217 protein-coding genes, 2 pseudogenes, 1 riboswitch and 1 other annotated feature (2 of these 221 running past the window's edge) are annotated in these 230,686 nt (G+C 54.3%); of the genes and pseudogenes, 152 read left to right on the top strand and 67 right to left on the bottom strand.

The window, feature by feature from the left end:
- The 3 genes from MYS68_RS22430 to MYS68_RS22420 form a co-directional block, all read left to right on the top strand.
- Window positions 1-948, top strand: the 3' portion of a protein-coding gene (locus tag MYS68_RS22430) for an MFS transporter (RefSeq protein WP_275983507.1). The gene continues 360 nt to the left of window position 1, outside the view; 948 of the gene's 1,308 nt are visible here — the last part of the coding sequence; the start codon falls outside the window, past its left edge; its stop codon occupies window positions 946-948.
- Between the two features lie 378 nt (window positions 949-1,326).
- Complete coding sequence (locus MYS68_RS22425) at window positions 1,327-1,875, top strand: RNA polymerase sigma factor (RefSeq protein ID WP_248927990.1); 549 nt, start codon at window positions 1,327-1,329, stop codon at window positions 1,873-1,875.
- Window positions 1,832-3,478: a DUF4179 domain-containing protein gene (locus tag MYS68_RS22420; RefSeq protein ID WP_248927989.1), complete on the top strand. Its 1,647-nt coding sequence runs from the start codon at window positions 1,832-1,834 to the stop codon at window positions 3,476-3,478. The genes MYS68_RS22425 and MYS68_RS22420 overlap by 44 nt, the downstream gene beginning before the upstream one ends.
- Window positions 3,479-3,601: 123 nt before the next feature.
- On the opposite strand, the gene MYS68_RS22415 is transcribed toward MYS68_RS22420, so the two are convergent.
- Entirely contained in the window at window positions 3,602-4,039 is a 438-nt protein-coding gene (locus MYS68_RS22415) for a hypothetical protein (RefSeq protein ID WP_248927988.1), read from the bottom strand.
- A gap of 319 nt (window positions 4,040-4,358) precedes the next feature.
- Here MYS68_RS22415 and MYS68_RS22410 point away from each other — a divergent pair, with 319 nt between their 5' ends.
- The 6 genes from MYS68_RS22410 (at window position 4,359) to MYS68_RS22385 (ending at window position 8,689) form a co-directional block, all read left to right on the top strand.
- Window positions 4,359-4,943, top strand: a complete 585-nt coding sequence (locus MYS68_RS22410) for a sigma-70 family RNA polymerase sigma factor (protein ID WP_248927987.1) — start codon at window positions 4,359-4,361, stop codon at window positions 4,941-4,943.
- Window positions 4,918-5,631, top strand: a complete 714-nt coding sequence (locus MYS68_RS22405; protein WP_248927986.1) for a DUF3600 domain-containing protein — start codon at window positions 4,918-4,920, stop codon at window positions 5,629-5,631. The genes MYS68_RS22410 and MYS68_RS22405 overlap by 26 nt, the downstream gene beginning before the upstream one ends.
- A 162-nt stretch (window positions 5,632-5,793) precedes the next feature.
- The gene (locus tag MYS68_RS22400; protein WP_248927985.1) at window positions 5,794-6,669 is read left to right on the top strand and encodes an NADH dehydrogenase FAD-containing subunit; all 876 of its coding nucleotides are present in this window, start codon (window positions 5,794-5,796) and stop codon (window positions 6,667-6,669) included.
- Window positions 6,653-7,330, top strand: a complete 678-nt coding sequence (locus tag MYS68_RS22395; RefSeq protein WP_248927984.1) for a hypothetical protein — start codon at window positions 6,653-6,655, stop codon at window positions 7,328-7,330. The genes MYS68_RS22400 and MYS68_RS22395 overlap by 17 nt, the downstream gene beginning before the upstream one ends.
- Window positions 7,327-8,031, top strand: coding sequence for a hypothetical protein (locus tag MYS68_RS22390; RefSeq protein WP_248927983.1), 705 nt, complete (start codon window positions 7,327-7,329; stop codon window positions 8,029-8,031). The genes MYS68_RS22395 and MYS68_RS22390 overlap by 4 nt, the downstream gene beginning before the upstream one ends.
- 13 nt (window positions 8,032-8,044) lie before the next feature.
- A complete protein-coding gene (locus MYS68_RS22385) occupies window positions 8,045-8,689 on the top strand; it encodes an ABC transporter ATP-binding protein (RefSeq protein ID WP_248927982.1) in 645 nt (214 codons plus the stop codon).
- 84 nt (window positions 8,690-8,773) lie between these two features.
- Here MYS68_RS22385 and MYS68_RS22380 read toward each other — a convergent pair whose 3' ends face one another.
- Both MYS68_RS22380 and MYS68_RS22375 read right to left on the bottom strand, forming a co-directional pair.
- Window positions 8,774-9,139 carry a hypothetical protein gene (locus tag MYS68_RS22380; RefSeq protein WP_248927981.1) on the bottom strand — a complete coding sequence of 122 codons (366 nt, stop codon included), beginning with the start codon at window positions 9,137-9,139 and terminating at the stop codon, window positions 8,774-8,776.
- A 20-nt stretch (window positions 9,140-9,159) separates the two neighbouring features.
- On the bottom strand, window positions 9,160-10,038 hold the full coding sequence (locus MYS68_RS22375; RefSeq protein ID WP_248927980.1) for a pyridoxamine 5'-phosphate oxidase family protein: 879 nt from the start codon (window positions 10,036-10,038) through the stop codon (window positions 9,160-9,162).
- A 196-nt stretch (window positions 10,039-10,234) separates the two neighbouring features.
- Between MYS68_RS22375 and MYS68_RS22370 the strand changes: the two genes are divergently transcribed.
- Window positions 10,235-11,173, top strand: a complete 939-nt coding sequence (locus MYS68_RS22370) for a LysR family transcriptional regulator (protein ID WP_248927979.1) — start codon at window positions 10,235-10,237, stop codon at window positions 11,171-11,173.
- Here the strand turns inward: MYS68_RS22370 and MYS68_RS22365 are convergent.
- The 4 genes from MYS68_RS22365 to MYS68_RS22350 all read right to left on the bottom strand — a co-directional run bounded on the left by MYS68_RS22365 (window position 11,149) and on the right by MYS68_RS22350 (window position 14,306).
- Complete coding sequence (locus MYS68_RS22365; RefSeq protein WP_420852150.1) at window positions 11,149-11,445, bottom strand: helix-turn-helix transcriptional regulator; 297 nt, start codon at window positions 11,443-11,445, stop codon at window positions 11,149-11,151. The genes MYS68_RS22370 and MYS68_RS22365 overlap by 25 nt on opposite strands.
- A complete protein-coding gene (locus tag MYS68_RS22360) occupies window positions 11,370-12,722 on the bottom strand; it encodes a hypothetical protein (protein ID WP_248927977.1) in 1,353 nt (450 codons plus the stop codon). The genes MYS68_RS22365 and MYS68_RS22360 overlap by 76 nt, the downstream gene beginning before the upstream one ends.
- A 32-nt stretch (window positions 12,723-12,754) precedes the next feature.
- Window positions 12,755-13,504 carry a cache domain-containing protein gene (locus MYS68_RS22355; protein ID WP_248927976.1) on the bottom strand — a complete coding sequence of 250 codons (750 nt, stop codon included), beginning with the start codon at window positions 13,502-13,504 and terminating at the stop codon, window positions 12,755-12,757.
- Window positions 13,505-13,724: 220 nt separating this feature from the next.
- The gene (locus tag MYS68_RS22350; protein WP_248927975.1) at window positions 13,725-14,306 is read right to left on the bottom strand and encodes a TetR/AcrR family transcriptional regulator; all 582 of its coding nucleotides are present in this window, start codon (window positions 14,304-14,306) and stop codon (window positions 13,725-13,727) included.
- A gap of 102 nt (window positions 14,307-14,408) precedes the next feature.
- On the opposite strand from MYS68_RS22350, the gene MYS68_RS22345 reads away from it, so the two are divergent.
- The gene (locus tag MYS68_RS22345) at window positions 14,409-15,134 is read left to right on the top strand and encodes an SDR family oxidoreductase (RefSeq protein WP_248927974.1); all 726 of its coding nucleotides are present in this window, start codon (window positions 14,409-14,411) and stop codon (window positions 15,132-15,134) included.
- A 1,115-nt stretch (window positions 15,135-16,249) separates the two neighbouring features.
- Here MYS68_RS22345 and MYS68_RS22340 read toward each other — a convergent pair.
- The 4 genes from MYS68_RS22340 to MYS68_RS22325 all read right to left on the bottom strand — a co-directional run bounded on the left by MYS68_RS22340 (window position 16,250) and on the right by MYS68_RS22325 (window position 18,678).
- The gene (locus MYS68_RS22340; RefSeq protein WP_248927973.1) at window positions 16,250-16,819 is read right to left on the bottom strand and encodes a peroxiredoxin family protein; all 570 of its coding nucleotides are present in this window, start codon (window positions 16,817-16,819) and stop codon (window positions 16,250-16,252) included.
- Window positions 16,820-16,893: 74 nt separating this feature from the next.
- Window positions 16,894-17,592 carry a Crp/Fnr family transcriptional regulator gene (locus MYS68_RS22335; protein ID WP_248927972.1) on the bottom strand — a complete coding sequence of 233 codons (699 nt, stop codon included), beginning with the start codon at window positions 17,590-17,592 and terminating at the stop codon, window positions 16,894-16,896.
- 133 nt (window positions 17,593-17,725) lie between these two features.
- The gene (locus MYS68_RS22330) at window positions 17,726-18,229 is read right to left on the bottom strand and encodes an SRPBCC family protein (protein WP_248927971.1); all 504 of its coding nucleotides are present in this window, start codon (window positions 18,227-18,229) and stop codon (window positions 17,726-17,728) included.
- 29 nt (window positions 18,230-18,258) lie between these two features.
- The gene (locus MYS68_RS22325; protein WP_248927970.1) at window positions 18,259-18,678 is read right to left on the bottom strand and encodes a DoxX family protein; all 420 of its coding nucleotides are present in this window, start codon (window positions 18,676-18,678) and stop codon (window positions 18,259-18,261) included.
- Window positions 18,679-18,993: 315 nt separating this feature from the next.
- Here MYS68_RS22325 and MYS68_RS22320 point away from each other — a divergent pair, with 315 nt between their 5' ends.
- The 6 genes and pseudogenes from MYS68_RS22320 (at window position 18,994) to MYS68_RS22295 (ending at window position 29,080) form a co-directional block, all read left to right on the top strand.
- Entirely contained in the window at window positions 18,994-19,833 is an 840-nt protein-coding gene (locus MYS68_RS22320) for an AraC family transcriptional regulator (RefSeq protein WP_248930984.1), read from the top strand.
- Window positions 19,834-19,947: 114 nt separating this feature from the next.
- Window positions 19,948-23,556: an OmpL47-type beta-barrel domain-containing protein gene (locus MYS68_RS38895; protein WP_248927969.1), complete on the top strand. Its 3,609-nt coding sequence runs from the start codon at window positions 19,948-19,950 to the stop codon at window positions 23,554-23,556.
- 232 nt (window positions 23,557-23,788) lie between these two features.
- Window positions 23,789-24,892, top strand: a complete 1,104-nt coding sequence (locus tag MYS68_RS22310; protein ID WP_248927968.1) for a GGDEF domain-containing protein — start codon at window positions 23,789-23,791, stop codon at window positions 24,890-24,892.
- 275 nt (window positions 24,893-25,167) lie between these two features.
- On the top strand, window positions 25,168-26,196 hold the full coding sequence (locus MYS68_RS22305; protein WP_248927967.1) for a LacI family DNA-binding transcriptional regulator: 1,029 nt from the start codon (window positions 25,168-25,170) through the stop codon (window positions 26,194-26,196).
- Window positions 26,197-26,434: 238 nt separating this feature from the next.
- Window positions 26,435-26,848 (top strand): annotated as a pseudogene (locus tag MYS68_RS22300) (carbohydrate ABC transporter permease); the annotation flags it as partial.
- A gap of 39 nt (window positions 26,849-26,887) precedes the next feature.
- Window positions 26,888-29,080: an alpha-galactosidase gene (locus MYS68_RS22295; RefSeq protein ID WP_248927966.1), complete on the top strand. Its 2,193-nt coding sequence runs from the start codon at window positions 26,888-26,890 to the stop codon at window positions 29,078-29,080.
- A gap of 194 nt (window positions 29,081-29,274) precedes the next feature.
- Here MYS68_RS22295 and MYS68_RS22290 read toward each other — a convergent pair whose 3' ends face one another.
- Entirely contained in the window at window positions 29,275-29,778 is a 504-nt protein-coding gene (locus MYS68_RS22290; protein ID WP_248927965.1) for a DinB family protein, read from the bottom strand.
- 86 nt (window positions 29,779-29,864) lie between these two features.
- On the bottom strand, window positions 29,865-31,268 hold the full coding sequence (locus tag MYS68_RS22285) for a sialidase family protein (protein WP_248927964.1): 1,404 nt from the start codon (window positions 31,266-31,268) through the stop codon (window positions 29,865-29,867).
- Window positions 31,269-31,409: 141 nt separating this feature from the next.
- Between MYS68_RS22285 and MYS68_RS39125 the strand changes: the two genes are divergently transcribed.
- Window positions 31,410-31,538, top strand: a complete 129-nt coding sequence (locus tag MYS68_RS39125; RefSeq protein WP_420852149.1) for a TfoX/Sxy family DNA transformation protein — start codon at window positions 31,410-31,412, stop codon at window positions 31,536-31,538.
- Here MYS68_RS39125 and MYS68_RS22280 read toward each other — a convergent pair.
- Complete coding sequence (locus MYS68_RS22280; RefSeq protein ID WP_248927963.1) at window positions 31,498-31,923, bottom strand: GNAT family N-acetyltransferase; 426 nt, start codon at window positions 31,921-31,923, stop codon at window positions 31,498-31,500. The two genes, MYS68_RS39125 and MYS68_RS22280, sit on opposite strands and share 41 nt — an antisense overlap.
- Window positions 31,924-32,128: 205 nt before the next feature.
- Here MYS68_RS22280 and MYS68_RS22275 point away from each other — a divergent pair, with 205 nt between their 5' ends.
- From MYS68_RS22275 to MYS68_RS22190, 18 genes are all read left to right on the top strand, one after another.
- Window positions 32,129-33,379 (top strand): MFS transporter, encoded by a 1,251-nt coding sequence (locus MYS68_RS22275; protein ID WP_248927962.1) that lies wholly within the window; start codon window positions 32,129-32,131, stop codon window positions 33,377-33,379.
- 156 nt (window positions 33,380-33,535) lie between these two features.
- On the top strand, window positions 33,536-34,147 hold the full coding sequence (locus tag MYS68_RS22270) for a hypothetical protein (RefSeq protein ID WP_248927961.1): 612 nt from the start codon (window positions 33,536-33,538) through the stop codon (window positions 34,145-34,147).
- Window positions 34,148-34,321: 174 nt separating this feature from the next.
- Entirely contained in the window at window positions 34,322-34,585 is a 264-nt protein-coding gene (locus MYS68_RS22265) for a helix-turn-helix domain-containing protein (protein ID WP_248927960.1), read from the top strand.
- The gene (locus MYS68_RS22260) at window positions 34,512-37,031 is read left to right on the top strand and encodes a sigma 54-interacting transcriptional regulator (RefSeq protein ID WP_275983967.1); all 2,520 of its coding nucleotides are present in this window, start codon (window positions 34,512-34,514) and stop codon (window positions 37,029-37,031) included. The genes MYS68_RS22265 and MYS68_RS22260 overlap by 74 nt, the downstream gene beginning before the upstream one ends.
- 173 nt (window positions 37,032-37,204) lie before the next feature.
- Window positions 37,205-37,690 (top strand): PTS sugar transporter subunit IIB, encoded by a 486-nt coding sequence (locus tag MYS68_RS22255; protein WP_248927958.1) that lies wholly within the window; start codon window positions 37,205-37,207, stop codon window positions 37,688-37,690.
- A 13-nt stretch (window positions 37,691-37,703) separates the two neighbouring features.
- Window positions 37,704-38,120 (top strand): PTS sugar transporter subunit IIA, encoded by a 417-nt coding sequence (locus tag MYS68_RS22250; RefSeq protein ID WP_248927957.1) that lies wholly within the window; start codon window positions 37,704-37,706, stop codon window positions 38,118-38,120.
- Window positions 38,121-38,193: 73 nt separating this feature from the next.
- Window positions 38,194-39,777, top strand: a complete 1,584-nt coding sequence (locus MYS68_RS22245) for a PTS system mannose/fructose/sorbose family transporter subunit IID (protein WP_248927956.1) — start codon at window positions 38,194-38,196, stop codon at window positions 39,775-39,777.
- 19 nt (window positions 39,778-39,796) lie between these two features.
- Window positions 39,797-40,876 (top strand): SIS domain-containing protein, encoded by a 1,080-nt coding sequence (locus tag MYS68_RS22240; RefSeq protein WP_248927955.1) that lies wholly within the window; start codon window positions 39,797-39,799, stop codon window positions 40,874-40,876.
- A gap of 19 nt (window positions 40,877-40,895) precedes the next feature.
- Window positions 40,896-42,572, top strand: coding sequence for a phosphoenolpyruvate--protein phosphotransferase (ptsP, locus tag MYS68_RS22235; RefSeq protein WP_420852148.1), 1,677 nt, complete (start codon window positions 40,896-40,898; stop codon window positions 42,570-42,572).
- Between the two features lie 36 nt (window positions 42,573-42,608).
- A complete protein-coding gene (rpoN, locus tag MYS68_RS22230) occupies window positions 42,609-43,934 on the top strand; it encodes an RNA polymerase factor sigma-54 (protein WP_248927953.1) in 1,326 nt (441 codons plus the stop codon).
- A gap of 55 nt (window positions 43,935-43,989) precedes the next feature.
- Window positions 43,990-44,892 (top strand): ABC transporter permease, encoded by a 903-nt coding sequence (locus tag MYS68_RS22225; RefSeq protein ID WP_248930983.1) that lies wholly within the window; start codon window positions 43,990-43,992, stop codon window positions 44,890-44,892.
- Window positions 44,893-44,905: 13 nt separating this feature from the next.
- Complete coding sequence (locus MYS68_RS22220) at window positions 44,906-45,775, top strand: carbohydrate ABC transporter permease (protein ID WP_248927952.1); 870 nt, start codon at window positions 44,906-44,908, stop codon at window positions 45,773-45,775.
- Window positions 45,776-45,822: 47 nt separating this feature from the next.
- The gene (locus tag MYS68_RS22215) at window positions 45,823-47,379 is read left to right on the top strand and encodes a DUF3502 domain-containing protein (protein WP_248927951.1); all 1,557 of its coding nucleotides are present in this window, start codon (window positions 45,823-45,825) and stop codon (window positions 47,377-47,379) included.
- A 12-nt stretch (window positions 47,380-47,391) separates the two neighbouring features.
- A complete protein-coding gene (locus MYS68_RS22210) occupies window positions 47,392-48,156 on the top strand; it encodes a PTS mannose/fructose/sorbose/N-acetylgalactosamine transporter subunit IIC (RefSeq protein WP_248927950.1) in 765 nt (254 codons plus the stop codon).
- On the top strand, window positions 48,149-48,973 hold the full coding sequence (locus tag MYS68_RS22205; RefSeq protein WP_248927949.1) for a PTS system mannose/fructose/sorbose family transporter subunit IID: 825 nt from the start codon (window positions 48,149-48,151) through the stop codon (window positions 48,971-48,973). The genes MYS68_RS22210 and MYS68_RS22205 overlap by 8 nt, the downstream gene beginning before the upstream one ends.
- 39 nt (window positions 48,974-49,012) lie before the next feature.
- On the top strand, window positions 49,013-49,729 hold the full coding sequence (locus MYS68_RS22200; protein WP_248927948.1) for an N-acetylmannosamine-6-phosphate 2-epimerase: 717 nt from the start codon (window positions 49,013-49,015) through the stop codon (window positions 49,727-49,729).
- 76 nt (window positions 49,730-49,805) lie between these two features.
- Entirely contained in the window at window positions 49,806-50,063 is a 258-nt protein-coding gene (locus MYS68_RS22195; protein ID WP_248927947.1) for an HPr family phosphocarrier protein, read from the top strand.
- Window position 50,064: 1 nt separating this feature from the next.
- Window positions 50,065-50,724, top strand: a complete 660-nt coding sequence (locus MYS68_RS22190) for an HAD family hydrolase (protein ID WP_248927946.1) — start codon at window positions 50,065-50,067, stop codon at window positions 50,722-50,724.
- A 124-nt stretch (window positions 50,725-50,848) separates the two neighbouring features.
- Here the strand turns inward: MYS68_RS22190 and MYS68_RS22185 are convergent, their stop codons facing one another.
- Genes MYS68_RS22185 through MYS68_RS22165 form a run of 5 tightly spaced genes read right to left on the bottom strand, consistent with a single transcriptional unit; the run spans window position 50,849 to window position 55,690 of the window.
- Window positions 50,849-51,655, bottom strand: coding sequence for an ABC transporter permease (locus MYS68_RS22185; protein ID WP_248927945.1), 807 nt, complete (start codon window positions 51,653-51,655; stop codon window positions 50,849-50,851).
- The gene (locus tag MYS68_RS22180) at window positions 51,656-52,507 is read right to left on the bottom strand and encodes an ABC transporter permease (protein ID WP_248927944.1); all 852 of its coding nucleotides are present in this window, start codon (window positions 52,505-52,507) and stop codon (window positions 51,656-51,658) included.
- Window positions 52,504-53,646: an ABC transporter ATP-binding protein gene (locus MYS68_RS22175; protein WP_275983506.1), complete on the bottom strand. Its 1,143-nt coding sequence runs from the start codon at window positions 53,644-53,646 to the stop codon at window positions 52,504-52,506. Before MYS68_RS22175 ends, MYS68_RS22180 begins: the two co-directional genes overlap by 4 nt.
- On the bottom strand, window positions 53,646-54,740 hold the full coding sequence (locus MYS68_RS22170; RefSeq protein ID WP_248927943.1) for an ABC transporter substrate-binding protein: 1,095 nt from the start codon (window positions 54,738-54,740) through the stop codon (window positions 53,646-53,648). Before MYS68_RS22170 ends, MYS68_RS22175 begins: the two co-directional genes overlap by 1 nt.
- Before the next feature lie 44 nt (window positions 54,741-54,784).
- A complete protein-coding gene (locus MYS68_RS22165; protein WP_248927942.1) occupies window positions 54,785-55,690 on the bottom strand; it encodes a MurR/RpiR family transcriptional regulator in 906 nt (301 codons plus the stop codon).
- Between the two features lie 133 nt (window positions 55,691-55,823).
- On the opposite strand from MYS68_RS22165, the gene argH reads away from it, so the two are divergent.
- Complete coding sequence (gene argH, locus MYS68_RS22160) at window positions 55,824-57,314, top strand: argininosuccinate lyase (RefSeq protein WP_248927941.1); 1,491 nt, start codon at window positions 55,824-55,826, stop codon at window positions 57,312-57,314.
- Between the two features lie 21 nt (window positions 57,315-57,335).
- Here the strand turns inward: argH and alr are convergent, their stop codons facing one another.
- Window positions 57,336-58,490, bottom strand: a complete 1,155-nt coding sequence (alr, locus tag MYS68_RS22155) for an alanine racemase (protein WP_248927940.1) — start codon at window positions 58,488-58,490, stop codon at window positions 57,336-57,338.
- A 210-nt stretch (window positions 58,491-58,700) separates the two neighbouring features.
- Between alr and MYS68_RS22150 the strand changes: the two genes are divergently transcribed.
- Both MYS68_RS22150 and ald read left to right on the top strand, forming a co-directional pair.
- Window positions 58,701-59,936: a PucR family transcriptional regulator gene (locus tag MYS68_RS22150; RefSeq protein WP_248927939.1), complete on the top strand. Its 1,236-nt coding sequence runs from the start codon at window positions 58,701-58,703 to the stop codon at window positions 59,934-59,936.
- A 111-nt stretch (window positions 59,937-60,047) separates the two neighbouring features.
- Window positions 60,048-61,178, top strand: a complete 1,131-nt coding sequence (gene ald / locus MYS68_RS22145) for an alanine dehydrogenase (RefSeq protein ID WP_248927938.1) — start codon at window positions 60,048-60,050, stop codon at window positions 61,176-61,178.
- A gap of 87 nt (window positions 61,179-61,265) precedes the next feature.
- Here the strand turns inward: ald and MYS68_RS22140 are convergent, their stop codons facing one another.
- On the bottom strand, window positions 61,266-62,477 hold the full coding sequence (locus MYS68_RS22140) for an extracellular solute-binding protein (RefSeq protein WP_248927937.1): 1,212 nt from the start codon (window positions 62,475-62,477) through the stop codon (window positions 61,266-61,268).
- Window positions 62,478-62,993: 516 nt separating this feature from the next.
- Entirely contained in the window at window positions 62,994-63,782 is a 789-nt protein-coding gene (locus MYS68_RS22135) for an exodeoxyribonuclease III (protein ID WP_248927936.1), read from the bottom strand.
- 143 nt (window positions 63,783-63,925) lie between these two features.
- Between MYS68_RS22135 and MYS68_RS22130 the strand changes: the two genes are divergently transcribed.
- From MYS68_RS22130 to MYS68_RS22080, 11 genes are all read left to right on the top strand, one after another.
- Window positions 63,926-64,891 carry an acetylxylan esterase gene (locus MYS68_RS22130; RefSeq protein ID WP_248927935.1) on the top strand — a complete coding sequence of 322 codons (966 nt, stop codon included), beginning with the start codon at window positions 63,926-63,928 and terminating at the stop codon, window positions 64,889-64,891.
- 199 nt (window positions 64,892-65,090) lie between these two features.
- Complete coding sequence (locus MYS68_RS22125) at window positions 65,091-65,630, top strand: metal-dependent hydrolase (RefSeq protein ID WP_248927934.1); 540 nt, start codon at window positions 65,091-65,093, stop codon at window positions 65,628-65,630.
- Between the two features lie 24 nt (window positions 65,631-65,654).
- Entirely contained in the window at window positions 65,655-66,536 is an 882-nt protein-coding gene (locus MYS68_RS38890; protein ID WP_338043599.1) for a DMT family transporter, read from the top strand.
- Between the two features lie 227 nt (window positions 66,537-66,763).
- Window positions 66,764-68,068: an ABC transporter substrate-binding protein gene (locus MYS68_RS22115; RefSeq protein WP_248927932.1), complete on the top strand. Its 1,305-nt coding sequence runs from the start codon at window positions 66,764-66,766 to the stop codon at window positions 68,066-68,068.
- 14 nt (window positions 68,069-68,082) lie between these two features.
- Window positions 68,083-68,973, top strand: coding sequence for a carbohydrate ABC transporter permease (locus MYS68_RS22110; protein ID WP_248927931.1), 891 nt, complete (start codon window positions 68,083-68,085; stop codon window positions 68,971-68,973).
- Between the two features lie 14 nt (window positions 68,974-68,987).
- Entirely contained in the window at window positions 68,988-69,833 is an 846-nt protein-coding gene (locus MYS68_RS22105; RefSeq protein WP_248927930.1) for a carbohydrate ABC transporter permease, read from the top strand.
- Between the two features lie 27 nt (window positions 69,834-69,860).
- Entirely contained in the window at window positions 69,861-71,687 is a 1,827-nt protein-coding gene (locus tag MYS68_RS22100) for a cache domain-containing sensor histidine kinase (RefSeq protein WP_248927929.1), read from the top strand.
- Window positions 71,684-73,294: a response regulator gene (locus MYS68_RS22095; RefSeq protein WP_248927928.1), complete on the top strand. Its 1,611-nt coding sequence runs from the start codon at window positions 71,684-71,686 to the stop codon at window positions 73,292-73,294. The genes MYS68_RS22100 and MYS68_RS22095 overlap by 4 nt, the downstream gene beginning before the upstream one ends.
- A 3-nt stretch (window positions 73,295-73,297) precedes the next feature.
- Window positions 73,298-74,116 (top strand): alpha/beta hydrolase, encoded by an 819-nt coding sequence (locus MYS68_RS22090; RefSeq protein ID WP_248927927.1) that lies wholly within the window; start codon window positions 73,298-73,300, stop codon window positions 74,114-74,116.
- Window positions 74,107-75,420, top strand: coding sequence for an ABC transporter substrate-binding protein (locus MYS68_RS22085; protein WP_248927926.1), 1,314 nt, complete (start codon window positions 74,107-74,109; stop codon window positions 75,418-75,420). The genes MYS68_RS22090 and MYS68_RS22085 overlap by 10 nt, the downstream gene beginning before the upstream one ends.
- 68 nt (window positions 75,421-75,488) lie before the next feature.
- On the top strand, window positions 75,489-76,970 hold the full coding sequence (locus MYS68_RS22080) for a serine hydrolase domain-containing protein (RefSeq protein WP_248927925.1): 1,482 nt from the start codon (window positions 75,489-75,491) through the stop codon (window positions 76,968-76,970).
- A 62-nt stretch (window positions 76,971-77,032) separates the two neighbouring features.
- Here the strand turns inward: MYS68_RS22080 and MYS68_RS22075 are convergent, their stop codons facing one another.
- Entirely contained in the window at window positions 77,033-77,359 is a 327-nt protein-coding gene (locus MYS68_RS22075; RefSeq protein ID WP_248927924.1) for a luciferase domain-containing protein, read from the bottom strand.
- Window positions 77,356-77,826 (bottom strand): MarR family winged helix-turn-helix transcriptional regulator, encoded by a 471-nt coding sequence (locus MYS68_RS22070; protein WP_248927923.1) that lies wholly within the window; start codon window positions 77,824-77,826, stop codon window positions 77,356-77,358. Before MYS68_RS22070 ends, MYS68_RS22075 begins: the two co-directional genes overlap by 4 nt.
- 207 nt (window positions 77,827-78,033) lie before the next feature.
- Between MYS68_RS22070 and MYS68_RS22065 the strand changes: the two genes are divergently transcribed.
- Entirely contained in the window at window positions 78,034-79,047 is a 1,014-nt protein-coding gene (locus MYS68_RS22065) for a zinc-dependent alcohol dehydrogenase family protein (protein WP_248927922.1), read from the top strand.
- 400 nt (window positions 79,048-79,447) lie between these two features.
- Here MYS68_RS22065 and MYS68_RS22060 read toward each other — a convergent pair whose 3' ends face one another.
- On the bottom strand, window positions 79,448-80,092 hold the full coding sequence (locus tag MYS68_RS22060; protein ID WP_248927921.1) for a peroxiredoxin-like family protein: 645 nt from the start codon (window positions 80,090-80,092) through the stop codon (window positions 79,448-79,450).
- Between the two features lie 104 nt (window positions 80,093-80,196).
- Here MYS68_RS22060 and MYS68_RS22055 point away from each other — a divergent pair, with 104 nt between their 5' ends.
- A complete protein-coding gene (locus MYS68_RS22055) occupies window positions 80,197-81,171 on the top strand; it encodes a helix-turn-helix transcriptional regulator (protein ID WP_248927920.1) in 975 nt (324 codons plus the stop codon).
- 100 nt (window positions 81,172-81,271) lie between these two features.
- Here the strand turns inward: MYS68_RS22055 and MYS68_RS22050 are convergent, their stop codons facing one another.
- On the bottom strand, window positions 81,272-81,778 hold the full coding sequence (locus tag MYS68_RS22050) for a DUF3189 family protein (protein WP_248927919.1): 507 nt from the start codon (window positions 81,776-81,778) through the stop codon (window positions 81,272-81,274).
- A 239-nt stretch (window positions 81,779-82,017) separates the two neighbouring features.
- A complete protein-coding gene (locus tag MYS68_RS22045; protein WP_248927918.1) occupies window positions 82,018-83,517 on the bottom strand; it encodes a DUF5050 domain-containing protein in 1,500 nt (499 codons plus the stop codon).
- Window positions 83,518-83,698: 181 nt separating this feature from the next.
- On the opposite strand from MYS68_RS22045, the gene MYS68_RS22040 reads away from it, so the two are divergent.
- The 13 genes from MYS68_RS22040 to MYS68_RS21980 all read left to right on the top strand — a co-directional run bounded on the left by MYS68_RS22040 (window position 83,699) and on the right by MYS68_RS21980 (window position 96,315).
- A complete protein-coding gene (locus MYS68_RS22040) occupies window positions 83,699-84,439 on the top strand; it encodes a GntR family transcriptional regulator (protein ID WP_248927917.1) in 741 nt (246 codons plus the stop codon).
- 236 nt (window positions 84,440-84,675) lie between these two features.
- A complete protein-coding gene (locus MYS68_RS22035; RefSeq protein WP_248927916.1) occupies window positions 84,676-85,497 on the top strand; it encodes a PfkB family carbohydrate kinase in 822 nt (273 codons plus the stop codon).
- Window positions 85,498-85,970: 473 nt separating this feature from the next.
- Window positions 85,971-86,750, top strand: a complete 780-nt coding sequence (frlD, locus tag MYS68_RS22030; RefSeq protein ID WP_248927915.1) for a fructoselysine 6-kinase — start codon at window positions 85,971-85,973, stop codon at window positions 86,748-86,750.
- 45 nt (window positions 86,751-86,795) lie between these two features.
- Window positions 86,796-87,650 (top strand): amidohydrolase family protein, encoded by an 855-nt coding sequence (locus MYS68_RS22025; RefSeq protein ID WP_248927914.1) that lies wholly within the window; start codon window positions 86,796-86,798, stop codon window positions 87,648-87,650.
- A gap of 4 nt (window positions 87,651-87,654) precedes the next feature.
- Complete coding sequence (locus MYS68_RS22020; RefSeq protein ID WP_248927913.1) at window positions 87,655-88,083, top strand: secondary thiamine-phosphate synthase enzyme YjbQ; 429 nt, start codon at window positions 87,655-87,657, stop codon at window positions 88,081-88,083.
- A gap of 73 nt (window positions 88,084-88,156) precedes the next feature.
- The gene (locus tag MYS68_RS22015) at window positions 88,157-89,263 is read left to right on the top strand and encodes a type II asparaginase (protein WP_248927912.1); all 1,107 of its coding nucleotides are present in this window, start codon (window positions 88,157-88,159) and stop codon (window positions 89,261-89,263) included.
- A 119-nt stretch (window positions 89,264-89,382) separates the two neighbouring features.
- Entirely contained in the window at window positions 89,383-90,291 is a 909-nt protein-coding gene (locus MYS68_RS22010; protein ID WP_248927911.1) for a transporter substrate-binding domain-containing protein, read from the top strand.
- 28 nt (window positions 90,292-90,319) lie between these two features.
- Window positions 90,320-91,060: an amino acid ABC transporter ATP-binding protein gene (locus MYS68_RS22005; RefSeq protein WP_248927910.1), complete on the top strand. Its 741-nt coding sequence runs from the start codon at window positions 90,320-90,322 to the stop codon at window positions 91,058-91,060.
- Between the two features lie 28 nt (window positions 91,061-91,088).
- Window positions 91,089-91,838, top strand: coding sequence for an amino acid ABC transporter permease (locus MYS68_RS22000; protein WP_248927909.1), 750 nt, complete (start codon window positions 91,089-91,091; stop codon window positions 91,836-91,838).
- Window positions 91,777-92,421, top strand: a complete 645-nt coding sequence (locus tag MYS68_RS21995; RefSeq protein ID WP_338043598.1) for an amino acid ABC transporter permease — start codon at window positions 91,777-91,779, stop codon at window positions 92,419-92,421. Before MYS68_RS22000 ends, MYS68_RS21995 begins: the two co-directional genes overlap by 62 nt.
- Window positions 92,422-92,459: 38 nt before the next feature.
- The gene (locus MYS68_RS21990) at window positions 92,460-93,677 is read left to right on the top strand and encodes an MFS transporter (protein WP_248927907.1); all 1,218 of its coding nucleotides are present in this window, start codon (window positions 92,460-92,462) and stop codon (window positions 93,675-93,677) included.
- Between the two features lie 121 nt (window positions 93,678-93,798).
- Window positions 93,799-95,211, top strand: coding sequence for an aspartate ammonia-lyase (gene aspA / locus MYS68_RS21985; protein WP_248927906.1), 1,413 nt, complete (start codon window positions 93,799-93,801; stop codon window positions 95,209-95,211).
- A gap of 99 nt (window positions 95,212-95,310) precedes the next feature.
- The gene (locus MYS68_RS21980) at window positions 95,311-96,315 is read left to right on the top strand and encodes an SIS domain-containing protein (RefSeq protein WP_248927905.1); all 1,005 of its coding nucleotides are present in this window, start codon (window positions 95,311-95,313) and stop codon (window positions 96,313-96,315) included.
- 67 nt (window positions 96,316-96,382) lie between these two features.
- On the opposite strand, the gene MYS68_RS21975 is transcribed toward MYS68_RS21980, so the two are convergent.
- The gene (locus MYS68_RS21975; protein WP_248927904.1) at window positions 96,383-97,492 is read right to left on the bottom strand and encodes a hypothetical protein; all 1,110 of its coding nucleotides are present in this window, start codon (window positions 97,490-97,492) and stop codon (window positions 96,383-96,385) included.
- A 186-nt stretch (window positions 97,493-97,678) separates the two neighbouring features.
- Here MYS68_RS21975 and MYS68_RS21970 point away from each other — a divergent pair, with 186 nt between their 5' ends.
- A complete protein-coding gene (locus tag MYS68_RS21970; protein ID WP_248927903.1) occupies window positions 97,679-97,981 on the top strand; it encodes an AbrB/MazE/SpoVT family DNA-binding domain-containing protein in 303 nt (100 codons plus the stop codon).
- Complete coding sequence (locus MYS68_RS21965; protein ID WP_248927902.1) at window positions 97,978-98,313, top strand: type II toxin-antitoxin system PemK/MazF family toxin; 336 nt, start codon at window positions 97,978-97,980, stop codon at window positions 98,311-98,313. Before MYS68_RS21970 ends, MYS68_RS21965 begins: the two co-directional genes overlap by 4 nt.
- A gap of 96 nt (window positions 98,314-98,409) precedes the next feature.
- Here MYS68_RS21965 and MYS68_RS21960 read toward each other — a convergent pair whose 3' ends face one another.
- Entirely contained in the window at window positions 98,410-100,839 is a 2,430-nt protein-coding gene (locus tag MYS68_RS21960; RefSeq protein ID WP_248927901.1) for a YcdB/YcdC domain-containing protein, read from the bottom strand.
- A 153-nt stretch (window positions 100,840-100,992) separates the two neighbouring features.
- Window positions 100,993-101,256, top strand: a binding site (T-box leader).
- A gap of 134 nt (window positions 101,257-101,390) precedes the next feature.
- Between MYS68_RS21960 and metG the strand changes: the two genes are divergently transcribed.
- Window positions 101,391-103,046 carry a methionine--tRNA ligase gene (gene metG / locus MYS68_RS21955; RefSeq protein WP_248927900.1) on the top strand — a complete coding sequence of 552 codons (1,656 nt, stop codon included), beginning with the start codon at window positions 101,391-101,393 and terminating at the stop codon, window positions 103,044-103,046.
- A gap of 588 nt (window positions 103,047-103,634) precedes the next feature.
- Here metG and MYS68_RS21950 read toward each other — a convergent pair.
- From MYS68_RS21950 to MYS68_RS21935, 4 genes are read right to left on the bottom strand one after another with little or no spacing between them, the layout of a single operon-like run.
- Window positions 103,635-104,498 carry an AraC family transcriptional regulator gene (locus tag MYS68_RS21950; protein ID WP_248927899.1) on the bottom strand — a complete coding sequence of 288 codons (864 nt, stop codon included), beginning with the start codon at window positions 104,496-104,498 and terminating at the stop codon, window positions 103,635-103,637.
- Window positions 104,499-104,531: 33 nt separating this feature from the next.
- Window positions 104,532-105,134, bottom strand: coding sequence for a P-loop nucleotide/nucleoside kinase family protein (locus tag MYS68_RS21945; protein ID WP_248927898.1), 603 nt, complete (start codon window positions 105,132-105,134; stop codon window positions 104,532-104,534).
- Between the two features lie 6 nt (window positions 105,135-105,140).
- A complete protein-coding gene (locus MYS68_RS21940; protein WP_248927897.1) occupies window positions 105,141-106,379 on the bottom strand; it encodes a multidrug effflux MFS transporter in 1,239 nt (412 codons plus the stop codon).
- 59 nt (window positions 106,380-106,438) lie between these two features.
- Window positions 106,439-107,389: a helix-turn-helix transcriptional regulator gene (locus MYS68_RS21935; protein ID WP_248927896.1), complete on the bottom strand. Its 951-nt coding sequence runs from the start codon at window positions 107,387-107,389 to the stop codon at window positions 106,439-106,441.
- 143 nt (window positions 107,390-107,532) lie between these two features.
- Here MYS68_RS21935 and MYS68_RS21930 point away from each other — a divergent pair, with 143 nt between their 5' ends.
- The 4 genes from MYS68_RS21930 to MYS68_RS21915 all read left to right on the top strand — a co-directional run bounded on the left by MYS68_RS21930 (window position 107,533) and on the right by MYS68_RS21915 (window position 111,953).
- Entirely contained in the window at window positions 107,533-108,717 is a 1,185-nt protein-coding gene (locus tag MYS68_RS21930; RefSeq protein WP_248927895.1) for an MFS transporter, read from the top strand.
- Window positions 108,718-108,806: 89 nt separating this feature from the next.
- Window positions 108,807-109,235, top strand: a complete 429-nt coding sequence (locus MYS68_RS21925; protein ID WP_248927894.1) for a cell wall hydrolase — start codon at window positions 108,807-108,809, stop codon at window positions 109,233-109,235.
- Between the two features lie 237 nt (window positions 109,236-109,472).
- Window positions 109,473-110,408 (top strand): methylenetetrahydrofolate reductase, encoded by a 936-nt coding sequence (locus MYS68_RS21920; RefSeq protein ID WP_248927893.1) that lies wholly within the window; start codon window positions 109,473-109,475, stop codon window positions 110,406-110,408.
- A gap of 186 nt (window positions 110,409-110,594) precedes the next feature.
- A complete protein-coding gene (locus tag MYS68_RS21915) occupies window positions 110,595-111,953 on the top strand; it encodes a sodium-dependent transporter (protein ID WP_248927892.1) in 1,359 nt (452 codons plus the stop codon).
- Window positions 111,954-112,000: 47 nt separating this feature from the next.
- Here MYS68_RS21915 and MYS68_RS21910 read toward each other — a convergent pair whose 3' ends face one another.
- A complete protein-coding gene (locus MYS68_RS21910; protein WP_248927891.1) occupies window positions 112,001-112,918 on the bottom strand; it encodes a spermine/spermidine synthase domain-containing protein in 918 nt (305 codons plus the stop codon).
- 231 nt (window positions 112,919-113,149) lie between these two features.
- Here MYS68_RS21910 and mraY point away from each other — a divergent pair, with 231 nt between their 5' ends.
- The 7 genes from mraY to MYS68_RS21875 all read left to right on the top strand — a co-directional run bounded on the left by mraY (window position 113,150) and on the right by MYS68_RS21875 (window position 119,626).
- The gene (gene mraY / locus MYS68_RS21905) at window positions 113,150-114,100 is read left to right on the top strand and encodes a phospho-N-acetylmuramoyl-pentapeptide-transferase (protein WP_248927890.1); all 951 of its coding nucleotides are present in this window, start codon (window positions 113,150-113,152) and stop codon (window positions 114,098-114,100) included.
- A gap of 506 nt (window positions 114,101-114,606) precedes the next feature.
- Window positions 114,607-114,780 carry an EVE domain-containing protein gene (locus MYS68_RS21900; protein WP_338043597.1) on the top strand — a complete coding sequence of 58 codons (174 nt, stop codon included), beginning with the start codon at window positions 114,607-114,609 and terminating at the stop codon, window positions 114,778-114,780.
- Between the two features lie 168 nt (window positions 114,781-114,948).
- A complete protein-coding gene (locus tag MYS68_RS21895; protein ID WP_248927889.1) occupies window positions 114,949-116,523 on the top strand; it encodes a spore germination protein in 1,575 nt (524 codons plus the stop codon).
- Between the two features lie 2 nt (window positions 116,524-116,525).
- A complete protein-coding gene (locus tag MYS68_RS21890; RefSeq protein WP_338043596.1) occupies window positions 116,526-117,713 on the top strand; it encodes a Ger(x)C family spore germination protein in 1,188 nt (395 codons plus the stop codon).
- Window positions 117,714-117,732: 19 nt separating this feature from the next.
- Window positions 117,733-117,930, top strand: coding sequence for a hypothetical protein (locus MYS68_RS21885; protein WP_248927887.1), 198 nt, complete (start codon window positions 117,733-117,735; stop codon window positions 117,928-117,930).
- A 60-nt stretch (window positions 117,931-117,990) separates the two neighbouring features.
- Complete coding sequence (locus MYS68_RS21880; RefSeq protein WP_248927886.1) at window positions 117,991-119,097, top strand: GerAB/ArcD/ProY family transporter; 1,107 nt, start codon at window positions 117,991-117,993, stop codon at window positions 119,095-119,097.
- Between the two features lie 103 nt (window positions 119,098-119,200).
- Window positions 119,201-119,626: a VOC family protein gene (locus tag MYS68_RS21875; protein WP_248927885.1), complete on the top strand. Its 426-nt coding sequence runs from the start codon at window positions 119,201-119,203 to the stop codon at window positions 119,624-119,626.
- Between the two features lie 83 nt (window positions 119,627-119,709).
- Here the strand turns inward: MYS68_RS21875 and gerQ are convergent, their stop codons facing one another.
- Entirely contained in the window at window positions 119,710-120,183 is a 474-nt protein-coding gene (gerQ, locus tag MYS68_RS21870) for a spore coat protein GerQ (RefSeq protein ID WP_248927884.1), read from the bottom strand.
- Window positions 120,184-120,362: 179 nt separating this feature from the next.
- Here gerQ and MYS68_RS21865 point away from each other — a divergent pair, with 179 nt between their 5' ends.
- Both MYS68_RS21865 and MYS68_RS21860 read left to right on the top strand, forming a co-directional pair.
- Window positions 120,363-121,346 (top strand): aldo/keto reductase, encoded by a 984-nt coding sequence (locus MYS68_RS21865; RefSeq protein WP_248927883.1) that lies wholly within the window; start codon window positions 120,363-120,365, stop codon window positions 121,344-121,346.
- A 256-nt stretch (window positions 121,347-121,602) separates the two neighbouring features.
- Window positions 121,603-121,863, top strand: a pseudogene (locus tag MYS68_RS21860) (Uma2 family endonuclease); the annotation flags it as partial.
- 69 nt (window positions 121,864-121,932) lie between these two features.
- On the opposite strand, the gene urtE reads toward MYS68_RS21860, so the two are convergent.
- The 5 genes from urtE to urtA all read right to left on the bottom strand — a co-directional run bounded on the left by urtE (window position 121,933) and on the right by urtA (window position 126,835).
- Window positions 121,933-122,628 carry an urea ABC transporter ATP-binding subunit UrtE gene (gene urtE / locus MYS68_RS21855; RefSeq protein WP_248927881.1) on the bottom strand — a complete coding sequence of 232 codons (696 nt, stop codon included), beginning with the start codon at window positions 122,626-122,628 and terminating at the stop codon, window positions 121,933-121,935.
- Window positions 122,621-123,406: an urea ABC transporter ATP-binding protein UrtD gene (gene urtD / locus MYS68_RS21850; protein WP_248927880.1), complete on the bottom strand. Its 786-nt coding sequence runs from the start codon at window positions 123,404-123,406 to the stop codon at window positions 122,621-122,623. The genes urtE and urtD overlap by 8 nt, the downstream gene beginning before the upstream one ends.
- Before the next feature lie 47 nt (window positions 123,407-123,453).
- Window positions 123,454-124,542 (bottom strand): urea ABC transporter permease subunit UrtC, encoded by a 1,089-nt coding sequence (gene urtC, locus MYS68_RS21845; RefSeq protein WP_248927879.1) that lies wholly within the window; start codon window positions 124,540-124,542, stop codon window positions 123,454-123,456.
- Between the two features lie 21 nt (window positions 124,543-124,563).
- Window positions 124,564-125,469 carry an urea ABC transporter permease subunit UrtB gene (urtB, locus tag MYS68_RS21840; RefSeq protein ID WP_248927878.1) on the bottom strand — a complete coding sequence of 302 codons (906 nt, stop codon included), beginning with the start codon at window positions 125,467-125,469 and terminating at the stop codon, window positions 124,564-124,566.
- A gap of 88 nt (window positions 125,470-125,557) precedes the next feature.
- A complete protein-coding gene (urtA, locus tag MYS68_RS21835) occupies window positions 125,558-126,835 on the bottom strand; it encodes an urea ABC transporter substrate-binding protein (RefSeq protein WP_248927877.1) in 1,278 nt (425 codons plus the stop codon).
- A 275-nt stretch (window positions 126,836-127,110) separates the two neighbouring features.
- Here urtA and MYS68_RS21830 point away from each other — a divergent pair, with 275 nt between their 5' ends.
- The 9 genes from MYS68_RS21830 to MYS68_RS21790 all read left to right on the top strand — a co-directional run bounded on the left by MYS68_RS21830 (window position 127,111) and on the right by MYS68_RS21790 (window position 135,264).
- On the top strand, window positions 127,111-127,416 hold the full coding sequence (locus MYS68_RS21830) for an urease subunit gamma (protein WP_248927876.1): 306 nt from the start codon (window positions 127,111-127,113) through the stop codon (window positions 127,414-127,416).
- A 14-nt stretch (window positions 127,417-127,430) separates the two neighbouring features.
- On the top strand, window positions 127,431-127,799 hold the full coding sequence (locus MYS68_RS21825; protein WP_248927875.1) for an urease subunit beta: 369 nt from the start codon (window positions 127,431-127,433) through the stop codon (window positions 127,797-127,799).
- Window positions 127,796-129,607, top strand: coding sequence for an urease subunit alpha (gene ureC, locus MYS68_RS21820; protein WP_248927874.1), 1,812 nt, complete (start codon window positions 127,796-127,798; stop codon window positions 129,605-129,607). Before MYS68_RS21825 ends, ureC begins: the two co-directional genes overlap by 4 nt.
- 29 nt (window positions 129,608-129,636) lie before the next feature.
- On the top strand, window positions 129,637-130,335 hold the full coding sequence (locus tag MYS68_RS21815) for an urease accessory protein UreF (RefSeq protein WP_248927873.1): 699 nt from the start codon (window positions 129,637-129,639) through the stop codon (window positions 130,333-130,335).
- Between the two features lie 34 nt (window positions 130,336-130,369).
- Window positions 130,370-131,029, top strand: coding sequence for an urease accessory protein UreG (ureG, locus tag MYS68_RS21810; RefSeq protein WP_248927872.1), 660 nt, complete (start codon window positions 130,370-130,372; stop codon window positions 131,027-131,029).
- A complete protein-coding gene (locus tag MYS68_RS21805) occupies window positions 131,022-131,879 on the top strand; it encodes an urease accessory protein UreD (RefSeq protein WP_248927871.1) in 858 nt (285 codons plus the stop codon). The genes ureG and MYS68_RS21805 overlap by 8 nt, the downstream gene beginning before the upstream one ends.
- 818 nt (window positions 131,880-132,697) lie before the next feature.
- Window positions 132,698-133,633, top strand: a complete 936-nt coding sequence (gene cyoE, locus MYS68_RS21800; protein ID WP_248927870.1) for a heme o synthase — start codon at window positions 132,698-132,700, stop codon at window positions 133,631-133,633.
- Window positions 133,634-133,690: 57 nt separating this feature from the next.
- Complete coding sequence (locus tag MYS68_RS21795) at window positions 133,691-134,308, top strand: SCO family protein (protein WP_248927869.1); 618 nt, start codon at window positions 133,691-133,693, stop codon at window positions 134,306-134,308.
- Window positions 134,309-134,340: 32 nt separating this feature from the next.
- The gene (locus MYS68_RS21790) at window positions 134,341-135,264 is read left to right on the top strand and encodes an AEC family transporter (protein WP_248927868.1); all 924 of its coding nucleotides are present in this window, start codon (window positions 134,341-134,343) and stop codon (window positions 135,262-135,264) included.
- On the opposite strand, the gene MYS68_RS21785 is transcribed toward MYS68_RS21790, so the two are convergent.
- The 4 genes from MYS68_RS21785 to MYS68_RS21770 form a co-directional block, all read right to left on the bottom strand.
- Window positions 135,254-135,637 carry a ribonuclease M5 gene (locus MYS68_RS21785; RefSeq protein ID WP_248927867.1) on the bottom strand — a complete coding sequence of 128 codons (384 nt, stop codon included), beginning with the start codon at window positions 135,635-135,637 and terminating at the stop codon, window positions 135,254-135,256. The genes MYS68_RS21790 and MYS68_RS21785 overlap by 11 nt on opposite strands.
- A 654-nt stretch (window positions 135,638-136,291) precedes the next feature.
- Entirely contained in the window at window positions 136,292-137,878 is a 1,587-nt protein-coding gene (locus MYS68_RS21780; RefSeq protein ID WP_248927866.1) for an S-layer homology domain-containing protein, read from the bottom strand.
- Between the two features lie 165 nt (window positions 137,879-138,043).
- Window positions 138,044-138,154 carry a YjcZ family sporulation protein gene (locus MYS68_RS21775; protein WP_248927865.1) on the bottom strand — a complete coding sequence of 37 codons (111 nt, stop codon included), beginning with the start codon at window positions 138,152-138,154 and terminating at the stop codon, window positions 138,044-138,046.
- A gap of 131 nt (window positions 138,155-138,285) precedes the next feature.
- Complete coding sequence (locus MYS68_RS21770) at window positions 138,286-139,440, bottom strand: MFS transporter (protein ID WP_248927864.1); 1,155 nt, start codon at window positions 139,438-139,440, stop codon at window positions 138,286-138,288.
- Window positions 139,441-139,560: 120 nt separating this feature from the next.
- On the opposite strand from MYS68_RS21770, the gene MYS68_RS21765 reads away from it, so the two are divergent.
- From MYS68_RS21765 to MYS68_RS21685, 17 genes are all read left to right on the top strand, one after another.
- A complete protein-coding gene (locus tag MYS68_RS21765) occupies window positions 139,561-139,713 on the top strand; it encodes a hypothetical protein (protein WP_248927863.1) in 153 nt (50 codons plus the stop codon).
- A 57-nt stretch (window positions 139,714-139,770) separates the two neighbouring features.
- On the top strand, window positions 139,771-140,208 hold the full coding sequence (locus tag MYS68_RS21760; protein WP_248927862.1) for a hypothetical protein: 438 nt from the start codon (window positions 139,771-139,773) through the stop codon (window positions 140,206-140,208).
- 66 nt (window positions 140,209-140,274) lie between these two features.
- A complete protein-coding gene (locus tag MYS68_RS21755) occupies window positions 140,275-141,399 on the top strand; it encodes a transglutaminase domain-containing protein (RefSeq protein WP_248930981.1) in 1,125 nt (374 codons plus the stop codon).
- Between the two features lie 137 nt (window positions 141,400-141,536).
- A complete protein-coding gene (locus MYS68_RS21750; protein ID WP_248927861.1) occupies window positions 141,537-142,235 on the top strand; it encodes an HAD-IA family hydrolase in 699 nt (232 codons plus the stop codon).
- Window positions 142,236-142,295: 60 nt separating this feature from the next.
- Window positions 142,296-144,335: a peptidoglycan D,D-transpeptidase FtsI family protein gene (locus MYS68_RS21745; protein WP_248927860.1), complete on the top strand. Its 2,040-nt coding sequence runs from the start codon at window positions 142,296-142,298 to the stop codon at window positions 144,333-144,335.
- Between the two features lie 191 nt (window positions 144,336-144,526).
- Window positions 144,527-145,054: a DinB family protein gene (locus tag MYS68_RS21740; RefSeq protein WP_248927859.1), complete on the top strand. Its 528-nt coding sequence runs from the start codon at window positions 144,527-144,529 to the stop codon at window positions 145,052-145,054.
- Between the two features lie 256 nt (window positions 145,055-145,310).
- On the top strand, window positions 145,311-146,894 hold the full coding sequence (locus MYS68_RS21735; protein ID WP_248927858.1) for a polysaccharide lyase family 7 protein: 1,584 nt from the start codon (window positions 145,311-145,313) through the stop codon (window positions 146,892-146,894).
- 151 nt (window positions 146,895-147,045) lie between these two features.
- The gene (locus MYS68_RS21730) at window positions 147,046-147,474 is read left to right on the top strand and encodes a hypothetical protein (RefSeq protein ID WP_248927857.1); all 429 of its coding nucleotides are present in this window, start codon (window positions 147,046-147,048) and stop codon (window positions 147,472-147,474) included.
- Window positions 147,475-147,991: 517 nt separating this feature from the next.
- Window positions 147,992-148,717, top strand: coding sequence for a class I SAM-dependent methyltransferase (locus tag MYS68_RS21725; RefSeq protein WP_248927856.1), 726 nt, complete (start codon window positions 147,992-147,994; stop codon window positions 148,715-148,717).
- A 95-nt stretch (window positions 148,718-148,812) separates the two neighbouring features.
- Complete coding sequence (asnB, locus tag MYS68_RS21720; protein ID WP_248927855.1) at window positions 148,813-150,690, top strand: asparagine synthase (glutamine-hydrolyzing); 1,878 nt, start codon at window positions 148,813-148,815, stop codon at window positions 150,688-150,690.
- A gap of 80 nt (window positions 150,691-150,770) precedes the next feature.
- A complete protein-coding gene (locus MYS68_RS21715; protein ID WP_248927854.1) occupies window positions 150,771-151,514 on the top strand; it encodes a Cof-type HAD-IIB family hydrolase in 744 nt (247 codons plus the stop codon).
- A 76-nt stretch (window positions 151,515-151,590) separates the two neighbouring features.
- Entirely contained in the window at window positions 151,591-152,073 is a 483-nt protein-coding gene (locus tag MYS68_RS21710; RefSeq protein WP_248930980.1) for a DUF456 domain-containing protein, read from the top strand.
- Between the two features lie 18 nt (window positions 152,074-152,091).
- Entirely contained in the window at window positions 152,092-152,649 is a 558-nt protein-coding gene (locus tag MYS68_RS21705; protein ID WP_248927853.1) for a glycerol-3-phosphate responsive antiterminator, read from the top strand.
- 271 nt (window positions 152,650-152,920) lie between these two features.
- Window positions 152,921-154,717, top strand: coding sequence for an ABC transporter ATP-binding protein (locus MYS68_RS21700; RefSeq protein WP_248927852.1), 1,797 nt, complete (start codon window positions 152,921-152,923; stop codon window positions 154,715-154,717).
- Entirely contained in the window at window positions 154,702-155,376 is a 675-nt protein-coding gene (locus tag MYS68_RS21695) for a response regulator transcription factor (RefSeq protein ID WP_248927851.1), read from the top strand. Before MYS68_RS21700 ends, MYS68_RS21695 begins: the two co-directional genes overlap by 16 nt.
- The gene (locus MYS68_RS21690; RefSeq protein WP_248927850.1) at window positions 155,373-156,440 is read left to right on the top strand and encodes a sensor histidine kinase; all 1,068 of its coding nucleotides are present in this window, start codon (window positions 155,373-155,375) and stop codon (window positions 156,438-156,440) included. Before MYS68_RS21695 ends, MYS68_RS21690 begins: the two co-directional genes overlap by 4 nt.
- Before the next feature lie 235 nt (window positions 156,441-156,675).
- On the top strand, window positions 156,676-157,941 hold the full coding sequence (locus MYS68_RS21685; RefSeq protein ID WP_248927849.1) for a hypothetical protein: 1,266 nt from the start codon (window positions 156,676-156,678) through the stop codon (window positions 157,939-157,941).
- 47 nt (window positions 157,942-157,988) lie between these two features.
- Here MYS68_RS21685 and MYS68_RS21680 read toward each other — a convergent pair whose 3' ends face one another.
- From MYS68_RS21680 to MYS68_RS21670, 3 genes are all read right to left on the bottom strand, one after another.
- The gene (locus MYS68_RS21680; protein WP_248927848.1) at window positions 157,989-158,315 is read right to left on the bottom strand and encodes a YnfA family protein; all 327 of its coding nucleotides are present in this window, start codon (window positions 158,313-158,315) and stop codon (window positions 157,989-157,991) included.
- Between the two features lie 231 nt (window positions 158,316-158,546).
- Complete coding sequence (locus tag MYS68_RS21675; protein WP_248927847.1) at window positions 158,547-159,752, bottom strand: DUF4179 domain-containing protein; 1,206 nt, start codon at window positions 159,750-159,752, stop codon at window positions 158,547-158,549.
- Complete coding sequence (locus MYS68_RS21670) at window positions 159,739-160,296, bottom strand: sigma-70 family RNA polymerase sigma factor (RefSeq protein WP_248927846.1); 558 nt, start codon at window positions 160,294-160,296, stop codon at window positions 159,739-159,741. Before MYS68_RS21670 ends, MYS68_RS21675 begins: the two co-directional genes overlap by 14 nt.
- A gap of 203 nt (window positions 160,297-160,499) precedes the next feature.
- Between MYS68_RS21670 and MYS68_RS21665 the strand changes: the two genes are divergently transcribed.
- Window positions 160,500-160,916, top strand: a complete 417-nt coding sequence (locus MYS68_RS21665; protein ID WP_248927845.1) for a VOC family protein — start codon at window positions 160,500-160,502, stop codon at window positions 160,914-160,916.
- Window positions 160,917-161,142: 226 nt separating this feature from the next.
- Window positions 161,143-162,573 carry a DHA2 family efflux MFS transporter permease subunit gene (locus MYS68_RS21660; protein ID WP_248927844.1) on the top strand — a complete coding sequence of 477 codons (1,431 nt, stop codon included), beginning with the start codon at window positions 161,143-161,145 and terminating at the stop codon, window positions 162,571-162,573.
- Between the two features lie 136 nt (window positions 162,574-162,709).
- On the opposite strand, the gene MYS68_RS21655 is transcribed toward MYS68_RS21660, so the two are convergent.
- Together MYS68_RS21655 and MYS68_RS21650 are read right to left on the bottom strand one after the other, a co-directional pair.
- Entirely contained in the window at window positions 162,710-164,110 is a 1,401-nt protein-coding gene (locus MYS68_RS21655) for a DUF4832 domain-containing protein (protein ID WP_248927843.1), read from the bottom strand.
- Between the two features lie 94 nt (window positions 164,111-164,204).
- Window positions 164,205-164,579, bottom strand: a complete 375-nt coding sequence (locus tag MYS68_RS21650) for a winged helix-turn-helix transcriptional regulator (protein ID WP_248927842.1) — start codon at window positions 164,577-164,579, stop codon at window positions 164,205-164,207.
- A gap of 208 nt (window positions 164,580-164,787) precedes the next feature.
- On the opposite strand from MYS68_RS21650, the gene ahlS reads away from it, so the two are divergent.
- A complete protein-coding gene (gene ahlS, locus MYS68_RS21645) occupies window positions 164,788-165,636 on the top strand; it encodes an AhlS family quorum-quenching N-acyl homoserine lactonase (RefSeq protein ID WP_248927841.1) in 849 nt (282 codons plus the stop codon).
- 129 nt (window positions 165,637-165,765) lie between these two features.
- Here the strand turns inward: ahlS and MYS68_RS21640 are convergent, their stop codons facing one another.
- Window positions 165,766-167,433, bottom strand: coding sequence for a glycerol-3-phosphate dehydrogenase/oxidase (locus MYS68_RS21640; RefSeq protein WP_248927840.1), 1,668 nt, complete (start codon window positions 167,431-167,433; stop codon window positions 165,766-165,768).
- 232 nt (window positions 167,434-167,665) lie between these two features.
- Between MYS68_RS21640 and MYS68_RS21635 the strand changes: the two genes are divergently transcribed.
- The 3 genes from MYS68_RS21635 to MYS68_RS21625 all read left to right on the top strand — a co-directional run bounded on the left by MYS68_RS21635 (window position 167,666) and on the right by MYS68_RS21625 (window position 171,045).
- Window positions 167,666-169,294 (top strand): putative polysaccharide biosynthesis protein, encoded by a 1,629-nt coding sequence (locus MYS68_RS21635; protein ID WP_248927839.1) that lies wholly within the window; start codon window positions 167,666-167,668, stop codon window positions 169,292-169,294.
- 181 nt (window positions 169,295-169,475) lie between these two features.
- Entirely contained in the window at window positions 169,476-170,417 is a 942-nt protein-coding gene (locus MYS68_RS21630; RefSeq protein WP_248927838.1) for a helix-turn-helix transcriptional regulator, read from the top strand.
- A 130-nt stretch (window positions 170,418-170,547) separates the two neighbouring features.
- Window positions 170,548-171,045, top strand: a complete 498-nt coding sequence (locus MYS68_RS21625; protein ID WP_248930979.1) for a DinB family protein — start codon at window positions 170,548-170,550, stop codon at window positions 171,043-171,045.
- A 738-nt stretch (window positions 171,046-171,783) separates the two neighbouring features.
- Here the strand turns inward: MYS68_RS21625 and MYS68_RS21620 are convergent.
- Window positions 171,784-173,442, bottom strand: coding sequence for a DHA2 family efflux MFS transporter permease subunit (locus MYS68_RS21620; protein ID WP_248927837.1), 1,659 nt, complete (start codon window positions 173,440-173,442; stop codon window positions 171,784-171,786).
- A 169-nt stretch (window positions 173,443-173,611) separates the two neighbouring features.
- On the opposite strand from MYS68_RS21620, the gene MYS68_RS21615 reads away from it, so the two are divergent.
- The 6 genes from MYS68_RS21615 to MYS68_RS21590 all read left to right on the top strand — a co-directional run bounded on the left by MYS68_RS21615 (window position 173,612) and on the right by MYS68_RS21590 (window position 180,922).
- Window positions 173,612-174,187: a TetR/AcrR family transcriptional regulator gene (locus tag MYS68_RS21615; protein ID WP_248927836.1), complete on the top strand. Its 576-nt coding sequence runs from the start codon at window positions 173,612-173,614 to the stop codon at window positions 174,185-174,187.
- Between the two features lie 92 nt (window positions 174,188-174,279).
- A complete protein-coding gene (locus tag MYS68_RS21610) occupies window positions 174,280-175,182 on the top strand; it encodes a carbohydrate ABC transporter permease (RefSeq protein ID WP_248927835.1) in 903 nt (300 codons plus the stop codon).
- Between the two features lie 5 nt (window positions 175,183-175,187).
- Entirely contained in the window at window positions 175,188-176,018 is an 831-nt protein-coding gene (locus tag MYS68_RS21605; protein ID WP_248930978.1) for a carbohydrate ABC transporter permease, read from the top strand.
- 67 nt (window positions 176,019-176,085) lie between these two features.
- A complete protein-coding gene (locus MYS68_RS21600) occupies window positions 176,086-177,861 on the top strand; it encodes a cache domain-containing sensor histidine kinase (protein ID WP_248927834.1) in 1,776 nt (591 codons plus the stop codon).
- Entirely contained in the window at window positions 177,836-179,479 is a 1,644-nt protein-coding gene (locus tag MYS68_RS21595) for a response regulator transcription factor (protein WP_248927833.1), read from the top strand. The genes MYS68_RS21600 and MYS68_RS21595 overlap by 26 nt, the downstream gene beginning before the upstream one ends.
- 123 nt (window positions 179,480-179,602) lie before the next feature.
- A complete protein-coding gene (locus MYS68_RS21590; protein WP_248927832.1) occupies window positions 179,603-180,922 on the top strand; it encodes an ABC transporter substrate-binding protein in 1,320 nt (439 codons plus the stop codon).
- Between the two features lie 114 nt (window positions 180,923-181,036).
- Here MYS68_RS21590 and MYS68_RS21585 read toward each other — a convergent pair whose 3' ends face one another.
- Window positions 181,037-182,329: a DUF2515 domain-containing protein gene (locus MYS68_RS21585; protein WP_248927831.1), complete on the bottom strand. Its 1,293-nt coding sequence runs from the start codon at window positions 182,327-182,329 to the stop codon at window positions 181,037-181,039.
- A 205-nt stretch (window positions 182,330-182,534) separates the two neighbouring features.
- Between MYS68_RS21585 and MYS68_RS21580 the strand changes: the two genes are divergently transcribed.
- A complete protein-coding gene (locus MYS68_RS21580) occupies window positions 182,535-184,106 on the top strand; it encodes a copper amine oxidase N-terminal domain-containing protein (RefSeq protein ID WP_248927830.1) in 1,572 nt (523 codons plus the stop codon).
- A gap of 520 nt (window positions 184,107-184,626) precedes the next feature.
- Here MYS68_RS21580 and MYS68_RS21575 read toward each other — a convergent pair.
- A complete protein-coding gene (locus tag MYS68_RS21575) occupies window positions 184,627-184,830 on the bottom strand; it encodes a type II toxin-antitoxin system antitoxin (protein ID WP_248927829.1) in 204 nt (67 codons plus the stop codon).
- A gap of 24 nt (window positions 184,831-184,854) precedes the next feature.
- Window positions 184,855-185,697 carry an SPFH domain-containing protein gene (locus MYS68_RS21570; protein ID WP_248927828.1) on the bottom strand — a complete coding sequence of 281 codons (843 nt, stop codon included), beginning with the start codon at window positions 185,695-185,697 and terminating at the stop codon, window positions 184,855-184,857.
- Between the two features lie 257 nt (window positions 185,698-185,954).
- Between MYS68_RS21570 and MYS68_RS21565 the strand changes: the two genes are divergently transcribed.
- Window positions 185,955-186,299 (top strand): thioredoxin family protein, encoded by a 345-nt coding sequence (locus MYS68_RS21565; protein ID WP_248927827.1) that lies wholly within the window; start codon window positions 185,955-185,957, stop codon window positions 186,297-186,299.
- A 445-nt stretch (window positions 186,300-186,744) separates the two neighbouring features.
- On the opposite strand, the gene MYS68_RS21560 is transcribed toward MYS68_RS21565, so the two are convergent.
- The 4 genes from MYS68_RS21560 to MYS68_RS21545 form a co-directional block, all read right to left on the bottom strand.
- Entirely contained in the window at window positions 186,745-186,951 is a 207-nt protein-coding gene (locus MYS68_RS21560; protein WP_248927826.1) for a hypothetical protein, read from the bottom strand.
- Window positions 186,929-187,315, bottom strand: coding sequence for an S-layer homology domain-containing protein (locus MYS68_RS21555; protein WP_248927825.1), 387 nt, complete (start codon window positions 187,313-187,315; stop codon window positions 186,929-186,931). Before MYS68_RS21555 ends, MYS68_RS21560 begins: the two co-directional genes overlap by 23 nt.
- A gap of 134 nt (window positions 187,316-187,449) precedes the next feature.
- Window positions 187,450-187,632, bottom strand: coding sequence for a hypothetical protein (locus MYS68_RS21550; RefSeq protein WP_248927824.1), 183 nt, complete (start codon window positions 187,630-187,632; stop codon window positions 187,450-187,452).
- A 42-nt stretch (window positions 187,633-187,674) separates the two neighbouring features.
- Window positions 187,675-188,478, bottom strand: coding sequence for an AraC family transcriptional regulator (locus MYS68_RS21545; RefSeq protein WP_248927823.1), 804 nt, complete (start codon window positions 188,476-188,478; stop codon window positions 187,675-187,677).
- Window positions 188,479-188,731: 253 nt separating this feature from the next.
- On the opposite strand from MYS68_RS21545, the gene MYS68_RS21540 reads away from it, so the two are divergent.
- The 6 genes from MYS68_RS21540 (at window position 188,732) to MYS68_RS21515 (ending at window position 197,205) form a co-directional block, all read left to right on the top strand.
- On the top strand, window positions 188,732-189,679 hold the full coding sequence (locus MYS68_RS21540) for an N-acetylneuraminate lyase (RefSeq protein WP_248927822.1): 948 nt from the start codon (window positions 188,732-188,734) through the stop codon (window positions 189,677-189,679).
- A gap of 938 nt (window positions 189,680-190,617) precedes the next feature.
- Window positions 190,618-191,970 (top strand): ABC transporter substrate-binding protein, encoded by a 1,353-nt coding sequence (locus MYS68_RS21535; RefSeq protein WP_248927821.1) that lies wholly within the window; start codon window positions 190,618-190,620, stop codon window positions 191,968-191,970.
- 145 nt (window positions 191,971-192,115) lie between these two features.
- Window positions 192,116-192,979: a carbohydrate ABC transporter permease gene (locus tag MYS68_RS21530; protein ID WP_248927820.1), complete on the top strand. Its 864-nt coding sequence runs from the start codon at window positions 192,116-192,118 to the stop codon at window positions 192,977-192,979.
- Window positions 192,980-192,995: 16 nt separating this feature from the next.
- Window positions 192,996-193,814 carry a carbohydrate ABC transporter permease gene (locus MYS68_RS21525; protein ID WP_248927819.1) on the top strand — a complete coding sequence of 273 codons (819 nt, stop codon included), beginning with the start codon at window positions 192,996-192,998 and terminating at the stop codon, window positions 193,812-193,814.
- A 182-nt stretch (window positions 193,815-193,996) separates the two neighbouring features.
- Window positions 193,997-195,571, top strand: coding sequence for a response regulator (locus tag MYS68_RS21520; protein ID WP_248927818.1), 1,575 nt, complete (start codon window positions 193,997-193,999; stop codon window positions 195,569-195,571).
- The gene (locus MYS68_RS21515) at window positions 195,568-197,205 is read left to right on the top strand and encodes a sensor histidine kinase (protein ID WP_248927817.1); all 1,638 of its coding nucleotides are present in this window, start codon (window positions 195,568-195,570) and stop codon (window positions 197,203-197,205) included. Before MYS68_RS21520 ends, MYS68_RS21515 begins: the two co-directional genes overlap by 4 nt.
- A 404-nt stretch (window positions 197,206-197,609) precedes the next feature.
- Here MYS68_RS21515 and MYS68_RS21510 read toward each other — a convergent pair whose 3' ends face one another.
- Entirely contained in the window at window positions 197,610-198,443 is an 834-nt protein-coding gene (locus tag MYS68_RS21510; RefSeq protein ID WP_248927816.1) for a helix-turn-helix domain-containing protein, read from the bottom strand.
- Window positions 198,444-198,637: 194 nt separating this feature from the next.
- Here MYS68_RS21510 and MYS68_RS21505 point away from each other — a divergent pair, with 194 nt between their 5' ends.
- The 6 genes from MYS68_RS21505 to MYS68_RS21480 all read left to right on the top strand — a co-directional run bounded on the left by MYS68_RS21505 (window position 198,638) and on the right by MYS68_RS21480 (window position 205,029).
- Window positions 198,638-199,447 carry a phytanoyl-CoA dioxygenase family protein gene (locus MYS68_RS21505; protein WP_248927815.1) on the top strand — a complete coding sequence of 270 codons (810 nt, stop codon included), beginning with the start codon at window positions 198,638-198,640 and terminating at the stop codon, window positions 199,445-199,447.
- A gap of 91 nt (window positions 199,448-199,538) precedes the next feature.
- Window positions 199,539-200,408 (top strand): sugar phosphate isomerase/epimerase family protein, encoded by an 870-nt coding sequence (locus tag MYS68_RS21500; protein ID WP_248927814.1) that lies wholly within the window; start codon window positions 199,539-199,541, stop codon window positions 200,406-200,408.
- Between the two features lie 306 nt (window positions 200,409-200,714).
- Window positions 200,715-201,683 carry a COX15/CtaA family protein gene (locus MYS68_RS21495; protein ID WP_420852147.1) on the top strand — a complete coding sequence of 323 codons (969 nt, stop codon included), beginning with the start codon at window positions 200,715-200,717 and terminating at the stop codon, window positions 201,681-201,683.
- Window positions 201,680-203,443, top strand: a complete 1,764-nt coding sequence (locus tag MYS68_RS21490) for a menaquinone biosynthesis decarboxylase (RefSeq protein ID WP_248927813.1) — start codon at window positions 201,680-201,682, stop codon at window positions 203,441-203,443. Before MYS68_RS21495 ends, MYS68_RS21490 begins: the two co-directional genes overlap by 4 nt.
- A gap of 81 nt (window positions 203,444-203,524) precedes the next feature.
- Entirely contained in the window at window positions 203,525-204,250 is a 726-nt protein-coding gene (locus MYS68_RS21485; RefSeq protein WP_248927812.1) for a Cthe_2314 family HEPN domain-containing protein, read from the top strand.
- On the top strand, window positions 204,247-205,029 hold the full coding sequence (locus tag MYS68_RS21480) for an SDR family oxidoreductase (RefSeq protein WP_248927811.1): 783 nt from the start codon (window positions 204,247-204,249) through the stop codon (window positions 205,027-205,029). Before MYS68_RS21485 ends, MYS68_RS21480 begins: the two co-directional genes overlap by 4 nt.
- Window positions 205,030-205,132: 103 nt before the next feature.
- Here MYS68_RS21480 and MYS68_RS21475 read toward each other — a convergent pair whose 3' ends face one another.
- Window positions 205,133-205,378: a NifU family protein gene (locus MYS68_RS21475; protein ID WP_248927810.1), complete on the bottom strand. Its 246-nt coding sequence runs from the start codon at window positions 205,376-205,378 to the stop codon at window positions 205,133-205,135.
- 79 nt (window positions 205,379-205,457) lie between these two features.
- On the opposite strand from MYS68_RS21475, the gene MYS68_RS21470 reads away from it, so the two are divergent.
- A complete protein-coding gene (locus MYS68_RS21470; protein WP_248927809.1) occupies window positions 205,458-205,712 on the top strand; it encodes a YuzB family protein in 255 nt (84 codons plus the stop codon).
- 9 nt (window positions 205,713-205,721) lie between these two features.
- Here MYS68_RS21470 and MYS68_RS21465 read toward each other — a convergent pair whose 3' ends face one another.
- Together MYS68_RS21465 and mqnE are read right to left on the bottom strand one after the other, a co-directional pair.
- The gene (locus tag MYS68_RS21465; protein WP_248927808.1) at window positions 205,722-206,786 is read right to left on the bottom strand and encodes an NAD(P)/FAD-dependent oxidoreductase; all 1,065 of its coding nucleotides are present in this window, start codon (window positions 206,784-206,786) and stop codon (window positions 205,722-205,724) included.
- A 29-nt stretch (window positions 206,787-206,815) separates the two neighbouring features.
- Complete coding sequence (gene mqnE, locus MYS68_RS21460; protein ID WP_275983956.1) at window positions 206,816-207,883, bottom strand: aminofutalosine synthase MqnE; 1,068 nt, start codon at window positions 207,881-207,883, stop codon at window positions 206,816-206,818.
- A 452-nt stretch (window positions 207,884-208,335) separates the two neighbouring features.
- Between mqnE and MYS68_RS21455 the strand changes: the two genes are divergently transcribed.
- The gene (locus tag MYS68_RS21455) at window positions 208,336-208,722 is read left to right on the top strand and encodes a HesB/IscA family protein (protein ID WP_248927806.1); all 387 of its coding nucleotides are present in this window, start codon (window positions 208,336-208,338) and stop codon (window positions 208,720-208,722) included.
- Window positions 208,723-209,001: 279 nt separating this feature from the next.
- Here MYS68_RS21455 and MYS68_RS21450 read toward each other — a convergent pair whose 3' ends face one another.
- Window positions 209,002-209,151, bottom strand: coding sequence for a type II toxin-antitoxin system HicA family toxin (locus MYS68_RS21450; RefSeq protein WP_338043594.1), 150 nt, complete (start codon window positions 209,149-209,151; stop codon window positions 209,002-209,004).
- 62 nt (window positions 209,152-209,213) lie between these two features.
- Between MYS68_RS21450 and MYS68_RS21445 the strand changes: the two genes are divergently transcribed.
- From MYS68_RS21445 to MYS68_RS21430, 4 genes are all read left to right on the top strand, one after another.
- Window positions 209,214-209,717: a TlpA family protein disulfide reductase gene (locus MYS68_RS21445; RefSeq protein WP_248927805.1), complete on the top strand. Its 504-nt coding sequence runs from the start codon at window positions 209,214-209,216 to the stop codon at window positions 209,715-209,717.
- 46 nt (window positions 209,718-209,763) lie between these two features.
- Entirely contained in the window at window positions 209,764-210,177 is a 414-nt protein-coding gene (locus tag MYS68_RS21440) for a hypothetical protein (protein ID WP_248927804.1), read from the top strand.
- A gap of 275 nt (window positions 210,178-210,452) precedes the next feature.
- Window positions 210,453-211,064 carry a TetR/AcrR family transcriptional regulator gene (locus MYS68_RS21435; RefSeq protein WP_420852146.1) on the top strand — a complete coding sequence of 204 codons (612 nt, stop codon included), beginning with the start codon at window positions 210,453-210,455 and terminating at the stop codon, window positions 211,062-211,064.
- Window positions 211,065-211,110: 46 nt separating this feature from the next.
- Complete coding sequence (locus tag MYS68_RS21430; protein ID WP_248927802.1) at window positions 211,111-212,343, top strand: cytochrome P450 family protein; 1,233 nt, start codon at window positions 211,111-211,113, stop codon at window positions 212,341-212,343.
- Between the two features lie 125 nt (window positions 212,344-212,468).
- Here the strand turns inward: MYS68_RS21430 and MYS68_RS21425 are convergent, their stop codons facing one another.
- Window positions 212,469-213,056 carry an eCIS core domain-containing protein gene (locus tag MYS68_RS21425; RefSeq protein WP_248927801.1) on the bottom strand — a complete coding sequence of 196 codons (588 nt, stop codon included), beginning with the start codon at window positions 213,054-213,056 and terminating at the stop codon, window positions 212,469-212,471.
- 366 nt (window positions 213,057-213,422) lie between these two features.
- Here MYS68_RS21425 and MYS68_RS21420 point away from each other — a divergent pair, with 366 nt between their 5' ends.
- The 5 genes from MYS68_RS21420 (at window position 213,423) to MYS68_RS21400 (ending at window position 217,241) form a co-directional block, all read left to right on the top strand.
- On the top strand, window positions 213,423-213,785 hold the full coding sequence (locus MYS68_RS21420) for a DUF2500 domain-containing protein (protein ID WP_248927800.1): 363 nt from the start codon (window positions 213,423-213,425) through the stop codon (window positions 213,783-213,785).
- A 538-nt stretch (window positions 213,786-214,323) separates the two neighbouring features.
- Window positions 214,324-214,476, top strand: coding sequence for a sporulation histidine kinase inhibitor Sda (locus tag MYS68_RS21415; RefSeq protein WP_248927799.1), 153 nt, complete (start codon window positions 214,324-214,326; stop codon window positions 214,474-214,476).
- A 373-nt stretch (window positions 214,477-214,849) separates the two neighbouring features.
- Window positions 214,850-216,040: an NAD(P)/FAD-dependent oxidoreductase gene (locus tag MYS68_RS21410; protein ID WP_248927798.1), complete on the top strand. Its 1,191-nt coding sequence runs from the start codon at window positions 214,850-214,852 to the stop codon at window positions 216,038-216,040.
- Window positions 216,041-216,316, top strand: a complete 276-nt coding sequence (locus tag MYS68_RS21405) for a hypothetical protein (RefSeq protein WP_248927797.1) — start codon at window positions 216,041-216,043, stop codon at window positions 216,314-216,316. It begins immediately after the preceding gene.
- Window positions 216,317-216,428: 112 nt separating this feature from the next.
- Window positions 216,429-217,241, top strand: a complete 813-nt coding sequence (locus tag MYS68_RS21400; protein WP_248927796.1) for a putative protein N(5)-glutamine methyltransferase — start codon at window positions 216,429-216,431, stop codon at window positions 217,239-217,241.
- Between the two features lie 93 nt (window positions 217,242-217,334).
- On the opposite strand, the gene hemQ is transcribed toward MYS68_RS21400, so the two are convergent.
- A complete protein-coding gene (hemQ, locus tag MYS68_RS21395) occupies window positions 217,335-218,081 on the bottom strand; it encodes a hydrogen peroxide-dependent heme synthase (protein ID WP_248927795.1) in 747 nt (248 codons plus the stop codon).
- Window positions 218,082-218,311: 230 nt separating this feature from the next.
- On the opposite strand from hemQ, the gene MYS68_RS21390 reads away from it, so the two are divergent.
- From MYS68_RS21390 to dnaI, 3 genes are all read left to right on the top strand, one after another.
- Entirely contained in the window at window positions 218,312-218,608 is a 297-nt protein-coding gene (locus tag MYS68_RS21390) for a YuiB family protein (RefSeq protein ID WP_248927794.1), read from the top strand.
- Window positions 218,609-219,123: 515 nt separating this feature from the next.
- Window positions 219,124-220,608, top strand: a complete 1,485-nt coding sequence (locus MYS68_RS21385; RefSeq protein ID WP_248927793.1) for a replication initiation and membrane attachment family protein — start codon at window positions 219,124-219,126, stop codon at window positions 220,606-220,608.
- A gap of 62 nt (window positions 220,609-220,670) precedes the next feature.
- Entirely contained in the window at window positions 220,671-221,621 is a 951-nt protein-coding gene (gene dnaI, locus MYS68_RS21380) for a primosomal protein DnaI (protein ID WP_248927792.1), read from the top strand.
- Window positions 221,622-222,394: 773 nt separating this feature from the next.
- Here dnaI and MYS68_RS21375 read toward each other — a convergent pair.
- Window positions 222,395-222,538, bottom strand: coding sequence for a YqzM family protein (locus MYS68_RS21375; protein WP_248927791.1), 144 nt, complete (start codon window positions 222,536-222,538; stop codon window positions 222,395-222,397).
- Window positions 222,539-222,726: 188 nt separating this feature from the next.
- On the opposite strand from MYS68_RS21375, the gene trxA reads away from it, so the two are divergent.
- Both trxA and uvrC read left to right on the top strand, forming a co-directional pair.
- Window positions 222,727-223,044, top strand: a complete 318-nt coding sequence (gene trxA / locus MYS68_RS21370) for a thioredoxin (RefSeq protein WP_248927790.1) — start codon at window positions 222,727-222,729, stop codon at window positions 223,042-223,044.
- Window positions 223,045-223,245: 201 nt separating this feature from the next.
- Entirely contained in the window at window positions 223,246-225,126 is a 1,881-nt protein-coding gene (gene uvrC, locus MYS68_RS21365; protein WP_275983501.1) for an excinuclease ABC subunit UvrC, read from the top strand.
- Between the two features lie 233 nt (window positions 225,127-225,359).
- Here the strand turns inward: uvrC and MYS68_RS21360 are convergent, their stop codons facing one another.
- Window positions 225,360-226,964 (bottom strand): CPBP family intramembrane glutamic endopeptidase, encoded by a 1,605-nt coding sequence (locus tag MYS68_RS21360; protein WP_248927789.1) that lies wholly within the window; start codon window positions 226,962-226,964, stop codon window positions 225,360-225,362.
- Window positions 226,965-227,185: 221 nt separating this feature from the next.
- Window positions 227,186-227,332, top strand: a riboswitch (cyclic di-AMP (ydaO/yuaA leader).
- 71 nt (window positions 227,333-227,403) lie between these two features.
- Here MYS68_RS21360 and MYS68_RS21355 point away from each other — a divergent pair.
- The 3 genes in view from MYS68_RS21355 to MYS68_RS21345 are tightly spaced (at most 42 nt apart) and all read left to right on the top strand, a layout consistent with a single transcriptional unit that may run on beyond the window.
- Complete coding sequence (locus MYS68_RS21355) at window positions 227,404-228,771, top strand: TrkH family potassium uptake protein (protein WP_420852145.1); 1,368 nt, start codon at window positions 227,404-227,406, stop codon at window positions 228,769-228,771.
- Window positions 228,772-228,813: 42 nt separating this feature from the next.
- Complete coding sequence (locus MYS68_RS21350) at window positions 228,814-229,479, top strand: potassium channel family protein (RefSeq protein WP_248927787.1); 666 nt, start codon at window positions 228,814-228,816, stop codon at window positions 229,477-229,479.
- 12 nt (window positions 229,480-229,491) lie between these two features.
- Window positions 229,492-230,686, top strand: partial view of a cation:proton antiporter gene (locus MYS68_RS21345; protein WP_248927786.1) — the 5' portion only. 38 nt of this gene lie beyond the right edge of the window; 1,195 of the gene's 1,233 nt are visible here — the first part of the coding sequence; the start codon lies at window positions 229,492-229,494; the stop codon falls past the right edge of the window.

Raw genomic sequence — 230,686 nt, 5'->3', positions numbered from 1 at the left:
GCTGTTTTCAATAGTATAGTGCTGCTCTTCGTTTCGCTGCTGGTCTATGGAGCAGGGACGGCTACCAACCTGCAGGCCAGATATGCCGGTACGGATCTGGCACTCCCGACACAGCGGGCCAAAGCGATTAGTACGGCCATGGTCTTCACGACATTTGGTGCGGTTGCAGGACCGAATCTCGTAAATATTACAGGTCGAATTGCGACTTTGTTAGGCGCTCCTACGTTATCCGGTCCATTCATGCTGGCAGCTGTTGCTTATATATTGGCAGGTTTCGTATTGCTCATATTCTTGCGGCCAGATCCTTTAATCGTGGCCAAAGCTATTGCAGAAACACAACGTGCACAAGATAGCCGGAACCACGCACAGCAATCCCATACTCTTATAACGGGTGTGAATAAACGGGGGATAATTGTTGGTGCGTCGGTGATGGTGTTAACCCAGATTGTGATGGTTGGTATTATGACCATGACACCGGTTCACATGAAGCATCACGGACATGGACTTGGCGAGGTTGGTGTCGTGATCGGAATTCATGTTGCCGCAATGTATCTGCCCTCACTGCTCACCGGCATTCTCGTCGATAAGTACGGACGGATGCCGATGTCCTATGCCTCTGGAGTGACTTTGCTCTTGGCCGGCTTACTCGCTGCATTTGCATCCGGTGACTCCATGGTACTGCTTGTTCTTGCGCTTGCGCTACTTGGATTGGGGTGGAATTTTGGTCTGATCAGCGGAACAGCAGCGATTGTCGATGCCACACCTCCACATATACGTGCCAAGACACAAGGAACGGTGGACGTTTTGGTTGCTCTTGCCGGGGCATCCGGAGGTGCATTGTCCGGCATGGTGGTGGCTCAGTCCAGCTATTCGACACTCTCCCTGGCCGGAGGATTCCTGTCTTTGCTTCTTATACCGGTTGTCCTGTGGTCCAGGAAGAAGGTATAATGCACGTTTTATTTTAAACCGTTTGCTGAAGAGGCAATGTTTGATGAGGAATGTACGCCTGATCTGTGCGTGGAATAACTGAAATAGATGGCCCCTGAATCTCTGCCATTAGTCGGGGGAGTGCTCCAACGGCAGCGAAATCCGTCTTCCCGAAGGGATCCCCCTCACCGTATAAAGAATTGTTCGACGCAATGCGGGATTTCATAATCCGCACGAACGCGGGGAAGCATTGGACGATGGTCTATTGAGAGGAAGCATATCGGGATCAGGCCCAAAGGCGCCGGGCGGAATTCGGCACTTTGGGTTTTTTTGCGAAAAAAATGAACCTTTCGGCCGGTGAGGTTGTTTATAAGGTAAAAGCGGAAAGGGGGAGAAGGTTTGACCGAGAAAGAGCTGTTTGAAACGTATAACAAAGACGTTTACAAAACGTGTTATTTCATGCTGCATCACGCCGCGGATGCGGAGGACGTATGCCAGGAGGTGTTTTTGACCGTGTTCCGGCACGACTGGAGGCGGGTCGAGCATTTGAAGACTTGGCTGATGCGCGTGACGGTGAACCATTGCCTGAACCATTTGAAAAAAAACAGCCGCGCGCAGGCTAACGAAAAGCGGCTTCAGCAGCTTGCGCCGCCTGCGGAAAAAGCGGCGGAAACGGTTGCCGAGGAACGGGAGGCGGCCAAGGAATGCGTGCAATTGTTAAGCCGCCTGCCCGGGAAAATAAGAGCCGCCGTTTCGCTGCGCTTTATAAGCGAGTGCAGTCTGAACGAGGTGGCGGATATTTTGAGCATCCCGGTCGGAACGGTGAAGTCCCGGCTGAACAAGGGACTCAAGCTGATGAAGCGGATGGCGGAGCCGGCAAATGACGGAAAGGATGGTGGCGCTTATGGAAAAGGCCGAACAAACGTTTACTCGGTTTTTAGAAGATGACAAGCAGCTGGATTATCCGGATTTCGACGCGATGTGGAGCCGGATCGAGAAGAACATCCCCGCGGCGGGCACCAAGCTGGCGCCGGTCGACATGTCCGCGCCGCGGCGAAAGCGGCTGCGCAAATTGACGCTGATCGCTTCGTTGACCGCGGTGCTTGCAGCCAGTCCGGTGATCGCGGCCATTTCATATAACTGGGAGCACATTTTATCGTTCCGAAGCGGCGTTCAATCGGCGCTGGAGCAGGGGCTCGGGCAGAACATCGGAAAATCGGTGACGATCGACGGCGTGACGATGACCATACATACCGCCATCGTTGACGATAACCGTACGGTGCTGCTTTACAGCCTGAGCGCAGAAGGCGGGACGCCGGAAAGCCTGTATTTTTCCGCCATGGAGCTGAAGGATGCGGATGGCCGGACCATCGAAGGGCGGCACAGCCAGTTTTGGGATAAAGACAGCAAGACGTTCAGCGGTTACTTTGAAACGGAGTGGACGCCGGACGGGCTGGAGGCGGACGTGCAGCTGACGGCGAGCACGCTGCAATCGTTCTCTTCGGCAGAACGCGACATTGCGCTCGATCCGTCCCAGGATAAGCTGCAAACTTTCGATATCCGGCAGGACGGTATCGGGCGGTTGACGGTGCGGCCTTTTGTGCAGGGAGAGAAGATGCTGCTGGATACCGCCGTCGAATTTGAGCGGCAGGATGCCATGAAGTGGACGTTCCCGCGCATCGGCGTTTATAAGGACGGCGCTCTGGTCAAGGAAGCAGGACCCGGCGCATTCGGCAAGCCCGGCGAGCATGGGGAATACACCGGCAAGCAGTATTATCAGCTCGGCGATTTGCAGGGATCCTCCGCAACCTTCAAACTGCTCTACACGCGCGAGGAGCGGAGGATCGACAAGGACTGGGCATTTGCCCTTCATTTGGACAAAAAGCAGATGCTCAGCGGCACCGTCAAACACGGCATGAACGTTCCGGTCGAATTTCCCGCAGGCCGGATGACGCTGGAGGAAATGATCGTCACGCCGACGCAAATCCGTATCATAGCAAGCCACGAAAAGTATATGCGCATACCGTATCTCCGGTTTGCGCTCGATGTGAACGGCACGCTCCTGGACGGGGGAACATGGCCGAACGAGGATCCGGAAAAGACGACGTTCCGGTTCGAGCTGCCGCCCGGAGTGAAAGTAACGGAGCAAACGCCGGTATCTTTTGCAGCGAAATACGAGGTGCTGGAGCATAAGGACGCCACCGAACCGATCAAGCTGACCGATATCGGCGAGCGGAAGATGACGCTCACAACGAAGGTCGGAGGTTATTCCGTCCTGTGGACTTACTACAAACAGGACGGCAAGCTTTATGTGCAGAGCGAATGTGCCGATCCCAGCTTTGGCGGCATTAACCAAACGTATATCATGAAGGACGGAAACCGGCTCATCGGCAAGCCGGTGACGACGAACTTTATGGGAGACGGCAACAACCGCGCGATCGACGAGTATCCGGATTTTACCGGAACCGAAGCGGAGCTTCATATTTTCTGGTACTACACGGAAACACCGGACAAGGAGCTGCGCGTTCCGCTGTACGGGCAGGATAAGTAAACAAACAAATCGGTATCATAGGCTTGCCCCAAGTTGGGCGAGCTTTTTCTTTTCCGCACCGATTGTCAGGAAAAGGAATTCGGAAGCAAGTCGAGAAAAAGATAAGGATTTATTTCGCACTTGTCAGCTGACGGACAAAATGGGTCCCTCTGCGGAGCGGCTCAAATGTTCGCGGAATTTGCCAAGCAAATTCGCCCTCCTGCCGTCCGCGGTGAGCGGCGAGACGACGACGGTTTCCGGCCCGGTCATTCGCGCCGAAAACCCTTGGATTAACGCGGTCGCCACCCCGATATTGTGCCATCGCCGGTCAACGTCCACGTACCGGACCTCCAAATAATTGGGGACCGCAGCTTTGTCCTGCTCGCCGATCAGCTCGTGCGTATCCGCTTTGCAGCGATGAAACTTCAAAACGCCGACGATCCGATCGTCCATGTATCCGCAAATAAATTGCGTATGCCTCTCCAGGCTCGCGATATCGATCGGCGAAAAATACCGGAATCCTTCGAACATGGGCAGATTCGCCGTCGAATCGACCGGAAGATGATAAGTATCTTTCGCCAAAGCCGCCTTATCGCAATAACAAACTTTCAAGATCCGGGAATTTTTTAGAGGAGTTAAGAATAGTTCCACATGAACCTGCCCCTTTGGACTCCTTTAAACGTTTCTCGATTTAAGGTATGTATGCGAAAGCCGTCGGTGCTTTTTACCAAAAATATTTTACTGCGTGGACCGGGAAACTTGAAGCCTCATGGTTGGCGCTCTTGCGCTGTCAGGCTGCGGGAGAAGCGGCAGGAGAAAGTTTTTTTCAAAAAAACCGAACTTTTTGGCCGAATTCAGCCAATATGGGATGTCAGAAATTTTCCTAGGGAGGGCCCCCTTGATGGAGGAAGTCAATGTTCATGAGCTGCTCAGGCGGGTGGCGGAAGGGGATGAGACGGCGTTCGGCCAGCTCTATAACGAGACGTGCCAGGATGTTTACCGGATGGTGGCGTTTCTGATCCCTGATGCGCACGATGCCATGGAAGTGGCGAACGAAGTATATGTGCAGCTTTGGAAGTCGCTTGGTTCCTACGACGGAAGCCGGCCTTTCCGGTTTTGGCTGCACGGCATCGTGGCGAAACTGGCGAGCAATCACCGGAGAAGCTTATGGCGCAAATTCCGTCTGTTTGAAAAGAAAAAGTTATCGCTTGCCGCTGCGGCGGGCCATTCTTCGCTCAAGGACGTGGAGTCTGAGGACGAGCTGCTTCAATTGATGATGAAGTTATCCCGAAAGCTGCGGACCGTACTCGTCCTGCGTTACTACCAGGATTACAGCTTTGAGGAGATTGCAGCGCTGCTGGGAGTACCTGTAGGCACCGTCAAATCCCGGCACCACGCGGCAGTGGAGAAATTGCGCAAGACCTGGAAGAATAATCAAGAGGATAAGGCAGGGGATATTCATGGCGTTCGAACAACAAATCCGTAAGTCTTTTCAGCATGCTTCCCGCAGAATGACGGTTCCGCCGGAGCTCGGCGACAGGGTGGCGAAGCAAATCTTCAACACGTCGAAGAGTACCGGCCGAAAACGAATGCGAACCGTGCAGCGCATCGCGGTCTGCATGGCGATCGGCGGCGTGATCCTTACGGGCACGGCGTTTGCCGCTCCTAATTTCGCTGACCGCATTTACGGCTCGTATGAGGAGCTGAAAAAGAAAGTGGTTACCGTATCGATGCAGCAGTATCAAAAAATCGGCATGAAATTCGCCGGCGCTGCCAAAGAGCTGGGCAGCGATTATCCGGCTTTCGAACAGCTGTCGAAGCAAATGGTAGCCGCCAAAGTGGACTATGGCGATAAAAACTGGCAAATCGATTTCTCGGCGCTCAGCCCGGAAACCTATGCGGAATTAAACCGGCTGTACGCCGACATTCAGCCTTACTTTGACCGCTTGAACCACGAGCCGGTCGCGCGTGATGCGCTGTCTCCCGAAGAATACGACAAGTATATCGCCCTGCAAATGCAGCGGGAATCCATTCTAGCGCAGGCCGGAGTCGATCCGAGCGTCGGCCGCATTGAGCAGAATTTGCCGGAGAAGTACTACACCGCCTACGAGGAGACGAAGCGAAGCCTGAAAGAGCTGGAGAGCAAAATACGGCAATCGCGGCAAAGCAGATAGAAAATCGGGAAACGGCATCCGGATCTTTTCCGGGATGCCGTTTTTTTTGCCGAGTTTATTGTTGGAAAAAAATTATGGGGAAATGTTACATTCGGCCTGCAAGTGACGTCTTTATTGGTGTAGGGGCTTGAACACCCCGATCATTCTGTTTGAGGTGCAACCATGCTGATCGAATGGCAAAAGCTGCTAAAAAATAAAGCCACTTATATTAGCCTTAGCGCACTAATCCTTGTGGTTGGGCTGGCTGCCTGGTCGGGGGCCGGCATGTTTCGAAGCGAATACGATGTCATCAAGAGAGTGAATGGACATTTTCCCGACGCTGTAGCTCTCATTTCGCCGCACCAATATTGGATCGGACTTTCCAATGCATTCTTTTCGTCATTTTATTATTTTATTTTCCCGCTTCTTGTCGCCTTGCCGATAGTGGATACCATTTACAACGAACAAGTTAGCGGAAACCTCCATTACCAAATGATTCGCACGAATCGAAGAGCTTATTTTTGGAACAAGTTTATTTTTACTTTTGTTATCTCGTTTGTATTTTTCGTGATTCCTCTGCTGATAGGGGTTGGCTTGGTGAACTTGCTGACGGGAACTTGGGATTACACCGGCTTCTCGGCAGCTTACGATAAACTGATTCGCGGAACTGCGGTTCTTGGGGATTCAACGTCTCTTTCCCTTAAGAAAGAGCTATTTTCAGATTTACTGAGCGTTTCGCCATACGCATATATCATGGTCTACTACATCATCGGAGGTCTATATGCCGGCGCTTATTCGTGCTTCGGGCTGGCGCTTTCTTTCTTTGTTCAAAACCGGTACCTGATTTTGATCATGCCGCTATGTCTCTACTTGGGAGGTTGGATGATATTTACCCTTCTTCGTTTGCTGCCGTGGGATCCTTTTAATTTTTTGGACCCGCGTCAGCCTGTGAACGGACTGCATGTTCTTCCCGTCGTTATTGACTTCGGTATGCTGATGCTGGCAGTCGCTTTTTTATATATGCTGGGGGTGAGAAAAACTCGTGACATCCTGGCGTAAAATCCCCCCATTTGTCGTTCAGGACCTAAAGCTAAGAAGAAAAGGAATTGCCGTCGTCCTTGGCGTCATTCCGGCACTTTATATATTAGGCGTATGGCTGAACCCTTATGTCCAAAATGCTTCGGATGCAGGGCGGTTTATTTTGTCGCTTCGATTTGAATTTTTTCACAATCCGTTGTTCATTCTGATGATCGGAATGAGCAGCCAGCCGGGCGAATGGGTAATGATCAGAAGATATACCCGGAGAGGCGAGATGGCGGGTTATGAAATTTGTTTCATTCTATTCTATGCTTTCTGCTTCATGCTGGTCGTTTTCATGTCGGGAACCTTGATTTACAACATGGTTTTGCATCAACCTTTTACTGAAATTCCCTCCCTGCTCGTGTTCGCGGGGCTGTTCTATCTGGTCACCGTATCGATCGGCTTATTATTTCTATCGGTTGGAGCGGCGAGTAGCAAGGTTATATCGTCTATCATCCTGATTGCTTTGGTCGTTCTTGATCGATTTACTGCCGCCATCATCCCGTCTATATTTTATGGGCAAAATGTCAATCCTTCAACAGCGGCATGCGTCTTGCTTCTTGTTATTGGTTTGATATCGTTCATCATTGTGTTCCAGATGAAAGGCAAGGATTATTACGGCAAGGATGAGAGCCATTGAAATTACTTCTGTTGGAAAGCCGATTGTTGCGGGAAGACTTACTCAAATTCGTTTCGTTGTCCTTCGGCATCCCCGTTCTGAATTTTTTGCTTTTTGCGGGAAACGGGGTTATTTCCTCCGGATCGACGACAAGCCAGGTTTTGGGACTGATGTTCGGCTCAGTTCGGAATTTTCCGATGAGCTGGATTTATTGGATATTTCTATGCTTCGGTTACTTGCTGCTGCTGCAAATCGTTTGGAAGCCGAACGTTCGTATGTTTGAGATCTATCAGGTGCTTCGTTATCAAAATATGCGCCTGTATTGGCGGATCAAATTTATGGCGGGGTTCCTGCTGACCGTCTTTTATGTGTTTTGCAGTCTCGCCGTAACATTCGCGGCTTCTTTAATAATGAAAGCTCAACCGATTTGGGACGCCGGGTGGCTAACCGTCTTTATATGCCTGACCTTGAACTTGTATATCCATGCGTTAATTTGGCTTGCGCTCAAGGTTTATGCGTTAGTGGAAGCGGCCGTTATTGTCGTGGGTCTTCTGTTTTATGCCGGCGTGCGGGTCGTGGCACCGTATATTCCGCTTTACTACGCCATGAAAGACCATTTGCAGCCGTACTTGTTGATGACGACGTTTGCCATCGAATGTTTGATCATAATTATGTTGACAGCTTTAATTGAACGAAGGGTTAAAAAGCAAGATTTGTTTTAGGGGGCCGAGTGTCATGGCGATCGCCATTCAAATGAATAACGTAAGCAAATCGATAAAAGGCCGAGAGGTATTAAGCGAAGTGACGCTAACCATTGAAAAAGGTAAAATCGTCGGGTTTGTCGGGCACAACGGTTCGGGGAAATCGATGTTATTCCGAATCATAACAGGACTTGTAATACCGACTTCCGGCGAGGTATCGCTTTTCGGGGAAACGCTGCATCGCACGATCTCTTTTCCGAGAAGCGCCAGCGTGATTTTGGAAAAACCCGGATTTTTGGAGCAATACTCCGGTTACGATAATTTGAAGTTTCTCGCCGACATTCGAGGGAAGATCGGCCCCGAGCGCATCAAGACGGCCATTCGCCAAGTGGGTCTGGACCCGGAAGATAAGCGGAAAGTGAAGGCGTATTCGCTCGGGATGAAACAGAAATTGGCGATCGCCCAAGCTATCATGGAGGAGCCGGAGCTCATTTTACTCGACGAACCGATGAATGGATTGGACGAGGATTCCGTGAGCAACGTCTACGAGCTTATAAAAAAAGAAAACGCCCGCGGCGCCACCGTATTATTAACTTCGCACCATAAAGCGGATATCGAAACGTTATGTCATGAAGTTTATAAATTAAATGCGGGGAAGGTTTCGGAAGTTGGAGGTTAAAGTCGGTTATCCGGGTAGATCGGCAAAAAAAGGACAAAAACGGCATTCCGGATCTTTTCCGGGATGCCGTTTGTCCTTGGTCTGTTAAAGAATAATCGGAGTGAAGCCATCCTTCATATATTGAGCAAACGGGATATGCCCGCCGGTCGTTTCATATCCCAGCAGCGGGACGCCGGCTTTCTCTACCTTTTCGCTCACCTCGAAAAATGCCGAGCAAGCTTGGCAGCCGCCTTTAACGATTCCCGCCTTCAAGACTTCCCTGTATAATGAATTGAACGGATGCTCCGGTTTGCTGAATTCGTCGGGCCACTGCGTGCCCAGTCCGTCAAAAACAATCTCCACCTCAAAGCCGGCTTCGTGCAGCTCTTGCCCATACAACAAGCCGTGCACCGCTTTGCCTACATCGCTTTGATTCGCTTGAATCACGATTAAATATTTGGTTGCCGCCATATTTGTGCCTCCTTGGTTTTTCAATCTTCAATGAGCCTCCAGCCGAACGGAGTATCGTTTTGCGTAAAAAGCGCCTCATCCATCTCGAACCGAACGAGCCGTTCCGCACCGGGAAAAAGAGAAATCATCTCCTCGTCCCAGACGATAACGGCACGACCGGTTAGCTGCAGCGTATGTCCGTGATCGAAATCGATAAATAACAAGCCGCAGTGCGGGTCACTGTATATATTTCCGAGCGTGTTGAACATCGAATTGCCGTAGTAATCGGGAAAAATAAGGATGCGGTCACCTTCCGCACGGATGAACCCGGGCGGCCCTCCGCGATGGGAGGCGTCCGCTTTTCCTTCGGAACTGACGCTTCCGATGAAGAAGGTGTCGGCATTTCGAATGCAGGCCAGCTGTTCGGAATCAAGCCGGGAGCTGCGGTGCGCCGAATGCTCTTCCCTACGGAGAACACCGTGCGGGTGCAAGGCCCTTCTCCGAATGTACTTGGGACAGTTGCCGTATATTTGCTCGATCGTAACGACAAGCCGGCGTTCTTCATCGAAGCGGCCATTGCCGTTTATTCTCAGCCTGTTCCTCCTGCCGAGGTCAATCACCAGCAGGCCGAGCTCATGATTCGACAGCAGATTTTGCAGCAGCGGATCGCTTTTCGCCGGTTGGGAACGAATCGTTACTGTACGCTCGTCAGCTGCTTTGATAAAACCCGGTTCGCCGGTCAGCAGCGAACACCATACGTTCCCGCGAGCGTCGACGGAAGCGGCGATAACCAGAGTTTGCGCCGCCAAAAAGGCAGCGGCCCCTTGGGGAATGCTGCTTCGGACGGTCTTTCCGTTTTGCTGCGCGGCGCCTTCGGCTCCTGCCAGCTTCTGCATCATAAGCTCACCGGCGTGGTACATGGTCCATCTTCCTCTTTTCCGCTTCTCCCGGCGATTGCCGGACTCTGAATTTCTCCATCCTATCTCTCCATTCTTCATAAAATCGTGTATCCGGCTTGAGTGTTATGCTATCATGGAATTACCGATTCGAAAAACGAAAATATACGATGTGATATATCGAAATTACCGATACCTATTATGAGGAGGAGCAAGTCATATGTTAGAGATGCTGGAAGGGCGGTTTCTGATCACTTTTTTGACCGTGATGGAGGAGGGGAGCTTCAGCCGCGCCGCGGAAAAGCTCGGATACGTGCAGTCGACCGTCACCTCGCAAATTCAGCTGCTTGAGCAAAGCTGCAAACAGAAGCTGTTTCATCGTCTGCCCCGGGGCGTGCAGCTGACGGATGCCGGCCAGAAACTGGCGGTATTCGCCCGCCAATTTGTCCGGCTCGGGCAATCGCTGGAGGAGGCGATGGGCAGCCTGGATCAGCCGCGTGGCACCGTGCGGGTGCGTGCGCTGGAATCGTTTTGCGTCACGCGGCTGTCCGGGTTTTTGCGGCCTTTTTTTGCGGAATATCCCGAGGTGAGGCTGCTGCTGGAAACCGGCTTTCAGGGGGATACCGTCGAGCAGGTGCTGTCTCATGCGGTCGATTTCGGCATCGTGCCGAAGGATCCGGGCCGGGACGATCTGGTCTTCGAGCCGCTCATCGAGGAGGATATGGCGATGGTCGCTTCCAAACAGCTGGCTGAGCTGATCCTCACTAAAGGGTGGGAGATGCTGGACGGGGTGCAGGTGATCGGCTTCGGCCAGCGCTGCGTATACCAAACCGACGGGAACAAGCTGCTGGCCGAGATGGGGATGCGTGCGGATGCCCGGCTGGCGGAGTTCCCCAGCATGGAGCTGATTCGCCAAATGGTTTCGTGCGGGCTTGGCGTCGCCTTCGTTCCCGAGATCGCCGTGGAGCGGGAGCTGGCCGAAGGCACGGTGGTCCGTCTGCCGCTTCCGCTGTCGCAGCAGCAGCGGGTCCGGCTGACACACGGACTGATCCGCCATAGAGACCGGGTGCTGAATACCCCGTCCCAAGTGCTGCGCAGCAAGCTGCTGGAGCATTTCGGACGACCCGCCCGGCCTTACGAGCCGGTCTCGCTCCATTGACGAAATTGTCCCGGCGTGATGCCTTCGTGGCGTTTGAACACGCGAATAAAAGTGTTGGAGCTCGCAAATCCGACCCGATCGGATATGTCGGCCACGGAAAGGCTCGTGCTCCCGAGCAGCAGTTTGGCCTGTTCGATCCGCTTCGAATTGATGTAATCGACGAAGCTCATGCCGGTAATATCTTTGAAGATGCTGCTTAAATAAGAGGAGGAAAGCCCAATTGCATCTCCGAGAACCGTGAGGGAAATATCTTGATGGTAATGGCTCCCCACATAAACTTCGATCTTGGCAAGCAATTGACTGTACTGTCCGTGTTTCTTGCTCTGGATCCATTCGCAGATCGTGAGGAACGCATTCCCGATGCAGTCTTTTTTCTCCGCATGCCGGGCAGCCGATCAAGCTCCCGGTACAGGCTGAACGATCGGCCGAATATTTCCTCCGAAGTGGAACCGATTTCATAAATGGTGCGAATGGCCGTCCCCGCCAGCGCGTGGAACAGATGGTGAACGATTTCCGGAGTCGGCTCGCCGGCCTCCAGATTATCTCCCCACAGCGTGCGAAGCAGTTCGGTTAGAGCGTCCGTATTGCCGGTTTTTACCGCACCCATGATCCGCTTCTCCAGGTCGAGCGAGTAGACAAACGAACGCTCGGGAAGATTGCGCACTTCGTCTACGTAAATGACGGACCCTTGCCCCTTGACCATTTTATATTGCAGCGCGGAAAGCGCGTCCACGTAGGAGAAAGGAACGTCCTCAGCCCTACCGTACACTTTGCCGACGCCGACCGTAAACGTGCGGCCGTACTCCCGCTCGAAGCAGGACGTCACTTTGCGGATAAAATCGCCGACCAGCTCCGGTTTCGGATTCTGCGAATCGAGACCAACGACCGAGACGATTTTGTTGCTTCTCTTCTTGAGCGATTTGACGGAAAAATGAGCTGCATCGAACTCGTTGGCCATATCATCGATCATGCCCAAAATGTCATGGTCAAACGGACTGATTTTTTCATCGACGGAAAAATCGACGGTTTCGAACACGATGATCTGAAACGCGCGGGAGGCGAAAGGCAGATGAAGCTTCTCCGCAGCCTCGTCCATTTTATCGTCCGTTACCCGGCCTTCCAGCAAATCGTACAGAAACTTCGTCTGCAGTGCGGGCAGGTTTTTCTCAAATTCGTCCTTCAAGTGATGATTTTCGTAGTAAACGTAGTTGATGATCCGGTCGATGAAGCCGAGCTCATCCTCTTTCCGTCCGCTTGCGCCTTCTTCTTTCCTCCGTTCGAACAGGTTCAAATAGGCGACGATGTTGTTGATCGGTCTGTAAATGCGGTCGGTCAAAAAATAAGAGATGACCACGCCGACGGCCAGGCAGACGGCTGCGGCGATCAGCGTGAACTGGCGGAATTTGTTCGCTTTTTCCGTGATAAAGGCGGTCGGCACCGCGCTGATGTACGTCCAATCGTTCACCCGGGACGATGTGTAGACGATTTGGTAGCTTTTGCCGGAAATCGTCTCCTGCAAATATCCTTCCGTCGCTCCGCTGGCCTTCACTTTGTCTGCGATGATTCCTTTGACGGAGTATATCAGCTCATCAGATCGGAACGGACCGCGCTGTGAATGACGAGCCGGCCGGATGCGTCGACGGCGTAAATGAATGCGGGGTATGGGTCGCTGATGCTTTGCAGCATGCGGGACAAATCGTCGGTTTTGACGTTCATGTAGAGGATGCCGGTCGGAGTCAGCTCGTTCAGCGGGACCGTGCGGGCAAAGGTGATGACGGACGAAGGGACCCCGTCCGTGACGGCGTCGAACCGGCCGATGTAAGAGATGCCGAAATGGCTCGTCGGCGTCTTTTGCCAGTCGAGCTGCGGAGTTGTGGTGTACAGCCGGCTGTAGAAGTAGTCCGCGTTGTATTTCGATTCGTGGTTCAGGACGACCGGATAGCGGTAAGGCTGCAGCCAAATGTCCGAGATCAGCGGATTCGACAGCTTGACGCTTTTCAGATACTGGATAATATCCAGAAACAGCATCTGGTCGAGATCCCACGTTTGGTCCGATAAATACAGCGCGCGGCGGATTTGATTTTGCAGCGAGATCTGGAAAGACAGCACATCCCACGAATGAAGCGCCTGGTCGATGTTGTTTCGCGCCTGCTCGATATATTTGTTGTTGGAGCTGACGACTTCCTCGATCAGCAGCGAGGACGACTTGGAATACGATACGTACCCGAACACAAGGATCGCCGCGAGAATGAACGCATTGAAGAAAAACAGCATTTTGACAAAAATGCTCTTATGCTTGAAGGTTTTCAAGCTTTGCGGGAAAATTCTCACGTCCGTGTCCCCCTGCAAACCGATTGTGCGCGCCTTGTGCAGCCGGATTCCTCTAGTCTATTCCAAATTGTATGGCACCGGACCGCAGTTGTAAAGCGCTTTCGTGACATTCAGACAAAGCCTGACGCCGCCGTTTCGTATCGTGGAGGGCGGCGCTTCGGCTTTTCGTCGGGACGATGCCGGGTAATAATGCAAGCTGAGCGGAAGCCCGGACGCCGGGCTAATCGAACAAATACGATACGAGGGAGTCGGCAAAAGGCTCCTCTAACGCAGCATGCCGATTCAGCAGGCGATACCACATCGGCCCGTAACATAAGTCGGCGACAAGCTCCAAATCGGCATTTTCCGGCAGTTCCCCGCGCTCTGCGCCGCGCTGCAGTAGGCGGATGAGCGCCGCTCGCCTCGACGAAATGAACGTTTCGCGAAATGCGGCGGCGAATTCGGGATTAAACTGCGCCTCCGCCATGAGGCTGCACACGATTTCGTCCGAACCGTCCGCAAGAGTACGGAACGTTTGCCTCATATATTGAAGCACGTCGCTTTTGAGCCGGCCCGTATCCGGAAGAGCGATTTCGGTTTCCGCCTGAAGTTTGAGCGCCTCCATGACGATAAAAGGGACGCCGGGCCACCACCGGTATAAAGTCGGTTTTCCGACGCCGGCTTCTTTGGCGATTCGTTCCATCGTCAAATTTTTATATCCGGTTGTTTTCAGCAGGTTCAGCGTCGCCGTCATAACGGCTTCCCATGCTTTCCGGCTCCTCGGTCTTCCAGCCGGCGCCGATTTTTTTTGTTTTTCGTCCATTGGCGAGAACCCCCTCGTTAAAAAATGCGTTTGACAATACGTTACGTAACGTATTATAATTCATTCAAGCAATTATATCAAGAGAAGCGAGGCGGATAACTTATGGCAAATGGTATGGTGGGACAACGCGCGATCGTTATGGGAGGAACGTCGGGAATCGGGCTTGCAGCGGCCCGTTTGCTGGTCGAAGAGGGAGCGGAGGTCGTTGTAGCCGGCCGCGACGGAGCCAAGATCGATGCCGCACTTCAGCTGCTCGGCCCCAAGGCGCGCGGGGAGCAGGTCGATGCTTCCTCCGCCGACGATCTGAAAGCTTTTTATTCCCGTCAAAGCGGCTTCGACCATCTCGTGATCACCGTCTCCGGAGCCAAAGGAGCGGGGAACTTCCGCGAGCTTCCGCTGAATGAATTGCGCGGAGGTTTCGAAGCGAAATTTTGGCCGCAGATCATGTCCGCGCAGCTCAGCCTGGATACGATCAACAGCAACGGCTCCATCACGTTTCTTACCGCGATTTCGGCCCGCAACGTTTCTCCGGGTATTTCCGGACTCGCCGCCATCAATGCCGCGATAGAAGCTATGGTGCCCATTTTGGCGGTTGAGCTGGCGCCTCTGCGGGTAAACGCGGTGTCCCCGGGAGTTGTGGACACGCCGTGGTGGAACTGGCTGCCGGAAGAACAGCGGGCCGCCGCGCTGAAGTTTTACGAAGACCAGGCGCCCGTCGGAAGAGTCGGACAGCCGGAGGATATCGCCAAAGCGATATGTTATTTGATCGACAACACGTTTGTGACCGGTACGGTGCTTGAGGTTGACGGCGGTTTACGGCTTAAGTAGGGAAGGAAGGCCGAGAGGCGGAAAAAGCGTCTCTCGGGCAGGTTTGGGCGAAGCGAAGAGCGTGAAGGAAGGCCGAGAGGCGGAAAAAGCGTCTCTCCGCCGCGAAGAGTCGCTCGGCCGTGGTCCGAGAGCGGGAAAAAGCGCTCTCGGGCGGGTTCGGGCTGAGCGAAGAGCGTGAAGGAAGGCCGAGAGCCGGAAAAAGCGTCTCTCCGCCGCGAAGAGTCGCTCGGCCGTGGTCCGAGAGCGGGAAAAAGCGTTCTCGGGCGGACTTGGGCTGAGCGAAGAGCGTGAAGGAAGGCCGAGAGGCGGAAAAAGCGTCTCTCGGCCGCGAAGAGTCGCTCGGCCATCGCCCGAGAGCGTAAAAAAGCGCTCTCGGGCGAGTTTTGGCGAAGCGAGGAGCGTGAAGGAAGGCCGAGAGGCGGAAAAAGCGTCTCTCGGCCGCGAAAACTCGCTCGGCCATCGCCCGAGAGCGGGAAAAAGCGCTCTCGGGCGGACTTGGGCTGAGCGAAGAGCGTGAAGGAAGGCCGAGAGGCGGAAAAAGCGTCTCTCGGCCGCGAAAACTCGCTCGGCCATCGCCCGAGAGCGAGAAAAAGCGCTCTCGGGCGGGCTTAGGCTGAGCGAGGAGCGTGAAGGAATGCCGAGAGGCGGAAAAAGCGTCTCTCGGCCGCGAAAACTCGCTCGGCCATCGCCCGAGAGCGTAAAAAAGCGCTCTCGGGCGGGTTCGGGCTGAGCGAGGAGCGTGAAGGAATGCCGAGAGGCGGAAAAAGCGTCTCTCGGCCGCGAAGAGTCGCTCGGCCGTGGTCCGAGAGCGGGAAAAAGCGCTCTCGGACGGACTTGGGCTGAGCGAAGAGCGGGAAGGAATGCCGAGAGCGGGAAAAAGCGTCGCTCGGCCGCGAAGACTCGCTCGGCCATCGCCCGAGAGCGTGAAAAAGCGCTCTCGGGCGGGCTTGGGCTGAGCGAAGAGCGTGAAGGAAGGCCGAGAGCGTGAAAAAGCGTCTCTCGGCCGCGAAGACTCGCTCGGCCGCGAAGAGTCGCTCGGCCGTGGTCCGAGAGCGCGATAAAGCGCTCTCGGGTTGAGAGAATGCTGCGCGCCCGCGGAAAATGGCCAAACAGACCTAGTGCGCTTCGCCGCTGCTCCCGGCGGCGAACCGATCGATCTCCTCCAGCGGCAAATGATCCGTCACGAGCCGGCCGTAATGCGCAACCTGGATGATGCCGCGCTCGTCGATCAGAAATTCGGCCGGGATCCGGTAGAAGTTCGAGCCTTCCTCATGAGTCAAAGCGAAACCTTCGGCCGCCGCCTCCTTAACGAACGACTGTGTGGCCGCATCGGCCATCGTCGCCTGCACCTTCTCTTCGGACACCTCGACGCCGTACCGGCCGTACAGCTTGCCTTCCGGATCGGCGATCAAAGGGAACGGCGCTTCCTGCGTGCCGACATGCCGGGACATGCTCGCATCAGGCGATTCGAACACGGCGATGACCTCCAGCCCATCCCTTTGCCACAAGTCATAACGGCGGATAAAATGCCGCACCCGCAAATTGCAGAGCGCGCAGGCGGCATTGCGGAAAAAAGCAAGCAGCACCTTGCGGCCCCGCAAGTCGCTTAAGCGGACGGATTTGCCGCCGGCATCCACGAATGTGAAATCGGGGGCGGCTTCCCCGGTGGTTAACGAGATTCTCATTGCGATAAGCCTCCTGAACATGGTATGAGATCAGCCGATGAAACCCGGCTGATCTCATTTTATCAAGGGCTGATTTATGTATCTGTGACCCGGTCACCAACATCATCGGCGAGCGCCTCGAGCGCCTTTCGCTGACGGATGATGACCGAACCTCTCCCGGTCTCGATCCATCCGGCCTTTTGCATTTTCCCCAGCGCGCGGCTGACGACTTCGCGGGCCGATCCCAGCTCGGCCGCCAGCTGCCTGTGCGTAATCCGGGCCGCCGGCTCGCGCTCCGTCGTCAGCCGGAGCAGAACTCCGGCAAGCCGCGAGTCGAGCGGCAGCGACATCTTGCCGGCAAGCAGCCTGCCTATGTCAATAAATCCGTCCAAAATATTGCCGAATACCGCATTTCGGATCGGCGCATACGTCTGAATCCAGCGCAGGAACGCCCCTTTGGCGACAAATAGCGCCGTGACCTCGGTCTCCGCGGTCATCGTTCCGGGATATTCGCGCTCGCTGAGGCCGCTGAGCACCATCAAGGCACAGATGTCGCCGGCGGACAGCCGGCCGGATACCGCTTCGGAGCCATCCTCCGTCACGTAGGAAATCCGCACCGTTCCCGAAATTAGAAACAAGGCGTACTCTACGGCATCTTCGCCGCGGAACAACGCCGATTTCGCCGGAAACGTCCGCAGCCTGGGCTGGGCGGCGGACCATTCGTCGGGAGAAAGCGACCGGAAGCAGGGGAACGTTTCGCACAAAATATGTTGTTCGAGGTTGTAACGTGCCATGAGAATTCTCCATTCGGACAGGTTGATAGCAACATTATACTTGCTCGGCGCGCCGGTTGAACAGGAGGGGGCAAGGGCGCCCGTATCCCCAAAAAAACATCCCCCTCCGTTAACCGGATGGGGGATGTAAAGCTTATAGTGAAGCCAAGTATTCGTCGAGTTGGCTGAACGTTCCGGCGAAACCTTGCTGCATGGAGCCGTGCATCGATTCGTAGAACTTGAGCTCTTCCTCCGTTGCGTTGATAGGTCCTCCGCGCAGCGTCAGGATCGTTTTGCCATCGTGTTCGTCGAAGGTAACTACATTTCTAACCTCCAAAGGGAAGCCTGGCGCAATCAGGGAGCTAACCGTATTGCCTTCCGGATCGGAGAAGGAACTGACGTACTCAAGCTTCTCCGGCGCATCAACCTCCCGGTATACAAACTTGCCCCACATTTCGAGGCCTTCGGCGTTGCTCATCTTGTAGTGGAAAATGCCGTCCGGTCGGACATCCAGCTTGACGACAGTCAGTTTGAGACCCTTCGGGCCCCACCAGTGCTCCAGGTGCTCCGCTTCGGTCCACATCTTGAACACAAGATCGCGCGGCGCATTGAAGGTACGGGTAATGACAAGCTCATGGATTGCTTGATTTTCGGACATCGTTAATTTCCTCCTGAATGATAGATTATTTATTGTTGGAACTGCAAGTTAGCCGAAGTTGCTTCGCCGGTGCGACGGCCGGCTGCTGCCGCTCTTAGCCGCTTGTGGTGGAAAATATAGGAGCCGGCGATCAAAGCGAAACCGATAATGAAAAACGCGGAGCTGGCAATATCGCCTGTCGCTATGACCGAATACATAGCGCCGAGCAGATCGAAAGTGAAGCCGGCATAAACCCATTCCTTGATCCGCGGAAAACCCGGGATCAGGATCGCGATGATTCCCAGCAGTTTGGCGTAGCCGAGAAACGGAAGCAGGTAATCGGGGTAACCGAGTTTCTTGAATAATTCAACCGCGCTGGGATCGTACATAATGTCGGGAATCGTACCCATGCCCATAAGCACAATCAACAAACCTGTAAACACCCAATAACCTACTAGTATCTTCTTCATAATATAAAATTCTCCTCCTTGAAATGGTAGATTTTTTACATAAATTTTTTCATTTATGCCACAGGTAAATCATCTTTCGAAAAGAAAACAATTTCCGCTGACACTCACTTCCCTTCTTTTAAAGTTCCTGGAGTTGCCGTTCAACCGTTCGATTGTTTCGTCTTGGAAGCGGTTTGTTCTTCATGTCTATAATATACCTGATAAGGAATATTCCTGTCAAGGAATATTTTAAAGTTTTTTCGGCTTTGACAAACCGTGATTAAGGCAGGTAAATTTATACATGACAACGTTTGCAAAGGAGGATGCGGAGTGGAGATGAGCAAGAAGCAGCTGCTGAATCACCACCTGTCCAGTTTGCGGGTGACCTTGGTCGCCTCCAAGCTTTCGGTTTGCAACTCCAATTGGAAAAGATTTAACTTTTCCCCTACTTACAATAAGTTTTATTACATATGTGACGGAGAGGGCTGGATCAAAATCGGGAATGATCATTTTAGGCCGAAGCCGGGCGAGCTGATGTTTATTCCGGCCGGAACGATGCAGTCCTTTTCCGCGACGGAAGGCACGCCTTACACGATGTATTGGTGCCATTTCAATTCCAACATCGCGTTTATGCAGCTGCTTCGGTGGTTCGGCATTTCGCATATCGTTGCGGTCGAAGATGCGGCGGAGCTGCTGCATTGTTTTCGCCAGTTAATCGAACATCGCGGCAACGACGGGCCTGCTTCTTCGCTCAAAATCCAATCCGCGCTGCTGGCCATCGTCGCTTTTTTCATCGAACGGGCGATTATGGAAAAACGGAGCGACCTGCCGTCCGTCTCCATCCGCAAGCTGCTCGATACGGTCAATTTCATCGACGCCAATCTGTATAAAGAGATTTCGGTCGAGGAGCTGGCGCGGATCGCCCATTTCCATCCGAACTACCTGATCCGCGTTTTCAAAAGACACCTCGGCATGCCGCCCAAGCGGTACATCCACGAACGCCGGTTGGAGAAAGCGGAGCATCTGCTGGCCTCCACCGACATGACCGTCAACGAAGTCGCCCACAGGACCGGGTTCAACGATGTGTCTTACTTTTCGGCTTCGTTCAAAAGGAAAAGCGGTGTTTCTCCTTCGGAATTCCGGAACGTCTATGCCCAAAATAATGCGGGGCCATGACAGCCGGCGGCAGGAAGGTTAATTTTCTCATACATTAAGGATATTCCGTCCGTATTCATCCTCCGCGCCTGAAAGGTAATATAGGTTCAAACAAGGCGAAAGGAGTGACGATTAGTGAAAAAGCATCGCAAGTTGTGGTCCAGGGCGGCGGCAGCCGCACTGTCGGTTCAATTATTGTTGGCAGGGGGAGGCGGAGAGCTGATTGACAGGACGCAAGCCGCTGCGGCGGTGGGGGAAACGGCCGTTCAGCGTCCGTACTTCCCTCCGGACGAATCCGAAATGCAAACGGCCGTCGCCAAGGCGGACCAACTGCTGGCCGCCTATACGGAGGAGCAGTGGATCAATCTCGCGCCGAAGCAGTCGCCGAGGTCCGACGGCAACGATCCGCCGGACGGTAGCGAAGGCTGGGTGTGGAATCCGGCGGACCCGGACCGGATCGCTACGGACAAAGGGCTTGTGCTGCCGAGCGCGCAGTATCCGTACCGCTACAAGCCGATCAAGGTTATGAGCGGAAAGACGGTAAATGCGGCCTACGTCGAGTATGCCGGGAAGCAGGTGCTGGTGCAGTCGAGAATCGATTATGAGAAGGCGAATTTCATGACCCGCAACCTTCCCGTCATTGCAACCGCTTACCTCAAAACCGGCGACGAAAAATACGCCCGGAGAGTGGCGCTGGCGCTCGATGCGTGGGCGAATGCGGCACCCGATTTTTACATGACCGGCAAAAACAGCGGCACGCTGATCAGCGCCGACGATATCGCTCAATATTACGACACCGACATCCAGCGGGCGAGCGACCATAACGGCATCGCCCACGAAATGCACTCGGGCGAAATCTATGCATTCGACCGGATCTATAACAGCGCGGCTTTAAACGTGCTATCGCAGGAGAAAGGGTATGACGTCAAGGACCATATTGCAAACGATTTGTTCCTGAATGTGACGGGGTGGCTGATCAACTACCAATCGATGAAGGTGCACACGTCGACGAATTTATCCGGCGGCGTGGATGCGATCGCGAAGGTGGCCGTCGTTTTGAAAAAGCCGGAGTATATGGAATGGCTGGACCGGTACCTGGACATTACGGTAGGCGACAACTTCAAACGGGACGGCATGTTCCCCGAGGCGTTTTCCTACCACGCGGGTTACGCGTCTACGAACTACACGATCGCGCAGGAGGTCGACTATTATTTTCAGGTGTATCAGGCGGATACCGACAAGCTGAGGGAGCTGGAGAAAAAAGTAAAAACCCACCTGGCGTTTCTCGCCAAAGCGAAGGAGGTGCAGAAAACGGTCGCCTTCCCGGACGGCGATTTGCCTCCGTTCGACGATACGACCAAGGGCGGAGCGTCCCGGCGGGATGCGACGGTGTCCCGGCTGCTTCCGGCATATGGGCATTTGATGCTGGGCGACGGCACCGGCGATCGGCAGACGCAGTTCAACATTCATTTTAACGATTACGCAAACCACGTTCATCCGAACGTGCTGGCGGCGACGCTGTACGGATTCGGCAAAGAGCTTATCGGAGGCATCCGGTATTCGCGGATTCCGACCCGCAATTTTTCGCGGAGTACGCTTGCGGACAATACCGTGGTGGTGAACGGGACAAGCCAGTACCGCAGCACCAAGCAGGAAGGCTCCAGCAACGCCGGTCATCTGTTCAATCAAGGCATATTGTCATTGTACGAGCCCGGACTGAAAGGAATTGAGGCTTCCGAGGTGTACAGCAAATGGGCTTATCCGGGCACGGTAGACAGATACCAGCGGCTGAACATTTTGAACACGATCGATCCCGACCATCCGTATTTGATCGATTTGTTTAAAGTGACGGGGGGCAAGACGCATGAATATGTTCTTCATGGATCCACCCAATTTGACGAAACGGCCGAAGCGAGTTTTCCGCTGCAAAAGATCGACAAGCCGTACCCGCTGCTCCCGGACAACGTCACGTGGACCGATCCGGTCAGCGAAAACGATAACCGCAACTGGTATGGGTTGTTTAGAGACGTGAGCACCGGAAAGTCTCCCGGCAAATGGGACGTCACCTACAAGGACGCCGGCGGCAGCGGGGTCGGGACGCGCATTTGGATGGCGGATGACGGCAAAAGCCAGGTCTATCTCGGGAAAAGCCCGCATTCTTACCGCGACAAGCTGTACGACGATATTTATCAATTTTGGCGTCCTTCGTTGATAGTCAAGCGCGAAGATCCGAATCAGACGAAGCTGGACAGCCTGTTCGTCGGCGTCGTTGAGCCGCTGCACGGCGAGTCGGCGATATCCGGCATCGAGAGGCTGCCGCTGAAAGAAGCGAATCCGGAGCATGTAGCGCTCTCCGTCAAGTTTAAGGACGGGCGTGAAGACGTCATACTGGTTAATATGAATCAGCCGGGCGCTGCAGGAAGCGCGTCGGTGGACAAACCGGTCGCAACCGCTGACGGAAACTACGAGCTGGAAGGGCGAATCGGCATCGCCGTAGGACGGAGCGGCGTGCAAACGCCGTATCTCATCGCGGGCGGCAGCCTCCGCTATGGCGGCGATAAACTGACGCTGGAGACCCCTTCCGTCGCCGGCACGATTACCGGTGCGGTGCGCAAGGCGGAGGGAGCGGATGTCGATGCGCTGATTACGCCGGAGCTTTTGCCGGAAGGGGATGCGCTCAAAGGAAAGTGGCTTTCCCTGAACTTCGGCACGTATAAGGTCGTGCCGGACGGCAGCGGCAAATACCCTTCGAATATCAAGGAACAGACGGGGATGAGCGAAATGTTCCGGATCGATCGCGTCGAACGGCGCGGCGGGCTGACCTACATCGTCACGGCGGAGGATCATGCGCTGTCGATCCAAAACGGCAAAACGTCCGAGCTGCTGCGGCCGAAGCGCACGTTCGAGAATGTGCCGGCCTTCCGGATCGATTTCAGCCGAACGAAGGATGTGACGCCGCCGGTCACTGCAGCCTCCGCGGAAGGCTCGGTGAACAACGGCTGGTATACGGATGCGGTCGCCGTGAAGCTCCAAGCGGCCGATGACGAATCCGGCGTCGCTTCGACCTTCTACAAGCTGACGGTCACCGGTTCCACCTATTCGCCCACCGTAACGCAGTCGGCATACGGGCCGGGCGACGGCTGGCTGCAGTATGACGGGCCTATCGCGATCACGCGGGACGGCAAATACGAGCTGCGGTATTATTCGACGGACAAGGAGGGCAATGCGGAGGAGGAGAAATCGCTTGCTATCGCCCGGGACACGGCGCCTCCCGGAGTGAAGGCGATCTCCCCGGAACAGGGCGGCCGGTATCCCGATTCCCAGGATTTGACGGTGCAGCTTGAGCTGAACGACCCCTGGTCGGGACCGGACGATGGCAAAACAGCTCTGCAGCTGGACGGCAAACCGGTGCAGCGCGGAGCGGTCATCCCGCTGTATACGCTGCCGCTTGGTCCGCATTCGCTGACCGTAAAGACAGCCGACATGGCCGGGAATACCGGCAGCGCGACGATTTCGTTCACAACGGAAACGAGCGTCTCTTCGCTGGCGGAGCTGGTCGCGCGTTTTGCGGGGAGCGGCTCAATTGACAACAAGGGCATCGCAAACAGCTTGCTGAAAAAGCTGGAGCATGGCGATATCGGCAGCTTCGTAAACGAAGTCCGGGCGCAGAGCGGCAAACATATTGCCGCCGAAGCGGCAGGATTCCTGCTTCGGGACGCAGATCTGCTTCTTGCGCGAAAGTAGCGGAACGGAGCCGATCTTCAGTGACGGAACTGCAGGCGTCCGCCATGGCGGCGGTCGACGCGCCGTTCGACCATTCCGGCAAGCAAGCGCAGCCATAACGGTGCCGCCCGGCGAAACCATGCAAAAGCTCAAGAGCGACGCTCTTGGGCTTTTTTCGCAATAAAGGAATTTTGTTGAACGGTGTCGAATAAATGATCGTTGCGATCTTGTTCCTTGCCGGAGGAGAATATAGTTGGAAAAGCTTGTTAATATGCGAATGAATGTGGACAGATGGAACCGCAAAATTATGAATATATGCTGGATGACTGCGGCGCTCTCTTTTGTCGTCGAGCTTATGCTGATATTTGTCACCCGCGCAGCGCCGGCCCAATACCTGATCGACAGCGTAGCCGTTCCGACATCGCTGATGCTTGCCGTGCTGATATTGGCCGAAACGGCAACAAGGCTGTTTAAGCGGGCGGCCGATTATATCATTATCACAACGTCTTTATTTCTCGCATCGATTCTGGTCTGGGCGCACGTCTCTTTGCCTCCGATCCACGGAATGCTGTTTTTGCCTTTTATCATCTGCATGTTTTATTTCTCCAGGAGCCGGATGCTGTTTACTTTCGCCATTTCCATTGCCGCCGTGTTTGTCATCTACGCGGTTCACCCCCATTTCTCCAATAGAAACCATCTGTTAATTATAACGGCAGCGGAGAGTATGGTTATTTCCGCATATTTCGTTTCCATCCACATTGTGAACCGCGGGGTCGAGCTCGTGAAAGATCTTCGCAGCACCGTATTCGCCCAGCAGGAACTGATGGTGAAAAATGTGATGATGGATAAATTGGCGAAAACCGATGCGCTCACCGAATGCTTCAATCATAAAGCGTTTCATGAATATTTGGATAAGCTGATGGAGGGCTGGAGCGGCGATCGCTGCGTGCATTTGGCCATTCTGGACATCGATAATTTTAAAAAAATAAACGACACGTACGGGCACTGGGCAGGCGATGTGGTGCTTAAAAATGTCGCGAGGGCGATTCGGGAGGAAGCCGGCCCGAACGATATCGTGGCCCGCTACGGCGGTGAAGAATTTGCCGTTATTTTCGAAAACAGGAAGGCGGAGGACTGTTACGAGCTGATGGAGGCCGTCCGCCAAAGGGTTGAAAGAGACACTTATCCGGAGCTTGGCGGGGGCGGGGTTACCGTGAGCTGCGGACTAAACGCCTTTATGCCCGGCAAAGGGAAAGAAGAGCTGTTCAAAGGCGCCGATGAGGCGCTGTACGTCTCGAAACGGACGGGGAAAAATAAGGTGACGGTTTATGGTGGAGAAAATATGACAAAGTTATAGATGTTTTCCGACGTTAGTTCAATCGAACCGTAACAGTCTGGGACTTTATTTTCCAGTCCTATGCTGCCGCGGTTTTTTTTATTGGATTATTCATATCTATGATCCGGATTGAATTTACTAAATAAATTAACTAATAATTTTCCGGTTTGTTCGCAAATGAACAGTTTTAGTAGGTTGAATGCGGGGATCATTAATATGAAAAGGCTTGCATTTCCTTGTTTGTGTTGATATAATTCGATTATATAGTTAATAAATTTACTAAAGGTGGACCGTTGATGGCTACTATCAAGGATATAGCAACCCAAGCCAACGTATCGCCGGCGACCGTCTCCCGCGTGTTGAATAATGACGCAACCCTGTCTGTGAGCGAAGAGACGAGAGACCGCATCTTCGATATCGCGGAATCGATCGGATATAAGCCGAGCCGCATCAAAAGGATGAAGAAGGAGAGCGAGATCGCGAGCAAACAGATCGGGCTCTTGCTTTGGATCTCGTCGGAGGAAGAGAAGGAGGATCCTTACTTCTCGGCGCTGCGTCTGAGCATCGAAAGGGCTTGCATCGAGGAAGGGACACCCGTCGCCAGAGTGATCCGCGGCAGCCAAGTCGATTCGCTCACTTTTCAAGGCATGGACGGTCTTATCGTCGTAGGCTCGGTCGATATTGACGATATCGAAACGATTTTCCCGAACCGCGGAGCGGTCGTGTTGGTGAACCATTTGCTGGACATTCCCGGCTACGATTCGGTGAAACTGAACTTCCGGCAGGCCATGGAGGATGTGGTCAGCCATCTGTGCGAAATGGGGCATCAGAGGATCGGTATGATCGGCGGGTGCGAATACCTCTATAAGCTGGGACCGGTCAAGAAGGGGCGGCCCAGTCACGATATACGCCAGGTTCATTTTGAGCGGCTGCTGAAGGAAAGAGGTTTGTACCGTCCCGAGCTCTTCGTTACCGGAGATTGGTCGACGGCAAGCGGCTACGAGCAGATGAAGCGGCTGCTTGCCGCGTCGGAGCGGCCCACGGCTTGCTTTGTCAGCAACGATCCGATGGCGATCGGCGCCCTCCGCGCGCTTCACGAGCAGGGGGTGAGCGTGCCGGATGAGATGGCGATCGTCGGCTTTGACGACATTGAAGTATCCGCATTTGTGAATCCGCCGCTGACCAGTGTGAAAGTATATCCCGAGCAGATCGGCAAGACGGCGGTTCATCTGCTGATGGAGCGCTTTGCCGGCAGGGAGCCGGTTATGCAGGTGACCATCGGAACGGAGCTTGTCGTGAGGGAGAGCTGCGGAGGTAAGAAGTAGATCAAGAAAAGAAGCAAGAAGTTGCAGCAGTTAGTAGGGTCTGCAAGTAAGATTCCGATAAGGCGGTGAGACATGGACGGTAACTTGCAGTGAATTGTATGAACGTAACGGCTCAGAGTCAACAGAAATGTACAGAAAAAAAAGACCCCAGCCGGAAGCTGGGGGACAAAGAAAAAAACATGCAGCTTTATTGTATCGAAATGTAAGTGGAGTTTCAAACAAATCTTGACGATTAGGGGGCCTCATCATTCTTTACGTCGTTTATGGCATTGCTTTTAATATGTTCCTGTACGTCGGTTATTTGAAGAGCATCCCGGCAGAGCTCGAAGAGGCGGCGGTGATGGACGGCGCTTCGATTTTGGGAACGTTCTGGAGAGTCATTTTCCCGCTGCTCGGGCCGATCAACGCCATCGTCGACATCCTCACGTGCATTTGGGCGTGGAACGATTTCCTGCTGCCGCTCATCATTTTGAGCAAGCCGGCGATGGCCACGCTGCCGCTCGCACAGTACATTTTTCAGTCGAAATTCGGCGTCCATTACAATTATGCGTTTGCATCCTACTTGATGGCACTGCTGCCGATGGTGGCCGTTTATCTTGTCGCCCAACGCTGGATCATCAGCGGTGTCATTCGCGGTGCGGTGAAATCGTAAAAAACATATTTATCATGATCAGAGTGAGGGAGAAGCACCATGAATATTTATTACAACGAAAATAAGCGGCAGTTTCATTTGCAGTCCAAGGATATGAGCTATATCATCCAGTTGGTGCGTGGATACCCGGCTCATGTGTATTGGGGGAAACGCCTTGAGCAGGGCGGGAACCTGGACGATATTTTGATGTTTCAGGAGCGCAGCTCGTTCAGCCCCAACCCGGTGCCGGACGACAGAAGCATCTCGCTTGACACCCTGCCGCAGGAATATCCGCAGTATGGAACAAGCGATTTCCGTTATCCGGCTTATCAAGTGAAGCTGCAGGACGGAAGCCGGATCACGGAGCTGTTATACAGATCGCATCGGATCGTGAGGGGCAAGCCCGCGCTGGAAGGCCTGCCGGCCGTCTATGCGGAATCGGAGCAGGAAGCGATGACGCTGGAGCTGGAGCTTGCCGACGCGTATTCCGGGCTGGCGGCAGTTATCCGCTACACGGTATTTGACGCATTCAATGCGATTACGCGTTCCGTGCGTTTTATCAACCAAGGGCAGCAAGCGCTAAGCTTGAATAGCGCCATGAGCGCAAGCGTCGATTTTGCCGATGCCGAGTACGACTATCTGGTTTTGACGGGCGCCTGGGTAAGAGAGAGGCATATGCAAAGAAGGCCGCTCACTCCGGGCGTTGCGGCAAGAATCGAGAGCCGCCGCGGCTCCAGCAGCCACCAGGCCAATCCGTTCATTGCCTTGCTTCGGCCGGATGCCGGCGAGGAGCAGGGGGATGTGTACGGCTTCAGTCTCGTGTACAGCGGAAGTTTTGCCGCGCAAGCCGAAGTCGATCAGTTTGCAACGACGCGGGTGTCGATCGGCATCAATCCGTTTGACTTTGCCTGGCTGCTTCAGCCGGGAGAGTCGTTCCAAACGCCGGAAGCGGTGCTCGTCTATTCGTCCGAAGGCTTGGGAGGCATGTCGAGAACGTACCATAAGCTGTACCGGACAAGGCTGTGCCGCGGGGTTCATCGCGATCAAGAACGTCCGATTCTGGTGAATAACTGGGAGGCGACCTACTTCGATTTCAACGCCGATAAGATTGAAGCGATCGCCGCCGAGGCCGCCGAGTTGGGGATCGAGCTTTTCGTTTTGGACGACGGCTGGTTCGGCAAACGTGACAACGATACCACTTCCCTTGGAGATTGGACGGTCGACCGCAAGAAGCTGCCTGGCGGCCTGGACGATTTGGCGGCCCGAGTAAATCAGCTTGGTCTGCAGTTCGGACTTTGGGTCGAGCCGGAGATGGTATCGCCCGAAAGCGAGCTGTACCGCCGCCATCCGGATTGGTGCCTGCACGTGCCGGAACGGCGCCGAACGGAAGCGCGCTGCCAGCTCATTCTCGACTATACCCGGCAGGACGTAAGAGACTATATTTTTGAGGCGCTCAGCGGCATTTTCCTAACCGTACCGGTTTCTTATGTCAAATGGGATATGAACCGCAATATGACGGAGATCGGATCCGCCGCACTGCCGGCCGAACGTCAATCCGAAGTGGCGCACCGGTACATTTTGGGACTGTACGAACTTCTGGAGAAGCTGACGAAGGCGTTTCCGCACATTCTGTTCGAGAGCTGCTCGGGCGGCGGCGGAAGGTTTGATCCGGGAATGCTCTACTATATGCCGCAGACGTGGACAAGCGACGATACGGACGCAGTCGAACGGCTCAAAATCCAGTATGGTACCAGCATCGTCTACCCGGTTAGCACCATGGGCTCGCATGTATCGGCCGTACCGAACCATCAGGTGGGCCGCGTGACGTCGCTGACGACCAGGGCGGATGTTGCGATGTCGGGTAACTTCGGTTACGAGCTGGATCTGACGAAGTTGACCGCTGAAGAAAAGGCGATCATGAAGCGGCAGGTGAGCGATTACAAGGAGATTCGCGGGCTTGTGCAGAGCGGCGATTTGTATCGGCTGAAAAGCCCTTTCTCCGGGAACGAAACGGCGTGGATGTTCGTTTCGGGGGACAAGAAGCAAGCGGTCGTATTCTATTTCCGCGTGATGGCGCATCCTAACGCACCTCTGCGAAGGCTGCAGCTTCGCGGACTGGATACGAGCCTTGATTATCACATCAGCTGTCTGGGTACGAGCTACCGCGGCGACCGGCTTATGCAGCTCGGTCTGAATTTGCCTCATCTGGATGGAGATTATGCCAGCGTTTGGTTTAAGCTGGATGCCAAGTAGCGGGTATACAAAAGGAATAGCTCATAAGGCAGGTATAACGGGTATACGGCAGCACCTTGACGAACGAGTCGGCAATCCTAACTATCGGAAATACGCGGTGCCTTATATGGACAATATTATTTTATCGGAGATACCGATTCTCGGGTATTTTGGGGCCAAGGCTCAAGGAAGAAACCAACGTCCCGTTGATCGCGTTATGAGGCATACCAGAAGAGCGCATACTCCGTCATGACGGAGGCGTGGCCCATTTGGCGCAACATGGCTGTAATATTGCCGCGGTGGTACGTGCCGTGATTGACCGTTTGCAGAACGATTTCGGCAAAACTCGTTTCCCGTACCCCGGCGTAAGGATTGTCGAGTACGATCTTTTGCTCCAAATTGTCCTGCGTGCTCAAAAACGCCTTGAATTTGCCGGACAGCTCGGCAAACGCCGGCTCCACATCTTCGAGGCTTTGCTTTTCGAGCTGAGCCTGCAACCCGAACGCCAGCGACAATGCTTCGTTCATGCTCGTGCCCGTCAAGACGAGGTACCAGGTGTAATCGACCGAGTAAATGTGAGGCAGCACCTTGGATACGGAGGGAAACACGCTTTGGATTTCTTGGGTGTAGACGTCCTGAGGCAGCTGTTTGAGCCGGTCCATCATCGTTTTATTCGCCCATACATGGTAGTTGTACATATGAATGGCTGTATGTGTCATCGGAAATAACCTCCCCGGATTGGATGCTTTCATCATAAAACAACTACCCTGACAACAGTCTGTCAGGGTAGTTTGGCGATTGCCCATTATTTCGAGATAGCTGAAAAAATTTGCTGGCGCCCGGTACGGGTGTCCGTCCATACGGAGACGCTGCCCTTTCCTTTGGCCGCCGTGCCGATGTAGTCGCCGATAAACGTGCTGGGTGTGCCGAGGGAAGAATCCGCGTTCGGATTGAACGATCGGCTTGTGATCCGGACGTTTCGTTCGAACGTTTGCCCTCCGTCCGTGGACTTGGCGAGAAATACGTCCAAGAGCCGTTCCGATACTCTGTTTGTGTAGTAGACCACGCTAACGGCACCGGTATCCGGGGAGACGGCCACCGCGGGGAAAAAGTTTTGACTGTCTTCGGGGCTGTCGTCAACGCGAATAGGGACGGACCATGTGGCTCCATTATCGGTGGAACGCGACAGCAAGATGTGCGCGGAGCCGGATCGCCGATCTTCCCATACCGCATATACCGTCATCGGGAAATGACCCGATACATCGGCCCTGATATTGGCGAAGGTCAGCACGCGGAACCGCCATCCCGGTACGGGCAAGGGGTCCAGGATCGGATCGATCTGCGCCACGGTGACGATCGGGCCGAAAGTCGCTCCCCCGTCATCGGAACGGCTCATCCTGAAGAACGAGGCTTTTTCTTCGAAGTCGATCCAGGCTGTAAAGATTTCCCCCGTGAGACCTACGTCGATACTTGAGCCCTGAACGAAAGGAAAGCCGATTTTTACGTCCGAAATGCGGACGGGCACCGACCACGTTTTTCCTTCATCCAGCGATCTTTGAAAAAAGATGACGGTCCCTTCGGAATCGTTGAAAAACCGGGTAAAGCTGATATACGCATTGCCAAGGTAAGGGCTGGCCGGCGATTTGTCGATTGCCAACGCAGGTTTGTCGTTGAAAATTTTATTGCCGAAACCCCGGTTTACGATGATGGGGGCGGAGAAGGTTTTGCCGTTGTTCGCCGAGCGGTAGACGATGACGGTTCCGTCTTTGCCGCGGTTGGAGGCAAGCCCGCCGATCAAAAACAGGCCTTTGCCGGACTTGCGGGAAGGGAAACCCGAGCCTGCGACGGCATCGGAGGCAATGCGAAATCCTTTCGGGAGAGGCAGCAAACGATTGGTATAGGAGCGCCCGCCGTCCTTGGAGCGGGAGAAGCCGAGAGGGAATATATCCGCATTATACCCGGTTATGATGACTTTCTCGTTAAGCGGGTTGACCGCCACGCTCGGTTCATTATTCGGCGGCTTGATCCGGGTTACTTGAACATTTTTCCGCTTGATCGGAGGCCGATGTTTTTTGGCATAAGTCCTTGCTGCACTTTTGTGAAAAGCTCTCTTTGGCCGAAGCCGAACCTTTCGGCGGGCCGTTTTCTTCCTTCTCCGTACGATTTCAATTTCCGGTCGATGACGAAGCTTATATGAATAATCCGGCATGCTGATCACCACTTTTTTCGTATTGGGCCATATCCTCAAGTTTATATATGATGAATGACGCGATACGGTATGGGTGAATACACATCGAGTTTTCGATTAAAAAACTAAACTGTGAATTGTCACTACAGACGGCTTAAGGCCATGTATCCGGATAAAATCAACCTGCTGGCTCTTTACGCGCTTGAAGCCGCGCTGTGGAATATTCACTGGCTGGAGCTTGCGCCTGAAATTAAGGACGAATTGAAACGCGAGGCGGAAACATTTCCATGATCACGTATTCGACTCCATCTTTGTTGAAAACGTCCGCGGTCTCCCGCAATCCGAACCTTGCGTAGTAGCCGGCTTTGCTCCGTCTGGCGTTGCACCAAATTCTGCGGACGCCGCTCGCCTGCATCTCATCCAGCACATGCTGCAGAAGCTTGCTGCCGTAGCCTTTGCCCTGCTCTTCCGGCAGCGTGGCGAATTTGCGAAATTGCGCCTCGTCCCGGCCGATAAACAGGGAGACTACGGAAACGAGCTTATTTTCGGCAAACAAGCCGTAATGCAGGCCGCTCTCGTCGTCCTTCAATTTGACATATTCGATATCTTTGTCCGGCCACATGACCATGTGCCGGATCGGCCATGTCAGCTCTTTGCCGATGCGTTTAATTTCCATGATGTCGGCTCCTTTCCTATAGGGCTGGTTCAGGGAATATCGATTCCCATTATAGCACAACATGCCGTGGCATCGGGCGGGACGGCTCATGGTATATGACCCGAGAGAAGCGAAATAAAAATAGATGGTTACGGGACTGCCTCTCATCCGCTATAATGACCTGTAAGAGGATAGTTCGGACACACACCCGGGGGGACAAAATCGGATGAGGCTGGCATGGGAACGATGGGTTCAAGGATTCAGATCCGCTGTGCCCGCGGAAAAAAGGTTGTCTAAAGATGCTGTGATGTCGATCGTGCTTCACGGCTTGTTTCAATTCGGCGCATCGATGTCCGGCGTTTTCCTGACCTTGTATTTATGGCGGCTTACGCACAGTCTGTATGTAAGCGGGATGTTTAACACGATCGTCTTTTTGGTGACTCCGGTCGGGTTTGCGCTTGCGGGCTGGTTCGCGAAGCGGAAGGACCGGATGGTCTCGTACCGGATCGGGATCATCGGTTTGGTGTTTTTCTACCTTCTGGTCATTTTGTCGGGAGAAGGAGTAGCAAAATATTACGTCCTGTTCGCCGTGCTCAACGCGATTGCCGCTTCCTTTTATTGGACGGCTTATCTCACGCTTATGTACGAGGTGTCGACCGAGCATAACCGGATGCGTTATTTGTCCTTCAACATGATCGCCTTTACATTGGCAGGTCTTGCAGGACCCGCCCTGGCCGGGTTTATCATCAGCCGGATGGAAGGGCTGAAGGGCTACATGGCCGTATTTGCGGTCGCCTTCGTTATGTTCCTGCTCACGACGATCGGAAGCTTGCGCATCCGCTCGAATCATTCGCATCACCGAACCTATTATTTGCATATGATGCTGCTGCCGTTTCGGAAAAACCGGAACTGGCGCCGCTCACTATTCGCCTACTACGTTTTTGCCACGCTGCAGGGGCTGATGATCTTTTTGCCGAACTTAATGCTGTATCAGGCGGTTCCCCGCGAAGACCTGGTCGGTTATTTGGGGGTTCTGTTTTCCGGGCTGGCGATTTTGACCGGCTACGGATTCGGTAAATGGGGAAACGTAAGCCGCTCCAAGCTGTATCTGGCTGTGGCCGCAGCAGGTTACACGGCCGGCTCGCTTTTGCTTTTGTGGAAGCAGGATATCGTGACGATCGTTATCTTTATGGTGCTGTATTCCAGCTTTAATGTGGTTCAGGGGAATTCGCTGACGAACTATTATTACCGGCTGATGGGCGAGCTGCCGCTAAAGGGCGCCCTGCGCATCGAATCGATCGTTATGCGCGAGGCATTCGTCAATGCCGGAAGAATTACCGCGATTTTGCTTCTGCTGGCAGTCGCCGACAATTTGACCGGGCGCGTGCTGCCGATGGTGCTGCTTGCGGCATCCCTGCTCCAGTTTGTCGTCATCGCACTGGCCGGAGGGATCGGCCAGCCGAAAAGAGCTGAATAAAAAAGAGGCGCCCGGATATGGTTCGGGGCGCCTTTTTTTTAGAACCCTTTGCTTAGACAATGCTTTTGGATCTAATGCCATTGTTTACCAAAGCCGATAATATATCAGACACATGGATGAGCCAGGTCGAACAATAAACCGGAAAAGGTGGTCTACTTGACAAAGAATGAAACGGTTCAAAGCAATCCAACCCGGCGATCTCTTTGTAATTCAATAAACTCTCTATTCAATTATTTTTTCCCGCCTTGGTCTAGATTTCTGCTGTTTATTCTTCTATGCGTTACGGGAGGCGGCCAATATCTTATTGATCATTGGAGTACGTTGAACCCATATGATATTTTTGGCGTGTTCTATGTGACGGTATTTTCGACGCTGCTTTTGATGGACAGAAAAAAGACAAGACAGAATTTATTTTTGATCAGCTATTACATTAATTTTGCGATCCCTTTCATTTTGGCCGGTATCGGTGTTTATATCTCCTATCGCTTTGATTTTGATAGGATCATTCTGATTTTGTACATATTGTTCTCCATGAGCGTTCCATCTTGGTTGTACGTTCGGTATATAAAGGAGGAGAAGACTTATATAAAGGACATAAAAATCGCACTTGATTATAACGAATATGTTTACTGGTCAGTATCAGGGATCTTGTTATTGGGAATTGTTCCATTGTCTCATGAAGGAGAATTTTTATGCAAGGTTCTTTCCTTCCCTTTTTTGGCTCAAACAAGATTGATAAAAGCTTACATTGGGCAAATTTTAAGATAAAAAATGAGGACGATGAACGGTTGGATTCGCTTGACTCCATCCGAACCGCGATAGTTAGCAATTGCTAAAAATAGTTGATTCGAAGCAAGTGTATAACAGGAATTTGTCACCATCCCGCGAATGAATAAAGAAACATGTTCAGTTGAACGCATTTGCGAAGAGGGGAGTGCAAGCATGCGAAAATACCGAATCCTGGATACGTTGAGAGAAATGGCGGCGTTCAGCGAGGCGAAGGGCGCTACGGCTCAAGATGTTGCGGAAGCGGCGGGCATACTGCGGCATAATGCGAGCAGCGATTTGAATGAATTGGCCCGGGAGGGGCTTATTCGAAAGAGCGGGGGACGGCCCGTACGTTTCTGGCTCGCTGACGGGACCGTCAACACCGTCAACAACGGACTTCCTGCCGGAATCGGGCGAGCGCAAGCTTTCTTGCTTTGATCACGTCATCGGAGCGAAGGGGAGTCTTCGAACCGTCGTAGAGCAGGCCAAAGCGGCCATGCTGTATCCTCCCCGCGGGCTTCCGACGCTGATCGTCGGACCGACCGGAGCGGGAAAGAGCCACCTGGCGGGGATGATGTACCAGTATGCGGTGCAGGCCGGACGAGTGAGTCCTTCGGCCCCCTTTAACGTGTTGAATTGCGCGGATTACGCCGCCAATCCCCAGCTTTTGCTTGCGCAGCTGTTCGGATATGTGAAGGGCGCCTTTACCGGAGCGGAGAAAACGGCTCCCGGACTGATTGCGGAAAGTGAAAACGGCATCCTTTTCCTCGACGAGATTCACAGGCTGCCTCCGGACGGGCAAGAGATGCTTTTTTTGCTGATGGACCGCGGCGTATACCGCATGCTGGGCGACGGAGCGTCCTTGCGTCAAGCCTCCGTCACGCTGATTGCCGCTACTTCCGAGGATCCTCATTCCGCCCTGCTGGCCACCATGCTGCGTCGTTTCCCGGTCATGATTACGATACCGGATTTGGACGGGCGACCGATCGAAGAAAGATTGGAGCTCATCGAGCTGTTTTTTCGGGAGGAAGCGGCACGCGTGGGTATTTCCATCAAGGTCAGTCCGCTGGTATTGATTGCGCTTCTGACTTTCCGGACGGCAGGCAATGTAGGCGAGTTAAGGAGCGCGGTGCTTCTCGGCTGCGCCAAAGCGTTTCTGCACTATATCGCCGAAGGAAGCCGCTCGGAGACGATGACGCTGCATTTGACGCATTTGGCGCCGCAGATTCAACTGAACTATTTGAAAAACCATATGGATACGTCCAAGGCGGAGAGCATTATCGGTCTCGAGGACCGGCATTACTTCCCGAAAAAGGAACAAACCGTCCGGATGCCGCGCGACGATCGGCCGTCCCTGGATCTGTACAGCGAGCTTCGCTCGCGGATGAACGGATATTTTAACAGCGGACTGGACCGGGAAGAGGTCCGGAAGCTGATTGAAATCGATGTGGATTATTACTTAAGGAGGCTGGTGGGAAAACAGGGCGATCCTCCCGTCCTGCAGCCGCGTTTTCTGGAGGTGGTGTCCGAATTTATCGAGGAGGCGGGAAAGCAGCTCGGATGCGTGTTCGGACCGCAGGCGGTCACGGGCCTGGCGCTTCACCTGGCCAGGGCGGATGCGGCGCAGGGCCAGGACGAGGGCCGGATTTTGGATCTGGTAACGCATTGCCCGCGGGAATACGGTGTCGCGCACGGGCTTTCGGAACGGCTCGAGGAAGGGCTTGGCATCAGCTTATCCCCGGGGGAAATCGGATTTCTTGCGCTGTTTATGGCGACTCACCGGAGGGCAAGCGGTGCGGCGACCGGGTACAAAGTGCTGGTTATCGCCCACGGCGATCGTACAGCCACGAGCATGGCTGACGTTGCCAACCAGCTGCTCGGGGACAAACGGGTCGTTGCGGTAGACATGCCTCTTCACCATAGCGTAGACGATACGCTGCAGCGTGCGATCCAGCGGATACAGGAAACCGGCAGCGCCAGAGGCATTCTTTTGCTCGTCGACATGGGGTCGCTCACCGGGTTTGGTCCGTATCTTGAGCAGGCCTGCGGCATTCCCGTCGCCGTTGTTCCGCTCGTGACGACCGCGGCTGTGATCGAAGCGGGACATCTCGCCGGCAGAAGCGATATCGATCTGTCTTACATGTTCAAAGCTGTAAAGCAGATTTATGCGGATGACGATGCGGAGCTCATTCCGGCCCAGGACGGAAGACGGGTTATTATAACGACCTGCCTGACAGGCCAGGGGACGGCCCGCAAGCTTGCCGCTTTTTTGCTGGAAGCATTGCCCGAGTCGTTAAGAAGCAAGGTGCTCGTACAGCCCGTGAATTTGGAGAGCGGTTCGGGAATACCGGAACTGCTCGTCGAAGGCTGGCGCGGGACCGTGATCGCGGCGGCGGGAACCGTCGATCCGTCTTTGCCCGGGGTCGCTTTTATCGGCATCGAGCAAATTTTATTCGGCAAAGGCATAGAAACGCTGATTTCCATGGCGATGGGAGACGACGCGGACGACGCGGTGCCGGAAGTAATTACGAGGCAGGATTCGGTCGATCTGGCCAAACGGTATGTGATCGATTCCTTCGATGATCCCGAGGGGGAGAAATATGCCGATGCCGCGGAGAAGTCGCTCGAACGGCTGGAAGAGCTGATGGGGCGAACGGTCAGCCCGAGCCAGGCGGCAAGATGGGTCATCCATTTCGCTTTTGCCCTGGAAAGGCTCAGTTTGGATGGACCGGTACTCGAATGTGCGGAATTGCCGGAGCTGGAGGAGCGCCACGGCTTTTTGCTGCACATTGCGGAACAGGCGGTACAGCCTGCCTGCCAGGCCAGGAACGTTTCCATACCGCGAAGCGAAATCGGATTTTTGGCGCAAATTATATTATCGTAAGACACTGGAAGAAGCGTCCTTGCCAGTGTCTTGTTCGGCGAGACAATGTTCTCGTCTTTTTTTTGTTTTTTATGCCGCATTTCGCGCGCAGTGTCTTGGCACGGTTTTTGCATCATATATTAACGAATTGTAAAACAGCGAATTGTCATTATTGCGAGGAGTGGAAGTCACTTATGAAGATTGTATTGGTGCGGGTGGACGATCGGTTGATTCACGGCGAAGTGGCGGTAGGCTGGACCCGAATACTTGGCGCAACGCATATTGTCGTTGCGAACGACCAGGCGGCGGCGGACAACACTCAGAAGATGCTGCTCAAAATGGCAACGCCGGTAGGGGTGAAATCGACGGTATTACCTGTGCAGGAGGCCGCTCGGCAGCTGGTTGAAAGGAAATTTGCGAACGATAACGTACTGCTGCTGGTGAGAGATCCGGGCTCGCTTCTTGACCTCATGAAAGGTGGGCTCAAGCTGGATAAGGTGAATGTGGCGAATATCCGCATGAAGGAGGGACGCAAGCGGATTACGAAAGAAGTGGCGGCCTCTCCGGAGGAAATCGAAGCGTGGAAGGAGCTCGACCGGGCCGGAGTGGCGATGGAGGCGCGGCTTCTTCCCGGAGGAACGGCAGCGGATTTTAACCAGATTATTAAATCCCTAGACTAAAGGAGCGGTTCGCTTGATCGGTGTACTCGTTGTAACGCATGGACAGTTAAGCAAATACTTGCTCGAAACGGCGTCGATGTTTGTAAGCGATACCGACCTCGTGGGCGCGGTTACTTTTTCCCCGGGTCAGGGGAGCGAAGATCTGGAGGCGGCGGTCAGAGAAGCGGTTGCCGAAATTTCCACCGGCGACGGCATCCTGGCTCTGGTCGATTTGCCGGGCGGTACTCCCGCGAAGGCGGTTTCGGCCTTGCTGTTGGAAAACGAGCATATAGAGATCGTAACCGGAGTGAATGTGCCTATGTTGGCCGAGGTTTTAATGTACCGGGAGAGCATGAATTTGCAGGAGCTTATGAGGCAGGCGCTGCGTTCGGGAACGGACGGTATTGTAAGCGTGAATAAAATGTTTCAGCTTGAAGGGGGGGATTTGTAGGCGGTATAACCGGCGGCTAAACGGATGAACCGAATCTGAAAGGGTTGACACTTTCGCAGGGGGGACAAAACGTATGTCGGTTATGACAGCTGTGATGTTGTCGTTTTTAGCGGGTTTTGCCTATTTTTCCCGCCGTTTCTTCGGAGATCCTTACCTGGAACGCCCGATCGTTCTGGCGCCGATCGTCGGGCTCGTCATGGGGGATTTGCACACCGGGCTGGTCGTTGGCGGGATGCTTGAACTCATTTTCATGGGCGTCACGAATGTAGGCAATTCCATTCCTCCGAATTATACGATCGGAGGCGTTCTCGGAACGGCATTTGCCGTTTCGACCGGCCAAGGGCTGGAGACCGCTCTGCTCATTGCCGTTCCGGCGGCGCTTTTGGGCGTGTTTTTCGAAATGATCGCGAAAACCGTCTGCGTATTCTTCATCAGTGCGGCGGACCGGCTGGCGGATCGCGGCAACGATAGAGACCTCGCCCGCCTTATGCATCTCGGGAATGCGGTGCATTTTCTTTCCAATGCGATTCCGACATTCATTGCCCTTGTGCTGGGAGAGGCCATCGTGAAGACGATCGTGGAGGGCATTCCGTCCTGGCTGAAGGACGGCCTTGCCGTTGCGGGCAATCTGCTGCCCGCTTTGGGATTTGCTCTGCTGCTGAGCATTTTGGCCTCGAGGAGTTTGTTCCCGTTTTTTTTCATCGGTTTTTTGATCGCGGCTTATGTCAAAATGGGCATTCTCGGCGTCGCCGTCCTCGGATTTTGCATCGCTTTGATCATGCAGTCGCGCAGAAACGAGATGGAAGCGCATGAGGTTTCCGATGCCGAGGCCGCCACAGCCGCGGCGCCAACCGAGGGGGTCTTTACCAGACAGGACATCCGACGCCTTTTTTTCCGTTCCTTCGCCATTCAATCGGCGTTCAGCTTCGACCGGATGCAGGCGTACGGTTTTATCTGGGCGGTACTCCCGATGCTGAGGAAGCTGTATAAAGGCAGGCCGGAGGAATTTACAGCCGCAATGAAAAGACATCTTGTCCTGTATAATTCACACGCATGGCTTCCGGGACCGGTGATGGCGTTGACGCTTGATTTGGAAGCGCGTAAGGCCGCGGGCGAGGACATTGACGAGCAGTCGATTCAAGGACTGAAATCGGGGCTCATGGGACCGATTGCGGGGATCGGCGACTCGCTGTTCAACGGAACTCTCAAGCCGGTACTGGGCGGGGCGGCGGCGGCGCTCGCCCTGCAGGGGAACTTGTTTGCGCCGGTCCTGTTTTTTCTGGGGACCAACATCGTCCATGTTGCAGTCCGGTGGTACACCTTGAATAAAGGATTTGCCCTGCGCGAGCGGTTTCTGGCCGTGATGGCATCCGGAGAAATCAAGAGAATGATGGAAGCCGCAACGCTTGCAGGTCTAATGACCGTAGGGGCGCTTACGGCAACCTGGCTGAAAATATCGACGCCGATTTCTTACCAAATGGACAAAAACCCGATTTCGCTGCAGGCGATGCTCGACGGCATTATGCCGAAGCTGCTGCCGCTGGCCGTCGTGATGATCGTGTTTTGGCTTATTCGCAGGCGCATGAAAACGACTGTCTTAATGTATGGATTAATTGCTTCAGGCATCATTCTCGGCGCCCTGAAAATTTTGAACTAGAAAGGAAGATAACGATACCGTGGAAATCATCGACTATGTTAAGGAGCAGCCTGTCGTTTTGAAAAGCATATTGGATCGCCGTAAAGAGATACTGGCTCCGTTTATCGGCAGCTTCAAGCAAAAAGAAGTATCGAAAATCGTGCTGACCGGCTCCGGTTCTTCGTATAACGCTGCCCTTTCGTCCAGACATTTTATCGAAAAGCTGCTCCAGATTGAAACGCATGTGGAGTTTGCCCACACCTATGCCAAATACGTCCGGGCATACAACAAGCGAACGCTGGTTTTCGCCCTTTCCCAAAGCGGGGAGAGCACGGCAGCGGTGGAGTGTGTGCAGAAGGCCGTTCGGCTGGGGCTCTTTACCGTGGCAGTGACGTCGCAGGACGGCAGCTTGATCACCGAATTTGCCGAAAATAAAATGATCGTTCCTTCCGGCGAAGAAAAGGCGGGCGCAACTTCCAAGGGCTACACATCGAACCTGCTTACGCTGTATCTGATGGCGATCGAAACGGCTTATGAAACGGGCAGGCTTCCGCAAAACGAATACGACCGTTATATCGATCAATTAACCGCCGTTATCGGCAACATGGATCACACGATTGCCGCTGCGGAGGAATGGTACCTGCAGCATAAAGATGAGCTGCTTGCGGCGAAAAATTATATTTTCACGGGAACCGGCGACAACTACGGGACCGCTCTTGAAGCCGGGCTGAAGTTTCTGGAAACGTCGCGAATTCCGGTCAGCGTGTACGAATTCGAGGAGTTTATGCATGGTCCGTACAATTCGATCGACGGGGACAGCTACATCTTTTACCTGGCCGCTCCGGGCGACGATAAGGAACGGATGCTTCAGCTCGCCGACTATTTCGCGAAAATCACTCCGCACGGTTTTGTCGTAACCAACCGCGGCGATGAGCTGCGTCCGGGAAGCATGGGCGCGAATTTTATCGACAACGAGGATTTGTCGCCGATCGAATATATCGTTCCCTTGCAGGTGCTGTTTTTCAGAGCCGCCAAAGAGCGGGGAGTAAATATGAGACTGCCGAGGTATGTGGACTTTCACCCTTCGATGAAAAGCAAGCGGCGGCTGAGATTTCTTTGATCTTACACGGATTCGGGGGATGCACATGAAATTGTATGGAATCGGTGCTTCGCAGGGGATCGCCGTCGGCCCCGTAAAAATAGTGCGGGAGCTTCCGCCGGTGGAGCGCGAATCGGTCGCCGAGGGCCAGATTCCCGTGCAAAAGGAACGGGTGGCGCAAGCTTTCGATCGGGCACGAAGGGAGCTGGAGCAGCTGGAGCGGCGGATTCGGCCGGAGCTGAAGGAAATGATTGCAGCGCAGATGATGATTCTGGATGATCCCGAGCTGGCCGAGGAAATCGAAGCGAATCTTGCGGAGGGGAAACAGGCGGAATGGGCTGTCGAGGATGCTGTCCGCTCTATCGCCGGGGCCATTGCCGATCTCGAAGATCCATACCTGAAGGAAAGAGCGGCAGACGTACATGATCTGGGCAAAAGAATCCTGGCGGCGCTGATGAACCGTTCCGCTCCGGGTATCCATGTAACGGAGCCTGTTATATTGGCTGCAAAAGATTTGACGCCTTCCGATACGGCCGGGCTCGACCCGTCGCTGGTGCTTGGCTTCGCTACCGAACTCGGCGGTCCGACGTCGCACTCCGCCATTATGGCCCGTACCATCGGCATTCCGGCGTTGGTGGGGGTGAAGGATCTGCTGTCCTCGCTTCGCGACGGGGATACCGCCGCGATCGACGCGGAGGCCGGCGAACTGCTCGTCAATCCGGCCGGAGAGGTCCGCCTCTCGTACGAGAATAAAGCGGCGGAGCGCCGCCGCATGATTCAGGAGCAAAGAAAAAGCAAGGATTTGCCGGCGGTAACCGCCGATGGCCGCCGGGTGGAGCTGGCCGCCAATATCGGGAGCGTCAAAGACGCAGCCGCCGCCCTGGAATGGGGCGCAGAGGGCGTAGGGTTGTTTCGCACCGAATTCCTGTATATGGAGAAACATGCTCTCCCGGACGAAAACGAGCAGTTTCGCGCCTACGAGCAGGTGGTCCGGCAGCTTGCTCCCCGCCCGGTGATTTTCCGGACGCTGGATATCGGCGGCGACAAGGGGCTCCCGTATTTGCAGCTGCCTCCGGAGGAAAATCCGTTTCTCGGCTATCGCGCCCTCCGGTTTTGTCTGGACCGGCCGGAGCTGTTCAAGACGCAGCTTCGCGCGATGCTGCGGGCAAGCACCGGCGGAAAAGCGCGGATCATGTTTCCCATGGTGGCAACCGTCGGCGAATGGAGGCGGGCGAAAGCTTATCTGGAGGAAGCGGCGGCCGAGTTGGGGTTTGCCGAGCTGCCGGAAGCCGGAATCATGATCGAAATCCCGGCGGCGGCCGTCATGGCGCGAGCTTTTGCGGACGAGGCCGACTTTTTCAGTATCGGGAGCAACGATCTCATTCAATACACGATGGCGGCCGACCGCGGCAACAAGGCGGTAAGTTATTTGTACCGGCATCTGGAGCCCGCCGTACTTCGGCTCATTGCAGGAGTGATCGAAGCGGCTCATGAGGCGGGAAAATGGGTCGGGATGTGCGGCGAAATGGCCGGCGACCCAGAGGCGATCCCGCTGCTGCTCGGGCTCGGCCTCGACGAATTCAGCATGAGCGCGGCCTCGCTGCCGAAGGCGAGGGAGATCATCCGTTCCTTATCCTACGAGGAATGCAGGAGGCTGGCCGAGTCAGCCTTGAAATGCCGCAGTATCGAAGAGGTCAGACAGCTGTATCGTTTGTAACGTTCTTTTACAAATGTAAAAGAGGTGAGATGCATAATGATTTCACAGCAGCACTTCGCTCAAACGCAATATATGAAGCAAACTGCAGCGCCCCGGCTGATTCAGGCGATGAGCATTTTGCAGATGTCCTCCATGGAGCTGGCCCATTTCGTTAGGGAGCAGTCGCTCGAGAACCCTTTTCTGGAGGTCGAATTTGACGGCGGAACAACTTATTGGTATCCGGGTGCGAGGTCCGCGGACCGAAGTGCCGGGGCAACCGATACGGACGGGTTCATCGAATGGACCGCCGTTCAGGATGAAACGTTGGAATCCGTGCTGCTAAGCCAGCTTCGCATTAACGGAATAACGGGCGTGCGCTTCAGATTAGCAGCTTATTTGGCGGGAAACTTGAACGAGTCCGGTTTATTGGACATTAGCCTGGATGAGGTTTGCGCTCATTTTCACGTCCCGGCTTCGGAAGTCGAGGCGGCGCTTAAGGACCTGCAAGCTTTGGAGCCCGCCGGCGTAGGGGCCAGGTCCTTAAAGGAATGCCTGGAAATTCAAATAATCCGCGATTCCGCTGCCGATGAATGGGCGCATCCGATCGTATCCCGTTTTCTTGAGGAGCTCGCCGGCGGCAAAATTCAGAAAATCGCCGATCGCCTCGGCATCACCGGGGAAAGGGTGAGACGGTCCATCGAATACATTCGCTCGTTAAATCCGAGACCCGGCTATGCATACAGCAGACATACCCCCAGGTATATCGAACCGGATGCGGTTGTTGAAAAAGTGAACGGCCGCTATGTCGTGAAAATGTCCGTGAGCAGCATGCCGAAAATTTCCGTGGCAAGTTATCATAGCGGGCTTACATCCAAATCAGACCTCAAGGCATACCAACCTTATGCAAGGCAAAACCTTCAGACAGCTCAGTGGCTGGTTCGCTGCGTGGAGCAAAGAAAAGCGACATTGGCGAAAGTGATTGAAGCTGTCGTGAAAGAACAAAGCTTATTTCTGGAGCGGGGGGCTTCGTTTCTGAAGCCGATGAACCTGCGAAAGATCGGAGACGAGCTGAGGCTTGACGAGTCGACGATAAGCCGAACCGTTCATCATAAATACGTGCAAACCTCCCACGGTATTTTCGAGCTGAAGTATTTTTTTGACAACGGGCTGGCGACGCGGTCGGGGACCGAGGCATCATCGGAAAGCATTAAAGCCAAAATACGCCAGGTAATTGACGGAGAGAATCGTTTAAGTCCCTATTCGGACCGGCAGATCACCGAGATGCTTGTTCAGGACGGCATTCATATTTCGCGCAGAACCGTCATGAAGTACAGGGAGGAATTGCGCATTTTATCGTCCAAGTTTCGTTGTCGCGGAAGTTGAAAGGGGTCGCCGCCATCATTCAGGCTGAAGAAGGGAGGAACGTAATCTTTTGCAGATGATAAGAGAGCTTCAAAAAAACGGTTATTTATACTTGCTTGCTCTGCCGGGAATGATCTTTTTGCTGATCTTTGCTTATGTGCCGATGTTCGGCCACCTCATCGCATTTAAAAAATTCAATATCGCCAAAGGGATTTGGGGGAGCCCGTGGGTCGGCTTCGATAACTTCAAATTTTTCTTCGGCGGCGATTGGCTTCATATCACGATCAACACGCTGTATTTGAACGCGATGTTTATCGTTTGCGGGCTCGGCACCTCGCTGCTGCTGGCGATATTTCTCAACGAAATCCGACTTGCGTTTTTAAAGCGGATCTGCCAATCGTTTGTATTTATGCCTTATTTCATTTCATGGCTTGTCGTCAGCTTTATGACTTACGCGATGTTTAACACGACCGGAGGACTGATCAACAAAATGCTCGTCCGCGCCGGCTTCGAAAAGGTTTCGTGGTTCAGCCTGGCGGAGGCGTGGCCGTTCATATTGACGATTTTATTCGTCTGGAAAACGGCGGGGTATTTTTCCATCATCTTTTTGGCGGCGATCACTTCGATCTCGTCGGAATATTATGAAAGCGCTAAAATCGACGGGGCCACGAGGATTCAGCAAATCATTCACATCACGCTTCCGCTGCTGCGTCCGACGTTTATCGTACTGCTGCTTCTGCAAATCGGCCGCATTTTTTACGGGGATTTCGGCATGATTTACGGCATTATCGGTGACAACCCGATCCTGATCCCGACCACCGACGTCATCGATACATACGCCTACCGGGCGCTTCGGCAAATCGGCAATTTCAGCTTGTCGGGGGCGGTCGTTTTATATCAGGCCGTGATGGGGCTGGTTACGATCCTGATTTTCAACTGGATAATTCGACGGATAGACAAAGACTCCTCATTATTTTGAGACGGGTGATACTTTGAAGGCACTTGAGACATTAACCGGATGGATCATTTACGGATTTGTCATTTTGTTTACGCTGGCGTGCTTTATTCCGTTCTGGATGATCCTGATCGATTCGTTTGCGACGGAGCACAGCCTTTCCACGCAGGGATACCAGCTGTTCCCGACCGAGTTCAGCCTGGATGCCTATAAATATTTGTTCAGCGGGAAGCAGGTGTTCCGCAGTTACGGCGTGACGGTTACCGTCACCGTAATCGGCACGGCGCTGGCCGTGCTGATTTCGTCCGCGTATGCATACGCCTTGGCCCACCCCAGGGTGAAATACCGCAGCATCATGTCATTTCTGACTTATTTTACGATGATATTCGGCACGGGGCTGGTCGGATTTTATCTCCTGATCGCCAATTGGCTGGGGCTTAAGGATTCGATCTGGGCGCTCATCCTGCCGTACTTGTTAAACCCGTTCTACACCTTCATTCTCGTATCGTTCTACCGGACGATCCCTTATGAATTAAACGAAGCGGCCACGGTGGAAGGGGCGAACGATATTTTTATCTTTTTCAAAATCGCTTGGCCCTTGGCTATACCGGCGATTGCCTGCAACAGTTTATTCAATGCGCTTCATTATTGGAACGATTGGTGGCTTGCCCTGCTGTTCATCGACGACACGAAGCTGCATCCGCTGCAGATCATGATCCGCCAAATGATTTCCAACATCAACGCGCAGGCTTATATTGCCGGAGATACGTCCTACACCGCGGTGATCCCGGCTTACGGCGTGCAACTGGCCACGGTATGCGTAACGATCGGGCCGATCCTTTTGTTTTACCCGTTCATTCAAAAGTATTTCGTCAAAGGTTTGACGATCGGCGCCGTCAAGGGATAAAGCAGCATGGCCGATTCGAGGAAATATCATTATCGGGAGGGTTAACCATGAATGTTAAACGAGGAAAGATGGTTTTCGTTTCTATAGCGTCAATACTGGGCATCAGCACGGTCGTCGGATGCACATCGACTTCAAACCCGCCCGGTAAATCCCCCAGCCCGGCCTCAAACGCGGAAGAAAAGAAAAAGCTCGATCCGGTCACTTTAAAAATCATGATGCCCGGAGACCGTCCGGCGGATATGGACAAAGTGCTCAGAGAAGCGGAGCGCCGCATGGCCGATACGCTGAATGTGAAGCTTGATGTCGTGTTCGTTCCTTTTGCGGATATCGCCCAAAAAACACAGATTACGCTCGCTTCAGGGGAAAATATCGACCTCATCTGGGATAATTCCTCCACGCACGCGTATCCGATGCTCGCCGCCGGTTACTATGCGCCCATCGAAGATTTGTTGCAAAAGTACGGCCAAAATATTCTTAAAGCGAGACCGCAGCAAATGTGGGACGCCAACAAATTCAACGGGAAAATTTACGGCATCCCTTTGGGGTCGCAGCAAATTCTCGGCGCCGGTTACGTTGTGCGCAAGGACATCCGGGAGAAGCTGGGCATTCCGCCGATCAAAACTTACGACGATTTGATCCGTTTCGCTTACGCCGTGAAAGAGAAAGAGAAGGATATCGTGCCGATCCTTCCGAACGGCAACTCTACCCGCAAGCAATACACTCACGGATCGTTCCGGGAAAAGTTCGACTACGATACGAAAATCAGGCGGGTCGATTCGTTCTCCTCGCTGACGCTGTACCATAAAAATAACGACGGCAAGGTATACAACCTGTTCGACCAGATGGAGCCGGTCATTTGGGAATGGATTACGAACGCCCGGAAGCTGTATACCGACAAGATCATCCATCCCGATGTGCTCGCCATCAAAGATATCGCGCAGGAATTCAAGCTCGGCAAAGTAGCCATTCAAAATGTGTACGACTTTGCGATCAATGAAAGCTTCAAAAAATCGATCGCCGCAAACGTCCCCGGCGGCGAGCTGGAATATGTGACCTTCTTCGATCCGACTCCGAAGAAAAATATAAGCAACTTCAGAATGTGGAACTACATTTTCGTTCCCGAAGCCAGCAAAAACAAGGAAAGAGCGATCCAATTTCTCAATTGGACGCAGGAGAAGGACAACTACGATTTGCTCGCCTACGGCATCAAAGGCGAGCACTGGGAGCCGGTTGGGGACGACCGATATAAGCCTCTCGGGGATAAATATACGTGGTTCCCTTACGATTGGATCTGGAATCCGACCTACGACCGATATAAAGCTACCGATTCGGAGGAGCTCTACAAATTGAACAAGTTTATCGCCGATCCGAACAACTTCACTCCCGATATTTTGACCGGATTCGAATTTGACGCGGAAAAGGTAGCCAACGAGATCGCCAAGTTCAACACGATTGAAGCCAAATACTATACGGCGATATTCAACGGCGTGCTCGATCCGGAGCCGACCTGGGCGCAGTTCAAAGCGGAGGCCGCGCCGACGTTAAAGAAAATTCAAATCGAGATGCAAAGTCAAATCGACGCTTTCCTGGCGAAAAAGAAATAGGAAGGTGAACGAATGTACGATATGCTTTTGCACGCCGTGCTGATCGGAGCTATAGCGGGGTTGGCCAAACTGGATTCCCGTACGTTCGGCGACAACATGCTGGGAAGGCCTATTATCGTTTGCCCGCTGATCGGTCTTGTTCTGGGCGATTTTACGACAGGGCTCACCGTAGGGGGAACTTTGGAGCTCATCTATTTGGGAGTCGTCGGCATGGGGTCCTCTATGGCCGCGGATGTGATCGCCGGCTCGACGGTCGCCGCAGCACTTGCGATTAAGGCCGATTGGGCCCATGGGGTTGCTGTTTCTGCGGCGATACCGGTATCCGCTTTGGCCATCAAATTGACCAACTATACGAAGGTGCTTAACGCATATTGGTTCGGAAAAGCCGAGAAATTTGCCGGCAGCTGCCAACTTAACAAAATCGAATGGGCTCATCGGGGCGGTTATCTGATCTATTTCCTGACAGCGTTTTTCCCAAGCTTCGTGATTTATGGCACGGTCGATTATTTTTCCGGAGCTTTAAGCGGGTTACTGCCGAGCTGGCTCTCGGAAGGGTTGACGTTGGGAGCAGGTCTGTTAACCGCGGTAGGATTCGCCATGCTGATCTCGATGATATTTACCAAACGGCTTGCACCATTCTACTTCGGGGGATTCGTTCTGGCTGCTTTTTTTGGGCTGAACGTGATCGGCGTTGCAGTGGTGGCGCTCCTCGTCGCCTTGATTTTGAACCAGCTCAGGGATAAAAACCACGACGAAGGAGCGGGAGTACATGGCTGAACGCAATTCGGAAGCCGGCATCATCACGAAAAAGGATTTGATGAAGGTTTTCTGGCGATCGCTTGGCCTCCTCGGCTCATTCAGTTACGAGCGAATGCAAGGGCTCGGCTATGTTTTCGTCATGCTGCCCGTGCTGAGAAAGCTGTACGGAAATAAAGAGGAGCTTTCCTCGGCCGTGAAGCGGCATCTGGAATTTTTCAATACCGCGCCGTGGCTGTCCACCTTTATTTTCGGAGTAACGATAGCCATGGAGGAGGAAAACGCGAAGCGGAAAGATGACGACACGGATTCGATCCATGCCGTGAAAACGGGGTTAATGGGACCTGTTGCGGGAATAGGGGACTCCTTGTTTTGGGGGACGCTGAGGGTGATTTCTGCGGGAGCGGGTGCTTATTTTGTCATCCAAGGCCAGCCGCTGGGCATTCTCGTTTATGTTTTGCTCTACAATATTCCTCATTACTTGGCGAGATATTATGGCTTGTTTATCGGATACAAGGCAGGAACCCGCTTTTTATACGAGGCGTTTGAAAACGGAATCGTGCATAAGTGGACGTACGGAGCCACTATCGTCGGACTGATGGTCGTTGGCGGCATGACGGCGAGTTTTGTCGCCTTCTCCACCCCGCTCGGCTTTACGGTTAACGGCACGGAGTGGAAGCTTCAGGATGTTCTGAACCAAATTTTTCCCTCAGCCCTGCCGTTAGGGTATACGATGCTGATGCTCTATCTTATTAAAAAGAAGCAAGTTCGCATTTCATATCTGATATACGGCACCCTGCTTTTTGGAATTGCTGCCAAAGCAGCCGGGTTCATGTAAAGGAATTCATACTACGGATGGAGAGAGAGGAGTTTTTATATGAAAGTGTCCGATTTAAAAAGAGGTTTGATCGTATCTTGTCAGGCGCTGCCCGAGGATCCTTTATACGGCTGCATGGATAAAATGGCGCTTGCGGCGGAAATCGGCGGGGCCGTTGCGGTTAGAGTGAATTCGGTAAAAGACATTACGGATGTGAAAAGGCTGGTATCCATCCCTGTGATGGGAATCATTAAGAAACGTTACCCGAACTGCAACGCCTACATTACACCGACGATCGAGGAAGTCCGGCAAGTCGTGGAGGCGGGGGCGCAGATCGTAGCCGTTGACGCTACGGACGCGATCAAACCCGACGGCAAAACGACCGAGCAGTTTATCTACGATATCAAGAGCCGGTTTGATATTATTGTTATGGGCGACGTCTCCAGCGTGGAGGAGGGTGTCAAGGCGGCATCTTACGGAATTGATATCGTTGCGACAACGCTGACCCAAGCCGTAAAATCGCCGAATTATCCTAACCAAAACAAGGAAGATACGCTCCATTTGCCCCCGGATATCGATATGATCGAAGAGCTGGCGAGCAGGGTATCGATTCCGGTATTTGCGGAAGGCAGGTATTGGGGACCGGAGGATACGGTGAGAGCCTTCGAGGTCGGGGCGCATTCCGTCGTGATCGGCTCGGCCATCACCCGCCCGCAGCTTGCAACCAAGCGGATTGCACAGGCGATAAATAAGTATCTTGCCGCGGCTAACGGGTAACCGTTTGCCGGCCGGTTCTTAATTCTACAGGAGACCGCCGATCGGCGGTCTTCCATCCCAAACTATTGGAGGGTATATGTTGGAACGTCAAGTTATCGTTAACCGTACGGAAGGCCTGCATGCCCGCCCTGCGGCGGATATCATGAAGCTCGCCATCCGTTATAAAAGCCAAATCGTGATCGTTTTCGGAAGCCGCAACGCCAATGCGAAATCGATGCTCAGCATGATCAAGCTCGGTGTCAAGCAGGGGAATGAAGTGCTTGTCCGTGCGGACGGTCCGGATGCCGAGGAAGCTTTATCGGTTATTTCCGGTTATTTGGAGGCTGCGGTATAACATGATAAAAGCTATCGTATTCGATTTTGACGGCTTGATTCTCGATACCGAGTCGGTTTGGTATGAAAGCTATAAAGAGGTGCTCGCCTCTTACCATATAGATTTGACTGTCGATTTTTTCAGCGGCTGCGTCGGCACCCACAGCACGGCTTTGTCGGAATATATCGAAGAGAGAACCGGGATTGCAGGCGGAGCCGCGAAAATTCGCGCGTTGGCTGCGGAGCTGCATGAAAAAAAGATCGCATCCATGCAAGCGCGCGAAGGGGTTCGCGAATATTTGGAGGAAGCGGGGAGGCTCGGATTGCGGGTCGGTCTGGCCTCAAGTTCGACCAGGCAATGGATCGACCGTTTTCTGAATTTCCTAGGGCTGTCGGATTATTTTCAAATTATCAGAAGCCGGGATGACGTGGCTAAGGTGAAGCCGGACCCGGAGCTGTATGTGCAGGCGGTAACCGCTTTGGGCGTAAGGCCGGAGGAAGCGCTTGCCTTCGAAGACTCCGTGAACGGCTTGAAGGCGGCACGGGCGGCGGGGCTGTGGTGCGTTGTCGTGCCCAATCCGATCACCCAGGATCTGGATTTCAGCGGTTCGCATTTACGCATACGTTCCATGGCGGATTGCAGCCTGACCGACGTAATTAGCCGGTTGAACATTGGACGGTAAGGGGAAAAAATCAGAGGCAGCCTTGGACGGTGATGTTCAGGGCTGCCTCTGCCTTGCAGACCGATTCCCACGCGCTTCGCTTGGCTTCTTGCAAGGGCCGGGCTGTTCCGGCACAACCGCAAGGTCAGTGCCTTGCTCCGGATTTCTGTCCGCCGAACGCTTTCTCGATTCCGACAGTCCGCGCAATAACGGCGATAATCAGGGCAGCAACGATAATCATGATCGTCGATACGGCAGCCACGAGCGGATCGGCGATTTCCTCCAAATATCCGTACATCTTTACCGGAAGCGGTATCATTTTCGGAGTGGAGAGGAACAGCGATACTGCCAGTTCGTCGAAGGAGCTGATGAACGTGAATGCAGCGCTTGCGACTATACCGGGCATCAGCAGCGGAACTGTGACGGACCGAAACGCTTTTACAGGCGTTGCTCCCAGGCTCATGGCCGCATCCTCCAATCTTTGATCCAGATCGCCGATGCCGGCTCCGACCATCCGTACGGCGAACGGTACCGTGATGATTAAATGAGCCAAGACGAGTCCCCAGAATGAGCCGATCAATCCAAGGTTCATCATAAAGACAAGCATCGCCACGCCCAGCACCGCGCCCGGAAGCATGAGCGGCAGAAGGAAAAATACGCTGAACGCGTCGGTGAACCTATGGCGCCGGCGGTATAAGCCGAGCGCAATGAGCGTGCCGAGGGAGGTCGAGAGCAGGGAAACCGTCAGCCCGAGCCGGAGGCTCAGCCAAAGTGCTTCCGACCATTCCCTGCGGCGCATGAGCTTTTCATACCATTGAAACGACAGACCGTGCTGGGGAAACGCCATATATCCCGTATCGGTCAAGGAAATGGGAATAACGACAGCGACGGGGACAACGATGAAAAGGAGTATAGCCCAACCGATGGCGGTCATTGTTTTTGAAGAACCCATTTACACCATCGCCTCCTTTCCTTGCCCCTTGGACATTTTTTGATAGAATGCGACGATGCCGGTCGAGATAAAGAGAAGCAGCAGCGAAAGTGTCGCTCCGAAAGGCCAATTAAACAACCCGACGGTTTGCTCGTACGCGAGAGCCGCCAGCACCTTGTATCTGGGGCCGCCCAAAATGTTGGGCAAAACAAACGATGACATGGATAGCGAAAAAGCGAGCAGTCCCCCCGACAGCACGCCGGGCATACTGAGAGGGAAAGTTACGCGCCAAAACGTCTGCCACGGACGGGCACCGAGACTCGCAGAGGCCGACTCCAACCTCGGGTCCATGCTGTAAAGCGCAGTCAATAACGCGATGATGACATGGGGAAGGTGAATATGAGTCAAGCCGATAACCACGCTGGTCTCGTTAAATAACAGTTTGACCGGTTCGGAAATGAGGCCGAAGTGCATCAGAACGTTATTGATAAACCCTCCGGGTGCCAGCAAGATCATCCAGCCGAAGCTGCGTACGACGACGCTGACAAGCAGCGGGGAGAGAATGAGCATCGTATAAAAGGCACGCCATCCCGGCGACGAACGCAGGATGACCAAAGCCAGCGGGTACGCGAGGATGATGTCCAGGAAAGCGCTGACAAAGCTGAGCTTAACAGTGCGCAACACTACCTCCAGCACAAAGCTGTCCTTGAACATGTGGAAGTAATTGTTCAACGTCCAACCGTCTGAATCCACAGTGGGCCGGAAGCTCAGCATCGTCAAATATATCATCGGTCCGAGGAAAAATACGATAAAGACGATCAGTGCCGGCAAAATAAGAAAGAGAGAATTCCACCGCTGCGATTTTAAAATCATACGTCGCTCTCCTTGGCATCGGTTTTGCTGCAGCGGGTATCCGCCGCATCCCACGAAAGATTCACACGGGCCCCGGGAGGAGCCGGATTCTCATAGCGTCTGGTCGGCGTGCGAACGAGAAGTTCCCCACAGTCCGTATGTACCTTGTACAAAATCGTCGACCCTTGGTAGGAGGAAAAAGTCACTTGGCCGGCCAGCAGATTTTTTCGTTGCTGTCCGGGAATTCCGGACGACTTCCCCGATGTTTTCCCCGACGGTTCCGGCAAAGGCTCCATGGCGATCCTCTCGGGGCGGACAAAGGCTTGAGCAGGTTTGCCGGCTATGATCTCGCCCTTGGCCATGCCCCAGACTTCCGCTCCGGAAGCAAAGCGGATGCGGAGGAATTCCGCCTCCCTCCCGGCTGCGGTCCCTGTGACGGCATTGGTCATGCCTATAAACCGCTGCACAAATTCGGTTGCCGGTTCTTCATATACTTCCTCAGGGGTGCCGATTTGCTCCACGCTGCCGTTATTCATCACGACGATACGGTCAGAAATGGCGAGCGCCTCGTCCTGGTCGTGGGTGACAAAAATAGTCGTAATGCCGATTTTTCGCTGGATCTCCTTCAGCTCGACACGCATCTCGTCCCTCAGCTTTGCATCCAGGTTGGACAAAGGTTCATCCAGCAGCAGCAAGGAGGGACGAATCACGAGCGCCCGGGCCATCGCGACTCGCTGCTGCTGGCCTCCCGAAAGCTGGGCCGGCTTCCGTTCCGCCATGCCTTCCAGGCGAACGATGGCCAAAGCTTCGTGAACGCGGCGAGCGACTTCATCCTTAGGCACCTTGCGTATTTTAAGACCATAGGCAACGTTTTCAAAAACGGACATATGAGGGAAAAGAGCGTAACTTTGAAATACGACGCCAATATTCCGGCGGTAGGGAGGAAAGCCGTTGACTTTTTCCCCTGCGAGTCTGATTTCCCCCTCGTCGGGTTCCATAAAACCGGCAATCATGTTTAAAGTGGTCGTTTTTCCGCAGCCCGAAGGCCCGAGAAATGATACAAATTCGCCTTGTTTGATTTGCAGAGACAAGCGGTTGACGGCATGCCTGCCCCCAAAAATACGGGTGATTCCATTCAATTCCACGGCAATGGCACTCATTATTTGGCGACCTCCCTCATCCATCGATCGGACCATTCGGACCGCAGTTTGTTGATTTTGGTATGATCCAATTTGATCATTTTTTGAATTTGCTCGGGGGAAGGCACTTGCGCCTTCGTCGCTTCGGACAATTTCACGTTTTTGTTGGAGGGCCCGTATTTTTGCGTTTCGGCCAGGATCGACTGGATATCTTCGCTCAGCACGAAGTTTACAAACAGCTGAGCAAGCTTGGGATGCGGAGCATTGTTGACGGCCGTAACCATGGAAGCGAGAGCCGGCGTTCCTTCTTTCGGATAAACGAACTGCAGAGGAACGCCTTTATCGGCGAGGGTATACAGACGGCCGGATCCCCAGACGCCGATCCAGGCTTCCTTGCGCTGCAGCAATTGCTCGACTTGGGCCGTACTGGCCGCAATCGTCATTTTGGGCAGAAGCTCCTTCAGCTTCGCAAACCCGGGTTCCATGTTGTCCACTCCGCCACCGTTAGCGGCCGCCATCATCACAAGACCGATCAAACCGTAGCTGTTGTTAAGATCGTTGGTAAACACCTTGCCGGCGAATTCCGGGCGAAGCAAATCGTTCCACGAGGTTGGGGGCTGCCAGCCTTTTTCCTTGAACACCTGGGTGTTATAGGAAAGACCTATCGCCCAGGAGCCGAGTACGGCCCCGACATGATCGGGCTCCAGCAAATTCGGATGAAGATTGGACAAATTCGTAACCACATTCGGATCCAAGGGGGCCCAAAGGCCGTCCGCTTTGCCTTGGAAAAAGGGACCGTCGTCCACAACGGCGACGTCGAACAGAGGGGTTGCGCTCTTGCTTGCGTTGAGAGCGGCCAAGGTTTGAACGGACGTATTTCCTTTATAGGTCACTTTGACGCCATATTTTTTCTCAAATGCGGGAATGATGCGGTCCTTGTAGATTTCTTCAAAGTTGCCGCCATATGCGGAAATGGATAGTTCTTTCTCGTCCAGCTGCGAAGCGGCTTCTTTCCCGGAAGAACTTTTGCTTTTTACTTCATTTGCATTTCCGCCGCAGCCAGCTGCGGCAACAGCCATCGCCGCCGCCAAAGCAAATCCCAAAAGACGTTTCATTTCAATTGCCCCCATTCAATGTATCGAATATAGAATGCAGCTTTTTATTTATGGCTTTCAAAGGTCCATAAATAGTTTTCGAGCTTGTCGGAAATCTGGTCGCTTTTTTTCATATGCCGCTGCGAATGCTCCCGCTGCTCCTCCGACATAGCCGCAACCAACGCGGTCATGAGGCCGTTGACGATGGATAGCGCTCCGACCATCGAATTTTGAAACATTGGCCCCCGGCAATCGACGCAGAGCAGCACATCCGCAAATCTCGACAGAGGGGAGGTCGGACTGTCGGTAATTCCAAGCACGGGAACTCCGGATTCTTTGGCCACCCGGGTCATCTCCATGATCCTCTTGGAATAACGGCTGAACGAAATGGTGACCAGCAAATCTTCGCTGCCGAGGCGACTTAGCTCCTCAAGATCCTTGTGGCTGTCCGAAATCAATGCGGATTTTCCGGTCAGTTGATTCAGTAAAAAGTTCATTCCGTAAGCCGCCGTTTGTGAATTGCGGACGCCGGCTACGCCTACTCGACCCGCACGCAGTATCAATTCGACCGCTCTTTCCACCATTTTAAGTTGGACGCGATCGCTTAATCCTTGCAGGATTGCCTGATCGGCCCTTAACGACTCGTAAAACGCTTTGGCGGCATCCGTGCTGCCCGATGTAATCCTTGCCATTCGGTTAATCGGCTCCAGCCGCTGCTTGACCTGATCGCGGAGAGTAGTTAAAAATTCGGTAAAGCCCGAAAAACCCATCTCGCTGGCAAAACGCGACACGGTAGGCTGGCTGCAGCCGACCGCTTGCGCTACATCCGCGCTGCTCATAAAAATAACGGATTCCGGATCACGTACGATAAAGTCGGCGACCTTTCGTTTGGGACCGGTCAGTTCGCCATACCGTTCCGTAATGAGATTGACGAGGGGGAGCTGGCCGTCTGCGTCTTGATTTGCGCTCAATGCAATCACCTCCGGCAAATATGGTTGAATAATTTCATGCAGGTATGTTATTATCTGAATGAAGTCATTCCGACACCATCATTCTAACAATTGTGTGAAGATTTTGTCAACAAAATATAATGGAGGAATCCAAGTGAGAGAGCGTTTACAAGAACCGCCGGCACAAGAGGTTATCCGGCATTTGTTTGAACCGGCAATCTTAAGTGATCTGGAACGGAATTTTTACAATATCCTCGATATCAACAAGGCACATCTTCTCATGCTGGTCGACCAAAACATCGTCACGCCTGAAAACGGGAAAAAGATTATGGATGCCATTTTCAAGCTGGAAAAGGACGGTTCCGGGTCCATGGAGATTGATCCTAACCTGGAGGATTTATATTTTAATATCGAGTCCTGCATCATTCGGCAAACCGGTATGGAGATTGGCGGGCAGATGCATACGGCCCGCAGCCGGAACGATCTTTACGCGACGTTGAACCGAATATGCAGCAGGACAAATTTAATCGCCATTTGTTCGATGATCAACGGGTTACGGTCCGATATGCTGAAGTTTGCCAAAGATCATCTGGATGTCATTATGCCTGGATATACCCATTTGCAGCCTGCGGAGCCCGTCACCCTGGCACATTATTTTTCCGCTGTCCTTCACGCATTGGACCGGGATTATGAAAGGATTTTCAGCGCTTTCGGCAGACTGAACATATCCCCGCTCGGCTCCGGTGCGATGGCTTCCACTTCGTTTCCGATCGACCGCCGGCAGACGGCGGAGTTGCTCGGCTTCGACGACATCATCCGCAACTCCATCGACGGTGTCGCATCGAGGGATTACGTATTGGAAATTTTGTCCTCGCTCGGCATCTTTATGGCCGATCTGAGCCGGTTCAGCCATGATCTTTATGTATGGTCGACCGATGAATTTTCCTACATAGAAGTCGGGAATTCCGTGGCGGCCTGCAGCAGTATCATGCCTCAAAAGAAAAATCCGATCACGCTCGAGCACGTGAAAGCGAAAGCCGCCCATGTTCAAGCATCGTACGTTTCCGCCTTCAGCACACTCAAAAACACTCCGTATACGCATTCCCGCGATGTGAACTCGGAGAGCGTCAAATACTACTGGAACGCTTTGTACGAGGTGGAAGCAGCAATTTCTCTGTTAACCGCAACCTTAAAAACGCTTAATGTCAATAAAGAACGAATGCTTGCCCGCACCAAAATGAATTTCAGCACGGTGACGGAATTGGCCAACTCACTCGTCCGCGACGAAAAGCTGTCATTTCGCGCTGCACACCATCTGGTGGCCGGCTTGGTCAATCACGTTTTGGAGCAGAAGCGGATGGCGGAGCATATCGACGGGAAGCTGTTGTCCCGGATTTCGCAGGAGGTGCTTGGAAAGGAAATCGTCTTGAGCGAGGAGAGCATATGCAATGCTCTTGATCCGGTCCGGAACGTGGAATCGAAAAAAACGGCTGGCGGGCCTTCACCCGCCGAGGTTTCTGTGCAACTGGAGCGGCTTGCGGAACGCCTTGAGGCGGATAAGAGGAATTTAACGCTGAAGGAAGAACAGCTCAAACGCGCCAAAGAGGCTTTGAATGAAAAAGCAAGCAGTCTTGGTCTGATGTAACATTTTTCATCGCATTGCGTTTTACGTATAAATACGCGGGACTCTGCTCCCGATTAAGCAAGCGACTTCATAATGGATGGTGCCCGCCTGGGAAGCAATTTCGTCCATCGTTATGAAGTTTTCTTTTGTTCCGCCGATGAGGACCGCTTCCTCTCCGGCCTCAACGCAGGGGACCGGGGTGACGTCGAGGATGGTTTGGTCCATGCAGATATTTCCTGCGATGGGAACTCGTTGATCCCGGACCAAGGCAGATCCCCGGTTAGAGAGCCGCCGCGGCAGCCCGTCCGCATAACCGATAGGAAGGGTCGCCGTTATGCGGTCGCTTTGGGTGATGTATGTACATCCGTAGCCGACAGGCTGGCCGCTTGGGACGCGTTTTACGGCGGATATTTTCGTTTTCAGCTGCATCGCCGGTATAAGCGGAAAGCCGGGAAGGGGTGAGCCGGGCAAGGGACTCAGCCCGTACAGGGCGATTCCGACCCTCACCATGTCCAGGTGCATGTCCGGGAATCGCATGGCGGCGGCGCTGTTGCAGATGTGCTTGAGCGGTATTTCGATATGGTGCCGCCGCAAAAAATCGATGTATGAAGCGAACAGCCGATATTGGCGGAGGGTGTAGGACGGATCGCTGCCGTCCGCATCGGCGAAATGGGAAAATGCTCCTTCCAGCGTGACATGCGGGGAAGACTGCGCCTTTCTCGCCAAAGCTAAAGCCGCCTCGTGGCCAGTGACTCCGAGCCGGGTCATTCCGGTATCGATTTTGAGATGGATTCGCGCCGGCTGCCGCAATTGTTCGGCGCAGGAGATCGCTTCATCCAGCACTTGCTCGGAAAACACGGTTAAGGCAATGCGGTGGCGAAGCGCCGTTTTCACCGCATAGAGGGGAGTGTGCCCCAAAACCAGGATGGGGTGGTGAATGCCTGCCTTCCGCAGTTGCAACGCTTCATCCACGATGGCGACGCCTAAATAATCGGCTCCGGCGGCCAAAGCGGCCTTGGCGGCTTCGACGGCGCCGTGACCGTATCCGTTCGCTTTCACAACCGCCATGAACCGGCACGACGGCTTCATTTGCAGTTTGAACAGTTTGACGTTGTGCGAAATGGCGCCGAGAGAAACTTCCGCCCATGTTTCCCGGCAGCTGTTCCGAGTCTCGGCCGGCTGCTGCATCATTTTCATAAGAAGTCGCCCCTTCTTCCAATGGTTTCTTAAACGGCCGCAGGTGGGCATAGCCATTCCGGTTTGCGCCGATGTATACTAAAGTATAAGTTGACGCTCGACCTTATTCATTGTAGAGAAACAAGAAAAATATAAGCGACGCTTGTGTATTTTCACAATTGGCGAAGCTTGCTGCGGCGCCGAGACATTGGACAGAGGGTATGATGGGACATGCATACGGAAAAAGATATGTTCGAAGCCGGCTTTGACAGCCTGGAGGCTGTGGCGGAAGCGATAAATAAAGCGATCGGGTGCCCGGTAACGATCGAGGACCCCGGTCACCGGCTGATCGCCTACAGCGCGCACGATGCGAAGGCGGATTTCGCCCGGCTGGCGACGATCGTCGGCCGCAGGGTTCCGGAGAAGGTGATCGCCGCTTTATGGCGCGAAGGGGTGATTCGGCGGCTGCACGAGAGCGACGGTCCGGTCCGTGTCGCGGCGATCGAAGATGTCGGGCTTGGCGCCCGCGTGGCCATGGCGATCCGCAAAAACGACGACATCTTGGGGTATATTTGGATTCTTGACGATGAAAGACGTCTCGGGGACGAGGAACTGGCCCGTCTCAAAACGGCGGCGCAGGCGGTCAAAGCGAAATTGGTTCAATTGCAGCAGCAGAGACGGAAAAAAGAAGAGAGCCGGACCGATTTTCTATGGCAGCTTTTGACGGGATTTTTAACGTCCGAAACGGCGATTCGGGAACAAGCGGACAAGCTGGACATACAGCTTCCTGCATCTTATTATGTGTGGGTGATCCGGTTCGTGTCGGAAATCGGGGACAGCCTGCTTCAGCATATTCAGTATATCGGCGCGTCAGTCAGGCATGTTCGCTTGATCGGCCATGTCGTCGACAACGACCAGTTGATCCTGCTTGCCGCACCCGGAGCGGCATCTTCATTGAAGCCGGACAGTCCGGCGCCCATTCGGAGCTTCGCGGAACAGATCGCTAGAAGCGCCGGGAGCGTCCGGTTCGACGCAGGCGGCAGCTCGCTTCGCGAAAGCTACGCCGCGGTGGAGGAGGGGTACCAGGAAGCGTTGACCGTGCTGCAAATCAAGCGGCAATTTCCCGCCGAAACGCGGCATATTTACGATTATCCCGGCCTCGGCTTCTACCGTTTTTTGCCGCTCATCCTGCAGGAAAAGCAAAAACGCCCGATGAAAAACGCCGCCATTGAAAAGCTGAGAACGTACGATGCCGAGCACAATCAGTGCCTGCTGCATACGTTGGACGTCTTTTTAAGCTGCGACAGCAATGCGAAAGAGGCGGCCCGGCTGCTGCACGTTCATATCAATACGCTGACTTACCGGTTGAAACGGATTTCCGAGGTCGGCGAAATCGACTTAACCGATATGAATCAGAAGGTTACCCTGTATATTGATCTGAAGACGGAACAGCTCGGCGGACGCTGACTTTGTGAAAATTCACAATAGCGGCCCGGTGCTTTCTCGTTTTCAGACGAAGATAACGGGGGCCGGTTCTCCTATACTTGACTTAAGACAAGTTCAGGGGAGGGCATAGGGATGAAGATCGGGGTGCCTAAAGAAATCAAAAACCAGGAAAACCGGATCGCGATGACTCCCGCCGGCGCGGCCGCTTTAGTAAAGGCCGGGCACGAGGTGTTCATCGAAAAAGATGCCGGTGCGGGCAGCGGCTTTGCAAATGAAGATTATACGGCGGCAGGCGCGGCGGTTGCGGATCATGCCTCCGATGTTTGGCGGATGGCGGATATGGTCATGAAAGTGAAGGAACCGCTACCTTCCGAATTCGGGTATTTTCGTGAAGATTTGGTCCTGTTTGCTTATTTGCATCTGGCGGCCGACCCGGGGCTGACCCGGGCCCTGGTGGAAACGAAGGTCGCTGCCATTGCCTACGAAACGGTTTCCGCGAACGGTTCGCTGCCCCTGCTGAAACCGATGAGTGAGGTAGCCGGCCGCATGTCCGTGCAGATCGGCGCGCAGCTTTTGGAGAAGCCGCATGGCGGGAAAGGCATTTTGCTGGGGGGAGTTCCGGGCGTGAAGCGGGGGAAGGTGACCGTTATCGGCGGGGGCGTCGTCGGCACTAACGCCGCCAAAATCGCAGCCGGCCTCGGCGCCGACGTGACGGTCATCGATTCGGATCTGGAGCGCCTGCGCCAATTGGCGGACATATTCGGCTCGGGCGTCCAAACCTTGGCGTCTTCGCCGATGCATATTGCAGACGCTCTCGAGGAGTCCGATCTGGTCGTCGGGGCGGTATTGATACCGGGAGCCAAAGCGCCGAAGCTGGTTACGGACGATATGGTAAGAGCGATGAAGCCGGGGGCGGTGATCGTTGACGTAGCCGTAGACCACGGCGGGATCTTCGAGACGGTCGACCGCGTGACGACACACGCCGAGCCTACGTATGAAAAACACGGCGTCATCCATTATGCGGTGGCGAACATGCCCGGCGCCGTTCCAAGAACGTCGACTTTCGCCCTGACAAACGCGACTCTTCCCTATGCCCTGCAAATTGCCGGCAAAGGTGTGAAGCGGGCTGTGCAGGACAATAAACCGCTCCGGCTCGGACTCAACGCTGCGGGCGGTTCGGTCACTCACGAAGCGGTGGCGAAGGATCTCGGTTATGAGTATACCGATGCCGAAATGGCGCTGGAAAAGCAATTGATCGGCTGATTTGCAGCTCCGGACAGGAACAGGAACGTTCCGTCCGGAGCTTTGTTTGCTTGCAGGCGGCAGCAAAGAAAGCCGGGCCCGTTTCGTTCAGGCGAGCCGTACACCCATTTCCCTGTTCAGCTCATCCGCATACCGCTGCAAGGTTTCGTCCGCTTGTTCGTTATTCAGAATCATATCGAGCAGCCGGCGGCGATAATCCAGTATACCCCAATCCTTGTTCTCTTTCATGAGGCGCAGCTGCAGCCCGATGACTTTGCCGACCGAGCCTCTCGGGGGAGGGGGCGCAGGTCTGTTATAGCTAATGGCCCGGACATTTTTGTTTTGATATAGCGGGACAAGCTCTCCGAACATCATTTGAATGTCCGGATTGTTTAACGACGTTAATACGCCTTTCCGGCAGTTGTTTCGCTGAAACTCGTCCGATACCAGGAAACGGACAATTTCCAATGCGGCGGCTTTGTCCTTGCATGACGGACTGATCGCGAGCATGAGGTTGTTCCACAGGTTAGGTCCTTGCCGTTCCTCGAATACGGGATAAGAGACGATATCCCAATCGAACTGCAAATCATCCGGGTTGTAGCAGGTCGGGCAAATGACGCCCATGGCGACGACTTGCTCTCGTACGAAGTAACGGTTAAACGCCAGCATCTTGTTTGTATTGGGAAGCAGGTTGTTTTTAACCTGATAGATTCGCTGAATCGTCCGGGCCATTTTTTTCCACTCGGGGCCGGTGACGCTGGCTTTGCCGGTTGCTGCGTCGACCAACTCGGCGGATAACTGCATGCTCATTAGCGATATATCCGCCGGGTCCAGGCCGATGTACGACGTTCCGTCGCGCGGACCGGAAACATCGGCCGAACGTTCGATGACTTCCTCCCACGTCATGCCGTCGCCGGGATACGGTTCGCCGAATTTGTCGAAAATCGTTTTGTTATAACATAAGGGGTAATCCATGGCGTTGTTGTAAGGAACGGCGAACAGCTCGCCGCTGTCGCCCAGCCCGTGCGCCAGCAATCCGGCTTCGAAAGGATGTGCGGATAACGAAGGATCCAGCTCCAGCAAGTTGACGCACAGATGTTTGCCGATCAGCCTGCGCAGCGAATATGTCTCGATAAGATGGATGTCCGCCATCGGTTCGCCGTTTTCCCATTTTTCGATATGATCGCCGTACAGCGGTATTTCTCTTCGGTGTTCCAAATGCACATGAGGAAACCGTTTGGCAAGCGGCTCCGCGATTTCGCTGCGAAATCTTTCGTCCGCATATTCGGCATTAAACGATAAGGATAAAATAAAAAACACTCCTTTCGAATAGGAACATATATTCCTATTTTTGCATGGAGTGTTGGAAATGTACATAATCGGGAGGGACTAATTTTTTCCTTAATTTCACTTTTTCAGGGTCTGTGCCGTTTGTACCATTGACCGTCAAACAGCGTGGAGGCTCATGCGGTACACGGCGTACACACCGCGCCTCCTTCTAACGGTTGCAGGCGAGCTTATGAGAGCCAAACGGGTGATTTCAGAACGGTAACGGTTGCCAGAGCTGTTATTTGTGAACTTTCATCGATTTGGGGGGTACAAGATGAGAAATAAGCTCTGCCACAACCGTTACGATTTAAAAATGACGCTTTTGAGCCAAATAAGCTCGGCAGCAACCGTTAAATTGCCGGTACATAGGAAGCACATGCCATCAAGGTGGCTCCTATTTGATCATGATAAAAATGATTCGCCTTCCGGGAGAAGTTTTTTCGGAACAATTCCCGAAAATGCCTGAAAATGCCTGAAAATGCTTGGGGCAGCCGGCCATTCTCCGATCTATGCATCCGAATTTTCCGCTTCCGACCGTATATCATCCGCCAGCAGCAGCACGACCGGGCAGTGGTCGCTGCCCATCACGTGGGCGTCAATTTGCGAATCTACGAGGAATGGCGCCAGTCTCGAAGAAGCGAGGAAGTAGTCGATGCGCCAGCCGACGTTCCGCTCTCTTACTTTGGGCATGTTGGACCACCACGTATAAGCGTCCGTCTTGTCGGGATAAAAATGCCGGAACGTATCGATAAATCCGGCCTCCAGCAGTCGGGTCATCTTGTCCCGCTCCTCATCGGTAAACCCGGAGTTGCCCCGGTTCGATTTGGCGTTTTTGATATCGATCTCATGATGGGCCACGTTCAAATCGCCGCATACGATGACCGGCTTGCGGGCATCGAGCTGCTCCAGATAACTCCGGAAGCGGTCCTCCCACTCCATGCGCAGTTCCAATCGGGACAGATCGCGCCTTGCATTCGGAGTGTACACGTTGACGAGATAAAAGGAGCCAAACTCCAGCGTAATAACCCGCCCTTCCGGCTCCGAATCTTCCTCCAGGCCGTAACGCACGGAAAGCGGTTCAATCCTTGTAAATACCGCCGTCCCGGAATACCCTTTCTGAACCGCGTAATTCCAGTATTGGAAATAAGGCTTTTCGTATTCGAGCGAGATTTGTCCCTCCTGCAGCTTCGTCTCCTGAACGCAGAAAATATCCGCGTCCGTCTGCACGAAATAATCGTTAAAGCCTTTGTTCACGCATGCTCTTAATCCGTTGACATTCCACGATACGAGTTTCATCTTTCGTTATCCTCCCGCCTCTCGCCGCATAGGCCCTTTACTTCTAGCAGTATAGTATACTAGAGAAAAATCGACAATAGGGTTACAATCCGATCATACTCGCGGTAAAATCGAATAAGAATGAACGACAAGGGGGCGTACGTATGGGTTATATCGAAGAAGTGACCAGACCGTTTTACAGCTATTTGCCGGAGCTGACGAAGCAGGACGATTTCGATGCGTTCTGGGAGCGGACGGTGGCGGAGGCCAGGGCGGTTCCGCTGAATCCGGAGAGAAAACCGGCGGATTATCCGAGTCCGCACGTTAAGGTGTACGCGATCTCGTACAACGGGATGGATCGGACCCGCATCCATGGCTGGTTTATCGTTCCGGCCTTTTTAAAGAAAGACAAATACCCGTGCCTGATCCATTATCACGGTTTTTCCGGCAGCCGGGGGCAGCCGTCCGATTTCATGCATTGGGTGATGCTGGGCATCGCCGTGCTGTCGGTCGATTGCCGCGATCAAGGCGGAAAAACCGGCAACAGCGCGTCCTATACTCACGGGTTTACGCTGAATGTGGCGAGCAAGGGCGTTCATGATAAAGACGAGTATTACTACCGTTTCGCCTATATGGACTGCGTCAAAGCGATCGATTTCGCCTGCGCTCAGGAGGAGGTCGACGCCGCTAAAATCGTCATCGAAGGGGCGAGCCAGGGCGGCGCACTCGGCATGGCCGTCTGCGCCTTGGACGACAGGCCGGCGCTCGCGATGGTCGATGTGCCGAGCAACAGCAACCTCGTCCGGCGCATCGAAGGAAATCACGGGGCGTTTTCGAGCGTAGCCGAATATTTGAAGAAACATCCGGATCAGACGGATCTCGTGATGAACAACCTCAGCTACTTCGACACGATGAACATGGCGGACAAAATCCGCTGCAGGGTGCTTGCGTCCGTCGCGCTGAAGGACGAGACATGTCCGGCCGAAATGTATTTCGCCACATACAACCGCATTCAAAGTGAAAAGGAAATCGTCGTATACCCGTTTAACGGTCATGAAGGCGGGGGTGCCGTGCATAGGGAGGTCAAGCTCGCTCATCTGAAGAAATGTTTCCCCGAATGGCTCGAATAATTCCGGCACCCTCCGGCTTGAAATAAATGAAGAACTTGCATTGATGCTTGAAAACGGATGAAGGCAGCCCATCCGAGCGATCCGGGCACGTCGGGACCCGGTACATTTCTGACATTCCTCGCGGAAAATTGGCGAGAATGATAGTTTCATATATAATATCTATTTGTGGTCATGTTAAACTTACAAGGAGTTCAGCCCAATGCTGCAAAAAACACACAGTATCGCCGGCTTGCTTGCAGCGGAATGCGTTCTCGCCGGCTTCCAGCAGCCTTTATGGACCTGGGAATCCGCCGCCGTCCTGCTTCTGGGTTGCCTGGCCGGCCCGCTCGCCGACATAGACAAGCCTTCTTCCACGGTCGCAAAAATATTTTTTCCGCTGTCGTTCCTGTTAAAAATGATGGAAATTCGTCACCGCACGCTTACGCATTCCATCCTGTTTTTGTTCATTGTATGCATGCTTGCTTTGCCGCTGCCGCCCATATTCTTTTGGTGTTTTGTGGTGGCCTTTGCGTCGCATGCATTTATCGATTTATTTAACGAACAAGGAGTCGAACTTCTTTGGCCCTTAAAAATTCGCTTCCGGCTGCTGCCGAAGTTCATTGCCATCGAAACCGGCTCATGGGCGGAAAGCGTATTTCGCCTCATTCTCTTTTTGCTTTGCGCCGCAATTCTCGTGAAAGGCATTCTGGGCTTGAACGGTCTGTCGGCGCCGAGTTTTCTGCTTAGGATATTTGCTTGACAGGATGATGGGAGAGGTGTAGGCGTGGGGTACCTTCTATTGATACTTGCAACCATGTCCTGGAGTTTTGTAGGTATCTTGGTCAAAATGGCTGCGGCCATGGCGGACAGTTCGCTCATTACATTTGCCCGCTTTGCGTTTGGTGTTATGTTTCTCGGATTGTTCCTTTGGGTCCGTTTCCGCTCCGTCAAGCTGCGCTACGACATGTCCTGGATCTGGATCGGCGCTATCGGCAAATGCTGCAACTACTTTTTTGAAAATATAGCGATATCCATCGGTTATTCTTACGGAAATATATTGGTGGGGCCTATTCAAACGATCATCCTTCTGATTTTATCGATCGCCTGGTTTAAAGAAAAGATCTCCTGGCGGGGCTGGGTGGCGGCTGCGCTCTGCATATGCGGCGTACTTTCGATCAGCTGGAACGGAATGCCGCTGGCTTTGTTGATGCAGGGGGGAGCCGTTACGACCGTTTTGTTTGTGCTGTCGGCGGTGGGAGCGGCTTTTCACACCCTTAGCCAAAAAAAGCTGGCCCACCATATGGATTCCGGCACGATGAACTTTTCCATTTTTTTCTGGTGCTCGCTGCTGATGGCCATCCCGGTTCCCATCGGATTTCATTGGACCGGCCAGCCGGCGTTTTGGCCTATAGCCGCTTTGCTTCTGCTCGGGCTGATCACCGGGCTTAGCTTTTATTGGTTCTCCCAATCGCTGCGCACGGTGCCCTTTACGGTAGCGGTAATTGTCAGCAACAGCGGAGTGCTGTTTACGATTTTGTGGGCGTATTTGTTTTTCGGGGATCCGATCACGGGATATATTTTGTTCGGCACCGCGCTGCTGATGGGCGGGCTCGTTCTGCTGAACTGGCCTTCCCGGCAAAAACTCCGGGAAAGCGGCGGCGCCTGACTTTGGAAGAAGATCACCAGCCTCCTTGGCCAGGCCATGGGTCGGTGATCTTCTTTTTTTCGCTATGTCGGCCGGCAGCGGCGAATTAAATCGCATATTACAATTCTCCAAGAAGTGCGGAATTCGCTCCATTCCGAATGAGGATGATCGCCGGTATAGTAAAAGCTGAGCATGAAATCGAAAGTCGACGCGAGGCATGCATCTACGTAGACGGGGGGATTTTCCGAATGTTCAGGAAAGGGCTTACAATCGGCATGAGTGCGCTGCTTGCTGCGGCTTTATCCGCTTGCGGCGGGGACAGCGCATCTAAAGCGGGAGAAAAAGAGGCCAAAGGCGGCCAGGAGAAGGTTGCTTTAAGGTTCAGTTGGTGGGGTGGCGAAGCCCGGCATAAGCTGTTCACGCAGATGATCGAGGATTTCGAGAAGAAGCATCCGAATATTAAAATCGAGCAGGAATTCAGCGATTTCGATCCTTACTTCGACAAGCTGGCGACACAGGTGGCGGGCGGCGACCCGCCGGATATCATGAGCATGCACCTCACGCGGTATATGGATTATGCCAACCGGAACCAGCTGCTCCCGCTCGACGAAATCGTCCAGTCCAAGGCCGTCGACGTGTCGGACTGGAATCCGAAAATTCTCGATCTCGGCAAGGCGAACGGCAAGCTGGTGATGCTCTCGATCGGCAATTCGTCGAAAGGCTTTTTCTATAACGCGGATCTGTTCAAAAGGGCGAACGTGGAGCCGCCCAAGTTCGATATCACCTGGGACGAATTTGCCGCCAAGGCGGCGGAATTGAAGAAAGCGGTCGGCAAGCCGGACTTTTATTTCATCGACGATCAGAGCGGCATTATGGATACGTTCGGCTACTTCAACCGGCAGAGAGGCAAGGACAACTACACGAAAGACGGCAAGCTCGGCTTCACGAAGGAAGATATGATCGCCTACCATCAATACTGGGATAAATTGCGCAAGGACGGCCTGATCCCTCCGGCTCCCTTGTCGGCCGAATACAAAGGCAAGCAGCATCAGGAGTCGATGCTCGCCAAAGGCATAACGGCAGCGGTGTTCGCTCCGGGCAACCAGATGAAAATATATCAAAGCTTCATGAAGGATGAGCTCGACGTCGTCCGGGAGCCCGGCGATCCGAACGGAAAAAGCGGCGAGGACATCGGCGGCGTATTCCTAAGCATCTCCGCCAAGTCGAAGCATCCGAAGGAAGCGGCGGAATTTATCAAGTATTTTCTGAACGACGAAGACGGCGTCAAAATGTACAAGGACGAGCAGGGCGTTGTCGCCTCCCCGAAAAGCGACGCGCTGATCGATCCGCTGCGTGTGCCGGCAGACAAAAAAATCGCCGCTTACCAGAAAAAAATTACGCCGTATATCAACGTGCCGAATACCGCGCCTGCCGGCGGGAACGACATAAACAAGCAGTTCGGCAACGCCAGCGAAGCGATCGCCTTCGGCAAGAAAACGATCGAGCAGGCCGTGAACGATTTCTTTAACGAAGCCGGGAAAATCTTGAAGTAGAAGGCGGGATGACGATGCGCCCAACACATTTTTTCAAACAAAACGGGACCGGGTATTTGTTTCTCGCCCCTTGGATCATCGGCATATTGGCGTTTACGCTGATTCCCGTATTCGCTTCGCTCTATATTTCCTTTTCGAAATACGAGATGTTCGGCAGCCCGGTTTGGATCGGTTTGGACAACTATAAGGAAATACTGACCGGCGACGAGCAATTTGCCAAATCGCTGGGCGTCACGTTCAAATATGTGCTGCTCGGCGTTCCGCTCGAGCTGGCGTTCGCGCTGCTGATCGCCATGATGCTTCATAAAGGGATACGGGGATTAAGGCTCTACCGGGCGATTTATTATGTACCGTCCTTGTTCGGCGGCAGCGTCGCCATCTCCTTGCTGTGGCGGCAGCTGTTCGGGGCGCAGGGCCTCGTGAACCAATTTCTCGCGATGTTTGGCATTCAGGGGATCAGTTGGATTGCGACTCCGGAAACGGCGCTGTATACGATCATCTTGCTCAAGGTGTGGCAGTTCGGCTCGCCGATGATCATTTTTCTTGCGGGCTTGCAGCAGATCCCGAACGATCTTTATGAATCCGCTTCGATCGATGGAGCAGGGAGGTGGGCGAAATTCGCAAAGGTGACGATTCCGCTGCTGACGCCGATTATTTTCTTCAACATGATCATGCAGATCATCTCGGCGTTCCAGGCGTTTACCCCAGCCTATGTAATCAGCGGCGGCAGCGGGGGACCGCTCAATTCCACTCTGTTCTATACGCTGTACCTGTACCAGAAAGGGTTCGTCAGCTTTCAGATGGGATATGCGTCGGCACTGGCCTGGATACTGCTGATCATCATTGCCGCATTCACCACTCTTGCCTTTCTCACCTCGAAAAAATGGGTTCACTACGAGAAATGAAAGGGGGTTTCGCCATGAATCGGACGAAAACGGCCGGCACGGCATTCATCCGGCATCTGATCAACATCGCCGTTTCGATCGCGATGATATATCCGCTGCTCTGGATGTTCAGCAGCTCCTTCAAGCTGCCGCAAAATATTTTCACGGACAAAGGGCTGTGGTCCTCCGCGTTTACCATGGACAATTACATTCTCGGCTGGAAGGGACTTTCCGGGGCGTCGTTTGCGCTTTTTTTCCGCAACTCCTTCTTTGTCAGCGGCATGTCGATCGTCGGCAATTTAATCAGCTGCTCGATGGCCGCTTATGCGTTCGCGCGGCTCAGCTTCAAATTCAAAGCCCCCTTGTTCGGCCTGATGCTGCTGACGATGATGCTGCCGCATCATGTGACGATCATCCCGCAATACGTCATTTTCAACAAGCTGGGCTGGGTCAACACGTATTTGCCGCTTATCGTGCCGAAATTTACCGCGACGGAAGGGTTTTTCATCTTCCTGATGATCCAGTTTATGCGGAACATTCCGCAGGAGCTGGATCAGGCGGCGACCGTCGACGGCTGCGGGCAGGTGCAGATCTATTGGCGGCTTATCCTCCCGCTGGCGCTTCCGGCGCTCGTGACGGCGGCGATCTTCACGTTCATCTGGACGTGGAACGACTTTTTCAGCCAAATGCTGTATTTGAGCAAAATTAAAAATTACACCGTTTCTCTCGGGCTGCGCACGTTTCTCGACGCCAGCGGCGAGTCGAACTGGGGCAGGCTGTTTGCGATGTCCACGCTGTCGCTTGTTCCGGTATTTGCGATCTTTATATTTTTCCAAAAGTTTCTGATCGAAGGCATTACCGCAGGCGGAGTGAAAGGATAACCGGGAATGGGGCGGGGATACGGGACAATGAAAATGTGGAGACTGAAACCTTTTTTATTTTGCGTGCTCGTGCTGTCCAACATATTTTTCCTGCTCGTCATCACCGTGGCGATTTACTTCAGCGTCAGCTACTTTTTTACGAAGCAGATCAGCAGCGCGCGTCTGGAGGTGCTGTACAGCAACCAGCTGAAGCTGATCGAGCGGCTGAAGGATATCGAAGGAACCGCCCTGGCCATTTCCGCTCACCCTATAGCGAAAAAGGTGCTCGAAGACAATGCCGGCCTCGATATGTACGACTATATTTTGCTGCAGCGGACGGTGACCGACTGGCTGAGCACACTGACGTACATTAAGCCGTTTATTAACAGCATCCAGATTTACACGGACCGGTACCCGGAATATCAGAAAATCGGGCAGGCCGGGAAAAATATCATACTGCCGGTCTCCAAAATTCCGTGGAAGGAGCACATGCCGCGTTTTGACAGCGTAGATGCGGTATGGATCCCTTCGCATCGCGACGAATATTCGGACGGCGGCCCGAAGCCCGTGCTGACTTATGTGCTGAAGGTATACGACCGGAGAGGGGCGGCGGCGGGATTTATCGCCGTGAATTTGCAGGAGGATTCGCTGGCCCGGCTGTTTTACAGCGAAAGCGAGGACACCTCGCCGACAAACCGCTCTCTGCTGCTGCTCGATGCCGACGGCCGCATCATGTCGGGCATGTCCGCCCAGGTCAACGCGCCGCTTATGGCGACGTTTCGGGAGCATGCGGAAAGCCTCGGCGGGCAATCCGGGTTTCGGCATATCCGGGCGGGCGGCAGCCGGTATTTGATGATTTATTCCAAGAATAATCGGGAAAAATGGAGCATGGTCGAATTTCTCGAAAGCGACGCGCTGTACCGCGACGTCAATGCCATTCGCAACATTATGCTGCTGATCGGGGTCATCGTGTTGCTGGTCGTGTTTCCGGTTTCCTCTTATTTGTCGAGTCGCATTATTCGCCCTGTACCTCATCTGCTCAAAGGATTTCAGCAAATCGAAAGCGGAAATTTCCATGCCAGCTTGGAAGCGCATACGATTGTGGAGTTTAACAAGTTGGTGAGCGGCTTTAATGCGATGGCTGACCGGCTGAGGGGGATGATGGAGGAGCTGGAGAGGAAAAACCGGCTGAAGCGGGATTTGGAGCTGACGGTGCTGCAAAGCCAGATCAATCCGCACTTTTTGTACAACACGCTGGACATGATCAACTGGGCCGCCGCCGTAAAGGGTAACACCGAGGTCAGCTTCATGGCGGCCAGGTTAGCCAAGCTGTTTCGGATCAGCCTCAGCGGAGGAAGCGCATTCATTTTGCTGCAGGAAGAGCTGGAGCATGCCCGCCTGTACGCGCAAATCCAGCAAACCCGGCTCGAGGACCGGTTTTCGTACATCGAGCAAATCGATCCGCTGCTGCGCCACTGCTACGTGCCGAAAATCATTTTACAGCCTTTTATCGAAAATGCGATCATTCATGGTTTTTCCTCGCAGTACCCGATAAAGGCGGAAGTGACGGTGCGCGCCGATAAGCTCGGGGAGGAACGGATGAGGCTCACCATTGCCGACAACGGTGTCGGGATGGGGAAGACGGCAGGCGAAGCACAGAAGCGAAAGGGCAGCTCGCTCTACGTCTCCGGGACAGGCGGCTACGGCATTAAAAATGTAAGGGAGCGGCTCGGACTGTATTTGGGCAACGAATACGAGCTGCGGATCGAAAACGGGGAAACGCAGGGCGTTCAGGTGACGATTACGCTTCCGCTGCTCGATTCGCCGGAGAAGGTTCATCGTTTTAAAGACCGGTACGAGGGGGTGCCGATATGAAGATATTATTGGTCGACGACGATGCTTATGTACTGAACGGGCTGCGGCAAATGATCGATTGGGGGCGGCTCGGCATAGAGGAAGTGATGACGGCGGGAGACGGCGAGGAGGCATGGGAGCTGTACGTCAGACGCAAGCCGGACCTGCTTGTGACCGACGTCTATATGCCGAGAATGAACAGTCTGGAGCTGATCCGGAAGATCCGAAAGCACGATGTGAAGCTGCCTGTCGTCATCCTGAGCGGATATGGCGAGTTTCATGACGCCAAGGAGGCGATTCATCTCCAGGTCGCCCAGTATGTCTTGAAGCCGGCCGTATTTATGGAAATCGAAAACGTGCTCAGGCAAGTCATTTGCGAAAAAAACGCCGCCGATCAGAAGGAGCAGTATTTTCGCGGACTGCAAAGCCAGCTTGAACAAAGCATCCCGGTGCTCCGCGAGCAATTTTTGTTCGACCTGCTGACTGCCCGCGTGCGGGAAACGGATATTGCCGCCAAGAAGCTCGAATTTCTTCGCATGGAAGAGCGGGTGTTTCACGGCGGGCTTGTGATGAGTCTGCTCCTTCACCGGGAGGGGAGTCGCAAGACGGAGGCCGAGAAGGACTGGCAGCTGTACAAGTTCGCCGCCTACAATATTGCCCAGGAAATCGTTTCCGTCGAGGGGGGAGGCTGCCTGCTCCGATATATGGAGGATCGGTTGCCCGTTTTGCTGTACGGATCGGAGGAAGAGACGCGCCAGCGGGCCAAACGGATCGCCGGCAAGCTGCTGGATGGCATCGGAAATTATTTGGAATTGCCCGCCAATGTCGGAATCGGCCGGTGGTACGGAAGTTATGCGGCGTACCCGGCGTCTCATAAAGAATCCCGCGATGTGCTGACGGCGGCGGATTACGAAGGGTATCAGAAAACGTTCGATGCGCAGGAAGCCGGAACGCTTGCGCGCAGCAGCAGGACCGTACTGCCGCTCGAGGAAATCCGCCGGCTCGCGGAAGCTTTAATGCAGCCGGACCGGGGCGGAGTGGAGAAGATTTGGGGCCAAATCGAACGGATGCTGCTGAATGAAAAGGCTTTGTCGTTCAAATATGTGAAAACGCTGTGTGTCAGCGCGATCCACAGTGTGGCGTTGCATACGATGCACGAGGATTCGGCCGTAATAGAGGATATGCCGCTGCCGGAGTTTCTGCAAAGCATCGAATCGGCCCGCAGGCCGGAGGAGCTGATGGAGCGCATTCGGGACGTATGGGCGAAATGGCTGTCCGCTTTGGAGATGAAGTATAACGAGGGCAGGCAGCATGCGTATGTGCAGCACGTGAAGAAGGCGGTGGCGGAGCATTACTGCGAAGGAATTTCGTTTGCGAAAATCGCCGATGAGCTGCATGTGACGAGAAACCATTTAAGCGGCTTGTTCAAGCGGGAGACCGGGGAGAGCTTTTCCGATTACTTGACCCGCTTCCGCATCGAGAAAGCGAAGGAGCTTATGAAGACGCAGCGCTACATGATCTACGAAATCAGCGAGATGGTCGGCTACTCCGATCCGGCATACTTCAGTCGAATGTTCAAGGCGGTGACGGGGATAAGCCCGACCGACTATGCTATGGGGAGGAAATAAAACATGTCCCGTGGATTTTCCCAATTGCTCAAGGCAAGCGAATATGACCAGCGTTTTTCCTATTACCTGTATATTCCGGACCGCCATGCGCCGGGAGCCGGCGAAACATACCCTCTGCTCGTTCTCGTTCACAGCACAGGGCGCGAGGCGCATGCGTATGTCGACGCGTTCAAGAGTTTTGCCGACGATACAGGGGCGGCTATATTGGCCCCGCTGTTTCCTACAGGGATTATCGATAAGGACGATATTCACAACTACAAATTCATCAAGTTCCATGACATCCGCTTCGACCGCGTCCTGCTGGCGATGATTGACGAGGCGGCGGAGCGATACCCTGTTGCAGGAGAGCGCTTTTTGCTTCACGGCTTTTCCGGAGGAGGCCAATTTGCGCATCGCTTTTATTACCTTCACCCGGAGAGGCTGCTCGGTGTTTCCATCGGGGCACCCGGGCGGGTTACGTATTTGGACGACTCGGCGTTGTGGTACAACGGGATCCGCGATTTCGCGGAGCAATTCGGCGCTACGCTCGAACGTGAGAAGCTGCGGCGCGTTCCCGTTCACATGGTAGTGGGCTCTGAGGATAAAGAAACAGGCTGGATCGACAGCCGCAGCGACCAAAGCTGGCTCGAAGGCTCCGACGCCCGCGGGCGAACCCGCGTGGAGCGGCTCAGGGCGCTGCGTGAGGACTTCGAGCGGGAAGGCATTGCCACCCGGTACGACGAAGTGCCGGGCGTCGCTCATGAAGGTTTCAAGGTGCTGCACACAGTGAAACGTTTTTTTGCGGACATACTTCAGCGAAAGGGAGATGGAGAATGCCGATGAAAAAAGCGATGGCGATAGGGCTTGGCGCGCTGATGGCAGTTTTTTTGGCCGCATGCTCGGACGACGGGCCCGCTGCCGGTAACGATGGCAAGCCGGGTGTGCCGAAGGAAACAGTCACGCTGCGCGCCGGCTACTTCGGCGGGGAGACGCGCCATAAGCTGATGGATCAAATCGTGGCGGATTTTGAGAAGAAAAATCCGGGCATCAAGATAGAGCTGGAGTTCGCGGATATTGCGCCGTATTACGACAAGCTGTCCGTTCAAATAGCGGGGAACGACGCCCCCGATGTGTTTGCGCTGCAACTGGAGAGATACGGCGATTTCGCCGATCGCAATCAGCTGCTTCCGCTCGACGATTTCATCAAGAATAAAGAAATCGATGTGACCGATATTAACCCGAGAACGTTGAGCGCGGGAAATAACGGCGGCAAGCAAATTATGGTTCCAGTCGGCAATGCGACGAAAGGCGCATTCTACAATGCGGATTTGTTCAAGAGGCTCGGCGTGGAACCGCCGAAGTTCGATCTCACGTGGGAGGAGTTCGCTGCCAAAGGGGCCGAGGTGGTCAAAGCGGCGAACAAGCCGGGATTTTATTTCGCCGACGACTCAAGCGGAAGCATCGACCAGCTCGGCTTTTTTACCCGGCAAAAGGGCAAAGATCTGTATACGCCGGACGGCAAGCTCGGCTTCGCCAAGGAGGACCTCATCGAATGGTTCCGATACTGGGATGACCTGCGCAAGCAAGGGATTATCCCTCCGGCCGCGATCAGTGCGGAATACAAAGGAAAGCCGCCGCAGGAGTCATCGATCGTGAAGGGCGTCACGGCGATGAAGGTAGATCCCGGCGGGGCCAATCAAATGGCGATTTGGCAAAAGTTCAGCGACGATCGGTTCGAGCTCGTCCGGATTCCCGGCATCGCCGGCGGCAAACCGGGGGAAGACGTTGGCGGCGTGTTTATGGGCATATGGAGCAAATCGAAGCATCCGAAGGAAGCGGCCAAGTTCGTCAATTATTTCCTGAACGACTCCGACTCCGCGAAAATTTACAAGGAAGATTCGGGCCCCGTCCCTTCCAAAAAGATCGCCGACATCGTGAGGCCCCTGATTACGCCGGAAGCCGCAAGGGTCGACGAGTTTCAGCAAAAAGTCAACCCGATCATCAACAATCCGAACAAACGTCCCGCAAGCAGCAACGATGTCGTCAAACAGCTGGGTCTCGCCTCGGAGGCGGTCGCTTTCGGCAAGAAGAGCGTCGAGCAGGCGGTGAACGATTTTTTCAATGAATCGAACAAAATTTTAAAATAACGGTTAAACCGGAAGAACGGAATGCGGCATGAGCGTGCGTTCCGTTCTTTGACAGAGGGAGGAAATGCATGATGGACTACCGCAGATTGCCGCGAAGCATCCCTGAGGAGCAAGGCATCCCGTCCGCCGCCATAAGGGCGTGGCTGAACGAGGTGCAGCGGTCCGGGCTGGAGCTGCACAGCTTCATGCTGCTGCGTCACGGCCGCGTCGTCTCCGAAGGCTGGTGGGCACCTTACAAACCGGAGCAGCCTCATATGATATTTTCCTTGAACAAAATTTTCACCTCCACCGCCGTAGGCATCGCCATTTCCGAAGGGAGATTCGCCCTGGACGACAAGGTGGCGGACTTTTTTCCCGAATACGACCGCAATCGGCTCGACAAGCGGAAAGCATCCTTGACGGTGCGCCATCTGCTTACGATGAGCGCAGGTCAGGAGAAGCCGGCGATGGGCGTGAATTTTCGCCGGATGAACACGAGCTGGGTCGAGCATTTTCTCGGGCTGCCGATCGATCATGACCCGGGCACGCGTTTTGTGTATAACGGCGGAGCAAGCCACATGCTGGCGGTAATCGTGCAGAAGGCGGCGGGGCAAACGCTGCGCGAATATTTGCAGCCGCGCCTGTTCGGCCCGCTCGGCATCGAGGGGGCCCGCTGGGAGATCGATCCGTCGGGCTACAATTGCGGCGGCTTCGGCCTCATCGTCAAGACGGAGGATATCGCGAAGCTCGGCCAGCTTTATTTGCAAAAAGGCCGTTGGAACGGGAAGGCGATCCTTACCGAAGATTGGGTTCAGCAGGCGACGTCGCTGCAAATCTCGAACGGTGATCGCCCGGGTCACGCCGATGCGCAGATGGGCTACGGCTACCAGTTTTGGCTGTGCCGGCACGGTGCTTACCGGGGCGATGGCGCCCACGGGCAGCTATGCGTCGTGATGCCCCGGCAGGATGCGGTGCTGGCGGTAACCGCCGGGGATAACCGCACGGGCGTACTGCTCGACCTCGTTTGGGAGCATCTGCTGCCGCACATGGCGGACGAAGCGCTGCCGGAAGATCGTCTGACGCAGGAAGAGCTGGCAGGCATGCTGTCCGGTCTTCGCCATGCGCCGCCCGATTTTTCAGCGGAGACGGGGACGGCATCAAACGTTTCCGTCCGGATTTCCGGCAAGCGCTTCATGATGGAAGAGAACCCGTTTCATATCCAGGCCGTTTCCTTCGAATTTGAAGACAGAGGCTGCACGTTTACGCTGTGGGATCGCAAAGGCATGCACCGCGTCGTCTGCGGAGACGGCGTATATGCGGAAGGGGAGACGACTGTCGTCTGCAAGGATCTTCACCACGAATGCCAGCTCCCGGTGATGAAAGTGGCGGCGAGCGGAGCCTGGCGTGGCGGGGCTGCTTACGTCATGACCTGGAGGTTTCCGGAGACTCCGTTTTGCGATACGCTTGTCTGCAACTTTGAAGGAAATTCGGTCATCATCGTTCACACGGTCAACGTCAACAACGGCCCGCACGAGCGGCCTCCGATCCGCGGGCACGCGGAGGCCGGGTGACGGCATAAATCGGCAAGCCGAACAGTCTCCCCGCTTGGGGGGACTGTCCGGCTTTGCTCGGCTTAGCGCCCGGTTTCTTTTTGAACCATATGATCGTATTTGATGCGCAGCAGCTCGGCGGCTTTCGCGATGTCCTCGCTCGACCTGATGTAGAAGGATATCCAGCCGGAATCGGGATAAATATGATGCGGCTCCGCCCGCCCTTCGGCGACGAATTGATCGCGCAGCGCCTTCGGCAGCAGCACGTCGAGCAGGTAGTCTCCGTGCAGATGCCCGATTTCTTTGCCTTTATACTGAAATTCGATCCCGCCAAACCGGTGGGGCTGCTCCTTAACCTCCGGCCATGAAAGCAGCTGCCCGCTTAAAGCTTGCCTCGCAGATAACGTCATGTGAAATCTCCTTTCCTCTCTCCGTCATCCATCCGATTCGTTTCGACCAGCGCGTTGCCGGACATCCGTTTGATTTTTCTAATCATATCGTCCGTTTCTTCCGGGGTAAGGCCCGCCGAAATCGTTTGAGACCAGTAAGCCAGCTTCGTCTTGATAAAATCGCGGATCGTCAGCCCCTTATCCGTCAAGGTGACCAAATTAGCCCGGCTGTCCAGCGGATCGCGGGTTCTTTGCACGTAGCCGAGCTTCTCCAAACGCCCGATGGCGCGCGCCGTAGCGGCTTTGTTGATAAACAGATTGGAGGAAAGCTTCTCCTGGGATACCCCGTCTTTCTCATACAGATTGACCAGAAAAATATATTCGGACGAATTGATGTCGTATTCTTTTAGCTCCCGGTTGAGATAAATTTGGAATTGCCGGTGCAGGATGGATATCCATTTGGCGATGCTTTCCTTTTCCGCGTTCATCAAAATGTCCTCATCTCATCGAAATCTGAAATTCAGTGAATATGAAAATTATAATCCTCTATTGTTGATTAGTCAACGTTATCAATAACATGATCTTCATTGCTTAAACAAGTCAGGATATGTCTTGTTTGCGTGCTACATTAATCCGTAAAGGCTGCTCGGGCAGCCGTTTTTTTTCGATTACGATACATGAATGGAGGAATAAGTTTGAAAAGCTATCATGTCCAAATGGGCAAAGGCCTGGCCGGCCTGGAGCTGAAGGAGCATGACATGCCGGTTCCCGGTCCAGGGGAAGCGCTGGTCCGGGTCCGCGCGTGCTCGCTCAATTACCGAGAGACGATGATTATTTTCCAAGGCCGTTACCCGCTGCCGGTGCGTCCGGATGTTATTCCGGTTTCGGACGGAGCCGGAGAAGTGGTCCGGGTCGGGGAAGGGACGTCGCGGGTGAAGCCGGGCGACCGGGTGATGGCCTCGATTTTCCCAAACTGGCTCCGCGGGCCGTTCAGTCTGGAAAACGCCGCGCAGCTCGGCGGCTCGCTGCACGGGATGCTGACGGAGTACGCCGTGCTTAGCGAAGAGGCGCTTCTTCCCATCCCCGGCCATCTTTCCTTCGAGGAAGCGGCAGCGCTGCCCTGTGCGGCCGTCACCGCCTGGAACGCGCTCACCTGCGGCCGGCCTACGGGGGCCGGCGACACCGTGCTCACGCTCGGTTCGGGCGGCGTTTCGCTCTTCGCCCTGCAGTTTGCCAAGCTTCTCGGCGCACGCGTGATTGCGACCACTTCCAGCGGCGAGAAAGCGCAGCGGCTTAAAGAGTTGGGCGCCGACGAGGTGATCGATTACACGGCAGCGCCGGATTGGCATATCGCCGTTCGCGAACGGACCGGCGGCCACGGTGTCGACCGCGTCATCGAGGTCGGCGGCGCCGGTACGCTGGAGCAGTCGATCATGTCGACGGCTTTCGAGGGGCAAATCAGCCTGATCGGAGGCTTGGCCGACCGGGTGGAGGCGATAGATTTTGGCTCACTTGTTTCCAACGTTTACTCCATGTGGTCCATCGCCGTCGGCAGCCGCGAGCATTTTGCCGCGATGAACCGCTTTATTTCCGAGCATCGGCTGAGGCCGGTCATCGACCGCGCCTTTCATTTTGACGAGGCTGCATCCGCTCTAACTTATTTCAAGGATCAGCCGCGCTTCGGCAAGGTGGTCATCCGCTTCGATTGACTGCCTGCGTGTGTGGGTGGGGCGGCTATTTAAGCTCAAACAAGCCTGCTTCGCATGTCTACCGGGGTCATAGAGGAACTGCAGTACGCTAAAATGGTCATTTCGCGTGGTTTGACAAGATTAAAGGAACTAGCTAGGGTGCGTTATTTGCATGTTTTTCCGATGCTTGGGGCGATTTTACACCGATTTAGCGCACCTGGGTTCCTCTATTTTTTCGGTGTGCTCATTTGCCTGAATATAACGAACGTGGGTTCCGCTATAGCTCCCGTTAACCTAAAGCATGGGCCTTGCGGTGCCGGTTACCCGGGCGGCAGTGCCTCTTCCATCGGCGCATAAAAACAAATAATCCGGATTTCCGCAAGGGGAAATCCGGATTTAAGCTGCCCGTAAGTTGTGCCCGTTATAGCGTTCTCAGCACCTGCAAAATAACTTCGGGCTCGAGCCTCCGCATAAAGTTCGGATCGACGTAAGCATACCGGATGACGGCGCCGCGGTCGATCACAAACGTAGCCGATACCGGCAAAAACCAGCGTTCCGATGCATTGTATTTCGCCAAATCGATTTGGAACTTCTCGTACAAGCTCCTGAGCGAACCTTCGACTTCATACAGTACGTGATAGCGCTCCGCTACCCGGCCCTCCATATCGCTTGCAACGATAAAAGGGAGCCGCTCTTTCTCCTGCTGGCTCACGCTGTTGTCCGGACTTTGCGGCGAAACGGCGATGACCGAGGCTCCATGCTCCCCAAACTGCGGCAAATATTCCTGGTATGCGCGCAGCTGAAGGTTGCAGAACGGGCACCAGCCGCCGCGGTAAAAGGTCAGAACGACCGGCCCCTTGGCCGTCTCTTCCGTTAAGCGGACCGTTCTGCCAAGCGCATCCGTCAGCGTGAAAGCGGGCGCCGGGTCTCCGGTCTTAAGCCCCCTGGCGATTCCCGTCTGCCGGAAATATTCCACCGACTGCATAAGAATTTGATACTCTGCCGGAGAGCCGCTGCGCAGCGCCTCTTCCCGGGTCTCCAGCTGCTTGTTTAAATAATCGTTCATATTGCTCAGGCCTCCCGTTTATTATCGTACGAAGATAACGTATCATGGAAACAAGACAGATCATGGCTTGTTTGGCCAAACCAATGTAAAGGATAAGGATGCCATTGTTAAAATCGCAGCGGCTCATTCAATTGATCATGATGATCAACGCCAAAAAATCGTTTACCGTTCCCGAGCTGGCCGAAGAATTCGGTCTTTCCAAGCGCACGATCACCCGCGATTTGGAGGAGCTGAGCCTGCTCGGGATACCGATTTACTCCGTGCAGGGCAGGGGAGGAGGGTACCGGCTGCTGAACGAGCGGATGCTCCCGCCCATTTCGTTTTCGGAGAGCGAAGCGATCGCAATGTTTTTTGCCTGCCAGTCCTTGCAATATTTCGGGTCTCTGCCGTTCGACGAAGGGGCCGTCACCGCGCTCCACAAGTTTTACCATTACTTGCCCGCCGACATCAAAGAGCAGATCGAACGGTTGAAAAACAAGGTCGCGATCTGGAGCCCGCACCGTTCCATGTCTTCGCCGAGCCTGAGGACATTGCTGCAGGCTGTCATGATTCGCAGCGTCGTGACGATCGAATACAGCTCAAGCCATGGGGTGACGGTCAGAGACATTCAGCCGGTCGGCCTGTATGCGGCCCATGGATACTGGTATTGCCCGGCTTACTGCTTTCAGCGCGAGGCTTACCGGTTGTTTCGCGGGGACCGGATTCGCTCGGCGGCCTTGAATCCGTCGATCGAATGTTTGGATGAGGTGGATCAGAGGAAGGTGGAGGAGTGGGATGCTCCCGAGTGGGCGCAAGCGGAGAAAACTACGCTGACCATCCGTTTGACCCCGGGCGGAGTGTGGAACCTGGAGTCGAGCGGCTGGTTCGGCGATTCCCTCGAGCTCCGGGAAGATGGCGGCGGTACGGCCAGCATCGAGGTTCCTGCCGATAACCTGCCTTTTTTTGTAAATATCGTTTGGGGCCTTGGGGAGGATGCCGAAATCGTGGAGCCGGCGGAGGCGATTGAACTGATCCAAAGGAAGATCGAAGGAATGGGGAGTCTTTATAAGCGAGGGAGGTTACTGCCGCGTAAATCGTAACGGGCGGTTGGAGGGACGGGGGGTGGAAGGTGGTACTCAGGCTGATTTTTCAACTTATGGCAAGTAAGTCGCAAACGAAGGCTGCTGCTGTTAGGCAAAATTATTTAAATTGTTCATTTTCAAGCAATATTAATGGGGAAGCGGAACTTTTTGCAATGTCTTTTGTATGATGGACGAGGTTGACGATATCTTGGTAAGCTATTTTTGCTCCGGAAACCAATAAAGGCACCCCGATAAAGTCAATTTTCAACCAACGGGAAAGCATCCCTCCGCACGTCATCGGAAAAGGCACCGTCGGAGAGGTGTTCGATAATATGATTTTTTCATTTAATGCGTTTTGCTTTTGAAGCGTATCAATTAAATTGTAAATACCGGGGATAAGTATTTTCGATCGCCCTCTGCCCATTGTATAAACTTTATTTCCTTCCTCATCCACTCCGTGAAAATACAATTTCCCTCTATCTTTATACACGAGCTTATTAAAATTGTGTGCGGACAAAATTTCTTGCTTTGTAGGCTCGCGTGTTTCGTCTAATTTTTTTAGGTGATATGCGGCGGCGAGCACTGTAGTATGTGTGCCTCCGAAATCGTTATAAATAAATATCATCGATCATGCTTCCCCCCCGCGTTATTGGCTATATATATATATATATTTCCAAATAAAACGGTTTCTATGAGTCACCGGGATCACGGTCATTGACCGACGAACGAACAGAGGTAGGGTGAAGGCCTGTAAAAAGTGGAATTTATCGGGGTTGATGGAGAGATTGCTGCCCCGCATGACTAACGCCACGCTAAGTGCCGTCATGCGGGGCAGTTTTTTTACCGGGATCCGGCTCCGTCTACCTACTCCTCTTTCAGCAGCTTGGGTTGGCCGTCTGCGGTCACTTCGTAAAGCGGATTGCTCCCCTCCCAGCTGCCGGCAAAATAGAGCTTGCCGCCTGCAAAGTACAGGCTGGACGCGCGCACGCCTCCGACGACCTTCGTCTGCTCGCTGCCGTCGATGCGGATTTTCTCAATGTCGGCCGATCCCATGAAGCCGAACGATCCTTTGACGTAGTAAATCCAGCCGTCATGGTAGATGAGCGAATTGACATACTTGTCAAACTTCTTAACTGAGATAGCGGACGAGCCTTCGAGACTCATTTTGAATAATTCGTTGTTGTCGACGTAATAAATCCAGCCGTCCGCGACCATGAAATTATTGAAATTCACGTCGGGAAGCGGAGTCAGCTGTGTTCCGTCTTTGCGGATTTTGTAAAATGCGGGGGGATTCTTCCCATCGCCCGGCTGCACGAAATAGATCCAGTCCTCGAGGACGTGGATGGAATCCTCGACAACGCTGCCGGAAGGGTTGCTTGCCGTTCCCTGGAACAGGGACGTTTCGCCGGTTCCGTCGGTTTTGATCTTTTTGATGCCGAGCGTCTTGTAATAACCGACGGCATTCTCCGTCCGTCCGGTTAATACCTGGTCTACGTAATAGATCCAATCTCCTTCCACTGTAATCTTCCCCGCCGGGGCATCGGAAATTTTCGTCCGTTCGGTTCCGTCCGTGCGCACTTTGAAGATGCCTTGATGAATGTTTTTTCCTTTGTCCATCGCCGTGTAATACACCCAATCGCCGACCACATTGATCGAGCGGGCATTGTCGTCCGCCAGCTTTTGTTTGCCGCTTCCGTCCAGCTTTATTTTGTACAGGTAGCCGGACTCAAAATAGCTGTTGTTCGGATTGTAGTACATCCAGTCGCCGGAAACCGCCACTTGCCCGCCGGCATTCAAATTGAAGTCGTCGCTTTGGGCGGCCGGCAGCGTGCCGTCCGACTGTGACGGCGTATCGATGCGAAACCCGTTCACGTTATCCCAGGATGTATTCCAGCCGAATTCGTCATGCGTAAACCGCCACGTCATCGGAAAATAGGTGATGTTGCGGAACAGCAGCAGCGGATACGGCTCCGCCGCATTGTCGATCGTCTTGCCGTTCACCCGGATGGGAAATTCGGGCAGCACCGCGGTTTCACCGGACACTGCATTGGCATCCGGCTTCAGCGATTGCGTCAAAACCTCGGAGCGAACGCGTTTCTCAATACCGAGCCCCCCCTGCGAATCCCAGGAGGTGGTAAGTCCGAGCCCCCGTGCGTAATCCCAGGTCATCGGAAAATAAGTAATGTCTTTATAAACGAGCAGTGGAAAAATGCTGTGAGTATTATCGACCGGGGTACCGTTCAGAAAAACGGGAAAAGCCGGCAGCGACACCTCCGCCTGTTTCGGCGCTGCGGCGAAGCCGGGGACGGCGCTGAGAAGCAGCATGGGAACCGCCAGCGCTGCGGCCAGTAAAGATTTTTTCATGCCGGAAGTCTCCTTTTCTCTTTGTTGTAGTCATCTTACCTTAAGATTAGACGCACTGACGCCGTGAATGTTGCACAAAGGAATATAATCAATTCGTCTATTTGACATAATACGACTTATGATATATTTTATGAATAGGTTTTTTCTTACAGCTTTAAATCCATAGAACAGGAGCTTTCCAATGAAGCTGAACAACGCGAGCGAAAAGCCGCTATATTTTCAACTGAAACAAATCATCCAGGAAGATATCAATCGGGGGACATATAAAGCGGGCCAGCAGCTGCCGCCGGAATCCGAGCTGTGCGAAACGTACGGAGTAAGCCGGATCACCGCGCGAAGGGCGATTTCCGATCTGGTCGAGGAGGGCGTTCTCCACCGCCAGCAGGGCAAAGGGACGTTCGTGAAGGAGACGAAGGTCAAGCGCGAGCTGATTTCTGTCGGAGGGTTCAGCGAGCTGACGGTGGAATCGGGCAAAAAGCCGAGCTCGCAAATATTATCGACCGCGATCATTCCGGCCGACGAACGGCTGGCCGAAACGTTCGAGCTGCCCGAGGGAGATCCGCTGCTCAAGCTGCACCGGATTTTGTACATCGACAACGAGCCGCTTTTTATCGAGACGTCGCATTATCCGCTTAGACATTTGCCCGATCTCGAGAAGCATATCGGAGAGTCGCCGTCGACCTACGACATTTTGAAAAAAAAGTACAACGTCAAGCTGACGCGTTCCTTAAAAACGCTGGAGGTTATTTTCGCCTCGGAATATGAAGCCGGCATTTTTCACTGCGACCGGGGAACCCCGCTGTTCGCCATTGAAAAACGCAGCTATGACGAAGCGGGACGGCCGATTCATCTGTCCAATTCGGTGACGCTGACGAGCAAGGTCATCTTTACGATCGATACCGACAAAAGCGGTCATAAATAAAAAAAAGCAGGCTTTGGCCGAACAGGCAGCCCGCGGCAATAAGCAGAACCCGCTCTACGACAGGGCGGGTTTATGTCTGTTTGCCGATCATATCCGATACAAAACGCCAAACCTTGCCTACCGCTTCAGAGGAATTTTTGCTTGACTGCAGCTGATATCGATGATATATAACATAATATAACAATAGATAACAACTTGATGAGTGATATCATAATCAACTACGGGGAGAACGGAAAATGAAGCTTATTGGAATTGGCGACAACGTGGTGGATTACTATCAGGATCAGGGCCTTATGTATCCGGGCGGCAATGCGCTGAATGTGGCCGTAGGAAGCAGGAGGAGCGGCGCAGAAGCTTGTGCTTATTTGGGAATTGTCGGCGACGACGCCGCCGCAAGGCATGTGATCGAAAGTATGCTGGCCGAAGGCATAGACATCAGCCGGATTCGCCGGGCGTACGGCCCGAACGGAGAAGCGGTCGTAACCTTGAACGAGCACGGAGACCGCATATTTGTAGGGACGAACCGCGGCATCCGGGTGTCTTCGCTGCTGACGCTGCAGCTTACCCCTGACGATATCGAGTATATCGACGGATACGATATCGTACATACAAGCGTCAACAGCGATATCGAGCACGAGCTGCCGAAGCTCGCCCATAAGCCGGTTTCGTTTGATTTTTCAACGTCCAAGAAGTGGACGAAGGAATATTTGGCGCAAGTATGCCCCTACCTGACATATGCGTTTTTCTCCGGCAGCGATATGTCCCCCTCGGACATCCGTTCCCTGATCGGCGAAGTGCACCGTCTCGGGGTCAAGGTGGTCGGCGTCACCCGCGGCGCGGAACCTGCGATTTTCTCGGAAGCGGGAAAGGTGTTCGAGCAGACGCCTCTGCCTGTCGATGTCATCGATACGATGGGAGCAGGGGATTCGTTTATCGCCGGCTTCCTGACGTCATATGGCGATTACCGCGATATGGAGGCGGCGCTTCTGCAGGCGGCCCGCTCGGCTGCGGCGACCTGCGGGTACTACGGAGCGTTCGGCTACGGCACGAAAAAATAATATAACGCATCGGCAGCGAAAGCCGCTCTTCCCGCAAAACGACGGGGCAGGGCGGCTTTTTGTTTGCACATCGGACTGATTAGGGTTGGGCTGCTGCTTCGGGCACGACGGCTTTTGCAGATGTTCGCATGTCAAAAGAGCGGCAAACCGAGCGGCGCGTGGGCATAAAGAAACTTTCGTTCCGTGAACATGGATGGGGGAGGTTATTTTGCGGTTTATATGTTATGTATTATAACACAAAAATTCGATTTTTTATCATTATTCTCGTTACTCATAATACATGTAATGAAATATGACATTTGAAAACGCTTCATAAAAAAATAATTGTTGACTTCCCGTGGTCACTGATGATATACAATATAATATAACATTATATAACGAATTAAACGATTGTCGACTAAACGTATTTTCAGTACAAGATGATTTCAGATCAGATTGTTCGAAACGTTGAACGAATGACAAGGGGGGTACGCATGCGAATCGCCGGTGTCGGCTTTAACTGCATCGATATTTACGAAAATTTGAACCGCCATTATCCGACCGGTAACAGCGTCGACTTCGCCATCCATATGAGCCGGTTCGGCGTGAAGACGTCCATGGTCAGCGTGGTGGGCGACGATGAATACGGAGCGCTTATGCTCCAGGCGCTTAAGAAAGAGGGAGTGGATATTTCGCACCTTCATACGAAACCCGGGAGCACAGCGGTTTTCAAGATGGACCTGAACGGCAACGACCGGGTGCACAAGGAAAAAATCGAAGGCGTGATGGCGGATTTTTCGCTCACGGCAGGAGATGTGGATTTCATTTTGAAGCATGATGTGATCCATACAAACCTGTCCGGCAAAGTCAACGAATGGCTGCCGCATTTTCGCCGCAGCGGAGTTCGCGTCGTCTACGACTTTTCCACACGGGTGAATGAGATTCCGGGGCCGATTTTGCCCGACGTTGATTACGCTTTCTTCAGCTATGACAAAGACGACAGCTTCATTCTCGATTATATGAAATGGGCACATGAATCAGGGCCGGGCATCGTGGTCGCGACGCTGGGGGAAAAGGGCAGCATCGCCTATGACGGACAAACCTTTTACAGGGAAGGCGTTATTCCCGTAGAGGTGGTGAATACGGTCGGGGCCGGCGATTCCTTTTGCGCCGGGTTCATGTACGGCGTGATCCGCGGCTGGACCATCCAGGAATGCTTGCACCACGGCGCCAAAGTCGCTTCCGAAGTGATTACCGGGTTCGAACCTTACTAGAGCGCACAGCAAAGCAAACAGACGATAACGAAAGGCGGGAGCATCATGATCATCGATGTACATACACACCCTATTTTTTACAAAGACATCTGTGAGGACAAAGAGCAGCTCAATTTCCGCAAGGAGCAGTTCGGCGTTTTCAAGCAGTCCCCTTACCCGATCGAGTCGGTGCTTATCGAAATGGACTATACGAACGTCGATAAGCTGGTGCTGCTGCCCGAAGACTTGACGACGCAAAGCGGCGGCTGGATCGTATCTAATGAGGAAATCCGCAAGCTGGTCGACTTGGCGCCCGACCGGTTCATCGGCTTTGCCAGCGTCGACCCGTACCGCAGCGATGCGCCGGAGGTACTCGACTACGCCTTCAAGGACCTTGGACTCGCGGGGCTCAAGCTTCATCCGTCCAAACAAAAGTTTTATCCGTATGACGACAGGCTGAAGCCGATTTATGAGAAGTGCCTGCAGTACGATAAGCCGATTATGTTCCACGCCGGGATGAGCTGGGAGCCGGATGCGCCGGCGAAATATTCGAACCCGCTGCATTTTGAGGAGGTGGCGATCGCTTATCCGGAGCTGCGCATGTGCCTCGCCCATTTCGGCTGGCCGTGGATTCACGAGACGGTGATGCTGCTGCTCAAATACCCTAACGTGTACACGGACACCTCGCTTTTGCATATGGACAATGCCAAAGATTTTTACGAGCAGGTGTTTACGCGCAATATGGGGCCGCTCTGGATCGAAAGAAACCTGCAGGACAAGGTCATGTTCGGCACGAACAGCCCGCGCTTCCGAGCGAAGCGGCTCTTGCCCGCCCTGGAAAGCTTGAACTTCCGGCCGAAGACGCTGCAGAAGATTTTGGGCGGCAATGCCGAGAGATTTTTGGGGCTGAAGGGAGAGTAGAAACATGGTCAAGCTGAAAACGATCGTACTGAACACAAGAGCGGAATTCCAAATGATCAAAATTACCGAGGATGTGCGCAGGTTCGTCGAGGAATCGGGCGTGCAAAACGGTTTGGCCGCCGTCATCACGGCGCATACGACGACCGGCATCATGGTCAACGAAGGTTTGGAGTGTGTCGAGACGGACATCGAGGAGACGCTCGATCGGCTCATTCCGAAGGACGCGCCTTATGCCCACGCCCACTTCCTTCCGTCCTACGGCGCGACCGGCAGCAACTCCCCGTCGCATCTGAAGTCGATGCTTTCCGGCAACAGCACGATGTTCGTCGTGAAGGACGGCAAAATGGTGACGGGAGATGCGCAGGATGTATACTTGGCCGAATTCGACGGTCCGAAAAGCAGGAAAGTATACATTCAGCTTATCGGCGAGTAAGCGGAAAAAGGGGCCGGCTCGTCTTTATGCGATAAAAAAGAGGAATTTATTTTCATGAAATGGGAGGATTTCTATGAAAACGGTAAAAAAGCTCATGGTCGCCTCGCTGCTCGCAAGCTCCGTATTCAGCGCGCAGCTGTTCGTACCTGCAAACAACATGACGGCAAAAATCGCACACGCCGAAGAAGAAGTAAAGCTGCCGAACATTAAAATTTTGGCAACCGGAGGAACGATCGCCGGAGTGGCGGCCTCGAATACGGCGACGACCGGATATTCGATCGGCTCGACGACGATCGATACGCTGATCAATGCCGTGCCTGAGATCAAAAGCATTGCGAACGTCAGCGGCGAACAAATCGCCAACGTAGGCAGCCCCGACATTACGAACGAAACGCTGCTGAAGCTCGGCAAACGGATCAACGAGCTGCTGGTGAGCGACGAGGTGGATGGGGTTGTCGTTACGCACGGCACGGATACGCTCGAAGAGACGGCTTATTTCCTCAACCTTGTCGTGAAAAGCAGCAAGCCGGTCGTCATTGTCGGCGCGATGAGGCCTTCCACCGCGATCAGTGCGGACGGACCGTTCAATTTGTACAACGCCGTGAAGCTGGCCGGCAGCGAAGAAGCGAAAGGCAAAGGCGCGCTCGTCATGCTGAACGACCGGATCGGTGCGGCGCGTTTTATTACCAAAACGCACACGACTTCGCTGGATACGTTCAAATCGGTGGAAGACGGATATCTCGGCATGATCTCCGGCAGCAAAATCTCGTTCTACAGCGAACCGGCGCGCAAGCATACGACCGACACTGTTTTTGACATCAGCGCGGTAGACGAACTGCCTCAGGTCGACATCATCTACGGGTATCAAAATGACGGAACGTACTTCTACAAGGCGGCTGTCGAAGCGGGAGCGAAAGGCATCGTCATCGCCGGCTCCGGGGACGGCTCGCTCTCGAAGAAAGATGAAGAGGGCGCCAAGGAGGCACGGGAAAAAGGTGCGCTGATCGTCAGGTCGTCCCGCACCGGCAGCGGTCCGGTCACGCACTCGAAAGACGACGACGAGAAAGGATTCGTCACCTCGGATTCGCTGAATCCGCAAAAGGCGCGCATCCTGCTCATGCTGGCGCTCACGAAAACAAACGACCCGGCCGTCATCCAGATGTACTACGACCAATACTAAAAAGTACCCCACAAAGTGAAGTGAACCTTCGCAGCTTATTCCTGGTACTTTGCGGGGACCCCGAGCAAGACCCCACAAAGTGAAGCAAATAAAAATTTAAATGAAATTGGGGGATTCAAATGAAAAATATCGTATCCAAGAAAGCTTCGGTCACACTCGCGGTTGTTATGTCGTTCACTTTGGCGCTGCTGGCCGGCTGCGGCACCGCAGCCCAGAAGACGGACGACGCAAGCGGCGCTGCGCCGGCGTCAGGAGGCTCCAAGCCGGCGGCAACGGCATCGGCCGACACGATTCCGGTTCCCGATGAGGTGAAAAAACGCGGCAAGCTCGTCGTCGGCGTCAAAGTCGACTATCCGCCGCTCGGCTACCTTGATCAGGCCGGCAAAAACACCGGCTACGAGCCGGACGTCGTCCGCAAAATGGCCGAGTACGCGTTCGGCAATCCCGACGCCGTCGAGTTCGTTCCGGTTAACGCAACGAACCGCATCCCATATTTGACCTCGAAGAAGATCGACTTTATTTCCGCCACGCTCGGCGTAACGGAAGAGCGCAAAAAGGAAATCGACTTCTCGACGAACTTCTTTGACGGCGGCGCGATCACAGTCGTTCCGAAGGGCAGCCCGATCAAGCAAATCAAGGACCTCGCCGGCAAGAAGGTCATCGTCATCAAAGGCTCCACCGCGTCGACTTATCTGGAAAAAGAAGTGCCGACCGCCGAGCAGCTGAAAATCGAAAGCAACGCCGACGCCTTCCGCGCCTTGAAGGATAAGCGAGCCGACGCGATGCTGCACGACGCCGTGCTGATGAGTGAGTTCGTGAAGACGTCGCCGGATTACGTCATTGTCGGCGAGCAGGTCGCTTTCGCCCCGATGGCCATCGGCGTGCGCAAAAACGAGCCGGAAATGCTGAATTTCGTCAACGCCTCGCTGGACAAAATGAAAAAAGCCGACTACTTCAAAACTTTGATCGAAAAGTATATGCCGAGAGCCGGGGATTTGGACCCGATGCAAATGATTCCAAGACCTTAGTCGCCATTTTACAACAGGGGGTAACCGCATGGAAACGAACAAGCCGAAACTGACCATTCGCAATTTGCACAAGCGCTTCGGGGATCTTTCGATCCTCCGGGGCGTCAGCTTTGAAGTGTTTCCCCGCGAAGTGATCGTCATCATCGGGCCGAGCGGATCGGGCAAAAGCACGCTGCTCCGCTGCATCAACGGGCTCGAAGGAATTAATGACGGACAGGTGTTCATTGACGACCAGCAGATCCAGTACACGCCGGCAGCTCTGCAAAAGGTCAGACAGCGCATCGGGATGGTGTTCCAAAGCTACAATTTATTTCCTCATCTGACCGTGATGGAAAATTTGCTGCTCGCGCCGGTGAAGGTGCAGAAGAAGTCGAAAAGCGAGGTGCTCCCGCAAGCCCGGGCGCTTCTCGATCAGGTCGGCCTGCTGGACAAAGCGGACAGCTACCCTTCCCAATTGTCCGGAGGGCAGCAGCAGCGCGTGGCGATCGCCAGATCGCTTGTGATGAATCCGGAGGTGATCCTCTTCGACGAGGTCACTTCCGCCCTCGACCCGGAAAGGGTCCGGGACGTGCTCGACGTCATGAAGGACCTGGCCCAAAGAGGCACGACGATGATCATCGTCACCCACGAGATGGGCTTCGGCCGGGAAGTCGGGGACCGGATCATCTTTATGGATCAAGGCGTTATCGTGGAGCAGGGGGCACCGGAAGACATTTTTGTGAATCCGCGCGAAGAGCGTACCAAACAATTCCTCCGGAACGTGATGTAAGGCGAGACTAGGAAAGGGGGGAACCATTTTGAGCTTTGACTTCGGTTATATATGGAAAACGCTGCCTCTCTTGCTGACCGGTCTGAAGATGACCGTATTCATCAGCGTGATCGGCATCATTTTATCGCTTCTTATCGGCATGGCCGGGGCGGTCATCCGCACGCTCAAGGTGCCGGTGCTGTCGCAGATCGTGACCGCCTATGTGGAAATCATCCGCAATACGCCGCTGCTGGTGCACGTATTTTTCCTTTATTTCGGGCTGCCATCCCTCGGCATCAAGCTGGATGCGCTGACGTGCGGCATCCTGTCGCTCGCGCTGTGGGGCGGGGCGTTTGCGGTCGAAAACTTCCGGGGCGGCACCGATAACGTGCCCAAGGCGCTGATCGAATCCGGACAGTCGCTCGGACTTTCGACGTGGCAGATCGTGCGCAGCATTATCGTTCCTTTGGGCTTTAGGATCAGCTTCCCGGCGTTCTCCAACACGGCCGTGTCGGTGATCAAAAACTCGGCGTATTTGACGGGGATCGGCGTGGCGGAGATGACGTTTATGGCGGTCGACCGCATGGCCTACGATTTCAAAACGTACGAGATTCTCGTATCCATCGCTTGCATTTATCTCATCCTGATTTGGGGAACGTCTTTTCTGTTCAGCATCATCGAGCGCAAATTGGACTTTTACAAACAGACTGCGGAAAGGGTGAAGACCTCTGGACGTTTTGATCAAAAATTCGCCATTTCTATTCCAAGGGTTGACGAAGACTCTGCTTCTAAGTCTTAGCTGTCTCGTCCTCGCCTTGATTCTCGGCATCATCGCCGGAGTGCTGCAAACGGTGAAAAAAGCAGCCGTTTCCGCCGTCTTCCGGGGATACGCGGAGCTGTTCCGCGGGCTGCCGATCGTCATTACGCTGTTCATGGTCTTTTTCATCCTGCCGGAGCTCGGCATCAAGGTGAACAGCTATATCTCCGCGATGATCGCGCTCAGCTTATGGAGCAGCGCGAACATATCCGTAGCGGTGCGCGGAGCGATTCAATCGATTCCGCCGACCCAGGTGGAGGCGGCTCATGCGCTCGGGCTGAGCAACGCGCAGACGATGATGTACGTCGTGCTGCCGCAGGCGTTTCGCCGTATGCTGCCGTCCGTCATCGGACTGCTTTCCAACTTGATCCAGTCGACTTCTCTGTCGATTTTGATCGGCAACATGGATTTTCTGAAAAGCGCGCAGCTCGTCATCGAGCGCGTGGAAATTTTGGAAGGCGGAGCGATCGCATTCCAGGTATACACGCTTGTGCTCGCGGTATATTTTGTGATCTGCTACCCGCTGTCGATGCTTGCCAAGAGGCTGGAACGAAGCTACCGGTAAAGGACTAATAACCTATTGGAAAAGCTGGTTGAACGCATATGAGGGAGACGTACCGGAAATATTCGCTGCATGTGTACAATTATTTTTTCTATATCGCATACGCCGCATTTTTGCCGTTTGTCGGGTATTGGTTTGCCGAGGACGGCCTGACTACCCAGCAAATCGGCTTTATTTTTTCCATCGGCCCGCTGGTCGGCTTTCTGGTGCAGCCGCTTTGGGGAATGCTGATCGATTACTACGGCATCACCAAATGGATTTTGGCGATCAGCATGGCGCTAACGCCGTGGGTCGCGATTTCCTACCAGTATGCCGATCATTATTTTCCGCTGTATATCGCGATCTCGGTCGTGCTGGCCGTGTGCTCGTCGGCGACGCTGCCGATCATCGACGCGATGACCGTCCGCCACGCGAAGCAAAACGCGCTCAGCTACGGAGCGATCCGCGTGCTCGGGTCGGTCAGCTTCGGCCTTGCCGTGACGCTGTTCGGGCTGCTGTACAACAGAGCCGGCATCTCTACTATGTTCACGGTGTATGCCGTGTGCATGACCTTGATGGTCGCGCTGACGATGCTTGTTCCGGCCGGCGATCGGCGGGAGCGCGACGGCGGCAGCCGCTCTGCGGCCCGTCGAGGGATGATCAAGGAGATGCTTCCGCTTCTGAAAGAGCGGAGATTTCTCATGTTTTTGATCCCGGTTTTTTTGGCAGCCATCGGCCCGCAGATGAACAACGCGTTTTATTCCGTGTACGTCAGCCATTTCGGCGGCGAGGCGTCGGGCAAAATCGGCATTCTTTACGCAGTGGCGACGGTGACGGAAATCCCGGTATTTCTGTTTTCCGGTTATATTATCCGCAAGCTCGGCTACGTCGCGACGCTCACCGCCGTTTCCTTGGCCGGGGCGCTTCGCTGGTTCGTGCTGTCGCTCGAGCCGCCTTTTGAGGTGCTGGTGGCGAACCAGTTGCTGTCCGGGCTGACGTACGCCTTGTTTTTGTCCGCCGGCATCAACTACGCCTACGATTCGAGCCCGGAGTCGACCAAAACGACCGCGCATTCGCTGTTTGTCGTCGTGTACACGAACATTGCCGGAATTGTGGCCAGCAACGTGGGCGGCTGGGTCGTAAAGCTGGGCGGCTATCCGCTTTTGTTCCAGGGAGCGGCGGTGATGAGCGTGCTCGGGGCAGCCGGCTTTGCGGCTTTGAGCAGGCTGAAGAGCGGCGAAGCGGCGTCCGCCCGCCCTCGCGATGCCCGCTCCGTGTAGGCAGCCGGGTCGCTATCGAAGGGATGCCGCATCCATATAGCGGCCGTCGCCGGACCAAAGACAGGATCCGCCTTTGAAGCGGACCTTTTTGCCGGAATGCAGCACGAAGGGGGAGTTTCACGTGAACACGACCATACGGATAGAGCGGGATTTTCTGGGAGAGAAGGAAGTCCCGCAAGACGCTTATTACGGCATTCAGACGCTGCGGGCGGTCGATAATTTTCCGATTACCGGCTATCGCATCCACAGCGAGCTAATCCGGGCGATGGGGATGGTGAAAAAAGCGGCGGCGCTCGCCAATATGGAAACGAAGCGGCTCGGCGGGAGGCTCGGCCTGGCGATTGTGCAGGCGGCGGGAGAAGTAATGGACGGCAAATGGGACCATCAGTTTATCGTCGACCCGATCCAGGGAGGCGCCGGCACATCGATCAACATGAACGCCAACGAAGTGATCGCGAACCGCGCGATTGAGCTGCTGGGCGGAAGCAAGGGCGATTATTTCATGCTGAGCCCGAATTCGCACGTCAACATGTCGCAATCGACCAATGACAGCTTTCCTACGGCCATACATATTGCCGTCTTATCCATGATCGACAGGCTGCTGGAGACGATGGAGCTGCTCCAAGCGGCGTTTGTGAGAAAAGCGCAGCAATTCGACGGCATTATCAAAATGGGCCGCACCCATCTGCAGGACGCGGTCCCGATTCGCCTCGGACAAGAGTTCGCCGCCTACAGTCGGGTGCTTGCGCGGGACATGAAGCGAATCCGGCAAACGAAGGGGCACCTGTACGAGATCAACATGGGGGCGACCGCCGTCGGCACCGGTCTGAACGCCGATCCTCGGTATATCCGGCGCGTCGTGGACCTGTTGGCCGACCTCAGCGGCTATCCGCTGAAAGGAGCGGAGCATCTCCCCGATGCGACGCAAAATACGGACGCCTATACCGAAGTGTCGGCCGCGCTCAAAATCAACGCGATCAACATGTCCAAGGTGGCGAACGATCTTCGCCTGATGGCTTCCGGTCCGCGCGCGGGCCTCGCGGAAATCAGCCTGCCTGCGCGCCAGCCCGGCTCTTCGATCATGCCCGGAAAAGTAAATCCGGTCATGTGCGAGGTCGTGAATCAGGTGGCGTTTCAGGTGATCGGAAGCGACCACACGGTCTGTCTCGCTTCGGAAGCGGGGCAGCTGGAGCTGAACGTAATGGAGCCGGTGCTCGTGTTTAATCTGCTCCAGTCGCTTACGATCATGAACCAGGCGTGGGGCGTGTTCAGGACGCACTGCGTCGAGGGAATTACCGCCAATGAGGAGCGCTGCAGGTCGTATGTCGATCAAAGTGTCGGCATCATCACAGCGTTGAACCCGCATCTCGGCTACGAGACGGCGGCGAGAATCGCGCATGAGGCGATCACGACGGGCCAATCCGTCCGTTCGCTTTGTCTCTTGTACAATGTGCTGGATGAAGATGAGCTCGACCGCATTCTCGACCCGTACCGGATGACGGAGCCCGGCATTGCGGGGCGCGACGATACATAAACCTGTCGCGAAAAATTGAAATTGTTATTGACTCGAGAAAAATTAAATGTTATAAGATATTATATAATGTTATATAACAAATATCTGGAGGGAAACATCATGACCGTATCGAATTTGGTAACGAACGCGCAATCCCAGGTGGACACAATTTTGCAGGCGTACAAGGAAAGGGCGATCAACCGCGTATTTTTCGTAGCTTGCGGCGGATCTTCGGCTTTGATGTATCCGAGCAAATATTTTCTGGACCGCGAATCGTCGACGATCACTGCGGAAATTTACAGCTCCAACGAATTCATTCACCGCAATCCGGCAACGCTCGGTCCGAATTCCCTCGTTATTTTGTGCTCGCACAAAGGAAAGACGCCGGAGACGACCGAAGCTGCGAAATTTGCCAAAAGCAAAGGCGCTTTGACCGTATCGCTCATGTATGTGGAAACGGCACCGCTCGCGGACGAGTCCGATTTTATCGTCAACTACAGCTGGGCGCCTCCGGGCCAGCTCGACCCGCATCCGGAAATTATGAACTATGCCATTCTTTACCGTCTGTCGATGGGCCTGCTTTACGTGAAGGAAGGCAATAAAAAATACGAGAAGCTGCTGAACAGCCTGAACAGTCTGGACGCCGTGTTCCAAAAAGCGAAGGCGCAATACGCGGAGAAAGCCAAAGCTTATGCGAAGGAATACAAGGACGAAAAGGTCATTTATACGATGGCCAGCGGCTCCAATTACGGCATCGCTTACTCCTTTGCGATTTGCATCCTGATGGAGATGCAGTGGATTCATTCCCATGCGATTCATGCCGGCGAGTTTTTCCACGGTCCGTTCGAAATTCTCGACAAAAACGTTCCGTTCGTGCTGCTCATGGGCCTCGACGAAACCCGCCCGCTGGAGGAGCGCGCGCTGACCTTCCTCAAGCAGTACGGCGAAAAGCTGCTCGTGCTTGATGCGAAGGATTTCGACCTGACGGGTGTCGACGAAGAACTGAAAGGATACCTGGCTCCGCTTGTGCTGAACTTCGTGCTTCGCGTGTACGCCGTCGCCCTCGCCGCGGAGACAAACCATCCGCTCGAAACGAGACGTTATATGTTCAAGGTGCCATATTGATGGAAGACTAAAAAAGGATCGCTGCGCCACCGGGGCACAGCGATCCTTTTTCTCCTCGGAAAGATTCCTATTCGGCTTCGAAAACGATTTTTTGGATGATCGCAATCCCCGAATCCGTGCCGCTATTCAGCGTGACGGTGTAAGTGCCCCAATTAGGCACTTTCGCTTCCATTATCGCAGGCCGTTCGTTTCGGTCGGTTTTCATTGTAAACATGATGCCTTGCGAAGTTGTGACCGTCTCTTTTCCTTCGGATAATTGCTTGCCGATGGCATTCGCTTCGTCCGCAAGGTAATTGAAAGGAATTAGGTTGGATATGCCCAGCATTCCTTGAACGAGCGGGTCGCTCCAAGAGACGCCGGACCCCCGGTTATGACTGTCTACGGAGCCCTGTTCGAAGTAATCGAATTTCCCTTTATGATAAGCGGGAATTTCGCTTGTTTTTCTTTCAAACCAACGGTTATCCAAATCGAGTATGGTGATGCTCCCGGAAGGCCGATCCGCCGGGCCGCGCTCATACGTGATTTTTTGAATGATCTGAATGGCCGAATCGCTGCCGTGTTTCAAGGTGACGGCATAAGTGCCCCAACGGGGGACAGTTACGTCAACTTCGGTCGTACCCGTTTTTTCGTCGTAAGGCTTTTTTGTAAAGACAATGCCGTTTGCGGTCGTTACCGTAAACGTTTTATAGAAGGTCCCTCCCTGAGCTTCGTTTAATTGTTTGTCGATCGTCCGGTCCTGCACATAATTGTATGGGATTAGGTTAGGGATCCCAAGAAGGGTACGAACCAACGGATCGCCCCATGTTACGCTGTGACCTTCGTTAAAACTTTGGGTTTCGGCGTCCGTCCAGTATGTAATAAGGCCTTTGTCATACCTCGGAATCTCGCTTGTTTTCATATCAAACTCCGATAAATCGACTTCATACAGCGTAATCGGCTGTGTCCGCTGCCGGTTCTTTTCTTCCGTCGGTTCCGGAGCCGGCGTTGGAGTGGGCGACGGCGTCGACGTCGGTGCAGGCGTTGACGCATTCCCTTGTTTCGGAACGTTCGGGTTTTGAACCGAAGCCGCCTTTGCGATACTGTCGAAGCTTTGAGTTTGATTAATCGGCGTTTGTGCGGAACAACCTGCTAGCACCAAAGCCATTGCAATTCCCGACTGTACCGTCCATGCTTTCATGAGCTTTTGCTCTCCCCGTCACAAATTCATATATGTAACGACGTTTCATTTAAGGAAAAAGTTGCAAGCGGTTCGGAGCGGCCTAAAATGAAAATTCCCGTTCTAAAATTGGAATAGTATAGCGGATTATTGGATATGATCAATGTATATCCAAAAGATATACATTTTAGAGAGGATGATGTATGATTGTCTTATAAAGAAGGAAAGGACATGATCCTCATGATGACTACCGCCACACTCAGCAAATGGGGAAATAGCAGCGCTGTACGCATTCCGAACCAATTTTTAAAGCGTCTTAATTTGGATGAAGGGGCCGAGCTGGAGATTATCCTGACAGCGGATAATCATATTCTGCTTCGCCCGATCCATCAGGAAGAATCCAGCGAAGATTTGCGTGAACATTTACGAATGCTTCTTTCAAAAATTAAACCGGATTCACCGCGACACGAAGAAGTTGACTTTGGAATCGAAGGAGAAGAAAAGATTTGAGTATACCGTCACGCGGGGATCTCATTTGGTTGGATTTTGATCCGCAATCCGGACGAGAACAAGCCGGCCGTCGTCCTGGACTTGTACTGTCCGAATCAAACTTTAATGAATTAACCGGCTTTGCTGTGGTGTGTCCCATTACGAGCCAAGCCAAAGACTATGCTTTTGAAGTACCGCTTCCGGAAGGACTTCCGTTTACAGGGGTTGTTTTAACGGATCAGTTTAAGAGCTTGGACGTAACCAAACGGAAAATTAAGATTGTGGGCAATGCTTCAACGGATTCTGATTTCATGAGAAGTGTTCTGCGGAATGTAAGGTCCATATTGGCCTGATATATAATCAGCAAAATCGGGCCCCCGATGAGGGCCCGATCTGTTTTCTTGCCTAGGAAACGATGCGAAGCAAGCTTCAACGAGAGTTACCCGAAACTAGTACCGGGGCCACGGATCCTGCAGCTCGGAGCGCTTCTGCAAATAGCGGTAAAAGCTTGCCGCAGCCTCGGCGCGGGTGACCGCAGCTTTAGGCTGGAATTCGCCGCTTATGGTTGGCATAATGCCCAAATTGGCGACGACGGCCGCTATGCCCGGCTGCTGGATTTGCGCGCTGTCGGAAGCATTCAACTGGAACATGTTCGGCACCTGCGCCAGTTGGTAGTAACCGAGCGCCCGCGCGTACAGCTGCGCGAGGTCCTCGCGGTTCATTTTTTCTTCCGGTCGGAACTCGCCGCTCGCGGAAGGATCGATCAAACGCCGGTCGACGGCTGCCTCCACATATGCGAAGTAGTCGGAATCTTTCTTGACGTCGCTGAACGAAGCGGCCCGGCCTGCGCCGTAATACGGCTGAAAATAACCGCCGTTCAGTGCGATGATCAGCATTTTGATCATTTCGCCGCGGGTCATTGTCTGTTCCGGATTGATTTTGCCGTCCCTCACATCCAGCGCTCCGTATTCGGCCATCAGCCGCAGCGCCCGTTCGGAAGCGTGTCCTTGAATGTCGGTAATTTCCGTCTGTCCCATCTTGGTAATTTCTCCGGTGTTCCGGTTGCGCCATTCTCCGGATACGGCGTCCAGCATGCTGTCGTACTGCGCGGCGCCAAGCTTCGAGACGGGTGCGTAAACGAGCTTCAGGCTGGCGGTGCCGGGTTCGGGAGCGATTTTGCCGGCGGCAACCATGACGTTGTATTTTTCGACCGGTATAGCAGCGGACGGAGTGTCGGGATTTTTATATTCGACGGCATATTGGAGCTCGATCCGGTATTGCGACAGCAGGAGCTCCGTCGCTTTTTCCAAGGAAATCGTCTGCGGCTTCGCGGCCGGATATGCGATCTGCGAGATGCTGTTATCGAAGGAGACGATGTCTCCGGTGTTCCGGTTCACGGTCACGTTTACGCCTTCGTAATTGGCCTCGACGCCATCAATCACCCGTTTGAAGAAAAATTGATAACCAGACGAGTTGTCCATCTTGACGGCCATTATCGGCAGCTCGTTTGTGGAGTACAGCGCAAGCTCATGCAAATAATACGGCATCAGCTTCCGGATGGCGCCCACAGCGCGATCCTTCGCCTGCTCCTCCGTTAAGCCGGCGTTTGCCGCCGATGCCGACTCCGCATTTTTCTCCTGAGCCTGTACCGGCAGCGGTACGGGGCCACCGAAGCTGCGGTTATAGCTGCGGATTTCCCCGGTTTTCGCGCTTACCACCGCCCAGATCGAATCGCCTGACGGCATGAACTTGCCTGTGGAATCGCCGCCGACGTTCCAACGGATATTCCAGGTTCCGCCGGCTGAAGGATTATTCGGATCGTTGTATTCATTATAGGACGCATCCTCCAGCTTGGCTCCTTCCGGCAGCCCGAATGCGGCGGTCACCGTCTCGATCGCCTGCTCCTTGGTCAGCGCTTTGTCACCGGAAGGCTTTTCCGCTTGCGGCTTATCGGCGAGCGGCTTGCGATCCTTCTTCACCTGCGGGGCGCCGTTTTGAATATTCCACGGCTTGCCGGTCACCGCATCGAGCGTAGGCAGCGTAGCTTGATAAGCCGTGATCAGGTCGTCGTTTTTCCCGCGCTGGTAAGGCAGCGTGTACATCAGCGAAATGTCGGCTTCGGAACGGATCGTTTTCTCCGCCTGTTCCTGGCCGATCACATTGTCCGCTTTCGGGAACTCAAGAGAGTCATCCCAATAATTTTGGTAGCCGACAATGGCGCCGGTTCCGTCTACTTCGACGTTGACGTACTGCTGGGGAAAAGGAATGCCGTTAACCGTTCGGTCATAGCGGATTTGGTAGCGGACCTCTCCCTGCAGCGGCGTTTTAAAGCCGCTTTCGAACATATCGTTGTAGCGGGCCGTCTTCATCTCCTCCGGAGCCGTTTTTTGCAGATAGTCGGAAGCGATTTGCTTGGCATGCTGGAAATCGGTTTGCGGCGGGTAGACGACGCGTCTTGTCGGGTCGCTGTTGTACCGGTTATATTGAAGGATTTTACCCGAATTCGCGTCCAGCGTCACATTGATCGATTCCAGATAACGGTCCTGGTTTTTCTTTACGAAAGAAAGCTGCCAGGAAGGTTTTTTCAGTCCGAGGTTGCCGAAATACGAATTGAAGCTGACGTTTTCCACCGTATACTCGCCGGAAAGGTCGAATTGCTTGCGGGCAATCGAGACCGCATCGTCTTTGGAAACCTTGGCGTCGACGGCGGCGCTTTGCTGCGAAGCATCGTCCTGCGATACAGCCGGCATTTTCATGATCGGTGCCGATGGAGACGCCGGTAACGTCTGGCCGATGGCTTCGGCCGCTGCAGGCAGCGCCCCGGACAGCAAAATGGCTGAACTGAGCCCGACAATACAAACTGTCTTTCTTGTTTTCACAATACTACCTCCCATTATTAACCACGATTGGTTGCAACTACTTAGACGATGGAGGTTAAAAAAATGTTGCGGCCGGAAAACGCGGAGGCATCCATTTTTTCTTGACTTTGCCAAAACGGTCCCGTATAATTCCGAATAACTTGAATATTCCGAATAAAAGCTGCGAAGAGAAAGAGTACCAAGGCGATGTCTTTTACAGAGAGCCCCGGTGGGTGAAAAGGGGTAAGGAATAACCTTGGGAATATGGTCTCAGAGCTGCGCACCGAAACCTCATCCGGTTGTAGGCTGCGCCGGAGCCTGCACCCGTTAACGTGCTAGGGTATAATCGCGATGCCGCGGCGTACCTGAAGAGGTGAATGCCGCAAGGCATTGATGAAATTGGGTGGTACCGCGTGAGTGCAAGCTCTCGTCCCTTTGGGGATGAGGGCTTTTTTGTTTTTCGCGCGGGCGAAAAGCCGGATTGAAAAAGACCGGTCACTCCGGGGATATGCGACCGCTTCGTTCAATCGGCATTTCCCCATCGCGTTTTACTAAAAAGGAGGTTGGTGACTATGACTAACATATTTATCGGCGGAGCGTGGCCTTATGCGAACGGCTCGCTGCATCTGGGGCGGCTCGCCAGTTTATTGCCCGGGGATGTGCTGGCGCGTTATTTTCGTCTGAAGGGAGAGGACGTTCTGTATGTGTCGGGAAGCGACTGCCACGGTACGCCTGTCGCCGTTCAGGCGATTCAGGAAGGCGTGTCTCCCGGCGATATCGCGGACCGGTACCACCGGGAGTTTCTCGACTGCTTCGAACGGCTCGGCTTTACGTTCGACCTGTACACCCGTACGGATCAGCCGTTTCATCATGGGGTCGTTCAGGAGCTGTTCGTGCAGCTGCTCGAAAAAGGTTATTTGTACAAAAAAACCGTTCCGCAGACGTACTGCGAAACGGATCGGCGTTTTTTGCCGGACCGGTACGTCGAGGGCACCTGTCCGGTTTGCGGAAACCGCGCGCGGGGAGACCAGTGCGATTATTGCTCCACCCTGCTCGATCCGGCCGACTTGACGGATAAGACGTGCAAGCTTTGCGGCAATTCTCCGGTGGAGCGGCCGACCGAGCATTTTTATCTCGCGCTTTCCCGCTTTCAGGCTGAGCTCGAACGGTATGCGCGGGACGCCGAAGGATGGAAGGAAAACGCCGTACATTTGACCGGGCGATATTTGGCGGAAGGTCTTCAGGACCGTGCGGCGACACGGGATTTGGCATGGGGGGTGGACGTGCCCGTTCCCGGATTCGAGGACAAAAAAATTTACGTATGGCTCGAAGCGGTCACCGGGTATTTGTCGGCAAGCAAACAGTGGGCGGCACAGAGCGGCGGCAGCTGGGAGTCCTTTTGGCGGGAGGGGCGGGATATTACCGCGTATTATGTGCATGGCAAAGACAATGTGCCGTTTCATACGCTGATCTGGCCCGCTTTGCTGCTGGGAGCCGGAGGGCTGCATTTGCCGGACCGGATCGTCTCTTGCGAATACATGACGCTGGAGGGGAAAAAGTTTTCGACCAGCCGCGGGTGGGCCGTATGGGTGCCGGATCTGTTAAGCCGGTACCAGCCGGATTCGATCCGGTATTTCCTGATCGCGAACGGGCCGGAGAAGCGGGATGCGGATTTTTCGTGGCGGGAGTTCATTCACAGCCACAACGGGGAACTGCTCGGCGCGTTCGGCAACTTTGTGAACCGGACGCTTGCTTTTATCGCGAAGTCGTTTGAGGGCCGCGTGCCGGGAGGAGGGGAGGATACAGAGTGGATCAGGGAACTGGAAGAGCTGTACGGCGCTTCCGGCGGACTGATCGAACAGGGGCGCTTCAAGGAAGCGCTGGAGCTGATCTTTGCCTCCATCCGCCGGGCGAACAAATTTTTCGACGACCGGAAGCCTTGGGCGCAGATTAAAGAAAGCCGCGAAGCGTGCGGACAAACACTGCATACTTGCGTTCAAATCATAGCGAATCTCGCGAGCTTGCTGCACCCGTTTGTCCCTTTTTCCTGCGGGAAAATCGGCGTCTTTCTCGGTCTGGAGCCGCCTGCTTGGCGCAGGATCGAGGTTCCGGCAGGCCGCACGGTGCAGGCGCCGGAGCTGCTGTTCGAGCGCATCGATCCGGCGCGGATCGAGGAGGAGTCGCGGCTGCTGCAGGAAAAGGCTGACGGAGGGCCGCCTCCTTCGTAGACGAGAGTGCTGGCGGGCCTATGATCGATGTTGTCAGGTTAAGCGGGATCGTAGCGGAACTATGGTTCGCTAATTGGGTCAGTTTCGGGTATTTTTGGAAATTAGCGGAACTCAGGTGCTCTATTTGTCTATTTTCCGGGAAATAAACCAATTTGTACCGAGCATCTCAGTTCCTCTATTTTTTCGCGACGCCCATTTATCAGGGAATAGCGCACGTGGGTTCCGCTATGTTGATGCCACACACTCGAGCGAACGCGATAACCTGACAGCATTTGGCCTATGATCGCCTAGGAGTCTGTCCGACGGAAGGGATCTTGTGAATTTTTATTCAATAGATGTATGGAGGGGAGGGAATTGCCTCGGAAAGTTTACGGCCGCCTTTGAAATCAAGTTGTTACATCGGACTAATATTAATAAAACAACTTGATTTCAAGAGCGGTGGAGAGGTAATCCCTTACACGGAATACACTTTATTGAATAAAAATTCACCGATTTTGCTTCGTCGGACAGACTCCTAGTTCCGCTCTGATGGTCCTTTGTCGGCTTGAACGTTCTGCGGCGCATGAAGCCGGATCAGAGGGGCCAGCTTCAAATAGGATTGTAAAAACCGGACGTGTCCCGAAATTCTTTAGCTGCAGCCAGCGGAGAATCCCCGTAAAATCTTTTAAAGTCGCGGATCATATGCGCCTGGTCAAAATATCCGTGATCCAGGGCAAGCATCCGCCAATCGGTTTTCTTCCGCCTGCGGATATCACCGACGACGGCCTGAAACCGCACGATTTCGCTGAATTTTTTCGGGCTGAAGCCGATCCATTGCTCGAATTTCCGGTTGATTTGACGTGCGCTGACCGCTTCCGATTCGGCCAGCTCGCACACGCCCGTTTTTCCTTCCGACACGAAGATGCGGTAAAGCAGGTTGGCCATGAGAGGATCGTCGACCGGCCTGTTCCTTTGCGCGATCGTGAGCAAATAATGCTCGATGATCCGCACCTTCTCTTCCATCGATTCTTGCGCGAAGAGCTTTTCCCCGATTTCTTCGGCGATATTCGGCCAAATCGCATCCAAGGCGCAGTACCTGCCCGTGAATTCGGCAACCGGCGTTCTCATGAACGGATAGGCTCCGCCCGGGAAAAAGCGGACCCCGAACTTGCGGACGGGCCTCTTGTCGTCATAGGCGATGGGAAACGGTCGATCGAATACGCCGTAATAGCGGATGTGATAACGGTTGCCCTTGATATCGTGCTCGAACAAAATATCCGTGCAGCCGTCGGGCAAAACGCGATCGATACCGTCGTTATTTGCCGAATCCGGGTGAAAGGAAGGCTCCGATGCCCAATAACATGAAACAAAGGACATCAATGCCGGGGACGGCTTGAATTCGATATATTTCTGCGAGACGACTCTTCCGTTAGCCTGTATCGGGCGAAATAAAGCATGCAGTGCGTCTTCCATAGCCCCCCTCCTTGCGGCTTGCAAAGCTGCCGGTCACGATTCCGCCGGCCCTCCGCCGTACACAAGCCGCTCCAGCTCCGCAAGCTTCTCTTCGGCAAAAGGCCCGGAATTGTCGAAATATACAATCGACGAAGGCGGGAGATCCCAGCGGATTTGCCGGAGCGCAAGCGACCGGCTGAATTCGTTCCAGTTGTCCAGCTTCCAGACGTCAAGCGGCGAGGCTCTCTTCCGGAGGCGTTCGCGGTAAAGCTCCATGTCCGGCAAATACACAAACACCGCCCTCACGTCGACGTCGTCTGCCGAGGCGCCGATTCGCGCGAGCTCACCGGCGAGCCACGCCGGATCTTCGGTTTCCTTCGTAAAGGGGCCGACGACGATCGCGTCTATGCCGAGCTCGACGTTTTCGAGCGCGGCGTCCATCGTGATGCGGTAGCCGAGATCGCGGCAGCGCGTTTTATACACGGGCGAATCGCGGTCGTTCGGGTCGAGCCCGGAAAGGGTCATGATCGCTTCCGCGGCGGGGCGCAGCAGCGTGTCCATATCGAAGAAAGCGGCGCGCCGCCGCGCGGCCAAAGCTTTCGCCAGCGTCGTTTTGCCGGCCCCCGCGGGGCCGATGAAGAAGACCAGCTTGCGCATATAGGGTTAAGCCTCCTTTGAACGGCGGATCAGCAGGAAATAACAGAGGATCGCCCCACCCGAAGCCGCGGCGATCAAAATTCCGAGCGGCATGGCGCTGTGACCGCCTCCGAGCCCGGACAGCGGCGAAGTGAACGCGCCGATGACGAGCGACAGCACGCCGAGCAGCGCCGCCGCGCTGCCTGCGGCGCTGCCCTTGCTCTGCAGCGCCAGCGAGGAGCTTGTCGGCCCGACGACGCCGACGCTGGAGACGGTGAGGAAAAACGCCGCCCACACCCCGGCAAGACCGAGTCCGCCGAGCAGCGAGACGAGCAGCAGGGCGCCGCCCGCTGCGGCGATCACGTAGCCGGCGACGAGCAGCCGGATTTCCGGGAAGCGGCTGACGAGCTTGCCGGTAATTTGCGAGGCGAGCACGAAGCCGATGCCGTTGACGGCGAAGATGAAGCTGTACATTTGCGGAGATACGCCGTAAATGTTTTGCAGCACGAACGACGAGCCGGACAAATAAGCGAACAGCGCGGCGGAGACGCATCCGGACGAAAGCGCGTAGCCCATAAACTCGCGGTCGCGCAGCAGCCCGCCGAAGGTCGTCACCGTTTGCCGAAAGCCTCCGCGCGAGCGTTTGCCCGCAGGCAGCGTTTCCGGCAGCATCAATAATATGACGGCGAACATAACAAGCCCCACGCCGCACAGCACGACGAATATGCCGTGCCACGTCGTAAAGCGCAGCAATTGTCCGCCGATGATCGGAGCGATAATCGGTCCGGCACCGTTCACAAGCATAAGCATCGTAAAAAATTTCGTCAGCTCCGTGCCCGAATACATGTCGCGTACAACCGCCCGCGAGACAACCATCCCGGCTGCGCCCGAAAAACCTTGAATCGCCCTGAGCAATATCAGCGACCAAATGTTCGTCGTGAACGCGCAGAGCAGCGAACACAAAGCGTATACGATCAAGCCGGCGAGCATCGGCAGCCGCCGTCCGCGCACGTCGCTGATCGGTCCGGCCAGCAGCTGCCCCGAAGCGAGGCCGATCAAATAAAACGTCAGGCTAAGTTGAACGGAAGAGGCCGACGTATGGAAATCGGAAACGATCGTCGGCATCGCCGGAAGATACATGTCTATCGTTAACGGTCCCATCATGCCCAAAGATCCGAGGATCAGCACCATCGCCGTTCTCGAGGGCATCGGACGCGAAGCAGGTGCAAGCGGAGCGCCGTTCGCGCCGGAATGCGAGGAATTCAAAGCGGTTCACTCTCCCTTTATCTGTGATGAACTGGCATAGCGAAAAGCTTTCAATTCCATCATTGTAACAAATGGTTCATCATCTCGGAAAGATTTCGTTTCATGCAATCGATAAGCTCCCGCGGTTCCCGCACCTTCGCTTCGGTACCGAGGCCGATGAAAAACTTCGCCAAAAACGGAATTTCCGTTCTCGGTACATCACCCTCCAGCCAGCCGCTGCCGTCTTCACGAACATGAAGCCGTCCGCGCCGTCCGAGCTCCGGCTCGCACCGCTGCACGCCTTCTTTGCTGAGCTCGACGTATACGTGGACGTACGCGTCCCCTTTTTTCACAAACGACTCCCAGTTGCCGATATGGACATGCCGCAAATCGAGCGGTTTCGAAACGGCGGGCTCGCCGCCGACGGAGCGGATCCGGTCGCACCGGAACAAGCGAAATTGCTGCCGCTCAAAGCAATACGCGGGACAATACCAGAAGCCGTTGCTCGCATAGATGCCGAGCGGCTGTATTTCCCGGCAGGATGCTCCTTCCCGCGACTCGTATTCGATCCGCACGACTTTTTGGCCAACCGCCGCGTCAAGCAGGACGGCCAAATGCGGGGATTCGATCTGCCTGATCGGAGATAAGAAATCGACGCGGTTTCTCATTTGATCGATACGGTCGCGGACGTCTCCGGGCATGTAGTAGTAAAATTTTTTGAGCGCGCAGGACGATTCCGTTTCAAACGGCAGGGCCGAATAATGGCGCAGCGCCTGGCATGCGAAAAACAAAGCGACGGCTTCCTCTTCGGTGAAGGCGATCGGAGGCAGCACCCGTTCCCGGATCACCTGGTAACCGCCGTGCGGCCCCACTTCCGAATACAGCGGAACTCCGAGCTCGCTCAGCTCCTGCAGGTCACGCAAAATCGTCCTCGCGGAGACACCGAATTCGTCGGCAAGCTCCTGGACCTTGAATCTGCGCTTGCGGTTGACAGCCATCATCAGCTCCATGAGACGTTTCGATTTGGACATAAAACCGCCTCCGTAAATTTTTTTGAGATCAAAGTTTATGACAGTCTTTGTCACTATTATCCGCTACAATGAGAATCAAGTCCAGTTGGTCTTGCAAAGCGCGCGCCCAGATCAGCTGAAGTATAAAGGAGATGGTGATGAACATGAACAAATTGACTTCGATTTTTTTCCTGATCATGTTTTTGATCGGCACCGATACTTTCTTGATTTCCCCGCTCATTCCGACGCTGCAAAGCATGTTTCAAGTTTCCACTGAGGTGTCCGGTTGGATGATGGGAGCTTATACGCTTGGGGCAGCGCTGTTTGCGCTTGTTGCCGGTCCCTTGTCCGACGGCTTGAACCGGAAAAAAGTGATGCTGGCCGGAATGACCGGCTTTGCGGTTTCCACGCTGTTATGCGGCTTCGCGACCGGTTTCTGGTCGATGTGCCTGTTTCGTTTTTTGGCCGGCGTGAGTGCGGCGTTTACCGCACCGCAAGTTTGGGCGGCTGTTCCGTCGCTGCTGCCGGCGCCGAAGATCGCCAAAGCGATGGGGATCGTTTATGCGGGGCTCGCCGTATCCCAGGCGCTCGGCGTGCCGATCGGCAGCATGCTCGCCGCGGTCCATTGGCAGTATCCGTTTTTTGCGATCGGCATATGTTCTCTTCTGCTCGCCGCCGTGATCTTTGTCGCGGTGCCGGACATGAAGCCGAGCCAAGTTCCGGGGGCCAAAACGCCGATCTTCCAAAGATACGTTCCGCTGCTGACGAGCGGACGCGCAAGAGGGACTTTCCTCGCCTATTTCTTCATTCATCTCGGGAGCAACGCGGCGTTTGCGTTCCTCGGCAAATGGATGACCGACCGCTTTCACCTGTCGGTGGATCAAATCGGGTACATGATGATATTGCTGGGACTCGGCAATCTGGCTGGCAGCATGGGGAGCGGGTATGTGTCGGGCGTGTTGAACCGTTTTAATACGATGGTTATCGGCTTTGTTCTGCTTATCGCGGCGTTTGTCTCGCTGCCGCATTTCACGTCGGTATCCGCCGTAGCGGGCGCGTATTTTGTCATATTCGCCCTTCTCGGCATCATGTTTCCTCTCATCATAGGGATATTGACCTCGCTCAATCCTTCCATCCGGGGGACGATTTCGAGTCTTTCGACTTCCACGATGAACGCGGCGACAACGCTCGCTTCGTGGATCGCCGGCATGCTGTATGTGCTGTTTAACGGATTTTCGGCCATTGGCATTTTCGCGGCTGTTTGCTTCGCGGGTGCGCTGTTCATTTTTGCGCTGAGCGGGGTTTTGGCGGGGGAAACGGGGACGACGGCGGAAAAGAAGCCGGCTTGATGTGCATTTATATAATAAAGTGTCCCCCGGCAATCACCTAAATCCGTTTGCGTAATATTCTGTAGGTAGAAAACGTTAGGGGTGATCCAATGGCTGTCGTAAAAGCAAGGGACCAAGATATTACCCTCCTGGCCAGACTGCTGAGAGCGGAAGCGGAAGGCGAAGGGGAGAAAGGAATGATGCTCGTAGGCAATGTCGGCATCAATCGCATACGGGCGAACTGTTCGGACTTTAAAGGAATCCGCACCATCCCGCAAATGGTGTACCAACCGCATGCTTTCGAGGCGATCATTCACGGTTATTTTTACCAGAAAGCGCGCGACAGGGAAAGGCGGCTCGCCCGGCGTGCCGTTAACGGGGAACGGCAGTGGCCTGCGAAGTTTTCGCTCTGGTACTTCAGGCCGCAGGGAGACTGCCCTTCGACCTGGTACGGTCAACCCTTGGTGGCACGTTACAGAAAGCACTGCTTCTATCAGCCGACGGCGGAAACCTGCGAAAATATTTATAATACGTTCTAGCGAAAGATTCCGAAAATAAAGTGGAGGCGATTGATAGTCCGTTACCGGTCCATCGCCGTCCGCATGCGTCGCCATCCGTTACGGGCTGCCCGGTTTATTTGCCGGGCAGCTTGCTGTGCTGCGGGCCTAAGTCTATTGACAATAAAAACCCGTCTGGTTAAAATGTATAAAAATGCTACGATTCGTATAAAAATTCGGATTTTAGCTTCATTTTAATAGAATCGGGGGACGGGGACGGTGCTTAAACAAAAGATACTGGAAAGAAGAGCAGGGATCGTCACCTACGGTTTAACGCCGCCAAAGGAAGACAACACGCCTGAAAAAATCGCGGAAATCGCGAATAAGCTGATCGATCGAATGCGGAATACGGAAATCGACGGCCTGATCATTTATGATATTCAGGATGAAGCCAACCGCAACGAGCAGGAAAGGCCGTTTCCTTTTTTGAAAACGATCGATCCGACGGTTTACGGCCATCAATATTTGGCGCAGCTGGACGTGCCGAAAATCGTTTACCGCTGCGTCGGCAAATATACGGAAGACGAGCTGGCGGAATGGATTGCATCCGATCCGGGGCAGGATCGGTTTTCCGTATTTGTCGGACCGTCGTCCAGCCAGCAGGAAATCCGCCTCAGCCTGACGGACGCTTACGAATTAAGCCGGAGAGCCAATGAAAAACTGATTTTGGGCGGCGTCGTCATTCCGGAAAGGCATCTGAGGAAAAACGACGAGCATTTGCGGGTCGTGCAAAAAATGACCAGCGGCTGCCGCTTTTTCGTTTCGCAAGCGATTTATAACGTCGAGGCTTCGAAAAATTTCTTGTCCGACTATTATTACTACTGCCAAAATCACCAAATCGAAATGGTTCCCATTCTCTTTAACTTGACTCCATGCGGATCGCTGAAAACGCTCGAATTCATGAAGTGGCTGGGCATCAGCATCCCGAAATGGCTCGAAAACGATTTGATGAACTCCAACGATATTTTGGACAAGTCGGTCAATTTAACGAAAAAAATATTCGAGGAGCTGCTGGAGTTCGGTCTGGAGAAAGGCATCCCGGTCGGCTGCAGCGTGGAAAGCGTTTCAACACGGAAGGTGGAAATCGATGCTTCCGTGCAGCTGCTGAACGATGTCAGAGCGATGATTGACCGGAAGCTGATGGTCGCCCGCTGATTCTGGCGAGATAAACATTGCGAAAAGAGACCTTGATTTAAGATCAGGGTCTTTTTTGCATGCTCCCATTTCTGAATGGAAATAAATAACCCGACGATGAAAATGGCGAAATTTACATCATGACAGAAGGAGTCATTTATTTTACTATTTCTTCTGGCGAATATTCAGGAAAGATGGGACAACATCATGAAGAAACAGCAAGACGCATCTGACCCTAAAAACGGCACGGAAGAACGTTTTTCAAAGACCGGATTTATTTTGGCGGCGATCGGAAGTTCGGTCGGTCTAGGGAATATGTGGAAATTTCCCTATATCACGGGAAAACACGGCGGAGCCGCTTTTTTTCTACTGTTCATCGTCTGCCTTATCATCGTGGGGCTTCCGGTACTGCTGGCGGAGATGGTCATCGGCCGCGGCGGGAGAGGCAATGCGTCCACATCCTTTTACAACCTGACGGGGAAAAAAGTATGGGCGGCATTCGGCTTGTTCGCCGTCCTTACCGCGTTTATGATCATGTCGTATTATGCGGTCGTCGCCGGCTGGACTCTCCATTATACGGTGCAGTCGCTAACCGGATTGCTCTTTGAGCCGGGAGCCGACTACAAAAGCAAATTTCTCGATTTCGCCGGCAGCTACACGCCGCTGTTCTGGCAGGCGGTTGTAACGGTAGTCTGCGGCTCGGTGCTGGCCAAAGGCGTATCGGGCGGAATTGAAAAATTCAACAAAATATTGATTCCCGGTTTTTTGATTATATTGATCGTGCTGATGTTCCGCGCTTTAACGCTGCCGGGGGCTTCCGAAGGGGTAGCTTTTTTTCTGAAGCCGGATTTTTCCAAGCTGGACGCGGAGTCGGCACTGATCGCTCTGGGGCATGCCTTTTTCTCGCTGTCTCTGGGCATGGGCTGCATGCTCACTTACGGTTCGTATGTGGACAAGCGGCAATCGCTCGGAAGCGCCACACTTGCTATCGGCTTCGGGGATCTGGTGTACGCCTTGATCGCCGGACTGGTTATTTTTCCGACGGTGTTCTCCTTTGGTCTGGAGCCTGGGGAAGGAGTCGGTCTCGCCTTCATGGCGCTGCCGGCCGCTTTCTCGAAAATGTATTTGGGCTCCGTGTTCGGCGGTTTGTTCTTCGCGCTGCTGGCGATTGCGGCGCTGACTTCGGCCGTCTCGATTCTGGAGGTGCCGGTCGCCTTCGCCATGGAGCGGTGGGGCTGGAGCCGCAGCAAATCTTCCGTCTACGTATCGGCGGTTTGCTTCCTGGTCGGGATTCCGTCCGCACTGTCCGTCGGCGGTGTTCTGGGGGGATTTACGCCGGGCGGGAAGTCGATCTTCGATTGGGTCGATTTCGTCACCGCCTACATCGCAATGCCTTTTGGCGGGCTTGTCGTCACTTTATTTACCGGCTACGCGTGGAAAAAAGCCGGCGAGGAAGCGGGTCTCAGCGGGTTCTGGTATAAAGCCTGGATGATTGCGCTCCGTTTCGTCGCCCCGGTGCTGATCCTGCTTATTTTCCTGTATTCCGTCGGGCTGTTGAAGGTATAGAAGGACAAGCCGGGGCTCCTGCTTGCAAGCGGGAGCCCCATTCGTTGTCAGTGCCGTTCATGGATGTTGGCAAGTACGTGGTTCCGATCCGTCTGGATTTTCCACCTCCTCCATTTCCGCCGATACTTGCGGGGGATCGTAAATATTTTCTTCAGCTTTGCCGATTTCAGGAAGCGGGTCGGAACGCGCAGGCGGATGCGGCGGGGAGACAGCCGTCTTCTTGCAGCTACGACGAAACCCCAGTCCTCCCCGTATTTTTTCATGACATCGATATGATAAGGCAGCACATGGAATCCGGCTGCTTTGAGCGTCGCGACAATGCTCGAGTGGTACTCGGGCATGATCGACAGCGTGGAACAAGCGATAGTAACGGCGCCTCCGGGGGCGAGCCGCCTTTTCAGCAGCCTGTAAAATTCCTTGCTGAACAGGCGTCTGAGTCCCGGAGCATCATGGCTCGGTTCCGGGATGTCAATGATGATGGCGTCCCATTTCTTCCGGTTCTTCTCCACGTAAGCTCTTCCGTCCTTGATGACGGTGCGCACTTTCCGATTGTTCAAAGCCCCTTTGTTAAATTTGACGAGAGGCTTCAGTTTCTTGCCGAGCTTCATCATAACGGAGTCGATGTCTACGACCGTGATCTCCTTGACTTTGCGATACCTAAGCACTTCCCGTGTCGTAATGCCTCCTCCGCCGCCGATCATCAGGATGCGCCGCCGTTTCTTGGCAACGGCCATCGGGATATGGACCATCGCTTCGGCCCAAATGTTGTCATCCTCCGTCGTGCCGAACATCACATAGCCGTCCCCGTAAATCAATACCTTACCATTTTTCAGCTTAACGACCGCAATTTTTTGATAGGGGGTTTTGATCCGGCGCAGGATGCGGTAGCTTTCATCCGGCTCGTCATCATAGGAGATATAATCGCGAAGCGACGATATTGTTGCTTTTACGGCTTTGTTGACCATGTAGCTCCTCCTCTTTTTTTCCATTCGACCCATTGCCCGAGAACCTTTTATTATAAATGTCACGATTCCCGATCATGCTACGGGCGGATGCCGAGGATTCACGAAAATAGCTCATTCGCCCAGGTTTGTTCGCTAAAATAGGAAAAAACGTTTTCCAAAATTTCACTATATTTCGATCCCGTTTCGGATAAAGTTGAACTGTGAGGACAAGAAGAATCGGAGGGATTCGGATTGACGTCTGCATTAGGAGTTGCCGCTATTACTTTTTTTATCGTTGTCTGCTGTTGTCCCGTGCTCATCCGGGGGCTGCGTACGTTAAAGCTGACCCAACCGATCCGAAGCGAGCTGCCGGCGGATCATCAGGCCAAACGCGGCACTCCTTTAATGGCGGGCATCATCCTGCTGGCCGGAGCTCTGGCTCCCCTGATGTCCCACCGTGGCGGTTTTGCTTTACTTCTAAGCGCGATGTTTGCTCTTTTCAGTTTGGTGGGATTTCTGGACGATTATAAAAAAGCCGCATTCCAGGATCCGTCCGGAATATCGGGCAGGACGAAGCTGATCTTGCAATTTGTCGTAACGGGCATCCTTTTGCTAGTGCTGTACAGGTACCTCCCCTTTAATCCGGGCATTTATTTTCACAGTGAGATGCAGCTGTCCCTGCATCCCGGCGTATACATAGTTCTCGCGATGCTGTTCATCGTCGGCTCGGCGAATGCGATCAATTTCACGGACGGTCTGGACGGGCTGCTGATTGTGGTCGCCATCCCGACGTATTTTTTCTTTTTCGCGGTATCGGACCGGCTTGAGGTGCAGCTGTTTTGCCTGACGATGATTGGCGGCTTGTTGGGACTGCTGCTGTACAACATATATCCGGCCCGGGCTTTTATGGGGGATACCGGATCGCTCGCCATCGGAGGGTCGCTGTCGTTTCTGGCCGTTATCGAGAAGGTGGAAATACTGATTCCGCTTTTGTTTTTTGTATATTTTGCGGAACAGCTATCCGTTATCCTGCAGGTATGGTATTACAAGAAAACGAAAGTCCGCATTTTCAAAATGACGCCGATCCATTACCACTTTAGCTTAAAATACGGCTGGAGCGAAAATAAAATCGTGCTGATCTTCGGACTCGTTTCGTGGTGCTGCTCTGTCGCCAGTTGGTTGCTGTGGAAATTTGTGTTGTAGAACGATGGCAGCGTAAGAATCGAAGTGCCCCGGGAATAGTAACCACTTCCCTGGGGCACTTGGTCTAAACGAGAACGCTTTTTACAGAAAATATTAATTTCTATACGTTTTGGGATGCGGCATAACGGTTTTGGTGTTACCGGGTATTTGCGAGCGGCGGTTGGAGAACTTTTTGCCCAGTTTGATGAAAGGAATCTCAATAAAATAATATCCAAGCGTTGCCAAAACGAGAGTCCCGACACAAACCATTAAGATTAAATAAACAATCGGAAGTGTATCATAGAACAGATTAACCACAGTCAGAATCACAAGAAAATGGTATAAATAAAAACTATAAGAGATCTTACCTAAGAAATGAATGGGCTTCAAATGTAAGAAAGCGCTGAATAATCCGGATGAGAACGATAATACGATGAATATGGGAGAGCCTATTACGTTGGAAAGGCTGTTCAATACCCAAATATGCAGTATGGACACATTCGGCAGAATTTACGGCGATCGGCCAAGTGGAGGACGATCTTGTTTACGAATACGAAATGTCGCCCGGGTTTGTGCCGTTTCGGCGGAATATTCGCTATATACCGTGCCGGGAGACGCCGATTCGCGATTTAATGGACAAGCTGTCGTTTACCCGAAACAACAGGCATTGGGGTTATTTGTTCCGGTCCGGGCATTTTTAGATTCCAACCTTGCAAAAAATGCGATACCGAACTCGAGATCGTAGGAGGCCGGATTGTCACGTTACGATGACACTCCGGCTTTCTTGCGTTGCGGCGGCGACGCTTTTTGCATAGAAAGAGGGGATTTATGGAATCCTACGGAGAAAATGCCTACCCGAGGTGTGCGCGATGTTTTTTCTTCAATGGCTGAAAAAAGGACGCCGCCGTGCTCTCCTGCGCAGCGCGCCGGGCCAGGCTCCCGAAGCGATGCCGGGCGATACGCTGGGCGAGAGGCTGAGCTGGCTGCGCGGCAAATTGAAGCACTGCTCGGACATTGCCTTTCACGAGATGAGCCTGCCGGGGGACGTCCCCTGCGCTTTTGTTTATATCATCAACATGATCGATCAAAAGCTGCTGCAGGAGCAGGTCATCACCCCTTTGCTGTCTTTGGCGGACGGACTTACGGCGGGCGAGCTGGCGCATCAAGTCAGCGTTTTGAAGCGGCTGCCCGTTTCTTATGTGGAAACGGCGAGTAATGCCGGCCAAGCCCTTGATGCCCTCTTTGAAGGTACGGTGCTGCTTTTGATCGGCGACCATACGCCTTTTATCCAGTTTCCGCTGCGGAAAGTGGAGAAGATGTCGATCCAGCCGGCGCAGGATGAAAATGTGATCCGCGGCCCGAAGGAAGCGTTCGTCGAGGACATCAACACGAACCTGACGATGATTCGGCGTCGGATCAAACACCCGGCTTTCAAGACCGAGCAATATCAGATGGGAAAATACTCGAAAACGACGGTGATCATCTGTTATATCGAGGGGATTTGCACGCAGGAGCTGCTGAATGAGGTCAAGCAGCGGATGAGCCGGATCGACGTCGACAGCGTGCTCGGCAGCAGCTACATCGAGGAGTTTATCGAAGACAATCCGTTTTCCCCGTTTCCGCAGCTGCAGTACACGGAGCGGCCGGATACGGCGGCGGCATCGCTGCTCGAAGGCCGGGTCGCCATTCTGGTGGACGGCACGCCGATGCTCATCCTGCTTCCGGTTACTTTATACATGCTGCTGCAGTCGGCCGAGGATTATTACCAGCGGTTTGTCGCGTCAACCTGGATCCGCTGGATCCGCTTCATGTTTTTGCTGATCTCGTTCCTGCTTCCTTCGACTTATATCGCGGTCACGACTTTTCATCCGGAGATGCTGCCTCACAACCTGCTGCTCACCGTGGCGGCGGCCCGGGAAAGCGTGCCGTTTCCCGCCATCGTCGAAGCATTTATTATGGAAATCACGTTCGAAGCGCTGCGGGAAGCGGGTCTTCGCATTCCGAAGCCGATCGGACAAACGGTATCGATCATCGGGGCTCTGGTCATCGGGCAATCGGCGGTACAGGCAGGCATCGTATCCGCCCCTATGGTCATTGTTGTTTCCATTACCGGCGTAGCTTCGTTTATTATCCCGCATTTCGATCTGGGTCTGACCTTCCGTCTGCTGCGTTTTCCGGTCATGATTCTTGCTGCGAGCTTCGGTTTGTACGGCATCATTGTCGCCATTATTTTGATTTACATCCATCTGGTCACACTGCGTTCGTTCGGCACGCCGTATTTGACGCCGACGGCCCCTATTCATTTCAGCGATTGGAAGGACGTGCTGATTCGAGCCCCCTTCTGGATGTTGAAAAAAAGGCCGATTTTGTACGGTACGTCGCATGGGCAGCGTTTGACATACCGGAAAAGGCCGCAAATCCCGCAAGAGGACGATGGTGACTGAATATGACGTTATCAAGGCGAATGCGGCTGAGGCTGCTTTGGCCCGCATCCTGCCTCCTGCTTTTAACGGGGTGCTGGTCGAGGGTGGAAATCAACGACAGAGCTTTTGTGACCGCCATCTATTTGGATCGCTCGGAAGAGGGGGAATATGAAGTGTCCCTCGGGTTTCCGCTGGTCAACCGGATGCAGACCGGCGGTGGTCTCAGCCAGGCGGCGGAAAGCCAAGGGAACCCGTTTACGATCGTTACCAAGAAGGCGGAAAGCATTCCGATCGCCGTCCGCAAAATCCGCTCGGATCTGACCCGGGAAATCTCGTTTGGCCATTGCAATGTCATCGTTGTAGGCAAAAAGATGGCCGAATCCGGCATCAATCCGATTTTGGAATTCGCCATGCGCCAGCCGGATTTTCACACTAACGCATATTTGATGGTGGCTTCCGGCAAAGCGAAGGATGTCAGTTATTTGACGACCGTGTTTGAGAGGCTTCCATCGGAAATCATTCGCGAATTCGCCAAAAGGAGAGTTACGCTGGATACGAACGTGAAGGATTTTCTCGAAGCGTCCGCGCTCAACGGGGGCATGCTCGCCCCAATGCTGGTCATCGGCAAGACGAAAATGCTGAGCGAGCAGGGAAAGCTCAGCACTTGGGTGGGGACGGACGGAGCGGCGTTATTTAAAGACGGAAAAATGATCGGGACCTTCGACGTCAAAGAAATGAGAGCAGGGTTATGGGTCGGAGGCAAAATGAAAAACTCGATGATTTCCATCAAGTCCCCTACGGACGGCAAAATCGTCAGCTTTGTTATTTTGTACTCGAAGTCCAAGATCAGGCCTGTAGTCACGGCGGACCAGGTTCGGTTCGACATTAGCATTGAAGCGGAGGATGACATCATATCGTCCGTATCGGATATTGACATAAACGATCCTTCGCAAATCGCCAAATTGCAGGAGATTCTCTCTAAGGAACTGAAGGGAAGAATAGAGACCGCCATTAAGAAAAGCCAGTCCATGAAGGCGGACGTGTTCGGATTCGCGCGTTATTTGGACTGGCACTACCCTAAGGTATGGTACAAATACGGCGCCGACTGGGGAGAAGTGTATTCGCGCTGCGAGATAAACGTGGACGCCCGCGTCGCCATAAAACGAACGGGTACGGAAAGAAATACGATCATTCGCTATCAGAAGGATTAAAGCGAGGAGATTACTGCCGATGATTGTCTTTACTCTTATATTCGGGGGTTTGGCGGTATTTGAATGGAATTTTCTCCAATATAACAGGCGGAAGAAACGAACGATCCGAATCGTTTACTTCTGGCTTGGGGTTGCTTACATGTATGTGATGGCCGTGTATGCGATGAAAAATTTCCCCAGCCCGAATCGGCTGATTATGTGGATTTTCGGCTCATAAGGGCCTGGTGTGCGAAACGGATTTTACCGAAACGGGAAGCTTTCAGGAGGTGGCGGTTCCATGCAGCGGATCACACAGCTTCAGCTTGTTTTGATGGTTATCCTGTTTCACTTCTCGACGGCGACGGGGTTTATGATATCGCCCCTTGCCTCCATGGGATCTTACCAAGGCTGGGTTGTGCTTCTCGTGGCCGCCGTCGGCGGGCTGCTCGTCACCGGCATCTCCGTGTTTTTGGCGCGGCAGAAACCGAACGAATTTATCGCCCATTACGGCAAACAGCTGATAGGGCGCTTTCCGCACGTTGCGATCATGATCGCCGTCGTTTTTTATTTCGTTCATGTCGCTGCGCTGGTGCTCAGGCAGATCACCGACTTTCTTGTGCAGGTGTATTTGCCGACGACTCCGCAATGGGTCGTTGCCGGTTTGTTCGGACTTACCGTTTCGATTGCCGTCAGGTCGGGCATCGAAGCGATTTTCCGCTGCGCCAGCGGCTTCTTTTTCGTCATTATGTGTACATCTTCACTCGCTCCTTTTGCGGTCGGCCAGGAGTTGGAGTTTGATCGGGCGATTGCGTTTATTACTCATATGGACCCGGTAAAATTATGGAGCGCCTCTTATCCGTTCGTCCCCTGGTTCGGGGAAATGTTTCTGATCCTGTTCATCTTCCCTTATATAGCGGAGCCGGAAAAAACATTCCGTTCGTTATTTTGGTCGACGATGGCCGGCGTGGGCTTCATCGGGCTGAACTATATCATGTGCATCCTGATGTTTGGTCCGCATATGACGGAAAACTTGACTTATCCCGTGCTGGAGATGATCCGGTTTATGCGCATTGGCGACTTTTTGCAAAATTTGGACCCGTTTCTGGTCGCCATCTGGATGGCCAGCGTGTTCGTGAAGACGAGCCTGCTGCTTTATACCCCTGTGCTGATCGTGTCGCAGCTGTTCGGGCTGAAGGATGCGCGGCCGCTGTCTTTTTCCTTCGGCGCCATCATGCTCGGGTTTGCCATTTCCATGGCCAAAAACTACGTCGATCTGCAGTATTTTATTTTATATACTTGGCCTACTTTTGCTCTCGTCATGGAAAGCTCGCCGCTTATTTATCTGGCTGCGGCTTTCATTCGGAAGCGCAAATTTTTACCGGCCGGCATGTTTACGAAATCTTAAAAATTGCAAACGTATGTTCGTTTGTATATAATTGAATTGAATAATGGACAATACTGAAATGCAATTGAAAGTATAAAATAATCGAACAAGGAGATGGTTAGTGATGGCATTGCGGTTAGTACCTTACTTAATGATGAACGGAGATGCGGCTGAGGCGATCCGCTTTTATGAGCAGGCTTTCGGTGCCGAGGTGCTTTTTAAACAAACATTCGGCGAAATGCCGGAAAACCCCGAATTTCCGCTGCCCGCAGAAGCCAAGGGGCTTATATCCCACGCCATGTTAAAGGTCGGCGAAACCGATCTTATGTTTTCGGACAAGTTCCCGGGTCAGCCGCATCAAACCGGAGACCAGGTCACGATCTGCATCTCGTCGGATGACAAGGAGAAATCCAAGCGTATTTTTGAAGCTTTGCAGCAAGGCGGTCAAGTGAAAATGCCGCTGCAGGAAACGTTTTTCAGCCCGTCTTATGGAATCGTAACGGATAAGTTCGGCGTCACCTTCCAAATTTACACAGAAGACCAGAAGTAATTGATGAGCCCAAACATGCAAAACGGCAGCCCGGAACGCAAGTTGTTCCGGACTGCCGTTTGCTTTGGTTTGCAGGCTTCCGATCAACGGCCCGGAGAAATCCCGCCGCCGCCGCCGAACGGATAAGTGTAGTTCAGCTCTTCGTCAAACGTGACGTAGTCGAGGTTGACCATAAGCAGCAGAAAACGCATGCCGGTGGCCGGATCGCTGATGATGATATGGTCGCGCCCGGCCGCTTCGATGCGGCCTCGGAACACTTTGGCGTTCCATTCGCGGTTGTTTTCGTACGTCATGTAGAATGTGCCGACCTTGCCCACGTTCAGGCGCAAAATGTTCTCGATAAACGACTGCTCCATAGGAAGCTGGCCGGGAACGTTCACTCCGGTGACCGTTGCCGGGGACACTCCGGTCGCGCCCGGGATAAAAGAGCCGCTTGGGCCGACCGGCGGCAGCGAAACCCCGGTTTGCGGCTGAAGGGGAGCGCCCGGAGCGTATGACGGAAAACCGAAAGGGGACATGTTGCCGATCGTTCCTGCCTTGTAAGGATTGTTCATCATGATAGTGATTCCTCCTAAAAATTATTGCCCTTCGTCGTAGGCTGAAGCCTATGGGCGTTTCACTTAATACCCATAGTATGGAAAACGCCCAAAATTGGTGACTGTCTTTCGGATTGAATTATTTGCTACAATGATAAAGTCAGGTAACGATGTGTAAAACGAAAATGGAGGTTATGTCCATGAACTATCGCAGATTGGGAAACACCGATCTACAGGTCAGCGAAATCAGCTTCGGTACGTGGGCGATCGGCGGATCGTGGGGCAAAGTAAACGACGCGGAATCGCTTCGTGCGCTGCAGCAAGCTATGGAGAAGGGCGTTAACTTCTTCGATACGGCCGATGTGTACGGGGATGGCCACAGCGAACAGCTTTTGGCCCAGGCGACCAAGGGGAAGGAAGACGAAATTTACATAGCGACAAAGTTTTGTCGCGCAGGGGACATCCATCATCCGGACACTTATTCGGAGCAGCAGGTCCGCGCTTATTGCGAAGCCAGCCTGAAGCGGCTGAACCGGGAACGGATCGACCTGTACCAGATCCATTGCCCTCCTCCGGCGATATTGAAGGACGGACGTATATTTGAAGTGCTGGATAAGCTGCAGCAGGAAGGGAAAATCCGTTATTACGGGGTCAGCGTGGAGTCGGTGGAGGAAGGTTTGGTTTGCCTGGAGCAGCCGAATGTGAAAGCGCTTCAGGTGATATTGAACATATTCCGGCAAAAGCCGCTCGAACAGCTGCTGCCCGAAGCGAAAGCGAAAGGGGTCGGCATTTTGGCCCGCCTGCCTTTGGCGAGCGGCCTGCTGACCGGCAAATTCAGCGCGCAAACCTCGTTTGAGCCGGAGGATCACCGCAGCTTCAACCGGAACGGGGAAAGCTTCAACGTCGGCGAGACGTTCGCCGGGCTCGAGTTCGAGCGGGGCGTCGCCTTAAGCCGCGGGCTGCAGTGGATCGCGGAGGGACGCGGCAATATGACGCGGGCCGCGCTGCGCTGGCTGCTGGACTTGCCGGAAGTGACCTGCGTCATTCCGGGCTTCAAAAACGTCGCTCAGGTGGAGGACAACCTGGCCGCGCAGGACGTTCCTTCATTCTCGCCGGAAGAGCGGCGCCGACTGGAGGAGTTTTACCGCTCCGAGGTGCACCCGCATATCCGCGGCGCGTATTGAGGCAAGGATCCGTTCGACCCCAAGCAGCAAAAGGACTCTTCACTGGTCTATGACCTTTGACAGAGTCTTTTTTTATGCCGATTTCCGGAATGCCATTCCCTCAGGAAGTTTTCAGATGCCATTCAGAAAGAACTCAGGTGGATCGGGTAAAGAGAAAGGTAGAGCTTACCGCAGAGGAGTTTTTTGATATGGCAGAGGCAATGAAAAAAACGGTAAATCTCATACTTCTGTTTTTTGCAGGGGCGTTGAAGGTTCGCCGGACCTAATCGTAAAAATAGTGTCCGCGGGGAGCGCAAGAGTGGACAAAGTAGAGAAATTCCAGCTTTACGAAAAGCACGGGGTACTTGAATACTGGCTTGTGTACCCCAAGTTTGAGTCCGTTGAGCAATGGGTGCTGAAGAATGGGGTTTATCATCTTGAAGGCGCTCATATAGGGAAGGGAACGTTGACTTCAGAAAATATACCTTGCATATCCATAGATGTTTCCGGCATTTTTAAAGGATTGGACAAATCATAGAAAAGCCCACCCGGTTTCACATCGTAGGAGACGCGGGTGGGGTTGCCAGGCAAAAATGGACCGCATAAGCTACACGACCAAATGCCGCTTCACCTGCTCCTCCGTCAAGTTGGCGGGGCTGCCCTCAGCTACGACGGCGCCTTTATCGAGCACGCAGTAATAGTCGGCGATGCGCGTGGCGAACGTCAGGCTTTGCTCGACAAGCAAAATCGCCATTTCCCTGGAAGCTTTGAGCGTTTCGATCACCCGCTCGATCTCCATGACGACGGAAGGCTGGATACCTTCCATCGGCTCGTCGAGCAGCAGCAGCTTCGGCCCGGCGGCAAGCGCGCGGGCGATCGCGAGCTGCTGCTGCTGGCCGCCGCTCAGGTCACCGCCTTTGCGCTGCAGCATGTCCCGCAGCGCCGGGAACAGGGCGAGCGCCGCTTCCGGCAGCTTGCTGCCGCGGCCGGCGGCTGCCTCGAGGCCAAGCAGCAGGTTTTCCTCCACCGTCAGCTGCGGGAAAATATCCCGGCCCTGAGGCACGTAGCCGATGCCCGAACGGGCGCGTTTCTCCGGCGAAGCGCCCGTGAGATCGCGCCCCGCAAAGCGGACGCTTCCGCTGCGGGCCCGCAGCAGCCCCATGATGCCGCGCATCAGCGTCGTTTTGCCGACGCCGTTTCGGCCCATCAGGCAGACGACCTGTCCGGCCCGCACCTCCAGGCTGACGTCCCGCAAAACGGCGCTTTCGCCGTATCCGACCTCCAGGCGGTCGATGCTAAGCATGCCGTTCACCCCGCCTTCCAAGGTACACCTCCGCGACTTTATCATCCTGCTGAATGTCCTGCATCGTCCCTTCGCAAAGGACGCTGCCTTCGTGCATGACCGTTACGGTTTTGGCGTATTTGCGGACGAATTCCATATCGTGCTCGACGACGACGACCGTCTGCCGGTCGCTGATTTTGTGCAGCAGCTCGCCGGTTTTCTCCGTTTCGCTGTCCGTCATGCCGGCGGCGGGTTCGTCGAGCAGCAGCAGCTCCGGCTCCTGCATAAGCAGCATGCCGATTTCGAGCCACTGCTTCTGTCCGTGGGAAAGCGCTCCGGCTTTCTCCTTCGCTTTTTGCTCCAGCCCGATCAGCTGCAAATAATGGACCATCCGGTCGCGCTGCTCGGCCGTAATTTTCGTCGTAAGCGAGCTGAGCAGTCCGCGCTTCTGCTTCATCGAGAGCAGCACATTTTCCAGCACGGTCAGCGTCATGAAAATCGACGGAGCCTGAAACTTGCGGCCGATGCCGAGCTGGGCGATTTGATGCTCCTGATGGCGGGCGAGATCGATCTGGCCTTTGAACGTAAGTTTGCCTTTGGCCGGCTTCACTTTGCCGCAAATGCAGTCGAGCAGCGTCGTTTTGCCGGCACCGTTCGGGCCGATGAGGAAGCGCAGCTCCCCGCGGGTCAAGGAAAAATCGAGCCCTCTTATCGCCTTGAAGCCGTCAAAATCGACCTCCAAACCTTCGGCCCGTAAAATATCCGGGTACGCTTCTTTTCTCGGTGAAGTTACTATCATCGGGATCAGCCTCCTGAAAGTTTTACATAGTCATCTGTCGGAGCGGCTTACGCGGAAGGTCCGCCGCCGAGCGAAGCCTCCTGCGGCGGGGCGGACACTTCCCGCTTCGGTGCGCGCGGCATGATTTTGGCCCAGCCTTCCTGCAGCGTCCCGATAATTCCTTTCGGCAAAAAGAGCACGACGACGATAAACATCGCGCCGAGGAAAATCGGCCACCATTCGGGGGAGGCCTCGCTGAACGCCGTTTTTGCGGCATTCGTGACGATGGCTCCGACGACGCCGCCGAGCAGGGTGGCGCGGCCGCCGACAGCGACCCACAAAACCATTTCAATCGACGGGACGATGCCCATTTGCGCAGGTGAAACGATGCCTTCCTGCAGCACGAACAAAATGCCGGCAAGTCCCGCCAGTCCTGCGGATACGCAGTAGGCGAACACTTTGTACGCCACCGGGTTGAAGCCGATGAAGCGGACCCGGTTTTCCGCGTCGCGCACGGCAATCAAAATTTTGCCGAACCGGGTAGCCGTAAGCCGCATGCAAAGCAGCACGACGATGGCGAGCACGCCCAGCGTGACGTAGTAAAGCGCAAGCTTCGTCCCCGGCTCCGCCAGCGGAAAGCCGAGGAACGTATCGAAATTCGTCAAGCCGTTTGTTCCTCCCGTGTATCCTTGCTGTCCGACGAACAGCGTCACCGCAATGATGACGAGCGCCTGCGACAGGATGGAGAAAAACGAGCCGCGGATGCGGCTTTTGAACGTCAAATACCCGAGCGCGAAGGCGACGGCCGCAGGCACGAGCACAGCAAGCAGCAGGGCGGCTCCCGCATGCTGAAAAGGAACCCAGAATGCGGGCAGCTTCTCCACGCCGCTCCACGACATGAAATCGGGCAGCTCGCCTCGCGAGGCGATGAGCTTCAGATGCATCGCCATACAGTATGCGCCGAGACCGAAATAAACGCCGTGGCCGAGGCTGAGAATGCCGGTGTAACCCCAAATCAGATCCAAGCCGACCGCCAGGATGGCATAAGCCAAAAACTTGCCGAGCAAGGCCAGCCGGAACTCCGACAAAACGAGCGGCGCCGCCAGCATCAGCGCGAAGAGGACGAGGGTTGCCGCGATTTTAAACTTGGCGCTCATAAGCTAAGCTCACCTCCGGGTCTAATCGAGCGTGCGCGACCGGACTGTGACAAGACCGGAAGGCTTCCACTGCAAAAAGGCGATGATCAGCGTAAACACGATCACCTTGCCGATCGTGGCGCTGGTGCCGTATTCCAGCGCGGTGCCGAGCACGCCGATGCCGAGCGCGCCGGCGACCGTGCCGACCAGCTTGCCGATGCCGCCGAGCACGACGACCATAAACGCGTCGACGATGTAGTAGGTGCCGATCGTCGGCCCGATCGGCCCGAGCAGCGTCAGCGCGCAGCCGGCGATGCCGGCGAGCCCCGAGCCGAAGGCGAAGCTGACCGCGTCGACGCGCCGCGTGGAAATGCCGAGGCAGGCGGCCATGCCGCGGTTTTGCATGACGGCGCGCATGCGGCGACCGCCGGCGGAGCGGTACAGAAACGCATAGATGATGGCGATGCAGACGATGACGAGCGCGATGATGAACAGCCGTTTGTACGGCAGCGTCAAATCGGCGCCGAGCTGCAGTCCGCCTTCGAGCCAGGCCGGCGCTTTGACGGCGACGTTCGGCGCGCCGAACGTTTGCCGCGCCAACTGCTGCAGCACGAGGCTGACGCCCCAGGTCGCGAGCAGGCTGTCGAGCGGCCGGCCGTACAGGAAGCGGATCAGCGTGACCTCGAGCAGCAGGCCGACGGCAAACGCAGCGGCAAACGCGACGGCGAGCGAGGCGGGAAAATACCAGCCGAAAGCGGCCGGGGGCAGCATATTATGAAAAAGCTGCTGGATCGTATACGCCATATAGGCGCCGATCATGATGAACTCGCCGTGAGCCATATTGATCACGTTCATCAGTCCGAATGTGATGGCCAGGCCGAGCGCAACCAGCAGCAGGATGGAGCCGAGGCTGACGCCGTTAAACAATTGGAGCAGCAAAATCCCCATGTGCTTCCCTCCAAAAGATGGATAACGGAAAGGCCGGAGACCGCGCCGTCCGGCGGGGCAGGCTCCGACCGCTTCCGTAAATCGCGTGTTATTTTTTGGTGACCTCGGCTCCCCAAGGATATGTGGTCAGGAACGGGTCCGGCTTCACCGGCTGCCCGGAATTCCATACCTCCTTGAATTGGCCGTCCGCCTGGACCTGCCCGATGCGGACCGTTTTGTATACGTGCTGGTTGTCTCCGTCGATTTTGACTTTGCCGCCCGGTGCGCTGTACTCGAGCCCTTTGGCCGCCGCCTTCACCTTATCCACATCGGTGCTGCCGGCTTTTTTGACCGCTTCGGCCCAAAGATAAACCCCGAAATAACCGGCTTCGATCGGATCGTCGGTGACGCGGTCCTTGCCGTATTTTGTCTTGTAAGCATCCACGAATTTTTTGTTTTCCGGCGTATCGGTCGTCTGGTAGTAGTTCCAGGCTGCATAATGGCCTTCGAGAACGGAAGCTCCGATGCCGCGGATTTCTTCTTCGGCAATGGACACGGAGAGCGTCGTCAAATCATTCGGGCCGATTCCGGCATCCTTCAGCTGCTTGAAAAAAGCTACGTTGCTGTCGCCGTTCAGCGTATTGAAGACGACGTCCGGTTTTTCTTTCTTGATTTTGCTGATGATCGTGTTGTAGTCGGTGTGTCCGAGTGGGGTGTATTCTTCGGCGATCAGGGTGCCGCCTTCGGCCTTGAGCTGCTCTTTGATGATTTTGTTCGCGGTGCGGGGAAATACGTAGTCCGAGCCAAGGAGGAAAAATTTTTTGCCTTTGTTCTGCAGCAGCCAGGTGACGGCCGGTACGATCTGCTGGTTCGTCGTCGCGCCGGTGTAGAAAATATTCGGCGACGCTTCAAGTCCCTCATACTGGACCGGATAGAAGAACAATCCCTTGTTCTGCTCGACGACCGGCAGCACAGCCTTGCGGCTTGCCGACGTCCATCCTCCGAAGATGACGGCAACTTTGTCCTTTTGCAGCAGCTTCTTCGTTTTCTCGGCGAAAGTCGGCCAGTCCGATGCGCCGTCCTCGATGATCGGCTTTAATTTTTTACCGAGGACTCCCCCTGCCTGGTTAATCTCGTCGATGGCCATCATTTCGGCGTCTTTCACGGAAACCTCGCTGATGGACATCGTGCCGGTGAGTGAATGGACGATGCCCACGGGAATTTCTCCCCCTGCAGATGAGTTTGTGTTCGCCTCCGTCTTGGCTTCCGTCTTTGTCCCGGATGTCGATGCGGTGGGCTTCGTTTCCGCGGTGCAAGCGGCGAGCGCCGTGCCGAGCACCATAAATGCCGCCACAAACAGGGTTAAGCTTTTACGGTTTGATCTCATTCCATCCACTCCCGTATGAAAGTTCATTACACCAACCATCATATTTTAGTGTGATATCTATGTCAATATATATAACATTAATTCAGGCGGATATTCAAAAAATTAGAATTTTTTAAGGCGGTTTTTTCCTTTTCGATCCATTTTTATTGCGGATTTCAAAAAATATTCTTGTTTTGTGTCATATAATATAACATATGTTATTTACACGGTCTTTTTTGGCTAATATAATGAGAAACATCAAGGATGAATATTCGTTTTTTTACGAGGTGATCTCCATGAATTTGACGGAACGGGAAAAAGAAAAGCTGCTCATTACGGTGGCGGCCGATTTGGCCCGCCGAAGACTGCAGCGCGGCGTCAAGTTGAATTATCCGGAAAGCATCGCTCTGATCACTTCCGAAATTATGGAGGGCGCCCGCGACGGGCTGTCGGTCGCCGAGCTGATGCGGCTCGGGACAACCGTTCTCAAAGCCGGGCAGGTGATGGAAGGCGTCCCCGAAATGATTCACGAGGTGCAGGTGGAGGCGACGTTCCCGGACGGAACGAAGCTGGTGACGGTTCATCAGCCGATTGGGTATTGAAGGAGGGAAAACCTATGGTGCCGGGCGAGTATCGGTTAAAAAGCGATGCGATCGACCTCAATGCTGGCCGCAGTACGGTGGAGCTCGTCGTCGTCAATATGGGAGACCGGCCAGTACAGGTAGGCTCGCATTATCATTTTTTTGAAGTCAACCGGGGGCTCCGGTTTCCCCGCACTCTTGCCTTCGGCATGAGGCTGAACATTCCGGCAGGTACGGCCGTTCGTTTCGAACCCGGGGAAGAGAAGCGGGTTCAGCTCGTCGAGCTTGGCGGTGCCCGGCTGTCCTACGGGCTGAACGGACTTACGCAAGGTCCGGCTTCGGTCGGCGCTTTGCCTGAGGAAGTGGAAGCGCGCTTTAAAGCATGGGAGGGAAAACAGCCTTGAAACGTATGGATCGACGATCATATGCTCTGATGTTCGGACCGACGGCCGGGGATGCCGTCAGGCTGGCGGATACGGAGCTGTGGGCCTGCATCGAGCGGGATTATACGGTGTACGGGGACGAATGCAAGTTCGGCGGGGGCAAAGTCATCCGCGACGGAATGGGGCAATCCGGCCGCCATACGAGGGATGAAGGCGTGCTTGATACGCTCATTACAAATGCGGTGATCATCGATCATTGGGGCATCGTCAAAGCGGACATCGGCATCAAGGACGGCCTTATTGTCGGCATAGGCAAAGCCGGCAACCCGGATATCATGGACGGGGTCGATCCGAACATGATCGTCGGGGCGTCGACCGAAGTGATTGCCGGTGAAGGCAAAATCGTCACAGCCGGCGGCATCGATACGCACATTCATTTTATATGCCCGCAGCAGATCGAGACGGCGCTTTCATCCGGCGTGACGACGATGATCGGCGGCGGCACGGGGCCTGCCGCAGGCACGAGCGCCACGACGTGCACCCCCGGCGCATGGCACATGCACCGGATGCTGGAGGCGGCGGAAGCGTTTCCGATGAACCTTGGATTCACCGGGAAGGGTAACGCCGCTTTTACAGAGCCGCTCGCCGAGCAGGTCGAAGCCGGCGCGATCGGGCTTAAGCTGCACGAGGATTGGGGGACGACCCCGGCGGCGATCGATGCGTGCCTGCGCGTCGCCGACAAGTACGACGTGCAGGTGGCGATTCATACGGACACGCTCAACGAGGCAGGCTTTGTGGAGGATACGCTGGCAGCGATAGGAGGACGCACCATTCACACGTACCATACCGAGGGGGCGGGAGGAGGACATGCGCCGGACATCATCCGTGCGGCGGCGGAGCTGAACGTGCTGCCGTCTTCGACGAATCCGACCCGGCCCTACACGGTAAATACGGTGGAGGAGCATCTTGACATGCTGATGGTATGCCACCACCTGGACAGCCGCATCCCCGAGGACGTGGCGTTTGCGGATTCGCGCATCCGCCCCGAAACGATCGCCGCTGAAGACATCCTGCACGACATGGGTGTCTTCAGCATGATCAGCTCCGATTCGCAGGCCATGGGCCGCGTCGGGGAAGTGATTATCCGCACGTGGCAGACGGCGGATAAAATGAAGCGGCAGCGCGGCTGGCTCGCCCCGCCTGCCGCAGGCACCGCGGCAGGCGCGGTGCGCGCCGCTGCGGGGTCGGGCGCATCGGCAGGAACCGCTGCGCCCGGCGGCATCCCCGGCTCCGCCGATGCGGAGCGGGACGGCGACAATTACCGCATCAAGCGGTATGTCGCGAAGTATACGATCAACCCGGCCATCACCCACGGGATCTCGCATCTTGTCGGCTCCGTGGAGGTTGGCAAGCTCGCCGATCTGGTCGTCTGGAGCCCGATGTTTTTCGGCGTCAAGCCGGATATGGTGCTCAAAGGCGGCATGATCGCCTTCGCGCAGATGGGCGATCCGAACGCTTCGATCCCGACGCCGCAGCCGGTGTTCGGCCGGCCGATGTTCGGTGCGTTCGGCAAGGCGCTGAACCATTCGATCACCTTCGTGTCGCAAGCCGCCTACGAACGTAAGGTTCACGAGAAGCTCGGTCTGCAAAAACGGATCGAGCCGGTCAAAGGCTGCCGCACCGTCACGAAAAAAGATATGATCCATAACGACCGGACGCCGGCCATCGAAGTGAACCCGGAAACGTACGAGGTCAAGGTGGACGGCGCCGCTGTTACATGCGAGCCCGCGGATGTGCTGCCGATGGCTCAAAGGTACTTTTTATTTTGAGCCCTAAGGCAAAGGAGAGCATAACGCATATGACGTCCGCCGGCTTTTCCTGGCTTTCCTACACGCAGCTTCTCGATTCGGCGCTGCCGATCGGCGGTTTTTCCCATTCGTTCGGACTTGAAACGTGGGTGCAGCAGGGCAGGCTGAACGATGCCCGCGATTTAAAGCGGTACATCGAATCGATGCTGTTTTACAGCTGGTCGACGTTCGATGCGCTGGCTGTCAAGGCCGTGTACACGTACGCGCCGTCGGGCGACTACGACAGCATCTGGGCCGTCGATCGCAGGCAGCACGTGCAAAGAGCGGCCCGGGAAACGCGGGACGGCACGCAAAAGATGGGACGCCGGCTTTACCAGCTGTGCCGGGCGATGTACCCGGATTTGCCCTGGGAGCCGCTGAACGGAGCGCTGGCGGAGGGGACGCTGCCGGGTACACATCCGACCGTCCACGGTTGGGTCAGCTTTCAGCTAGGCGTGCCGCTTCATATGGCTGCGGAAGGCTACCTGTACGCATGCATGGTCATGTGCGTCGGCAGCGGACTCCGGCTTATGTCGATGGGCCAAACCGAAGGGCAGAAGCTGCTTGCCGAGCTGCTTCCGCTGGCCGGCAAAGCATGGGCGCTTGCCGCGCACCTCGACCCGCTCGAAGACGGCTATACATGCACGCCGATGGCCGATATCGCCCAAATGCAGCACGAAACGCTGTACTCCCGGCTGTTTATGTCCTGATTTAGGCGCAAAAACTTTTAGGAGGTTATGCCTTATGTGCCAAAACGGATCGCATCACCATCATCACTGGGAAACTCCGAACCACAAGCTGGAGCGGCCTATGCGCATCGGCATCGGAGGGCCGGTCGGCTCCGGCAAGACGGCTTTGGTGGAGAGACTCGCCCGCAAGCTGAACGGCAAATACAGCATCGCCGTCATCACGAATGACATTTATACAAAAGAAGATGCCAATATCCTTATCCGTTCCGAAGCGCTTCCCGCCGAGCGGATCATCGGGGTGGAAACGGGCGGGTGTCCGCATACGGCGATCCGCGAGGACGCCTCGATGAATTTCGAGGCGATCGAGGAGTTGGAGCGCCGTTTTTCCCACCTGGACATCATCTTCATCGAAAGCGGCGGCGATAATTTGGCCGCGGCTTTCAGCCCGGAGCTGGTGGATCGCTTCATCTATATCATCGACGTGGCGCAGGGGGAAAAAATTCCGCGCAAGGGCGGCCCCGGCATCATTCGATCCGACATGCTGATCATCAACAAGATCGATCTTGCCCCCTACGTCGGCGCATCGCTGGAAGTGATGGAAAGCGATACGATCAAAATGCGCGGAGACAGGCCGTTCGTGTTTTCGAATTTATTCGACGGCCAAGGTCTCGATACGATCGTGAACTGGGTCGAGCACGAGTACCGGCATGCCTGATGTGACCGGCATCATCGATGCCGTATTCGAAAAAGCCGGAGGGCGGACCCGGCTTTCCCGCAAATTTCACCGGTATCCGCTCAAAATCGCCAAAACGTTCCCTTTCGAACTCGGCCAGCTTGGCGTGTATATGATGGATGCGTCGCCGGGCATGATGGCCGGGGACAGGTACGAGCTTATCTGGCGCCTTGAGGAAGACGCCCATGTACTGCTCACCAACCAGTCCTACACCAAAGTTCACCCTTCACGCAAAAACGAACAAGACCCGATTCGCCCGTCCTCGCAAAAGCAATCGATCGCTATGGCTTCCGGCTCCGTCCTCGAGTACATTCCGGAGCCGGTTATGCTGTACAAGGATGCGAATCTGATCACCGAAACGCAAGTGCGTATGGAAGCCGGCAGCGTACTGTTTCTGTCGGACATCGTTTGTCCGGGCCGGACGTTTCGCGGCGAAGTATTTCAATACGAAAGCTGTCGAAGCAAGCTGGAGGTGAGCTGCGCAGGAGAGCTGATTTTCAGCAGCCGGCAAAAGTTCGAACCGGCCCGCATGCGGATGGACGCGGTGGGCGTCTTCGGCGAACACACTCATATCGGCTCGTTTTACGCGTTTATGGAAGGGTTTCGGGAGGACCATGCGGAGCGCCTGAGGGAGAAGCTGGACGCCCATCTTCATAAGCCGCTGCCGGGCGGCAAAACGATCGATTACGGAGTCAGCCTCGGCAGTAAGCATAGTCTTATCGTTCAGGCATTGGCCCGAAGCGTTATGGATATACAGCTGCTTTTCGAGACGGTTTGGGCGGAGCTTCGCTTCATGCTGCTCGGTCTTCCGCCCGCCGTGGTAAATAAATGAACTTTGCCTGCGGCCAGCTGTATGTGATAAAAAATAAATCGCCCCGCTTGTTAAAAATAGCGCTTAGTTTTCAAGTCGTTCCGATTCGGAGCGGCTTTTTACCGTTTAACAGGACATTTAGAGACTGCTCCCCCGTGCGTATCTCTAATGTCGCCGGTTAAGCATGGCGGCATAGAATTTTGCTAAGAAAAATCCATGCCTCCAAACGCGAGCCCGAGGCACGAACCCGCTCCCCCGGCACCGTTCCAAGAGTGCAGCGACAAACGCGAACTAGCAGCGAGCAGTATCGCATTGCAGGCGGGTCCAGGGCGCCAAGCGCCAATGTTGTCAGAATAAGCGGGAACATAGCGGAGCTATGGTTCGTTAAGTGAGTCGATTTCGGATGCTTTTGGAAATTAGCGGAACCCAGGTGCTCTATTTGCCTATTTTTCCACTCCTCAAGCCATTTTTCACCGATTTAGCGCTTCTCGGTTCCTCTATTTTTTCAAACCGCCTATTTTTCCGAGAATAGCGAACGTGGGTTCCGCTATTTATATAACTACTTATTTTCGCGGAATAACATTTCCTGGAGCCATTCTGTCTTTTATGATTAAACCCTCGATTTCGCCCATACCTGTTAATCTGACAGCATTGCGCTTGGGGCGCCTTGAGGGTTTAGTGTAGCAAAACCGGCTGCGGAAGCCTGGGGTCCCCCCACTGGGAGATTAAGAGTGGGCGATTTAAGTCCGACAATTTTATGAACACCATGCCTCGTTTGTTGTCAAACGCATCCCCTATTGCTATTATGGATGTATGCTTGGTCAGGGGGATAGTCCGCTATGGAAAAACATATTGAACTCGATATAAGCGCGGGTCAGACGGCGACAGCCGATGAGACCGGCGATTACTCGGTATCCTGGAGAGATTTTGTGCAGCTTGCCAAGCCGGGCATCATCTTTTCCAACTCGATTACCGCTTTCGGCGGGTTTTGGGTCGCTTCGGGCTGGAGCATCAGCTGGCGTTTGCTGATTTTCACGATGATCGGCACGGCGCTGGTCATGGCATCCGGCTGCGTGCTCAATAACTACCTCGATCGCGATATGGATACGAAAATGACCCGTACGAAGAAGCGGGTACTCGCGTCCGGCAAAATTTCATCGCAGGTCGTGCTCATCTACGGCATCATCCTCGGCGTGATCGGCGTATCGGTGCTTGGGTTGGGGGCTAACCCGCTTGCCGCACTGCTCGGCATCGTCGGATTGTTCTTCTACGTCTGGATCTATACGGCCTGGTTCAAAAGAACGTCCGTATGGAGCACCTTCGTAGGCAGCTTCGCGGGGGCGATGCCTCCGGTGATCGGTTACTGTGCCGTGCACCCGGAGCTCGACAAAATCGCCTTGACGCTGTTCGGCATCCTGTTCCTGTGGCAGCCGCCGCATTTCTGGGCGCTCGGCATTCGCCGCATGGAGGAATACCGTGCCGCGGGATTTCCGCTGCTGCCGGTCGTTCGCGGCACGTATGTGACGAAAATCAGCATGATTCGCTACATCGTGCTGCTCGTTCCGGTATCGCTGCTGCTCACCTTCTTCGGTTACACCGGGCAAATCTATTTGTATGTTGCGACGGCGCTCGGGCTTTGGTGGGCGTTTATGAGCATCAAAGGCTTTAAAGCGAAGGACGAAGAGCTATGGGCCAAAAAGATGTTCATTTTCTCGATCAACTACTTGACGATTATGTTCCTGGTGATGGTGATCGATACGGTATCGCGTGGTTAAGACGATTTATCCCATGACATTCATGGGATTATTTTTTTGGAGGAGGCGGCTCGAATTATGGCGGATTTTTTGAAGAAAAACGGCTTCCGGCTCGTCGTGATGGCGCTATTGATCGGACTGATCGTATATTTTGCGCTCACGCTGATGAAAGGGAAGGAAGCGCCGTTCCCGATGTCCCAACCGGCGCCGGCATTTCAGATGGATAATTATGACGGAACGAAATTAAGTCTTGCGAATCTGGAAGGGAAGACGAAGCTGGTCTATTTCTTTTATTCGACATGTCCGGACGTATGCTCGCCGACGACGTACCAGCTTTCCAAAGTTCAGGACTCTCTTGTGAAAAAGGGACTTTTCGGCAGCAAAACGGCGATCGTTTCGATCTCGTTTGATCCGACGAAAGATACGCCGCAGCAGCTCAAAGATTTCGCGGCCAATTTTCATGCCGATCCGAAGGGCTGGTATTTTTTGCGCGGGGATGAGCAGCAGACGATCGATCTTGCGAAAAAATACGGGGTCATGGTCATCAAAGACGAAAAAAACGGCACTTTCACGCATAACAACGCAATTTTGCTGGTGGACGGCAAAAATGTGATCCGCACGTATTATGTCGGCAACGATCCCGACCTGGATCCGGAGAAAATCGTTGAAGATATGGTTCGGCTGAGCAAACAATAAGCTACTCATTACACTTCAAAGGTGCTGGCTTCATGGGTTATTTCTACGATATATTGATGAACAACGTCATACCGCTTACCGTTCTGATCGCGCTCGGTGCCACGCTGCACCGGGCGTTTCAATTGGATATCAAGACGCTGTCGAAGCTGAACTTTTATTTATTTTCTCCGGCGGTCACTCTGAAAATGCTTTACGAGTCTAATATTTCACTGAGTGTATTGTTTCAGACGCTCGTGTTTTTTATCCTGTTTTTTGCCGGCTCGTATTTGATTGTGGAACTTGTGATTCGATTGAGGCGCTACAAAAACGGCATGATCCCGGCGATGCGCAATAGCGTGCTGTTTTACAACAGCGGCAACTATGCGATTCCGCTCAATCAGCTCGTGTTTGTCGGGGACGCCTTTACGCTGTCGATTCAAATTATCATCATGACGCTGCAAGGGCTTCTGCCGAATACGTACGGCATATACAGCATCAATGCCCAAAAAAGCGAAATTCGCCAGACGTTGAAAACGATCGCCACGCTGCCGGTTATTTACATCATTCCTTTGGCGCTTTTGCTCAGAGGGCTGCACGTACCGATTCCGCAGCCGTTATATGCCCCGCTCAAATATGTGGCCGACGGATTGATCGCTACGGCTCTCGTCACGCTCGGAGTTCAGCTCGGCGGCATGAAATGGAAAATGCAGCTGACGGACGTCATGATTTCGAATGTGCTCAGGCTTTGCGTCGGACCGGCCTTCGGTTTCCTCATCGTCTACCTGATGGGGATACACGGGACGATGGCCCAGGCACTGGTGCTTTCCTGCGCCGTGCCGACCTCGCTCAGCAGCGTGCTGCTGGCCGTCGAATACGACAACGAGCCGGATTTTTCATCCCAGGCGGTATTCGCTTCAACGATTTTCAGCACCGTTACCGTCACCGTCGTCATTTACTTGCTGCAATTCATTCCTTGATCGTCGGAATATGCGGATGGGAGGCTATAGCCGGGTCGGGTTCGGGATAAACGATATACTCTTCCAGTCCGGCCTTTTCGAGCTGTTGGACAAGATATTCGTCCGGCGTTCCTTCCACTCCGGCGTACCCGCGACGGGTATAAATTTGCTCTGCATCAGGAAACGTATCGCGAAGGATGGCGCGAATTTTTTTGCCGGAAGCGTCGTTGTCCGTAAATAAAAAGATGTCGCGGTCGCCGGCTCTTTTTTTCAGCTCTTCGAGTTTTTCCGTATTCAGCGAGCCGTATGTACAAAGAATCAATACGTCTTCCGTCAACAGCCGCCGCAGGCGGCTTTTGTCGTTTTTGCCTTCGACAATGATGGCGATGGACACGGCGCTCACCTCGTTTGTAGTCGTTCGCGCGCCTTTTTATTATTTCGCCGGCGCGCGGCGTCCATGCAGATTTATATTCTATAATAAGTGTGGAACATGGTGTAACGGTTGCAGATGAGCTTAAAGGGACCGAATAGGTGATCTTAGAGCGGTAACGGTTGCCAGAGTGGTTATTTGTGAACTTTCATGGATTTGAGGGGTACAAGATGAGAGATAAGCTCTGCTACAACCGTTACGATTTTAAAATGACGTTTTTCAGCCAAATAAGCTCAGCTACAACCGTTAACCGGCCCGTATCGAACACGTTCATGCAAGTACAACTTTTATAGCCCTTTTTGCCATCTTATCGCAAGGAAGTTATTTTTGTCTATTGCTCTGAATAGAAATACGAATCGACAATCCGAAGACGACATTTCCCGGGAAATCGACAAGACCATAGAAGAAAGAAATTCATATTTCGCGGTATGAACGTATGATGTGATTCCGGGACCAAGTTGCGCAGTTTAACAGGTTGTAAAATCTAGGAAGGGATATTCTAGGCCGGTGCAGAGAGCGGGAAGAGTCAAGCTGAAGATGAAAAAAGACCCGGCTTAACGCCGGGTCTTAGAAGTGGAGAGTGAGTCAGTTTCTTAGTTGTGATAACGTGTTGCGTTATTAGTTGATAAAGTTCGCGTTAGCGAGCAAACGCTTCAGCATCGTAGCCGATTGCGCGCGTGTTGCTTGAAGGTTGGAACCGATCGTATCGTCGGTCATGCCGTCGATAATTCCCGCTTTGATAGCGGTAGCGAGCTCTTTCTGAGCCCATACGATGCGGTCCGCGTCCTTGAATTTGCCGAGCATTGCGGATTGATCGTCTGCGGAAAGCTCCGGCTTCGCACCTGCGTAGTCGAGTGCGCGGACAACCATCGCACCCAGCTCTTCGCGGGTGATTTGTGCGTCAGGACGGAACGAGCCGTCTTCGTAACCTTCGATCAGCTTTGCGTTAACGGCTGCACCGACGACACTTGCATACCAGGCTCCGGCATCGACGTCCTTAAACGAACCGGAGTAGCCGCCTTGGGTTAGGCCAAGCGCGCGAACGACGAGTGCTGCGAACTCGGCGCGGCTGATATTGCGATCAGGCGCGAATTCGCTATCCGTCATGCCGTCGACGACAAGCTTGTTAGCGAGCAGCTCCACATAGCTTTGTGCCCAGTGGCCCTTGATATCGTCGAACGATTTGCTCAGTTCGATCACGGAATAAATGCTGCTGCCGTTGCGCTTCAGCGTCGCTTCGGTTTTGCTGTCCGAGGTGCTGAAGACAGCCGGTACAAACGAAAGCTTCTTCGTGATCGGATCGTACAGCACGCCGGTAGCTTTGCTCGAATCGACCGTTTTGTCGATCGTCAGGATGCGGCTGATGTACTTGTTGCCGAAGTCGATCGCCTGCGTTTTGTTATCCGTTCCGACAGCAACGATGTCAAAGTCGGCGGACTTGCCGGCTACCGAACCGCCAAGCGCGGATGCGGCTGCTGCAATATCGCTTGCTGTGGACTCGCTTACCGCACTGATGCTGACCTTGATTTTCATGTCGTCAACACTGATGCCGAGCTTTTCAGCAAGATCGGACAGCTTCAACACAGAGAGCGGAATAATATAAGTGCCGTTGCTGTTCGTAATGCGCAGCACTTTGCTCGTCGATACATAATCGACCAAAGCTTTCGCCGGAATCAGCGCGATATCACCGCTGAGGCTCAGCTCCACCGTGTCATACTGGCTCAGTGCGTTCGACAGGGCGTAAGCATCGACAGTACCGTCGCTCGGTACGTTAATGGTCGATCCGTAAGAAGGTACTCCGCCACCACCGCCGCCGCGTCTTCCGCCGCCGCTGCTGCCGTTATCCGGCGTCGTGTTGTACACGGCCTGATAAACGCTATCGGTTACTTTTTCCAGCAGGTTCAGGTATTTGTAGCTATTGCCCACGTAGGCATTGAAGCCGTAATTGTAGACGCCGTCATACACGCTGTATGTAACGCCTGTTGTCGTAGCGGCACCAATGTAGCTGCCGACTGAGTCGTAAATGTATACGCTCTCGGTGATGCTCGGCTTATACACATCCGAATAAACCGTACCGGAAACCGTGCCGTTCCGGTAAGTTACGTCCTTAAAACCGGTAGCGGCAAAAGCCAGAATGGGAAATAAAGTGCCTAGAAGAACAATAAAGACAGTCAGTTGCGACGTTTTCTGGAGCAGCTGCCTCATGGATGATTCACTCCTATCTTTTAGTTGTTTTGACATAATATGGACTCACCTCCTTTTCTCTGTATATAAACGTTCGTACTTCCCAAAAAGTTTCGGTCGGTCGGCAATAAAAAAACCGTCCGGTATTCCCGGGCGGTTTTTTTAGAGGGCAAATCGTGCCGAAACTCAGATCAAAAATCCTGCAGAAAGAATGATCACAAGGAGGATGAAGAGTACTAAAATGATGCCGATCGTAGAGCCGAAGCCAAAGCCGAAGCCAGTTCCTAGTGCACTCATGGGAGCAGCTCCTTTCCGTGTCAGGTAGTGATAGTGCACTACATCTTATGAGAGGAGCGGAGTCATTTCTTAAGGCAAATACCCATGCCGCCGAAAAATAGGTCAATACCTACCACGTGCTGCGGGCTGCGCTAAGCGGAAGCCGTCGTCATCGGGCGGAGAGGCAGCAGCGTCAAAGCGAACATGAGCGCGAGGAACGCGAGAAAATAAGGCGATGTATGACCGCGCATATGACCGGCAACAATGGGTCCTATAAAGGCTCCGATGGAAAAGGAGATCGACAGCAGCGAGAATACGCGTCCGTAACGGCTCGAGCTCGTGACGCCGGCCAGCGTTGAGGCGATGGCGGGGTAGATGATGCCCTTGGCCATGCCGATCAGAAACAGCGAGGCGAACAGCGGAATGGCCCAGTTCACCGACATGCCGAAAAATACGAGGGCAAGCGAAAGGCTGCCGAACACTACGCGCAAAAACGGCGAATAACGGTTCAAAAACAGCATGCTCAGCGTCACGAGCGCACCCAGGCTGACCAGCGAGAACAGGATGCCTGACGTAAGAATCGAGTTTTGCGATTCCTTGACAAGCGGCAGCTCGAAAAACAAAATGCCCTGCGAGCACGAAAGCGCCAGCGGGATGCCGTAGAATAGCCAGGGGATACCGCCGCCGCGGTCGCCGGGAACTTCCGTAAGGGCGAGCGGAGCATCTTCCGCAGGCGGCAGCTCATGGCTTCCGCGGAGCAGCTTCTTCTCGTCGATGCCGAAAAAGGCCAAAACGCCGGTCACGATCAAACCCCAGCCGAGCACGGTAAACGAAGTGGAGAAGCCCAGCTTGGCGACAAGATAAGCGCCTGCGGCGGGGGATACGACGGAAGCCATCGTATGGACCAGGCCGTTGCCCGACATCAGCTTGCCCTGCTGGATGCGGTCTTTGGCGATTTTCGCAAGCAGGGACAGGCAGGCGGGGGACAGGAACGCCAGCACGAAACCGCTGATGGAGCGGATGATGAGCAGATCCCAGGGATTTGTTACCTTGGATTGAAAAATAAGAACGATTCCTGCTACAATCAGGCTAAATACGATAAAGCGCTTGCTGCCGTAACGGTCCACGCCGTATCCGGCCAGCAGGTTGCCGGGCAGATGCGTGATCGAATAGACGCCGAGAATAAGCCCGATAAACGAAGGCGCCGCACCGATCGACAGCGCGAACGGGGACAGGATCGGATACTGCGCATGCAGATCGAAGAAAGCGACGAAGATGAACAGATAAAGCCAAATTGCGATTTTCATTGTCTCTTTGCACCACCCGTATGGTTTGTCTATGTTTAACTTTACGTGGCGGGCTTTTCAAATAGTACGGGTTGTACGAAAAAAGCGGCCATGCCGTCGCTTGGAGGGGAGGGGCAACGCTTGGATGGGATCGTCTGGTTTTTTCTGGCATTGATCGTTCTAACGATCGTGTTCCGGCTACGCTTCACCTACCGCAAGTTCAGGAAACTGGACCGGGGGGAGCAAATTCAGGAGCGGCTGAGGGAGCTCAGGAAGAAAAGAGATGAAGATTAGCCGCCGCTTATTGTATGATGAGTAGGTTATTACCGTAGAGAAGAGAGGTTTACGCCGATGGATTTTATCATGCCTTTTTTGCAGGACCGCTGGTATGTGGTCGCCGCCGTCATCATCGTATTTTTTATCGTTGCCAAAATCGTCAAAACCGTCGTCAAATGGGTGATTATCGCCGCCCTCCTGGCAGGGCTGTGGTTTTACGGAGCCAGCTACAAGGACAAGCTGATGGAGCTCGGTTCGACGGCTGTCAGTTCCGCGGTGAACCAAGCGAAAGAGCAGGCGCTGGGGGCGATCGCGAGCGAAGCGAAAGATGCGCAGTATAAAGTCAATCCGGACGGCACATTTACGATTTCCACGAAAAGCTTGAAGGTGGAAGGCAAGCCGGGCACAAGCGAAGTGAAGGTGACGTTCATGAACCAGTCGTTCACGATGAACGCCGATGCTGCGGTAAATGCGCTGATTGAGCAGGCGAAGAAAAACGCAAACGCGCAATAATACTTAAGATCGGTTGTACTGAAAAACTCGGTTTAGGGGGGCGATAACGTGCAGGACGCGATCAAAATGCTCGGTACCGTGAATTGGATATCGGCCGTGCTCGTGCTCGTTGTCGCCGGCTCAATCGTTCAGGGCATTTCGCGCGGGGCCTCGGGCTCTGCCCGCCATCTGGCGGGGATGCTGCTCGAGGGCGCGACGACCGCGGCGGCCATCTATGCCGGCTGGCAGGGGGCGGCGAAGCTATCGCCTCTGCTGCAGGAATGGCTTGTCGCGAGGCATATAGAAATTCCTGCAAGCGAACTTGGCTTTTTCGAGCAAATCTATTACACGATCGTCACCGGCGTGCGCGATTTTCCGCTGCTGCGCATGGGGATGCTCTTTTTGCTTGCGTACATCGTCGTCAAGCAGCTGCTGTACCGGGTGGCGTTTGCCGCCGTGCCGGATACGTTCGCGGCAAGCCCCGCTTCCGGACGCAAAACCGGTCCGTTCAGCGGTCTTGCGGGCGGAGCGTTCGGTGCCGTCAGCGGCGCCGCGCGGGCGCTCATTCTGATCGCGGTGTTGTTTATGTATACGACGCTGTTCCCGCAAACGCAGGCGGCCGGTTACATCCAGGCATCGGATTTGTACCAAAAAGGCGCCAAAGAGGTGATCGAGCCGGTGACCGGCGATTTTATCGCCAGCAAGCTGCCGGTATTCACCCGGGCGGTGGAGCAGGAATTCAGCAATATTTTGCAGCGGAAATACGAGGTCATCGACGCCAACATCCCGGACAATATCGCGGGAGCGGCAAAGGAAATCACCGCCGGCGCGAAGACGGACGAAGAGAAGGCGAAGCTGCTTTACCGCTGGGTCGGCACGCGGGTCGCCTACGACTGGAACAAGGTCAAATTGTACGAGGAACAGCGGATCTGGAAGGAGCAAACGCCGGAAGAGACGTTCAGCACGAAAAAAGGCGTATGCATCGATTTTTCCCGGCTGTATGCGGTGATGGCGCGGTCGATCGGCCTCGATGTCAAGGTGGTGACCGGTCTCGGCTACGACGGCCTCGGCGGATACGGCCCGCATGCCTGGAACGAAGTGTACCTTTCGGAGAAAGGAAAGTGGGTCCCGCTCGACTCGACCTGGGTGGCGAGCGGCGGCAACTGGTTTAACCCGCCGGATTTTGACAAGACGCACATCAAGGAAGCGTAAGGGAAGCGACACCTCGCGGGATTTCTCCGCGGCATAAAGCTTCGAGGACGGCATGAGGCGCCCCGATCTCACGGGGCGCTTCTTTTTTGGGGATCAGGTATGGTAAACTAATATATATCGATTAAGGGAGAAGCTGGATGAAACCGCTGCAGACATATAAAGCGATTTTTTTCGACGTAGGCGATACGCTGATGACGATCCCCGCGGCCCGCATCGTGATTAGGCAGCATTTGGCCGGGCGGGCGTTGCACAGGGAAGAGAAGCAAATTGAAGATTCGTTCACGGAGGCGTTCCGGCTGCTGTATTACGGGAAGCCGGACGTTCCGGAGGCTTGCACGCCGGAATCCGACCGCGCGTTTTGGGTGAAGCTGTACACTTATATGCTGGGACGGCTCGGAGTGCAGGACGAGTGGACGGAGGAGGAAATTCACCGCTGCTGCCACGAGCTGTACGATCTGTTTACCGCACCTGAGCATTACGAATTGTTCGACGATGTGGAGGAGACGCTGCCCCGGCTTCGGGACAACGGATTTAGGCTGGGCATCGTATCGAACTTTGCCCCCACGCTGAAACATATTTTGCGGCACAAAGGGATCGTTCATTATTTCGATCCGATCATCGTGTCGACGGAGGTCGGGCTCGAGAAGCCCAATCCCGCCATATTCAGCCTGGCGCTGGAGAAGGCCGGTCTCGGCTCGCCGGACGTGCTTTACATCGGAGATCACGACCGCAACGATATTTGGGCGCCGAACCAGGTCGGCATCGACGCTCTGAAGATCAAACGGTACGACTATCATACCGGGGAAGGCATCGGCTCGCTGCGCGAGCTGCTTTAAAGGAGTTTTGCCGGATAAGGCAAAGGATTATTTTCATGGTTGAAGGAGCAAGGGGAGAGCATGAAAAATAAGATGGCGGACGATCCGCAAAAACAGGAGCAGTCCAGACGAACTCATTTTACGCTGCGCATTAATTTGTTTTTTTTCGCGATCTTTTTCCTGTTTTCCGTGCTTGTGGTCAGATTGGCCATCCTGCAGTTCGTTGAGAGCAAGGAGCTCAAGGCGGAGGAGGCGAAGACGACCAAGCGGGATACGCAAATCGCGCCGATCCGGGGCAATATTTTCGACCGCAACGGGTACCCGATCGCTTCGACTACTTCAACGCAATCGCTTTACTTCCGCATGGAATCCGGCCAGAAAAAGGATGATGTAATCGCACTCGCAAACAGGCTGGCCGAGATATTTCAGCAATACGGGAAACAAGGGAAAAAGCAGTTGACCCCGCAGGATATCATCAAGGAGATGGACGTCGGTTACGATATCGATAAGAATAAGACCACGAATCCGAGCTACAGCTTCGTACCGCGGCGTATCAAGTCGGACCTCTCGAAGGAAGAAATCGCCTATTTGCTGGAGCACCGCGACGAGCTGAAATGGCTGGAGATTATGGAGGAAAGCATCCGCGTCTACGATCCCGATACGATCGCCGTGCAGCTTGTCGGGTATATGCGTCCTTTTTCCACGGCGCGGGAGCCCAAAAACGGACTGCCTTTCTACAAAAATCAAGAGGCAAACTCCGAATATTTGGACACCGAATATGTCGGTTATGACGGCATCGAGCTGATGTACCAGGATGAACTGCGCGGCAAAAACGGAGTTAAAACATATCCGGTCAACGCTTCGCAAAAAATTATCGGCAAAGTGACGATTACCCCCCCGGAAAAGGGAAATAATCTGAAATTGACGATTGATAAGAACGTGCAGCAAGTGACTGAGAAAGCGATTATGGACCAGCTTGTCTGGCTGAAATCGCCGGCGGCAAAAGCGACGCAATTCGGCTATGCGCCGAATGCGAGGTCCGGCTACGCAGTTGCAATGGAAGTGAAGACAGGCAAAGTCATTGCCATGGCCAGCATGCCGGATTACGATCCGAACAAATGGATCGGAGGCATTCCGACTTCCGAATATAATCAAATCAAGCAGTTCGTCAACAACGGCACCATCCGTGCTGCTTACCCGGATTACCCGGAAAATGAGCTGTCGAAGCATCCGAATTCCATCGTTTATATGGGCTCGACGGTCAAGCCGCTTTCCGTGCTCATCGGATTAAACGAAGGTTTGTTCGGTTTGAACGACAGGTATGATGACAATGGAACCTATTATTTCGGGAAAAACAATGCGTTTTCGATTTCAAACTCGGATAGACATTCATACGGGTCAATCAATGCGCAGCTGGCTGTCAAATATTCTTCCAATACGTTTATGTCCGCAATGATCGGTAATCCGCTTGCGCAACGATTGGGAGCGAAAGCTCCCGAGCTGTGGGAGTCGTACTTGAATAAGTTTGGTCTCGGCGTGCCGACCGGAAGCGGGTTGCCCTTTGAGTTTCCCGGCTTTAGCGAATTTAAAACCAACACCAAGGACTCGATCCAATCCCGGATGATATATGCGTCATGGGGGCAGAACGAGAAATATTCGACGTTGCAGCTTGCCCAATACGCGGTCACGCTGGCAAACCGGGGCAAGCGCATGAAACCTTTGTTTGTCGATGAAATTCTTGATTACAACAACGAACAGGTTTTGAAAAAGTTTGAGCCCGAGGTGCTCGACGAAACGACATTCCCGAAGGCGAACTGGGATGCCGTCATCAACGGCATGAAAGAAGTTAATGCTCAAGGTTTTGCCGATGCTCCCTATACGGTGGCGAGAAAAACGGGAACATCAACACAGGACGTCGATGGAAGAAAGGTAGATAACGCCGTCTTTATCGCTTTCGCGCCTGCCGAAAATCCGACGCTTGCCGTAGCCGTCGTTATACCGGAAGGCGGATTCGGCTCTTGGGGAGCCGGTCCGGTTGCCCGTAAAATTTTCGACGCTTACGATGAATACATCGGCCTGAATGGCGTGCCGAAGAAAAATAAAGCGACGACGTCGCCTTAAGATGTTAAAAAGTTCCTGCCTCTGAACTTCAGAGGCGTTTTTTTTGTAGAGGGTGCACGTGGGGATTGCCTCATATGGATAGCAATCCGTAAAAAATATATCTTCGCGAATCGTGATATAGTTAACGTGCATAAGGGTGATTGCGGGCATATCCGGGAAATTGCACATGAGCTTTAGAGGAGTGGTTCAGATTGGGTGAAGAGGATAAAGTCAACAGGTACAAATTGATTGACGAATACAAAACATGCTTACGAAGCTATTCAATTGAGCAGCTGAGGCATATTCCTGCGACCGGGGTTTGGTCACTCGGCCAAATGTACGACCATATGATCCTGACTTCCCTCGATTACTTCGACAAGGTGGAGCATTGCGTGAAAGCCGGTGAAGAGCAGCCGCTCGGAAAGACGACGGCGGGAGAAGAGTTATTCAGACTCGGCGGGTTCCCGCCGGTTAAAATTAAGCTGCCGGACGGACCGGAAAACTCGCCCAGCAATTCGGAAAGCAAAGAGGAACTTATACAAGGACTCGATCAGGTGCTGGAGCGAATGAAAGAATGGGAAGAGGCGGTAGTTACGGTAAGCCCAAATTACAAAGTGAAGCACGAAGGTTTCGGCTGGCTGAACGCACGCGAGTGGTTTGAGCTTAACGGTATGCATTTTCGCCATCATTTACGCCAGAAAAATGAGCTGGAACAGATTTGGGCCCGACGAATAAAATGATCGGAAGATTTCCCCCCTAACCCTAAACGTCGTGTAACCTGCGTCCGACCAAGGAGATGCGGGTTATTTGACGTTTTCATTGTTGGGGATCCGTGTCCGGGCTAAAATTAAACCAACTCTCCATAAAAGGAACACAATACAGCTTAAGGAATTGCTGCTATTTTATTCTTGTAAGCGCTATCTTTTTGGAAAGGAGGATGCCCAACATCACGATTTGCAGACACAACATTTGTCCAAAAAACAAGGAGGGATTAAAATGATGTTCAATTTCACGCGCAAGCTCGGATTATCCGCCTTCGGAATCGCTATGCTGCTCAGCTCCGCATTCGGCACGGTCGGCTCGGCCGCAGGGGAGGTGAAGCTGGCCGGCACCGCTTCAGCCAGCACGTACGATACCCGCTGTACATGCGACGCCTCGCAGGCTGTCGACGGAAGCCTGTCCACCCGCTGGTCCGGCGACGGGGACGGAGCATGGCTGAAGCTGGACCTCGGGTCGAACAAGACGGTCGCCTTCGTCAAGATGGCGTTCTACAACGGTTCTTCCCGCACCTTCACGTTCGACGTTCAGACGTCTACCGACAATTCCGTTTGGACCACTCGACTGAGCGGCGCGCAGAGCACGCAGAACAACAACCTGCAGACGTTCGACTTCACCGATGTGACCGCCCGCTACGTCCGGTTCGTCGGGTACGGCAACACGTCAAACACATGGAACAGCTATACCGAGGTGGAGGCGTGGGGCATCTCCGGAACGGACACGACAGCGCCGACCGCTCCGGGCAACCTGACGGCAGCGGCGGTATCGAGCAGCCAGATTAATCTGAGCTGGACGGCGTCCACCGACAACGTGGGCGTCACCGGCTACGACGTATACCGCGGCGGCGCTTTCCTGAAAACCGTGACGGGCACATCGGCAAGCGATACGGGACTGGCCGCTTCCACCACGTACAGCTACACCGTCAAAGCGAAAGATGCCGCCGGCAACGCTTCGGCCGCCTCCAATACCGCCACAGCAACCACGCAGGCCGGCAGCGGCAGCGGAACGCTGGACCCATCGAAGCCGCCTTCAGGGAATTTCGATTTGACGAAATGGAAAATAACGCTGCCCGACGCAAGCGAGGTGCAGCCTTCCGCGCTGAGCAGCGGCTACACGCACCCCGATTGGTTTTACACGGACCCGGTGACCGGCGGCATGGTGTTCGTATCGCCGAATATCGGCGATACGACCAGCAACAGCAGCTATACGCGCTCCGAGCTGCGCGAAATGCTGAATCCGTCCGCAGGTACGAAATCGCTGGGCAACAACTTTGTGACGTCCACCTCGTCGTCCGCTTCGCAGTCGCAAGCCGGCGGTGTTGACGGCACGATGAAAGCGACGCTGCGCGTCGACCGCGTGTCGACAACCGGCGACAGCTCGAAGGTAGGGCGCGTCGTGGTCGGTCAAATCCACGGCCCGGATACCGAGGTCATCCGCCTGTATTACCACAAACGCCCGTCGGACAGCAAGGGCGCGATTTATTTCGGCACCGACGACCTGAGCAACAACAATACGTACGTGAACATCATCGGCGGTCCGAGCAGCCTTAACCCTTCAAACGGCATCGAGCTCGGTCAAAAATGGAGCTATGAAATCAAACTGGCCGGTCTGCAGCTGACCGTTACGATTACGCCCGAAGGCGGATCACCGACAACGGTAACCTACACGATTCCGTCCGGCTATAACGACAAGTATTTGTATTATAAAGCGGGAGTGTACAACCAGAATAACACGGACACCTCATCCGATCAGTCCGACCATGTGAAGGCGACGTTCTTCTCGCTCACGCATACGCATCCATAAGATCAAATCCCTCAATAGAGTGGAACGGCCGCACTGCAACCGTCTTAAGATACAAGGTTCACGTTTTTTTCTCCGCGAATGTACCATCACAGGCGAGGCTGCATACTATAACAGGGGCAAATGACCATTTCATTCAAGCGGAGGTAAAAAAATGTATACCACTCAACAAATGCCTTACACAGGCATGCCGTACACATTCGGCGGTGAGCAGACGATGCCTTTTACAGGTATGCCGTACCCGTACGGTGGCCAGCAGATGATGCCTTTTACAGGTATGCCGTACACGTACGGAGGGCAGCAGACAATGCCTTTTACAGGTATGCCGTATACGTTTGGAGGCCAGCAGTCGATGCCTTTTGCAGGCATGCCGTACACATACGGAGGGCAGCAGACGATGCCATACACAGGCATGCCGTACACATACGGAGGCCAGCAGACAATGCCATACACAGGTATGCCGTACCAGTACGGCGGTGAGCAGACGATGCCTTTTACAGGCATGCCCGGTCAGCAAACGATGCCATCCTCGGGCGCTTCGTCCCTGCCGGGCACTCGTAAAACAGTGAATGGCACTAAATAAAAAACAAAACGAGAAGCTCCGAGTAGAGCAGCTAAACCATCTGCAAAGGTGGTTTTTTTGTTGTCCCGGTTTTGCACTAAGGAAAAAATTGTGCATAAGATAAACTATAGCAAAATCGATTGATAAGGAGACGATACACATGAGAAAACGAAAAATGCGATCTTCGTTTAAAAGGTTTTGGATGACGATTATATTTCTCTAGGTCAGGGGACGATTGCTGTTGTAGTGATAAAATTTATTGATCAGATTATCGTGCCGGTCCTCATTATTTCAGGAGACACCGCCCGATTTGAGCAGCCGGCGGCACAGGAACGAAATTAAGTCTTCTTCTTCTTTTTTGAGCGCGGAAACGGAAGTTTTGGCGGTTTTAACGGTGTTATATGGGCAATCTACGGACTCGGCCAAAGTATAAAAAATGCCAGCCATTGGAAAATTTGATCGGCTTGGAGTGCAGGGAATTCAACATATTTGCGGAAATGGTTATAGAAATTATTTATACGAAAGGCGGCATTTCGATATGCAAAAGGAAACGATCCAATCGATGGAGGATGTGCTTCACATGCTGGATTCGCTGCTTCGCTCTCAGGTGCAGTTTTGGGACAAATTTTATGAAGACCGTCATAAATCCGTCCCTTTCTTTGTCAACGCTCCCGACGAAAACCTCGTCGAACAAGTGGAGACAGGCGCGATTCAACCGGGCAAGGTGCTGGAGCTCGGCTGCGGTCCGGGGCGAAACGCCATATACTTGGCGAAGCAAGGTTTTGATGTGGACGCAGTCGATTTGTCGGAGACGGCGATTGCCTGGGCGCGGGAAAGGGCGGATGCGATGAACGCTCCGGTTCGCTTCAACTGCCGGTCGGTGTTTGAGCTGGAGCCGGAGCAGGAATACGACCTCGTTTACGATTCCGGCTGCCTGCACCATATTTCTCCGCACCGGAGGTTTCAATACATCCGAACGATGCACCGCGCGCTGAAGCCGGGAGGACAGCTGGGGTTGACCTGCTTCGCGCCGGGGCATGAACCGAATTCGCCGCAGGAAAAAACCGATTGGGACGTATACCGCTATTGGGGGATGAAGGGCGGCATGGCGTACAGCGAGGAGAAGCTGCGCCGGCTGCTCGGCGATTTTTTCGACAATGTGGAATTTCGCGCGATGAAGGGTGACCCCGGGAGGGAGGACGTCTTCGGCGCCGGCTTCCTGTGGGCGACGCTGTGGACGAAGAAGACGACGAGTCAAGGCTAGTCCCTAAGAACTGCGCCCCGTTTCCCGTATGCGCTGTGAATGTGGTATACTAAGGTATTAACAGCAGGCGTAATGGACATGAAAGGGGCCGGACTATGTGCGGAATTACCGGAGCATTATTTTTTGAAGACAAGGAGCCTTCGCAGGCGCTGCTTAAGCGGATGACCGACGTGATCGTTCATCGCGGGCCGGACGATTCCGGCTTTTGGACGGAAAACCGCATCGGGCTTGGCTTTCGGAGGCTGTCCATCATCGATCTGAAGGAAGGGCATCAGCCGCTTTGCAACGAGGACGAGTCCGTCTGGATCGTATTTAACGGCGAAATTTACAACTACAAATATTTGCGCAACGCGCTGATCGAAAAAGGCCATCAGTTCAAAACGCATTGCGACACCGAGGTCATCGTGCATCTGTACGAAGAGTACGGGGAAGAATGCGTGAAGCAGCTTCGTGGCATGTTCGGGTTCGTCATTTGGGACCGGAAAAAGAAGCTGCTTTTTGGGGCGCGCGACCATTTCGGCATCAAGCCGTTTTATTACCACTACGATGCGAAGCGGTTTTTGTTCGGTTCCGAGATCAAAAGCATCCTGGCGGCGGACAGCATCGAGCGGACGATACATACGGAAAGCTTGCTCAACTATTTGACGTTCCAATATGTGCCGGAACCGGACACGATGTTCCGCGGCGTGCAAAAGCTGCCTCCCGGCCACTATGTAAAAGTGACTTATGACGGCAGCATGTCCGTTCACCGCTACTGGGACCCGATGTTCGAGCCGGTGCAGCGGCCGTTTGCCGACTATGTCGAGGAAATTCGCGAGACGCTGAAAGATTCGGTCATTCATCATATGCAAAGCGATGTGGAGCGGGGCTGCTTCCTGTCGAGCGGCATCGACTCGACGGCGATTGCGACGCATATGCGGCGGATCGAGCCGATTCGCACGTTTTCCGTCGGCTTCGAAGGGCCGAACAACGAGACGGGCATTGCGAAGCAAACGGCGGATGCGCTCGATACCGAGCATTACGCGAAGGTCATTTCGCGCGAAGACTTCTTTGCCGCGCTGCCGAAGGCGATCTGGCACCAGGACGAGCCGGTGGCCGACCCGTCGGCGATCGCGCTGTGGCATGTCGCCGAGCTTGCCCGCCGGCACGTAACCGTCGTGCTGTCCGGCGAAGGCGCCGACGAGCTGTTCGGCGGCTATCGCATATACCGCGAGCCGCTGTCGGTGGCGCCGCTCGCGCGGCTGCCGCGCCCGGTGCAGCGGCTGCTGCACGCGCTCGCGCGGATTATGCCGGCCGGGCTGTACGGCCGGAACTACCTGCTGCGCGGCACGACGCCGCTCGAAGAGCGATTCATCGGCAACGCGAAAATTTTCAGCGAAGACATGAAAGCGGAGCTCGTCCGGATCGGCGAGGAGATGCTGCGCACGTACCGGGGGCCGCTGCAGGTGGCGAAGCCGTTTTACGACCGGACCCGCCATCTCGACCCGGTGACGCGCATGCAGTACATCGACATGAACCTGTGGATGCCGGGAGACATTTTGATGAAGGCCGACAAGATGACGATGGCGCATTCGCTGGAGCTGCGCGTGCCGTTTTTGGACGTCGAGGTGTTCGACGTGGCGCGGCGCATTCCGGCAGAGTACCGCATCGCGGAAGGCACGACCAAATATATTTTCCGCAAGGCGATGGAAGGCATCATTCCGGATTTTATCCTGAACCGGCCGAAGCTCGGCTTCCCGGTTCCGATCCGCGACTGGATGAAAGGGCCGCAGGGCGACCTGATCGTGGAGCAAATCGCGGCAAGCGGCATCGACGATTATATCAACGTGGATACCGTGCGTGCGATGCTGGCGCGGCATAAGAGCGGTAAAGGCGACTATTCGCGCCGCTTGTGGACCGTGTATGTATTTGCTCTATGGCACACGACTTACATGGAGGAACTGCCGAAGCCAAGCCTTGCGGGGGCGGTTTGATCATAATAAAAGGGAAGGTATGTATCGCACGGCGGCGCCGCGCGTGCATACCTTTTGCCGTTAAAGAAAGGGAGAGCAGGATGGGAAACTACAAGCTGGTCGCATTGGATATGGACGGCACGTTGTTAAACGAGGAGAAGCTCATTTCGGAGGAAAACCGCCGGGCGATCAAGGCTGCGACGGAAGCGGGAGTTACGGTGATGTTATGCACCGGCCGCGGCGTGCCGAACATTATGTCTTACGTCGACGAGCTTCAGCTGAAATCGCCGATCGTAGCGGTCAACGGCAGCGAAGTATGGAAGGCGCCGGGCGAGCTGTGGAAACGGGTTACGATGGACAGCGCGCTCGTAGACCGGATGCGGCAAATCGCCCTGCGCCACGATGTATGGTATTGGGCGTATTCCGTCGAAGGAGTGTACAACAAAAACAACTGGTCGGTGGACGCGATCGACGAGGTCAAGTGGCTCAAGTTCGGGTACCATATCGACGATACCGATGTGCTTGCTTCCGTGCGCGGGGAACTGGCTTCCTGGGGGGCGCTGGAAATTACAAATTCCCACCCGTGCAACATCGAGCTCAACCCGAAGGGGATTTCCAAAGCAAGCGGGCTTAGAGAGGTATGCGCCTTGCTCGGGCTCGAAATGTCGCAGGTCGTCGGGATGGGCGACAGCCAGAACGACCTGGAGATGATCCGCGCGGCCGGTCTCGGCGTGGCGATGGGCAATGCGCAGGAGGAGATCAAGCGGGAAGCGGACTTGGTGACGGTCACCAACGAAGAGGACGGGGTGGCCCGCGTCATATGGGAGCAGGTGCTGGGGAGATAGGCGCCATGAAACGATAAGCGCAGCGGGCCGTATTATGTTGTGCAGCTGCGATTCGAAGTGAAGGAGGTGCGTAAGCATCGTCACATTGGCATGGATTATTGTAGTCGCGCTTTTTCTGATCGGCATGGCGGGGGCGGTGTACCCGGTGCTCCCGGGCGTGCTGGCGATTTACGGCGCATTTTTCGTATACGGGTTTATGATTGGCTTTGAGCCGTTCGGCTTCTGGTTCTGGTTCATTCAGACGACGATTGTGGCCGTTATCATCATCGCCGATTATGTGGTCAGTGCGTACGGCGTGAAAAAATTCGGAGGCACCCGCGCCTCCGTGATCGGCAGCACGATCGGCCTTTTGATCGGCCCGTTCGTCATCCCGGTTGCCGGTCTGCTCGTCGGGCCGTTCCTCGGCGCCTTCATCGGCGAGATGACAACCGGTGCGGATATGCGGCAATCGGCGCGGGCCGGCATCGGGGCGCTCGTCGGATTTTTCACGAGCGTCGTTGTCAAAGTGGTGCTGCAGCTCATGATGATCATTGTGTTTGTCATTTGGCTGCTGTTGTAACCGGAGGAGGGAAACCGCTTGAGCTTTTTTGGCCAAAGCATATTGCCCGCAGTGCGCAAAATGAAAGATTTTGAGCTGCTGCTCGGTACTCCCTATACGTATTTGGTGCTGCTCGATACGCACATTTCGCAGCTGGGCAGCGTGGCGAACGCGGCGAAGCAGCATAACAAGCAGCTGCTCGTTCACGCCGACCTGATTCACGGGCTCAAAAACGACGAGCCCGCCGTCGATTTTTTATGCCAGACGATCCGGCCGGCCGGCATTATTTCCACCCGCAGCAGCGCGATCATGACGGCAAAAAAACATAAGGTGCTTGCGGTACAGCGCCATTTTTTACTTGATTCGACGGCGCTTGAGATGACCTATAAAATCACGGAAAAAACGCAGCCCGATTTTATCGAAGTGCTGCCCGGCGTCATGCCGCATATCATTGCGGAGCTGAAGGAGACGCTGAGCATTCCGATTTTGACCGGCGGGCTCATCCGTTCGGTGGAGGAAGCGGACCGGGCGCTTGCGGCTGGGGCGATTGCAATCACGACCTCGAAGCGGGATATTTGGAAGCATTATATAAGCTAGAACGATCGTCGACCTTGCGCAGAGCCGCGGGGTCTTTTTTTGTAGGCGGCCGAGCCGGGTCCATCCGTTTGCGGCGGTTGTATTTCGGGCAGCCGAAAGTGTAACTTATAAGAAAGATGAGACGAAGGCCGAAGGCGTTTTTCGGTTTAATACTCTGCCTGCCTGAGGCGCAGGGCTTCTTGCTGTCGTTTAAACTCCGTTTAAACAATCCGGTTATTCTCGGTATGTGCCAAACATTGGAGCACGAAACGTAAGCAAGGAGGAATTTACGATGAGAGAACCCTACTCCGATACGAATACGGGGGAGAAAGCTCCGGTCAATCTGCCGCTGTTTTGGCGGCTTATCCGGCAAAGCCGGCCATCTCCCATGATGCTGGGCATTGCGCTCGGACTCAGCGTGACGTCGACACTGCTGGGGCTGGCCGTCCCGCTGATCATGAAGCATTTCGTCGACGGCTTCTCGCTGACATCCGTCAGGCCGGGCCAGATCGCTTGGCTCGCGGCGGCGTTCGTACTTCAGGCTGTGGCCAGCGGCGTGTCTTTGTTTTTGCTCAGTCAGGTCGGGCATCAGCTTGTCGCTTCGCTCAGAGACCGGTTATGGAAGAAGCTGCTCGTACTGCCGGTATCGTATTACAACCGCACCGAATCCGGAGAGACGTTAAGCCGGCTGACAAACGATACGGCAGTGATCAAAAACCTGATCACGGAAAATTTATCCGGCCTGCTGACGGGGCTCATTTCGATCGTCGGCTCGGTGGCCGTATTGTTTTACCTCGATTGGAAAATGACGCTGCTGCTGCTGATCGCTGTGCCGCTGTGCATGGCTATCCTGATGCCGCTCGGACGGCAAATGTTCAAAATTTCCAAGGAGCAGCAGGCGGAGACGGCGCGCCTGACAGCGACGCTCAGCCGGGTCATCTCGGAAATCCGTCTCGTGAAAACGTCCGGTGCGGAGCGCCGCGAATACGATAACGGCAAAAACGGCATCCTGACCTTGCTTCGCTACGGCATTAAAGAAGGCATGGTGCAGGCCGTCATCTCTCCGGTTATCTTCTTCGTCATCATGCTGATGCTGGTGATGATTCTCGGCTACGGCGGCATCCGGGTGGCGAGCGGCGAGCTGACCAGCGGCGATTTGATTGCGTTTATTTTGTACCTGTTCCAGATCGTCATGCCGATCAACCAGATCACCGGCTTTTTTACGCAGCTGCAAAAAGCGATGGGCGCAACGACCGCGATCATCTCGACATTGGAGCATGAGGAGGAGGAGCTGTACGCCGGAGCCGCCGTGCAGGACGCGGATTTGCCGATCGCGCTGGAGCGGGTGACGTTCGGCTACAATCCGGGCGAGCCGGTGCTGCAGGATGTCAGCTTCACGATTCCGGCCGGCAAAGTTACTGCAATCGTCGGCCCGAGCGGCAGCGGCAAATCGACGCTGTTCGCACTGCTCGAGCGCTTCTACGCCGCAGAATCCGGCGCCGTCCGGCTCGGCGGCGAGCCGATTGAGACGTATGCGCTGTCGTCCTGGCGCAGCCACATCGGCTATGTCTCGCAGGAGAGCCCGCTCATTGCCGGCACGATTCGCGACAACCTGACCTACGGCTTGCCGAAGCCGGTCTCCGAGCAGGAGATGAAACGCGCGGCGCAGATGGCGTTTGCCGACGGGTTCATCATGGAGCTTCCGGAGCAATATGACACTGAAGTCGGGGAGCGCGGCGTCCGTCTCTCCGGAGGTCAGCGGCAGCGCATCGCGATTGCCCGCGCGCTGCTGCGTAATCCGCGCATCCTGATGCTCGACGAAGCGACTTCCAGCCTCGACAGCAAGTCGGAGATGATGGTGCAGCAGGCACTCGGACGCCTGATGCAGGGACGGACGACGCTGGTGATCGCACACCGGCTGGCGACGGTCGTCCACGCCGATCAGATCGTATTTTTGGAAAAAGGCAGGGTGACCGGCATCGGTACGCATGAACAGCTGACGAGATCGCATGAATTGTACCGGGAATTTGCCGCCCACCAGCTGCAGCAGCCCGTGGAGGAGATGAGCGAAACATGGCCACTATCCTGATCGTCGATGACGACCCGCATATCCGCGAGCTTGTCCGCGTGTTTTTGCGGTCGGAAGGATTCGATACGGAGGAAGCGGAGAATGGCGAGGAAGCGCTGGCCCGGCTCGAGAAAACGAAGGCCGACCTGGTCATTCTCGATATCATGATGCCGAAAATGGACGGCTGGGAGCTGTGCCGACAACTGACGGAGCTTTATGACCTGCCCGTGCTGATGCTGACGGCAAAGGGCGAAACGATGCATAAGGTCAAAGGCTTCCAGCTCGGCGCCGACGATTATTTGGTGAAGCCATTCGAGCAGCTCGAGCTGGTGGCGCGCGTGCGGGCGCTGCTGAAGCGTTACCGGATCGCGGCGTCGCAGACGGTGCAGGTCGGCTCACTGTACATGAACCGCCGCACATTCGAGGTGACCGTAAGCGGAACGCCGCTTACGCTGCCGCCCAAGGAGTTCGAGCTGCTGTTCAAGCTGGCCGGCTACCCCGGCAAAACGTTCGCACGCGAGCAGCTGATCGAGGACATTTGGGGATACGACTTCGACGGCAATGAGCGGACGCTCGACGTGCATATCAACCGGCTGCGCGAACGTTTTCCCGAAGAGCGCCATTCGTTCCGGATTCGGACGATTCGCGGCATCGGGTATAAGCTGGAGGTCTCCACATGAGGACGGAAGTGCGCAGAAAGCTGTGGCGGCGAGTGGCATTAGGCTTGTCATTGATGTTTTCCGGACTCGCGATCGGCTGGTTTTTGGCATACTGGGGGACCGCCTGGGCATATTTGAAGATCGGCTGGACTCCGGAAGGCGTAGCCCGGGAGCTCGTCAATAACTTTCTCGGCTTCTTTTTTCTTTTTGCGGTAATGAGCATTATCGGACGCATTTACCGGCGTAATCCTCAAGTCCGTTTTGTAGAAAGCCTGATCGCGGCGCTCCGGCAGATCGCCAAGGGAGATTTCAACGTCAATCTGGAGAACAAGGAACCGGTCGGTCCCTTCAACGAACTGGTGGACAGCATTAACGATATGGCGAGCCAACTCGGGCAGATGGAAAAAATGCGCCAGGAGTTCGTCTCCAACGTCTCCCATGAAATTCAGACGCCGCTCGCCTCGATCAGCGGGTTTGCCCGCGCTTTGCGCAAAGAGGATTTGACGCCCCATGAACGGAATCATTACCTGGATATTATCGAAACGGAAAGCAAGCGGCTGGCCAGGCTGAGCGACAATCTGCTCAAGCTGACGTCGCTCGAATCGCAGCATCATCCGTTCGAGCTCAGACCTTACCGGCTCGACCGCCAGCTGCAAAATCTGATTGTGGTCTGCGAGCCGCAGTGGGCGGACAAGGACATCGAGATGAGCGCCGAGCTGGACAAGCTCAGCGTGACGGCCGACGAGGAGCTGATGAGCCAGGTGTGGATCAACCTGATCCACAACAGCATCAAGTTCACTCCGCAGGGAGGGGCGATTCATATTCGTCTCCGGCGGAATGGGGAATATGCCGAGGTCGACATCCGCGACAACGGCATCGGGATGAACGGGGAAGATCAGGCTCACATGTTCGAGCGGTTTTACAAAGCCGACAAATCGCGCAACCGCGCGGCGGGCGGCAGCGGGCTCGGGCTGGCGATCGTCAAAAAGATCGTCGACATGCACGGCGGGGCGATCCGCGTCGTGAGCCGCCCCGGCGAAGGGACGACGGTGACGGTTGCGCTGCCGCGCGCGGAAAACGTCTGATGCTCTCCAGAACCGGGGGTGCATCAAGACGGCCGCACCGAGGGGGATGCGGGCAATGCTGTCAGGTTCAAGTCAGCTTTGAAAGCCTTTTTTTTCGAAAAGTCCAACCGGATCAATAAAGTGCTATCCGCCAAATGCCCGTGAACAAAAAAATACGATTGATTCCAAAGCGGCCGCGGGCTACATTAGGAGCAGGTTACCTCATTATTACGTTGGCAAGGGAGAATGATCAGGAATGGTCGACAATCAGCGGGAACCTTACCTCCTGGGAAAAGTGGACATTCGCGCGGCCGGGCCGCGCTGCAAAATGCTGCTCGGCGATCTGAACGGGGACGGACGTATGGAAATGTTGATGGTGCAGCCGGGCAAACGCAAGGACGTGCGGTACATTCCACACCAGACAGGGTGCCTCACGGCATTCGATCTGGAGGGGAACTTGCTTTGGCAGCTCGGGACTCCAAGCGAAGACGCAGGCGGGCCCGGGGCGGATTATCCGGCGCAAATCTATGATTGGGACGGTGACGGCCGGCTCGAGGCGCTGTGCGTCATGGAGGACAAGCTGCTTGTTGTGGACGGAGCCAGCGGGCGGATCAAGCGGTCGCATGCGCTACCGGATCCCGAGGCTCACGACTGCATCATCATCGCGAATGTGTCGGGCAAGGAACGGCCGGGCGATCTTATTTTGAAAGACCGCTATCGCCGGCTGTGGGTGATGGACAACGACTTTAACCTGCTTTGGAAACATGAAGGGAATGTCGGGCATTTTCCGTGGGTGTACGATTGGAACGGCGACGGCTTCGACGAAGTGATGGCAGGGTACGATCTGCTCGACCGCCGGGGGAAGGTGCTGTGGTCGTGCCGCGATTTGGACGATCATGCGGACTGCGTATGGACCGGGGATGTAAACGGCGACGGGGAACCGGAGATCGTTGTAGGCGGAAGCGTGACGGTCATGTATGGCCGAAGCGGAAAAGAACTTTGGCGCTACGAAGGTTCGGTGGAATCGCAGCACGTTGCGCTCGGCAAGTTCCGGGACGATTTGCCCGGGCTGCAAATCGCCGGCCTGGATCGGCTCGTACGCGAGGATACGGGCAGCGGCCGGAAGGGCAAGGATGCTTTGTTCCTGCTTGACGCGGAAGGGAAGGAAATTTGGAAAGAAAATCGCGCAACGTCCGGATGGCTGACGATCATCGAGACGATCAGAGGATGGGACGATGGCCCGCTCGACTACATACTGGCTTACCGGAGAGGCGGAGGAGTATTTCCTGCGCTGTACGACGGCCATATGAATGTCGTGGTGCAGTTCCCGGCGGAAGGTTACGCGGCTCATGCAGATTTGCTCGGGGCAGGATCGGAGCAGGTCATTATATACGACCATGAGACCGTTTCGATTTTCTCCAGCCGTAAAAAGGACTTGGCCCGGTCCGCTTCGGGGCGGCCGCTGAAACAAACTAAGCGCCTCTACAGCTCCACGTTGTATCCGGGTGGGGAATGGTTGTAAGACGCGAGGTCGGCGTTCTCTATTTTGAAAGGGAAGCCGACCGTTCTTTATGATCTCGGCGCCCACAACATGATGGACACTCCCGCGAGGCAAACGGCGGCTCCAATCCAGTCGTAAAGATCGGGTGTCTTTTTATCGACAAACCAGCCCCATAATACGGCGAGAGCCACAAATACGCCTCCATACGCAGCGTAAACGCGTCCGAACGAAGGAAAGCTTTGCAAAGTGGGGATAATACCGTACAAAATAAGAATGACGCTTCCGACCACCCCATACCACAAAGGCTTTGATTCTCTCAGCCAAAGCCAAACCATATACCCTCCGCCAATTTCGGCAAGCCCGGCCAGCGTAAATAAGATAATTGCCATCAACATTACAGCATCCCCTCCTGATTTCAACCGTGCTTTTCCATTTTAAACTACGGAATAGTAATCCGTAATATAAAAAAGATTTGCTCCGAACGCAACCATGTTACGCGTCGCGGAGCAAACCAGGCTAAAAAATACGGTTTGATATGCCGGCGGTCAACTTGATCTTGTCCGGAAATGCCTCAAGATCGCCTACGAGCCAGGAAGGATCGAACAGTTCCAAATCTTCCTCATCTCTTAGAAACGTCCGTACAGTTTTTCCAAGCCGGAGTGGTCCACCGGAATAATAATTTCCAGGTCTTGCAAATATGTCTTGACAATCTCTCCTTCGCCGTCCAGCTTGTAACTCCCGGCATTGGCCGACGGGTCCGCGAATTCCGGCAAAAACGCCTTGAGCGTCACCGATTTCGGCGCATCCGCAAAGCGGTCGAACAGCAATTCGGATATCATTTCCTTTTGCTCGTTATCGCTGTAAACTCCGATACCGGAAACAAGGCCCAATTGCCTGCCGCTATCGTCCCAGAGCTCGTAATGGATATTGTCGGCGAGAAGTTTGGCCGTTTTGTCGCTTGATTGCAGGTTGACATTTACAAGTGTCGTTATCGGGGTAAATTCGATACGCTCCAGCGTGAGCTTAACTCCGTTCCACTCCTTCGACTGTTTGAAGGGTGTGACCAGACGCTCCGTGTTTTTGCGAACGGGAAGCTCGAAGACAAAAGGCTCTTCGACGCCTTCCAGCCATATTTTGGCCGTCAGTACGAAGCGGTCCGGCAGAACGTTTGCCGATCCGCCGCTTAGCCCGGAAAAAGTGGTCAATTCAAAAAGCATCGCATTGGGATCGGATGTCGGACTCCCTTTCAAGCCGACTCTCATCTTGTCTTGATAATCGTAAGATGGGGTGCCGTCGATAAGCATTTCGAAGTGATTGACGGCGCCGCGCGGATAAGACGATAAGCCTTTATTTGCGGTCATGAAGTCCATAATGCCCCCGGTAAACCCTTCCCCCTCACGTTTAATGGCCACGGACAGGCGCATGCCGTCAAATACAAGCTGGGGAACGCGGAGGGTGATCCCCCCATGGGTTGCGCTGGCGTCCAGCTCGGCCGCCAGCCCGCGCTCCTCCGCGGTCCGCAAGCCAAGGTCGTCCGCCAGCCTGAAGATGCCGCCGATCAGCGGAAGACTTTTGAGCGATCCGGCCATCGCCGGGGACACCGCGGCGCTGCACAGCCCTCCGGTCACGGCGATAATTGCAGCGGCGGACACCGCTCCAACCGCCTTGCGAATTTTGGGAAGACGGATTTTGGGGCCGGTATTGGTCTGCAGCGGGAGGTCGGCCAGGGATGCGTAGATTTCGTCCTGGCGGCGGCGAATCATTTCCGGTACCGCGGGCAGCCGTTCCCTGCCCACTTCCCGAAGTTCTCTATCAAGGTCAGATGTTTTCATAGGCGAGCTTCCCCCCACGTTTTTGTTTCACTTCATCGGCCAGTACCCCGCGGGCCCGGTGCAAACGCGCTCTCACGGCTCCTTCGGAAATATCCAGTACACCGGCGATTTGTTTGATCGGCAAATCCTGATAATAAAATAAATGGATGACGATTCGCAACGATTCGTCCAGATTTTCCACCGCCTCCCGAAGGTCGAGCTTGCGGCTGTTCCCATAGTAATCGGGTAAGCGTTCCGTGTCCGACGGTTCCGGAGGTTCCGTCATGGCGACGGTTTTATTGCGACTGCGCAGCAATTGATTGCATTCATTGATCAGAATCCGGATAACCCAGGTTTTAAAATATTTCGGATTGCGCAATGCGGACAATGATTTATACGCTTTAAGCGTGGTTTCCTGAAACGCGTCCGCACAGTCTTCATCCCGTCTCACGATGGACTTGGCCAAGCGGTACAGCTCGGGTTCCAGCCTCCGGAAGAGCCGGATAAACGCTTCGCGATCTCCCTGCTGCGCCTGCCTGACCTCCAATTCCATATTCTGCTGCACGAATTTCATCTCCTTCTCGAGGGCCCTCTATGGATTAGATGGGCCAGCATACGAAAATGTTATATATCAACGAAAAAAGAAACGAGGAAGTTGCAGCGTTATTCCACTCAAATAGCAATCGAAAAGAAATCCCGCAATTTCCTGCATGTTATACTGGGTGCAGGAGATTAAACAAACCAATATCACAAAGAGGTGGATTGACGATGGCATTGAAAGCAAGCAACACTTTTATCAACTTGCCTGTAAAAGACTTGAAGAAAACGATGGACTTCTTTTCGCAGCTCGGCTTTGAGTTCAACATGCAGTTTACGGATGACAATGCGGCATGCATGGTCATCAATGACAATACGTTTGCAATGCTGCTGGTCGAAACCTTTTTCCAAACGTTTACGAAAAAAGAACTTGCCGATGCGGCGAAAAGCACCGAGGTGCTTATAGGTTTGTCGGCCGACAGCCGGTCCGAGGTGGATGAGATTGTGAACAAAGCGCTCTCTGTGGGCGGAAGTGCGGCCGGCGACACGCAGGACCACGGATTTATGTACAGCAGAAGCTTCCAGGATGTGGATGGCCATATTTGGGAAGTGATTTACATGGATCAAAGCGCGATCCAGCAGGCGTAATTTTTGCCGAGCCGGGGTATGCCCGTGAAAAGTCAGACGGACCGGGAGGAGTCATCAACGTCCCGGTCCGTCGTTATTTTTTTCGCACGGAATAAGTACCCTACGATTTACAAATAATTGATGTTCGGGGTATTGACTTAAGCGGCTATAAACCCTATTGTAACAAAAGCGGACCGAAAGCACGGTTTCGCACAAATAGATAAAGTGGAGAGGGAAGTGAATCAAGATGAAGCAATACAATACGCGTGCGATCATGGCGTCGCTGCTTATATGCGGCTTCGTCGGCATGTTCAGCGAGACGGCGCTCAATATCGCGATCAGCAATTTGATGGACGTGTTCCATATTTCGGCGGCGACCGCACAATGGCTGACGACGGGATTTTTGCTGACGCTCGGCATTTTGATGCCGATGACCGGGCTGCTGCTGCAGTGGTTTACGACGAGACAGCTGTTCGTCGTTTCGCTGGCGAGTTCGATCATCGGCACATTGATCGCGGCGCTTGCCTTCAATTTCGAGATGCTGATCGTTGCCCGCGTGCTGCAGGCTGCCGGAATGGGTTTGTTAATTCCGCTTATGTTTAATACGATTCTCGTCGTTTATCCGCCGGAAAAGCGCGGAGCGGCGATGGGTTTCGTCGGCCTCGTCATCATGTTCGCACCGGCCATCGGCCCGACTGTGGCGGGGCTCCTGATCGCCTATTTTACTTGGCATTACATCTTCTGGCTATCGCTGCCGTTTTTGGTCATCGGACTGCTCGTCGGACTGAAAAATTTGGAAAACGTCACGGAAGTGACGAAGCCCCGCATCGATCTGCTGTCCGTCATCCTGTCCACCATAGGCTTCGGCGGCGTCGTATTCGGCTTTAGTAAGGCGGGCGAAGGCGGTGAGGGCTGGAGCGGCCCGATCGTTGTTGCGTCTATCGCCATCGGGTTGGCCGCGATCGCGCTTTTCGCCCTGCGGCAAATATTTATGCGCGAGCCGATAATGAACCTGCGGGTGTTCAAGTATCCGATGTTCGTAGTGGGCCTGCTCATGGTGCTGTCGTGTATGATGATCATCTTGTCGAGCATGATTATTTTGCCGATGTATTTGCAAAACGGCATGAAGCTGTCCGCGTTTTCCGCCGGACTCATGCTGCTGCCGGGCAGCGCGCTGAACGGCCTCATGTCGCCGCGCATGGGACGTTTGTTCGACAAATACGGGCCGAAATGGCTTGTCATTCCAGGCCTCGTTATTGTGGCCCTGATGTTATGGTTTTTCTCCGGCATTACGCCGGCGTCTTCGATCGCCTTCATCGTCGCCCTGCATATCGGCCTTATGGTCGGCATCTCGATGGTATGGATGCCGTCGCAGACGAACGGCCTCAATCAGCTGCCGCCGGAGCTGTATCCGCACGGAACGGCGGTTATGAACACGCTGCAGCAGGTCGCGGGTGCGATCGGCACGGCGATCGCAATCAGCATTTTGACGAGCGGCATGGAAAAGTATTTGCACAATTCCAAAGCGCCGACCGAGAATACCGAGATGGCCAACGCGATGACGTTCGGCTCTCAGAACGTGTTCATGTTCGCGATGATCGTAACGCTGATCGGTTTGGCCATGGCGTTTTTCATCCGCCGCGTCGTCGTGAGCCGCGCGATGAATCCGATGCATTGATTTCAAATAAGGGAGCCCCGCGGGCTCCCTTTTTACTTGTTCAGGCAGCTATATAAGTTGAACATTGCATGTGCGTCATGTATAGGGCGGGTTAACGGTTGCAGCCGAGCTTATTCGGCTCAAACCGGTCTTGGCCTCAGGGCGATACGATTTGTACATAACCGATCGGATAACGCCCGTCGTCCCTGCGTCCCTGAATGGCAAAATCGACACCCGGCTTCCGCCGGTCGGGATCGAGAATGGCCGCGGTCACGGTATAGGCGCCGGTCGCGATGTGGGACGGGACGTGCAGCTGCGCCGTCACCTCCGAGGTTCCGGGCAGCCAGGTCCGGATATCCGCATCCGCAATCGTGCTCGCCACGATACGGCCTTCCGGGTCCGCAAGCGACAGCTCCAGCGGCCACTTGTAATAAAACGGCGCTACACCTTTGTTTTCTATGGTTAAGCTGACCGGAAGATCGCTTCCGGAAGGCGCCAATCTCCGCACCGTCGCCTCTTTCACGACGAAGCGGTAGCCCATCAGCTTCAGCAGCCGGTTCACGTTTTGCCGCTCGGTGTCGTTCAGCGTAAGCCCTACGGGGCTGCTTGGGCCAAGCCAGCTCGTATGGCTCAGCCTGGCCTGATCCAGCGTCTCCCCGATCGTGTCGTTTTGAAACAGCTCCTTCATCCGGCCCGCATTGCCGATTTCCCCGCCGCTTGGCGCATGCTGCCAAAAATCGGGCACAGGCGGGATATCCTCACCTGCCAGCAGCGAGGTATACCCGTTTTCAAACCAATCGACAAAGCCGTGAACGGTTTGCTCATGGCTGCCGAACACGTCGTTGAACAGGCCGAGACGCTCCTCCTTGACGATAGGGTACGGTCTGCGCAGCAGCAGCTTTTTGTTCGGAAAAGCGTCTATGTAATGCCGGACGTATTGATCCGACACGGCAAGTTTCGGAAAAGGAATTTCCCCGGCTTCGCCGCTGTAAGTATGCCATTCGCCCCAATGGCCCAAGCTGCCGAGCGCGATAAAAGCGATTCCGGCGTCGTTGTCGTACCTTTCGCCCAGCTTGGCGATGACCTCGCGATGATATTTAATAAGCAGCGGATTGTCGTAGTTCGGGCTGAAGCCTTTGCCGGCGGGATTGTCATACCAAATTCCGTCGCCGCCCAGCTCCTTGTAGAGCCACTCGGGAATATCCGTCTTCTGCGTGTCGTCCCGCGCATAATCGAGCACAAAACGGATAATGAGCTTCACGTCGCGCTCTTTCCAGTAAGTGAACTTATATTTTCGCTCCAGCTCGTCAAAAGCATACTTTCCTTTTTCCGGCTCCAGATCTTTCCACGTCCAAAGCACGTAAGCGAGCTTGTGCGGCTGCGAATACGGACCGTTCAAGGCGGCCGGGGCGAAGCCCATGTACGGATTATTCAGCACATCGTCCCGTTCCTGCGGCACATAACGCATGTTTTCGATCGCCGTCAAGTCCGAAGGTACGGTCCCCAGCATACCGAACGTTACAAGCAGCAGCAAAATCGTCGTTCCTTTGATCAGCAATTTCTTCTCTCCCATTTCCCCGGCTTGGTCATCCCCATTATAGCGGATTATTTAAATTGAACGGGTACAATAGCAGCCGGGATGATCGGCAGCCTTAAGTTAGGTCATATTTGGCTCTTGCCGTCTCGACATGCCAGTAATTTGCCCTTCCCCACTGTCTTAGCTCTCTCATCGGATTAAGCAAACTTTCCCCTAAAGGAGTTAGCGAATATTCAACGCTTGGGGGCACGGTTGGTGTAATATGGCGTTGTACCAACCCGTTCCATTCCAGCTTACGCAACGTTTGAGTGAGCATTTTTTTTGAAATGCCCTCGATTCTTCTTTCCATTTCTCCGTATCGAATGTTTCCGTTTTCCAATGCATAAATGACGAGTGCCGTCCATTTGTTGGAGATGATTTCAAGAACTCTGCTGTAACCGCATATCGCCAATGAGATGTCGGATTGTTTTGTTTTGGACGAAGATGTCAAATGATTTCCCTCCTATGCACTTCAAAGTTCCCAGGACACCTTAAAGTGCCTACTTACATAAGTTTAGTCCGTGCAATATTATATGTCTATACCAGCGGAGGAGAAACAATCGATATCCACTGTGCGGTTATAAACGGAGTGAAGTCTTTGCATGCCAACGGTTGACTCATATGCTGGCAAAGCCTGAATTTAATAGGAGGAAATGAACATGCCGAATATTATTAAAGCCCGCCCCAAGCTGTATGTGATGGATAACGGTCGTATGAGCATGGATAAAAATTGGATGATCGCCATGCATAATCCGGCTACGATCAGTAATCCTAATGCACCGACACAGTTCGTGGAATTTCCGATATATACGGTACTGATCGATCATGCGGAAGGAAAAATTTTGTTCGATACGGCTTGCAACCCGAACTCGATGGGCAGTGAAGGACGCTGGGCCGAATACACTCAGCAGGCGTTCCCATGGGTGGCAAGCGAGGAATGTTACCTGCATAACCGGCTGGAGCAGCTCCGTGTTAAACCTGAGGAAATCAAGTACGTCGTTGCCTCTCATTTACATCTGGATCATGCCGGGTGCTTGGAGATCTTTACGAACGCAACGATTATCGTCCATGAAGATGAGCTGAACGGTACGTTGCAAAGCTATGCCCGCAACGAAAAGGGAGGAGCCTACGTTTGGGCGGACATCGATGCTTGGATCAAAAACCACTTGCAGTGGCGGACCGTCAAACGCAATGAAGATAACCTGGAGTTGGCTGAAGGCATCAAAATTGTTAACTTTGGCAGCGGTCATGCTTGGGGCATGTTAGGATTGCACATTGAAATGCCGGAAACAGGGGGGATCATCCTTGCTTCCGATACCATCTATACGGCGGAGAGTTACGGTCCACCCGTCAAGCTGCCGGGCATCATATACGATTCGATCGGATACCGGAACGCGGTTGAGAAAATCCGCACGCTTGCTGCCCGAACGAATTCCCAAGTATGGTTCGGGCATGATGCGAATCAATTCAAACAATTACGCAAATCAACGGAAGGATACTACGAATAAGTAGGTGTCATTCGAAGCTTCCGGAGTTCCCTCCACGCGAAAAAGAAAAAACGTCCGTCCCCGGGAAGCCGGGTATTGGACGTTGGCAAGGTGGCAAATCAAGTTCAAGAGCCGTTACAGCCGAAAAGGTTACTGAGCTTCTTTCTCCAAAGGAACGACCGCATCGTGAAGCAGCACATCAAGCGCTTCGCTGTGCCGGGCCGCGCTTTGCTCGCTCCAGCCGAAGCGGTGCGCCATGTAGCGGATGACCGGCTCTTTCCACATTTTCGCCCAAGCGATATCGAAGTAAACCGCACCGGTGCGGCGAACGAAAAAGTCGGCCGGCGTCGCCACCATCTCATGTTCGATCCCGTACTGCAGCATGGCCATGACCGCCTCGGGGATGCCCCATTCGCGCGCTTCTTCGCGGGAGGAGGCGTACAGCTCGAACAGCCGGCCGCAGTTGGAGCCGTAAGCGCGGGCAAACTGCTCCGCTTCCGTTTCGGACAAGCCCCAGTCTTTGCCCGCTTTCGTGCGCTCCTTCACGAAAGCTTCGAACTGCGCGGAGCCGCCGACATCGCCGCCGGAGAGGCGGACCCGGTCCGTCGTGCAGCCCGGATACGAGCCGTGGCCCTCCTGCGCCAGCTGCCGGCCGGCCAGGTCGACGATGCGCTCGGCCATTTTGCGGTAACCGGTCAGTTTGCCGCCGGCAATCGTGATGAGTCCGGACGGAGCGATGAAAATTTCGTCTTTCCGCGATAACTCGGAAGGCGACTTACCGTCCTCGTGGATGAGCGGGCGCAGCCCCGACCAACTGGATTCGAGATCGGCCGCCGTCAGCTTCAGCGTCGGGAACATGAAATTCGCCGCAGCGATGATATAGTCGCGGTCGGCTACGGTCATGCGCGGGTGCACGATATCGCCGCGGTAGTTCGTGTCCGTCGTGCCGATATATGTTTTGCCGTCGCGCGGAATGGCGAATACCATCCGGCCGTCCGGCGTATCGAAATAGATCGCCTGGTTCAAAGGGAACCGTTTGCCGTCAAAGACGAGATGGACGCCTTTGGTCAAGTGCAGACGTTTGCCCTGCTTGGAGCCGTCTTTTTCGCGGATCGTATCGACCCAAGGTCCGGCGGCGTTGACGATCTTTTTCGCATAAATGTTGAAAGACTCGCCGCTTAACAGGTCGGCAGCGCGAACGCCGACAAGCTTGCCCCGATCGTACAGCAGCTCTTCCGCTTTTGCGTAGTTCACCGCAAGGGCGCCGCGGCGGGCCGCTTCCTTCATCGTTTCGATCGTCAGCCGCGCATCGTCGGTGCGGTATTCCACATAATAGCCGCCGCCCTTCAGCTTGTCGGTGCGAAGCAGCGGTTCCATGCGCAGCGTCTGCTCCTTGCTGAGCATTTTGCGGCGCTCGCTGCTTTTGACGCCGGCCAGCCAGTCGTAGACGTAAAGGCCCACCGAGGTGGCGAGCTTGCCGTAGGTGCCGCCTTCGATGATCGGCAGCAGCATCCATTCCGGCGTCGTGACGTGCGGCGCGTTTTCGTAAACGATCGCGCGCTCCTTGCCGACTTCGGCAACCAGCTTGAACTCGAGCTGCTTCAAATAGCGAAGGCCGCCGTGGATCAGCTTCGTGGAGCGGCTGGAGGTGCCCGCCCCGAAGTCCTGCATTTCGATTAACCCGGTTTTCATGCCGCGCGTCTGCGCATCGAGCGCAATACCGGCTCCCGTAATTCCGCCGCCGATTACGAGCAGGTCGAGCGGCTGCGAAGCCATCTGCCGGAGTACGTCACTGCGCTTTTCTGCGGAAAAACTCATAAGAAAGACCCCTTTCGTCCGGGTAAAGAGCATTTTTTGGCAAACAAAAAAGAGAAGACGCGGAACAATCCCCTCAGCAAGGGGGATGTCGCGGTCTTCTCCCGATCTCTGACCCGTAATTAACTTGCCTTCATCATAACACGAAACATGCCTTGCGGCAATAGGCGTTGCGCGTCTTCCGCGGAAGCACTACAATACTAAAGGAAGATTGTACAGAGAAGAGGAACCGAACTTGTCCAAGGATTCATTAGTCAAAGGCACGCTGATTTTGACGGTAGCCGCTCTCGTGGCGCGGGCGCTCGGGGTCGTCCAGCGGGTACCGCTCGTTTATTTGCTGCAGGAAAAAGGAATGGCGTGGTACGGCATCGCCTTCAATTTATATTCCGTGCTGCTCGTCATCGCGACCGCGGGGGTTCCAAGCGCACTCAGCAAAATGATTTCCGAGCGCACGGCGCTCGGACAGCATGCCGAGGCGGAGCGCATATACCGCGCCGCGGCCAGGTTTGCGCTCGCCGCGGGCGTCGTAATGACCGCGCTGCTGTACGCGTTCGCGCCCTGGAGCGCGCAGCTCGCGGGCAACCCGGAGGCGACGGCGGCGATTCGCGCGCTCGCTCCGGCGCTGCTGCTGTTTCCGCTGATCGCGATCATGCGCGGCTATTTCCAGGGGCGGCAAAACATGATGCCGAACGGGCTGTCGCAAATCATCGAGCAAATTTTCCGCGTCGCCGCCTCGGTGGCGCTCGCTTATGCGCTGCTCGGCTACGGCCTGGAATGGGGCGCGGCCGGCGCTTCCTTCGGCGGCGTCGTCGGCAGCGTAGCGGCGATCGCCGTGATGATTTACTTCGCGCGCAAGCTGCGGCGTGCGGACAAGGTGGGGGGCGGCGCCGCCGGGACCGCCACCCTGACGTATTCGGCGATCTACAGCCAGCTGTTCCGGCTGTCGATCCCGATCGTCATCTTTTCCGTCACCGTGACGCTCATCTACACGATCGACTCGACGATCGTCACCCCGCTGCTGCAGGGAGCGTTCGGACGCGATAATGCCGTCGAGATGCTCGGGATTTTGAGCGGCCGGGCGCAATCGCTTGCCGGCATCCCGATCATCCTCGCCGTGGCGCTCAGCCAGTCGGTCGTGCCGATCGTATCGGCGGCGTATTCGCGCGGCGACATGGCGCAGGTATCGCAGCAAACCGGCCGGGTGCTGAAGCTGTCGGTGCTGACAGGCCTGCCGATGGTGCTGGTCATCTGCGCGTCGGCGCGCCCGCTGAACGATTTTATTTTCGGCAATACGTCGGGTTCGCCCGTCGTCGCCGAGTATTCCGCGCCGATCATCATCCTGCTGACGGCCAGCGCGATGTTCCAGATCGTCATGCAGACATCGGGTGCCGTTTTGATGGGCATCGGCCGGATGAAGCCGCTGGTCGTCAGCGTTGCCGCCGGCATCGCCGTCAAGCTGGCGGCAAGCTTCCTGCTTGCGCCTGTGCTGGGCATTTACGGCATCATTGCGGCGACCGCGCTCTGCTTCGTCGTCATGACGGCGATCAACGTGGCGGTGCTGCGGCAATCGGTCGCCTTCACGGTGCTCGGCCGCCGCTGGTGGGGACTCGCCGCCGTAACGGCGGTGATCGTCCTGCTCGGCTGGGGCATGGAGCTGCTGAACCGGGCATACGTGCATCCGTTCCCGGCGGCTGCCCTGAGCGCCTTTGTGCAGGCGGCGCTCGCCTGCGCCGTCACCGGCGCAGCCTATCCGCTGCTGTTGATGGCGACTCGCACCGTGACGGCGGCCGACCTCGAGCAGATGCCCGGGCCGGTGCAAAAGCTCGTCCGGCGCTTTGTTAAGCGGCTCCCGCAGCGCGGGTGAGGATTCTCGGCCCGGCACGCAACTCAAACCCCACGCAGCTGCGGCGTGGGGTTTTTCCCATGCTCGGGAAAGCCCGAAAAAAAGTCGACACGGGCAGGAATAAACCGTAAAATGGTGGAAAGACAGGCCCGGATCCGCTTGAGCGGTTCGGGCAATTGCGCAATCGGGAGGGTTTTCTGGCATGAAGCTTCACAGATTGCTTGCCATCACGATGCTTTTGCTCAGTCGTAAAAGAATGAGCGGTCAGGAGTTGGCCGACCGGTTTGAGGTCTCGCTGCGCACGATTTATCGCGATCTGGAGACGATCAACAGTGCGGGAATTCCCGTTATCTCGTACGCAGGTGCGGACGGCGGCTACGAAATTATGGATCAATACCGGATCGACAGGCAGATGGTCACGCTGGAGGAACTGCATTCGATCGTAACCGCTTTGCGGGGAATGCAGGCTTCCCTTGAAGATAAGGATATGGATCATCTGCTGGCGAAGGTCGGGGCGCTTGTAGCCAAATCGGAGCAAAATCGGCTCGAGGACTCCGGGGAACCGCTTATTTTCGATACGAGACCATGGTGCGGAACGCAAGCGGAGAAGGAAACGATGACCCGGCTTCGGCAAGCGGCGAAAAGCCGGAATGTCGTTCGTTTTTTTTATACGAATGCGGACGGAATCGGAACGGAGCGGACGGTCGAGCCGGTCGGTTTGGCATGGAAAGGGTATGCCTGGTTTTTGTATGCTTATTGCCGGCTGCGCGGCGATTACCGGACGTTCAGGCTGACGAGAATCAAGCAGCTGCGCGTCGAGCTGGAAGTTTTTCCGCGCAGGGACGTGCGGCTGGAGGATCTCGATGCCAGATGGATGCAGCGGGAGAGAAGCGATCGTATCCGCATGGTGCTGCGCTTCCATCCCCGGGTGCGGGTAAAGGTGGAGGAATATTTCGGCGAGGAACGGATTGCCGTTCAGGAGGACGGATATTTGCTTGTGACGGCCGAGCATTCGGCGGAAGGCTGGCTCATCGGCCATTTGCTCGGCCACGGTACGGATGTGTTGGTGATTGAGCCGAAATGGCTTGCGGATGCCGTCAGGGAGAAGGCGGAGCAAATCGTTCGCCAGTACCGGGATGAGTAATTTTTTTGGGATGGCGGGCGAAAACCCTGACAACCTGTTGTCAGTTGGGATGCTGTACAATTAAATATGAACGGCCCGCTTTGAAGCGGTCGGCTGTAAATTTTATTTGAAAAGCGAGGTTACGAAAATGATCTATCAAACCGTACAAAGCTTTGTCGAAGATTATCGGAGCGAATCTGCCGGCACGCAAAAGCTGCTGGATGCGCTGACGGACGAATCGCTTAATCAGGAGGTCGCTCCGGGCTTTCGGACGTTAGGCCAATTGGCTTGGCATCTTTGCACGAGCGGAGGTTTTTTGCAGCCTACCGGCCTGAAATTTGAATATCCTTCGGACGAGAGCGAGCGGCCGTCTTCGGCTTCCGAGATTGCGCAGGCTTACCGCAAGATGTCCGAGTCGCTGCTCGAGGCGGTGCAGACGCAATGGACGGACGAGAGCCTTCAGCTTACTTCTCCGTTTTTTGGAGAGCAATGGAAGAACGGTATGGCACTTGATGGTTTGATCAAACATGAAATTCACCATCGCGGCCAGCTGACGGTTCTGATGCGCCAAGCGGGAATTCCCGTAACCGGCGTGTACGGCCCTGCCAAGGAAGAGTGGGCCGCGATGGGGATGGCGGCTCCGGTGTGAGTATCCTTGCCTGGGCCGGAGACTTCTGCTGGCAGGGAGTCCCTTTATTTGCAGAAAACGACTCATTTTAAGGGTATAACGCAAGAGGCACTTTCGTTAACCCGGAGAAAGCCCGGCAGCATGCACGAAAACGGAGTGATAGCGGAAATGTTCGCTATTACTCCGTTTTTTATGTGATGCAGGATTTAACCGAAGGTGGGAGGGTGAGCAATGCAGGGCAGTTAACGCATTTGCACGGAATCGTGGGTCAACCGACAGAGAACCGTAAAACAGGCCGAACGAACTGGGAACAGTTATTCCGTTCATATTGGTGTTCATAAACTTAGAGGAACCTACGTTCGTTATTTCCGAGTAAACTGCTACATATTGGAAAAATGGAGGAACTGAGATGCGCTAAATCGCTAGGAAATGGCGTGTATATCGGTTAAACAGACAAATAGATCACCTGAGTTCCGCTAATTTTCAAAAATCGCGTGAAATGGCCGTTTTAGCGCACTATAGTTCCTTTATGACCTCAGGGGACAGCGCAGCGAGCTGTTTGTACTTACCTGACAATATTAATCGGCCGGATTAAGGGGGCTCGCACCGCGCGGAAGCAAAAGCCGGTCCGAAAGCCGGATTTACCGGCTTCCAGACCACAGAGCATGCGGCGCGGAGCACCGAAAGGCGATCCCCCGCCTTTCGGCCCAGCGGCCCGGCCGCCGACCGTAAGGCCGCCCCGGCTGCCGCTAATGCGCTTTACGCTTTGCGGATCCGTGCCAGCACGAGTGCGAACGGCAGCATGCAGGCGGCGACCGCGGCCAGCACATAGAGGCAGAGCAGGAACGAATCCGCATAGTTTTGCGCGTTCGCCAGCCGGATGCCGCTCTCGTACAGCTGCTTCGCCGCAGGGGAAGCGGCGTCTGCCCGGCAGCCGGCCGGGATGGCGCTCGGGTCGCCGCCGCGCGCCATGAGCGGATAGCAGTCGCGCATCGCCGTCAGCGCCGCATCGCCCGGTCCGGCTGAAGCCGCCGGCAAGCTTGAGCGCAGCTGCTGCTCGACCTCGCGGCCGACCGCGTCCGCGTGTCCGCTGAGCGAGCTCAGCCAGACGACGCCGATCAGCCCGATGCCGACCGCGGAGGCGACCTGCATGCCCGTCGTCAGGATGCCGGAGGCGGAACCGATGTCGGCGGCGCGAATTCGCGACAGCACGATGGTCGTGATCGGCGAAGCGATGAGCCCCTGGCCGATGCCGAGCACGAGCAGTGCCGGCACCCAGAGAAGGACAGCCCCGGACGGTCCCGTCGCATGCACGGACATCGCGAGAGCCAGATAACCGGTGACCGTCAAGGCCGCCCCGGCGGTCAGCACATGCGGGCCGAGCTTCGCGGACACTTTCGGCGAGAACAGAGATGCCATAAAATAGCCGATCCCCATCGGCAGGATGATGGTTCCGGCCTGCAGCGCGGAAAATCCGAGGCCGATCTGCAGCAAATAGGCAAAGATGAGAAAATAAGCGGCCTGCGAGCACATCAGCAAAACGACGATCACCAGCCCTATGGAAAACGCGCGCTCGCGGAAAAGGTTGACGTTCATGAAAGGCACGCTGTTCCGTTCCAGCAGCTTTTTCTCGTAGCGGACGAACAGGGCGAATACGGGAAGCGACAGGACAAGTACCGCGAGGATCCCGATCGGCCAGCCTTCCTTTTGCCCCTGTACGAGCGGATACACCAGCATCAAAAGACCTGCGGCGATAAGAGCGGCGCCGACCCAGTCCAGCTTGGAGCGGTCCCTTTGCGAGGACTCGGGGATAAATGGCGTCATCGCCATTATTGCGATGCCGATCGGCACGCTGAAGAAAAAGACCGTTCTCCAGTCCAGCTCCCACGGATTAAGGCGAAGCAAGAATCCCCCGATGAGCTGACCGGTAGTGGCGGCGAGTCCTTGCGCGGCGCCGTACATGCCGAATATGCCCCCCCGTTTTTCCGGAGCGTAATTTTCCTGAATGAGGGACAGCACCTGCGGAGCGATGAGCGCGGCGCTGAGTCCCTGAACGACCCGAAACATAATGAGCATTGAAACGCCGGACGACAATCCGCAAAACAGAGAGGACAGCGTAAAGCCGGCCACGCCGATGAGCAGCATGCGCTTTCGTCCGAACCTGTCGCCGAGCCGTCCTCCGATGATGAGAGCCACCGCATAAGCCAACGTATAGCCGGTGATCACAAACTGCAGCTCGGAGAAGCCGGAATGAAGCCCCCGCTGAATCGATGGGGTGGCGACGTTGACGATGAAAATGTTCGCGACGGCCATGAACACCGACAATAACATGACGGCGAGCAGGAGGCGGGGCCTTGGACGGATTTCCGCCGCCGCGGCAGGCCGGGCAAGCGATTCGGATTTTGCAGACAGTGACAATCAAACCACTCCGTTCATTCTATTTTAATGTCCAATCCTGTTGACATCAGCCGGATCTGCTCCTAAAATGGAGTAGACAGGTCTGTATCATTTTCTGGTTATATGATACAGACAGATCTGTCTCATGTCAAACGTTTTTTTTACTCTATTTTGGATTGGGATGATGATTATGGATAAAAAGGAAACCGCCAAGGAGCGGATTTTGCGGGTCGCTTCGGATTTGTTTTACCGGGAAGGCATTCGGGCGGTCGGCATCGACCGGATCATTGCCGAATCGGGGGTGGCCAAGGCAAGCTTCTACCGTAATTTCGCGACCAAAGACGACCTGATCGTCGCTTATTTGGATAGCCGCGAAAGCTTCAATACGATCGGCTTGGAGGAGGCTGCAAAGCGTTATCCGGACTCGCCGATAGACCAGCTCTTGTTCCTTGTCGATGACTTCGCCGCCCGTCTGCAAGCGGAAGGCTTCCGCGGCTGTCCGTTTATCAACACGATTGTGGAATTTCCGGACGAAGATCATCCGGGACATCGCAAAGCGCTCGAAAGCCGCAACGAGCGTTGGCGCAAAGTCACCGATATCGCGCGGCAAGCCGGGGCCCGCGATCCCGAAGAGCTGACTGCCCAGCTCAGAATGCTGAGCAGCGGCGCGACGATAGGCGCCTATATGCTGAAGTCCGCGTTCCGCACGGAAAGCTATGTGAAGGCGGCGCGGCTGCTGATTGAACATCAGCTAACAAATTCGTAAAATAGTGAAAGATTTTGTGGATCTCTCTCCTACAACCGAAAGACCGCCTCTCCTATACTAAGGGTACAAATAGGACATAAAGAGGTGGTCTTTTGATTCGCGCCAAATCCTACAACTCCGCCGCACTGGCGGGTTATTTGTTCATCTCTCCGTGGCTGATCGGATTTTTTTTCCTTACCGCATGGCCGATGATCCAATCGCTGTTTTATTCGTTTACCGACTTCTCGCTGCTCGAGCCCGCCCGGTGGATAGGCATTGACAATTACCGGCAGATGGCGGGAGACCGTTTTTTCTATAACTCGCTTAAGGTAACCTTCACGTACGTGCTCTTCTCGGTGCCGGCCAAGCTGGCCGTCGCTCTGCTTGTGGCGATGCTGCTGAACCGGAAAATCCGCGGCATCTCCTTCTACCGGACGCTGATCTACTTGCCGTCTCTGATCGGCGGCAGCATTGCGGTCGCCATCCTGTGGCGCAATATTTTCGGCATCGACGGCTTTATCAACCACATCGTGCCGCTGCTTGGGATTGCGCCGAAAAACTGGATCGGCATGCCGGAAACGTCGCTGGCCACGCTGATCCTGCTCCGCTGCTGGCAGTTCGGCTCGGCGATGATCATTTTTCTCGCGGGGCTGAAGCAAATTCCGGGCGAGCTTTACGAGGCGTCATCCGTGGATGGCGCCGGGCGGATCAGGCAATTTTTCAATATAACGCTGCCCATGCTGTCCCCGGTCATCCTGTTCAACCTGGTGATGGGCGTCATCCAGGCGTTTCAAATGTTTACGTCGGCATTTATCATCACTAACGGCGGCCCGCTCAACTCGACGGAAGTGTATGCGCTTTATCTTTACCAAAAAGCGTTCACCGGCTTTCACATGGGCTACGCCTCTGCGCTCGCGTGGGTGCTGCTGATCATCATTGCGGCGGCAACAACGATCAATTTCGTCGCCTCGAAATATTGGGTGTTTTACGAGGCGGAAGGAGGCGAGCGCAAATGAGGACGATGCTGCGCAGCAACCGGAACTGGATCGTTCATTTGCTGCTTCTGGCTTTAAGCTTGCTCATGTTTTATCCGGTGCTGTGGTGGATCGGAGCTTCGTTCAAGTCGAACGCCGAGCTGAGCCTGCCTACGCTGTTTCCGGGCAAGTGGATGTGGGAAAACTATACGAAAGGCTGGGACGCGCTGCCGAAGTATACGTTCACCTACTTTTACCTGAACAGCTTCAAGCTGAACATTACGACGACCGTGCTGACCGTCATCTCGTGCAGCCTGGTGGCGTTCGGATTCGGGCGGCTCGAATTTCCGTTCAAAAAACTATGGTTCTCGCTGCTGCTGATGACGATTATGCTGCCGGGACAAGTGACGCTCATTCCGCAGTACGCGATGTTCCATTCGCTGAACTGGATTAACACGTACCTGCCGTTTATCGTACCGAGCGCGCTCGGCCACGCATTCTTTATTTTTTTGCTCGTCCAGTTTATCCGCGGCATTCCGCGGGAGCTCGACGAATCGGCGAAAATGGACGGCTGCAGCTGGTTTGGCATCTACTGGCGGATCGTCATGCCGCTCACGAAGCCGGCTCTGGTGACAGTGACGATTTTTTCGTTCCTGTACGGCTGGGAAGACTACTTCGGACCGCTTATTTATCTGAATTCGGTGGAGCATTACACGATCCCGCTCGCGCTGCGGATGTTCGTCGACACGCAGGCGGCGACCGCTTGGGGGCAGCTGCTCGCGATGTCGCTTCTGTCGATTACGCCGCAGATCCTCGTCTTTTTCCTGGCGCAGCGCCATTTTGTCGAAGGGATTGCCACCACCGGATTGAAGGGGTAAGATAAAAGAAAAATGCCGGGAGAGCTGCGCGCGCTGCGCAGCTTTTTTAACGGGAGGGGGCGGCGGCTTGCTCAGTCCGTTCAAACGTTTCCGCATCGATTATTTGCTTTCCGGCAGCTTCGCCGGTCTGTTCGTTCTGCTGCTTACGCTGGTGAGCTACATCAGCTACAGTTTATCCGCCAAGGAGATTGCCGCAAACACGTCCTATTACCAGCAGGGGCTGCTGAACGAGCTGAACAAGCAGGTGGTCATCCAGATGAGGGCGATCGAGCAGGTTTCGTTGTCGATCTCGCGCAATACGGCCGTTCAGGACTATTTGCGGCTGTCGGGCGATTATTACGAGAAAACGAAAGCGCAAAACGATCTGAGCAAAGACTTGAGCGAAATCATCAACAGCACGCCCAGCATCCAATCGATCCGCCTGTACACGACAAACCCGTCGTTTTCCGATCCGAAAGGGAGCGTCAGCTTCGTGCCAAATACGCTGCTGTACAGCGAACCGTGGTACGGCATCGTGGAAAAATCCGACTTCGCCTGGATCGGAGAGCGGACGGTGGAGACGCCGACCGGCACGCAGTCCGTCGTGACCTTCGCCCGCAAGGTGTATTCCGGGACGCTCGACAATCTCGGACTGCTGCTGATCAATGTGAAGGCGAAGACGATTCATGCGATCGTATCCGAGGAAATGGGCGGCCCTCAGCGGTATTTGCTCGATTCGGGGGGAAGGCCCTTAATCCATACGCAGCCGCCGGAAGAGCGCTTCGACCTGAGCGGGCTAGCGGACGGCATGCAGTCGCCGACGGGATACGTCCGGTACCGTACGGATAAGGGAGATTTCACCGGCAAGCACGACTATTTGATCGTCTGGGCGAAATCGTTCAACGACGGTTGGCTGTTGCTGGAGCTCACGCCGTGGCAGCATGTGACGGAGGGCAGCCTGAAGCTGGCCGTGACGCTGTTTTCCATCGGTCTTGGAACTGTGCTGGTTGCGCTGTTTTTCACGTTTTATTTATCGAAAAGCTTTATGAAACCGATTTCAATTTTGCTGCAGGCGATGGGCCGGTTTTCGCTGGACGCGCGGCCGCCCGAATTGCCGAACGATTACCGCAACGAGTTCGGCGTATTGTTTCACGGCTACCGCAGGCTGACAGGGCGCATTGAAGAGCTGTACCGCTCTTTGGAGGAGCAGCACATTCGCCAGCGAAAGGCGGAAATTCAAGCGCTGCAGGCTATGATCAATCCGCATTTTCTGTACAACACGCTGGATCAGCTGAACTGGATGGCGATCGATGCCGGCCAGGAGCGGATGAGCCAGGTGCTGGAGCTGATGGGCCGCATGTTCCGCATCGGGCTTTCCAACGGCGACAGCCTGATCACGATCGGGCAGGAGCTGACGCATACGGAATGTTATTTGCAAATCCAGCAGCTGCGCCGGGGAGAGGGATTGACCTACTCCATTCAAGCTGACGATTCGATCAAGGATCTGTATATTCCGAAGCTGACGCTTCAGCCATTTGTGGAAAATGCGGTTTTGCACGGATTTCACGGGCGGAGCCGGGGCCATATCGACATTGCCGCGGAGGACCGGGGCGAAGCCCTGATCTTCACGATCGAGGACGACGGGGCGGGGCTTGCTCCGGGATGGGATGCTGCTCCGCGCCGGAAAACGGGCGGGTACGGCATACGCAACGTGCGAAAGCGGCTTGACGCATACTTCGGAGCGCCTTACGGCATAAGCATCGAGCCGCGCAGCCCGGAGGGAACCCGCATCGTCATCCGTATCCCGAAGCTGGACCAGCCGGAAGGAGGATTCGCAGATGTGGAGCATCGTGATCATCGATGATGAACGCAGCGTGCTGCAGGGGATGAAGAAGACGATCCCGTGGGACGAACTGGACGCCCGCTGGGCCGGCGAGGCTGCCGACGGGCGGCAGGGGCTGGAGCTGATCAACGAAGTGCAGCCGGACATCGTGATAACCGATATTTATATGCCGGTGATGAACGGGCTCGACATGATCGAACAGCTGCGCAAGCAGGACTATCCCGGCAAAATCATCATCCTGAGCGGTTATTCCGACTTCGAGTACGCCCGCCAGGCGCTTCGGCTCGGGGTCGACGATTATTTGTCGAAGCCGGTGACGGTCCAGACGATCAGGGGGGTGCTGCAAAAGGCGATTAACGAGCTGGAGGACGAAAATCACCAGAAGCTGGAGGAGCATGAATTGCGGCAAAAGCTGCTGCTCTACGAACCGTTCGTTGAGGCGGAATGGATCAAAAACGTCGTCACCGGCACTTATGCTGCGGCGAAGCAAGCTCCTCTGCCTGCCGGGCGGCTCGGGGCGTGGGAGCGGCGCAGCTTCATGGTGCTTGCCGTGGAAATCGTGCGCACCGCGCGTGTAACGGGCATCGCGCCGAGCGACTTTTACCTGTTCCGCTTTGCCGTCTGCAACGTGCTGCAGGAAGTGCTTTCGTCGGCTTGGCCGGACGCGCGTTTTATCGAGCTGCACAGCCACCATATGGCCGTTCTGCTGCCTTTCGGGCCGGAGGCCGGGGGCGGAGAAAGCGGAGAAGCGCATGCGTGTGCCCGGGAGTTGTGCCGGACGATGATCGGGCACATCGACCGTTATTTGCAGCTGCATATTCAGGTGGGGCTCGGAAGGCTGAAAACGGGCTGGGCCGCGATCTCCGATTCGACCGAGGAGGCGTTTCAGGCGCTGGCGGCTAAGCATCGCTGCTGCGTGCCGGGGATGGAAATATACGAGTACGTCCCCGCGGGGGAAGCGGCGGACGGCGGCGGGCGATCCGCGTCCCTCAGGCCGGTCCGCTTTTACCAGCAGCTCGCCGAGGCGATCCGGCTGCTTCAGGAGCGGCAGGCGGCCCAAGCGATCGAGAGCTTTGCCGGGCAGCTTGCGGCGTCGGGAGACTATTCGCCCAAGCGGCTTCAATCAATCGCGGCGGAAGCGTGGGCGATCTTCGGTTATGTGCTGAGCGATGCCGGCCCTTCGCTTGACGGTATACTGTCCCCGGCCGGTCTCGACTGCGAGCTGCGCGGCATTACTTCCGTGGAACGCCTGGAGGAATGGCTTTGCGAAAAGGTCCGGCTCATCTGCCAGACGCCGGGCAAAAACGAAAACATCAAGCATAAGCAGGCGGTCGATTTTATGGTTCAATACATTCACGAGCATTATGCCGAAGACATCCGCCTGTCGGAGCTCGCGGACAAGGTGTTCATTTCCCGCAATTATCTCAGCAACATTTTCCGCCAAGCCACCGGTGAAACGTTTGGGGGCTATTTGACCAAGGTGCGCATGGAAAAAGCGAAATCGCTGCTTCGCGAAGGGAAGTTCATGGTCTATGAAATCGCGGAAATGGTCGGTTATAAAAACGTCCCTTATTTTACGAGCCTGTTCAAGAAACATACGGGTTACAGCCCGACGGAGCTGCCGAATAACGGATGGTGAGTGGCCCCTCGGATAATCGTAAAATAATGAAATAAATTGTGCATCTCTCTCCTACTCAGCGTATCCGCGAATTTGTACCATAAAAATGAAAGCGATTAACCAAAAGGGGAAGGGGAATTGCCGATGAATAAGACACGGAAGGTGCTCGCGGCTGCGCTCGCCGTCGTGGTGGCGGGTACGCTGGCCGCTTGCGGCGTCAAAGAGGAAGAGAAGCCGCCGGCGGCGTCGCCGGGAGCAGGAAACAGCTCTGCGGGCTCGGACAAAAAGCCGGTCAAGCTGCGCATCTTATGGTGGGGCTCGCAGGCGCGGCACGACGCGACGCTCAAGGCGCTCGATCTGTACACGAAAAAAAATCCGCATGTGACGTTCGAACCGGAGTTCCAGGCGTTTGACGGCTATTTGGACAAAATCTCGACCATGGCCGCGGCCAAAAATTTGCCGGATATCGTCCAGACGGACGCCGCCTGGATCAACGACTGGGGCAGCACGAACCGGCTGATGGATCTGACGAACCAGATCAACGTCAAGGATGTCGATCAGGCGCTGCTGAACACCGGCAAATACAAGGATAAGCTGTACGCGGTTCCGCTGGGCAACAACGCCTACGGCTTTGTGTACAACAAAGCGGCGGTCGATAAGCTGGGCATCGCCCCGCCGAAATACGGCTGGACGTGGGATGAATTTTTTGCGTTCGCCAAGGAAGCGAGAGCGAAGCTCGATAAAGATAAATGGGTGATGAAGGATTTCACCGCCGACTACGGCGTATACAGCGCGTATCAGGTTTCCAAAGGCCTCGGATTTCCGGAAACGTCGGACGGCAAATTCAATTTCGACAAGGCGACTTGGCTGGAATATATGAATAAAATGGGAGAGCTTCGCGCAGCCGGCATTTCCACCCCTCCGGATGTGACGACCGCGGACAAAGGGCAGGACGCCAAGCTCGATCTGATGGTTCAGGATAAAATATTGCTGCGCACCTCCCACGCCGCGGAATATCCGGGTTTCGAGGCGCTGAAAAAGGATCAGCTGGCGCTGGTCAATATGCCGAAGGCCAAGCAGGGAGGCGGATGGCTGAAGGCGTCGATGTATTGGAGCATCAGCCCGGATACGAAAAACGCCGACGAAGCGAAGAAGTTCATCGATTGGTTCATCAACGACACCGAGGTTGCGGATATTCTCGGAACGTCGCGCGGCGTGCCGGTATCGAAGAAGGTGCTGGATTACCTGCAGCCGAAATTTTCCGCGGTCGACAAGGCGGGCATCGAGCTCATCGCCAAAACCGCAATCGACGGCGCCACCTTCGACCCGGGTCCGGGCAAGAAAAACAACTGGGACAACTTCACGAAGGAATATGATAACTTGACCCAGCAAATCATGTTCGGCAAAATGACCCCCGACCAGGCGTGGGCGGAGGTTGAGAAGCTGTCCAAGACGATCAAGTAACGCGAAAAGGGAAGGGCTTGCTCCGCTGCGGGGCAAGCCTTTTGATGTGCCGGTCTGTAAGTATTTTCCAGCGGTACTTTGCCGCGCAGACGGCGGCTCCTGCAGCCGAGCCGCCTAAAACACCTCGCCGGCAAGCACGGCAAGCTCGAGCTTGTGCAGCCCGGTGCACGCTTCAAGCGACATCTCGAAGGCGCGCGGCGGCTCTATCGTGCCGAAATGGCGAAGCGCACCGAGGCTGTCGAACCAATCGCCGGGCTCCGCCGGCGCCATCGCCCGGTTTTTCCACGCGTCCTCAAGCTTCGGGCTGTAGAGGGGGGCGGCGCCTTGCCGCAGCTCGCAGCCGTGCAGCTTCTCCGCGTAAGGGCCGGGAGGCGATCGGCGGACCGGGGCGAACAAGTGCGGCCAGTAGTCGGCGCGCGAGCCGGTATGCGGCCGGGCCGCGGCGAACCGCTCGGCGCCAAAGCGCACGTCCGGCAGCCCGAACAGGATGCCGTACAGCTTTTTGCCGACGCCGATCCGTTCGTCCAGGTCGCCGAAGTTTTCCACGGTGAGCCCGGCGAGCCGCAGCCTGCCGAGCTGGTCTTCCGCCAGCGAAATGTCCTCATTGTCGGTATAAGGAAACACGACCTGATTCAGCTGCAGCAGCGACTGGCTTTGAAAAAACAACGTATCCAGCACATGCTCGCGAAAGTAAGAGTTTTTCACAATGCGCCGTTCAATGTAGCTTTGTTCGTTTATGATCAGCCCCGTCGTCAGCAGCGCGGAATCGTTCGTGTCCCAGAACAGCTCCCATACGGGACTCATAAAGGCCGATACGCCCAAATGGGGGAGCAAATGAAACAGAGGCCGTCCGAGCCGCCGGCTTTCTTCATACAGCAGGAGCTGCGGGTAGGCATCGTGAAAAATAAGCGCATTGGCCCGCTCTAAAAACTGAAACGTGTGCTCGATCTGGGCTGCGCCCAGCAGGTGCGGAATCAGCTCGCCTTTCAAATCGGTCATCGACCAGCCTCCGTTTCGTGACACCATATGCGCGAGAAACGCCCAGTGCAGCTCGGGAAAACGACGGTACATCGCGTAATATGCCTGCGTTCGCGCCACGTTGTTCATGTTCCGCAGCGCGGTGTCCTGCCGAATGCGCTTCAGCAGCTCGGCTTCCATCCCCGCCAACGCCGAAAACGAGCTTCCCGGCTTTTGCCCGGGAGGATGGTCCGGCTGCGCGCTGAGCTGTTTCCCCAGCCTGGAAACGGCGTCTTTTGAGACCGGCATAGCCCAGGCGGATTCTTGCTGCTTCGCCTCGTAAAGAAAGGTGCCGGCTTTATGTTTCATCCAGCCCCATACGTTTACGGGCATTGCCGCCAATTTGTGAAACAAGCCTTGTCCGTCGCCCGCCGGTCCCGCCATTGTCATGAGTCACCTCCGGTCAACCGCCATGGTTCCAAACCATGCCATTCCTCTATTTTACTCCAATCCGCCTTGTCCTCATTCCCCTTAACCCGGGCAAAGACGCAAAACCTGTATTTCATTTCAGGTCGGATGCGACATTTTTAATTTTCCTGCGTATAACTGTACAGGTTATTGTAACCAAATCATGAGGAGAGAAGGATGGAGAGAAATGAAAAAATGGATTGCTTCCATTGCCGGCTTCATGGCCATCGCCTTGACCGGTTGTCAAGCTTCCGAAGGTGTCGATTTGAACAAGGTTATGAAAAATACGTACTCCGTGACATCAAGCGAAGCCAGCCAAACGTTGACGGTCCGCCTGACGGCCGACAATAATAGCGCCTTGACGGGAAATACCAAGCAGTTTATGGATTTGTTCGGCAATGCGAGCCTCAATCTGAAAGAAATCAAGATGCAGGATCGGCTGCATGTTTCCGTGAAAGGAGACTTCGTTTATTCGAAAGGAACGATTCCTTTTCAAATGAATTCCGAGGGTCAGGATCTGATCATACAGGTGGAGGGCGCCAAGAAACCGATCGTCCTGCACAGGACGGCAGTGCCGGCTGGGGAAGCGAGTGAGCTTATCAGCGAGCAGCTGAAGAAGCAGCTGGAAGAGCTGACACAAAAATCGGCCGATTTGGCTCCGGCGATCGGATCGTTTTTGGCGGGCACGCTGCCGAATCCGGCGCGCATGTACAAGAAGACGGAAACCTCGCAGGTACACGGCGAAACGCTGACATTAAACAAGTTCCATGCGGATGTGAACGGTACGGAGCTTCTCGGTCTGGTCAAAAGCTTCTTGACGAATGTGGCCGCCGATGAAAAAGGATTAAAGGATCTGATCGGACAACTGTATGATGTTTTCGTTCCCGTCATAAAAGAGGCCATGAAAAGTCAAGAGCAGGGCGCTGATGGCAATGCCCAGCTCGGCATGTATATGCAATACTTGGACAATAAAACATTGGCCGTCGAATTCGCGGCAACCAGCGTGAAAGGTCTCATTCAAAACGCGCTGAACGACTTCGACGCATCCGCCGAGAAATTGTCCGCTTCCGAAAACGGGAAGGCGGCGCAGCTGCTGCTCAGCGACAAGATGACGTTTGCGACGGACGTGTACATCGATTCGGATAACCAAATCCGCAAATCGTACACGGAATTCAAGCTGGCCCTTCCTGCCGAGGAGAGCGGAGGGCTCAAAGAAATTCAGGTGACCTCCGCATCGGAGAACTGGAATATCAACAAGCCGGTTTCGATCGCTCCGATCGATAGAAGCAGCGCCGTGGAGTTCGATGGAACTTCTTCGACGAGCCCCTCCAAGCTGCTCGCGGCGCTGGATTCGAAATCTCAGATCTATAAGTTTCTGAAGGACGATCTGCGCATCACGAAAAAAGACCTGCACCTGGTCGTGGACAGCTCGGGCAGCGGGGATGCGGCCAGCCCTTACAACAAAGACGGCAACGTAATGGTACCGGCACGTTACGTTGTGGAGAGCCTTGACGCCAATGTCGACTGGGATGGCTCGACCAAGCAGGTGATCGTCACCGACGAGCTTCGCGGAGTCAAGGTTGTCCTGACGATAGGCAGCCCTATGGCGGCCGTAAACGGCGTCATCAAACCGCTGGAGGCGGCGCCGGAAATTATGAACGGCAGCACATTCGTCCCGATCCGCGTCATTGCCGAAGCGCTCGGAGCGAGAGTTTCCTGGGACGGCGACGCGAACGCGGTTGTCATTCAGAGAGACTAACCTTAGGATAAGCTATTATTCCATTCAATCATGCGAAAGTTAAAAAAGCCTCGGTGCTAAAACGGATCCGTTTTAGCACCGGGGCTTTTTTTCTTACTTCGGACTTCGGAAATGATGCGCAGCAAATTTTGTGGATAACCGGGGGCTCCCACAAAAGTACTAGCAATAGGCGGCAAAGGTCCATATCACTTATGGGGGTCCAGGGGGCGCCTTGCGCAATGTTGTCAGGTTAACGCTTTCGATGGATCGTGGTCTGAATTTGACAGGTCTTGCTTCTAAAATAAGCAGCTTATTAAAATAGCGGAATACACGTTCGCTATTCTTGGAAAAATAGCTGCATCGGAAAAATAGAGGAACTGAGATGCGCTAAATCGATGGAAAATGGCATTTATATCGGACGAACAAGCAAATAGAGCACCTGAGTTCCGCTAATTTCCAAAAATACCTGAAATGGACCGATTTAGCGCACTACAGTTCCGTTATCGTCGCGCTTAACTTGACAGCATTGGCGACTTGTGGCTCAGGACGGTTCGGAATCGGCTTCGTCCGAAGCCGGCGGCGGTGGCGGCAGCCGGCTCGGCAGCCTTCCGGCCCGAGCTGCGGCTTCGCGCAGCAAAAATTCCATGTGCGCGTTGACGCTGCGGAATTCATCCGCAGCCCAGCGCTCGAGAATTTCGTACAGCTTCGGATCGAGCCGCAGCGGAAAGTTTTTTTTCGGTGCCATGGGTGGGGGACTCCGGCCCGAGCGTCAGTACAGGCTGCCCGTGTTAATGACGGGGCTGGCCGCGCGGTCCGATACAATCGCCACCAACAAATTGTTGATCATGGCCGCTTTGCGCTCTTCGTCCAGCTCGATGATGCCGTCCCTCTGCAGCTGGGCAATGGCGAGCTGCACCATGCCGACGGCGCCTTCGACGATGCGCTGGCGGGCGGCGATGATCGCATTGGCCTGCTGGCGCTGCAGCATGGCGCTGGCGATTTCCGTGGAATAGGCGAGGTGGGTAAGCCGCGCTTCCAGCACTTCAACCCCGGCTACGGCAAGGCGGTCCTGCAGCTCGCGGCTCAGCTCGTATGCGACTTCCTCCGAGTTGCCGCGCAAAGAATAACCTTCCTCGCCAAACACATCGTACGGATATTTGCTGGCGACATGGCGCAGCGCGGTTTCGCTTTGGATTTTCACAAACGCTTCGTAATTGTCGACCTCGAACGTCGCTCTTGCCGAATCGACGACGCGGAAAACGACGACGGCTGCGATTTCGATCGGATTGCCTTCGATATCGTTCACCTTGAGCTTCGAGCTGTCGAAATTGCGGACGCGCAGCGAAACCTTTTTGCGGAGAGAGAGGGGAACGGTGAGCCACAGTCCGCTTTCGCGGATCGTGCCGATGTAGCTGCCGAAAAAGGTGACGATCTGCGCCTGATTCGGCTGCACTACCGTAATCCCGCTGGTCATTACGGCTGCCGCGATAATCAGAATCACTCCCGGCACAACGACCGTTTTGATAATCATAAGAAGTCCCAATACAACGGATAATACCATAAGAAATATTCCGGCATAACCATTAAACGTCCAAGCTCTGAATTCCTTCATTCCACATGTCTCCTTGAAAATATTATTGGGATATTGATTTGATATTTGTATGATATCACTTTTTCAATAAAATGTAAAATGGATTATTTCCCAATGTGGTTAGATTCTGCCGAACGCTCCTGGTACCGCGCTGATGCACTGGACGGCGGGCGATCAGTCCCTTTACCGGCAACGACCATGCCGTACGGACAAGGCGATGTTGACATCCCGGCGGTCGCGTGCTATATAGAAATGAAACGAAGAAAGGCGGTGCTAACATGGAACATGTAAAAACCGACGAGGTTTTCAACGAACGCGTTTCCGGCCAAAAGCCGACGATCGCCGTATTTAAAACGACCTGGTGCAAGGACTGCCATTTTATCGAGCCGTTTATGCCGGACGTGGAAAAGCAGTACGCGGACCGGCTGAATTTCATCCAAATCGACCGCGACGAAATGCCGGATTTGTGCGAGAAGCTGAACATTCTGGGCATTCCGAGCTTCATCGCTTTCCGCGAAGGGCAGGAGCTGATCCGCTTCGTCAGCAAGCTTCGCAAAACTCGCGAGGAAATCGAGCAGTTTCTCGACCGGGCCGTCGAAGTCGCTAATGCGATGAGCAAATAATGCAAAAACCGGACAGTTGCCTTGAAATTAAGACAACCGTCCGGTTTTTTTTGTGTGCAGGCTAGTTGAACCATAAAGCTAAGCTGCGCAGTAAAGTCCAGTATAATTGTTTACTACCTTTTGAAGATAATCGTGGATTGTTGTACAGCTTGCGCGTTCACGCACGCTTGAAAAGATATGGACGCACCGGGATGTGCTGGATTAGGGAGTTGGTATGGCTGGCTGCGCTTTGCCGTGATACAAGTCTCACGCTCCCGAGGCCTCAACGCAACCGGCAATGATTATATGTTTTTTGGGAATAAAAAGGGATACCGCGAGGATAACGTTATGTCAATCCGTATACACTCTCGTAGGCGATTCGGGTCGAGGCTTCCACGGCCTGTTTTCACCATACAAATGGAAAATGAGCCGGATCGCTTCCGCACGGGTTAACGTTTCTTCCGGCTTAAACCCCCCCGGTCGCATTTTTCCCGGTCATCACTTTCCAATCTTCATGGACATATCGCATCGCATGCCGCTCGCTCAAATTCAAGCCGATCGTTCCCGTAACGAATTGTGCCGCTTTGCCTCTGGTCAGATAGTTCCCTTGCTCCTCGCGCCGCAAATCCCAGTTCATCGACCGGATATATTCATAACATTTTGTCCACGTCATCCGGCCGTCCGCCGGGCATAAATTGAAATGCCCTGAACATCATCGCGGCAAAATGCAGCTGCCGTACCGGTTCGTCGGGCCGGAAAGCTCCGTCTTCAAAACCGTCGATGATGCCGTAGTTTTTGCCCCAAGAAATATCGTCCGCGGCCCAGTGACCGGGTGTCACATCTGTAAAAGGCTGCTCCGCTTCTTCCTTATGTTCGGGATTTTGAATCGGGAGGCCATTCTTTTCCGCAAAATGCTGCAGCAATTCGCCGGCCGGCCGCTTAAACGTGTACAAGTCCGCCTGACCGCTCTCGTCGACGAGCACTGTAGTTTTGCCCTGCGGATTCAAATACCGAAGCGGCCCCGTATCCGATAACAAAAATACTCTTCGCTCTCCCGTTTGAAATTTGTCGGAGAAGTCCGGACAAGTTAATCCTGGCTTAAAGCCGGAACGGGTGGCGGGCAATTGCAAAGTTTCCGGCCATTTTTCCGGTCCGGCATATTCCACTATTTTTACGCGCGGCCTTCGGCCGTTTTCGCTGACGGAAACGACTCCCCGTAGATGATGGCCTTGCTTCGTTCCACATCCTTTACCAGCCCCGACCGATCGGGGAGACAAGCATATGCCGTTTTCGTCTCGGCTATTCCCAAAAGCAAGAGCACAAATGAAAGGTATAGAATTCCTGTTTTTTTCATCTATTTCTCTCCCAGGTATAACAGACTGTAGCGGTGCCCGGGTTATCGCCCGTGCTTTTCCCGATACTGCCGCGGCGTCATCCCTTTGATGCGCAGGAAGACGCGGGAGAACGTCGGGTACGAGGAAAAGCCGGATTCGTAGGCAATTTGCGAAATCGGCAGGTCGGAGGTGAGCAGCAGACTGCACGCATGGCGAATCCGCAGCTCGTGCAGGAAATCGACGAAATGGATGCCGTACGTCTCCCCGAACTGCTTGCTGAGCTGCGCCGGGTGCATATGAAACCGTTCCGATAATGCGGCAAGCGACAGCGGCTCCAAATAATGATCGTTGACATATTGCACTACGGACCAAATTCCCCGGGCTGCTGCGGAGGTAGGAGGATTTGCCGGATCCGCATCCTGATTTCCAACGCTGCGGACAAACAGCGTCAGCGCCTCGAGCAGCAGCGTTCGCAGCATGACCCGCTTCCAGGCCAGCGCAGACTCATATTCTTTATGCATTCGCTCCCACAGCCGCATATTTTCCTGCAAAGCGTCCCCCGTGAGCTGAATAAAAGCCGGCTGAGCCTGATTGCGCCCGAGGAGCAGATCGTGCACCCCCCATGCCGCTTCGGGTCCTTCGGTGAGCAGCTTCATATCGAAATTGCAGGTGTACATCAGCAGCGTATCGCCTGCATCCGCGGCGTAATCGTGCACTTGATAAGGGAGCAGCAGCACCATCGTACCCGGCTGCATGCGATGCTCAGCCCCGTTGATCCGCTCCTTGCCCTTTCCCTCCAGCACAAACGAAAACTCGATAAAATCGTGGCGGTGGGAAGGGACGGAGGTGTATCGCTTTTTTTTCATATAAAAAGGAAAGTCCGAGCCTACATTGGGATATTCGAATAAATATTCGGGGTACATCGCGCTCGCCCAAACCTCCTGTCGGCAGACTCACTTTGATGGGATTATCGATAGTTTTATTATACTCCCTCCATTTTCGTAAAGAAATGAAACGATTTATAAAAATATGAAATATGCCGTCAGGTGGAAGCGACTACAATACGGGTATGAAAACATTCCATTCAAGGCTGTTGCAAAAAGGAGAGGAACGTGCACAATGAGCAAAAACACCGTTAACCGCGATGCGTTTCGCGGCATTTTTACCGCCCTGCTCACTCCGATGCATGAGGACGGCTCGATCGATTTCGCATCGCTGGAGCAATTAGTCGAGCATCAAATCGGGCAGGGCATCCGCGGATTTTATGTCGGAGGCAGCACCGGGGAAGGGTTTATTTTAACGAGCGACGAGCGCAAGCAGGTACTGGAAACGGTTGTGAAGACGACGAAGGGCAGGGTGACGGTCATCGCCCACATCGGATGCATCAGCACGAGAGAGTCGATCATGCTCGCCAAACATGCCGAACAGCAGGGAGTAGACGCCGTGTCGGCGGTCGTGCCGTTTTATTATAAAGTGACGATGAAGGAAATCCGCGAGCATTATGAGGCGATTATGGCCGCGGTCTCGCTGCCGATGATCGTATACCATTTCCCGGGGGCGACGGGCGTCAGCTTGTCGATGGATTTCTATGAGCAGATGAGCCGTCATCCGCAATGCCTTGGCGTGAAGTTCACTTCGCTGAACCTGTTCGAAATGCAGCAAATCCGCGCCCGCTGCGGCAAAGATTTCCTGATCTTCAACGGCCACGACGAAGTGTACACCGGCGGCGCTTACTCCGGCGCGGACGGAGCAATCGGCAGCACGTTCAACATGATGCCGAACTTGTTCGCACAAATGTACGACCTCATCTCCAAAGAAAAGCGGCCCGACATGTCAACGCTGCAGGCGATGCAAGCGGATGCTAACGCCATCATCGCCCACATGATTCAATTCGACGTCATTCCGTACGAGAAATACATGCTGTATTTGCAGGGCGTCTTTGCGTCTCCGGCCGTTCGCCAGCCCCTTAAGCAGTTTACGCAAGAGGAACGTAAGCAAATCGAAGCCTATTACGAGCATAACGACGTGCTGCGCCGCCACCGCTTTGAAGCGGGCGCTGCAAAGTAACCTCGATCGCCACATCCCGCCCCGGCTTTTCCGTGGGCGGGATGTTTTTTTGTTTGGCGCAGGTAAAGCGTGCCCGTCACCAATTCGCTTCAGCCGACTCGAGACGGGGAAACGCGAATTAGCAGCGACGATTTTCTCTACGGGGCGGTAATGGTCCTTCCCACATTCGGTCGAACCTGTTACGACTGGGAAATTTGGCGGACCGGCTTAGTTTTCTGCGACATGGAACGTAATGCCTGTTAATGCAAGGATAAACGCAATTTCTTGTATTATTGTCCTCGATTTGCTTCGGCTCGGGGCAAATAAGCGCAATAAATTGTACTATGCCGGCTAAAGCTACTGATATCAGGCGCGAATGGAAAATATAAACCAAATTTTTGTGTTTATTTACCTGTGTTGGCACGTTCTACCATGAAATAAACCCAGTTTTTGCGTTTATGGACCAACTTTGGAGAGAGTAGAAGGCAATCAGCACCGGGACCCAAGTAAAGCGTGTCCGTCACCAATTCGGTGTCAGCCGAATCGTGACGGACAAACGCGGACCCGAGGCACGGACACACTCCCAGCATCACGCTCCCAAAGTACAGCGTGCCCGGCATAGAATTTTTTGTCTGAAGGCAAAAAATCCATGGCGGGCAAACGCGAACTAGAAGCGAGCGCCCGCTTCCGGCGGGCGGGTCCAGGGCGCTTGGGGCGCCTGGGGTCCCCCCCGGCGGGGGATTTGATGGAAAAATAGACGATGGCGCCCATTTTCATTCCCCTTTGTGACGCTCGGTCATCTTGTTTAGGGGGGGGGGGGCTCCTGCGTTTTAGGGGGCACACTAAATCTCTACTAACAAACGCTAAAATACGCATGTTAAATTCACCCGCCCTTTTTCTTATAATCAGGTTAACCAATCAATTCATAAGTGAAGTTAACAAAAAACAGGGGTGACACCATGAAAAAGAAAATGATCAAAGGAACCGCTCTTCTCGTACTTTCCGCGGCGGTAGCCGCAGGCTGCGGCGCAGGTCCGGAAGCGAAACCGCAAGCGGACGGAGGCAAAGCCGCCGCTCCGGCGGACAAGCCGATTACGCTGACGATGTGGGCGGGAACAGGCTTCAAGGATATCGAGGGGTACGACAGCAAAAACTACGGAGATTGGGAAAAAGCGAAGGCGAAGGAATTCCAGAAGCTGCACCCGAACATTACGATCAACGTGGAATCCGTACCGTTTTCCGAAATCGAGCAGAAGGTGAACGTGGCCGTAGCGGGCAACAACCCGCCGGATATTTTGTACGATAACATCCCGATCCGCATCAGCAAACACGCAAGAAACGGCGTTCTGGAAGATTTGAACGATGTGGTGAAGGATGACAAGGCGGACTGGAAAGAAGCGTTCCTCAACATCGGCACGATCAACGATAAATTGTATGCGCTGCCGACCGGCAGTACGCCGCAGGTCGTTTTTCTGAACAAAACGATTTTCGAGAAAAAAGGGGTCGAGCTGCCGAAAAACCGGACGTGGACTTGGACCCAGATGAAAGACGCCTTGAAAAAGGTCGCGGATAAAAACACGTACGGCATCGCTTACTTTGCCAAAAACGAACAGGCGGACCAGCTAATGGTCAGCAATCTGCTCGCGGCAGGCGCGCAGTGGGCGAACAAAGATTTCAGCCAGTATACGATTAACAGTCCGGAAGGCGTAGAGGCGCTCAGCTTCATGCTGCAGCTGGCGGACGAAGGGCTCGTAGCTCCGGGCACAGCGACAATGGATGTCAACGCCAACTTCGAGCTGTTCAAGCAGGGCAAGCTGGCGATTTTGAATCATACGTCCCCGGTGTACGGAGACATCGAAGCCGGCAAGAAAAACGGCGCGGTCGACCCGTCCGTAGAACCTTACGGCATACTCCCGGTCACCAAGGAAGGCGTAACTCCGAAGTTGACGATCACCGGCGAAAACGGTTATGCGATCTTTAAGCAAAAGGACGAGGAGAAAAGAAAAGCGGCGATCGAATTTGTGAAATTCCTCGTGCAGCCGGATAATATCAAGGCAATCAACAAGTCCTTGTACGGCATTTCGGCGCGCAAATCCGGTACGTATGAAATCAAGAACAAGGACGCTTCCGAGGTGTTCGAGCTGCTCAACAAGACGGAAATCGTCGACCTTGGCAAAAACCGCGCCTACTTCTCGACGCTCAGACAGAAGTTTTATCCCGAAATGCAGGCCGCTTTCCTGAAGGCTAAGAGCCCGAAGCAGGCGCTTGACGATTTCGTTAAAAATGCAAACGAACTGGCAGCCAAGAAGTAACCAACCCTTGTGACGAACACTTCGTCCTAGTCTGTCTCACAGCGCTGGGGCGAAGTGTTTTCTTTAGCGCCAGGAATCTGTGCGAGGCCAGGTATGAATATCCGGGGGCTCCGATCTCCGGGTGTAATAATGGAGGTGTCATCCGATGAAGCTGCGCAACACGCTGTGGAGCTACCTGTTTATCGGTCCCAATCTGCTGTTTTTGACCGCATTTTTGGTGATTCCGCTGTTTTATACGTTTTACCTCAGTTTTTTCGAGGCCGATATTTACAAATCGAGCTTTGTCGGCTTCAGCAACTACAGCAAGCTGTTCGGCGAGGAGTTGTTCCGCAAATCGTTCGCCAACACGTTTTATTTCGTCCTGATCATCGTTCCTTGCGTCGTCATTTTATCGCTTGTGGTGGCGGCCTTCATGCAAGGATTTCATAAACATGCGAAAAGCTTCTTTCGGCTCGTGTTTTATTTGCCGGTCGTCAGCACGCCGGTTGTGCTGTCGCTCGTATGGGGCTGGATGTACAATCCGAGCTTCGGTATCGTCAAATATTTCGGCGAACTGCTTGGCTTCGGAGCGGTCGATGTGTTTTCCACCCAGCTCAGCGCTATACTGGCGCTTTCCGGCATCGTCATCACCTGGATGGTCGGGCAGCCGATCATTTTGTACTTGTCCGGAATGGACGGCGTTTCGAAGGAGCTTTATGAAGCGGCGGATATCGACGGGGCCGGGCCGGTCAAGCAGTTTTTCAGCATCACGCTGCCGATGATCGCACATACGACGCTGCTCATTGTCGTCACCTCGACGATCAGCGTGTTCCAAATTTTCGTCGTCATCCATTTGCTGACGAGCGGCGGTCCTTTCCACGGCACGGAATCGCTCGTGTACACCATTTACCGTACGGCGTTCGTATCGCTGGAGTTCGGCAAAGCGTCGGCGCAAAGCGTGATTCTGTTCTTCATCATCCTCGTGATCTCGCTGCTGCAGTTCCGGATGCTGAGATCGAAGCTGGATTAAGGAGGGGGCCGAAGCGATGAAACTGCATGTTATTTCCAGATACGCGTTTTTGCTGCTGCTCTCCGTCGTATTTGTATTTCCGCTGTATTGGATGATCACGGGATCGTTCAAAACCCAGGTGGCGATCTGGAAGCTGCCGCCGGAATGGTTTCCTTCCCAGTTTCGGCTGCTGAATTACGAGCATATAGTCAAAACGACCCCGGCCTTGACGTGGATGTTCAACAGCGTGTTTACGAGCCTTGTGACGGTGCTGCTGGTTGTCGTGTTTTCGGCGATGGCCGGATACGCTTACGCCAAGCGGAAATTTCCCGGCGACAAGATCCTGTTTTTCGTCGTCATCGCTACCATGATGATGCCGACCCAGGTGACGCTCGTCCCTCTGTACATCGTCTGCCGTACGCTCGGCCTCATCGACAGCTACTGGGGCGTCATCCTGCCGGCGGTCGCGTTCCCTTTCGGCGTGTTTATCGTACGTCAGTTCGCCAAGACGATCCCGGACGAGATCATCGAATCGGCGACGATCGACGGGGCCGGGGAGCTGCGTATTTTCGGCACGATCGTACTTCCGCTGCTGCTGCCCGCGCTCGGGGCGCTGGCGATCTTTGCGTTTATGCACACGTGGAACGATTATTTGTGGCAGTTGATCATTTTGCAGTCGAAAGCGAAGCTTACCCTGCCGCTTGGCATATCCACGATCACGTACTCCGAAAACAACGTGAACTACGGCTACGCGATGGCCGGTGCGTCGATGGCGGCCGTGCCGATGATTTTGTTTTTCCTGCTGCTGCAAAGAAGCTTTATCAAAGGAATCACTCTCGGCTCGGTCAAAGGATAACCGCCGGGCATCACCCGTAAGAAGACCCATGGCTCCGCCATGCAGGTCTTCTTTCTCGCGTTTCATGTATACGGTCTGCGCCGGTCCCGGGTATACTACTTGGTAAGAGATTCCCGATGAACGATACGCGGGAAATGCAAGAGGGCTTCGGGGCAGCGACAGACATACAGGGGGGACGGAAGGTGAACATCATTGTCGTTGAAGATGAAGTCGATATTTTAAAAGGCATAGTCGAGGCCGCCCAGATGAGCGGGCTGCCCTTCGAGCGGATATTGGCCGCCCACTCGGCTGAGGAAGGTTTGGAGATGATTGCGGAGCATCATCCGGAGATCATTTTGACGGACATTCTGCTGCCGGAAATGACCGGACTCGATATGCTGGAAGCGGTGCGAGCGGCGGGATACCGCCCGAAGGTCATCGTGATCAGCAGCTACAACAACTTCGCTTACGCCCAGCGCAGCCTGCAGCTCGGCGCTGTCGATTATATTTTAAAGCCGGTCCGCAAGGAGGAGCTCATTGAAAAAATCGCCGCCGTATACGATATGGTACAAAAAGAGCGGGCGAGCATGGAACAGCTCAGGCATCAAACCGACTACGCCCGGCTCGGCGCGGAGGCGCTGAAGGAACGGTTCGTGCTCGGTCTGTGTCTGCAAAAGACGGCTTTGCAGGAGCATATCCACCACCGGCTGCAGGTATGGAATCTGCACTGGCTGGAGACGCATTCGTACGTCGTCATTTCGCTTAGCCTGAATAAGGAAAGCCTGCGGGGCAAGCGCGATCAGGACATTAACCTGGCGCTGTTTGCAATCGGCAATATCGCCGAAGAGGTGCTTGCGGGATACCAGCCGTCCGTCATGATCCGCAGCATTCATCATGACTGGGTGATCATTACCGCTTGGGAGGAGGAGCGGTCGATCGCGCAGGACATCTACGAGCGGGTCGTGAAGTTTCAACGCATTCATCCCGCCATCGGCATCAGCGATAAAATGCATTCCTTTCAAGGCATTTCCGAAGCGTACGAGCAGGCGCAGAAGGCTTTGAAAGTATCGCTGCTGGACAGCAAGCGGCGGATCGTCGGTTACCCGGAAATTGCGGACCGTTCCGGAGTCGGCAGCATCCATCACCTCAGCGAGCGGGTGGCTGACAGCGTGCTGGAAGGCAGCAGCGAGGAGGTCGGCCGATGGCTGGAGGAGGCCGTTCACCATTTTATGCTGGATGCGGATGTGAATAAACCCGGAGATTTGTCGGTCAAATGCTTCGAATGGATTCTGGAGGTTCACGGCTGTTTGGCTGAAAAGGTCGACATGGACGTCAGTCATTTTCCGCTCGAGCTTTGGGAAAAGGCGGAGCGCTGCGAGACGCCGGACGATCTGCGGCAGCTGCTGCAGGAGCATCTGTCCGAGCTGATGAAGCTGGCTCACCAGCATCAGCCGGGGGTGCACAACTTTAACATCGACAAGGCGAAGAGGATCATCGAAGAGAAGTACGGTCAAGCGATCACGCTGCAAAGCGTCGCCGACGAGCTCGACATTCACCCGGTATGGCTGAGCAAGCTGTTCAAGAAAGAGACGGGGCAGACGTTTCTCGATTATTTGACAGGGGTGCGGATCGAGAAAGCGAAGACGATGCTGCGCGACACGAATATGAAAATATACGAAATCGCCGAAAAAATCGGGTACCAGGAGATCCAATACTTCGGCAAGCTGTTCAAAAAAAGAACGAACATGACGCCAAAGGAGTATCGGTATGGGAAATGAAAGCGTTTAGAATTGAAAACAACACGTTGTTCGTCAAAATGTTCATTCTCCTGTTTCTATCCGTTCTGATTCCGGTAACGTTTTTGGGGTACTGGTATTTCAATCGGGCCAGCGGGCAAATCGAGCAGGTGACCAGCGGGCTGCTGACGGAAAACCTGCAGCAAAACCGGCTGCGGCTCGAGCAGTATTTCAAGCAGGCCGAGCTGCACTCGGAGTCGATCATCGCCTCCCAAAAGCTCGAGGTGCTGGATACGGCGCTCGAGGACCGGCTGTTTCTGAGCAGATCGCTTTCGCTCATTAACGATTTGAAAGGACGCTACGACCTCGCGATCTATCCGGCGGACGAAACTAGGTATGCGGCATACTCAGCGCTGCTCCGCTCGGGACCTTTGTTATCCGGTCCGGAACGGATACGCCAGGCGCTTGAGCTGGAGGGCCGAGGGTACTGGTATGCCGAAGGCGGATCGTTTGTGTTCGTCCGGCTTATACGGGCGATGTCCGATTTGCGCCCTCTCGCCGTCATCCAGCTGAGCATGTCCGGCTTTCAGGTCAGCCAGCAGTTGATCGCTCCGTTCGAATATCCGAACTTCCGGCATGACATTGCGGACGAGAACGGAAACGTGCTCCTCGCCAGTCCCCGCGGGGAAATGACCCCGGGGGAGAAAATGTTCCTGTCCGACATTCCCTTGACCGGAGTGCCGTGGACGCTTGTGGCGGCCATCCCGGAAAAAGATCTGATCGGTCCGGTGGAGAACATCCGGCGCGTTTCCCTGCTGCTTGCGCTCGCCAGTATCGGACTGATATCCATTTTGCTGGCGCTGGTCACAAACAGCTTTATTTCGCCGATCAAATACGTGGTCGCCCAGATGAAAAAAGCCCAGCTCGGCCAGCTTGTTCCAAGCGATAAATATGCGGACAGACGGGACGAAATCGGCCAGCTTACGCGCGGCTACAACTCCCTGATCTACGGCATGGAGGAGCTGCTCGAGACGACGAAGCAGATGGAGGCCGACAAGTCCCGGACGGAAATGCAGATGCTCATCCACCAGATCAACCCGCATTTTTTGTACAATACGCTGGATGCGATCAAATGGCGGGCCGATCACGTTCGGGAGCAGACGATTGCGGAGATGGTCACGTCGCTCAGCAATCTGATCCGGTACAGCATCAATAACGGGGAAGAATTTACGACCGTCGAACGCGAGATCGAGCATGTGAAAAGCTACCTGAGCATCGAGTCGCTGCGCAGCCCCGATACGTTCCAGGTCGTCGTCAGCGTCCAGCCGCGCGCGCTGAACGTGCCGATTTTGAAGCTGATCATTCAGCCGCTTGTCGAAAATTCGGTGCGCCACGGCATGAACAAGCTGCAGTCCGGCCGGGGCAAAATTCTCATTCGCGTCTTTATCGAAGGAGAGGATCTGGTCTGCATCGTCGAGGATAACGGCCCCGGCTGCTCCGAGGAGGCATCGGCCCGCATGAACCGCCCGAACCTGCAGCCGGGCGAGACCGGCGGCGTCGGCCTGTACAACGTAAACCAGCGGCTGAAAATCCGCTTCGGCATGAAGTACGGCGTGACGCTCGAAAACAGAGAGCACGGCGGCTGCAAGGCGACGATCCGCCATCCGCTGATGTGAAGGCGCGAAAGGCGCCTTCGGGATAGCGTAGGTAGAATAGGCTGAGGGGGCGTTCGAACGTTTGCGACGATAGTCGCAAATACTTGTCTTATTCCACCCCAAGAGAGCAATATGGAACAAATAAACGCAATCCCTTGGTTAATTTTGGCGCTGGGCTCAGATTATTGGCGTTTACGGCAGATTAGTACAAGAATTTATGCTTATTGAGATGAAAGAGGGGGCGTCAGGCGGCGATAAAACAACAATTTGCGTTTATTCGCATTCAGCGGTGCTGCCTGGAGAGGTCCGGCGTGCGAAGAGCGATCACGAAGTGCAGTCCGGCGTGCGGCGAGCGATCGCGAAGTGCGGCCCGGCGTGCGGGGAGCGATCCCGAAAGCGCGGCCCGGCGCGGTTGCAAGGCAGCTTCACTTCAGCGCACCGGATGCTTCTCCGCCGGCCGATTTGCCGTTTTTGTAAACTCTCGGACTCATCCCGAACCGTTTGCGAAACAGTTGGGAGAAGTGGTTGTAGTTTTGAAAACCGACATCGTATGCGACTTCCATCGGTCCCCGTTCCGTATGCTCCAGCAGCAGCGCGGCCTGATCGAGCCGCATCCGGTTCAGCGCCTCGACGATCGAGAGGCCCACGTGCTCTTTAAACAGATGAGAGAGCCGTGAAGAAGACAGGCCGACCGCCCTTGCGAGCTCCGCGACAAGCAGGGGCTTTTTCATTTGCGCCGACATGAGGTTCAGCGCCTGCTCAATGCGAGGGTCCATATGGTGGGTTTGCCGCTGCTTCAGCAAAAGCAAAATTTCCAACAGCGCGTTTTGGCATAATTCATGCCAGTACGGCCTGCGCTCATGGGCGTCGGCGATCACCTTTTTGAACGCGCGGAACATACGCCTCCTTAAAACCGGGTTGTCGATCGGCAGGATCAAGCACTCGTTCGCTGCGCCGAACGCCGTCTCGACCAGCTCCGGCGAAACATGCGCCCATACGAAATTCCACTCTTCTCCGCGGCACGTCCCGTATTGATGCGGTACGCTCCCCTTGAGGATCGTCAAATCTCCCGCACGGCAAATTTGCCGGACCCCGCTTGCGATAAAATACCCTTCTCCCCGCAGCGTCAGAGTGATGAGGAAATCCCGCATACCGTCGGGGCGGTGAACGTGATATTGATCTTTTTCGGAAAAATGCCCGGCCACGATCACGCCGGGGATCGGCTGTCCGTAGGAGTCGGGAGTATTGTAGTGCTTCATGAGGCTGCGGTCTCCTTTTCTGGCGGCGATTTATTTATAGCATATTACAATTAGTTAAACTCGGCAATTGATTCAAAAATAGCAGGATTGCAATAGTAATTAGCGAGATTGTTACTTTTAAGCGGACGGCCTTTTTTTTAAGATAATTACGAGAGAAATGAATTTTATACAGTCACACTGAGGAGGAATCGACCATGGCTTACGAGCTGCGCGCGCTTACCCCGGAACAAAAGCGTCATTTTGAGACAGAAGGTTATTTGATCGTAAAGGGGCTGTTTAGCGAGGCCGATCTGCAGGAAATTGAGGAAACGTTCGAACAAATCAGCCACCAAACGATTCCCGGTCATTTCATGCCGGACCTAAGCTCGCCTGTGACGGATCCGCTTAAACGTTATCCGCGCGTGATGCACCCGCACCGTTTTAACGATACCGCCAAAAAGTATTTGCTGCACAAGCCTGTTCTGGATGTGCTGAGAGATTTATACGAGGAGGAGCCCCTTGCCGCGCAGAGCATGTTTTATTACAAGCCGCCGGGCTCACGGGGACAGGCGCTGCATCAGGACAATTTTTACTTGAAGGTCGAGCCGGGGAACTGTATCGCCGCTTGGACGGCGGTCGATCCGGCGGATGAGGAGAACGGCGGGCTGCTCGTTGTCCCCAAAACGAACAACTACGAGATCGTTTGTCCCGAGCTCGCCGACGCGCAGGAATCGTTTACGACGCATTTCGTGAAGCCGCCGAAGGATCAGCAGGCTGTACCCGCCGTTATGGATAAGGGGGATGTGCTGTTTTTCAACGGCAACCTGATCCACGGCTCTTATCGCAACAAAACGAAGGACCGGTTCCGCCGCGCGTTTATTTGCCACTACGCTAACGAGTCGGCCACGCGCATCGGCAATCATTACCGGCCGTTATTCCGCGCAGACGGCAGCGCCATCGATCTGGAAGCGAATCCGGACGGCGGGCCTTGCGGTGTTGAATACGAGGCGCTGTATCCGCACTGAGTTTTAAGCGGTCGGGCTGCTGTTACGGCATCTTGCGGGGTGTGGGAGTGACGCTCGCGGGAGAACGTTACGTATGAAGGGGATGATAAGTATGGAAGTTTTGACGCCATCCGGGCCGCCCCAAATGGCTGTGTATCAGGCGATATGGGCGCTTGACGGTTACGGCGGCGCCGGCCGGGAATGGTCCCTGGAGGAGAAGTTCGAACGTATGGCGGAAGCCGGATTTACCGGCGTATTTGGCAGACTTCCCGAACCGGGCAAGGAAAAATTGTGGCGCGAACTGCAGGAGAGATACAAATTTACGTTCGGCGTTGAGAGCTTTCCGTACGGACGCGATGATTTTCGCGAGTTTCTGAAGCGGGCGAAGGAATTTGATGTGACGTACATCAACGCGCAGGTCGGCAGCAGCTTTACGGTCGGCGATAAGGCGGTCGCGCTGCTGTCTGACTTGATCGAGGAGGCGGAACTATCCGGCATCCCGTTTTACGTGGAGACGCATCGCGGGAAAGTGACGCAAGACGTGCTGCGCACGGTCGAATACGCCAGGCGGCTGCCGAATTTGCGGCTGACGATCGATTTTTCCCATTACGTGCTTGCCGGGGAAATGCACTCTGCGGAGGAAGCGGAGCCTTATTTCGACGAATTGCTGAGGAGAACCGCTTCGATTCACGCAAGGGTGAGCAACGCCGAGCAGATCCAGATCGACATCGGCCCGGACGGGGACCATCCGAAAGCGGAGCCTTTCAAGCGATGGTGGGAACGCGGCATGCGCTACTGGCGCGAGCAGGCGCAGCCCGGCGACGTGCTCCCATTCGTATGCGAAATCGGCCGTCATTATGCGATCACGCGAAGCGGACTGCCCAGCGCCGGCTCGCATGATGAGTGGTCAGACCGGTGGGAGCAGTCGCTGGTGTTCAAGCGCATCGCCGAGGATTTATGGAGCCGCGTTGCAGGCGAGTGAGTATACGAGGAGCCGCTATTGTAGCGGCTTCTTTTTTTTGCCATAGGCTGAGAGGCGGAAAAACCGGCTAACAGCCGAAAGGTCGTGCCGCCGAGGCGCCCGAGAGGCGGAAAAACCGCCTATCAGGCCGATTGCGCGGCAGAGAGCAGCGCGAAAGGTCGACTCGCATAGTCCGGACAAATCGGCGCTATGCACCTTCAACGCTTTGTAACAATTGCGCGTGGAATTGCCCTTCCAAGAAGGCTATAATGGTAGTTGGATGAAAAACGACTTCATTCGCGACATTAAAACAAAGCAGGTGCACGCATGAACAAAGCGACTACCTCAAGAAACGACAGGCTTCACGCTCTCGTGAAATATACGTCGAACGCCACGATGATCTTTATGTTTCTCGTCCTGCTGATGGGCGCGCTTGTGACCAAGACCGAATCGGGCCGCGGCTGCGGCGACGATTGGCCGCTGTGCAACGGCAAATTCGTTCCCGCTTACACGATCGAGTCGATGATCGAATACAGCCACCGCTTCGTGGCGGGGATCGCCGGACTGCTGATGCTGGCCGCGACGATATTGGCGTTTATGGCAACCCGGCGCAAAGACGCGAGATGGTATGCAATAGGCGGACTTTTCTTTACATTCCTGCAGGCGATTCTCGGCGCCATGGCCGTCATGTGGCCGCAATCGTCGCCGGTGCTGGCGCTGCATTTCGGCTTCTCGCTGCTGGCGTTTTCGTTTACGCTGCTGCTGGCGTTATGCTTCTCAAAGCGGCAGACGGACCCGTCCGGCATCTCCATGCCGGGAGGGTTCCGCTGGGGCATCTGGATGATTGCGTTATACTGCTACGGCGTCGTCTATTTGGGCGCATACGTGCGTCACGCGGAAGCGTCCGGAGGCTGCCTCGGCTGGCCGCTGTGCAACGGTCAAGTGATCCCGGAGCTGTCCGGAGAAACCGGCATCGTCTTTACCCACCGGATAGCGGCCCTCGGCCTGCTCATCCTCCTGCTGCTGCTCTGGAGAACCGCAGCGAAGCTGTATAAACGCACGGACTCCGTGTACGGCGCCGTTAAATGGTCCGTCATCCTGGTCGTCGCACAAATTTTGAGCGGAGGACTGGTGACGCTCACGATGGGATACGACTGGTATTTGCTGGCGAGCCTCCTTCATACGACGCTGATTTCCATCCTTTTCGGTGTCCTCAGCTATTTGACCGTCATCGCGCTTCAGGCGCATGCGGTCCACCCTGCAGAAGCAAACGCCGTGGAAGGGAGCAACGTATGAATCACCCGAATTTAAGAGCATTTTTGGACGTTTTGAAAAAAGAAGGGCAGCTGACGGAAATTTCCGCAGCTGTCGATCCCAACCTGGAGATCGCGGAAATTCACCGCCGGGTCATTGACGAGCAAGGGCCCGCTTTGCTGTTTACCAATGTCAAAGGAAGCAAGTTTCCCGTTGTGACGAATTTGTTCGGCACAAGCCGCCGCGTCGATCTTGCCTTCGGGCCGAAGCCGGAGCAGTTCATGCGCCAGGTGGTCGGCGCGATGGACACGCTCATTCCGCCGACCCCGAAGGCGCTGTGGAACGAGCGGCAGCTTATTTTCGACCTGATGAAAATCGGCACGAAGCAGGTGCCCCCGACGGCCGCCCCGGTGCTGCAGGTGTGCAACAAATCGGCGCCGCTCGCCGGCATGCCGGTGCTTACGTGCTGGCAGGAGGACGGAGGCCCGTTTATTACGCTGCCGCTCGTATATACCGAGCATCCGGAAAACGGGCATCACAACCTCGGCATGTACCGGATGCAGATTTACGACGATCGGACGACCGGCATGCACTGGCAAATCCATAAAGGCGGCGGTTTCCATTATCACGAAGCGGAAAAGCGGAACAAGCCGCTTCCCGTGACCGTGTTCCTCGGCGGTCCCCCTGCGCTGATCGCCTCTGCGATCGCGCCGGTGCCCGAGCATCTGCCGGAGCTTATGCTCACGTCGCTCATCCTCGGCGCCAAGCTGCCGGTTGCGGCGGATCCGACCGGGGCGCCCCACCGCATCGTCGCCGAGGCTGAATTCGCGATCTGCGGCAAAGTGCCGCCGCACGAGCGCCGGCCGGAAGGGCCGTTCGGCGATCATTACGGCTATTACTCGCTGACTCACGATTTCCCCGTGTTCCATGTCGATCACGTGTGGCATCGCAAGGACGCGATTTACCCGGCTACGATCGTCGGCAAGCCGCGGCAGGAAGATTACTACCTCGGCGAATTTCTCCAGCGACTGTTGTCACCGGCATTTCCGATGGCGATGCCTGGGGTCAAAGACTTGTGGACGTACGCCGAGACCGGCTTTCATCCGCTCGCGGCCGCCATCGTCCGCGAGAGCTATAAGCGCGAAGCGCTCGCCTCCGCCTTCCGCATCCTCGGGGAAGGCCAGCTGACGCTGACGAAGTTCCTGATCGTGACCGATCAACCGGTCCGGCTGGAGAACTTCCCGCAGCTGCTGGAGGCCGTCCTGGAGCGGTTCGATCCGCACCAGGACCTGATGATCTTCGGCAACACATCGCACGATACGCTCGACTATACCGGCGATCGGCTGAACCACGGCAGCAAAGCCGTGCTTCTGGGCGTCGGCGAGCCGGTGCGCAGCCTGCCCGCCGTGTACATGGAGGGCGAGCTGCCGGGCATCCGCGCCGCCGCCGTCTACTGCCGCGGCTGCCTTGTCGTCGCGGGCGCAGCCTACGCCGACGATCCCGAGCTGCCGCAGCGGCTGCTCGAGCAGGCCGGCCACCGGCTGACGGCGTGGCCGCTTGTTATCGTCGCGGACGACGCCGCGATCGCGCAGGGGCAAACACCGTTCCTGTGGACGGTGTTCACCCGCTTCAACCCGGCCGCGGACATTTACGCGAACGCGGAGGTGCGCCGCAACCGGCTCGCTTACGAGCTGCCGATCGTCATCGATGCGCGTATGAAACCCGGTTACCCGGACGAGCTGTTCCCGCGCGAAGACATCGTGGAGCTTGTCGATCGCAGGTGGAAGGAATATTTTTCCTGAAGACTATGTTTCCAGGCAAGGGGCAATACTGAAATTACCCTTTTATGAGCGGGATACCGCCTAAGCCGGAGGACAGTTATCATGTTGAGACACCTTTTTGGCGAGCCTCGCCGTGTGGACGACGGATTGCTGCTGGACGCAAGCCGCGCCATTGAAACCTATTTGGAGCACTTATCCAAGCGAAGTCCCCAAGAACCGCGGGAGAATGTGAAAACCGGGCGCCTCAGGCTTCTCAGCAAAGGGCTTGGGCGCGCCTTGGACGAGCTGGAGCAAAGCATATTTTGCGCAGCCCGCTACGGCGAAGGAGTCGGCAAGCGGTTTGTGGAAGAGATGACGGAAGAGGAGCGGGACTCGTATCACCGTCATATTTACTTTTATAAAAACGCATTCATCCGTCTGTTTGCCATTTTGGATAAAATCGGCTATTTTCTTAATGAGCTGTTTGAGCTGGAAACCGAGAAGGTGAAGGAACGTTTTTCCTACTTCACCGTACTGCGGACGATGCATCAGCGCGGAGTCGGGGCTCCGCTCGAGCAGACGTTATTTGAAATGAAGCAGCAGTATAAGCCGCAAATGCAGCGGCTCCGCAATCAGCGGAATATGGAAATTCACTGGCTTAATGCCGACTTGCTGGACGATCTGATGAGGACGATGGAAGCTCGTCAAACCCGGGAGAAGCGGACGCACGTGGAAAACATCGAGGACAATATGGCGGATCTGCAGGCGGCTTACGAGATGACCTGCAAGGTCGTCACTTCCGTGTTTACCTACATTGTCGGTCATGATAGGGGGAAGAGCGGGCGATGAACGGGGAGCGCCGGGTTGCTCTCATTACGGGGAGCGCCAAAGGTTTGGGCAAAATGACTGCACTGACGTTGGCCCGCCGGGGCTGCGATATTATCGTAAGTTACGTACATAGCGAGCGGGAGGCGGCCGAGCTGCAGGAAGAGATACGCGGCATCGGCGCCGACTGCCTCACCGTCCAGGCCGATATTACGAAGCCGGAACAAATCTCGCGTATGGTCGAAGAGGCGGAGCAACGGTTCGGCCGCATCGATATTTTGGTCAACAATGCCGGTCCGTTTATCCGGGAAAGAAGACGATTCGCCGAGTACACTCCCGAAGAAATCGAATATTTGATCCGCGGCAATTTGCTCGGCGTGATGCAGCTCGATTACTTAGTGCTGCCGCTGATGCGGCGGCGTCAGTGGGGGCGTATCATTCATTTCGGCTTCGGCCATGCGGCCGAGGCGAGAGGCTGGCCGCACCGCGCCGTATACGCGGCGGCCAAAGTCGGGCTCGTTTCGTTCACCAAGACGCTCGCCGAAGAAGAAGCCGAGCACGGAATCACGGTGAACATGATTTGCCCGGGCGACATTCGCGGCGCGAACAAAGAGAAGACAATCGCCGATGTGGAAGGCGTGACCGACCCGGAAACTCCGCGCGGCCGTCCCGGCACCGGAGAGGACATTGCGCGGGTGATCGCATTTTTGTGCGAGCCGCATTCAGACTTTGTCACCGGCAATACGCTGGACATCTCCGGCGGACTCGATCCGATTCGTCCGATCGCTTTGCTCAAATCGTAACGGGATGCCCGTTCAATTATTTTTGGGGGAACCACAGGCCGGTATCATCGCCAAAAACAAAAGCCCGGTTTGCCTGTATAGGCAAAGCCGGGCCTTATATTTTTTAGAATACTTGCATAACTTCTGTAACGCCCTCAACCTCTTCAAGCAATGCGCGCTCGATACCGGCCTTCAGCGTAATGGTCGAGCTCGGGCAGCTGCCGCAAGCACCCATCAATTTCAACTTCACGATGCCGTCCTCTACGTCAACCAGCTCAACGTCTCCGCCGTCACGCTGCAGGAACGGACGAAGCTTGTCGAGCACGTCCTGGACTTCGTCATAGATCGTGCTTTGTGCATTTTCACTCATTTGCTTCATCTCCCTTCTCCTTGTATTATAGTACAATAAACATAAAATGAAAATGGTTTGCAAGGTGGACGAACAACTCATGAGACCGATCATCGAATTTTGTACAAATAACATGCACCACGGCACGGATAAAGTACTGCAGCGGCTCGAGAGCAACCCCGATTACGATGTCATCGAATACGGATGCCTCGGCAACTGTGGGGAATGTTATTCGAATCCGTACGCACTCGTAAACGGCGAAATCATCTCTGCGACAACCGCCGATGAGCTGTACGACAATATTATAGCCAAAATCAAAGAGATCGAAGCGATGTTCGATCTGCTTGATTCTTAAATGACCGGCTTATCCGAAGTGGTGTTTCGATTTCCAGAGCACTCCGCTTTTCAAAGCCCGCGGCACTTTGCCCGTCATGATCATCTGTCTGCCCATAAGCCCGAAGCCGGCTTTTTTGCCGAGCGACCCGAGAACCCCTTTGAGCTTGATCATTCCAAGCCGAGGGGTTTCGTTTTTCCAAAAAGCCTGAACGATATCCGCAACCTGCTTGCCTTGGGCTTGAGCGGCTTGAGCGCTCGAGGAAAACGGCAGGCTGGCGCAATCGCCGACCACATACACTTCCGGATGGGCAGCCAACTGGTGGTATTCGTTGATGATCAGCCGCCCCTGCCCGTCCTTCGGCAAATCGAACTGCTGAACGATCGGGCTGGGCTGAATGCCCGCCGTCCATACGGTCACGTCGGTCAAAATCTCCTCCTGCTGATTGTGCAGGATGTTTCCTTCGAGACGGACCAGGGATACGTGCGAACGCATTTCAATATCGTGCTCCAGCATCCATTCGCGGACGTATTCCTGAAGTTTGCCCGGAAACGCCGACAAGATGCTCGGGCCGCGGTCCAAAATGCGGATGTTCAGGTCCGGACGGCTTTCGCGGAGCTCAGCAGCCATTTCCACACCGCTGAGGCCGCCCCCGACGATCGTGACCTGTCCGTAAGGCGCAACGTCGTTAACCTGTTGATACGTCACGCGGGTGGCCGACATCGTCTGAATGCTGCACGAGTATTCGGCAGCACCCGGGATGCCGTGGTATTTGTCCACGCAGCCGAGAGCGATCACAAGCCAGTCGTAGGCCAGCGGTTCCTTGTCGGCAAAATGGACCATCCTGTTTTGCAAATCCACGCTCGTTACTTCGCCGAATTTCAGAATGAGCCGAGGATCGATCGGATAATGTACACGCACCTCCGTTTCCGGGACAGTTCCGGACGCAAGCGCGTAATATTCGGTTTTTAACCCTTGGAACGGCATGCGGTCCACCATTACGATCAGTACATCCGCCGGCAAATCTTTTTCCAGCAGCTGGTTGGCTACGGTCAGTCCTCCGTAACCCCCGCCTAAAATAACAAGCTTTCTCATATGGTCAGTTACCTTTCTATATGTGTAAATTAGTATACTTTGATCTCGTTGTAGAATGTGTCGCGTTCGACCGGAATGCGTCCGGCTCCTTTGATGAGCCAAACCAGTTCATCACGGGTCAGACCTTCCGGGGACAAAGCTCCGGCTGCGTGGCTGATGCGCTCCTGGACGATCGTGCCGTGCACGTCGGAGGCCCCGAAGGTGAGCGCAATCTGCGTAATTTGCGTGCCCAGGTTAATGAAATACGCCTTGATATGCGGAATATTGTCCAGCATCAAACGGCTGATCGCGATCGTCTTAAGATCGTCGAACGCGGCTACGCGGCGCTTGATGCCCGCATTGACGCTGGCCGGCTGCACGGCATTCGGGATAAATACGAGAAAACCGTTCGTTTCATCCTGAATTTCGCGCAAATAAATCATATGCTGAATCCGCTCTTCCTTCGTTTCGATGGAGCCGTACAGCATGGTGGCGTGGGTTTTCATGCCGAGCCGGTGAGCGGTTCGCTGCACCTCGAGCCACTGCTCGGTCGTCGCTTTGCCGACGCCCATCTTCTCGCGGTAGCGTTCGGACAATATTTCGGCCCCGCCGCCCGTCAGCGTGCTCAGTCCGGCATCCAGGAACGTCTGCAGCACCTCTTTATAGCTTAACCCGCTGATGCGTGAAAAAAACTCAATCTCCGCCGCCGTGTGCGCTTTGATTGTCACATTCGGATAACGCTCCTTCAGAGCGCGCACATAATTTACATAATAGTCGAACGGCACATGGGGGTTATGCCCGCCGGTAATATGGAACTCCCGCATTTCCGGGTGGTAATGTTTGTCGATATACTCGAACATTTGCTCCGGGGTCAGCGTATACGCGCCTTCCTCGCCTTCATCCCTGCGGAAATGGCAAAACGCGCAGTGCGCTTCGCAGACGTTGGTGAAGTACAAGCTCATATTTTCGATAAAATACACTTTCTTCCCGTTGATGCGCAGATTCACTTCATTAGCCATTTGGCCGATCGTCAGCAAATCGTCGGATTCGTACAAAAATACGCCGTCTTCTTTTGTCAGTCTTTCTCCGTTATGAACCTTTTCCCGAATTTCGGCCATTCGGCGATCCGTATCGTTTAATACGATGCCCACTTTAAGCCACCTCCACAATTTGTGAGAAAAATAATTGCCTGTACGTTAGTAGTCGTGCTGCTTTGCGTCAATACTAAACCAGCAGTCTGAATTGTTTGGCTGATCCTTGACTTACATGAAGAGAACAGGCGACCAAGGGTTGTGAAAGCTTGCACATGACGTTCCGTGCCATAAAAAACGCTCGCTCACGTTAGGGGGCGAACTCATAATCTTCCTTATTATAAACCTCCTAGTGGGGTCCGGCAACAGGAAATGCGACAAATTAGACTGGCAGTAGAACAAACCGGTGCGAGACCTTATCGGTTTGCCGTTCAGGCATGCGGAATAACGGCCCTTGAGCAAAATACCGTATCGGAGTATACTACATATTAGAAGGCGATTTTGTTTATTCCCAAGCTTTTCTGAAGGAGGAATTGCAGATGATTACCGTTAGTGAAGCGGCTAGCGATAAAATTAAAGAGATGATTGCGGCGGAGGAAACGCCGAATTTGTTTTTGCGTCTTGGCGTCAAGGGCGGCGGCTGCAGCGGCTTGTCCTACAGCATGGGCTTTGACGATAACGAAAGCGAGAACGACCTCGTGCTCGAAACCAACGGCCTTAAAGTCGTAGTCGATAAGGAAAGCGCCCTGGTGCTGAACGGCGTCGAGATCGACTTCAAGGACACCGGCATGGGCGGTGGGTTTACCATCCACAACCCGAACGCCATCGCCACGTGCGGCTGCGGCAGCTCGTTCCGTACGGCGCAGGAGCAGGAGAAAGCCGCGCAGAAGTGCGATGACGAAGAAGCGGAAAAGGCGACGGTGTAACGATTTTTGACCCGTTAGCAAACCTTTAGTCTGATTCGGTTACCTAGATAGTATCCGTTACGGAATGGATGTTCGGAATTGCGGAAAACGACCTCTTTGACGATTAGTTACGCTAAAACTACTCGTTAGGGAGGTTTTTATTTTGACGTTGAAAATACGGCAGCGGCGTATTCAAAACGGAACGGCGGGCAATCAGCGGGAGTATCCGCAGTTAACATTTGAGCAAGCGATTGATTTCGTAGTTAGCGCAAAAAGGGCCGAAGGTTCAGCCCCGCCTGCTTAAGTATGCTCGTTACGGTTTATTGGCAAGTCTTTCTTAGGATGTGGTCTCGTAGCTTTGCCCTTCTTCGCAGGGTGTTTGAATTGGTGGTGGTCACCGCTTATATCGTATAAGTACCAACCGTCTGCTTCAATGGTTTTGTTCCGCATTTCTTCGTAAGTAATCGTACGTGGTATAATGATGTGATGTTGAGGTCTAGAGGAGGCACTATATGGATAAAGCCAAAAAAATATCCACATTAATTATTCTAATTATAATTGGTTGCTTACTGGTAATTGTAATAAATACTAACCTGAAAAATACGAAAGATTCCAATGAAATTGTAATGAAGGATTTAGACGGGAACGTGCAAACTATTTCTTTCAGTGAAAAGCCATCAGTATTGCTCTTTTTCACCTCATGGTGCCCTTATTGTAATGATGATGCTCCTAAAATAGTTTCATTGTATCAAAAGTATAAGAATGAAATTAACATATACGGAATCAATCTTATACATCGGGAAAACGATCCGGATGATGTGAAGGAGTATGTTAGCGATTATAATATTGAATATCCTGTGTTGTTTGATGATGGTGGAAAACTGTACAGAAAGTACGGGTCTCCTGGTTTCCCGACATTAGTTTTCCTTGATAAAAACGGAAAGGAAGTCAACAGAATTGTTGGTTCTACTGCAAAAAAAGTAATCGAAAGGCAATTTATTAATGCAATGAAATGATAGGTTTATGTGTAGAATCCTACCAAGAACAATACAAGGAGTTCATATGAAATCGAACGATATTCAAATTATAGCAATCCTTCTTGGTTTCGTAGTTAACCTTGTGGGCACCTATTTGACTTCGGGGTTACTGATTTTGGTGTATTTCAATGCAAAGGGGATCAGTCTTGACAATTCTAAAGACGTTATTTATTCCGACAATTTCATCTTGAGTTTACTCATATTTAGTGGACTAGCTTGGTCAATGCTGGGTGGTTACATTTGCGCTCGAACAGCAAAAAAGTCTCACTATTTCAATGCAGCTACTATAGGCATTATTGGAATAGCAATGTCTTCTTATAGTTATGTAATGGGCGATCCTTCTCCTAGTTGGTATAAAACAATCGCTTTAACTTGTGAGATTCCGATTACACTACTTGGCGTTAAATTGGCCATGGCGAAAAACAGCGGACACCAATAAAAATTGCGCATTTCATTACATATATCGCCAAGCGCGGCAGCCTTGTGTTTCTAAATTTAATACGTGTCAATAAATGAGCATGTTTTGTACATATATTAGTCGCGGGATTTCAAGAATCGCGGCTTTTTCGCGTTTATACACGTTAGAATCATCGGCTAAACGTATTTCCGCGGAACAAACAGGGCATAAATCGTTTCGGCGCATATTGACCAATCGGTCAGCATAACAAATAATAAAGCTGACCGATTGGTCAGCATAGTCGAGGAGTGATGCTTTTGCCGCTGCAGTTATACGAAAGAGAAAAGGTGTTGGAGGCTTGTCTGTCTTTGTTTGCGCGCCATGGATATAAAAATACTTCGACGGAGATGTTGGCGGAGGCGGCCGGTATTTCCAAGGCTTTGATCTTTCATCATTTCAAGAGCAAGAAAAAGCTGTATTTCAGCTTGCTTGAGCATTGTTCCAAAAGGATCGGGGCGGAGCTTCGGCTCGACTCCGTTTTGGAGTATGACGATTTTTTCGAAGCCGTGGATGAGTTCAGCCGGTTTAAATTCAATTACTTTCGAAATTCGCCCGATGAGTACAAGCTGGTGTACGAAGCTTTCTATTCGACGCCGGACGAGCTGAAAACGGATATAGAGGAAAAGTACGGTAATGTGATTGCAGATAAAAATCAAGTGTGGGAAAAGCTGTTTGAAAAGGTTCCGCTTCGGGAGGGGGTGGAGTGCAAGCAAGCATTTGAGTTGGTCATGATCACCTTGGAGCATTTTGAAAAGAAGTTCCTGACGGAAGTTTCGGCAATCGAAAGTATTGACGACGAGTATGTTGAAAACTATTTCGATAAGATGAACCGGTTTTGCAATATGATCCGATACGGAATTTCACCGTAATGAAACGTTCATTTCCACTCACTTGAGTGAAAGGGGTAAGATGATCATGGAGAAAATCATCAGCAGCGATTTTACTTCGCCGGAGACGATGCGCGATTTCTTTGCTTTTTATCGACGGCTTGCCGAACATCAAGAGCCTCTCTACCGTTTGGACGACTTTTTCGGCATGGGGGGAGCATGGATTGTCTTCCGCCATGACGATGTTTCCGCAATATTGAAGGACCCCCGTTTTCTTAAAGATATGCGGAAGCTCGCACCGCAGCAGGATCATGAAGCAGCGGCAGTGCAAAATGCATCCGTCAACAAATTGATCGAATGGATGAAAAATATGCCGAACATGCTTTCTGTCGATCCGCCGGATCATACCCGCCTTCGCAGATTGGCCTCCAAGGCTTTCACGCCTCAGATGATCGAGGGGTTGCAGCCAGGCATTCAGCGGATTGCGGACGAACTGCTGGATCATGTAGAAGGGCAGGGCAGGATGGAGCTGATTGCGGATTTTGCCTTTCCGCTTCCCATCATTGTCATTTCCGACATGCTGGGAATTCCCGCTGCAGACCGGAACCGGTTTCGGGACTGGACGCATAAGCTTGGAAAAGCCGCTTTGGATCCGCGCGATTCGGCCGCAGTAACCACCGCGCTTGAGGAGTTCATTCAGTATATTAAAGAACTGCTCGCCGAGAAGCGCAGAAATCCCGGCAATGATGTGACGAGCGGGTTGGTGCAAGCCCATGATGAAGGGGAAAGCTTAAGCGAAAACGAGCTGCTTTCGACCATTTGGCTGCTGATTACAGCCGGGCACGAAACGACGGTCAATCTGATTAGTAATGGCATACTCGCGCTGCTGCGGCATCCCGAGCAGATGCGTTTGCTGCGTGAAAATCCATCCTTGCTCCCATCGGCCGTCGAAGAGCTGCTGCGTTATGCCGGACCCATCATGATCACGAACCGTTTTGCCGGCGAGGATATCACCCTTCACGGGAAGACCATCCGCAAAGGCGAAACGGTGGTAATCTCTTTGGCCGGTGCCAACATTGACCCGCATAAGTTCTCCAATCCCGAGGCGCTCGATATTACACGCGAGGAAAACGAACACCTGGCTTTCGGGAAGGGGATTCATCACTGTTTGGGAGCTCCGCTTGCCCGTCTGGAGGGTCAAATCGCTTTCGGCACTTTGCTGCGGCGGTTTCCTAACCTGAAGCTCGCCAATGAATCGGAACAGCTCGATTATAATTTCAGCACACTGAGATCGTTGGCCAAGTTGCCTGTGACATTTTAATTCTAATCAAGCAAGCGAACGTTTTGTCTTAAGCGCCTTATCTAATACGGAAAATACGCCGATACTTTTCTGCTCCGTTATCGTAAACCCGTTCGGAAGAAGGCACGCGAAAAGCCGGAAATTTGTTATTTCCGGCTCCTTCCGCGTTTATACTGCACAGCCGCTGCAGCCGTATCGAAAGCTTTGGCGCCCATCAAGTCGGCTTCCCGCTCCAAGGAAGTATCATCATTAATCGATACTCCGCCTTGCTGCAGGGTCGGTCTTACTCTTCCCTGTCGCTGCTGGACGACATGCCATCCTTCATGCGGCAAATGCTTTTCCTGTCCGCTCGCCACATGAATTTCATTGCCTTGGGCGTAAGCCTTCGCCTGCATATGAGACGGCTTATCCGAATTGTAATGAACGCGAACGTCGGATAAATCGAATCCGGATAGCGATTCAAGTCCTTCCTTCAGCCGATCGGGCATTCCGGTTTGGTTTTCACGTTTTTGAACGATGAGGGTTTCGTCCGTTTCATCGGGTTCCGTTTTTGCCGAACTGCTCATCAGCTGCATAGTTGCCTGGTTGCCGATCGCTTGTTGAAGCTGCATGATCGAGTCGTGAGTCATATGGCCGTGTACAGGCGTTTGCGGCTTATGCCCGGCCGGCTTATTCGCCCGCTGGTCTTCCGCTCTGAGGACGGCAGGTCTTTCGCTTTTGTTGACTCGGCTCATCGAATCCCCTCCATTTATAAATAAAAAACCCGTTGATCAGCGTGCGCTGCTACGGGTTTTTCGTCGTTGTGCAGTATACGTCCATGTTAGCAAATCGCGCCGATTCTTTCAATCTCATTTTCGGCTCCGGGTTTCATCAAATATTCACAGCTTTATTAACAAATCAACAAGGGGAATAGACGTAATGGAAAACGTTTTTTATCAGTTGCACACATATTAACAACAACGGTTGTCAACAAGCTGTGCATAAGTAGGCTTCATTATGGAAGCATGCTATAAATAATTATTTCGAAAAAATTTGTACCTTTTTGGCAGGAAAATGCGTCATAAATCTAAAGCAGATTTCGTCAAAGGAGGGTTGTCTCGTTGAGTTTTAGTCCGTCCCCGTTTCCGGTTAACCTGTTTTTTGTTTTTTTCTGGGCTATTTTCGCTGTTATTGTCATAACGATCGTCTATCAAATTTTAAAGAACGCCGGCACGTGGATCTCCAATAACGCGTCGGAGGTTGTCACCGTTCCGGCACGCATCGTTGCCAAACGAACCGACGTATGGGGCGGGAGCGGCAACACCAGCGCGAGCACGTCGTATTATGCCACCTTCGAGTTCGCGAACAAGGAAAGATTGGAGCTGCAGCTGAAGGACAAGCAATTCGGCCTGCTGGCCGAAGGAGATCAAGGCGTTTTAACCTACCAAGGCACCAGGTTTCATCATTTTCAAAGAAGTCTGTAATTGAAAGTGGAATGAACTCTTTAATGAATTGCAGAGGAACGTAGAGCGTGGCCGCATAGGATTTTGCCAAGGCAAAATCCATGCAGCCAAACGCGTGGGACGAGGCACATACCTTCTCCCCAGGCACCGCATCCAAAGTACAGCGTGCTCGGCATAGGATTTTTTGTCCGAAGGCAAAAAATCCATACCGGGCAAACGCGAACTAGAAGCGAGCATTCCCTTGAACCGGGCGGGTCCAGGGCGCCCGAGCGCCTTGAGGGCTTTGCGGAGCAAAGCCAGCTTCGTAAGCATGGGGTCCCCCTATTAGGGGGATTTAGGGGATGACTCCTCGTCGATTAATTTTTTTTATCAAACAAAATAAATGTGGACTGTGTATAACTTTATCCACATTATTCACCCCGAGACCAGACAGGTTTTGACACATATCAACAAGTTACACACAGGATATTCACAATCACCTGTGGATAGCGGAACGCTTGTTCTACGGTTCAGGCCATGGTAATATAATATTAAATTTCCAGTGGATAGGTGATGCCGGATGAGAATGATCAGCAACGAAGTATTGATCGACTCCTATTATAAAGCGCTGGATCTGCAGCTGGACAAGGAATTTGTCGAATTGCTGCTTGAAGAAATTAAGCGCCGACAATTAAATGTCGAATTTTATCCGGGAAATGCTCAGGTAAGCTGAGCGTTTCTTTTTTTTCGTACTATTATAATCGCTATACGTCGGGTTAAGAGGCTGGCAAATTAAAATTAAACCAATAAATGAGGTATATGGCGGACAAATCGGCGAAATTGCAGTAAAAGGGAGAATATGCTTCATTTCCGAACGTTAGGTTACGTTATTCCCACTAATTTTAGCCAAAATAATACTTGCCATTTTGCACGTTGCATTGTATCATGTCTTTTGAATTGGTTAAATATGTTGTCGAATCATGCCTTGTGATCATATTTTTTTAGAGAAGAGGATACATTAAGGATAGGAACGGTATCTTTCGGCGCCGCTTGTGTAATTTTTCACATATTAACCTAAAAAAGATACGTGATGGAAGGGATAAACCATGAGTCGAATACCGAGAATAGTCATTTTGGGAGCGGGTTACGGCGGCATCGTAACGGCTATTCGTTTGCAGAAGGAATTGAACTATAACGAAGCCGATGTCACTTTGGTTAACAAACATGACTACCATTACATTACTACACATTTGCATATGCCCGCGGCAGGGACGGACGATCCTGAAAATGCCCGCGTTAATATTTTAAAGCTGATCGACGAGTTCAAAGTGGATTTTGTCAAATCGACCGTTGTGCAAATCCGCCTGCAAGAGAAGAAGGTTATTTTGGAAGAAGGCAGCCTCTCTTACGACTATCTGGTCATCGGTCTTGGAGGCGAGCCGGAGACATTCGGTATCCCGGGGCTGAAGGAATATGCGCTCAGCATTCGCAGCATCAACAGCGTGCGCTTCATCCGCGAGCATATCGAATATCAGTTCGCCAAGTTCAAACGCGAGCCGCACAGAACGGATTACCTGACCTTTGTTGTCGGCGGGGCCGGATTTACGGGCATCGAGTTTGTCGGCGAGCTCGCTGACCGCATTCCGGAATTGTGCAAGGAATTCGACGTCGATCCGGGACTTGTAAAAATTTACAATATCGAAGCAGCCCCGACGGCGCTTCCGGGCTTTGATCCGGAACTCGTCGAATATGCGATGGGCGTGCTTGCCAATAAAGGGGTTACGTTCAAGATTGCGACGGCGATCAAAGAGTGCACGCCGGAAGGCGTCGTGCTTGCGACCGGCGAAGAAATCAAGTCCAGCACCGTCATCTGGACGGGCGGCGTGCGCGGCAATCACCTTCTCGAGGAAGCCGGGTTTGAAACGATGCGCGGACGCATCAAGGTAGATGAGTTCCTGCGTGCACCGGGACACGATAACGTGTACATTCTCGGCGATTGCTCGATCGTGATGTCCCCGGAAGGCCGGCCCTACCCGCCGACGGCGCAAATTTCGATGCAGCAAGCCGACGTTTGTGCGCACAATCTGGTGGCGTCGATTCGCGGAACGGCGCTCAAAGCGTTTGAATACAAGCCGAAAGGCACCGTTGCGTCGCTCGGAAAAGGCGAAGCGATCGGCATCGTAGGCTCGCGCAAAATCAAGGGCGGCACCGCTGCCGTGATGAAGAAAATTATCGATATCCGTTATTTGTACATTATCGGCGGAATTCCGCTCGTTTTGAAGAAGGGTCGATTTTAGGTGAGGCACTGCAGCGTTCAGGTACGCGGACTGCTGACGAGGGAAGAGCTGGACCGCTATAATGCACTGATCGATGTCGGCCATTATTTGGAAGAACAGAGTCGTTACGATCTGTCGGCTGTTATCCAGAAGGAAATCGACATTCTGATTTTACCGGCCATCGAACGTTTGAAGGAAAAAAGCAGGCAGCGCGACCGCGATACGGAACAGTATTTGGCCCGCAAAGCCGAGATGGACCGCCAGCTCGCAGCGCTTGCCGACGAAGACGACGATTGACATATATTATTTTAAAGTATAAAACCGTGCTCCGGCAGAAGAGCGCGGTTTTTTTGGCCTCAAAGAGTTCAATAAAGCGATAAAGGTGCGCCGGAAGAAATGGGATGATTATATGGGGTTGAGAAATGATAAAGACAGCGGTTTATTGGGCGACGGCGTTTTTGAAAGTATCGTGGGCAAACTTCGGGCCGCCGGCTGCGTTTTTGCCGAAGAGGAGGCCAAGCTGTTGATCTCTGCGGCGCAGACACAGGCGGAACTCGCCGACATGGCCGATCGCAGAGCCGCCGGGCAGCCGCTCGAATATATTATCGGCTGGGCGGAATTTTGCGGTTTGCGAATAGCGGTAGAACCGGGAGTGTTCGTTCCGCGCCGCCGAACCGAATTTCTTGTCGCCCAAGCCGCCGCGATCGCCCGAACGGGAGACATCGTGGTCGATATGTGCTGCGGCACCGGTGCGGTAGGCGCTGCGCTGGCTGCGGAGCTTGGAGCGATCGAGCTCCACGCCGCCGACATCGATCCCGCTGCTGTGCGCTGCGCCCGCCGAAATGTTGAAGCCGCCGGCGGATGCGTCTACGAAGGCGATCTTTATGAGCCGCTGCCCGGTACACTGTTGGGCCGCGTAAACGTTCTGGTTTGCAACGCCCCCTACGTACCGACCGGGGCGATCGGAATGCTGCCGCCGGAAGCCCGGCTGCATGAAGCGGCTGCCGCGCTCGACGGCGGCCCGGACGGGCTGGACATCCAGCGGCGGGTGGCGGCTTCGGCGTCGCTTTGGCTGAGGCCGGGCGGCTGTCTGCTGGTCGAGACAAGCGAACGGCAGGCACCGCAGACAGTGGAGATTTTCGATCTCTGCGGGCTGATCCCGCGTGTCGTGAGATTCGAAGAGATGGATGCCACCGTTGTTATCGGAATCAGGCCCGCTTAGGGAACGATTAAAAAGCCTTCAATATCACCGAATACGTGATTTTGAAGGCTTGATGCGTGAAGTAAACAGCCCTGCACCGGCTGGTTTAGCCGGCTACAGTGCCAGCATGCCGCCGAGCTTCTCATCGGTCAGCAGGTTGCCTACATAGAACTCGCCGAATTCGCCGAAACGCGCGCTCACTTCGTCAAAGCGCATTTCGTAGACGAGCTTTTTAAACTGCAAGGCATCGTCGGCGAACAACGTAACGCCCCACTCCCAATCGTCAAGACCGACGGATCCGGTGATGATCTGCTTTACCTTGCCCGCATAGCCGCGGCCGATCATGCCGTGGCTGCGCATCATGTTTTTGCGCTCTTCCATCGTCAGCATGTACCAGTTGTCACTGCCTTCGCGTTTTTTATTCATCGGGTAAAAGCAGATATGTTTGGATTTCGGCAAAATCGGCTTCAGGCGGGCGACAAGCTCCGGATCTTCCATCGGATCGACGCCCGGCTTGGCCAAGTAGCTGCTCAGCTCGACGACCGATACGTAGGAGTATGTCGGTACGGTCACCTGGGCGAAAATCGATTTATTGAACCGGGTTTCCAAGTCGTTCAGCTCTTCCAGCGTTTCGCGCAGGTGCATGAACATAAAATCCGCCTTTTGGCCGACGATGCTGTAAAATGCCGTGCTGCCGGTTTTTTGCTCCTCCGCCTGACGGTATTCATGGAGCAGCGTGCGCAGCTCGTCTTCCGCGGTGCTGCGCTCCTTGGCAGTCAGCGACTTCCAGGCGTTCCAGTCGATCGCGCGAAAATCGTGCAGCGCATACCAGCCTTCCAATGTTTGTGCGGCTTCGCTCATATTCAACACTCCTTGGTTTATAATTGTATTAACCGAGCTCTCCAAAACGTAACAGGAGTACGGCGCAGAGGTTCTGTCACTTTTTGCAGGCTTAATAAAATCGCTTGTATCATTGTATCCAATCTGAGGAAAAAGGGCAAATGAACGGCTTCAAGTTCACGGGACGTTCACTTTACCGGAGACCTTATTTTGTCTAAAATAAGAACATAAGGTTTACATTAACGAAGGGGATGTCCGGATTGCTGCAATTGATGATTGTGATTGTGCTGATGTTCGTGTTGTTTTTCGGGATCGGTTTTATTTTAAACATGCTGATGAAAACGACATGGTTTCCGATATACGGTTACATAGCGCTGGTGATCGGACTTGTTATATGGGCTTGGCAGCGGGATGCCGTTCCGTTCGGACAAAGCGTCTCCGGGTACGGCGTGTCGGACTACGTTTCGGCATTGGCCGGTCTCGTCGGAGCGGCGTTAAGCGGCTCCACTATCAAATCGCTGCGCATGAAGGGATATAAGATGTTTTAGAGAAAAAGAGCCGGATGGCTCTTTTTTCTATCAACGGATGAACAGTATGCCAGGTTACATATTGGGTGCGAATCGATGTACAGCTAAACGTGGGATCACCGTACGCATTCTCGCCTGTCGCATGGCACCGGAAGTAAAGCGAGTCAGACATAGGTTTGCGCAGCAAACCATGGCTGACAAACGCGGGCCAGGCGCACGCACCATCTCGCCCATCCTCGCGCCGATAGTACAGCGTGTCAGGGCATAGGCTATTTACCCGAAGGTAAAGAGCCGTGCCCTGACAAACGCGAACTAGCAGCGAGCACTTCCTCAAACCGGGCGGGTCCAGGGCGCCCGAGCGCCTGGGGTCCCCCCAAGCGGGGGGATTTAGGGGGGCGCAACGGAGGAGCAGCCTGGGGTCCCCCTTGCAGGGGGATTTAGGGGGTGGGAATTGAAATTATTTTCATCGCCAACCGTGTCGATTTATGTGGTAAAATGAAAAACAGAACTATTGTTTGGGATGGAGTAATGTACATATGCGCATGACCAACATGCTTCACTTTACCGAACACCACCGGTTTGTAGCGGTACGGGACTTCAGCCTCGGCAGTTTGGATCAAAAGGTGCTGAGCGGTCTGTATCAGCCGATGGTGGGCGCTTTTGCGATCGGTCTTTATTATACGCTGTATCATCAGCTTCCGGCAGATAAGGCGGGCAGCTCCGCTCTCGACCATCAGCGGAAGCTGTTTCTCGCTTTGGACCTCGAGCCGGGGGAGCGGGGACGCAAGTTTTTCATCGAGATGACGTCCAAGCTGGAGGCGATCGGCCTGCTGCAGACGTTCCGCAAGTTCGTAGCGGAGCTGGACGACTACGTTTACGAATATGTGCTTTATGCGCCGCTTTCGCCGGAAGAATTTTTCAAAAACCAGCATTTGACGCTGCTGCTGCGGGATAAAGTCGGCAAACACGCGGTGCTTGCCCTTAAGGACGAGCTGGTGCAGAAGCCGGAGGAGCGGCTTCAGGAGGCACAGAGCGAAAATTTGTCGGTGCCGTTTTATGAGCTGTTCCGCTTAAATACGCAGGTGATCGATCTGGAGCTGGAGCAGGCTTTGTACGAAACGGCGGCAAGCCGCAGTGCGGCGGAGCAAAGTCCCGGAGTGATCGCCAAAGGCTTTACGTATGCGGATATTATCATGCGGTTTCCGAAGGGCTCGCAAAATCGGGCTTATGTCGAGAAGCTGAAGTTCGATCAGGAGCAGCTGGCGAAAATTAATTTTGTCGCGAAAAAGTTCGCGCTCACTTTGGGGGAAACGTGCCGGCTGCTGGACGAGGACGGCGCTTTCGACGAGCAGGGGGCGGTGAACGATGACTTTTTGCAGCAGCGGGCGCATTTGGCTTACCGTCAGGACAAGAAGCGCGGCGAAGACCGCGAACGCATGCTGGCGCGGATGGACTCCGAGGAGCAGCCGCCGAAAACGGCCAAGGCGGTCGAGATGGAATATTACCTGGAGGTCCCGGATATTTTTCAAGGGGAATGCAACCAGCATCAGTATAACTACATTTTGCGAAACGAGCCGTACACCTATTTGCTGGAAAAAATATTTTCCAAAGGCACGGTGCCGGACGGGCTGATCGATATTTTCACGAAAATCGATTTCAATTACGGCTTGAGCGAAGAAGTCATCAACGTCATGATTCATTTTATATACGTGAACAAGCGCTCGTGGGCGAAGTCATCGATCGAAAGCACCGCGGCGGATATGCTCGGCAAGCAGGTGCAGACGTTCGAGCAGGCAGTGCAGTATGTGAGGGACGCGGTGAGGTACAAGGAAAAGCAGCGAAGCGGAGGCAGGGCCGGCAGCGGGACGGCTTCCGTTTCGGGCGGAAAAGGCAGAGTCAATCAGAAGCCGGTCATTCCGATCGTGCAAAACCGCGGCGAAGTCCGCGAGCTGACGGCGGAGGAGCGGGAGCAAATGCAGCGGATCATCAGCAAGCTCGGCGGCTCGCTTAAGCTGCATTGAGATGATGGGGGCAGCGCTCCACGAAATGTCCGTCACCCGATATTCAGGAGGTGTGTGAATGCATGGAATCGCTAGCGGATGTGCTCCGTACGATGCCGGATTCCCGGTTTATCAAACGAGCCGAAGATAAAATAAAGCAGGTGCTGGCCGAGCCGCAGGTTCGCAAGCTGCTGGAGAAGCATCCGGATTTGGACGATTTTACGCTGCGGGTGAGCATCAACAAGCTGTACCAGTATGCGATCGATCATAACAACTGCTCGAACTGCCCGGGACTGGCGCAGTGCCCGAACGATTTTACCGGCCATTATACGATGATAGCCATAGAAGAAGCGGGCGGGCAAAAAAACGTGATCGACTACAAAGTTTCCTGCAAAAAATTTCTCGCCCAACAGGCACAGGATGCGGTGCGAGGGCGGATTCGCAGCTTTTACGTGGATGACCGGGCGCTGAAGCAAGGATATTCAATTCAGGAAATCTTTGCGAACGACCCTCAGCGAGTGCAGGCGGTGCTGCGCATCGGTCAATATATAACCCAGTGCCAGGAAGAAGGGCTGCAGACGCGCGGGCTTTATCTTACCGGCACCTTCGGAACGGGAAAAACGTTTCTCATGTGTTATATGCTTCACGAGCTCGCGAAAACCGGGTTGACCGGAGCGATCGTGTACATGCCGGATTTTGCCGAGGACTTGAAAGCGATGTTCCAGGATCCGCAAAAGTTGAAGGATACGATCGATACGCTGAAGGATACGGATCTGCTCGTGTTCGACGACATCGGTGCGGAAAACCTCAATCCTTGGCTGCGCGATCATGTGATGGGAACGATCCTCAATTACCGGATGAACCGAAAGCCTACCTTTTTCACCTCCAACTACAGCCTGGACGACCTGCAAAAGCATTTCAGCTTCACGAACGGCGACGGGGAACAGGAATTCAAAGGCCAGCGCATTATGGACCGCATTCGGCCTTTTGTCGATGTCGTCGAGGTACACGGATATAACAAGCGGGGGACTTAAAGTTCCTGACGATGCCATTTTCCGACTGCGGAAGATGGCTTTTTTTTACTTTGTCACCATAGGAAGTAAAACGTGTCCGCCATAGGTTTTGCGCTAGCAAAACCATGGCCGACAAACGCGGGCTAGAGGCACGCAAGAACTCCCAGCGTCTCCGCACCTAAAGTACAGCGTGTCCGTCATAGGATTTTTGGCTAGCTGCAATAAATCCTATGCCGGGCAAACGCGAACCTAGAAGCGAGCCCCCCCCCCCTCAAACCAGGCAGGTCCGGGGCGCCCGAGCGCAATGCTGTCAGGTTAAGCGGGACCATAGCGGAACTATGATTCGCTAAATCAGTCCATTTCGGATATTTAGGAAAATTAGCGGAACTCAGGTGATCTATTTGCCTGTTCGCCCGCTACAAATGCCATTTTCCGCCGATTTAGCGCATCTCAGTTCCTCTATTTTTCCAAAGGTGTCCGTTTCCCCCAAAATAACGAACGTGAGTTCCGCTATTATAAAAAGCCGCTTTTCTAGCAGCCCGGTCTGTCAGATTCGGCCCGCGATCCATGCGAACGAGTTAACCTGACGGCACTAGGCCCGAACGCCTGGGGCCACCTTGCAGGGGGATTTGATGGGAAAGTAGACGATGGCGCCCATTTTCATTCCTCATTGTGACACTCGGTCATCTTGTTTAGGGGGGAGTCTTACCTGGGGAGCCGCTCCCCGCACACAATAAAAAAGCCTGCCCCGGCGCATAAGCTCAGGACAGACCTTTTGGCAGTAGGTATGAAGTTTACTTGTACATCGAGGCAATCGTCGCGATGATGGCGATTACCAGGAGCACGGCGAAAAACACGGCGAATCCGTTAAACGTATCCTGAAAATCGTTGCGCGGCTCTTCGTTGATATGAAGCTCCGGATGGTTCTGTTCGTTCATCGTGTGACCCCTTTCCAAACGTTCGTAACGTTAGTATACCCAACTTTCTTAAAGCTTGTAAAGCAGGGGAAAGTGACAATAATAAGAACGTTGAGTGAACGGCGGAGGTTTGTGGTATACTTTACATGTTGACGGCTCGCGATGTATTATATTATAGGCACTATAGAAAATGAAGGGAGATATCCATCATGGCTATTGTAAATGTTTCGGACCAAACTTTCTCGAACGAAGTGGAAGGTTCCGGTACCGTTTTGGTTGATTTTTGGGCGCCTTGGTGCGGACCTTGCAAAATGATCGCTCCGGTTTTGGAAGAGCTGGACGGTGAATTCGGAGGTTCCGTAAAAATCGCGAAGGTGAATGTGGACGACAATCCGGAGTCCGCATCCCGTTTCGGCGTGATGAGCATCCCGACACTGATCATATTTAAAGACGGTCAACCGGTCGATAAAGTGGTTGGCTTTCAATCCAAGGACGCTCTCAAAAACGTAATCACCCGCCACCAGTAATTTTTTAAAAATTGGCAGTCCATTGCGGGCGTATTTCGCCCGCGAATAGATGAGAAAAAGCTCTTTTTCTGCTATGCTGAAAAAGAGCTTTTTTAACGTTATTAACGGGAGCTCCCCCAAAAATACCAGAAATAGGCTTCAGAGGTTCGCTTCACTTTTGGGGGATTGTTCACGTGGAAATTGTTCAGCGGGGGAATCGTTATGGCGGAGAACCGAAACCGGGAACAAGTGAAGGAAGCGATCCGGCGCAAGCTGGCGCTGCTTCCCGATTCGTCCGGTTGCTATTTGATGAAAAACGAGGAAGGTACGATCATCTACGTCGGCAAGGCGAAGGTGCTGAAAAACCGCGTCCGCTCGTATTTTTCGGGCAGCCATGATGCGAAAACGCAGCGCCTTGTCGCGGATATCGCCGACTTCGAATATATCGTGACGGCGAACAACATGGAAGCGCTCATCCTTGAGTGCAACCTGATCAAGAAGTATACGCCGCGCTATAACGTGCTGCTGAAGGACGATAAATCGTTTCCGTATATCAAAATCACGCACGAGCAGCATCCGCGGCTGGAGGTTACGCGCAGGGTCGTAAAGGACAAGGGCAAATATTTCGGCCCGTACCCGAACGCGTTCGCCGCGCAGCAGACGAAGAAGCTGCTGGACCGGCTGTACCCGCTGCGCAAATGCCGCACGCTGCCGGACAAGGTGTGCTTGTACTACCATATCGGCCAATGTGTGGCTCCTTGCGAATACGAGGTGGCGCAATCGGAATACGACCGGATGGTAACCGAGATCACGAAGTTTTTGAACGGCGGACATACGGAAATCAAGGAAGACCTGACGCGCAAAATGCACGAGGCGGCGGAGGCGCTCGAGTTCGAGCGGGCCAAGGAGCTGCGCGATCAGATCGTTCACATTGACGCGGTGATGGAGAAGCAGAAAATTACGACCACCGACGCGCAGGACCGCGACGTATTCGGTTATGCCACGGACAAGGGCTGGATGTGCGTGCAAATTTTGTACATGCGCCAGGGCAAAATGATCGAACGCCACGCTTCGCTGTTCCCGTATTACGGCGAGGAATACGAGGATTTCATCTCGTTTGTGACGCAGTACTACAGCGACAATCCGGCGCTGCCGAAGGAAATTTTGCTGCCCGGGCCGAGCGGCGAGGCGGAGGACGACGAGATGCGCGAATCGCTCGAATCGTGGCTGAAGGTGAAGGTGCATTTCCCACAGCGGGGCCTGAAAAAAAATATGGTCAGCATGGCCTGCGACAACTCCCGCGTATCGCTGGAGGAGAAGTTCAAGCTGATCGAACGCGACGAGGAGCGGTCGGTTCGTGCCGCGGAAAACCTCGGCAACTGGCTCGGCATCGGCGCGCTGCACCGGATCGAGGCGTTCGACAACTCGAACATTCAGGGGAGCGATCCGGTGTCGGCCATGGTCGTATTCGTCGACGGCAAGCCGGACAAAAAGGAGTACCGCAAGTTTAAAATACGCACCGTGCAAGGTCCGGACGATTATGAAACGATGCGGGAAGTCATCCGGCGCAGGTATGAGCGCGTCTTGAAGGAAAATCTGGAGCTGCCCGACATGGTTGTCGTGGACGGCGGCAAGGGGCAAATCTCCGCGGCGGTGGACGTGCTCGAAAACGAGCTCGGTTTGTACATCCCGGTATGCGGCCTGGTCAAGGATGCGAAGCATAAGACGGCGCAGCTGATGAGCGGAGATCCGCCGGAGGTCGTGCCTTTGCCGCGCGACAGCCAGGAGTTTTATCTGCTGCAGCGCATCCAGGAGGAGGTGCACCGGTTTGCGATCACCTTCCACCGCGAGACGCGGGCGAAGTCGATGGTCGTCTCCCAGCTCGACGCGATTCCGGGTATCGGCGAGAAGCGGCGGAAGGCGCTGCTCAAGCATTTTGGCTCGGTGAAAAAAATAAAAGAGGCCGAAGTCCATGACTTCAAGCCTCTGGGAATCGGCCCCAAGCTGGCCGCTCAGATCATCCAAGCGCTTCGCGGGGATCAGGAGGCTGCGGCCGCGGTGGATACAGCGGACCATGAGGAGAGCCAGGCCGCCCCGGAGTGAGGAAGCTTACCACTAGGACTTGGTTCGCGGGGGGATCAGATTAGGGGCTCCCCCAAAAGTAACCGGAATAAGCTGCGGAGGTTGACGTCACTTTTGGGGGATCAGATTAGGGGCTCCCCCAAAAGTAACCGGAATAAGCTGCGGAGGTTGACGTCACTTTTGGGGGATCAGATTAGGGGCTCCCCCAAAAGTAACCGGAATAAGCTGCGGAGGTTGACGTTACTTTTGGGGGATCAGATTAGGGCCCCCTTTAAAACTTTGCTGCGGTGATACCATGCGATGAGATAGGCGACGATGCCCGGCACGAATATATAAAACAAGCCAGTGGCAATGTCCGCCGCGGTGCCGGTGTCGATCAAGCTCAGGCCCATGAGGATGCTGTCCATCGACGCATGGGCAAAAACGACGGTGATGAAGCCGAACCGCAGGAAAGCGTAGCCGAAGATGAGGCCGATGATCGTCACCTCGACAAACCGCGTGTATACCGGGTAAATCGGGTACTGCGTATGGCTGAGCGCCCAGATCATGCTCGGAATAAGTACCGCCAGGAAGCGGTTTTTGACGATGCGCTGGAACATGGCGATGCCGAATAACCGGTAGGTCGCTTCCTCGGAAATCGCCGCAGCCCACGCCATCAACGGGAACAACCCGGGCGCGAGCATATTGTAGACGGAATCGCTCGGATCGTTGACCGCCCAAACATGGAATTTTTTCTCCGCGATAAAAAACAGCATTTGCTGCACGCCCAGGATGAAAAGGCACAGCAGGTAGCCGCGCCCCATACCGCCCAGCACTTCCCGGCCGAAGGACGGCTCCGTCCAGTGAAGCCACGCGTTCCAGCCGCGGCTTTGCCACATTTCCCGCCCGGCGAGCAAGGAGACATACAAGGCGGCGGCCATCAGAAACACGATAAAATTCATGAAAAAGAGCGAGGTAACCGCCTCCCATCCGTCCAGACGGTCGCCGTATCCCGTTTTGAACGCTGGATACATATTGATGTTGTTGGTAATATAAACGGTGCTGAAAATAACGGTCAGCAGCAGGCCATGGTGAAACGTAATATATTTGCGGTACTTGACGACGGCGTATACCGCAAATAATACCATAAGCAGCGTAAAAGTGAGACTGATCCGGGTCATCAGCGAGGCGGATTCGTCCTGCTCGTCCTGCCATGTCTCGTAAGACTCCGGAACGCTGAACTGCGGAGCCAGCCGGACGACCTCCCTGTTTTGAACGGCCACGTGAACCTGCAACTTCGATTCGCCGATCGTTTTCGTTCCGCTTTCGAATATGTACGAGCCGTCCTCCGGAGATTGCTTCAAATACCGCAGATCGTTCAGGTCGTATCCGTGTTTGGCCAGTGCCTGCTCGGCCAGCTTTTTCCGGTCAGCGGTATCAACGTCCGCTCGTTTGGCGGCTTTCGGAATGTCCTTGCTCCACGCGGTCACATGGCCGTTCGTAAAGTTTACCTCGACGTAATATCGCTCCCCGCTGCCCGGCACATAGGCCTCCACCTCGAAAAAATCAAGCGGAAATTCGGCGATCCATTTTTTCTCGTAATCATCGTATAAATCCGCTTTTTGCAAATACCCGCTGAACGTTTTGCGGGACTGATAGGCGACGAACGTTTCCGGTTTCCCCGAAATTCCATACTCGGACTTTAAAAAGGCGGCTGCGGCATCGGCCGCTTCCCGCTTGCTGATGGAAGGAACATCCGCCGCCTGACGCTCCGTTTCCGTGGTTTCTCCGCTCTGCGAAAGGAGAGCGACCGCCGTATACAGCAGGATGCCGGCAAGCGCCAGCATAAGCAGCCGACGGTTGAATAAAAGGGTAGCCATGAATTACTCCTTCGAAAAAATAGTCGATTTTTGCGTTTCGGCTTCTTGTCAGATTATCTCATTTTTAAACAGATAATAAAAGCATGCGGAGGCAAATCGCCGAAAAGCAAAGCGAGCCCCTTCCCGGTCTTCTCTAAAATATGCATTTGATCGGAATATCAAACCAAATGAATGAAAAATGACTTTGAGCTTTCACAATAAAGCGCATATAATTCATATCAATTGAATAAAAGCCGAATTTCTTTTGGAAAACGGGGGAACCATGAGTAATGGGGTGAATTTGGCAAGAAGCGGAATCGCTTGACGCCGATAGGGTGCCTGAAACCCGAACCCGACAGCTAACCTCGTAGGCTTTTTTATCAGGAACCAACCATAAGCGGGCATTGGATTTCCAGTGTCTTTTTTGTTTGCCCAAAAAAAGCCCGCTTGGCAAAAAAGGATGATGAACTCAGTCGTGGAGAGAACGAGAAAAAAGCTGGAGCTGACTCCGCCGCAAATTTTGGTGATCGGCTTTGCCGTCATCATTTTCGCGGGGGCCTTGCTCCTGACTACGCCGATCGCCACCGCGTCCGGGCAGCCGATGCCGTTTTTGGACGCGCTGTTTACGGCGACCTCGGCCACCTGCGTGACGGGGCTGGTTGTAGTCGACACAGGCACGTATTTTACCAAGTTCGGGCAAATCGTCATCATGCTGCTTATTCAAGTGGGCGGCCTCGGGTTCATGACGATGTCCACCTTGGTCGCATTTATGCTGAAGAAGCGGATCTCTTTAAAGGAGAGGCTCGTCCTGCAGGAAGCGATGAACCAGGGTAGCATGGAAGGGATCGTTCGGCTGATCCGTAAAGTGATTTTCTACTCGCTTACGATCGAGTTCATTGCCGCGGTCATCTTCTCGATCCGCTGGTCGATGGATCTGAGTCCCGGGACGGCGATTTATTTCGGGATTTTTCACGCCGTATCGATGTTCAACAACGCCGGCTTCGACCTGTTCGGTTCGATTACCGGGCCGTTCAGCAGCCTGACGTCGTTTGTCGACGATCCGGTGGTGAACATCGTCGCAATGGGGCTGATCATTCTCGGCGGTCTCGGGTTTATTGTCATATCCGACCTGCTCGAGTTCCGCAAGCACCGCAAGCTGTCGCTGCATTCCAAGGTGGTGCTCAGCATGACCGGGGCGCTTATCGTGATCGGGGCGGTGGTCATCTTCATCTTCGAGTTCACCAACCCGAAGACGCTTGCGCCGCTCGGCTGGTCCGGCAAAATATGGGGAGCGCTGTTCCAGTCGGTTGCGCCCCGTACGGCAGGGCCGAACACGCTGGATATCGCGGGCATGAGGCAGGCTTCGCAATTTTTCATCATCATCCTGATGTTTATCGGAGCTTCTCCGGGTTCGACGGGCGGCGGTATTAAAACGACGACGTTCACGACGCTGATCGGCGCCATGATCGCGATGATCCGCGGCAAGGAAGATATCGTGCTGTTTCGTTACCGGCTCGGAAAGGATCGCATTTTAAAAGCGATCACGATGACGATGATTGCCTTGTTTCTCGTTATATTCGTGTCGATGGTGCTGTCCACGACGGAGCCTCGCAGCTTCCTGATGATTTTGTTCGAGGTGACCTCCGCGTTCGGCACGGTCGGGCTGACGATGGGGCTTACGCCGGATTTGTCGATGGTCGGCAAAATTTTGATCGCGCTGATGATGTTTATCGGAAGGCTCGGACCGCTCACGCTCGCCTACGCGCTGGGGCCGAAAGTGGAAAAAGAGCTTTACAGATACCCGGAAGGGAAAATTACGATTGGCTAGAAAAACGTTTCGGATGAACCGGAAAAAGGGAGATTGTGGGAGATGAAAGGTAGTCAATATGTGGTCATCGGGTTGGGCCGTTTCGGCTCGAGTCTTGCAAAGGAGCTCGTTCAGCTCGGTTATGAGGTGCTAGGCATCGATCAGGACGAGGAAGCGGTCGAAGAAATGAGCGACGTGCTCACGCACGCGGTCGTCGCCGATGCGACGGACGAAGAGGTGCTTCGCTCGCTCGGCATCCGCAATTTCGACTGCGCGGTCGTCGCGATCGGAGACGATATTCAGGCCAGCATTCTTGCGGCGATTTTGCTCAAGGACATCGGGGTCAAAACGGTCGTCGCCAAGGCGCTCTCCGAGCTGCACGGCAAGGTGCTGGAGAAAATCGGGGTCGACCGGGTCATCTTCCCGGAACGGGACATGGGGATCCGCGTCGCGCACCAGCTCGTTTCGCCCAACCTGCTCGATTACATCGAGCTGTCCAAGGACTACACGATCGCGGAGCTGTCCGTACCGAAGAAGCTGTCCGGCTGCACGCTCAAACAGCTTGACCCGCGGGCCAAATACGGCTGCAGCGTCGTTGCGATCAATAAGAAGCACGGCGTCATCATCGCCCCTACGGCGACGGATACCGTTGAAGAACGCGACGTGATGGTCGTCATTGGAACGAACGATCAGATCGAAGAATTCGAAAGCCAGGTCATCCGCAGGTAACGGAGGTTTTTCATGCAAAACAACATAACGGAAATGATTCACCATGTCATTTTTTTGCTGATTTTGATTTTCGCGCTCGGCATGGTGTTCGGAAAAGCGGCGAACTGGCTGAAACTGCCGGATGTCGCTCTTTTTTTGGTTGCGGGCATCATAGCGGGACAAGCTTTGCATCTGGTAACGGAGACGAGCAGCTCGTTTACGAACCAGTTTATTTTGACGATCGGCTCGGCGCTCATCCTGTTCGACGGAGGGCGCAACATCCGGTTATCGGGGCTGAAAAAGGTATGGCTCACGGTCACCCTGCTGAGCGTTCCCGGCGTGCTCGTTACCTGCGGGGCCGTAACCGTCGTCGCGCATTATTGGCTCGGTTTGCCGTGGTTGTACGCGGCGCTGCTCGGCGCGATCATCTCGTCGACCGATCCGGCGACGCTGATTCCGGTGTTCAAGCAGGTGAAGATCCGCACGAAGGTGCGGGAGACGGTGGAGAGCGAGTCGGCGTTTAACGATGCGACCGGATCGATTTTGACGTTCACCCTGCTCGGCGTCATCGTCGGCGGGCAGCAGATCAGTCTCGCCTCCGGCATCGAGGAGTTTGCCGTCACGGCGTTCGGCGGCATCGCCGTCGGCCTTGTCGTCGGCTTTGCGCTCAGCTATATAACCGCGCACATGCATCTCGGGCTGCTGCGCGATTATGCGACGATCGCGATGGTCGTCACTGCGCTTGGAGCGTATTGGCTCGGCGATACGCTTCATGTGAGCGGCTTTATGGCGACGTTCACGGCCGGGCTCATCTGGGGCAACGCCGATGTGTTCAAGCTCGATATGGACGACAAGCTGGAGGAAATGGGCCACTTTACGGAAAACATCACCGTGCTGATGCGGATGCTTATTTTCATTTTGCTCGGCAGCCAGGTCAACTTTCAGGTCATTTTCGCTCACTTGTGGACGAGCCTGGCGGTCATTGTCGTGTTTATGCTGGTGGCGAGGCCGCTTACCGTGCTGATTTCCGCGCTGCCCGACCGCAAGGCGAAATGGACGTGGCGGGAAATCGTCTTTATGTTCTGGGTGCGCGAAACCGGAGTTATTCCTGCAGCGCTCTCCGGCATGGTCGCCGGCATGGGCATTCAGCACGCCGATATCATCGCCTCGGTGACGTTTATGGCCGTGCTGCTGACGATTTTGTTCCAGGCGAGCACGACGGCTTACG

Origin of the sequence: Paenibacillus hamazuiensis (assembly GCF_023276405.1) — a bacterium.
GTDB lineage: Bacteria > Bacillota > Bacilli > Paenibacillales > NBRC-103111 > Paenibacillus_AF > Paenibacillus_AF hamazuiensis.
This window is presented reverse-complemented; position numbering and strand designations above follow the sequence as displayed.

Coding starts and splice junctions, on each gene's coding strand:
- MYS68_RS21415 (WP_248927799.1), top strand. CDS start 214,324: ATGAGAATGATCAGCAACGAAGTATTGATCGACTCCTATTATAAAGCG.
- MYS68_RS22280 (WP_248927963.1), bottom strand. CDS start 31,923: ATGGAAATTAAACGCATCGGCAAAGAGCTGACATGGCCGATCCGGCAC.
- MYS68_RS21540 (WP_248927822.1), top strand. CDS start 188,732: ATGAGCAAAAACACCGTTAACCGCGATGCGTTTCGCGGCATTTTTACC.
- MYS68_RS22100 (WP_248927929.1), top strand. CDS start 69,861: ATGAAAATGTGGAGACTGAAACCTTTTTTATTTTGCGTGCTCGTGCTG.
- mqnE (WP_275983956.1), bottom strand. CDS start 207,883: ATGGCCGAAATTCGGGAAAAGGTTCATAACGGAGAAAGACTGACAAAA.
- MYS68_RS21935 (WP_248927896.1), bottom strand. CDS start 107,389: ATGTCCAAATCGAAACGTCTCATGGAGCTGATGATGGCTGTCAACCGC.
- MYS68_RS22325 (WP_248927970.1), bottom strand. CDS start 18,678: ATGAAGAAGATACTAGTAGGTTATTGGGTGTTTACAGGTTTGTTGATT.
- hemQ (WP_248927795.1), bottom strand. CDS start 218,081: ATGAGCGAAGCCGCACAAACATTGGAAGGCTGGTATGCGCTGCACGAT.
- MYS68_RS21690 (WP_248927850.1), top strand. CDS start 155,373: ATGAGGACGGAAGTGCGCAGAAAGCTGTGGCGGCGAGTGGCATTAGGC.
- MYS68_RS21640 (WP_248927840.1), bottom strand. CDS start 167,433: ATGAGTTTTTCCGCAGAAAAGCGCAGTGACGTACTCCGGCAGATGGCT.
- MYS68_RS22015 (WP_248927912.1), top strand. CDS start 88,157: ATGAAAACGGTAAAAAAGCTCATGGTCGCCTCGCTGCTCGCAAGCTCC.
- MYS68_RS21875 (WP_248927885.1), top strand. CDS start 119,201: ATGGCATTGCGGTTAGTACCTTACTTAATGATGAACGGAGATGCGGCT.
- MYS68_RS21500 (WP_248927814.1), top strand. CDS start 199,539: ATGGAAGTTTTGACGCCATCCGGGCCGCCCCAAATGGCTGTGTATCAG.
- MYS68_RS21545 (WP_248927823.1), bottom strand. CDS start 188,478: ATGAAAAAAAAGCGATACACCTCCGTCCCTTCCCACCGCCACGATTTT.
- MYS68_RS22075 (WP_248927924.1), bottom strand. CDS start 77,359: ATGACGTTATCTGCGAGGCAAGCTTTAAGCGGGCAGCTGCTTTCATGG.
- MYS68_RS21805 (WP_248927871.1), top strand. CDS start 131,022: ATGCCTGATGTGACCGGCATCATCGATGCCGTATTCGAAAAAGCCGGA.
- MYS68_RS21700 (WP_248927852.1), top strand. CDS start 152,921: ATGAGAGAACCCTACTCCGATACGAATACGGGGGAGAAAGCTCCGGTC.
- MYS68_RS22180 (WP_248927944.1), bottom strand. CDS start 52,507: ATGATTTTAAAATCGCAGCGGTGGAATTCTCTCTTTCTTATTTTGCCG.
- MYS68_RS22070 (WP_248927923.1), bottom strand. CDS start 77,826: ATGAACGCGGAAAAGGAAAGCATCGCCAAATGGATATCCATCCTGCAC.
- MYS68_RS21715 (WP_248927854.1), top strand. CDS start 150,771: ATGGGAAACTACAAGCTGGTCGCATTGGATATGGACGGCACGTTGTTA.
- MYS68_RS21795 (WP_248927869.1), top strand. CDS start 133,691: ATGGCGGATTTTTTGAAGAAAAACGGCTTCCGGCTCGTCGTGATGGCG.
- MYS68_RS21385 (WP_248927793.1), top strand. CDS start 219,124: ATGCGCATGACCAACATGCTTCACTTTACCGAACACCACCGGTTTGTA.
- ureG (WP_248927872.1), top strand. CDS start 130,370: ATGTGCCAAAACGGATCGCATCACCATCATCACTGGGAAACTCCGAAC.
- MYS68_RS21675 (WP_248927847.1), bottom strand. CDS start 159,752: ATGAAAACATCTGACCTTGATAGAGAACTTCGGGAAGTGGGCAGGGAA.
- urtC (WP_248927879.1), bottom strand. CDS start 124,542: ATGAGCGCCAAGTTTAAAATCGCGGCAACCCTCGTCCTCTTCGCGCTG.
- MYS68_RS22245 (WP_248927956.1), top strand. CDS start 38,194: ATGTCGGTTATGACAGCTGTGATGTTGTCGTTTTTAGCGGGTTTTGCC.
- MYS68_RS21490 (WP_248927813.1), top strand. CDS start 201,680: ATGAATCACCCGAATTTAAGAGCATTTTTGGACGTTTTGAAAAAAGAA.
- MYS68_RS21470 (WP_248927809.1), top strand. CDS start 205,458: ATGAGACCGATCATCGAATTTTGTACAAATAACATGCACCACGGCACG.
- MYS68_RS39125 (WP_420852149.1), top strand. CDS start 31,410: ATGTATCCGGATAAAATCAACCTGCTGGCTCTTTACGCGCTTGAAGCC.
- MYS68_RS21815 (WP_248927873.1), top strand. CDS start 129,637: ATGACGTCCGCCGGCTTTTCCTGGCTTTCCTACACGCAGCTTCTCGAT.
- MYS68_RS22200 (WP_248927948.1), top strand. CDS start 49,013: ATGAAAGTGTCCGATTTAAAAAGAGGTTTGATCGTATCTTGTCAGGCG.
- MYS68_RS22225 (WP_248930983.1), top strand. CDS start 43,990: ATGATAAGAGAGCTTCAAAAAAACGGTTATTTATACTTGCTTGCTCTG.
- urtE (WP_248927881.1), bottom strand. CDS start 122,628: ATGCTTAGCATCGACCGCCTGGAGGTCGGATACGGCGAAAGCGCCGTT.
- MYS68_RS22095 (WP_248927928.1), top strand. CDS start 71,684: ATGAAGATATTATTGGTCGACGACGATGCTTATGTACTGAACGGGCTG.
- MYS68_RS22350 (WP_248927975.1), bottom strand. CDS start 14,306: ATGGACGAAAAACAAAAAAAATCGGCGCCGGCTGGAAGACCGAGGAGC.
- ald (WP_248927938.1), top strand. CDS start 60,048: ATGAAGATCGGGGTGCCTAAAGAAATCAAAAACCAGGAAAACCGGATC.
- MYS68_RS21790 (WP_248927868.1), top strand. CDS start 134,341: ATGGGTTATTTCTACGATATATTGATGAACAACGTCATACCGCTTACC.
- MYS68_RS21360 (WP_248927789.1), bottom strand. CDS start 226,964: ATGGCTACCCTTTTATTCAACCGTCGGCTGCTTATGCTGGCGCTTGCC.
- MYS68_RS21355 (WP_420852145.1), top strand. CDS start 227,404: ATGATGAACTCAGTCGTGGAGAGAACGAGAAAAAAGCTGGAGCTGACT.
- MYS68_RS21455 (WP_248927806.1), top strand. CDS start 208,336: ATGATTACCGTTAGTGAAGCGGCTAGCGATAAAATTAAAGAGATGATT.
- MYS68_RS21930 (WP_248927895.1), top strand. CDS start 107,533: ATGAACAAATTGACTTCGATTTTTTTCCTGATCATGTTTTTGATCGGC.
- MYS68_RS21445 (WP_248927805.1), top strand. CDS start 209,214: ATGGATAAAGCCAAAAAAATATCCACATTAATTATTCTAATTATAATT.
- rpoN (WP_248927953.1), top strand. CDS start 42,609: ATGATTTCACAGCAGCACTTCGCTCAAACGCAATATATGAAGCAAACT.
- MYS68_RS22290 (WP_248927965.1), bottom strand. CDS start 29,778: ATGACACATACAGCCATTCATATGTACAACTACCATGTATGGGCGAAT.
- MYS68_RS21760 (WP_248927862.1), top strand. CDS start 139,771: ATGGATTTTATCATGCCTTTTTTGCAGGACCGCTGGTATGTGGTCGCC.
- MYS68_RS22255 (WP_248927958.1), top strand. CDS start 37,205: ATGAAGATTGTATTGGTGCGGGTGGACGATCGGTTGATTCACGGCGAA.
- MYS68_RS21570 (WP_248927828.1), bottom strand. CDS start 185,697: ATGAAGGAATTCAGAGCTTGGACGTTTAATGGTTATGCCGGAATATTT.
- MYS68_RS21440 (WP_248927804.1), top strand. CDS start 209,764: ATGAAATCGAACGATATTCAAATTATAGCAATCCTTCTTGGTTTCGTA.
- MYS68_RS22090 (WP_248927927.1), top strand. CDS start 73,298: ATGTCCCGTGGATTTTCCCAATTGCTCAAGGCAAGCGAATATGACCAG.
- urtB (WP_248927878.1), bottom strand. CDS start 125,469: ATGGGGATTTTGCTGCTCCAATTGTTTAACGGCGTCAGCCTCGGCTCC.
- MYS68_RS21350 (WP_248927787.1), top strand. CDS start 228,814: ATGAAAGGTAGTCAATATGTGGTCATCGGGTTGGGCCGTTTCGGCTCG.
- MYS68_RS22420 (WP_248927989.1), top strand. CDS start 1,832: ATGGAAAAGGCCGAACAAACGTTTACTCGGTTTTTAGAAGATGACAAG.
- MYS68_RS21560 (WP_248927826.1), bottom strand. CDS start 186,951: ATGACGTGGACAAAATGTTATGAATATATCCGGTCGATGAACTGGGAT.
- ptsP (WP_420852148.1), top strand. CDS start 40,896: ATGCACATGAAATTGTATGGAATCGGTGCTTCGCAGGGGATCGCCGTC.
- MYS68_RS21590 (WP_248927832.1), top strand. CDS start 179,603: ATGAATAAGACACGGAAGGTGCTCGCGGCTGCGCTCGCCGTCGTGGTG.
- MYS68_RS22375 (WP_248927980.1), bottom strand. CDS start 10,038: ATGTACCACGCCGGTGAGCTTATGATGCAGAAGCTGGCAGGAGCCGAA.
- MYS68_RS21830 (WP_248927876.1), top strand. CDS start 127,111: ATGAATTTGACGGAACGGGAAAAAGAAAAGCTGCTCATTACGGTGGCG.
- ahlS (WP_248927841.1), top strand. CDS start 164,788: ATGCCGAATATTATTAAAGCCCGCCCCAAGCTGTATGTGATGGATAAC.
- MYS68_RS22110 (WP_248927931.1), top strand. CDS start 68,083: ATGCGCCCAACACATTTTTTCAAACAAAACGGGACCGGGTATTTGTTT.
- MYS68_RS22190 (WP_248927946.1), top strand. CDS start 50,065: ATGATAAAAGCTATCGTATTCGATTTTGACGGCTTGATTCTCGATACC.
- MYS68_RS22005 (WP_248927910.1), top strand. CDS start 90,320: ATGGAAACGAACAAGCCGAAACTGACCATTCGCAATTTGCACAAGCGC.
- MYS68_RS21685 (WP_248927849.1), top strand. CDS start 156,676: ATGGTCGACAATCAGCGGGAACCTTACCTCCTGGGAAAAGTGGACATT.
- MYS68_RS21980 (WP_248927905.1), top strand. CDS start 95,311: ATGACCGTATCGAATTTGGTAACGAACGCGCAATCCCAGGTGGACACA.
- MYS68_RS22060 (WP_248927921.1), bottom strand. CDS start 80,092: ATGAACGATTATTTAAACAAGCAGCTGGAGACCCGGGAAGAGGCGCTG.
- MYS68_RS21535 (WP_248927821.1), top strand. CDS start 190,618: ATGAAAAAGAAAATGATCAAAGGAACCGCTCTTCTCGTACTTTCCGCG.
- MYS68_RS22135 (WP_248927936.1), bottom strand. CDS start 63,782: ATGAAACTCGTATCGTGGAATGTCAACGGATTAAGAGCATGCGTGAAC.
- MYS68_RS22045 (WP_248927918.1), bottom strand. CDS start 83,517: ATGAAAAAATCTTTACTGGCCGCAGCGCTGGCGGTTCCCATGCTGCTT.
- MYS68_RS21770 (WP_248927864.1), bottom strand. CDS start 139,440: ATGAAAATCGCAATTTGGCTTTATCTGTTCATCTTCGTCGCTTTCTTC.
- MYS68_RS21910 (WP_248927891.1), bottom strand. CDS start 112,918: ATGGTCAACAAAGCCGTAAAAGCAACAATATCGTCGCTTCGCGATTAT.
- MYS68_RS21425 (WP_248927801.1), bottom strand. CDS start 213,056: ATGAGCCGAGTCAACAAAAGCGAAAGACCTGCCGTCCTCAGAGCGGAA.
- metG (WP_248927900.1), top strand. CDS start 101,391: ATGACTAACATATTTATCGGCGGAGCGTGGCCTTATGCGAACGGCTCG.
- MYS68_RS21775 (WP_248927865.1), bottom strand. CDS start 138,154: ATGAGTGCACTAGGAACTGGCTTCGGCTTTGGCTTCGGCTCTACGATC.
- MYS68_RS21950 (WP_248927899.1), bottom strand. CDS start 104,498: ATGGAAGACGCACTGCATGCTTTATTTCGCCCGATACAGGCTAACGGA.
- MYS68_RS21780 (WP_248927866.1), bottom strand. CDS start 137,878: ATGAGGCAGCTGCTCCAGAAAACGTCGCAACTGACTGTCTTTATTGTT.
- MYS68_RS22305 (WP_248927967.1), top strand. CDS start 25,168: ATGGCTACTATCAAGGATATAGCAACCCAAGCCAACGTATCGCCGGCG.
- MYS68_RS21390 (WP_248927794.1), top strand. CDS start 218,312: ATGTCCGGATTGCTGCAATTGATGATTGTGATTGTGCTGATGTTCGTG.
- MYS68_RS22265 (WP_248927960.1), top strand. CDS start 34,322: ATGCGAAAATACCGAATCCTGGATACGTTGAGAGAAATGGCGGCGTTC.
- MYS68_RS21525 (WP_248927819.1), top strand. CDS start 192,996: ATGAAACTGCATGTTATTTCCAGATACGCGTTTTTGCTGCTGCTCTCC.
- MYS68_RS21750 (WP_248927861.1), top strand. CDS start 141,537: ATGAAACCGCTGCAGACATATAAAGCGATTTTTTTCGACGTAGGCGAT.
- MYS68_RS21400 (WP_248927796.1), top strand. CDS start 216,429: ATGGGGTTGAGAAATGATAAAGACAGCGGTTTATTGGGCGACGGCGTT.
- MYS68_RS21865 (WP_248927883.1), top strand. CDS start 120,363: ATGAACTATCGCAGATTGGGAAACACCGATCTACAGGTCAGCGAAATC.
- asnB (WP_248927855.1), top strand. CDS start 148,813: ATGTGCGGAATTACCGGAGCATTATTTTTTGAAGACAAGGAGCCTTCG.
- MYS68_RS22035 (WP_248927916.1), top strand. CDS start 84,676: ATGAAGCTTATTGGAATTGGCGACAACGTGGTGGATTACTATCAGGAT.
- MYS68_RS22050 (WP_248927919.1), bottom strand. CDS start 81,778: ATGATATTTATTTATAACGATTTCGGAGGCACACATACTACAGTGCTC.
- MYS68_RS21745 (WP_248927860.1), top strand. CDS start 142,296: ATGAAAAATAAGATGGCGGACGATCCGCAAAAACAGGAGCAGTCCAGA.
- MYS68_RS21890 (WP_338043596.1), top strand. CDS start 116,526: ATGACGTTATCAAGGCGAATGCGGCTGAGGCTGCTTTGGCCCGCATCC.
- MYS68_RS21915 (WP_248927892.1), top strand. CDS start 110,595: ATGAAGAAACAGCAAGACGCATCTGACCCTAAAAACGGCACGGAAGAA.
- MYS68_RS22085 (WP_248927926.1), top strand. CDS start 74,107: ATGCCGATGAAAAAAGCGATGGCGATAGGGCTTGGCGCGCTGATGGCA.
- cyoE (WP_248927870.1), top strand. CDS start 132,698: ATGGAAAAACATATTGAACTCGATATAAGCGCGGGTCAGACGGCGACA.
- MYS68_RS21580 (WP_248927830.1), top strand. CDS start 182,535: ATGAAAAAATGGATTGCTTCCATTGCCGGCTTCATGGCCATCGCCTTG.
- MYS68_RS22320 (WP_248930984.1), top strand. CDS start 18,994: ATGAGCAAGAAGCAGCTGCTGAATCACCACCTGTCCAGTTTGCGGGTG.
- MYS68_RS22340 (WP_248927973.1), bottom strand. CDS start 16,819: ATGAGAATCTCGTTAACCACCGGGGAAGCCGCCCCCGATTTCACATTC.
- MYS68_RS21495 (WP_420852147.1), top strand. CDS start 200,715: ATGAACAAAGCGACTACCTCAAGAAACGACAGGCTTCACGCTCTCGTG.
- alr (WP_248927940.1), bottom strand. CDS start 58,490: ATGAAAATGATGCAGCAGCCGGCCGAGACTCGGAACAGCTGCCGGGAA.
- MYS68_RS22115 (WP_248927932.1), top strand. CDS start 66,764: ATGTTCAGGAAAGGGCTTACAATCGGCATGAGTGCGCTGCTTGCTGCG.
- MYS68_RS22285 (WP_248927964.1), bottom strand. CDS start 31,268: ATGCCGGATTATTCATATAAGCTTCGTCATCGACCGGAAATTGAAATC.
- MYS68_RS22410 (WP_248927987.1), top strand. CDS start 4,359: ATGGAGGAAGTCAATGTTCATGAGCTGCTCAGGCGGGTGGCGGAAGGG.
- MYS68_RS21895 (WP_248927889.1), top strand. CDS start 114,949: ATGTTTTTTCTTCAATGGCTGAAAAAAGGACGCCGCCGTGCTCTCCTG.
- MYS68_RS21730 (WP_248927857.1), top strand. CDS start 147,046: ATGTATACCACTCAACAAATGCCTTACACAGGCATGCCGTACACATTC.
- MYS68_RS22405 (WP_248927986.1), top strand. CDS start 4,918: ATGGCGTTCGAACAACAAATCCGTAAGTCTTTTCAGCATGCTTCCCGC.
- gerQ (WP_248927884.1), bottom strand. CDS start 120,183: ATGATGAACAATCCTTACAAGGCAGGAACGATCGGCAACATGTCCCCT.
- trxA (WP_248927790.1), top strand. CDS start 222,727: ATGGCTATTGTAAATGTTTCGGACCAAACTTTCTCGAACGAAGTGGAA.
- MYS68_RS21595 (WP_248927833.1), top strand. CDS start 177,836: ATGTGGAGCATCGTGATCATCGATGATGAACGCAGCGTGCTGCAGGGG.
- MYS68_RS22215 (WP_248927951.1), top strand. CDS start 45,823: ATGAATGTTAAACGAGGAAAGATGGTTTTCGTTTCTATAGCGTCAATA.
- MYS68_RS21660 (WP_248927844.1), top strand. CDS start 161,143: ATGAAGCAATACAATACGCGTGCGATCATGGCGTCGCTGCTTATATGC.
- MYS68_RS21725 (WP_248927856.1), top strand. CDS start 147,992: ATGCAAAAGGAAACGATCCAATCGATGGAGGATGTGCTTCACATGCTG.
- MYS68_RS21605 (WP_248930978.1), top strand. CDS start 175,188: ATGCTGCGCAGCAACCGGAACTGGATCGTTCATTTGCTGCTTCTGGCT.
- MYS68_RS21680 (WP_248927848.1), bottom strand. CDS start 158,315: ATGTTGATGGCAATTATCTTATTTACGCTGGCCGGGCTTGCCGAAATT.
- MYS68_RS21410 (WP_248927798.1), top strand. CDS start 214,850: ATGAGTCGAATACCGAGAATAGTCATTTTGGGAGCGGGTTACGGCGGC.
- MYS68_RS22205 (WP_248927949.1), top strand. CDS start 48,149: ATGGCTGAACGCAATTCGGAAGCCGGCATCATCACGAAAAAGGATTTG.
- MYS68_RS21735 (WP_248927858.1), top strand. CDS start 145,311: ATGATGTTCAATTTCACGCGCAAGCTCGGATTATCCGCCTTCGGAATC.
- MYS68_RS21450 (WP_338043594.1), bottom strand. CDS start 209,151: ATGCGGAACAAAACCATTGAAGCAGACGGTTGGTACTTATACGATATA.
- MYS68_RS21975 (WP_248927904.1), bottom strand. CDS start 97,492: ATGAAAGCATGGACGGTACAGTCGGGAATTGCAATGGCTTTGGTGCTA.
- MYS68_RS21475 (WP_248927810.1), bottom strand. CDS start 205,378: ATGAGTGAAAATGCACAAAGCACGATCTATGACGAAGTCCAGGACGTG.
- MYS68_RS21925 (WP_248927894.1), top strand. CDS start 108,807: ATGGCTGTCGTAAAAGCAAGGGACCAAGATATTACCCTCCTGGCCAGA.
- MYS68_RS22295 (WP_248927966.1), top strand. CDS start 26,888: ATGAATATTTATTACAACGAAAATAAGCGGCAGTTTCATTTGCAGTCC.
- MYS68_RS22195 (WP_248927947.1), top strand. CDS start 49,806: ATGTTGGAACGTCAAGTTATCGTTAACCGTACGGAAGGCCTGCATGCC.
- MYS68_RS22105 (WP_248927930.1), top strand. CDS start 68,988: ATGAATCGGACGAAAACGGCCGGCACGGCATTCATCCGGCATCTGATC.
- dnaI (WP_248927792.1), top strand. CDS start 220,671: ATGGAATCGCTAGCGGATGTGCTCCGTACGATGCCGGATTCCCGGTTT.
- MYS68_RS21885 (WP_248927887.1), top strand. CDS start 117,733: ATGATTGTCTTTACTCTTATATTCGGGGGTTTGGCGGTATTTGAATGG.
- MYS68_RS21695 (WP_248927851.1), top strand. CDS start 154,702: ATGGCCACTATCCTGATCGTCGATGACGACCCGCATATCCGCGAGCTT.
- MYS68_RS21375 (WP_248927791.1), bottom strand. CDS start 222,538: ATGAACGAACAGAACCATCCGGAGCTTCATATCAACGAAGAGCCGCGC.
- MYS68_RS21565 (WP_248927827.1), top strand. CDS start 185,955: ATGGAACATGTAAAAACCGACGAGGTTTTCAACGAACGCGTTTCCGGC.
- MYS68_RS22130 (WP_248927935.1), top strand. CDS start 63,926: ATGGGTTATATCGAAGAAGTGACCAGACCGTTTTACAGCTATTTGCCG.
- MYS68_RS21485 (WP_248927812.1), top strand. CDS start 203,525: ATGTTGAGACACCTTTTTGGCGAGCCTCGCCGTGTGGACGACGGATTG.
- MYS68_RS22150 (WP_248927939.1), top strand. CDS start 58,701: ATGCATACGGAAAAAGATATGTTCGAAGCCGGCTTTGACAGCCTGGAG.
- MYS68_RS21550 (WP_248927824.1), bottom strand. CDS start 187,632: ATGAAAAAAACAGGAATTCTATACCTTTCATTTGTGCTCTTGCTTTTG.
- MYS68_RS21585 (WP_248927831.1), bottom strand. CDS start 182,329: ATGACAATGGCGGGACCGGCGGGCGACGGACAAGGCTTGTTTCACAAA.
- MYS68_RS21945 (WP_248927898.1), bottom strand. CDS start 105,134: ATGCGCAAGCTGGTCTTCTTCATCGGCCCCGCGGGGGCCGGCAAAACG.
- MYS68_RS22330 (WP_248927971.1), bottom strand. CDS start 18,229: ATGTCCGAAAATCAAGCAATCCATGAGCTTGTCATTACCCGTACCTTC.
- MYS68_RS22125 (WP_248927934.1), top strand. CDS start 65,091: ATGCTGCAAAAAACACACAGTATCGCCGGCTTGCTTGCAGCGGAATGC.
- MYS68_RS22210 (WP_248927950.1), top strand. CDS start 47,392: ATGTACGATATGCTTTTGCACGCCGTGCTGATCGGAGCTATAGCGGGG.
- MYS68_RS22385 (WP_248927982.1), top strand. CDS start 8,045: ATGGCGATCGCCATTCAAATGAATAACGTAAGCAAATCGATAAAAGGC.
- MYS68_RS21665 (WP_248927845.1), top strand. CDS start 160,500: ATGGCATTGAAAGCAAGCAACACTTTTATCAACTTGCCTGTAAAAGAC.
- MYS68_RS22080 (WP_248927925.1), top strand. CDS start 75,489: ATGATGGACTACCGCAGATTGCCGCGAAGCATCCCTGAGGAGCAAGGC.
- MYS68_RS22335 (WP_248927972.1), bottom strand. CDS start 17,592: ATGGCACGTTACAACCTCGAACAACATATTTTGTGCGAAACGTTCCCC.
- MYS68_RS21990 (WP_248927907.1), top strand. CDS start 92,460: ATGAGGGAGACGTACCGGAAATATTCGCTGCATGTGTACAATTATTTT.
- MYS68_RS22175 (WP_275983506.1), bottom strand. CDS start 53,646: ATGAGTGCCATTGCCGTGGAATTGAATGGAATCACCCGTATTTTTGGG.
- MYS68_RS21530 (WP_248927820.1), top strand. CDS start 192,116: ATGAAGCTGCGCAACACGCTGTGGAGCTACCTGTTTATCGGTCCCAAT.
- MYS68_RS22020 (WP_248927913.1), top strand. CDS start 87,655: ATGGTCAAGCTGAAAACGATCGTACTGAACACAAGAGCGGAATTCCAA.
- MYS68_RS21465 (WP_248927808.1), bottom strand. CDS start 206,786: ATGAGAAAGCTTGTTATTTTAGGCGGGGGTTACGGAGGACTGACCGTA.
- urtD (WP_248927880.1), bottom strand. CDS start 123,406: ATGATAGTAACTTCACCGAGAAAAGAAGCGTACCCGGATATTTTACGG.
- MYS68_RS22275 (WP_248927962.1), top strand. CDS start 32,129: ATGAGGCTGGCATGGGAACGATGGGTTCAAGGATTCAGATCCGCTGTG.
- MYS68_RS21615 (WP_248927836.1), top strand. CDS start 173,612: ATGGATAAAAAGGAAACCGCCAAGGAGCGGATTTTGCGGGTCGCTTCG.
- MYS68_RS21575 (WP_248927829.1), bottom strand. CDS start 184,830: ATGGCACCGAAAAAAAACTTTCCGCTGCGGCTCGATCCGAAGCTGTAC.
- MYS68_RS22010 (WP_248927911.1), top strand. CDS start 89,383: ATGAAAAATATCGTATCCAAGAAAGCTTCGGTCACACTCGCGGTTGTT.
- MYS68_RS21755 (WP_248930981.1), top strand. CDS start 140,275: ATGCTCGGTACCGTGAATTGGATATCGGCCGTGCTCGTGCTCGTTGTC.
- MYS68_RS22380 (WP_248927981.1), bottom strand. CDS start 9,139: ATGGCGGCAACCAAATATTTAATCGTGATTCAAGCGAATCAAAGCGAT.
- MYS68_RS21430 (WP_248927802.1), top strand. CDS start 211,111: ATGGAGAAAATCATCAGCAGCGATTTTACTTCGCCGGAGACGATGCGC.
- MYS68_RS22040 (WP_248927917.1), top strand. CDS start 83,699: ATGAAGCTGAACAACGCGAGCGAAAAGCCGCTATATTTTCAACTGAAA.
- frlD (WP_248927915.1), top strand. CDS start 85,971: ATGCGAATCGCCGGTGTCGGCTTTAACTGCATCGATATTTACGAAAAT.
- MYS68_RS22370 (WP_248927979.1), top strand. CDS start 10,235: ATGTTAGAGATGCTGGAAGGGCGGTTTCTGATCACTTTTTTGACCGTG.
- MYS68_RS21515 (WP_248927817.1), top strand. CDS start 195,568: ATGAAAGCGTTTAGAATTGAAAACAACACGTTGTTCGTCAAAATGTTC.
- MYS68_RS21825 (WP_248927875.1), top strand. CDS start 127,431: ATGGTGCCGGGCGAGTATCGGTTAAAAAGCGATGCGATCGACCTCAAT.
- MYS68_RS21480 (WP_248927811.1), top strand. CDS start 204,247: ATGAACGGGGAGCGCCGGGTTGCTCTCATTACGGGGAGCGCCAAAGGT.
- MYS68_RS22345 (WP_248927974.1), top strand. CDS start 14,409: ATGGCAAATGGTATGGTGGGACAACGCGCGATCGTTATGGGAGGAACG.
- MYS68_RS22170 (WP_248927943.1), bottom strand. CDS start 54,740: ATGAAACGTCTTTTGGGATTTGCTTTGGCGGCGGCGATGGCTGTTGCC.
- MYS68_RS22025 (WP_248927914.1), top strand. CDS start 86,796: ATGATCATCGATGTACATACACACCCTATTTTTTACAAAGACATCTGT.
- MYS68_RS21510 (WP_248927816.1), bottom strand. CDS start 198,443: ATGAAGCACTACAATACTCCCGACTCCTACGGACAGCCGATCCCCGGC.
- MYS68_RS21630 (WP_248927838.1), top strand. CDS start 169,476: ATGAAGCTTCACAGATTGCTTGCCATCACGATGCTTTTGCTCAGTCGT.
- urtA (WP_248927877.1), bottom strand. CDS start 126,835: ATGAGATCAAACCGTAAAAGCTTAACCCTGTTTGTGGCGGCATTTATG.
- uvrC (WP_275983501.1), top strand. CDS start 223,246: ATGGCGGAGAACCGAAACCGGGAACAAGTGAAGGAAGCGATCCGGCGC.
- MYS68_RS21880 (WP_248927886.1), top strand. CDS start 117,991: ATGCAGCGGATCACACAGCTTCAGCTTGTTTTGATGGTTATCCTGTTT.
- MYS68_RS22400 (WP_248927985.1), top strand. CDS start 5,794: ATGCTGATCGAATGGCAAAAGCTGCTAAAAAATAAAGCCACTTATATT.
- MYS68_RS21505 (WP_248927815.1), top strand. CDS start 198,638: ATGGCTTACGAGCTGCGCGCGCTTACCCCGGAACAAAAGCGTCATTTT.
- MYS68_RS22185 (WP_248927945.1), bottom strand. CDS start 51,655: ATGGGTTCTTCAAAAACAATGACCGCCATCGGTTGGGCTATACTCCTT.